The 226,965-nt window shown below is 55.9% G+C and carries 221 protein-coding genes, 3 tRNA genes, 1 other RNA gene and 1 riboswitch (1 of these 226 only partly in view); of the genes, 130 read left to right on the top strand and 95 right to left on the bottom strand.

Going from position 1 to position 226,965, the window contains the following annotated elements:
• From rpoC to D467_RS0111700, 35 genes are all read left to right on the top strand, one after another.
• Positions 1 to 2,559 carry the 3' portion of a DNA-directed RNA polymerase subunit beta' gene (gene rpoC / locus D467_RS0111865; protein WP_018917739.1) on the top strand. It extends 1,656 nt beyond the left edge of the window, so the window shows 2,559 of its 4,215 coding nt (coding positions 1,657-4,215); its start codon lies off the left edge, out of view; it ends in the stop codon at positions 2,557 to 2,559.
• A 188-nt stretch (positions 2,560 to 2,747) separates the two neighbouring features.
• A complete protein-coding gene (gene rpsL / locus D467_RS0111860; protein WP_009098973.1) occupies positions 2,748 to 3,122 on the top strand; it encodes a 30S ribosomal protein S12 in 375 nt (124 codons plus the stop codon).
• A 155-nt stretch (positions 3,123 to 3,277) separates the two neighbouring features.
• Positions 3,278 to 3,748 (top strand): 30S ribosomal protein S7, encoded by a 471-nt coding sequence (rpsG, locus tag D467_RS0111855; RefSeq protein ID WP_018917738.1) that lies wholly within the window; start codon positions 3,278 to 3,280, stop codon positions 3,746 to 3,748.
• A gap of 247 nt (positions 3,749 to 3,995) precedes the next feature.
• Complete coding sequence (gene fusA / locus D467_RS0111850) at positions 3,996 to 6,119, top strand: elongation factor G (protein ID WP_018917737.1); 2,124 nt, start codon at positions 3,996 to 3,998, stop codon at positions 6,117 to 6,119.
• Positions 6,120 to 6,148: 29 nt separating this feature from the next.
• Positions 6,149 to 7,342: an elongation factor Tu gene (gene tuf, locus D467_RS0111845; protein WP_018917736.1), complete on the top strand. Its 1,194-nt coding sequence runs from the start codon at positions 6,149 to 6,151 to the stop codon at positions 7,340 to 7,342.
• A 159-nt stretch (positions 7,343 to 7,501) separates the two neighbouring features.
• The gene (rpsJ, locus tag D467_RS0111840) at positions 7,502 to 7,813 is read left to right on the top strand and encodes a 30S ribosomal protein S10 (RefSeq protein ID WP_007112007.1); all 312 of its coding nucleotides are present in this window, start codon (positions 7,502 to 7,504) and stop codon (positions 7,811 to 7,813) included.
• Between the two features lie 151 nt (positions 7,814 to 7,964).
• Positions 7,965 to 8,603: a 50S ribosomal protein L3 gene (gene rplC / locus D467_RS0111835; protein ID WP_018917735.1), complete on the top strand. Its 639-nt coding sequence runs from the start codon at positions 7,965 to 7,967 to the stop codon at positions 8,601 to 8,603.
• A 15-nt stretch (positions 8,604 to 8,618) separates the two neighbouring features.
• A complete protein-coding gene (rplD, locus tag D467_RS0111830) occupies positions 8,619 to 9,224 on the top strand; it encodes a 50S ribosomal protein L4 (RefSeq protein WP_018917734.1) in 606 nt (201 codons plus the stop codon).
• Entirely contained in the window at positions 9,221 to 9,517 is a 297-nt protein-coding gene (rplW, locus tag D467_RS0111825; RefSeq protein WP_009723902.1) for a 50S ribosomal protein L23, read from the top strand. Before rplD ends, rplW begins: the two co-directional genes overlap by 4 nt.
• Before the next feature lie 17 nt (positions 9,518 to 9,534).
• Complete coding sequence (gene rplB, locus D467_RS0111820) at positions 9,535 to 10,365, top strand: 50S ribosomal protein L2 (RefSeq protein WP_018917733.1); 831 nt, start codon at positions 9,535 to 9,537, stop codon at positions 10,363 to 10,365.
• 33 nt (positions 10,366 to 10,398) lie between these two features.
• Positions 10,399 to 10,674, top strand: a complete 276-nt coding sequence (gene rpsS, locus D467_RS0111815; RefSeq protein ID WP_009098993.1) for a 30S ribosomal protein S19 — start codon at positions 10,399 to 10,401, stop codon at positions 10,672 to 10,674.
• Between the two features lie 18 nt (positions 10,675 to 10,692).
• Entirely contained in the window at positions 10,693 to 11,025 is a 333-nt protein-coding gene (gene rplV / locus D467_RS0111810) for a 50S ribosomal protein L22 (RefSeq protein WP_018917732.1), read from the top strand.
• An 11-nt stretch (positions 11,026 to 11,036) separates the two neighbouring features.
• On the top strand, positions 11,037 to 11,741 hold the full coding sequence (gene rpsC, locus D467_RS0111805; RefSeq protein WP_018917731.1) for a 30S ribosomal protein S3: 705 nt from the start codon (positions 11,037 to 11,039) through the stop codon (positions 11,739 to 11,741).
• A 15-nt stretch (positions 11,742 to 11,756) separates the two neighbouring features.
• Entirely contained in the window at positions 11,757 to 12,170 is a 414-nt protein-coding gene (gene rplP, locus D467_RS0111800) for a 50S ribosomal protein L16 (protein WP_007112000.1), read from the top strand.
• Positions 12,170 to 12,361, top strand: coding sequence for a 50S ribosomal protein L29 (gene rpmC / locus D467_RS0111795; RefSeq protein ID WP_018917730.1), 192 nt, complete (start codon positions 12,170 to 12,172; stop codon positions 12,359 to 12,361). The genes rplP and rpmC overlap by 1 nt, the downstream gene beginning before the upstream one ends.
• Before the next feature lies 1 nt (position 12,362).
• Positions 12,363 to 12,623 carry a 30S ribosomal protein S17 gene (rpsQ, locus tag D467_RS0111790; protein WP_009723897.1) on the top strand — a complete coding sequence of 87 codons (261 nt, stop codon included), beginning with the start codon at positions 12,363 to 12,365 and terminating at the stop codon, positions 12,621 to 12,623.
• 51 nt (positions 12,624 to 12,674) lie between these two features.
• Complete coding sequence (gene rplN, locus D467_RS0111785) at positions 12,675 to 13,046, top strand: 50S ribosomal protein L14 (protein WP_009723896.1); 372 nt, start codon at positions 12,675 to 12,677, stop codon at positions 13,044 to 13,046.
• A 14-nt stretch (positions 13,047 to 13,060) separates the two neighbouring features.
• Positions 13,061 to 13,375, top strand: a complete 315-nt coding sequence (rplX, locus tag D467_RS0111780; RefSeq protein WP_018917729.1) for a 50S ribosomal protein L24 — start codon at positions 13,061 to 13,063, stop codon at positions 13,373 to 13,375.
• 18 nt (positions 13,376 to 13,393) lie between these two features.
• On the top strand, positions 13,394 to 13,933 hold the full coding sequence (rplE, locus tag D467_RS0111775; protein WP_018917728.1) for a 50S ribosomal protein L5: 540 nt from the start codon (positions 13,394 to 13,396) through the stop codon (positions 13,931 to 13,933).
• 10 nt (positions 13,934 to 13,943) lie between these two features.
• Positions 13,944 to 14,249 carry a 30S ribosomal protein S14 gene (rpsN, locus tag D467_RS0111770; protein ID WP_018917727.1) on the top strand — a complete coding sequence of 102 codons (306 nt, stop codon included), beginning with the start codon at positions 13,944 to 13,946 and terminating at the stop codon, positions 14,247 to 14,249.
• Positions 14,250 to 14,281: 32 nt separating this feature from the next.
• On the top strand, positions 14,282 to 14,674 hold the full coding sequence (gene rpsH / locus D467_RS0111765) for a 30S ribosomal protein S8 (protein ID WP_018917726.1): 393 nt from the start codon (positions 14,282 to 14,284) through the stop codon (positions 14,672 to 14,674).
• A 9-nt stretch (positions 14,675 to 14,683) separates the two neighbouring features.
• Positions 14,684 to 15,214, top strand: a complete 531-nt coding sequence (gene rplF, locus D467_RS0111760; RefSeq protein WP_018917725.1) for a 50S ribosomal protein L6 — start codon at positions 14,684 to 14,686, stop codon at positions 15,212 to 15,214.
• A 9-nt stretch (positions 15,215 to 15,223) separates the two neighbouring features.
• The gene (rplR, locus tag D467_RS0111755) at positions 15,224 to 15,574 is read left to right on the top strand and encodes a 50S ribosomal protein L18 (RefSeq protein WP_018917724.1); all 351 of its coding nucleotides are present in this window, start codon (positions 15,224 to 15,226) and stop codon (positions 15,572 to 15,574) included.
• An 11-nt stretch (positions 15,575 to 15,585) separates the two neighbouring features.
• Positions 15,586 to 16,086, top strand: a complete 501-nt coding sequence (rpsE, locus tag D467_RS0111750; protein WP_018917723.1) for a 30S ribosomal protein S5 — start codon at positions 15,586 to 15,588, stop codon at positions 16,084 to 16,086.
• Between the two features lie 6 nt (positions 16,087 to 16,092).
• Complete coding sequence (gene rpmD / locus D467_RS0111745; RefSeq protein ID WP_018917722.1) at positions 16,093 to 16,275, top strand: 50S ribosomal protein L30; 183 nt, start codon at positions 16,093 to 16,095, stop codon at positions 16,273 to 16,275.
• 3 nt (positions 16,276 to 16,278) lie between these two features.
• Positions 16,279 to 16,713, top strand: coding sequence for a 50S ribosomal protein L15 (rplO, locus tag D467_RS0111740; RefSeq protein WP_018917721.1), 435 nt, complete (start codon positions 16,279 to 16,281; stop codon positions 16,711 to 16,713).
• Positions 16,714 to 18,045: a preprotein translocase subunit SecY gene (secY, locus tag D467_RS0111735; protein ID WP_018917720.1), complete on the top strand. Its 1,332-nt coding sequence runs from the start codon at positions 16,714 to 16,716 to the stop codon at positions 18,043 to 18,045.
• A gap of 27 nt (positions 18,046 to 18,072) precedes the next feature.
• Positions 18,073 to 18,186 (top strand): 50S ribosomal protein L36, encoded by a 114-nt coding sequence (rpmJ, locus tag D467_RS19710; RefSeq protein ID WP_009099023.1) that lies wholly within the window; start codon positions 18,073 to 18,075, stop codon positions 18,184 to 18,186.
• Positions 18,187 to 18,309: 123 nt separating this feature from the next.
• Complete coding sequence (gene rpsM / locus D467_RS0111730; protein WP_018917719.1) at positions 18,310 to 18,666, top strand: 30S ribosomal protein S13; 357 nt, start codon at positions 18,310 to 18,312, stop codon at positions 18,664 to 18,666.
• A 52-nt stretch (positions 18,667 to 18,718) separates the two neighbouring features.
• Positions 18,719 to 19,105: a 30S ribosomal protein S11 gene (gene rpsK / locus D467_RS0111725; protein WP_009099028.1), complete on the top strand. Its 387-nt coding sequence runs from the start codon at positions 18,719 to 18,721 to the stop codon at positions 19,103 to 19,105.
• A 12-nt stretch (positions 19,106 to 19,117) separates the two neighbouring features.
• Complete coding sequence (gene rpsD, locus D467_RS0111720; RefSeq protein ID WP_018917718.1) at positions 19,118 to 19,738, top strand: 30S ribosomal protein S4; 621 nt, start codon at positions 19,118 to 19,120, stop codon at positions 19,736 to 19,738.
• A 123-nt stretch (positions 19,739 to 19,861) separates the two neighbouring features.
• Positions 19,862 to 20,857 (top strand): DNA-directed RNA polymerase subunit alpha, encoded by a 996-nt coding sequence (locus D467_RS0111715; protein ID WP_016915790.1) that lies wholly within the window; start codon positions 19,862 to 19,864, stop codon positions 20,855 to 20,857.
• 39 nt (positions 20,858 to 20,896) lie between these two features.
• On the top strand, positions 20,897 to 21,283 hold the full coding sequence (rplQ, locus tag D467_RS0111710; protein ID WP_018917717.1) for a 50S ribosomal protein L17: 387 nt from the start codon (positions 20,897 to 20,899) through the stop codon (positions 21,281 to 21,283).
• 338 nt (positions 21,284 to 21,621) lie between these two features.
• The gene (locus tag D467_RS0111705; protein WP_018917716.1) at positions 21,622 to 22,947 is read left to right on the top strand and encodes a D-alanyl-D-alanine carboxypeptidase family protein; all 1,326 of its coding nucleotides are present in this window, start codon (positions 21,622 to 21,624) and stop codon (positions 22,945 to 22,947) included.
• A gap of 97 nt (positions 22,948 to 23,044) precedes the next feature.
• Positions 23,045 to 23,920: a DMT family transporter gene (locus tag D467_RS0111700; protein WP_026285737.1), complete on the top strand. Its 876-nt coding sequence runs from the start codon at positions 23,045 to 23,047 to the stop codon at positions 23,918 to 23,920.
• Between the two features lie 20 nt (positions 23,921 to 23,940).
• On the opposite strand, the gene D467_RS0111695 is transcribed toward D467_RS0111700, so the two are convergent.
• The 6 genes from D467_RS0111695 to D467_RS0111670 form a co-directional block, all read right to left on the bottom strand.
• Positions 23,941 to 24,678 carry a DODA-type extradiol aromatic ring-opening family dioxygenase gene (locus D467_RS0111695; RefSeq protein ID WP_018917714.1) on the bottom strand — a complete coding sequence of 246 codons (738 nt, stop codon included), beginning with the start codon at positions 24,676 to 24,678 and terminating at the stop codon, positions 23,941 to 23,943.
• Between the two features lie 83 nt (positions 24,679 to 24,761).
• Entirely contained in the window at positions 24,762 to 25,184 is a 423-nt protein-coding gene (locus tag D467_RS0111690) for a DoxX family protein (protein WP_018917713.1), read from the bottom strand.
• A gap of 84 nt (positions 25,185 to 25,268) precedes the next feature.
• A complete protein-coding gene (locus tag D467_RS0111685; RefSeq protein WP_018917712.1) occupies positions 25,269 to 26,189 on the bottom strand; it encodes a LysR family transcriptional regulator in 921 nt (306 codons plus the stop codon).
• Positions 26,190 to 26,202: 13 nt separating this feature from the next.
• Entirely contained in the window at positions 26,203 to 26,823 is a 621-nt protein-coding gene (thiE, locus tag D467_RS0111680) for a thiamine phosphate synthase (protein ID WP_018917711.1), read from the bottom strand.
• Positions 26,823 to 27,623, bottom strand: coding sequence for a hydroxyethylthiazole kinase (thiM, locus tag D467_RS0111675; protein ID WP_018917710.1), 801 nt, complete (start codon positions 27,621 to 27,623; stop codon positions 26,823 to 26,825). Before thiM ends, thiE begins: the two co-directional genes overlap by 1 nt.
• 26 nt (positions 27,624 to 27,649) lie before the next feature.
• Positions 27,650 to 27,745, bottom strand: a riboswitch (TPP riboswitch).
• A gap of 159 nt (positions 27,746 to 27,904) precedes the next feature.
• The gene (locus tag D467_RS0111670; RefSeq protein ID WP_018917709.1) at positions 27,905 to 28,279 is read right to left on the bottom strand and encodes a DUF2237 family protein; all 375 of its coding nucleotides are present in this window, start codon (positions 28,277 to 28,279) and stop codon (positions 27,905 to 27,907) included.
• Positions 28,280 to 28,453: 174 nt separating this feature from the next.
• Between D467_RS0111670 and gloA the strand changes: the two genes are divergently transcribed.
• Together gloA and D467_RS0111660 are read left to right on the top strand one after the other, a co-directional pair.
• Positions 28,454 to 28,987 (top strand): lactoylglutathione lyase, encoded by a 534-nt coding sequence (gene gloA, locus D467_RS0111665; RefSeq protein WP_018917708.1) that lies wholly within the window; start codon positions 28,454 to 28,456, stop codon positions 28,985 to 28,987.
• Between the two features lies 1 nt (position 28,988).
• Positions 28,989 to 29,357, top strand: a complete 369-nt coding sequence (locus D467_RS0111660; protein ID WP_018917707.1) for a DUF6164 family protein — start codon at positions 28,989 to 28,991, stop codon at positions 29,355 to 29,357.
• Positions 29,358 to 29,368: 11 nt separating this feature from the next.
• Here the strand turns inward: D467_RS0111660 and D467_RS0111655 are convergent, their stop codons facing one another.
• The 6 genes from D467_RS0111655 to ampC all read right to left on the bottom strand — a co-directional run bounded on the left by D467_RS0111655 (position 29,369) and on the right by ampC (position 36,284).
• Positions 29,369 to 30,034: a cupin domain-containing protein gene (locus D467_RS0111655; protein WP_018917706.1), complete on the bottom strand. Its 666-nt coding sequence runs from the start codon at positions 30,032 to 30,034 to the stop codon at positions 29,369 to 29,371.
• A gap of 70 nt (positions 30,035 to 30,104) precedes the next feature.
• On the bottom strand, positions 30,105 to 31,247 hold the full coding sequence (locus D467_RS0111650) for a hypothetical protein (protein WP_018917705.1): 1,143 nt from the start codon (positions 31,245 to 31,247) through the stop codon (positions 30,105 to 30,107).
• A gap of 35 nt (positions 31,248 to 31,282) precedes the next feature.
• Positions 31,283 to 32,452: a UDP-galactopyranose mutase gene (gene glf, locus D467_RS0111645; RefSeq protein ID WP_040460408.1), complete on the bottom strand. Its 1,170-nt coding sequence runs from the start codon at positions 32,450 to 32,452 to the stop codon at positions 31,283 to 31,285.
• Entirely contained in the window at positions 32,440 to 33,630 is a 1,191-nt protein-coding gene (locus tag D467_RS0111640; protein ID WP_018917703.1) for a glycosyltransferase family 1 protein, read from the bottom strand. The genes glf and D467_RS0111640 overlap by 13 nt, the downstream gene beginning before the upstream one ends.
• 197 nt (positions 33,631 to 33,827) lie before the next feature.
• Positions 33,828 to 34,856 (bottom strand): UDP-glucose 4-epimerase GalE, encoded by a 1,029-nt coding sequence (galE, locus tag D467_RS0111635; protein WP_018917702.1) that lies wholly within the window; start codon positions 34,854 to 34,856, stop codon positions 33,828 to 33,830.
• A 255-nt stretch (positions 34,857 to 35,111) separates the two neighbouring features.
• A complete protein-coding gene (gene ampC, locus D467_RS0111630; RefSeq protein ID WP_018917701.1) occupies positions 35,112 to 36,284 on the bottom strand; it encodes a class C beta-lactamase in 1,173 nt (390 codons plus the stop codon).
• 138 nt (positions 36,285 to 36,422) lie between these two features.
• Here ampC and D467_RS0111625 point away from each other — a divergent pair, with 138 nt between their 5' ends.
• Positions 36,423 to 37,295, top strand: a complete 873-nt coding sequence (locus D467_RS0111625; RefSeq protein WP_155826485.1) for a LysR family transcriptional regulator — start codon at positions 36,423 to 36,425, stop codon at positions 37,293 to 37,295.
• A gap of 74 nt (positions 37,296 to 37,369) precedes the next feature.
• Here the strand turns inward: D467_RS0111625 and D467_RS0111620 are convergent, their stop codons facing one another.
• The 5 genes from D467_RS0111620 to D467_RS0111605 form a co-directional block, all read right to left on the bottom strand.
• Positions 37,370 to 38,476, bottom strand: coding sequence for a metal ABC transporter solute-binding protein, Zn/Mn family (locus tag D467_RS0111620; RefSeq protein WP_018917699.1), 1,107 nt, complete (start codon positions 38,474 to 38,476; stop codon positions 37,370 to 37,372).
• Between the two features lie 20 nt (positions 38,477 to 38,496).
• The gene (locus D467_RS0111615; protein WP_018917698.1) at positions 38,497 to 39,387 is read right to left on the bottom strand and encodes a metal ABC transporter permease; all 891 of its coding nucleotides are present in this window, start codon (positions 39,385 to 39,387) and stop codon (positions 38,497 to 38,499) included.
• Complete coding sequence (locus D467_RS0111610) at positions 39,371 to 40,105, bottom strand: metal ABC transporter ATP-binding protein (protein ID WP_018917697.1); 735 nt, start codon at positions 40,103 to 40,105, stop codon at positions 39,371 to 39,373. Before D467_RS0111610 ends, D467_RS0111615 begins: the two co-directional genes overlap by 17 nt.
• Positions 40,102 to 40,251: a hypothetical protein gene (locus tag D467_RS19935; RefSeq protein WP_167324157.1), complete on the bottom strand. Its 150-nt coding sequence runs from the start codon at positions 40,249 to 40,251 to the stop codon at positions 40,102 to 40,104. The genes D467_RS0111610 and D467_RS19935 overlap by 4 nt, the downstream gene beginning before the upstream one ends.
• Before the next feature lie 142 nt (positions 40,252 to 40,393).
• Positions 40,394 to 41,047: a hypothetical protein gene (locus D467_RS0111605; RefSeq protein ID WP_018917696.1), complete on the bottom strand. Its 654-nt coding sequence runs from the start codon at positions 41,045 to 41,047 to the stop codon at positions 40,394 to 40,396.
• Positions 41,048 to 41,329: 282 nt separating this feature from the next.
• Here D467_RS0111605 and D467_RS0111600 point away from each other — a divergent pair, with 282 nt between their 5' ends.
• Positions 41,330 to 42,658: a hypothetical protein gene (locus D467_RS0111600; RefSeq protein WP_018917695.1), complete on the top strand. Its 1,329-nt coding sequence runs from the start codon at positions 41,330 to 41,332 to the stop codon at positions 42,656 to 42,658.
• A gap of 109 nt (positions 42,659 to 42,767) precedes the next feature.
• On the opposite strand, the gene D467_RS0111595 is transcribed toward D467_RS0111600, so the two are convergent.
• Both D467_RS0111595 and D467_RS0111590 read right to left on the bottom strand, forming a co-directional pair.
• A complete protein-coding gene (locus D467_RS0111595; RefSeq protein WP_018917694.1) occupies positions 42,768 to 43,073 on the bottom strand; it encodes a hypothetical protein in 306 nt (101 codons plus the stop codon).
• Positions 43,074 to 43,136: 63 nt separating this feature from the next.
• Positions 43,137 to 44,057 (bottom strand): alpha/beta hydrolase, encoded by a 921-nt coding sequence (locus D467_RS0111590; RefSeq protein WP_018917693.1) that lies wholly within the window; start codon positions 44,055 to 44,057, stop codon positions 43,137 to 43,139.
• Positions 44,058 to 44,177: 120 nt separating this feature from the next.
• On the opposite strand from D467_RS0111590, the gene D467_RS0111585 reads away from it, so the two are divergent.
• The 4 genes from D467_RS0111585 to ntrC all read left to right on the top strand — a co-directional run bounded on the left by D467_RS0111585 (position 44,178) and on the right by ntrC (position 49,814).
• Positions 44,178 to 45,206: an acyltransferase family protein gene (locus D467_RS0111585; RefSeq protein ID WP_018917692.1), complete on the top strand. Its 1,029-nt coding sequence runs from the start codon at positions 44,178 to 44,180 to the stop codon at positions 45,204 to 45,206.
• A 445-nt stretch (positions 45,207 to 45,651) separates the two neighbouring features.
• Positions 45,652 to 47,058 carry a glutamate--ammonia ligase gene (gene glnA, locus D467_RS0111580; RefSeq protein ID WP_018917691.1) on the top strand — a complete coding sequence of 469 codons (1,407 nt, stop codon included), beginning with the start codon at positions 45,652 to 45,654 and terminating at the stop codon, positions 47,056 to 47,058.
• Positions 47,059 to 47,331: 273 nt separating this feature from the next.
• Complete coding sequence (gene glnL, locus D467_RS0111575) at positions 47,332 to 48,390, top strand: nitrogen regulation protein NR(II) (RefSeq protein ID WP_018917690.1); 1,059 nt, start codon at positions 47,332 to 47,334, stop codon at positions 48,388 to 48,390.
• Entirely contained in the window at positions 48,387 to 49,814 is a 1,428-nt protein-coding gene (gene ntrC, locus D467_RS0111570) for a nitrogen regulation protein NR(I) (RefSeq protein WP_018917689.1), read from the top strand. The genes glnL and ntrC overlap by 4 nt, the downstream gene beginning before the upstream one ends.
• Positions 49,815 to 49,845: 31 nt before the next feature.
• On the opposite strand, the gene D467_RS0111565 is transcribed toward ntrC, so the two are convergent.
• On the bottom strand, positions 49,846 to 50,391 hold the full coding sequence (locus D467_RS0111565; RefSeq protein WP_018917688.1) for a YqiA/YcfP family alpha/beta fold hydrolase: 546 nt from the start codon (positions 50,389 to 50,391) through the stop codon (positions 49,846 to 49,848).
• Positions 50,392 to 50,396: 5 nt separating this feature from the next.
• Positions 50,397 to 50,531, bottom strand: coding sequence for an entericidin A/B family lipoprotein (locus D467_RS0111560; protein ID WP_018917687.1), 135 nt, complete (start codon positions 50,529 to 50,531; stop codon positions 50,397 to 50,399).
• A gap of 634 nt (positions 50,532 to 51,165) precedes the next feature.
• Between D467_RS0111560 and D467_RS20140 the strand changes: the two genes are divergently transcribed.
• Positions 51,166 to 51,297 carry a hypothetical protein gene (locus D467_RS20140; protein WP_018917685.1) on the top strand — a complete coding sequence of 44 codons (132 nt, stop codon included), beginning with the start codon at positions 51,166 to 51,168 and terminating at the stop codon, positions 51,295 to 51,297.
• Positions 51,298 to 51,439: 142 nt separating this feature from the next.
• Here D467_RS20140 and D467_RS0111545 read toward each other — a convergent pair whose 3' ends face one another.
• The 3 genes from D467_RS0111545 to D467_RS0111535 form a co-directional block, all read right to left on the bottom strand.
• Complete coding sequence (locus D467_RS0111545; protein WP_018917684.1) at positions 51,440 to 52,885, bottom strand: sodium/glutamate symporter; 1,446 nt, start codon at positions 52,883 to 52,885, stop codon at positions 51,440 to 51,442.
• Between the two features lie 110 nt (positions 52,886 to 52,995).
• Positions 52,996 to 53,535: a phosphatase PAP2 family protein gene (locus D467_RS0111540; RefSeq protein ID WP_018917683.1), complete on the bottom strand. Its 540-nt coding sequence runs from the start codon at positions 53,533 to 53,535 to the stop codon at positions 52,996 to 52,998.
• Positions 53,498 to 54,661 (bottom strand): glycosyltransferase family 4 protein, encoded by a 1,164-nt coding sequence (locus tag D467_RS0111535; RefSeq protein ID WP_018917682.1) that lies wholly within the window; start codon positions 54,659 to 54,661, stop codon positions 53,498 to 53,500. The genes D467_RS0111540 and D467_RS0111535 overlap by 38 nt, the downstream gene beginning before the upstream one ends.
• 317 nt (positions 54,662 to 54,978) lie before the next feature.
• Between D467_RS0111535 and D467_RS0111530 the strand changes: the two genes are divergently transcribed.
• A complete protein-coding gene (locus D467_RS0111530; protein ID WP_018917681.1) occupies positions 54,979 to 55,980 on the top strand; it encodes a porin in 1,002 nt (333 codons plus the stop codon).
• A 140-nt stretch (positions 55,981 to 56,120) separates the two neighbouring features.
• Here the strand turns inward: D467_RS0111530 and D467_RS0111525 are convergent, their stop codons facing one another.
• The 3 genes from D467_RS0111525 to fdhF form a co-directional block, all read right to left on the bottom strand.
• Entirely contained in the window at positions 56,121 to 57,200 is a 1,080-nt protein-coding gene (locus D467_RS0111525; RefSeq protein WP_018917680.1) for an aldo/keto reductase, read from the bottom strand.
• A 150-nt stretch (positions 57,201 to 57,350) separates the two neighbouring features.
• Positions 57,351 to 57,884, bottom strand: coding sequence for a helical membrane plugin domain-containing protein (locus tag D467_RS0111520; RefSeq protein ID WP_018917679.1), 534 nt, complete (start codon positions 57,882 to 57,884; stop codon positions 57,351 to 57,353).
• On the bottom strand, positions 57,884 to 60,850 hold the full coding sequence (gene fdhF, locus D467_RS0111515; RefSeq protein ID WP_018917678.1) for a formate dehydrogenase subunit alpha: 2,967 nt from the start codon (positions 60,848 to 60,850) through the stop codon (positions 57,884 to 57,886). The genes D467_RS0111520 and fdhF overlap by 1 nt, the downstream gene beginning before the upstream one ends.
• A gap of 259 nt (positions 60,851 to 61,109) precedes the next feature.
• Between fdhF and D467_RS0111510 the strand changes: the two genes are divergently transcribed.
• Together D467_RS0111510 and D467_RS0111505 are read left to right on the top strand one after the other, a co-directional pair.
• On the top strand, positions 61,110 to 61,790 hold the full coding sequence (locus D467_RS0111510; RefSeq protein ID WP_018917677.1) for an SDR family oxidoreductase: 681 nt from the start codon (positions 61,110 to 61,112) through the stop codon (positions 61,788 to 61,790).
• Between the two features lie 175 nt (positions 61,791 to 61,965).
• Complete coding sequence (locus tag D467_RS0111505; RefSeq protein WP_018917676.1) at positions 61,966 to 63,612, top strand: bifunctional metallophosphatase/5'-nucleotidase; 1,647 nt, start codon at positions 61,966 to 61,968, stop codon at positions 63,610 to 63,612.
• Positions 63,613 to 63,693: 81 nt separating this feature from the next.
• On the opposite strand, the gene D467_RS0111500 is transcribed toward D467_RS0111505, so the two are convergent.
• The 8 genes from D467_RS0111500 to ugpB form a co-directional block, all read right to left on the bottom strand.
• Positions 63,694 to 64,062 (bottom strand): DUF1428 domain-containing protein, encoded by a 369-nt coding sequence (locus tag D467_RS0111500; RefSeq protein ID WP_018917675.1) that lies wholly within the window; start codon positions 64,060 to 64,062, stop codon positions 63,694 to 63,696.
• Entirely contained in the window at positions 64,059 to 64,436 is a 378-nt protein-coding gene (locus D467_RS0111495) for a YciI family protein (protein WP_018917674.1), read from the bottom strand. The genes D467_RS0111500 and D467_RS0111495 overlap by 4 nt, the downstream gene beginning before the upstream one ends.
• A complete protein-coding gene (locus tag D467_RS0111490) occupies positions 64,433 to 65,275 on the bottom strand; it encodes a VOC family protein (protein WP_018917673.1) in 843 nt (280 codons plus the stop codon). Before D467_RS0111490 ends, D467_RS0111495 begins: the two co-directional genes overlap by 4 nt.
• A 116-nt stretch (positions 65,276 to 65,391) precedes the next feature.
• On the bottom strand, positions 65,392 to 66,609 hold the full coding sequence (locus tag D467_RS0111485; RefSeq protein WP_018917672.1) for an RNA polymerase sigma factor: 1,218 nt from the start codon (positions 66,607 to 66,609) through the stop codon (positions 65,392 to 65,394).
• A 162-nt stretch (positions 66,610 to 66,771) separates the two neighbouring features.
• Positions 66,772 to 67,827, bottom strand: coding sequence for a sn-glycerol-3-phosphate import ATP-binding protein UgpC (locus tag D467_RS0111480; RefSeq protein ID WP_018917671.1), 1,056 nt, complete (start codon positions 67,825 to 67,827; stop codon positions 66,772 to 66,774).
• A 1-nt stretch (position 67,828) separates the two neighbouring features.
• A complete protein-coding gene (gene ugpE, locus D467_RS0111475; protein ID WP_018917670.1) occupies positions 67,829 to 68,677 on the bottom strand; it encodes a sn-glycerol-3-phosphate ABC transporter permease UgpE in 849 nt (282 codons plus the stop codon).
• 18 nt (positions 68,678 to 68,695) lie between these two features.
• Positions 68,696 to 69,580: a sn-glycerol-3-phosphate ABC transporter permease UgpA gene (ugpA, locus tag D467_RS0111470; protein ID WP_018917669.1), complete on the bottom strand. Its 885-nt coding sequence runs from the start codon at positions 69,578 to 69,580 to the stop codon at positions 68,696 to 68,698.
• A gap of 160 nt (positions 69,581 to 69,740) precedes the next feature.
• Complete coding sequence (gene ugpB / locus D467_RS0111465; RefSeq protein ID WP_018917668.1) at positions 69,741 to 71,069, bottom strand: sn-glycerol-3-phosphate ABC transporter substrate-binding protein UgpB; 1,329 nt, start codon at positions 71,067 to 71,069, stop codon at positions 69,741 to 69,743.
• A gap of 200 nt (positions 71,070 to 71,269) precedes the next feature.
• Here ugpB and argE point away from each other — a divergent pair, with 200 nt between their 5' ends.
• Positions 71,270 to 72,436, top strand: coding sequence for an acetylornithine deacetylase (argE, locus tag D467_RS0111460; protein ID WP_018917667.1), 1,167 nt, complete (start codon positions 71,270 to 71,272; stop codon positions 72,434 to 72,436).
• Positions 72,437 to 72,700: 264 nt separating this feature from the next.
• Positions 72,701 to 74,053, top strand: a complete 1,353-nt coding sequence (locus tag D467_RS0111455; protein WP_018917666.1) for a hypothetical protein — start codon at positions 72,701 to 72,703, stop codon at positions 74,051 to 74,053.
• Positions 74,054 to 74,168: 115 nt separating this feature from the next.
• On the opposite strand, the gene D467_RS0111450 is transcribed toward D467_RS0111455, so the two are convergent.
• The gene (locus tag D467_RS0111450) at positions 74,169 to 74,480 is read right to left on the bottom strand and encodes a hypothetical protein (protein WP_018917665.1); all 312 of its coding nucleotides are present in this window, start codon (positions 74,478 to 74,480) and stop codon (positions 74,169 to 74,171) included.
• Between the two features lie 186 nt (positions 74,481 to 74,666).
• On the opposite strand from D467_RS0111450, the gene D467_RS0111445 reads away from it, so the two are divergent.
• From D467_RS0111445 to D467_RS0111400, 10 genes are all read left to right on the top strand, one after another.
• Positions 74,667 to 75,146, top strand: a complete 480-nt coding sequence (locus D467_RS0111445) for a YchJ family protein (protein ID WP_026285736.1) — start codon at positions 74,667 to 74,669, stop codon at positions 75,144 to 75,146.
• Between the two features lie 37 nt (positions 75,147 to 75,183).
• The gene (locus D467_RS0111440; RefSeq protein ID WP_018917663.1) at positions 75,184 to 76,173 is read left to right on the top strand and encodes a tripartite tricarboxylate transporter substrate binding protein; all 990 of its coding nucleotides are present in this window, start codon (positions 75,184 to 75,186) and stop codon (positions 76,171 to 76,173) included.
• A gap of 37 nt (positions 76,174 to 76,210) precedes the next feature.
• Positions 76,211 to 80,182 (top strand): bifunctional diguanylate cyclase/phosphodiesterase, encoded by a 3,972-nt coding sequence (locus D467_RS19930; RefSeq protein ID WP_018917662.1) that lies wholly within the window; start codon positions 76,211 to 76,213, stop codon positions 80,180 to 80,182.
• Between the two features lie 9 nt (positions 80,183 to 80,191).
• Positions 80,192 to 80,473: a GIY-YIG nuclease family protein gene (locus D467_RS0111430; RefSeq protein WP_018917661.1), complete on the top strand. Its 282-nt coding sequence runs from the start codon at positions 80,192 to 80,194 to the stop codon at positions 80,471 to 80,473.
• Positions 80,474 to 80,548: 75 nt separating this feature from the next.
• Positions 80,549 to 81,592 (top strand): histone deacetylase family protein, encoded by a 1,044-nt coding sequence (locus tag D467_RS0111425; RefSeq protein ID WP_018917660.1) that lies wholly within the window; start codon positions 80,549 to 80,551, stop codon positions 81,590 to 81,592.
• Positions 81,593 to 81,648: 56 nt separating this feature from the next.
• The gene (locus tag D467_RS0111420; protein ID WP_018917659.1) at positions 81,649 to 82,023 is read left to right on the top strand and encodes a hypothetical protein; all 375 of its coding nucleotides are present in this window, start codon (positions 81,649 to 81,651) and stop codon (positions 82,021 to 82,023) included.
• A gap of 51 nt (positions 82,024 to 82,074) precedes the next feature.
• Positions 82,075 to 83,766: a VRR-NUC domain-containing protein gene (locus D467_RS0111415; protein WP_018917658.1), complete on the top strand. Its 1,692-nt coding sequence runs from the start codon at positions 82,075 to 82,077 to the stop codon at positions 83,764 to 83,766.
• Positions 83,767 to 83,777: 11 nt separating this feature from the next.
• Complete coding sequence (locus D467_RS0111410) at positions 83,778 to 86,084, top strand: ATP-dependent DNA helicase (protein WP_018917657.1); 2,307 nt, start codon at positions 83,778 to 83,780, stop codon at positions 86,082 to 86,084.
• 40 nt (positions 86,085 to 86,124) lie between these two features.
• Positions 86,125 to 86,904: a sulfite exporter TauE/SafE family protein gene (locus D467_RS0111405; protein ID WP_018917656.1), complete on the top strand. Its 780-nt coding sequence runs from the start codon at positions 86,125 to 86,127 to the stop codon at positions 86,902 to 86,904.
• A gap of 193 nt (positions 86,905 to 87,097) precedes the next feature.
• Positions 87,098 to 88,246, top strand: a complete 1,149-nt coding sequence (locus tag D467_RS0111400; RefSeq protein ID WP_018917655.1) for a glycosyltransferase — start codon at positions 87,098 to 87,100, stop codon at positions 88,244 to 88,246.
• Positions 88,247 to 88,258: 12 nt separating this feature from the next.
• Here the strand turns inward: D467_RS0111400 and D467_RS0111395 are convergent, their stop codons facing one another.
• Positions 88,259 to 89,557, bottom strand: a complete 1,299-nt coding sequence (locus tag D467_RS0111395) for an ATP-binding protein (protein ID WP_018917654.1) — start codon at positions 89,555 to 89,557, stop codon at positions 88,259 to 88,261.
• Between the two features lie 18 nt (positions 89,558 to 89,575).
• Positions 89,576 to 90,301: a response regulator gene (locus D467_RS0111390; protein ID WP_279614491.1), complete on the bottom strand. Its 726-nt coding sequence runs from the start codon at positions 90,299 to 90,301 to the stop codon at positions 89,576 to 89,578.
• Between the two features lie 123 nt (positions 90,302 to 90,424).
• Here D467_RS0111390 and D467_RS0111385 point away from each other — a divergent pair, with 123 nt between their 5' ends.
• From D467_RS0111385 to D467_RS0111340, 10 genes are all read left to right on the top strand, one after another.
• Positions 90,425 to 91,600, top strand: coding sequence for an efflux RND transporter periplasmic adaptor subunit (locus D467_RS0111385; RefSeq protein WP_018917652.1), 1,176 nt, complete (start codon positions 90,425 to 90,427; stop codon positions 91,598 to 91,600).
• A complete protein-coding gene (locus tag D467_RS0111380) occupies positions 91,600 to 94,710 on the top strand; it encodes a multidrug efflux RND transporter permease subunit (protein ID WP_018917651.1) in 3,111 nt (1,036 codons plus the stop codon). Before D467_RS0111385 ends, D467_RS0111380 begins: the two co-directional genes overlap by 1 nt.
• A 348-nt stretch (positions 94,711 to 95,058) precedes the next feature.
• Positions 95,059 to 96,240 carry an aminotransferase class I/II-fold pyridoxal phosphate-dependent enzyme gene (locus D467_RS0111375; RefSeq protein ID WP_018917650.1) on the top strand — a complete coding sequence of 394 codons (1,182 nt, stop codon included), beginning with the start codon at positions 95,059 to 95,061 and terminating at the stop codon, positions 96,238 to 96,240.
• A complete protein-coding gene (locus D467_RS0111370) occupies positions 96,230 to 97,240 on the top strand; it encodes a glycosyltransferase (RefSeq protein ID WP_018917649.1) in 1,011 nt (336 codons plus the stop codon). Before D467_RS0111375 ends, D467_RS0111370 begins: the two co-directional genes overlap by 11 nt.
• Before the next feature lie 12 nt (positions 97,241 to 97,252).
• Complete coding sequence (gene arnA / locus D467_RS0111365) at positions 97,253 to 99,241, top strand: bifunctional UDP-4-amino-4-deoxy-L-arabinose formyltransferase/UDP-glucuronic acid oxidase ArnA (protein WP_018917648.1); 1,989 nt, start codon at positions 97,253 to 97,255, stop codon at positions 99,239 to 99,241.
• A complete protein-coding gene (gene arnD, locus D467_RS0111360) occupies positions 99,234 to 100,145 on the top strand; it encodes a 4-deoxy-4-formamido-L-arabinose-phosphoundecaprenol deformylase (protein WP_018917647.1) in 912 nt (303 codons plus the stop codon). The genes arnA and arnD overlap by 8 nt, the downstream gene beginning before the upstream one ends.
• A gap of 2 nt (positions 100,146 to 100,147) precedes the next feature.
• The gene (locus D467_RS0111355; protein WP_018917646.1) at positions 100,148 to 101,800 is read left to right on the top strand and encodes a phospholipid carrier-dependent glycosyltransferase; all 1,653 of its coding nucleotides are present in this window, start codon (positions 100,148 to 100,150) and stop codon (positions 101,798 to 101,800) included.
• Positions 101,797 to 102,150: an EamA family transporter gene (locus D467_RS0111350; RefSeq protein WP_018917645.1), complete on the top strand. Its 354-nt coding sequence runs from the start codon at positions 101,797 to 101,799 to the stop codon at positions 102,148 to 102,150. The genes D467_RS0111355 and D467_RS0111350 overlap by 4 nt, the downstream gene beginning before the upstream one ends.
• Entirely contained in the window at positions 102,147 to 102,581 is a 435-nt protein-coding gene (arnF, locus tag D467_RS20085) for a 4-amino-4-deoxy-L-arabinose-phosphoundecaprenol flippase subunit ArnF (RefSeq protein WP_018917644.1), read from the top strand. Before D467_RS0111350 ends, arnF begins: the two co-directional genes overlap by 4 nt.
• Before the next feature lie 29 nt (positions 102,582 to 102,610).
• Positions 102,611 to 104,479, top strand: coding sequence for a glycosyltransferase family 39 protein (locus tag D467_RS0111340; RefSeq protein ID WP_018917643.1), 1,869 nt, complete (start codon positions 102,611 to 102,613; stop codon positions 104,477 to 104,479).
• On the opposite strand, the gene D467_RS0111335 is transcribed toward D467_RS0111340, so the two are convergent.
• Together D467_RS0111335 and D467_RS0111330 are read right to left on the bottom strand one after the other, a co-directional pair.
• A complete protein-coding gene (locus D467_RS0111335) occupies positions 104,424 to 105,299 on the bottom strand; it encodes a glycosyltransferase family 2 protein (RefSeq protein WP_018917642.1) in 876 nt (291 codons plus the stop codon). The genes D467_RS0111340 and D467_RS0111335 overlap by 56 nt on opposite strands.
• Positions 105,296 to 107,383, bottom strand: a complete 2,088-nt coding sequence (locus D467_RS0111330; protein WP_018917641.1) for an HAD-IIB family hydrolase — start codon at positions 107,381 to 107,383, stop codon at positions 105,296 to 105,298. The genes D467_RS0111335 and D467_RS0111330 overlap by 4 nt, the downstream gene beginning before the upstream one ends.
• 40 nt (positions 107,384 to 107,423) lie before the next feature.
• Between D467_RS0111330 and D467_RS0111325 the strand changes: the two genes are divergently transcribed.
• Complete coding sequence (locus D467_RS0111325; protein WP_018917640.1) at positions 107,424 to 108,482, top strand: glycosyltransferase family 4 protein; 1,059 nt, start codon at positions 107,424 to 107,426, stop codon at positions 108,480 to 108,482.
• A 7-nt stretch (positions 108,483 to 108,489) separates the two neighbouring features.
• Here the strand turns inward: D467_RS0111325 and D467_RS19190 are convergent, their stop codons facing one another.
• The 21 genes from D467_RS19190 to D467_RS0111220 form a co-directional block, all read right to left on the bottom strand.
• The gene (locus D467_RS19190; RefSeq protein ID WP_018917639.1) at positions 108,490 to 109,632 is read right to left on the bottom strand and encodes an MFS transporter; all 1,143 of its coding nucleotides are present in this window, start codon (positions 109,630 to 109,632) and stop codon (positions 108,490 to 108,492) included.
• A gap of 142 nt (positions 109,633 to 109,774) precedes the next feature.
• Complete coding sequence (locus tag D467_RS0111315; RefSeq protein WP_018917638.1) at positions 109,775 to 110,365, bottom strand: 4'-phosphopantetheinyl transferase superfamily protein; 591 nt, start codon at positions 110,363 to 110,365, stop codon at positions 109,775 to 109,777.
• A complete protein-coding gene (locus tag D467_RS0111310) occupies positions 110,365 to 110,811 on the bottom strand; it encodes an excinuclease ATPase subunit (protein WP_208596482.1) in 447 nt (148 codons plus the stop codon). Before D467_RS0111310 ends, D467_RS0111315 begins: the two co-directional genes overlap by 1 nt.
• 84 nt (positions 110,812 to 110,895) lie before the next feature.
• A complete protein-coding gene (locus D467_RS0111305) occupies positions 110,896 to 112,155 on the bottom strand; it encodes a beta-ketoacyl-ACP synthase (protein WP_018917636.1) in 1,260 nt (419 codons plus the stop codon).
• Entirely contained in the window at positions 112,155 to 112,880 is a 726-nt protein-coding gene (gene fabG, locus D467_RS0111300) for a 3-oxoacyl-ACP reductase FabG (RefSeq protein WP_018917635.1), read from the bottom strand. The genes D467_RS0111305 and fabG overlap by 1 nt, the downstream gene beginning before the upstream one ends.
• Positions 112,877 to 113,371 carry a hotdog family protein gene (locus D467_RS0111295; protein WP_018917634.1) on the bottom strand — a complete coding sequence of 165 codons (495 nt, stop codon included), beginning with the start codon at positions 113,369 to 113,371 and terminating at the stop codon, positions 112,877 to 112,879. The genes fabG and D467_RS0111295 overlap by 4 nt, the downstream gene beginning before the upstream one ends.
• Positions 113,364 to 114,530 carry a beta-ketoacyl-ACP synthase gene (locus D467_RS0111290; RefSeq protein ID WP_018917633.1) on the bottom strand — a complete coding sequence of 389 codons (1,167 nt, stop codon included), beginning with the start codon at positions 114,528 to 114,530 and terminating at the stop codon, positions 113,364 to 113,366. Before D467_RS0111290 ends, D467_RS0111295 begins: the two co-directional genes overlap by 8 nt.
• An 11-nt stretch (positions 114,531 to 114,541) precedes the next feature.
• Positions 114,542 to 115,114 carry a DUF3261 domain-containing protein gene (locus D467_RS0111285; protein WP_018917632.1) on the bottom strand — a complete coding sequence of 191 codons (573 nt, stop codon included), beginning with the start codon at positions 115,112 to 115,114 and terminating at the stop codon, positions 114,542 to 114,544.
• Positions 115,111 to 116,427, bottom strand: coding sequence for an NAD(P)/FAD-dependent oxidoreductase (locus D467_RS0111280; RefSeq protein WP_018917631.1), 1,317 nt, complete (start codon positions 116,425 to 116,427; stop codon positions 115,111 to 115,113). Before D467_RS0111280 ends, D467_RS0111285 begins: the two co-directional genes overlap by 4 nt.
• Complete coding sequence (locus D467_RS0111275; RefSeq protein ID WP_018917630.1) at positions 116,427 to 118,724, bottom strand: MMPL family transporter; 2,298 nt, start codon at positions 118,722 to 118,724, stop codon at positions 116,427 to 116,429. The genes D467_RS0111280 and D467_RS0111275 overlap by 1 nt, the downstream gene beginning before the upstream one ends.
• Positions 118,721 to 119,290, bottom strand: a complete 570-nt coding sequence (locus D467_RS0111270; RefSeq protein ID WP_018917629.1) for a LolA family protein — start codon at positions 119,288 to 119,290, stop codon at positions 118,721 to 118,723. The genes D467_RS0111275 and D467_RS0111270 overlap by 4 nt, the downstream gene beginning before the upstream one ends.
• Complete coding sequence (locus D467_RS0111265; protein WP_018917628.1) at positions 119,287 to 119,727, bottom strand: acyl-CoA thioesterase; 441 nt, start codon at positions 119,725 to 119,727, stop codon at positions 119,287 to 119,289. Before D467_RS0111265 ends, D467_RS0111270 begins: the two co-directional genes overlap by 4 nt.
• Positions 119,717 to 121,288, bottom strand: coding sequence for an HAL/PAL/TAL family ammonia-lyase (locus D467_RS0111260; protein WP_018917627.1), 1,572 nt, complete (start codon positions 121,286 to 121,288; stop codon positions 119,717 to 119,719). The genes D467_RS0111265 and D467_RS0111260 overlap by 11 nt, the downstream gene beginning before the upstream one ends.
• Entirely contained in the window at positions 121,272 to 122,213 is a 942-nt protein-coding gene (locus tag D467_RS0111255; RefSeq protein WP_018917626.1) for a lysophospholipid acyltransferase family protein, read from the bottom strand. Before D467_RS0111255 ends, D467_RS0111260 begins: the two co-directional genes overlap by 17 nt.
• On the bottom strand, positions 122,210 to 122,965 hold the full coding sequence (locus D467_RS0111250) for a glycosyltransferase family 2 protein (RefSeq protein ID WP_018917625.1): 756 nt from the start codon (positions 122,963 to 122,965) through the stop codon (positions 122,210 to 122,212). Before D467_RS0111250 ends, D467_RS0111255 begins: the two co-directional genes overlap by 4 nt.
• Positions 122,958 to 124,691, bottom strand: a complete 1,734-nt coding sequence (locus D467_RS0111245; protein WP_155826483.1) for an ApeI family dehydratase — start codon at positions 124,689 to 124,691, stop codon at positions 122,958 to 122,960. The genes D467_RS0111250 and D467_RS0111245 overlap by 8 nt, the downstream gene beginning before the upstream one ends.
• The gene (locus tag D467_RS0111240) at positions 124,652 to 125,176 is read right to left on the bottom strand and encodes a COG4648 family protein (RefSeq protein ID WP_026285730.1); all 525 of its coding nucleotides are present in this window, start codon (positions 125,174 to 125,176) and stop codon (positions 124,652 to 124,654) included. Before D467_RS0111240 ends, D467_RS0111245 begins: the two co-directional genes overlap by 40 nt.
• Before the next feature lie 2 nt (positions 125,177 to 125,178).
• On the bottom strand, positions 125,179 to 125,445 hold the full coding sequence (locus tag D467_RS0111235; protein ID WP_018917622.1) for an acyl carrier protein: 267 nt from the start codon (positions 125,443 to 125,445) through the stop codon (positions 125,179 to 125,181).
• Positions 125,435 to 125,710, bottom strand: coding sequence for a phosphopantetheine-binding protein (locus D467_RS0111230; RefSeq protein ID WP_018917621.1), 276 nt, complete (start codon positions 125,708 to 125,710; stop codon positions 125,435 to 125,437). Before D467_RS0111230 ends, D467_RS0111235 begins: the two co-directional genes overlap by 11 nt.
• The gene (locus D467_RS0111225) at positions 125,682 to 126,470 is read right to left on the bottom strand and encodes a lysophospholipid acyltransferase family protein (RefSeq protein WP_018917620.1); all 789 of its coding nucleotides are present in this window, start codon (positions 126,468 to 126,470) and stop codon (positions 125,682 to 125,684) included. The genes D467_RS0111230 and D467_RS0111225 overlap by 29 nt, the downstream gene beginning before the upstream one ends.
• Positions 126,467 to 127,135 (bottom strand): beta-ketoacyl synthase chain length factor, encoded by a 669-nt coding sequence (locus tag D467_RS0111220; RefSeq protein WP_244147826.1) that lies wholly within the window; start codon positions 127,133 to 127,135, stop codon positions 126,467 to 126,469. The genes D467_RS0111225 and D467_RS0111220 overlap by 4 nt, the downstream gene beginning before the upstream one ends.
• A 367-nt stretch (positions 127,136 to 127,502) precedes the next feature.
• Here D467_RS0111220 and D467_RS19700 point away from each other — a divergent pair, with 367 nt between their 5' ends.
• Entirely contained in the window at positions 127,503 to 127,961 is a 459-nt protein-coding gene (locus D467_RS19700) for a YbjQ family protein (RefSeq protein WP_208596481.1), read from the top strand.
• A gap of 203 nt (positions 127,962 to 128,164) precedes the next feature.
• Here the strand turns inward: D467_RS19700 and D467_RS0111215 are convergent.
• Both D467_RS0111215 and ispB read right to left on the bottom strand, forming a co-directional pair.
• Positions 128,165 to 128,241 (bottom strand) — tRNA-Pro (locus D467_RS0111215).
• An 88-nt stretch (positions 128,242 to 128,329) separates the two neighbouring features.
• Positions 128,330 to 129,334: an octaprenyl diphosphate synthase gene (gene ispB / locus D467_RS0111210; protein WP_018917619.1), complete on the bottom strand. Its 1,005-nt coding sequence runs from the start codon at positions 129,332 to 129,334 to the stop codon at positions 128,330 to 128,332.
• 320 nt (positions 129,335 to 129,654) lie between these two features.
• Between ispB and rplU the strand changes: the two genes are divergently transcribed.
• The 4 genes from rplU to proB all read left to right on the top strand — a co-directional run bounded on the left by rplU (position 129,655) and on the right by proB (position 132,803).
• Complete coding sequence (rplU, locus tag D467_RS0111205; protein WP_018917618.1) at positions 129,655 to 129,966, top strand: 50S ribosomal protein L21; 312 nt, start codon at positions 129,655 to 129,657, stop codon at positions 129,964 to 129,966.
• A 32-nt stretch (positions 129,967 to 129,998) separates the two neighbouring features.
• Positions 129,999 to 130,256, top strand: coding sequence for a 50S ribosomal protein L27 (rpmA, locus tag D467_RS0111200; protein WP_018917617.1), 258 nt, complete (start codon positions 129,999 to 130,001; stop codon positions 130,254 to 130,256).
• Between the two features lie 141 nt (positions 130,257 to 130,397).
• Entirely contained in the window at positions 130,398 to 131,588 is a 1,191-nt protein-coding gene (cgtA, locus tag D467_RS0111195; protein ID WP_018917616.1) for an Obg family GTPase CgtA, read from the top strand.
• 75 nt (positions 131,589 to 131,663) lie between these two features.
• On the top strand, positions 131,664 to 132,803 hold the full coding sequence (proB, locus tag D467_RS0111190) for a glutamate 5-kinase (RefSeq protein ID WP_018917615.1): 1,140 nt from the start codon (positions 131,664 to 131,666) through the stop codon (positions 132,801 to 132,803).
• An 80-nt stretch (positions 132,804 to 132,883) separates the two neighbouring features.
• Here proB and D467_RS0111185 read toward each other — a convergent pair whose 3' ends face one another.
• The gene (locus D467_RS0111185; protein WP_018917614.1) at positions 132,884 to 133,933 is read right to left on the bottom strand and encodes a DUF1853 family protein; all 1,050 of its coding nucleotides are present in this window, start codon (positions 133,931 to 133,933) and stop codon (positions 132,884 to 132,886) included.
• A gap of 110 nt (positions 133,934 to 134,043) precedes the next feature.
• Between D467_RS0111185 and D467_RS0111180 the strand changes: the two genes are divergently transcribed.
• On the top strand, positions 134,044 to 135,393 hold the full coding sequence (locus D467_RS0111180) for a Glu/Leu/Phe/Val family dehydrogenase (protein WP_018917613.1): 1,350 nt from the start codon (positions 134,044 to 134,046) through the stop codon (positions 135,391 to 135,393).
• Between the two features lie 87 nt (positions 135,394 to 135,480).
• On the opposite strand, the gene D467_RS0111175 is transcribed toward D467_RS0111180, so the two are convergent.
• Complete coding sequence (locus D467_RS0111175; protein WP_018917612.1) at positions 135,481 to 135,957, bottom strand: PepSY domain-containing protein; 477 nt, start codon at positions 135,955 to 135,957, stop codon at positions 135,481 to 135,483.
• A 201-nt stretch (positions 135,958 to 136,158) separates the two neighbouring features.
• Here D467_RS0111175 and D467_RS0111170 point away from each other — a divergent pair, with 201 nt between their 5' ends.
• From D467_RS0111170 to D467_RS0111115, 12 genes are all read left to right on the top strand, one after another.
• The gene (locus D467_RS0111170; RefSeq protein WP_018917611.1) at positions 136,159 to 136,530 is read left to right on the top strand and encodes a hypothetical protein; all 372 of its coding nucleotides are present in this window, start codon (positions 136,159 to 136,161) and stop codon (positions 136,528 to 136,530) included.
• A gap of 34 nt (positions 136,531 to 136,564) precedes the next feature.
• Positions 136,565 to 137,239 carry a response regulator gene (locus tag D467_RS0111165; RefSeq protein WP_018917610.1) on the top strand — a complete coding sequence of 225 codons (675 nt, stop codon included), beginning with the start codon at positions 136,565 to 136,567 and terminating at the stop codon, positions 137,237 to 137,239.
• Positions 137,236 to 138,603 carry a sensor histidine kinase gene (locus D467_RS0111160; protein WP_018917609.1) on the top strand — a complete coding sequence of 456 codons (1,368 nt, stop codon included), beginning with the start codon at positions 137,236 to 137,238 and terminating at the stop codon, positions 138,601 to 138,603. The genes D467_RS0111165 and D467_RS0111160 overlap by 4 nt, the downstream gene beginning before the upstream one ends.
• Before the next feature lie 29 nt (positions 138,604 to 138,632).
• Positions 138,633 to 140,552: an alkaline phosphatase D family protein gene (locus D467_RS0111155; RefSeq protein WP_018917608.1), complete on the top strand. Its 1,920-nt coding sequence runs from the start codon at positions 138,633 to 138,635 to the stop codon at positions 140,550 to 140,552.
• Between the two features lie 270 nt (positions 140,553 to 140,822).
• A complete protein-coding gene (locus tag D467_RS0111150) occupies positions 140,823 to 142,559 on the top strand; it encodes a bifunctional diguanylate cyclase/phosphodiesterase (protein ID WP_018917607.1) in 1,737 nt (578 codons plus the stop codon).
• A 125-nt stretch (positions 142,560 to 142,684) separates the two neighbouring features.
• Entirely contained in the window at positions 142,685 to 143,650 is a 966-nt protein-coding gene (phnD, locus tag D467_RS0111145; protein WP_018917606.1) for a phosphate/phosphite/phosphonate ABC transporter substrate-binding protein, read from the top strand.
• An 80-nt stretch (positions 143,651 to 143,730) separates the two neighbouring features.
• The gene (gene phnC, locus D467_RS0111140; RefSeq protein ID WP_018917605.1) at positions 143,731 to 144,576 is read left to right on the top strand and encodes a phosphonate ABC transporter ATP-binding protein; all 846 of its coding nucleotides are present in this window, start codon (positions 143,731 to 143,733) and stop codon (positions 144,574 to 144,576) included.
• Positions 144,573 to 145,409, top strand: coding sequence for a phosphonate ABC transporter, permease protein PhnE (phnE, locus tag D467_RS0111135; RefSeq protein ID WP_018917604.1), 837 nt, complete (start codon positions 144,573 to 144,575; stop codon positions 145,407 to 145,409). Before phnC ends, phnE (D467_RS0111135) begins: the two co-directional genes overlap by 4 nt.
• Positions 145,410 to 145,440: 31 nt before the next feature.
• Positions 145,441 to 146,256, top strand: coding sequence for a phosphonate ABC transporter, permease protein PhnE (gene phnE / locus D467_RS0111130; RefSeq protein WP_018917603.1), 816 nt, complete (start codon positions 145,441 to 145,443; stop codon positions 146,254 to 146,256).
• A 52-nt stretch (positions 146,257 to 146,308) separates the two neighbouring features.
• The gene (locus D467_RS0111125) at positions 146,309 to 146,938 is read left to right on the top strand and encodes a histidine phosphatase family protein (RefSeq protein WP_018917602.1); all 630 of its coding nucleotides are present in this window, start codon (positions 146,309 to 146,311) and stop codon (positions 146,936 to 146,938) included.
• Positions 146,939 to 147,146: 208 nt separating this feature from the next.
• Entirely contained in the window at positions 147,147 to 147,632 is a 486-nt protein-coding gene (locus D467_RS0111120) for a C40 family peptidase (protein WP_018917601.1), read from the top strand.
• A gap of 281 nt (positions 147,633 to 147,913) precedes the next feature.
• The gene (locus tag D467_RS0111115) at positions 147,914 to 149,686 is read left to right on the top strand and encodes a putative bifunctional diguanylate cyclase/phosphodiesterase (RefSeq protein ID WP_018917600.1); all 1,773 of its coding nucleotides are present in this window, start codon (positions 147,914 to 147,916) and stop codon (positions 149,684 to 149,686) included.
• 9 nt (positions 149,687 to 149,695) lie between these two features.
• Here the strand turns inward: D467_RS0111115 and D467_RS0111110 are convergent, their stop codons facing one another.
• A complete protein-coding gene (locus D467_RS0111110) occupies positions 149,696 to 150,283 on the bottom strand; it encodes a putative metalloprotease CJM1_0395 family protein (RefSeq protein ID WP_018917599.1) in 588 nt (195 codons plus the stop codon).
• A gap of 126 nt (positions 150,284 to 150,409) precedes the next feature.
• Between D467_RS0111110 and D467_RS0111105 the strand changes: the two genes are divergently transcribed.
• The 4 genes from D467_RS0111105 to D467_RS0111090 all read left to right on the top strand — a co-directional run bounded on the left by D467_RS0111105 (position 150,410) and on the right by D467_RS0111090 (position 154,923).
• Positions 150,410 to 150,637, top strand: a complete 228-nt coding sequence (locus D467_RS0111105) for a DUF2835 family protein (RefSeq protein WP_018917598.1) — start codon at positions 150,410 to 150,412, stop codon at positions 150,635 to 150,637.
• A gap of 281 nt (positions 150,638 to 150,918) precedes the next feature.
• Positions 150,919 to 151,497 (top strand): putative antibiotic biosynthesis monooxygenase, encoded by a 579-nt coding sequence (locus D467_RS0111100; RefSeq protein WP_018917597.1) that lies wholly within the window; start codon positions 150,919 to 150,921, stop codon positions 151,495 to 151,497.
• Between the two features lie 136 nt (positions 151,498 to 151,633).
• Complete coding sequence (locus D467_RS0111095; RefSeq protein ID WP_018917596.1) at positions 151,634 to 152,305, top strand: glutathione S-transferase; 672 nt, start codon at positions 151,634 to 151,636, stop codon at positions 152,303 to 152,305.
• 35 nt (positions 152,306 to 152,340) lie between these two features.
• Complete coding sequence (locus D467_RS0111090) at positions 152,341 to 154,923, top strand: EAL domain-containing protein (protein WP_018917595.1); 2,583 nt, start codon at positions 152,341 to 152,343, stop codon at positions 154,921 to 154,923.
• Between the two features lie 64 nt (positions 154,924 to 154,987).
• On the opposite strand, the gene nhaD is transcribed toward D467_RS0111090, so the two are convergent.
• A complete protein-coding gene (nhaD, locus tag D467_RS0111085; RefSeq protein WP_018917594.1) occupies positions 154,988 to 156,463 on the bottom strand; it encodes a sodium:proton antiporter NhaD in 1,476 nt (491 codons plus the stop codon).
• A 536-nt stretch (positions 156,464 to 156,999) separates the two neighbouring features.
• Here nhaD and D467_RS0111080 point away from each other — a divergent pair.
• Complete coding sequence (locus D467_RS0111080) at positions 157,000 to 157,968, top strand: TAXI family TRAP transporter solute-binding subunit (protein ID WP_018917593.1); 969 nt, start codon at positions 157,000 to 157,002, stop codon at positions 157,966 to 157,968.
• 85 nt (positions 157,969 to 158,053) lie between these two features.
• Positions 158,054 to 159,847: a TRAP transporter permease gene (locus tag D467_RS0111075; protein WP_018917592.1), complete on the top strand. Its 1,794-nt coding sequence runs from the start codon at positions 158,054 to 158,056 to the stop codon at positions 159,845 to 159,847.
• A 62-nt stretch (positions 159,848 to 159,909) separates the two neighbouring features.
• Here the strand turns inward: D467_RS0111075 and D467_RS0111070 are convergent, their stop codons facing one another.
• The 3 genes from D467_RS0111070 to D467_RS0111060 all read right to left on the bottom strand — a co-directional run bounded on the left by D467_RS0111070 (position 159,910) and on the right by D467_RS0111060 (position 162,622).
• Positions 159,910 to 160,455: a hypothetical protein gene (locus D467_RS0111070; RefSeq protein ID WP_018917591.1), complete on the bottom strand. Its 546-nt coding sequence runs from the start codon at positions 160,453 to 160,455 to the stop codon at positions 159,910 to 159,912.
• A gap of 59 nt (positions 160,456 to 160,514) precedes the next feature.
• Positions 160,515 to 161,474 carry a calcium/sodium antiporter gene (locus D467_RS0111065; protein WP_026285726.1) on the bottom strand — a complete coding sequence of 320 codons (960 nt, stop codon included), beginning with the start codon at positions 161,472 to 161,474 and terminating at the stop codon, positions 160,515 to 160,517.
• Positions 161,475 to 161,596: 122 nt separating this feature from the next.
• The gene (locus D467_RS0111060; RefSeq protein ID WP_018917589.1) at positions 161,597 to 162,622 is read right to left on the bottom strand and encodes a CNNM domain-containing protein; all 1,026 of its coding nucleotides are present in this window, start codon (positions 162,620 to 162,622) and stop codon (positions 161,597 to 161,599) included.
• 366 nt (positions 162,623 to 162,988) lie between these two features.
• Here D467_RS0111060 and D467_RS0111055 point away from each other — a divergent pair, with 366 nt between their 5' ends.
• Positions 162,989 to 163,717, top strand: coding sequence for a metal-binding protein ZinT (locus tag D467_RS0111055; protein ID WP_018917588.1), 729 nt, complete (start codon positions 162,989 to 162,991; stop codon positions 163,715 to 163,717).
• 149 nt (positions 163,718 to 163,866) lie between these two features.
• On the top strand, positions 163,867 to 164,265 hold the full coding sequence (locus D467_RS0111050; RefSeq protein ID WP_018917587.1) for a lysozyme inhibitor LprI family protein: 399 nt from the start codon (positions 163,867 to 163,869) through the stop codon (positions 164,263 to 164,265).
• A 65-nt stretch (positions 164,266 to 164,330) separates the two neighbouring features.
• On the opposite strand, the gene ssrA is transcribed toward D467_RS0111050, so the two are convergent.
• Both ssrA and smpB read right to left on the bottom strand, forming a co-directional pair.
• Positions 164,331 to 164,708, bottom strand: a transfer-messenger RNA (tmRNA) gene (gene ssrA, locus D467_RS19695).
• A gap of 45 nt (positions 164,709 to 164,753) precedes the next feature.
• Positions 164,754 to 165,245, bottom strand: a complete 492-nt coding sequence (gene smpB / locus D467_RS0111045) for an SsrA-binding protein SmpB (protein WP_018917586.1) — start codon at positions 165,243 to 165,245, stop codon at positions 164,754 to 164,756.
• 126 nt (positions 165,246 to 165,371) lie between these two features.
• On the opposite strand from smpB, the gene D467_RS0111040 reads away from it, so the two are divergent.
• Both D467_RS0111040 and D467_RS0111035 read left to right on the top strand, forming a co-directional pair.
• Positions 165,372 to 165,806 (top strand): type II toxin-antitoxin system RatA family toxin, encoded by a 435-nt coding sequence (locus D467_RS0111040; RefSeq protein WP_018917585.1) that lies wholly within the window; start codon positions 165,372 to 165,374, stop codon positions 165,804 to 165,806.
• Entirely contained in the window at positions 165,796 to 166,107 is a 312-nt protein-coding gene (locus tag D467_RS0111035; protein WP_018917584.1) for an RnfH family protein, read from the top strand. Before D467_RS0111040 ends, D467_RS0111035 begins: the two co-directional genes overlap by 11 nt.
• 3 nt (positions 166,108 to 166,110) lie before the next feature.
• Here D467_RS0111035 and D467_RS0111030 read toward each other — a convergent pair whose 3' ends face one another.
• Positions 166,111 to 166,581 (bottom strand): outer membrane protein assembly factor BamE, encoded by a 471-nt coding sequence (locus D467_RS0111030; RefSeq protein WP_040460426.1) that lies wholly within the window; start codon positions 166,579 to 166,581, stop codon positions 166,111 to 166,113.
• 72 nt (positions 166,582 to 166,653) lie between these two features.
• Here D467_RS0111030 and fur point away from each other — a divergent pair, with 72 nt between their 5' ends.
• On the top strand, positions 166,654 to 167,106 hold the full coding sequence (gene fur / locus D467_RS0111025; protein ID WP_018917582.1) for a ferric iron uptake transcriptional regulator: 453 nt from the start codon (positions 166,654 to 166,656) through the stop codon (positions 167,104 to 167,106).
• Positions 167,107 to 167,236: 130 nt separating this feature from the next.
• On the opposite strand, the gene recN is transcribed toward fur, so the two are convergent.
• Positions 167,237 to 168,910: a DNA repair protein RecN gene (gene recN, locus D467_RS0111020; protein WP_018917581.1), complete on the bottom strand. Its 1,674-nt coding sequence runs from the start codon at positions 168,908 to 168,910 to the stop codon at positions 167,237 to 167,239.
• Between the two features lie 228 nt (positions 168,911 to 169,138).
• Here recN and grpE point away from each other — a divergent pair, with 228 nt between their 5' ends.
• The 7 genes from grpE (at position 169,139) to D467_RS0110985 (ending at position 178,178) form a co-directional block, all read left to right on the top strand.
• A complete protein-coding gene (gene grpE, locus D467_RS0111015; RefSeq protein ID WP_018917580.1) occupies positions 169,139 to 169,768 on the top strand; it encodes a nucleotide exchange factor GrpE in 630 nt (209 codons plus the stop codon).
• A 129-nt stretch (positions 169,769 to 169,897) separates the two neighbouring features.
• Positions 169,898 to 171,829 carry a molecular chaperone DnaK gene (dnaK, locus tag D467_RS0111010; protein ID WP_018917579.1) on the top strand — a complete coding sequence of 644 codons (1,932 nt, stop codon included), beginning with the start codon at positions 169,898 to 169,900 and terminating at the stop codon, positions 171,827 to 171,829.
• 138 nt (positions 171,830 to 171,967) lie between these two features.
• Positions 171,968 to 173,122, top strand: coding sequence for a molecular chaperone DnaJ (dnaJ, locus tag D467_RS0111005; RefSeq protein WP_018917578.1), 1,155 nt, complete (start codon positions 171,968 to 171,970; stop codon positions 173,120 to 173,122).
• 83 nt (positions 173,123 to 173,205) lie between these two features.
• Positions 173,206 to 174,105 carry a DMT family transporter gene (locus tag D467_RS0111000; RefSeq protein ID WP_018917577.1) on the top strand — a complete coding sequence of 300 codons (900 nt, stop codon included), beginning with the start codon at positions 173,206 to 173,208 and terminating at the stop codon, positions 174,103 to 174,105.
• A gap of 306 nt (positions 174,106 to 174,411) precedes the next feature.
• Positions 174,412 to 175,167, top strand: a complete 756-nt coding sequence (locus tag D467_RS0110995; protein WP_018917576.1) for a gluconate 2-dehydrogenase subunit 3 family protein — start codon at positions 174,412 to 174,414, stop codon at positions 175,165 to 175,167.
• Between the two features lie 12 nt (positions 175,168 to 175,179).
• Positions 175,180 to 176,946, top strand: a complete 1,767-nt coding sequence (locus D467_RS0110990) for a GMC family oxidoreductase (RefSeq protein WP_018917575.1) — start codon at positions 175,180 to 175,182, stop codon at positions 176,944 to 176,946.
• Positions 176,943 to 178,178 carry a c-type cytochrome gene (locus D467_RS0110985; protein WP_018917574.1) on the top strand — a complete coding sequence of 412 codons (1,236 nt, stop codon included), beginning with the start codon at positions 176,943 to 176,945 and terminating at the stop codon, positions 178,176 to 178,178. The genes D467_RS0110990 and D467_RS0110985 overlap by 4 nt, the downstream gene beginning before the upstream one ends.
• Before the next feature lie 33 nt (positions 178,179 to 178,211).
• Here the strand turns inward: D467_RS0110985 and D467_RS0110980 are convergent, their stop codons facing one another.
• From D467_RS0110980 to D467_RS0110970, 3 genes are read right to left on the bottom strand one after another with little or no spacing between them, the layout of a single operon-like run.
• On the bottom strand, positions 178,212 to 178,961 hold the full coding sequence (locus D467_RS0110980; RefSeq protein WP_018917573.1) for an ABC transporter ATP-binding protein: 750 nt from the start codon (positions 178,959 to 178,961) through the stop codon (positions 178,212 to 178,214).
• The gene (locus D467_RS0110975; RefSeq protein WP_018917572.1) at positions 178,955 to 180,022 is read right to left on the bottom strand and encodes a FecCD family ABC transporter permease; all 1,068 of its coding nucleotides are present in this window, start codon (positions 180,020 to 180,022) and stop codon (positions 178,955 to 178,957) included. Before D467_RS0110975 ends, D467_RS0110980 begins: the two co-directional genes overlap by 7 nt.
• Entirely contained in the window at positions 180,015 to 181,142 is a 1,128-nt protein-coding gene (locus D467_RS0110970) for an ABC transporter substrate-binding protein (RefSeq protein ID WP_018917571.1), read from the bottom strand. Before D467_RS0110970 ends, D467_RS0110975 begins: the two co-directional genes overlap by 8 nt.
• Before the next feature lie 290 nt (positions 181,143 to 181,432).
• Here D467_RS0110970 and D467_RS0110965 point away from each other — a divergent pair, with 290 nt between their 5' ends.
• The 5 genes from D467_RS0110965 to greA all read left to right on the top strand — a co-directional run bounded on the left by D467_RS0110965 (position 181,433) and on the right by greA (position 187,948).
• A complete protein-coding gene (locus D467_RS0110965; RefSeq protein WP_018917570.1) occupies positions 181,433 to 181,717 on the top strand; it encodes a DUF2218 domain-containing protein in 285 nt (94 codons plus the stop codon).
• 116 nt (positions 181,718 to 181,833) lie between these two features.
• Entirely contained in the window at positions 181,834 to 182,640 is an 807-nt protein-coding gene (dapB, locus tag D467_RS0110960) for a 4-hydroxy-tetrahydrodipicolinate reductase (protein WP_018917569.1), read from the top strand.
• Positions 182,641 to 183,013: 373 nt separating this feature from the next.
• Positions 183,014 to 184,174 (top strand): glutamine-hydrolyzing carbamoyl-phosphate synthase small subunit, encoded by a 1,161-nt coding sequence (gene carA, locus D467_RS0110955; protein WP_018917568.1) that lies wholly within the window; start codon positions 183,014 to 183,016, stop codon positions 184,172 to 184,174.
• A gap of 70 nt (positions 184,175 to 184,244) precedes the next feature.
• Entirely contained in the window at positions 184,245 to 187,475 is a 3,231-nt protein-coding gene (carB, locus tag D467_RS0110950; RefSeq protein WP_018917567.1) for a carbamoyl-phosphate synthase large subunit, read from the top strand.
• Positions 187,472 to 187,948 (top strand): transcription elongation factor GreA, encoded by a 477-nt coding sequence (greA, locus tag D467_RS0110945; protein ID WP_018917566.1) that lies wholly within the window; start codon positions 187,472 to 187,474, stop codon positions 187,946 to 187,948. The genes carB and greA overlap by 4 nt, the downstream gene beginning before the upstream one ends.
• A gap of 140 nt (positions 187,949 to 188,088) precedes the next feature.
• Here the strand turns inward: greA and yhbY are convergent, their stop codons facing one another.
• The gene (gene yhbY / locus D467_RS0110940) at positions 188,089 to 188,415 is read right to left on the bottom strand and encodes a ribosome assembly RNA-binding protein YhbY (RefSeq protein ID WP_018917565.1); all 327 of its coding nucleotides are present in this window, start codon (positions 188,413 to 188,415) and stop codon (positions 188,089 to 188,091) included.
• Between the two features lie 114 nt (positions 188,416 to 188,529).
• On the opposite strand from yhbY, the gene rlmE reads away from it, so the two are divergent.
• The 16 genes from rlmE to D467_RS0110860 all read left to right on the top strand — a co-directional run bounded on the left by rlmE (position 188,530) and on the right by D467_RS0110860 (position 205,642).
• The gene (gene rlmE / locus D467_RS0110935) at positions 188,530 to 189,177 is read left to right on the top strand and encodes a 23S rRNA (uridine(2552)-2'-O)-methyltransferase RlmE (protein WP_018917564.1); all 648 of its coding nucleotides are present in this window, start codon (positions 188,530 to 188,532) and stop codon (positions 189,175 to 189,177) included.
• A 234-nt stretch (positions 189,178 to 189,411) separates the two neighbouring features.
• Positions 189,412 to 191,439 (top strand): ATP-dependent zinc metalloprotease FtsH, encoded by a 2,028-nt coding sequence (gene ftsH, locus D467_RS0110930; protein ID WP_018917563.1) that lies wholly within the window; start codon positions 189,412 to 189,414, stop codon positions 191,437 to 191,439.
• Between the two features lie 99 nt (positions 191,440 to 191,538).
• The gene (gene folP / locus D467_RS0110925; RefSeq protein ID WP_040460398.1) at positions 191,539 to 192,453 is read left to right on the top strand and encodes a dihydropteroate synthase; all 915 of its coding nucleotides are present in this window, start codon (positions 191,539 to 191,541) and stop codon (positions 192,451 to 192,453) included.
• Entirely contained in the window at positions 192,450 to 193,799 is a 1,350-nt protein-coding gene (gene glmM, locus D467_RS0110920) for a phosphoglucosamine mutase (RefSeq protein WP_018917561.1), read from the top strand. The genes folP and glmM overlap by 4 nt, the downstream gene beginning before the upstream one ends.
• 78 nt (positions 193,800 to 193,877) lie before the next feature.
• Complete coding sequence (gene tpiA, locus D467_RS0110915; RefSeq protein ID WP_018917560.1) at positions 193,878 to 194,627, top strand: triose-phosphate isomerase; 750 nt, start codon at positions 193,878 to 193,880, stop codon at positions 194,625 to 194,627.
• A 4-nt stretch (positions 194,628 to 194,631) separates the two neighbouring features.
• The gene (gene secG / locus D467_RS0110910) at positions 194,632 to 194,991 is read left to right on the top strand and encodes a preprotein translocase subunit SecG (RefSeq protein ID WP_018917559.1); all 360 of its coding nucleotides are present in this window, start codon (positions 194,632 to 194,634) and stop codon (positions 194,989 to 194,991) included.
• A 28-nt stretch (positions 194,992 to 195,019) separates the two neighbouring features.
• Positions 195,020 to 195,106, top strand: a tRNA-Leu gene (locus D467_RS0110905).
• Positions 195,107 to 195,276: 170 nt separating this feature from the next.
• Positions 195,277 to 195,353, top strand: a tRNA-Met gene (locus D467_RS0110900).
• Positions 195,354 to 195,661: 308 nt separating this feature from the next.
• Positions 195,662 to 196,120 carry a ribosome maturation factor RimP gene (gene rimP, locus D467_RS0110895; RefSeq protein WP_018917558.1) on the top strand — a complete coding sequence of 153 codons (459 nt, stop codon included), beginning with the start codon at positions 195,662 to 195,664 and terminating at the stop codon, positions 196,118 to 196,120.
• 72 nt (positions 196,121 to 196,192) lie between these two features.
• Positions 196,193 to 197,707 carry a transcription termination factor NusA gene (nusA, locus tag D467_RS0110890; protein ID WP_026285724.1) on the top strand — a complete coding sequence of 505 codons (1,515 nt, stop codon included), beginning with the start codon at positions 196,193 to 196,195 and terminating at the stop codon, positions 197,705 to 197,707.
• 27 nt (positions 197,708 to 197,734) lie between these two features.
• Positions 197,735 to 200,281, top strand: a complete 2,547-nt coding sequence (gene infB, locus D467_RS0110885) for a translation initiation factor IF-2 (RefSeq protein WP_018917556.1) — start codon at positions 197,735 to 197,737, stop codon at positions 200,279 to 200,281.
• Between the two features lie 18 nt (positions 200,282 to 200,299).
• Positions 200,300 to 200,710: a 30S ribosome-binding factor RbfA gene (rbfA, locus tag D467_RS0110880; RefSeq protein WP_018917555.1), complete on the top strand. Its 411-nt coding sequence runs from the start codon at positions 200,300 to 200,302 to the stop codon at positions 200,708 to 200,710.
• Positions 200,710 to 201,630, top strand: coding sequence for a tRNA pseudouridine(55) synthase TruB (truB, locus tag D467_RS0110875; protein WP_018917554.1), 921 nt, complete (start codon positions 200,710 to 200,712; stop codon positions 201,628 to 201,630). The genes rbfA and truB overlap by 1 nt, the downstream gene beginning before the upstream one ends.
• Before the next feature lie 131 nt (positions 201,631 to 201,761).
• The gene (gene rpsO, locus D467_RS0110870) at positions 201,762 to 202,031 is read left to right on the top strand and encodes a 30S ribosomal protein S15 (RefSeq protein WP_018917553.1); all 270 of its coding nucleotides are present in this window, start codon (positions 201,762 to 201,764) and stop codon (positions 202,029 to 202,031) included.
• 185 nt (positions 202,032 to 202,216) lie between these two features.
• A complete protein-coding gene (pnp, locus tag D467_RS0110865; RefSeq protein WP_040460396.1) occupies positions 202,217 to 204,379 on the top strand; it encodes a polyribonucleotide nucleotidyltransferase in 2,163 nt (720 codons plus the stop codon).
• A gap of 93 nt (positions 204,380 to 204,472) precedes the next feature.
• Positions 204,473 to 205,642: an MFS transporter gene (locus D467_RS0110860; RefSeq protein ID WP_018917551.1), complete on the top strand. Its 1,170-nt coding sequence runs from the start codon at positions 204,473 to 204,475 to the stop codon at positions 205,640 to 205,642.
• Positions 205,643 to 205,759: 117 nt separating this feature from the next.
• Here D467_RS0110860 and D467_RS0110855 read toward each other — a convergent pair whose 3' ends face one another.
• The 11 genes from D467_RS0110855 to dksA all read right to left on the bottom strand — a co-directional run bounded on the left by D467_RS0110855 (position 205,760) and on the right by dksA (position 218,059).
• On the bottom strand, positions 205,760 to 206,938 hold the full coding sequence (locus D467_RS0110855) for an acetyl-CoA C-acetyltransferase (protein WP_018917550.1): 1,179 nt from the start codon (positions 206,936 to 206,938) through the stop codon (positions 205,760 to 205,762).
• A gap of 217 nt (positions 206,939 to 207,155) precedes the next feature.
• Positions 207,156 to 207,536, bottom strand: coding sequence for an aspartate 1-decarboxylase (gene panD, locus D467_RS0110850; RefSeq protein ID WP_018917549.1), 381 nt, complete (start codon positions 207,534 to 207,536; stop codon positions 207,156 to 207,158).
• A gap of 26 nt (positions 207,537 to 207,562) precedes the next feature.
• On the bottom strand, positions 207,563 to 208,432 hold the full coding sequence (gene panC, locus D467_RS0110845; RefSeq protein ID WP_018917548.1) for a pantoate--beta-alanine ligase: 870 nt from the start codon (positions 208,430 to 208,432) through the stop codon (positions 207,563 to 207,565).
• 41 nt (positions 208,433 to 208,473) lie between these two features.
• A complete protein-coding gene (gene panB / locus D467_RS0110840; protein WP_018917547.1) occupies positions 208,474 to 209,265 on the bottom strand; it encodes a 3-methyl-2-oxobutanoate hydroxymethyltransferase in 792 nt (263 codons plus the stop codon).
• Positions 209,266 to 209,437: 172 nt separating this feature from the next.
• Positions 209,438 to 209,938, bottom strand: coding sequence for a 2-amino-4-hydroxy-6-hydroxymethyldihydropteridine diphosphokinase (gene folK / locus D467_RS0110835; RefSeq protein ID WP_018917546.1), 501 nt, complete (start codon positions 209,936 to 209,938; stop codon positions 209,438 to 209,440).
• Between the two features lie 7 nt (positions 209,939 to 209,945).
• A complete protein-coding gene (gene pcnB, locus D467_RS0110830) occupies positions 209,946 to 211,331 on the bottom strand; it encodes a polynucleotide adenylyltransferase PcnB (RefSeq protein WP_026285723.1) in 1,386 nt (461 codons plus the stop codon).
• Between the two features lie 837 nt (positions 211,332 to 212,168).
• A complete protein-coding gene (locus D467_RS0110825; RefSeq protein WP_018917544.1) occupies positions 212,169 to 213,554 on the bottom strand; it encodes a sigma-54-dependent transcriptional regulator in 1,386 nt (461 codons plus the stop codon).
• On the bottom strand, positions 213,532 to 216,474 hold the full coding sequence (locus D467_RS0110820; RefSeq protein WP_018917543.1) for an ATP-binding protein: 2,943 nt from the start codon (positions 216,472 to 216,474) through the stop codon (positions 213,532 to 213,534). Before D467_RS0110820 ends, D467_RS0110825 begins: the two co-directional genes overlap by 23 nt.
• A complete protein-coding gene (locus tag D467_RS19925) occupies positions 216,464 to 216,640 on the bottom strand; it encodes a hypothetical protein (protein WP_018917542.1) in 177 nt (58 codons plus the stop codon). The genes D467_RS0110820 and D467_RS19925 overlap by 11 nt, the downstream gene beginning before the upstream one ends.
• Before the next feature lie 10 nt (positions 216,641 to 216,650).
• Entirely contained in the window at positions 216,651 to 217,541 is an 891-nt protein-coding gene (gene gluQRS, locus D467_RS0110810; protein ID WP_026285722.1) for a tRNA glutamyl-Q(34) synthetase GluQRS, read from the bottom strand.
• 80 nt (positions 217,542 to 217,621) lie between these two features.
• Positions 217,622 to 218,059: an RNA polymerase-binding protein DksA gene (gene dksA / locus D467_RS0110805; protein ID WP_018917540.1), complete on the bottom strand. Its 438-nt coding sequence runs from the start codon at positions 218,057 to 218,059 to the stop codon at positions 217,622 to 217,624.
• 197 nt (positions 218,060 to 218,256) lie between these two features.
• On the opposite strand from dksA, the gene D467_RS0110800 reads away from it, so the two are divergent.
• Complete coding sequence (locus tag D467_RS0110800) at positions 218,257 to 219,417, top strand: aminotransferase class I/II-fold pyridoxal phosphate-dependent enzyme (RefSeq protein WP_018917539.1); 1,161 nt, start codon at positions 218,257 to 218,259, stop codon at positions 219,415 to 219,417.
• On the top strand, positions 219,417 to 220,199 hold the full coding sequence (gene sfsA / locus D467_RS0110795; RefSeq protein ID WP_018917538.1) for a DNA/RNA nuclease SfsA: 783 nt from the start codon (positions 219,417 to 219,419) through the stop codon (positions 220,197 to 220,199). Before D467_RS0110800 ends, sfsA begins: the two co-directional genes overlap by 1 nt.
• Here the strand turns inward: sfsA and metW are convergent.
• The 6 genes from metW to D467_RS0110765 all read right to left on the bottom strand — a co-directional run bounded on the left by metW (position 220,140) and on the right by D467_RS0110765 (position 225,487).
• Positions 220,140 to 220,733, bottom strand: coding sequence for a methionine biosynthesis protein MetW (gene metW / locus D467_RS0110790; RefSeq protein ID WP_018917537.1), 594 nt, complete (start codon positions 220,731 to 220,733; stop codon positions 220,140 to 220,142). The genes sfsA and metW overlap by 60 nt on opposite strands.
• Positions 220,733 to 221,914: a homoserine O-succinyltransferase MetX gene (metX, locus tag D467_RS0110785; protein WP_018917536.1), complete on the bottom strand. Its 1,182-nt coding sequence runs from the start codon at positions 221,912 to 221,914 to the stop codon at positions 220,733 to 220,735. Before metX ends, metW begins: the two co-directional genes overlap by 1 nt.
• 71 nt (positions 221,915 to 221,985) lie before the next feature.
• On the bottom strand, positions 221,986 to 222,579 hold the full coding sequence (locus tag D467_RS0110780) for a YggT family protein (RefSeq protein ID WP_018917535.1): 594 nt from the start codon (positions 222,577 to 222,579) through the stop codon (positions 221,986 to 221,988).
• A gap of 30 nt (positions 222,580 to 222,609) precedes the next feature.
• Complete coding sequence (gene proC / locus D467_RS0110775) at positions 222,610 to 223,434, bottom strand: pyrroline-5-carboxylate reductase (RefSeq protein WP_018917534.1); 825 nt, start codon at positions 223,432 to 223,434, stop codon at positions 222,610 to 222,612.
• Positions 223,435 to 223,489: 55 nt separating this feature from the next.
• On the bottom strand, positions 223,490 to 224,194 hold the full coding sequence (locus tag D467_RS0110770; RefSeq protein WP_018917533.1) for a YggS family pyridoxal phosphate-dependent enzyme: 705 nt from the start codon (positions 224,192 to 224,194) through the stop codon (positions 223,490 to 223,492).
• A gap of 150 nt (positions 224,195 to 224,344) precedes the next feature.
• On the bottom strand, positions 224,345 to 225,487 hold the full coding sequence (locus tag D467_RS0110765) for an anhydro-N-acetylmuramic acid kinase (RefSeq protein WP_018917532.1): 1,143 nt from the start codon (positions 225,485 to 225,487) through the stop codon (positions 224,345 to 224,347).
• Between the two features lie 114 nt (positions 225,488 to 225,601).
• On the opposite strand from D467_RS0110765, the gene tyrS reads away from it, so the two are divergent.
• A complete protein-coding gene (gene tyrS, locus D467_RS0110760) occupies positions 225,602 to 226,801 on the top strand; it encodes a tyrosine--tRNA ligase (RefSeq protein WP_018917531.1) in 1,200 nt (399 codons plus the stop codon).
• Positions 226,802 to 226,965 lie beyond the last annotated feature (164 nt).

Genomic DNA, 226,965 nt, shown 5'->3' with positions numbered 1-226,965 from the left:
GACGAAGTGGATATCGAAGAAGAGACCGGTGCCAAGTCTTACCATCGTCGCCTGTATAAAACGACGGTTGGGCGCGCCATGCTGTTCCGCATTCTGCCGGAAGGCGTGCCGTTCCCGCTGATCGACCAGCCGATGAAGAAAAAGGCGATTTCCGGCCTGATCAACGAAGTGTATCGCCGCTCAGGCCTCAAGCCGACGGTTATCTTCGCTGACCAGCTGATGTATACCGGTTTCCGCCTGGCAACTTGGTCGGGCGCCTCCATCGGTGTTAACGACTTCGTTATCCCGGATGCCAAAACTGAAATCGTCGATGCGGCTGAAGCCGAAGTTAAAGAGATCGAAGACCAGTTCTCTTCTGGCCTGGTAACAGCGGGCGAGAAGTACAACAAGGTTATCGATATCTGGTCCAAGGCCAACGATAAAGTCGCCAAGGCGATGATGGTGGGTATCTCGAAAGAGACCGTTATCGATCGCGATGGTAACGAGGTTGAGCAGGATTCGTTCAACAGCGTCTTTATCATGGCCGACTCCGGTGCCCGTGGTAGTGCCGCTCAGATCCGTCAGCTTGCCGGTATGCGTGGCCTGATGGCCAAGCCGGATGGCTCGATCATCGAAACGCCGATCGTGGCCAACTTCCGTGAAGGTCTGAACGTACTTCAGTACTTCATCTCGACCCACGGCGCGCGTAAAGGTCTGGCGGATACGGCCCTGAAAACGGCTAACTCCGGTTACCTGACCCGTCGTCTGGTAGACGTGGCCCAGGATCTGGTCATCACCGAGGTCGACTGTGGTACTGAAAACGGTCTGACCCTGCACCCGATCATCGAGGGTGGCGACATCATCGTACCGCTGTCACAGCGTGTACTGGGTCGTGTGGTTGCACTGGACGTTGTTGACCCGGGTACCGAGGAGGTCTTGATTCCGCGCGGTACGCTGCTTGACGAGAAATGGTGTGCTGAGCTCGACACCATGGGTGTGGATGAGATTATCGTACGCTCAACCATTACCTGTGATACGCCACACGGCGTGTGTTCGTCCTGTTATGGACGTGATCTTGCCCGCGGCCACCAGGTCAACATCGGTGAATCTGTCGGTGTTATCGCCGCGCAGTCGATCGGTGAGCCGGGTACCCAGCTGACCATGCGTACCTTCCACATCGGTGGCGCGGCATCGCGTTCATCAGCCGTGGATAGCGTACAGGTCAAGCACGGCGGTAAGGTTCGTCTGCACAACATCAAGCACGTAGAGCGTGCTGACGGCAAACTGGTCGTCGTATCGCGTTCCAGCGCCCTGGCGGTTGCTGACGATCACGGCCGTGAGCGTGAGTACTACAAGCTGCCTTATGGCGCCGAGCTTTCCGTACGTGACGGCGATGTCGTCGACGCCGGTGCGATGGTAGCCAAGTGGGATCCGCACACCCACCCGATCATTGCTGAGGTAGAGGGTAAGGCGCAGTTCATCGACCTTGACGAAGGTGTCACCATGCACCGCACAGTCGACGAGATGACCGGTCTTTCTTCTATCGAGGTTATTGAGTCCGCCGCCCGCCCGATGGCTGGCCGCGACAAGCGTCCGATGGTAATGCTGCAGGACGCCGCCGGTGAGTACGTGTCGGTTTCCGGCTCGAACACGCCAGTGCAATACCTGTTGCCGGGTAACTCCATTATCTCTGTAGATGATGGTTCCACTATCGGTGTGGGTGAGGTTGTTGCCCGTATTCCGGTTGAAGCATCAGGTAACAAAGATATCACCGGTGGTCTGCCGCGCGTTGCCGACCTGTTCGAAGCGCGTAAGCCGAAAGAATCAGCGATCCTGGCTGAAATCAGCGGTGTTATCAGCTTCGGTAAAGAGACCAAAGGTAAGCGTCGTTTAACGATTACTCCGGAGTCTGGCGATCCGTTTGAAGCGCTGATCCCGAAATGGCGTCAAATCGCCGTGTTCGAAGGTGAAGCGGTTGAGAAGGGTGAAGTCATCTCCGATGGCCCGAGCAACCCGCACGATATCCTGCGTCTGCTGGGTGTGGCGGAACTTGCCAAGTATATTACGGCCGAAGTGCAGGACGTTTACCGTCTGCAGGGTGTTGGCATCAACGATAAGCACATCGAAGTTATTGTGCGTCAGATGCTGCGCAAAGTAGAAATTGCCGATTCGGGCGATTCTGACTTCATCACTGGCGACCAGGCTGAGCTTGTGCGCGTGTTGGAGCAAAATGCCCGTCTCGAGAAAGAAGGTAAGTTCCCGGCTAAGTATCAGCGTCTGCTGCTGGGTATTACCAAGGCCAGTCTGGCGACCGAGTCGTTCATCTCTGCGGCCTCCTTCCAGGAGACAACCCGCGTACTGACCGAAGCGGCAGTCACCGGCAAGCGCGATTATCTGCGCGGCCTGAAAGAAAACGTGGTAGTTGGGCGTCTGATTCCGGCAGGTACCGGTCTGACTCACCACGCTGAACGTCGCCGCAAACGCGAAGACGTTGAGCGCCTGTTCAATCCCTCAGCGACTGAGGTAGAGCAGGAGCTTGGAGCACAGTTGACAGCGCTTGATTCTGACGACGAGCTCTAAAACCGAGTAGTAAAAAATGAGTATCTGATCCTAGAGCCGTTAACTTGCCGGTTAAACCGCCGGCAAGACTTGACGGCGCCTAGGATCAGCCTTTAGAATGCGCAGCCTTTAACAGTGGGGTGGGTGCGCCCGCATCCGCTGCCCGTATTTGTTGAAGGCTAGGCAACCATTGGAGTCAGCTAAACACCATGGCAACGATTAATCAGCTAGTGCGCAAGCCGCGCAAGCGCCCCGTTACTAAAAGTGACGTGCCCGCGCTGCAGGCCTGTCCGCAAAAACGCGGCGTATGTACGCGTGTATACACCACTACCCCTAAGAAGCCTAACTCGGCCCTGCGTAAGGTTTGCCGTGTGCGCCTGACCAACGGTTTCGAAGTTTCTTCTTACATCGGTGGTGAAGGTCACAACCTGCAAGAGCACTCTGTTGTTCTGATTCGCGGCGGTCGTGTAAAGGATTTGCCAGGTGTGCGTTATCACACCGTTCGTGGCGCCCTTGATACGTCTGGCGTACAGAACCGTAAGCAGGGTCGTTCTAAGTACGGTACTAAGCGTCCGAAGTCTTAAGACTGCTTGCCGTCACGCTGCGTTTGCAGCGTAAGCAACGTAATGTTCAATATGAATATGACGGTCTGATAAGAGTAAGGTCGGGCAATGCAGGGTGTTAAACGCCTAGTGCGAGTCCCGGGTTTACCTGAAGGATCCTTAATTGAGGGCTTATCATGCCTAGAAGAAGAGTTGTAGCTAAGCGCGAAATCCTGCCGGATCCCAAGTTCGGAAGTGAGCGTCTGGCGAAGTTCATGAACCACCTGATGGTCAGCGGCAAGAAGTCCATAGCTGAGCGCATCGTTTATGGTGCGTTGGACAAGGTTGCCGAGCGTAGTAGTGAAGAGCCGCTGGAAATCTTCGACAAGGCGCTGGAAACCATCCAGCCGATGGTCGAAGTGAAGTCGCGCCGCGTTGGTGGTGCAACTTATCAGGTGCCGGTTGAAGTTCGTCCGTCTCGTCGTCAAGCGCTGGCTATGCGCTGGCTGGTAGACGCGGCGCGTCGTCGCGGTGAGAAAACGATGGTTCAGCGTCTGGCAGGCGAAATGCTGGATGCCGCAGAAGGTAAAGGTTCAGCCGTTAAGAAGCGCGAAGACGTGCATCGTATGGCCGAAGCCAACAAAGCTTTCTCGCACTATCGTTTCTAAAAGCGTCGTTTCTAAGAGCGTCGCTTTTAAGAAAGACGTTTCGACGTACGGCGTTTGTAAGCGCAGTGTTTGTAGAGTTCGCGTTTATATATGCACGTTGTTTCAGCAGGGCGTCATTGAAAGTGGTAAGTCGAGTCGCTTTGTTGCAACACCCCGCCGTTATCATTCTGTGATAGCGGCGGTAGCGTAAGGCTCACTTTTGCCGCTGCTAAATTAACGAGCATCGCCAACTAACGGGAGTTTCACCGTGGCACGCAAGACACCACTTAAGCGTTATCGCAATATTGGTATCGTAGCGCACGTCGACGCGGGTAAAACCACGACGACCGAGCGTGTACTGTTCTACACCGGCCTTTCCCACAAAGTGGGCGAAGTGCACGACGGTGCGGCGACGACTGACTGGATGGAGCAGGAGCAGGAGCGTGGTATTACTATCACCTCAGCTGCTGTAACTACTTTCTGGCAGGGTATGGCCAAGCAGTTCGACGAGCACCGCATCAACATCATCGATACACCTGGGCACGTTGACTTCACTATCGAAGTTGAGCGTTCACTGCGTGTTCTTGATGGCGCGGTCGTTGTACTGTGCGGTTCTTCCGGCGTTCAGCCGCAGACCGAAACCGTATGGCGTCAGGCCAACAAGTACGAAGTACCGCGTATGGTCTTCGTCAACAAGATGGACCGTACCGGCGCTGATTTCTTCATGGTTGTTGACCAGTTGAAAGAGCGTCTGGGTGCGAATGCCGTGCCGATCCAGATTAACTGGGGTACGGAAGAAGACTTTAAAGGTGTTGTCGACCTGATTCAGATGAAGGCTATCCTGTGGGATGAGGCGAGCCTGGGTATGAATTTTGAGCTTGTGGATATTCCGGCTGAGCTGCAAGAAACTGCCGAGAAATATCGCGAGCAAATGGTTGAAGCCGCTGCCGAAGGCTCTGATGAGCTGATGGAGAAGTACCTGGAGGGTGGTGAGCTTTCGATCGAAGAGATCAAGGCTGGCCTTCGTGCACGTACTCTGGCTAACGATATCGTTCTGGTTACCTGTGGTTCTGCCTTTAAGAACAAAGGCGTTCAGGCAGTACTGGACGGCATTATCGAATACATGCCTTCGCCGACTGAAGTTAAGGCGATCGAAGGTGAGCTGGACGATAAAGACGGCACCATCGCTACTCGTGTAGCCGATGATAGCGCACCGTTTGCGGCGTTGGCATTCAAGATCGCGACCGACCCCTTCGTTGGTACGCTGACCTTTATCCGCGTCTACTCGGGTGTTCTGAAGTCTGGTGACGGTGTATATAACTCCGTTAAGCAGAAGAAAGAGCGCGTTGGTCGTATCGTTCAGATGCACGCCAACTCGCGTGAAGAGATTAAAGAGATCCTGGCAGGCGATATTGCAGCATGTATCGGCCTGAAAGACGTCACCACAGGTGACACTCTGTGCGATATCGATAACAAGATTGTTCTCGAGCGCATGGAGTTCCCGGATCCGGTTATCTCTGTAGCCGTTGAGCCGAAGTCTAAGGCTGACCAGGAAAAAATGGGTATTGCACTGGGCAAGCTGGCTCAGGAAGATCCTTCATTCCAGGTTAAAACCGACGAAGAAACCGGCCAGACCATTATTTCTGGTATGGGCGAGCTTCACCTGGACATCATCGTTGACCGTATGCGTCGCGAGTTCAAGGTTGAGGCTAATATCGGTAAGCCGCAGGTAGCGTACCGCGAAACTATTCGTGGCAGCGTTGAGCAGGAAGGTAAGTTTGTACGTCAGTCTGGTGGTCGTGGTCAGTACGGTCACGTTTGGCTACGTATCGAGCCGCTGACTGCTGAAGAGAAGGGTGAAGGCGAAGCTGAGATTTTCTTCAAATTCAACTCTGAGATCGTAGGTGGTACGGTTCCCAAGGAATACGTCCCCGCGGTTGAGAAAGGTGCTTACGAGCAGCTTAAAAACGGTGTCATCGCGGGTTACCCGATGATCGACGTTAAAGTGTCGCTGTTCGATGGCTCTTTCCATGACGTAGACTCTAACGAGACTGCGTTCAAGATTGCTTCTTCTATGGCAGTGAAGGAAGGTGCCAGGAAGGCCAAGGCCGTGCTGCTGGAGCCGGTGATGAAGGTCGAAATCGTGACTCCCGAAGAATTTATGGGTGACGTCATGGGCGACCTGAGCCGTCGTCGCGGTCTGGTGCAGGGCATGGATGACTCTTCTGCTGGTAAAGTCATTCGTGCAACGGTGCCGCTGGGTGAGATGTTCGGTTATGCAACCGACCTGCGCTCACAAACCCAGGGCCGTGCGAGCTACTCTATGGAGTTCTCGAAGTACGACGAGGCGCCCTCCAGCGTCGTTGAAGCCGTCATCAATCAAAACGGTTAACCGTTAGCTAACGTAAAGAGGTTATAGCAGTGGCTAAGGAAAAATTCGAACGTTCCAAACCGCACGTCAACGTCGGCACCATCGGTCACGTCGACCACGGTAAAACGACCCTGACTGCGGCCCTGACCCGCGTGTCTGCTGAAGTTTTCGGCGGCGACTGGCGTGAATTTGATACTATCGATAACGCTCCTGAAGAGCGTGAGCGTGGTATCACCATCGCGACTTCGCACGTTGAGTACCAGTCTGAAGAGCGTCACTACGCACACGTTGACTGCCCAGGACACGCTGACTACGTCAAGAACATGATCACCGGTGCTGCGCAGATGGACGGCGCGATCCTGGTATGTTCTGCCGCTGACGGCCCGATGCCGCAGACTCGCGAGCACATCCTGCTGTCTCGCCAGGTAGGCGTTCCGTTCATCGTTGTGTTCCTGAACAAAGCGGACATGGTTGATGACGAAGAGCTTCTCGAACTGGTAGAGATGGAAGTTCGCGAACTCCTCGACCAGTACGACTTCCCGGGTGACGACACGCCGATCATCACTGGTTCTGCGCTGATGGCTCTGAACGGTGAAGATGAGAACGGCATGGGTACTACCGCCGTTGCTAATCTGATCAAAGCTCTGGATGAGTACATCCCTGAGCCGGAGCGTGCTATCGACCAGCCGTTCCTGATGCCGATCGAAGACGTATTCTCTATCTCTGGCCGTGGTACTGTTGTTACCGGTCGTGTAGAGCGCGGTATCGTTAAAGCTGGTGAAGAAGTAGAAATCGTAGGTATTCGCGATACTTCTAAAACCATCGTTACCGGTGTTGAAATGTTCCGTAAACTGCTCGACGAAGGTCGTGCTGGTGAGAACGTTGGCGCCCTGCTACGTGGTACTAAGCGTGATGACGTTGAGCGTGGTCAGGTTCTGGCCAAGCCGGGCACCATCAAGCCGCACACTACCTTCGAAGCAGAAGTTTACGTACTGTCCAAAGAAGAAGGTGGTCGTCATACGCCTTTCTTCAAGGGCTACCGTCCGCAGTTCTACTTCCGTACCACTGACGTAACTGGTACTTGTGAACTGCCGGAAGGTGTTGAAATGGTAATGCCGGGTGACAACGTTCAGATGGTTGTTACTCTGATTGCTCCGATCGCTATGGACGATGGTCTGCGCTTCGCAATTCGCGAAGGTGGTCGTACCGTTGGTGCTGGCGTTGTGGCAAAAATCGTTCAGTAATCATTTTACTTGATCGATGAAGGGGGCTCTCGCGAGCCCCCTTTTCTGCGCACCAATAGCAAATGTTTGACATGGGCTTTTGGCGTGCCTATAATGCGCATCCTTTGAATGCGTGGGTAGACGGCTCGCGCCGTCGACATCCATTGGAGTTTAGGGCAAATGCAGAACCAAAAGATTCGCATTCGGTTGAAAGCTTTCGACCATCGCCTGATCGATCAGTCCACAGCGGAGATTGTTGAAACCGCTAAGCGTACTGGTGCTCAGGTTCGTGGACCGATTCCGCTGCCGACCAACCGCGAGCGCTATACCATTCTGATTTCACCGCACGTCAACAAAGACGCGCGTGACCAGTATGAGATTCGCACGCACAAGCGTGTGCTCGACATCGTTGAGCCAACTGAGAAAACTGTTGACGCGCTGATGAAGCTCGATCTCGCTGCTGGCGTAGACGTGCAAATCAAGCTCAACTAATTACACTAGACACTTGCGGCCCAGCGTTCATCACTTTTATCGCATGAACAGCAGCCGCCGCGCCGTGAGGCGCCATACAATGTGCTAGTGGAATGCTCTGGAAAGGGCAGCCATAGCGGGTGATAGCCCCGTACACTATAGGAGACTGAGTATGACTATCGGTTTAGTCGGTAAAAAGGCCGGGATGACCCGTGTCTTTACCGAAGATGGCGCATCCGTGCCCGTAACCGTTATTGAAGTTGATCCTAACCGTGTTACACGCGTTAAGACTGTCGAGTCTGACGGTTACGCAGCGGTTCAGGTCACTACAGGTTCTCGTAAAGCCAAACACCTCACCAAAGCCCAGGCAGGTCAATTTGCCAAGGCGGGCGTTGAGGCTGGTCGTTCGCTGATGGAATTCCGCCTTGCAGAAGGTGAGGAAGCTCCTGAAGTGGGTGGCGAAATCACCGTATCCCTCTTTGAAGCTGGTCAAATGATCGACGTGACCGGCACCTCTAAGGGTAAAGGCTTCCAGGGTGCTGTTAAGCGCTGGAACTTCCGTACCCAAGACAACAGCCACGGTAACTCCCTGTCGCATCGCGCACCGGGTTCTATCGGCATGTGTCAAACACCAGGTCGCGTATTTAAAGGCAAAAAAATGGCCGGTCAGATGGGTAACACCCGCTGCACCGTACAGAGCCTTGAGATCGTCCGTGTTGACGCCGAGCGTAACCTGCTGCTGATCAAGGGCGCCGTACCGGGAGCACCCGGCAGCGACGTTATCGTTCGCAGCGCCGTGAAAGCTGGCTGAAGGGGATAATTACCAATGAATCTGAATCTTGCTGCAGGCACGGGTACCGTTGAAGTAGCCGACGCCACTTTTGGCAAAGAATTCAACGAAGCGCTAGTTCACCAGGTTGTTACCGCCTATTTGGCTGGTGGCCGTCAAGGTACTCGCGCTCAAAAGAGCCGTTCCGATGTTCGCGGTGGTGGTAAAAAACCGTGGCGTCAGAAAGGTACCGGTCGTGCACGTGCCGGCACCATCCGTTCTCCGCTGTGGCGCAGTGGCGGCGTAACCTTCGCGGCACGTCCGCAAGACTACACCCAGAAGGTTAACCGCAAAATGTACCGCGCGGCGATGCGCTCCATCTTGTCTGAGCTGGTACGTCAAGAGCGTTTAGTCGCTATTGAAGAGTTCAGCGTCGAAGCGCCCAAGACCAAGCAGGTAGCTGCCAAGCTGAAAGAGCTCAACCTTGAAAAAGTGTTGATCATCACTGAAGAACTTGATGAAACGCTCTATCTAGCCGCACGCAACCTTCCCCACGTTGACGTGGTGGATGTCGCGGCAGCTGACCCGGTTAGCCTGGTTGCCTTTGATAAGGTCCTGGTTACCGTCTCCGCCCTGCGTAAATTCGAGGAGAAGCTGGCATGAACCAGGAACGCGTATTCAAGGTTCTGCTTGGACCGCACGTGACCGAAAAGGCCGCGATGGCTGCAGAGCGCAACCAGTACGTTTTCAAGGTGGCGTCTGATGCTACCAAGCCCGAGATCAAGAAAGCCGTTGAAGCACTGTTCGGCAAGAAGGTCGGCAGCGTTCAAGTGCTGAACGTGAAGGGTAAAACCAAACGTACTGCACACGGCGTTGGTCTGCGTAAGGGTTACCGCAAAGCGTATGTGACCCTGGCTGCGGGCGAAACGCTCGAAGACTTCTCTGGCGCCGAATAAGGGCAGGAGTACGGATAATGGCAATCGTCAAGACCAAACCCACATCCGCCGGTCGTCGCCACGTCGTTAAGATCGTTGGTGAGGAACTGTACAAAGGCCGTGCTTATGCACCGCTTTTGGAAAAACAGTCCAAGTCCGGTGGACGTAATAACTACGGTCGCATCACCACCCGCCACGTGGGCGGTGGTCATCGTCAACACTACCGTTTGATCGACTTCAAGCGCACCAAGGATGGCATTCCAGCCACCGTTGAGCGTCTGGAACACGATCCCAACCGTAGTGCGCATATTGCTTTACTGAAATATGCAGATGGCGAGCGTCGTTACATCATTGCACCGAAAGGTGTCAGCGCGGGTGACGTGCTGGAATCTGGTGTAAACGCGCCCATCAAGAAAGGCAATGCTTTGCCGCTGCGCAACATCCCGCTCGGTTCTACCGTTCACGGTATCGAACTGAAGCCGGGTAAAGGCGCGCAGATTGCTCGCAGTGCCGGTACTAGCGCCCAGCTGGTTGCTCGTGAAGGTAACTACGCCACTTTACGTCTTCGCTCTGGCGAAATGCGTAAGATCCTGGCTGAGTGCCGCGCAACCTTGGGTGAAGTGAGCAACTCCGAGCACAGCCTGCGTCAACTTGGCAAGGCCGGTGCGAAGCGCTGGAGAGGCGTGCGCCCGACTGTTCGTGGTGTCGCGATGAACCCGGTGGATCACCCGCACGGTGGTGGTGAAGGCCGCACCAGCGGTGGTCGTCACCCGGTATCCCCGTGGGGCGTACCGACTAAGGGTCACAAGACGCGTAAGAACAAGCGCACCGACAAGCTGATTATCCGTCGTCGTAACAAGACGCGTTAATCGAAATTGCCAAGAACTTAAGAGGTAACGGCTGTGCCACGTTCACTAAAGAAAGGTCCCTTCATTGACCTTCATCTTTTGAAGAAGGTAGAGGCTGCAGTGGAGAAGAACGATCGCAAACCAATCAAGACTTGGTCGCGTCGTTCGATGATCCTACCCAACATGGTAGGTCTGACTATTGCGGTCCATAACGGACGCCAGCATGTCCCGGTGCATGTCTCCGAGGAAATGGTGGGTCATAAACTTGGCGAATTCGCTGCTACTCGCACATATCGCGGGCATGCTGCGGACAAGAAAGCCAAACGGTAAGCCAGAGAGGATTGAGAGATGGAAGTCACAGCTAAGCTGCGTGGCGCTCGTTTATCCGCCCAGAAGGCCCGTTTGGTGGCTGACCAGGTGCGCGGTAAACCGGTCGCCGAAGCTATTGACCTGCTGACCTTCTCACCGAAGAAGGCTGCCAAGCTGGTTAAGAAAGTGCTTCAGTCCGCCATCGCGAATGCGGAAGAAAACAACGGCATGGACATCGACGAGCTGCGTGTCTCGACCATCTGCGTCGATGAGGGCATGACGCTCAAGCGTATCAAGCCGCGCGCCAAAGGCCGTGCGGATCGTATCTTGAAGCGCACCTGCCACATCACCGTCAAGGTAGCCGAGAAGTAGGAGTCGACCAGATGGGTCAGAAAGTCAATCCAACAGGCATTCGACTGGGCATCGTCAAAGACCATGCTTCTGTCTGGTATGCCGAGCGCGGCGCCTATGCCGATAAGCTCAATAACGATCTCGAAGTGCGCAGCTTCCTGGAAGAGCGTCTTAAAAACGCCTCCGTAAGCCGCATTCACATCGAGCGTCCGGCTAACAATGCTCGCATCACCATTCACACTGCCCGTCCGGGTATCGTGATTGGTAAAAAGGGTGAAGATGTCGACCGTCTGCGTCGCGATCTCACCGAGATGATGGGTGTCCCGGTTCATGTGAACATTGAAGAAGTTCGCAAGCCGGAGCTGGATGCCAAGCTAGTCGCTGCTAACGTAGCGGGTCAGCTTGAGCGTCGCGTAATGTTCCGTCGTGCCATGAAGCGCGCGGTACAGAACGCAATGCGTCTTGGCGCTGGCGGTATCAAGATTCAGCTGTCAGGTCGTCTTGGTGGTGCCGAAATCGCACGTACCGAATGGTACCGCGAAGGTCGTGTTCCGTTGCACACTCTGCGTGCGGATATTGACTACGCCACTTACGAAGCTCACACCACCTATGGCGTCATCGGCGTTAAAGTGTGGATCTTCAAGGGCGAAATCCTCGGTGGTATCGAGGAAGTACGTGCCAAGGCTAAGCAACAACAGCCTGCCGGCAACGCGCCCAAGAAGAAAGGTTCCAGGTAAGGGGAGAGCGAGTCGATGTTACAGCCCAAGCGTATGAAATTCCGCAAGATGATGAAAGGCCGCAACCGTGGCCTGGCGCATCGCGGAAGCAAGATCAGCTTCGGGGAATACGGTCTGAAAGCTACCGGTCGCGGCCGCATCACTGCGCGTCAGATCGAAGCCGGCCGTCGTGCGATCACACGTCACGTTAAGCGTGGCGGTAAAATCTGGATCCGCGTTTTCCCTGACAAGCCGATTTCCAAGAAGCCGCTCGAAGTTCGTATGGGTAAAGGTAAAGGTTCTGTTGAGTACTGGGTAGCCCAGATCCAACCGGGTCGGGTCCTGTACGAAATTGAAGGTGTATCCGAAGAGCTGGCCCGTGAAGCATTTGAGCTGGCCGCACAGAAGATGCCCTTGTCCACCACCTTTGCGAAACGGACGGTGATGTGATGAAAGCACAGGAAATTCGTGAAAAGTCCGCAGGAGAGCTCAAAGAGCAGCTCCTCGAGCTACTCCGCGAGCAGTTTAACCTGCGCATGCAGAAGGCCACTGGCCAACTGAGCCAGACTCATCTGCTCAAGCAGGTCCGTCGGGATATCGCCCGCGTTAAGACTATGCTCAACGAGAAGGCAGGTGATTGAGATGGCCGAAGAGAAAAAAACCCGTACGCTCACCGGCAAGGTGGTGAGCGACAAGATGGATAAATCCATCGTCGTTATGATCGAGCGTCGTGAGCGTCACCCGATCTACGGAAAATACGTTAAGCGCTCCACCAAGCTGCACGCCCATGATGAGGCGAACCAGGCTAAGGCAGGCGATACGGTTTCCATTCAGGAGTGCCGTCCGCTTTCCAAGAAGAAAGCTTGGACGCTGGTCGAGGTGGTCGAGCAAGCCAAGGGTTAATTCCCTTAGCTTGTCCAACCAGTGCAGTCAGATTAGGTTTGGAGAAAACCGATGATTCAGACTCAGACAATGCTGGATGTCGCCGACAACAGCGGAGCGCGCCGGGTGCAATGCATCAAGGTGCTAGGCGGTTCACACCGTCGCTACGCCCGTGTTGGTGACGTCATTAAGGTAACGGTGAAGGAAGCTATTCCGCGTGGCAAGGTCAAAAAAGGCCAAGTGCTAAAAGCGGTAGTAGTTCGCACCCGTAGTGGCGTCCGTCGTAGTGACGGTTCGCTGATCCGTTTCGATGGAAATGCGGCGGTTTTGTTGAATAACACCAACGAACAGCCGATCGGCACGCGCATCTTCGGGCCGGTTACTCGTGAGCTTCGTAATGAGAAGTTCATGAAGATCATTTCCCTAGCGCCTGAAGTGCTGTAAGGAGCGAGGCGGATATGCAAAAGATCAAACGTGACGATGAAGTCATCGTCATCGCCGGGAAGGATAAAGGCAAGCGTGGCACTGTTAAGCGGGTATTAGAAAGCCGCTTCGTGGTGTCCGGTGTGAACATGATTAAACGTCACACCAAGCCGAATCCCATGGCGGGAAATCAGGGCGGTATCGTCGAGCGTGAGGCTCCGATTCACGCGTCCAACGTAGCCATCTTCAATTCGGAGACCGGTAAGGCGGATCGCGTCGGCTTCCAAGTTAAGGAAGACGGTACCAAGGTACGTATCTACAAGTCGACGCAGACGCAGATCGACGCCTAACGCGAGTCGGGTAGCAAAATGGCGAACTTGAAAGAACGTTATCAAAACGAGGTGGTAGCTCAACTCAAAGAGCAGTTCAGCTACGCCAACGTTATGCAGGTACCCCGGGTCACTAAAGTGACTCTGAACATGGGTATCGGCGAAGCGGTTAGTGATAAAAAGCTGATCGATAATGCCGTCGGCGACCTGGAGAAACTCTCCGGTCAAAAGCCGCTGGTGACCAAAGCACGTAAGTCCATCGCGGGCTTCAAGGTGCGTGAAGGTTGGCCTATCGGTGTCAAAGTAACACTGCGCGCTGAGCGTATGTGGGACTTCCTGGACCGTCTGGTAAACATCGCGATTCCTCGTGTGCGTGACTTCCGTGGTCTAAACCCGAAGTCTTTTGATGGTCGCGGCAATTACTCCATGGGTGTGCGTGAGCAGATCATCTTCCCGGAGATCGAGTATGATAAAATCGATCGTATCCGTGGGTTGGACGTCACTATCACTACTACTGCCAACACCGACGAGGAAGGTCGTGCGCTGCTTGCAGCACTGAACTTCCCGTTCAAGAAATAAGGGTTGGATCATGGCTAAGAAAAGTATGATAGAGCGTGAGCTCAAGCGTACGCAGCTGGTCGAGAAGTATGCGGCCAAGCGTACTGAGCTCAAGGCAATCATCTCAAACGTGAATACGTCTGAGGAAGAGCGCTTCGAGGCGACGCTGAAGCTGCAGCAACTGCCGCGCGACTCAAGCCCGGTACGTCAGCGTAACCGCTGCCGTATCACGGGTCGTCCGCACGGTTTTTACAACAAGTTCGGCCTTGGCCGTAACAAGCTGCGTGAAGCCGCCATGCGTGGCGACGTTCCTGGTCTGAAAAAGTCCAGTTGGTAACGCCACGTAGATTCATCAGGAGCGCACATTAAATGAGCATGCAAGACACTCTGGCGGATATGTTTACCCGTATCCGCAATGCGCAGATGGCCACCAAGGAGACGGCTACCATGCCGTCTTCCAAGTTGAAAGTGGAAGTGGCCCGCGTGCTAAAGGAAGAAGGCTACATTACCGACTTTACGGTGGCTGAAGGCGTTAAACCTGAGCTTACCGTGACTCTCAAGTACTTTGAGGGCAAGGCGGTTATTGAGCACATTCAGCGGGTTTCCAAGCCGTCTTTGCGTCAATACAAAGGCAAGGACAACCTGCCTAAGGTTGCCGATGGTCTGGGTATCGCGATTGTCACCACTTCCAATGGTGTCATGACCGACCGTGCCGCACGCCAAGCTGGCGTCGGTGGCGAAGTCATCTGCACCGTATTCTAGGAGGCTGGAATGTCCCGCATAGCGAAATATCCGGTTAAAGTGCCTGCTGGCGTCGACGTTAAAATCGATGCTGGCCAGCTGACTGCTAAAGGCGGCCAGGGCACGCTGTCTATGCCCATTCACCAGGACGTGGTGATTGGTCAAGAAGACGGCCAGCTGACCTTCGTCCCGAGCGAATCAGCCAAGAGCTGGGCAATGGCCGGTACTACCCGCGCCTTGGTTCAGAACCTGGTACAGGGCGTATCCGAGGGTTTCACAAAGACTCTCGAAATTGTTGGCGTCGGTTATCGTGCCCAAGCTAAGGGCCAGACGCTCAATCTTTCACTGGGCTTCTCGCACCCGGTCGATTACATTCTGCCTGAAGGTGTTGTCGCGGAAACGCCGAAAAACACCGTTATCGTGCTGAAAAGCGCGGACAAGCAGAAGCTCGGTCAGTGCGCCGCGGAAATCCGCGCTTTCCGTCCGCCTGAGCCGTATAAAGGCAAGGGTGTTCGGTACGCCGACGAGCAGGTGCGTCGCAAAGAAGCCAAGAAGAAGTAAGGCAGGGTTATGAACGCGAAGAAAGAATCTCGTCTCCGTCGTGCCCGCCGCGCTCGCGCCAAGATCCGCGAGCTGGGCGTGTATCGCCTGTGCGTCAACCGTACCCCGCGTCACATCTATGCGCAGATTATCTCGCCGGATGGTGGCAAAGTGTTGGCCAGCGCTTCAACGCTGGACAAAGCACTGCGCGAGGGTGCGACCGGCAACTCAGAAGCGGCCTCTAAGGTCGGTGCTCTGATTGCCGAACGCGCTAAAGAAGCAGGCATCACCCAGGTGGCCTTCGACCGTGCTGGCTTTAAGTATCACGGTCGCGTCAAGGCTCTGGCCGACGCCGCTCGTGAAGGCGGCCTGGAATTCTAAAGGGTTTTACGATGGCGAAGAACGAACAGCAAAACGGTGATCTGCAAGAGAAGTTAGTGCAGGTCAACCGCGTCGCCAAGGTGGTCAAGGGTGGTCGTATTTTCGGCTTCACCGCACTGACCGTCGTGGGTGATGGTAAAGGTCGTGTTGGTTTCGGTCGTGGCAAGGCGCGTGAAGTGCCGGTTGCGATCCAGAAAGCAATGGACCAGGCTCGTCGCAACATGGTCAAGGTTAACCTTGCAGGCAGCACGCTGCAGTATCCTGTGAAAGCCCGTCACGGCGCTTCCAAGGTTTACATGCAGCCGGCTTCCGAAGGTACCGGTATCATCGCCGGTGGCGCTATGCGCTCTGTACTAGAGCTTGCTGGTGTCCACGATGTACTGGCCAAGTGCTACGGTTCCACCAACCCGGTTAACGTGGTTCGAGCGACTGTTAATGGTCTCTCTTCCATGCAAGCACCGGAAGACATTGCCGCTAAGCGCGGTCTGTCTGTCGAAGCGATCACGGGGTAAGGCACCATGGCAGCAACGATCAAGGTTACCCAGATCCGCAGCACCATCGGCGTTTTGCCCAAGCACAAGTCTACTATGAAGGGCTTGGGTCTGCGTCGCATCGGTCATACGGTTGAACTGGAAGACACCCCTGCCGTACGCGGCATGATCCACAAGGTTAACTACCTTGTGCGCGTTGAGGGAGAGTAATCCATGAAACTCAATACCCTGAGTCCGGCACCGGGCTCCAAACACGCTGAAAAGCGCGTTGGTCGTGGTATCGGTTCCGGTCTTGGTAAGACCGGCGGCCGTGGCCACAAAGGTCAGAAATCACGCAGTGGCGGTAGCGTCAAGCCTGGTTTCGAAGGCGGTCAGATGCCGTTACAGCGTCGTCTACCGAAGTTCGGCTTCACATCAGCTAAATCGCTGGTGTCTGAAGAAGTACGCCTGGCCGAGCTTGCCAAAGTTTCCGGTGAAGAAGTCACCATGGAAACACTGAAGCAAGCCAACGTGCTGAAGGATGCGACGCTACACGCGAAGATCATCCTTTCTGGCGAACTGAAAAAAGCAGTTACCGTTCGTGGTATCAAGGTCACCAAAGGTGCCCGTGAAGCGATCGAAGCTGCTGGCGGCAAGGTAGAGGACTAAATGGCCAAGTCAGGAAATATGCCGGCGATGGGCAACGGTCTGAGTGAACTGTGGGCGCGCTTGCGCTTCGTGCTCCTCGCCATCGTGGTGTACCGAATCGGTGCCCATATTCCCGTTCCCGGTATCAATCCTGACCAGCTTGCTGCCTTGTTTAGGGAGCAACAGGGCACCATCCTGGGCATGTTTAACATGTTCTCGGGTGGCGCCCTGGAGCGCATGAGCGTCCTCGCTTTGGGTATCATGCCCTATATTTCAGCGTCGATTATCATGCAGCTGATGACTGCGGTCTCACCCCATCTTGAACAGCTTAAGAAGGAAGGTGAGTCCGGCCGCCGCAAGATTAGTCAGTACACCCGCTACGGCACGGTGATACTGGCTCTTGTCCAGGCTACCGGTATGTCGGTCGGCCTGGCTAGCCAAGGCATCGCTTACAGCGCTGACTTTAGCTTCTATTTCACCGCCGTGATTACGTTTGTGTCAGGCGCGGTGTTTATGATGTGGCTAGGTGAGCAGATTACCGAAAAGGGGATCGGCAACGGTATTTCGCTGCTGATCTTCGCCGGTATCGTCGCTGGGCTGCCCAGTGCCGTGGGGCAAGCGTTCGAGCTCGCTCGTAACGAAGGGGCCTGGAATGTTCTCCCGCTGTTAGCGCTGTCAGTGCTAGGTATTGCCACGGTTGCGTTTGTGGTGTTCATTGAACGCGGTCAACGCCGCTTGAAAGTGAACTACCCGCGTCGCCAGGTGGGCAACAAGATGTATGCAGGTCAAAGCAGCTACCTGCCTTTGAAAGTGAATATGGCAGGTGTTATTCCTGCGATCTTCGCGTCCAGTATTCTGCTCTTCCCGGCCTCTATTGGCCAGTGGGTCGGTGCTGGTGAAGGTATGGAGTGGTTGCAGCGTGCATCACAAGCTTTAGCCCCCGGGCAACCGCTTTACATCTTGCTTTTCGCGGCGGCAGTGGTATTCTTCTGCTTCTTTTACACAGCGCTGGTCTTCAATCCGAAGGATGTAGCTGACAATCTGAAAAAGTCAGGTGCGTTCCTGCCGGGCATTCGTCCCGGCGAGCAGACCGCTCGCTATATCGATAAAGTCATGACTCGTCTGACTTTGTTCGGTGCCCTGTATATCACTGCGGTTTCCCTGATGCCCCAGTTCCTGATCGTTGCGTGGAATGTGCCATTCTTTTTTGGCGGTACTTCGCTTCTGATCGTGGTAGTGGTCATCATGGACTTCATGGCCCAGGTGCAGTCACACCTCATGTCGCATCAGTATGACTCGGTGATGAAGAAGTCCAACCTGAAAGGCTACGGTAGCGGCGGCATCATGCGCTGAGGCGCGCCGACCGTATTGGAGAGAACGATGAAAGTTCGAGCTTCCGTAAAGAAAATGTGCCGTAACTGCAAGATCATTCGTCGCAATGGCGCTGTCCGCGTCATCTGCATCGAACCGCGGCACAAGCAGCGTCAGGGTTAATTCCTACGTTGCTTTAAGTGGGTGTTTGGCATACCCCTTGCCTTCGGGCAGTTAAAGGGGTATGCTGTTGCGCCTTTTGTAGATGAACAAACGAGCAAGCCGCTCAAATTTCGGAGTAAGCTGATGGCCCGTATTGCAGGCGTCAATATCCCGGACAACAAGCATGCGGCGATCTCGCTGACCTATATCTTCGGGATTGGCCGTACCCGCGCTCAGCACATCTGTGCTGCTGCTGGTATCGAGCTGACTACCAAGATCCAGGATCTGTCTGGCGAAGAGCTGGATACCCTGCGTTCTGAAGTTGGTAAGTACACCGTAGAAGGCGACCTTCGTCGTGATGTAACGCTGAACATTAAGCGTCTCATGGACTTAGGCTGCTACCGTGGTCTGCGTCATCGTCGTAGTCTTCCGCTGCGTGGTCAGCGGACAAAGACTAACGCGCGCACCCGTAAGGGCCCGCGTAAGCCGATCCGCAAATAATACGCAGGCTCTTTAATAGAGAGCCGGCGTTAAGACAGGAATAGACATCAACATGGCTAACCCGCGTAGTAACCGTAAAAAGGTTAAAAAGCAGGTAGTGGACGCCGTTGCGCATATCCATGCCTCTTTTAACAACACGATCGTGACGATCACAGACCGCCAGGGCAATGCGCTTTCTTGGGCAACTGCCGGTGGTTCGGGTTTTCGTGGTTCTCGCAAGAGCACCCCGTTCGCTGCTCAAGTAGCAAGTGAGCGTGCAGCAACTGCTGCAGCCGAGTATGGTGTGAAAAACGTAGACGTACTGGTTAAAGGCCCAGGTCCCGGTCGTGAATCCGCCGTGCGCGCACTCAATGCCGCAGGCTTCCGCGTGCAAAGCATCGTAGACGCGACGCCCATTCCCCATAATGGCTGCCGTCCGCCTAAGAAACGCCGCGTTTAAGGAGACAGATTCATGGCTCGTTATATTGGACCGAAGTGCAAACTGTCTCGTCGTGAAGGCACCGATCTCTTTTTGAAGAGTGGCGTGACTCCCTTCGAGAAAAAGTGTAAATCCGAGCAGATTCCGGGTGTACACGGCCAACGTCGTCAGCGTCTTTCAGACTACGGCTTGCAGCTTCGCGAGAAGCAAAAAGTACGTCGCATGTATGGCGTACTCGAAAAACAGTTCCGTAACTACTACAAAGAAGCTGCTCGCCTGAAAGGCGCGACCGGTGAAGTATTGTTGCAGTTGCTCGAATCCCGACTGGATAACGTCGTCTACCGTATGGGTTTCGGCTCGACTCGCTCTGAAGCGCGTCAGCTCGTTAGCCATAAGGCAGTTTCCGTGAACGGCCGTACCGTTAACGTAGCTTCCTACCAAGTGAAGCCGGGTGACGTTGTTGCCATTCGCGAAAAGGCGAAGAACCAAGCCCGTATTCAAAGCGCGTTGTCCATTGCGGCCAACCGTGGCGATATTGTTTGGATCGAAATCGACGCCAAGAAGATGGAAGGCACTTTCAAGGCTCTGCCTGAACGCGGTGACCTGACTGCCGACATCAACGAAAACCTGATCGTCGAGCTGTACTCCAAGTAAGCGGCGTTAATTAATCTCTGCTTCTTGAAGCCTGGGCGGGGTAGCAAAGCTAACCGCCCAGATGCTCTTGAGTACTTGTTCTTAAGAACACAGTATCCGTTTGGCAGCCTGAAAGGTGTTCATATGCAGCGTTCAGTGACAGAGTTTCTTCGTCCTCGCGATATCAAGGTAGAAGAAATCAGCGCACATCATGCCAAGATCGTTCTCGAACCGTTCGAGCGTGGTTTTGGTCACACCCTGGGGAATGCACTGCGTCGCATTCTGCTTTCGTCTATGCCCGGCGCTGCCGTGGTAGAGGCTGAAATTGCTGGTGTAGAGCACGAGTACAGTGCGCTCGAAGGGGTGCAGGAAGATGTCATCGAAATCCTCCTGAACTTGAAAGATGTTGCGATCAAGATGCACAGCCGCGATGAGGCGGTGCTCTCGCTGAACAAGCAGGGCCCAGCCGTCGTCACTGCTGGCGACATTGCGCTTGATCATAGCGTCGAAATCGTCAACCCGGACCACGTCATTGCACATGTCAATGAAGGTGCCGAGCTGAAAATTCAGCTTAAGGTAGCGCTGGGTCGTGGCTACGAACCGGCTGACGCCCGTGGCTCTGATGAAGAGACCCGTGCTATTGGCCGCCTGCAGCTGGATGCCACCTTCAGCCCTGTCCGCCGCGTTTCCTACTCGGTTGAAGCCGCTCGTGTTGAGCAGCGCACCGATCTCGATAAGCTGATTATCGATCTGGAAACCGACGGTACTTTGGATCCGGAAGAGGCTATCCGTCGCAGTGCGACCATTCTGCAAGAGCAGCTGGCCGCCTTCGTCGACCTGGAAGCTGATAAAGAGCAGGAAGTCGAAGAGGAAGAGGATCATGTTGATCCTATCCTATTGCGCCCCGTAGACGATCTTGAGTTGACCGTTCGCAGCGCGAACTGCCTAAAAGCCGAGAATATTTACTATATCGGTGATCTTATCCAGCGCACTGAAGTTGAGCTGTTGAAGACACCGAACCTCGGTAAAAAATCCTTGAATGAAATCAAGGACGTTTTGGCGGCGCGCGGCTTGTCCCTCGGCATGCGGTTGGAAAATTGGCCGCCCGCTAGCCTGAAGGACGACAAGGCCTCCGCGTGAGTGTCGACTCGAGTCCCAGTTTGGTAAGGAATTACAACCATGCGTCATCGTAAGAGTGGTCGTCATCTGAATCGCACCAGCTCGCATCGTCAGGCCATGTTCAAGAACATGTCTGTCTCGCTGGTCGAACATGAAGTCATCAAGACAACCCTGCCTAAGGCCAAGGAACTGCGTCGCGTTATCGAGCCGCTGATCACCTTAGCCAAGCAGGATAGCGTTGCGAACCGTCGTTTGGCGTTCTCTCGCACACGTTCCAAAGAAGCCGTTGGCAAGCTGTTCAACGAGCTGGGTCCGCGTTACGCCGAGCGTCCGGGTGGTTACATCCGTATTCTCAAGTGCGGTTTCCGCACCGGCGACAACGCGCCTATGGCTTATGTTGAGCTAGTAGACCGTCCGGTTGCTGAAGAAGCCGCTGCTGAAGAGTAAATCTTTAGCTGCAGCCTCTTTAAAGCAGAATGAAAACCGACCCAGCTGGGTCGGTTTTTTTGTGTCTGGCGTCTTGCGCTACCTCGTGTATTTATCTGTTGCGTATATACTCTGCACAAAGCGTTAAATTACACGGCGAGCGTGCTAGTCTAGAGAGTGTTTTGAACCAGCAGACATAATCGAATTGATATCTCCAGCGTATTTGATCAGCGCATAAACAGTGCGCAGGGCAAGCCGTGTGCGAGCACGTTGAGAGAATATGGGTTTATTTCCAGCGCAGATGACATCAGCAAGGGGCGGACATGGCGGCGAGGGGAGTTAAATATAATAAAGGGGCAATGGCATGGTTTGCGATATTCCTGCTATTTCTAACGGCTATCATGGCATCTGCCGCCCAGGCGAATCCGCGTTATGCCGGTATCGTAGTCGATCTTGAAAATGGCGAAGTGCTGTACTCGGAAAACGCCGATGCACCACGCTACCCCGCATCGCTGACCAAGATGATGACGTTATATCTAACCTTTGAAGCATTGGAAAACGGCGATCTAGGCCTTAATCAGGCTCTACCCGTGTCCGCTCAGGCCGCCGCCATGCCCGCCACCAAGCTGTGGCTCTCGGCGGGCAGTACCATCCCTGTGGATACCGCTATTCGTGCCCTGGCGGTACGTTCTGCCAATGACGTCGCCGTTGTACTCAGTGAATCGCTAGGCGGTAGTGAACAACAGTTCGCCCGCATGATGACCGAGAAAGCGCGCGAGCTCGGCATGACGGCGACCACCTTTCGTAACGCCTCCGGCTTGCCTGATGATCAGCAGATGACCACGGCTCGCGACATGCTCACTCTCTCGGTGCGCGTCATACAGGATTTTCCCCAGTATTATCATTACTTCGGCTTGCAGGAGTTCACCTATCGCGGCACGCGTCACACCAGCCATAACCGCCTGGTGGGCAGCTACCCCGGTGCCGATGGGCTAAAAACGGGCTTTATTCGCGCGTCTGGATTCAACGTGGCAACCACAGCCGTACACGACGGTCGGCGGATGGTCGCAGTGGTGATGGGGGGCTTTAGCGCCTCCTCCCGAGATACGCATATGGCCAATTTACTGGATAGAAGCTTTATGCGGGCTGAGTTGCGCGATCATCGCAGCTGGCTTGCGGATACCAGCTTTTCACAGGATTACATGAGTTTCCCGTCCTCTACTCCGCCGATCACGCCTTCGCGCCCGGCACCGGTTTCCCAGCCCAGCCAAATGCTCGCCCGTGTGGATACCACCACAATTTCACCTAGCCCAAGCGCTATGGTGGATGAGCGTCTGGCCAAGATGACCGTTGAAGGCCCGAGCGAAGTGTCACCAGGTTCGAGTGCTGACCCTCTGCAGGACTTTATTCAGCGCGAGCGCATCATTGAAGCGCCGCCAAGCGGACACTGGGGCATTCAGGTAGGTGCGTTTAGTCAGGAAGCTCAGGCGCAACAGTTAGCTCAGCAGGCAGCCCAGCGCTTAACGCAGAATTTATCCGGGCGTATTGCGGTAGATACCCTTGAAGGCCAAACCCCGGTTTACCGCGCCCGCTTGGTAGCGCTGGATGAGCAGCATGCCCGTGAAGCGTGCCGCGAGCTTCAGCTGCAGGGCATGGAGTGCATGGTGGTTAACGCCAGCCTTTAAAACTGCGATATGAAAAGCAGAGCAAAGCCCCCGCTAACGCTTGGTTGATTAGCGGGGGCTTTTGTTTTTAAACCGTACCAACAACTTGGGGGCGCGCGTGACAGCGTCATTTAAAGGCATTCTTTTCATGTGCGCCGGCGTGCTGTTTTTATGCCTGGGGGACGCCATTGCTAAGTGGCTGGGTGAAGTGCATTCTCCGCTGCAGATCATCTTCTTTCGTACCCTGGTATCACTGCCGCTGATTGTATTGCTGGCCTGTACGTCAGGCGGGCTGCAAAAACTGCGCACCCAGCGCCCCGTCGTTCATTTAGTACGTGGATTGATCTACACGGCGTTGATGGTGAGTTTTGTGATGGGCCTAACGCTATTACCTCTGGCAGAAGCTACCGCGATTGCCTTTGTCGCCCCGTTATTTGTCACTCTGCTATCAGTCCCCATGCTCGGTGAACGGATTGACCGGCCTGTCGTCATCTTTTCACTTATTGGATTTGTGGGCGTACTGGTGGTGGTCAGGCCGGGCGGCGATGCGTTTCATCTAGGCGCGCTGATCATGCTGGCCGCGGCGCTGTTCTATGCGTTGATGATGATCACCGCGCGGCGCTATGGCAGCCAGGAGCATCTATGGGCCATGGTGTTTTATATGATGCTCGTGCCGTTTGTGATCACCGGACTGTGTTTGCCCTGGGTATGGCAAACGCCTGAGCCGCACCACTGGCTGGGGTTTTTGGCTTCAGGCGTATTAGGCGTGAGCGCGACGGCGTTTCTAACATTGGCGTTTCGCTATACGGCAGCGGCCATTGCCGCGCCGTTTGATTACACCGCCATGCTATGGGCCGTGGCGCTTGGCTGGTGGTTTTGGGACGAAACGCCGGACAGTTGGGTATGGGTGGGCAGCGTGCTGATTATCAGCAGCGGCCTGGCAATTGCCTACCATGACCGCCGAACAACCTTGAAACGCCGTCCCTCTGCATGAAGGTGATGAAGCGGACTGCTTCAGGCAAACGCATATACATCCATCGCCAGTACCCCATGCTCGACACTATGGTGCAGCTGCTTGGCGTCGCCTCCTGCGCCCATCGCCACCAGTAATGGTTGAAAATGCTCGGGGGTTGGGTGGTTTCGGCGGGCTTCGGGAGCGTCCTGCCAGTCAAGTAATGCGTCGCGGTCATTACTTGCAAGTTTGCTATCGACCCAATCTGCGAACTCGCCCACCCAGTCTGGCATGGTGCTGCCCATGGGCATTGTCTCGTACAGATTGTGGGTCAAGCTGCCCGAACCAATAACTAAAATACCCTCGTCACGCAGCGTGGCAAGTTTACTACCTAGCTCGGCAAGCGCCTGATTGGACCAGCGTATGGGCAGCGAGACAGATACCACCGGAATGTCCGCTTTCGGGAACATGAGCGAGAGCGGTACCCAAGCACCGTGGTCGAGCCCACGCTCGACACTCTGGGCACCGAGCAGTGCCGCCAGACGCTCAGCCAGTTCAGGCTCACCCGGAGCAGGGTACTGGCACTCGAACAGCGCCTGTGGAAAACCACCAAAGTCGTGAATGGTTTCCGGCCAGGCCGTGTTGCTTACCTTGAGCGCAAGGCTCTCCCAATGAGCAGAAACGACAACGACTGCCTTGGGTGCCAGCGTTTTGCCCAGCTCGCGTAGAAACTGATGCGCTGGGGTCGGGTTGAGCGCCAACATTGGGGAGCCGTGGGATATAAACAGGCTAGGTAACATGATGACATCTCCTAACGGTAGCCCCGACGCTCGGGTTGAGCGCCAAGGCAAAGAATGAGGCTTTCAAAAATAGGGCTTTCAAACTAGCGGAAAAGACGACCCAGGCTGAAGCTGCCGCTACCTAAACCTGCTTGAACCAGCAGTGCAACGGTCCAGAACAGCGGGAATTCCCAGCCGCCGCCTTCATTGGAAAACATCCAACCGTTGCCCAGGTGGATCGACGTGGCGCCCAGCAGTAGCGGTATCATGGCAAGGCTAATCCAGCGCGTGTAAACGCCCAGTATTAGCGCTAAGCCGCCACCCAGCTCACCCAGAATAGTCAAGTAAGCTAGAAAACCCGGAAGGCCCAGCGATTCGAAATAACCCACCGTCCCCGGCAGTGTAAATACGAAGACTTTAAGCAGGCCATGGGCCAGTGCCATAACACCAAGCGAAACGCGAAGCAGCGCGATGGCGTGGGGTTGAATATTCGCAGGCGCAGTCATCGCGGAAGAGGGTGTATTCATGAGGGTGTCTCCATTGGGGAACGATGTTTCAATGAAGAAACTTTACGTGGTTATGACTGAGAGATAATCGACGTTTAACGAACATCACTGTTGCGTAATAGGCGACAATCCCATGTCACGCTCCCAGTAGGGCGGGTCGCCCCAAGCCGCCGCCAAGTGATCGATAAAACGCTCTACTTTGACAGGTAAAAAGCGCCGGGCCGGGTAAAGCGCATGAATATCCAGCATGCGTGGTGTCAAATCGGTCAAGATCGGTATCAGGCGGCCTTCAATAATACTTTCTGTAACCAAAAAGCTCGGCTGGTGGGCGATGCCCAGCCCCGCTTCGGCAACGTGGGTTAATACATCACCGTTGTTGCTTTCAAGCGGGCCGTGGGTGGACAGCGTGATATTGCCAAAACGCCAGTCGCCAGGGGTCGGGCCGCTACGATAGTGCAGGCACTGGTGCTGCTTTAAAGCTTCTATATTGGCAGGGGCGCCGTGTTTGGCAAGATAGTCAGGCGAGGCGCAAAAAAGCATTCGGCAGCGTGTCAGGCGGCGCGCCACCAGGCTTGAGTCCGGCAGGCTGCCGATGCGGATTGCAACGTCGTAGCCCTCTTCGAGAAGATCCACCCGGCGGTCGTTCAAGTCCAGACGTACATCCAAGCCAGGGTGCTGGGCCATAAAGCTTGCGACCAGCGGGGAGAGATAGCCGACGCCAAAACTCATGGGTCCATTGATACGTAATCGGCCGCGCATCTCAGAAACGCCGCTGCCGACATCGGCGGCGGCTTCATCAAGCGCTTGCACAATTGTCTGCGCATGAGCCAGATAGCGCTCGCCCTCCGCCGTTAAATGCAGGCGCCGTGTGGTGCGCTGAATGAGCCGTACTCCCAGCGTTTCCTCAAGCGCCATGACCAAGCGCGAAACTCGCGTACGGGAAAGGTTTAATGCCTCGGCAGCGCGCGTGTAGCTGCCTAATTCGGCAACTCGCATAAAGGCGACTATCGGCTCGAGCTGATGCATAAAATCACGTCACTTAAAGGCTGGGCCGGGTAAAAAGGCGAGCGGCCTGATAAGGGGCGGGCTGGCCGCAAATAGCTGAAATAACCGCCAGTCCATTTGCGCCGGCACGGAAGACCTGCTCGCTATGGTCGGCCTTTAACCCGCCGATGGCAACGCTGGGTAGGGGCGAGGCAGCGGCCAGCTGCGCAAGGCCCTCAAAACCGATAGGTAGCGCATGGTCACGTTTACTCTGCGTGGCAAACACCGGGCCTAGCCCCACATAGTCCAAGAGCTCAGCCGGGGCCGCTTGAAGCTGCGCAAGCGTGTTAATGGAAAGCCCGATAATTGCGTCGGGGCCCATTGCGGTGCGCGCCTGTTGAGCGGCGGTGTCGCTTTGCCCGACGTGTAGCCCATCCGCACCGCTTTCCAGCGCGACCATCAAACGGTCATTAATCACCAGCGGCACACCGCTACCGTACAGGGCGGCCTTGAGGCGTTTAGCCTGCTTAATCATATCGACATCGCTTGCCTGCTTATCACGCAGCTGAACAAAGCTTACGCCTCCCTCGACGGCCTCAACGACCGTGCGCTCAAGGCTATAGGGTTGGCATAAGCGGGCATCCGTCACCAGATAGAGCGAAAGATCAAAGCGCATTAACCTTTCTCCAGGCCGGTGAACGTATCAAGATCGCTTGGCGTCAGTTGATAAAGCGCATCCAGAAGCGCCACTTGGAAGCTGCCGGGGCCAGTTGCCAGCGCTCCTGCGCGCTCACCTGCCACGCCAAAGCTTCCCAGTGCCGCAACGGTCGCCACTAACGGTGTTTCAGGCTGGGCGGCGATAAACGCCGCCACAGTGGCGCTCAATGCACAGCCAAGAGTGGTTACTCGTGGCATTAACGAATGTCCGCCGGTTAGCCGCCAGTGCTGGGTGCCATCGGTAATGAAGTCATGCTCGCCGGTCATGGCGACAATACAGCCTTGCCGATTAGCCAGGGTAATAGCGGCGTCCCGGGCCTCGTCGATTGACGCCGTGGCATCGACACCTCGGCCCTGGTGAGTCAGGCCCGTCAGCGCGATAATTTCTGAAGCATTGCCCCGAATCACGCTGGGTGCCAACGCCAGCAACTGCTGAGAAAGGGTTTGCCGGTAGCGTGTGGCACCCACGGCAACCGGATCAAATACCCACGGAATGTTATTTTCCTGCGCTGCCTTCGCCGCCTGCTGCATGCCTTCGGCCCAGGTTGGCGAAGGCGTGCCGATATTGATCGATAGCGCCCCGGCCAAGCGGGTAAATTCGGCAACTTCCTCGACGGCATGCAGCATGGCAGGGGACGCGCCCACCGCTAACAGGCAGTTAGCGGTGCTGTTCATTGCCACAAAATTGGTAATACAGTGCACCAGCGGTGTCGTGCGTTGCACGGCGAAGAGAGCCTCGCCAAGCGGGAGTGATGTCATAGCCACCTCACAGCGTAGATCGGGTGCGAAACGACACCGCGACTTCCTACGCCGGTATTATCCGGTTCAGGTTCAAAGGGTGCGTCTCAGCTCGATGATCTCAAGCGCCCCTGTCGGTAGGGCTACTATCCTAGCCTGGGGAGGAGGTGTAAAGCATCAGTGACGTCTAAAGCAGTTGCCGTCGTTCATACAGTTCTTCAAAACAGTTCTTCACAACAGTTCTTCACAACAGTTCTTCACGACAGTCATTTACTACGGTTATTCTCGACAGCCGCAAAGCGCTAATAAACCAGATCCAGGGCGTGCTGGCGTAGAATGTTCAGGGTGGTTACTTCAAGCGCTTTCTCATGCGTACCGGATAAAATGACCGGCGGCGCCACCCCCACGTTAGCCGCCTGCTGCCAACGGCTGGCGCATAAACACCAGCGATCACCGGGTGATAGGCCGGGAAAACCAAACTGGGGTTTAGGCGTGCTTAAATCATTGCCCTGCGCCAGAGAGTAGGCAAGAAACTCCTCTGTCATAATCGCGCAGATGGCATGGATCCCTACATCTTCAGGACCCACACGGCAAAAACCATCGCGGTAAAAGCCCGTTTTGGGTGAATGGCAGCAAGGCGTCAGGGGTTCGCCCAGCACATTTAGATCACGCGACATGTCGCCTCCGGAGTGTCAGGGCTAGAATAATCGGTATCCTGCCCACATGGTGTGTAACCACAGTTTCATCAAGCGATGGTTGCGTTTAACTATAGGCTTGTACACGGTGTCAGTTTTGTCAAAGATAACTGCTAAATCGAATCATTTAGCAGCAAAATTCGTAAGGATCCTAAGATGAGTTTTGAAGGCGAGCAGTATCCAGGCGTTGCACCCGTTGCTCCGCAGACCCAAGGTTTCCGTTTAAACCATACAATGCTGCGGGCGAAAGACCCTGAACGGTCGCTGGCTTTTTACTCGCAGGTATTCGGTATGCAGGTACTGCGTCGGCTGGATTTCGAAGAGATGCAGTTTTCGCTCTACTTCTTAGCCAATCTGGAAGCCAGCGATCAGGTGCCGGAAGATACTCAGGCACGTACCGCCTGGACCTTCAGCCAGAAAGGCCTCTTAGAGCTTACCCATAACTGGGGCACTGAGAGCCAGGAAGACTTTGCCTACCACGATGGCAATGCCGAGCCTCAGGGGTTTGGGCATATCTGCTTTAGCGTGCCGGATTTATCAGCCGCCCAAGCTTGGTTTGACGAGCACGATGTAACGTTCGTAAAGCGGGCCGATCAAGGCAAAATGAAAGACGTCGTGTTCGTCAAAGACCCAGATGGCTACTGGATTGAAGTCGTCCAGGCAGACCTAATGGCGGCGTCAGGCGACTAATATGGCACATTTGCTGTTTCGGCTGCGTCACGTTACCGATGAAGAAGCCATGGAAATTCGCGCCTTACTCGCCGAGCATCGCTTTGATGTTTACGAAACCCAGGCGGGGTTTTTCCGCTTGGGGGTCGATGCTATTTGGCTACGCGACGAAAGCCAGCGTGAAGCGGCCGAAACCGCCCTGGCCGCGTATCAGGTAGCGCGCTTTAACCATGCTCAGCGCGAATTACACGAGGCCCAAGCTCAAGGGAACGCGCCAACGCTTTGGCGGCGGCTCCTTGAACACCCCGTGCAAGTCGCGCTGGTGCTCATCGCGGTGGGGCTGATTGTGGCCCTTACGGTAGGCCCTTTTTTAGGCTTACTGCGGGGTTAGCGCCTTTGCCGTTAGGCCGCTGTCAGGTGGCCGCGTTTAAGGTACATCCTGACGCCCTCACTACCCGCGGTTAACGCAGGCGTTGCACCCGTCGGGTAGCGGCACCAGGTGCCAGCCGTGTAGTGGTGCGTGCTATCGCTTAGCGTGCCTTCCAGAATAAACAGTTCAAGCCCGCCTTTAAGCGTGGGGTAGGCAATTGAAGTACCCGCCGCCCAATGCTCCAGGCTAATACGTTCCTGCTTGAACGTGTGGAGCATCTTGTAAGCAATGCGCGGCCGACGGTCGGGCTGCCAGGGTAGCCGGTGGGCCGGTACGGCCAGCTGCAGCGTATCGTTGGGGTCAAACTGATGCAGTTTGACGAAAATCAGCGCGCCTTCATCGCCAATCTGCGGCGTATGGGCGGTACCGATCGGATTGCGCAGGTAGCTTCCCGCCGGGTAACGGCCGTGCTCATCGGCGAAAACGCCTTCCAGCACCAATATTTCTTCACCACCGCCATGGGCGTGAGGGGAGAATTGACTATTGGGCGCATAGCGCACCAAGCTGGTGGCACGGGCTACTTCGTCGCCGACCCGGTCCAGCATCATGCGTTCAACGCCCGCAATGGGGGCGTCTACCCACCGGTACTGCTCCGGGGTCACGCTGACAAACTGAGAAAAATCGGCATTCAAGTGCATGATGTTAGCTCGGTAGCGGATGAATCTGCACAGTCTCGATAGATCACCCGGCAATTGCAACCCGGCAATGCTATGCGTTGAGCGCCTCAAGCGTTGGCTGCCTTTGAAAACGCCGCCTTTGAAGCGTCAATTCATCTGCCAACGCTGAGAAGACGGGACGCTGGCCCTGCGCGTCGGCATACCCCAGCAGGCCCGTTCTACAGTGGCGGTTATTCTCCCAGCCGGGATAGTCGGTTATTGGGTACAGGCAGATGCCCTCAACGGGAATGTTCTGGCGCAAGGCTATCTCGACCTGCTCGCACACATAACGTACCCACGGTACGCGGCGCTCGCTTTCAGCACCGGTTTCCGCAATCAGCAGCGGCTTTCCATAACGTTGATAGGCATCGGCCAAAAGCTTATGGAAAGGACGGTAGTCGGGGCTATCCATGGGGATATCCTGACGATTGGCGTACCACTGGTTATGCGGGTAATAGTTCACCCCCATGATATCCATGTAGGCAGGCTTGCCACCTAGCTCAGGGTAAAGCTCGCCACACAGCATATCCCACGCCGCGTACTGCTCGAACTTAAGCCGCTCAGCACGTTCGCGACCCTGGCGCCGGGTGGAGCGGGATACCACATGAATGATGGGGTCGACCTGAATAAAGCGCGCCCTGGGCGAGATTTCCCGAACCGCTTCCATGGCGGCAATGGCGGCGCGTACCAGCTGGCATTTAAGCTCATCGCCCCGACGGCGCACGGTGGGGTTGAAGTGGGCCACGCTCCCCCCCGCCCAGGCCCAGAACGAGATTTCATTAAGCGGGGTAATAAGCGGCGCTTCAATGCCTTCATCGCGTAAAAGCCGCGTGGCGGCCGCGGCATAGGCGGCAAAGCGCTCAACGAACTCAGCCTTGAAGATATCAATATCATCCGGCCAGCCGTAGTGGCACAAATCCCAGATGACCTGGGTACGCTGCGCCTTGGCCGCACGTATCATTGGCAGCACGCTGCTCCAGTCGTAACGGCCTTTGGCGGTCTCGATAAGGTGCCAGCGCATGCCGTCGCGTACGCTGTGAATGGCATGATGGGCAAGCGCTGCGTAGTCGTTACTGGCGTACTGATCGTGCCGGGTGCCAGCAATCAAATCCAGTCGCCGCCCATCCCGGCGGCGATGGGTAGAGCACTCGAACCCTCCCAGAAAAAAACTTTTAAACAGACTCGGCTGATGCATGCCGTTTTACGCTCTTGTCGGTGAAGCGGTGCGTCTTAGCTTACCCGCGTTGCGCTGGCTTGCGCCAATGAATCGCTGGCATGTTTTTCCGCCAGATGCTCAAAGGTTGCCAGGGCCTGGCCCACCACCTGATCCATATTGTAGTAGCGGTAGCTGCCCAGCCGACCCAGAAAGGTGACGCCCGGCGTGGCATCGGCCAGCGCACGGTAACGCCGGTAAAGCTCGGTGTTCTCGGCCCGCGGAATAGGATAGTACGGGTCGCCCTGGTCGGTGGGGAACTCATAGGTCACGCTGGTTTTGGGATGCCGCTGCCCGGTCAGGTACTTGTACTCGGTGATCCGCGTATAGGGCACGTCCTCTGACGGGTAGTTGACCACGCCCACCGGCTGAAACACTGCCTGATCGAACGTTTTATGCTCAAAACGCAGGCAGCGGTAGGGCAGCTTGCCCAACTGGTAGCCAAAGTACTCATCAATCGGCCCGGTGTAGATCAAGTGGTGATAATCGATCTGGTCGCGTAACGCTTCAAAATCCACACCTAATTGAAGCGTAATATTGGGGTGATTAAGCAGGTTCTCGAAAAGGACGGTGTACCCATCCTGGGGCATCATCTGAAAACTATCCGTGAAGTAGCGATCATCGGTATTGGTGCGCGTCGGCACGCGGGCCGTCACCGATTTATCCAGCTCCGAAGGGTCAAGCCCCCACTGCTTACGCGTATAGCCACGAAAAAACGTCTCATAAAGCTCGCGGCCTATCTGGTTTACAACCACATCTTCAGAGGTGCGGATATGCTCAACCGGCTCGGCGCGCGAGGCGAGAAACTCGGCCGCCTGCTCCTCATCCAGGTTCAGTCCATAGAGCATGTTAAGCGTGGTCAGGTTAATGGGGATGGGCACCTGCTGGTCGTTTACCTGCGCGAGTACGCGATGCTCATAGGGGCGCCATTGGGTGAAGTGGGATAAGTAATCGACGATCCGCTTAGCGTTGGTATGAAAAATATGCGGGCCGTAGCGATGCACCAGCACGCCGGCCTCGTTGTAGTGGTCAAACGCATTGCCGGCAATATGCGGGCGCCGGTCGATGACCAGAACGCGCTTATCAAGCACGCTGGCCAAGCGTTCAGCCAGCACGCTGCCCGCAAAGCCCGCGCCGACAATCAGGTAGTCATAGGTAGGGTTGGACGCGCGCTTCATACTACACATCGCATTTTCTCCTCCATGAGCTTCCAGGTAGTGTCCCAGGACATATCGCTCAGCGCTGCGTCCGCCAGTTGCCATACCCGGTCCTGCTGCTGGGCATCTTCCAGTGCCTCTTCGATAGCGCTTACAAACTCAGCGGGTGTCTGGGCAATCTTGACGACACCGCTATCCCCGTAGGTACGTATCACATCGGTGATCGGTGTAGAGACAACCGGACGCCCGCCGGCCAGATACTCGGGGGTTTTGGTCGGGCTAATAAACCGAGTGGATTCGTTCAGCGCAAAGGGCATCAGCGCGACATCCCAACTGGCCAGATACTGGGGCAATTCAGCGTAGGATTTGGAGCCCAGGTAATGGATGTTGGGTAGCTTGGGGAGCGTTTCCGGGTCGATCTTGACCACCGGACCCACCAGAATGAACTGCCATTCAGGGCGTTGAGTGGCAGCGGCCAGCAAGAGCTCAATATCCAGCCGCTCATCAATCACTCCGAAAAATCCCAGGCGTGGGTGGGGAAGATGGGCCTGGTCTTCGGGCTCTGCCTGGGGTGTCCGCGCAGCGCCAAAATGGGCGATATCGACACTGCTGGGAAATGGATGAACGTTAGGATGCAGCTGGCGCTTGGCTTCAAAAAGGCTAACGCCACCGGTGAAGATAAGGTCCGCGCGCTCGATCAGGCGGCGCTCTTGCTCCACCAGCGAAGGTGGCGCGCCACGAAAGGCAGACAGCTCATCCATACAGTCATAAACGGTGAGCCGTGGCGTCAAATGGTCCGAGTAGGGCAGGCTCATCGGCGTGTAGTACCAGGCGATAATATCGCTTGCGGCTATATCTTCCAGAAAGGCATCCAGCAGGCGGCGCTGGGCACTAATTGCTTGCTCGCCTTGATAGCTATCGGGCAGGTGAGGCACCAGTACCTGTACGCCTTCTTCCTGACGTTTTTCAAGCCAGGGCTCGGCGGCATCGGTAGGTACCGCTTCTTCAAAAAACACCACATGATGGGTCGCCGCGAAGCGCGACATAATGTGCTGCGGACGCTGATACACAAACCGCCAGCGCAGGTGGGAAAAGCAAATCAGTACGCTAACTGATGCATGGGTATTCGCTTTCCCATGGCTGTTAGATGACAAACTGTTTTGACGTCGCTTACCAATACTGGGTGGCTCAACTTCCTTCCAGCGCATGTATTTTCTCCTTGGTTAAATGAAGGGTTAGCTTTACGAATTCAACGGTGCGGTAAACTAACCCTGGGTTCCCTTTTATTGCTGTAGTGCTAAATATGATTGGTTTTATTGCTTTAGTGCTATTTATATTTTCGATAATCTGAGGGTTATTAGTTTAATAGTTTCTTCTGATATGTAGAGTTGCTCTGTTAATAGCCTTAAGCAGCATAATGCTTGGTTGGCTGTGATAATTTAGTTGGCCTTGATAATACAGACGGGCGTTTAGCCTCCCACTGCCAGGCATGCTTAATAATGGTGGGCAGTGTTGCGTAGCGGGGCGCCCAGCCAAGCGTTTGTTTGGCCAGCTGCGCATCGGCCACCAGCCGGGCAGGATCGCCACTACGCCGAGGTGCATTTTCAAAAGGCACGGCGTAGCCCGTCACGCCTTCAATCGTATCGAGCACTTGCTGTACGCTAAAGCCGTCGCCGTTGCCTAAATTAAAGGCTGCTGTCTCTCCGCCTTGCCATAAATACTCCAAGGCGAGCAAGTGCGCTTCAGCCAGGTCATCCACATGGATATAGTCGCGAATGCAGGTGCCATCCGGTGTGGCATAGTCGCGTCCATACACGCTAAGTGGGCCGCGCAGTCCAAGTGCGGCCTGCAACGCCAGGGGAATTAAATGCGTTTCAGGCGCGTGGCGTTCACCTATGCGGGTTAACGGGTCGGCACCCGAGGCATTAAAATAGCGTAGCGCAACAGAGCGTAGCCCATAGGCATGCGAGAAATCCTTAAGCATATGCTCAACCATCAGCTTACTCATGCCGTAAGGATTCAAAGGCTTTTGTGGATGGTCTTCACTCAAAAGCGGGGTCTGGGGTTCACCGTAAACGGCAGCCGTGGATGAAAAAACCAGCGGGCCTACCTGATGGTCTTTTAGTGCTTGAAGTAATGTCAGCGTATTAACAACGTTGTTCAGATAATATTTGCCAGGGTTAACGACTGACTCGCCTACCTGGATAAGAGAAGCAAAATGCAGTACGCCATCAAAGGAGTGTGTCGCCAATAATCTATCAAGATGCTTTCGATTGCCGCAATTACCAATAATCAATGCACCGCCTAAAAGACTTTCTTTAAATCCGGTAGAAAGATTGTCAAGAACAACAACGTCATGGCCTTTATAGAGGAGATATTTAACCGTATGAGAACCGATATAACCACAGCCGCCCACTACTAATAGTTTCGACATTATGCTGTGGCCTCATAAAAGAAACCTATATTTAAAAAAGCTAAAACCTAATTAAAAGCTATTAATTAACTTTTAAAGGCGTTCGCATAATGGCTAAGCTTACTGGCAAGCGATACAGCGAAGAATATATTTATTTATAGTGTTATAAGCAGGTTTAAGCCAAAGTTAAAAAGTAATAAAGTCGCAATTTAACTAATATTGTTAACCCAGGACATCAAGCCCTGACTATTAAGCATAGCCAGGGCATATCACTCTTTAAGGAGTATCCATCAGCGCGGTTAGGATATGATGGGCGGCCTCGATGCGGGCCTGGTTAGGGTAATTGCGATTCGCCAGCATAACGATACCCATCTGCTGGCTGGGTACAAAAGCCACATAGGCACCAAAACCTCCGGTTGAGCCGGTCTTGTTGAACCACACGTCCTGGCTTGCCGGTAGCGGCGGCTGTAAGCGCCTTGCTTCGTTGGCTTCTAAAGCCATCTCAAGCGAATTTCCGGCGCGTAGCTGATCAAGCGTTACCGGATAGGCATATCGCTCCCAGCCCAGGGCTTGGGTCATATCCCCCATACTGAAATAGCCCATTTGCGTTGTCTCTAACGCTTCACGCAGCGTCTCATCCAGCGCTGAACTATCCATGTGGGCTTCAATGAACGCCAGCATGTCTGCAGTATTGGATTTAACGCCGTAAGCCTGGGCATCCAGCACGCCTGGATTTACCCGAACCGCCTCATCATCTTTCGAGTAGCCATAGGCATAGTGGGGCTGCTGTTCTTCCGGCACCTCCAGGTAGCTGTGCTCAAGCCCAAGCGGCGAGAACAGATGCTCTTCCATTAACGCCGCATAGGGTTCGCCAAGCCGCTGCGCTGTCAAATAGCCGAACAAGCCAATACTCGGGTTGGAATACTGTCGGTGAGTACCGGGGGCATAGTCGGGTTGCCAGTGGCGATAGTAGTCGAGCATTTCGTCTTCATTCTGCACGTCGTCAGGAAACTGCAAAGGCAGCCCGCCCGCTGTGTAGGTGGCAAGTTCCAGAAGGCTTACGTCATCAAAAACGCTGCCTTCAAACGCTGGCAGGTATTGGCTGGCAGAATCGTTTAACGACAGCGCACCGCTCGCCTGCGCGTAAGCGCCCAGCGCTGCGGTAAAGGTCTTACTGACCGAACCTAGCTCAAAAAGGGTGTCGGCTGTTACTGGGGTATTCGCCGCTTGATCGGCGACACCATAGTTAAAGTAATACCGCTTGCCATCAACACTCAGCGCCACGGCCATACCTGGAATACGATGTTCCGCCATTAGCGCTGTTATGGTGTCGTTGACCAGCGCATCTATCTGGGGATTATTCTGCTCATCAGAGGCCCAGGAGAATGAGCTGATAACAAGCGAACCTGCGATAATAAGGCTCGTTTTTGCTGCAAAAATGCTGTTCATTTAGACAACCTGATAATCAAGTGTGAATGACGATTGGCGTATTAATGGTCTGGATGGCGAGTAAATTACGGTTAATGGCGCTGCCTGACAAACAGCGATATTTTATACGCGCCATTAGAAAAATTAGGGGGTAAAAGAGTGCGTCCTTATTTGCCACTAAAAGCGCTGCGTGCCTTTGAGGTATCGGCTCGCCATTTGAGCTTTACCCGCGCCGCCGAGGAGCTCTGCGTAACCCAGGCCGCCGTTAGCCATCAGGTTAAGCTGCTGGAAAGTCAGCTCAAGGTTCCGCTATTTACCCGCTTGCCCCGCGGATTAATGCTGACCCAGGAGGGCGAGGGGCTGTTGCCGGTATTAAGAGACGCTTTCGATCAGATCACACACACGCTAGAGCAACTAGGCGAGAGTAATTACCGTGAAGTGTTAAACGTAGGCGCAGTGGGTACGTTTGCGGTGGGCTGGCTGTTGCCCCGGCTGGCCGATTTTCAGGAAAAGCACCCCTTTATCGATCTACGTCTTTCCACGCACAACAACCGTACGGACATGGCCGCCGAAGGACTCGATTTTGCCATTCGCTTTGGCACCGGCGCCTGGCATGGTATTGCCGCACAACCCTTATTGCCAGCATCCTTATCCGTGATGTGCACACCGATGATCGCCGCGCGGCTTAAAATGCCGGCTGATGTATTAAACGAGACGCTGCTGCGCTCCTATCGCGCTGACGAATGGGCAGAGTGGCTGCTTGCGGCCGGAGGGCCGGTTAATTTCCCGCTACCTAAAAGCATCGTATTTGATTCATCTATCGCCATGGTGGATGCCGCGCAGCAGGGAATCGGAGTGGCTTTGGCGCCCCCGTTGATGTTTTCAAGGCAGTTGAATAGTGGTGCGTTGGTACAGCCATTTACGACGGCCGTTAGCCTGGGTGGGTACTGGCTTACTCGTCTGCAGTCACGCGAAGAAACCCATGCCATGGCATCTTTTAGAGAGTGGTTGATGACAGCAACCAGCGCCTGAACGGCGCTGGTTATCGGGCGAAGCACACCGGCCTTTCTTAGCCAAAAAGTTTACGCGATGCTTGCAGCGCCTGTTTAGTGGCTATGCTCGCTGTGATCGTGATCGTGATCGTGATCGTGATCGTGATCGTGATCGTGTCCTTCGTCAGCCTCATGGTCATCATGACCCGGCTCTGCCAGCGAGTCGTGCAGCGTACGAGCATTGTGGCGCATCATGCCCAGGTACGTGCTGGCTTCACCTTCAGAAGCTAGGGCGTCTGCGTAAAGCGTTCCGGCAATGGGCAGGCCCGTCTCTTCCGAGAGTTGTTGAATGACCGCAGGATTGGTCATGTTTTCATGAAACAGTGCCTGGACGTTCTGGTCGTTAATCACATCGACTAGTTCCGCCATGCTCGCGCCGCTGGGCTCGACTTCGGTAGACAGGCCAACCGGTGATAAAAAGTGAATGCCGTAGGCGTTGGAGAAATAGCCAAACGAATCGTGGCCGGTGATGACGCTGGTGGATGACGGAATCTCACTGATCAGTTCGCGGATTTCAGCGTCGACTTCTGCCATTTCGGCTAGGTAGCTATCGGCGTTAGCCCGGTACTCATCGGCATTCGCTTCATCGGCTTTAATCAAACCATCGCGAATATTGGTTATGTATACCCGCGCTTGCTCCATGTCCTGCCAGGCGTGGGGATCAAATTCGCCGTGAACGTGGTCATGCCCGTGATCGTGATCATGCCCGTGGCCGTGGTCATGTCCGTGGTCGTGATCATGCCCGTGGTCGTGGTCATGCCCGTGATCGTGATCGTGATCGTGATCATGTCCGTGGTCGTGGCTGTGCCCCGCGTACGATAGCTTATCGATACCGTCAGTCGCCGTGACCAGGGGGCCTTTGTAATCGCTTGATTCAATAAGCCGCTCCATCCAGCCTTCAAACAGCAGGCCGTTGAACACTACCAAATCAGCTTCCGCCAGCGCACGAGCGTCACCCGGGCGGGGGGAGTAGACATGCGAATCACCATCGGCGCCCACCAGTGACTTAACGTCCACATGCTCGCCGCCCACATTCTCGACGATATCGCCAAGAATCGAGAAGCTCGTTACTACCTGAACGCGGTCCGCCGCGATGGCTGCAGGCAGCGCTAGCATTGCGGATACACCGACCAGCAAGCGTGAAGATAACCGTAAAGACATACCGACTCCTTTTTAATGATTTACGTAGATGCCTCGGCACTCAGCGGCGCAGTCTTGCGCCTGAGCCTGGCCGCCAGACTGTGGTAGCGACCAAACAGCGCCGAGAAAAAGTAACCCACACCGGCCAGTAGAATAATGCTAGGCCCCGAGGGAATATCTAAGTGAAACGAGAGCAGCAAGCCGCCCGTACTGGCCGTAATAGCGATCATGATCGAAATCGCCATCAGCCCTTCAAGCCGCCTGCTCCAAAAACGTGCGGCGGTGGCGGGCAGCATCATTAAACCTACGGCCATCATGGTGCCCAACGTCTGAAACCCGGCGGTCATGTTGAGCACTAAAAGCGCAAGAAATACGCTATGTACCCAGCCGTTTCGGCGGTTTTGACCGCGTAAAAACAATGGATCTAGGCATTCCACCACCAGTGCCCGAAAAATCACTGCCAGAGTGATGAGAATGAGCGTGCTTATGCCCGCGATAAGCATCAGAGCGGTGGAGTTGACCGCCAAAATAGACCCAAACAAAACGTGGGTTAAGTCCACGCTGCTCCCACCAATGGAGATCAACATGACCCCCGCGGCCAACGAGATAATAAAAAAGCTCGCCAGTGCCGCATCTTCACGCTGACCGCCGATCTTCGATACCGCCCCGGCCAGCAAGGCCACCATCAGCCCGCATAACACGCCGCCAATACTCATGATGGGCAGCGAAAAACCGGCGAATAAAAAGCCAATGGCTACACCCGGCATAATGGCATGCGCAAGGGCATCGCCAATCAGGCTCATCCCGCGTAATACCAGAAATACGCCCAGCGGCGGGGCGGCCAGAGAAAGGGCTAAACCACCCACCACCGCCCGGCGCATAAAACCGTAATCAAAGGGGGCGATAAACCACGCGTTAAGCAGTTCCAACATGCTGGCCCCCCAGAGTAAATGGCACTGTCTGAGCAGGCGCATGGGAATGATTCAGCGCGCTGGGCGCCACCCAGCGGCCATGGCCACCGTTTAGCATCAACACCTCATCTGCCAAGCGCCGTAAGTGGTCCATATCGTGCAGCACAACAATAATCGTGACCCCGTTATCCGCCATTTCGCGCAATATGCGAATCAGGATATCCACCGTATCGCTGTCAACGTTGGCGAAGGGTTCATCAAGCAGCAGCAGCTCGGCTTCCTGCATTAACGTGCGCCCAATTAACGCCCGCTGGCGCTGGCCGCCAGAAAGCTCACCCAGCGGGCGATGGGCCAAATGCGAAATACCCAAACGCGCCATGATGTCGCGGCCGCGACGATAATGCGCCGCACAGTAACCCTTAAGCGCCCCATGGCTTGGCCAAGTGCCAGTCATTACCAGTTCTTCCACGCTCATCGGAAACGTTAAATCGAGCGCCAGCTGTTGTGGCAACCAGGCACGCCGTTCGGATGCGATAGTGCACGATACCGTACCGCTAATAGGCCTCAGCTCGCCCATGATGGCCTGAATAAGCGTGCTTTTACCCGCCCCATTAGCACCAATTAGCGCGGTAATCGCCCCCGGCTTGAACTCCCCATCAAGGTGCTCTAATACCGTGCGCCGCCCCTGGGCCAGATGTAAGTTCCTAAGCGTCAGGTGTGATAAAGCGTGCTGACTCATTGCGGCCACCCGCCTGCCCAAATTACCAGCGCCCACAGCAGCACTAACGGCACAGCCACAAATACCAACCGTTTAGTGGCCGACAGTGACATTAAAGAGAAGTGGCAAGGCCCTTCCCGGTTATGACGGTGCGTGCGATGACTCACTGAATATCCTCTTAATGATAGAATAAGTTATAACATAACATTTGGCAGAACCAAAAAATTGCCGAATATTTTACGCGCTTCCATGAATGTGACAATGATAAGCGCGCTTACTAATTTAGCAATTGATACATGCAATAAGGTGTTAATAGCGCCAGGTGGCGCCAATTTGCTGCGGAGACACCATTAGCGCGTACTCGCCCTCAAGACTAACGGGCCCCAACGAAACGCGTGCCGGTTGAAAGCGGTTAATCGCCGAAGATGCCTGGTTCGGCTGGGTCCAAATTTGCAGCTCATTGACCAGCATGCCGGTTGCAAAGTTCACCGCGCCATCGCGCTCACGGCCATCCGCCGCAATCACGCCGCCCGCGATCCCGTTGACGATCAGCGACCCAACCCGTGCACCAAAGCCGCGGCGCTCCCGCTCGGCTTGAGCAAGCTCCAGCCCCAACGCCTGCACGCCGCTGAGCTCACCGCGCGCTTTTAGGCGCTCATACTCTACTAACGCCGCCTGATGCGGCTGGCTTTCCATCAGCATTCCGCCCAATGCCAGCGCCGACTTCACCACGCCCACCCGCGCATCAAACCGGTCATCGCTATCGCTCGCTTCACTGGACTGGTAAGCGTTAACCGCAAGGCTTGCGCCATAAATGCCCGTCCAACCCCACTGCCAAACGTTGGCCTGGCTAGCCCCGCGCTCAAAAACATCGTCATAACTCGCCCATTCATCCGATGTCTGCGCCTGAGCCGGCAGCGCAACCGCGCATAGCAGCGCGCACAGCAAGTGGTTTAAACGCATGGTGAAAATCCTGTAATCAAAGGGGAATGACGTTAAGCGTAGCATGCAAATGGGGCGGGAAAAATTATAGTAGTAGATACATGTATGGTAATTGCTATGTAATTTCTTTGATGATTAATGCGTCTTTATTAGTAGCAAAACCCTACGAAAATATTTGATTAGGAATATTGAATATAAATGCAATTTATATTTTCCAGCCGGTTTTGTATAATTAAAGAGAGTTGTATCTTTTAGAAGAAATGAAAACACATTGATGATTTATACTTTCACGTTGAGGTTCTGATGGAGTTGAATTCTAGAGAGGTTGCAATCTTAATATGGATTGTTTTTTTTCTTGCTTTTTCCCATGTTAAGGCAAGACAAAAGGGGTTAAGTCTCGGGTTCTTGAATGTTGTTAAAGCTTTCTTTAAAAAAGATATTATAAAAGTGCTTGTAATAGCTCTTGCTTGGATAGTTTTATGCTTGTTAGTTATGGCTCAAGTAGGATTATGGAGGGGAGAGAATGTTAAGGTAACAGTTTGGTGGTTTTTAGGGTTTGCATTTATTAGAATTTTTAATTTGAATGATAAGGAATTGCTAAATGAAGAGAGTTATCTTATAAGTTATCTTAAAGCTGTGTTCGCGTTGTCCGTTATAATTTCTTTTATTGCGGGAGCATTTACATTGCCTTTATATTTGGAACTGTTCCTCGTACCCTTGATTTTTTTATTTTCAGCAGTTGAAGTTTTTGCAAAACATAATAGTGATTACAAGCCTGCTCAGAAAGTTGCGCATTGGTTAATTGTTTTAATCGCATTCATATATATTATATATAGTTTGGTGAAAATAACATCTAGTCCCAATGAGTTTTTCTTATGGGTAAAATTTTTTGATTTACTGGTTCCTGTATTGCTTTCTATAACGTTTATCCCTTATATGATGTTGCTTAGGACTTATGTAGCATATGAGAATGTATTTAGAAGAATTGGTTTCTGGATGCAGGATGATAAGCTTTTTAAATATCTTAAGTTTAAAGCAATTATGCGGTTTGATTTCGACATTCAAACTTTACAGTCTTGGAAAGAATCTCTGGAGTTTAAAAAGACAAACATAGTAACAAAAAAAGATGTTGATGCATCAATTGATGAAGCAATAAAACTAAAAATAATGGATTTTATTAGAGTGCCAGTGCCGAAAGAGAAAGGATGGAACCCTTTTGAAGCAAAAGACTTTTTAAAGTCACATGGCCTTCCTTGTGATCAATATAGACCTATTTATCAAGGCTGGGGTGCAGATTCAAAACCTTTGAAGTTTAAAATAGGAAGTGTCTCGAGCATTGATTATCTAGTGTCAGGTTGTGAAGAGAGTGCAACAAATCTTAAAATTAAGTTGTTTGTATGTAAGGAAGATGATGAAAGTTTATATGATGAGAGTTTTTCTCATATCTGTGCGGAGTTAGTATATGTTGCAGCTACTGAAGTTTATGAAGAGTTAGTGAATAAAATAGTATCGTTAGAAGATATGAATGTTTTACTTGGTTGTTGGGAGTTTTCGATGAAACATGAAAGTTTTAAAAATGGATCCTACTCAGGGTATGAGCGGTTTTTTGAAATAAAAATAATAGAAAACTAACTCCCTTAATCTTAGTGCTATGAAGTTAATTGTAAAAGTTAGTCTTAAATTGTAAGTCTAATAGAGCCCTTAGCGGGCTCTTTACTTCGGAAGCAGCGATTAGGTGGGCTTAATCGTCATCTTCGCGTTTTTCAAACGCACGCTTGTCATCGGGTAGGCGGACGAGATCGCCTATAGCGAGCTTGTCCATGCCTTTCAGGCGTTGGCCTTTGGAGTCGAGGATGGCGACGACCTTGGCGATACTCACGGCGTCTTCCTCGCGGTAAGCTTCCACTTCCACCCGGACGATCTTGCCTTGGTAGCGAGCCGAGAGAATATCGCCGGTGCCAATCCTTGAGTGACCATGATGATCGTTGGCAAATAGCTTGGATACGCTGGCGCTACCGGGGTCGTCCCATTCAATATGTCGATGCATCGCTCTCTCCTTGTCAGTTAACCCATAAAACCAGTGTAGTTTGCTTTTTATTGAACCCGCCAGTTATTGGCTGATGGATTCATCGCCAATATGCTGAAACATAAAGGTTAACGCGGCCGGTAAGCTGGCCCGCCAGACGCGCCAGGTGTGTCCACCGGGGTAAAGATCCAGGCGCACGTCGTTGGGCTGGATGCGCTCCATGGCTTGGCGTAGTTGGCGGGCGTGGAACTCGGCGTCGTACACATCGCTTCGCCCTGCGCTGATGTAAAGCGGCACGGGGGGAATATCGCTTTCTTCCGCACTGGGGCGGGGCGTTACGTTAATGCGGTACTCTTCCAGGTAAGCGGGGTAGTTACGCTCGTCCCATAGGCTAGTATCAAAATTACCTTGCTCATCTAAAAAGGAAGGGTGGCGGTGGGCAGAGGAATTCAGCGGTGGATAAGGGACGTAGCTTGCCGGGCTTAAGGCGGCCACGGCGCTAAACATCTCGGGCTTTTCCAGGGCAAAGTTAAGCGCGCCAAAACCGCCAGCTGAAAGCCCGCCCACGCCGCGTAGCGCACGCGTTGTGCCTACCTGGTAGGTAGCTTCTACATGCGGAATCAGGTCGTTGAAAAAAGCGCTGCGGGCGGCTTCGTTGTGGCCGTCTATCCACCAGCTACGGCTGCCGGGCATGATGAACACCGCTGGCGGTATGTGCCCCGCACGAATCAGCCGGTCGGCGGTTTGCGCAAGATTGCCCTTGGCCACCCAGTCACGTTCATTGCCAAACGAGCCGTGAAGCAGATAAACCACCGGGTATTGAGCGCTGATATTAGCGTCATAATTGTCGGGTAAATAAACGGTGTAAGGATAGGCGTGGCCAAGCGTGGGTGATTCAAAGGTATGATGCTGAACCTCACCGGCAATCGCTGCGTTAAAAAAGCCCCAGAGGCCCAGCAGAGCGGCTAGCTTTATGAGAAGTGGGCGTAACGACCATCGAGACATGTTAGTGATAGATGAGAGCGACAAACTGCCTCCAGGAATTATTAGCAAGTTATAAAGTCGGACACCACGATAACCGGGAGTGTTCAGCGCAGGCTAAAGATAGGCATACATGGAGTAGGTATGCATAAAAGAATAGAAGAAATTTATTGGTTGCGTGCTTACGGCTGTGTGGCCGTTTTTTTGTTTCATCTGTTGGATCACGTTAATCAACGCGTGGATAATCTGGCGACCGATCTCATGCGTTTGCCGCTGGTGCTGGGTACGCCGATCTTTTTGTTTATCTCGGTGTTTGTGTTTGCCATGCGCTACGACAAGGCGGTGCCGCCCGGTTTTTTGGCCCAGCGGGTGAAGTACGTGATGCTGCCGTATCTGGTGTACGGGTTTATTTACTCGACCGCCGAGTGGGTCAATTTGTACGTGACTGGGGAACCGGTGAGCTTTATCGCCAACGCGGTGGAGTACTTTATCTTCGCCGGCTGGCACGGGTATTTTCTGATCATCGCCATGCAGTTCTATGTGGCTTACTGGCTGTTTACGCGCTGGCGGCTGTGGCGCTTCAATCCGGTGCCGTGGCTATGGCTTAGCTGCCTGGTGAGCATGGCGTACTGGGGCACGGCCTATTGGCTTGAGGTTGAGTTGCCAGGATATCTGCTTTGGATTGCCCCCCTTGGCTGGATTTACCTCTTCTTTCTAGCACTGGCATTGGTGCGCTATTACCCCTTTGAGTCGGAAACTCAGGTGCCTGATCAGCCAGCGTGGATGCGCTATCTGTCTCATCCAGTGTGGCTTGGTCTTTGGGTGTGCCTTTTGATCATGGCAAGTATTGCCGGCTGGCTGCAGTTTTCCTCCAAGGAAGTGTGGGTCATTCCGCTATTTGTACTCTTTACCCTGGTTGCCATGCGCTACCTGAAGAATTACCCGGCGCCGGGCTGGGTGCGCTATATCAACCGGTACTCGTTTGGCATTTATCTGGCCCACCCGATGTTTTTTGCAATTACCGACGTGCTCATCGTGCCTTTTAATCTGCCTGTAGCAGCTTATGTGCTGTTGCTCATCATCATTGGGGCGAGCGGTTCCATCATGCTCAACAAGGTTGCTAACACGACGACTACGGGTGCCATGTTGTTTGGGAAACGTCTGAAAGCGTAAAAGATCCTTTGCACCAAAATGAGTCATTAGGGTTAAATTTTGCGCTTTTTTGGTTCAAAACAACGTTCAGGGGGTAGTAAAACCTTAACAGTTAAACGCTATGCTACATGGAGAAGCATGGTGGGTTAACTTTTATTGATTGTTAAACAATGACTTATTTTTAATGTAGACCATGTTGGTGCAAAGTTGGCACGCTCTCTGCATTGTATTGGTCAGCGGCTAGCGGGTCATAGGCAGATGCCTTTCGACGTGCTACAACGATAGCCGATTTAAAAAGATCTCTGAACGATTTGTGACTTATAAACAGGCAAACGCTGAGCGAACAAAAATGACAAACGCGCCCTTTAGGTTACGGTTTGTCGAATGACTTAAGTTTGTCTAACAACACTTTTATCGATAGCTTACTGTTTTTACGCTTTAAGCCACGCTCATACCGGAGGACACAATGTCAGCCAAGACTCTCGCGCTAATCGAAGAACATGATGTTAAGTGGGTGGACCTGCGTTTCACCGATACTCGCGGTAAAGAGCAGCACGTCACCGTGCCTGCCCGCGATGTAAACGAAGAGTTCTTTGAGAATGGCCAGATGTTCGATGGTTCTTCTATCGAGGGCTGGAAAGGCATCAACGAATCCGACATGATTCTGCGTCCGGAAGACGGTACTGCATTCCTCGACCCCTTCACCGAAGACGCTACCCTGATTTTGCGTTGCGATATCATCGAGCCTGCCACCATGCAGGGCTACGATCGTGACCCGCGCTCCATCGCCAAACGTGCTGAAGCGTACCTGGAATCTACCGGCCTGGGCGATACCGCTTTCTTCGGCCCGGAGCCTGAGTTCTTCATTTTTGACGAAGTACACTGGAAGTCTGATATTCAGGGCTCCATGTACAAAATCTCGTCCGAAGAGGGCGCCTGGGCAACTGATAGCCGTGTTGAAGGCGGTAACCTGGGCCACCGTCCTCGCCTAAAAGGCGGCTACTTCCCGGTTCCGCCGGTCGATAGCTTCCACGATATCCGTGGCGCTATGTGTAATACGCTGGAAGCGATTGGCCAGACTGTTGAAGTGCACCACCACGAAGTGGCGAATGCGGGTCAGAACGAAATTGGCGTTAAATTCAACACCTTGGTGAAGAAGGCCGACGAAGTTCAGGAAATGAAGTACGTGATCCACAACGTGGCCCACGCTTACGGCAAAACCGCGACCTTCATGCCCAAGCCGCTGGTGGGTGACAATGGTTCAGGCATGCACATCCACCAGTCATTCTGGAAAGATGGCCAGAACCAGTTTGCCGGTGACGAGTACGCGGGCCTGTCTGAAATGGCGCTTTACTACATTGGCGGTGTGATCAAGCACGCCCGTGCCCTGAACGCCTTCACCAACGCGTCTACCAACTCGTACAAGCGCTTGGTACCGGGTTTCGAAGCGCCGGTAATGCTGGCCTACAGCGCTCGTAACCGCAGTGCGTCTATCCGTATTCCTTACACGGCAAGCCCGAAAGGCAAGCGTGTCGAGACCCGCTTCCCTGACCCGACTGCCAACCCTTACCTGTCGTTCGCAGCCCTGCTGATGGCCGGTATCGACGGTATCAAGAACAAGATCCATCCTGGCGATGCCATGGACAAGAACTTGTACGACTTACCGCCGGAAGAAGGCAAGTTAGTACCGACCGTTGCTAACAGCCTGGATCAGGCGCTGGAAGCACTCGACGCTGACCGTGCGTTCCTGACCGAAGGTGGCGTGTTCACCGACGATATGATCGATGCTTACATCGAACTCAAGATGGAAGAAGTGGAGCGTATCCGCATGGCGACGCACCCCATTGAGTTTGATATGTACTACAGCTGCTAATGGCGTTTTAACGTGTTAGCCCTAAAACCCCGCCTCGGCGGGGTTTTTTATTGCACTGATCCGGTGATTGGCATGCTTTCTAATTGTGCTTAATGCACTAAAATAGTGCATTAAGCATCCGTGGTGAGCGGCCAGCTGCGCTATAAACGCTCGCCTCAGCGGTGTGTAATGCCCACAAGCCGTGCATTGTGTCGCTAGTGGAACAACTTGGCGCGCTTTTTGCAGTTTCTCTTCAATATGAACGATTTCAACCGCGATGCCTCAGGACACTCCATGTATCAGCGTTTACTAGAACATCTCTCCATGGCGGTGCTACTGCTGGATGGTGAGCTCCACGTACGCTGGATGAACCCGGCCGCCGAGGCTTTGCTGGCGGTAAGTTTTAGTCGAGTACAGGGAGTTAGTTTGGGTACCCTGCTCGGCGGCGATGAAAGTATCGATCAGGTGTTGGCCAAAGCGCGGGATGCCTTTCACCCCTACACCCAGCGCGAGGCGCGTATTACCCCGCTCAACGGCGAGTCGTTAACGGTGGACTATACCGTTACGCCTTTATCGGATGATGAGCTGCTATTAGAAATAGAGCCCCGCGACCGGCTGATGCAGATTTCCCGCGAGGAAGCCCTAACCACGCGTCAGGAGACTATCAAAGTGCTGGCCCGCGGCTTGGCTCATGAGGTTAAAAATCCATTGGGCGGAATTCGCGGTGCCGCCCAGCTGTTAGAGCGTGATTTAGCCGACCCGGCACTGCGGGAATTTACCCATATCATTGTCGAAGAGGTCGACCGCCTGCGCGATCTGGTGGATTCAATGCTCGGCCCTAACCGCATCGTTAAGCATAAGCCGGTGAATATTCATAAAGTGCTGGAACGGGTGCGCTCGCTGCTGATTGCCGAACACCCTGATGTCACTATCAGCCGCGATTACGACCCCAGCCTGCCGGATCTTTCCGGCGATGAATCGCAAATGATTCAAGCCGTACTTAATGTGGCCCGCAACGCCGTTCAGGCAATGAGCGATGCACAAACCCCGATGCCGGAATTGATGCTGCGCACCCGTGCCCGGCGCCAGTTTACCCTGGGTGCCGAACGCCACCGCCTGGTAAGCGAAGTCGGTGTGATTGATAACGGCCCCGGCATTCCCGAAGAGCTTAAAGAAACGCTTTTCTACCCCATGGTTTCAGGGCGCGCCGAAGGCAGCGGGCTGGGGCTTTCCATTGCCCAGTCGATCTTGCACCAGCATCAAGGATTGATCGAGTGCGATTCACGACCTGGTCACACTGAATTTCGTTTACTGATTCCAATGGTTATTAACTGCACCGGAGAAGCGTCATGACTGAGGCGACACGTAACGATGTTGCACGGGTGGTCGTTGTGGATGATGACCGCGCTATCCGCTGGGTGCTTGAGCGCGCGCTGGCGCAGCCAGACCTTGACGTGGAATGTATCGAGCGGGCCGACACAGCGCTTGCCAGGCTGCTGGAAGACCCGCCGGATGTACTGGTAACCGATATTCGTATGCCGGGCATTGATGGGTTGGATTTAATGGCCCGAATTCGCGAAGCGCATCCGGACCTGCCCGTGATTGTGATGACGGCCCACTCGGATCTGGATAGCGCCGTGGCTTCCTACCAGGGCGGTGCCTTTGAATACTTGCCCAAGCCGTTTGATGTCGACGAGGCGCTGGCGCTGGTGCGCCGAGCGGTGGCTCATGCCCGAGAGCGCCAAAGGCCGATTAGCGTGCCTGAAGGCCTGAATGCAGAAATTATCGGCGAGGCGCCTGCCATGCAGGAGGTGTTTCGCGCTATCGGACGGCTTTCGCATTCGCATATTACGGTACTAATCAACGGCGAGTCGGGCACGGGTAAAGAGCGTGTTGCTCAGGCGCTGCACCAGCATAGCCCCCGGGCTGGTAAGCCGTTTATTGCGCTGAACATGGCGGCGATTCCTCGGGATCTTATTGAGTCCGAACTGTTTGGTCATGAGAAGGGCGCTTTTACCGGGGCGGCGGCGCAGCGCCAGGGCCGGTTTGAGCAAGCGAATGGCGGCACGCTGTTTCTGGATGAAATCGGTGATATGCCTGCGGAAACCCAGACCCGTTTGCTACGTGTGCTGGCTGACGGGGAATTTTACCGGGTGGGCGGCCATACGCCGGTTAGGGTTGATGTGCGTATTATCGCGGCCACGCACCAAAACCTTGAGTCGCTGGTGGATGACGGGCGCTTTCGTGAGGATCTTTTTCACCGCTTAAACGTGATTCGTATTCATCTGCCACGCTTGGCCGAACGTCGTGAAGATATTCCCAGGCTAACGCGCCACTTTCTGGCCGAAGCCGCCAAAGAGCTCGCCACCGATATCAAAGTGCTGACGGCTGACGCCGAGGCGCACTTAACGCGTCTGTCATGGCCGGGTAACGTGCGCCAGTTGGAAAATATTTGCCGCTGGCTAACGGTGATGGCCTCAGGACGTGAAATTTTAGTGGAGGATTTGCCGCCCGAGCTGCGCACGACTAATTCCATGGAAAGCAGTGTGCATGGCGACTGGCGCTCGGCATTTCGGGAGTGGGCCGACCACGCGCTGGCTGAAGGGCATACGCATCTACTGGAAGAAGCGGTACCTGACTTCGAGCGCATTTTAATTGAAACCGCGTTAAAGCATACCGGCGGGCGCAAAGGCGAAGCCGCCGAGCTGCTGGGCTGGGGGCGTAATACGTTAACGCGCAAATTAAAAACGCTGCTGCCCGCGCTTGCGGACGAATAAATAAGCGCTTGCTCGCATAAGAGATGCTTGCTTAAGACACGCTCGCTTGAATGGCCTGCTGGTCAAGCGCTTGGCAGTCAGCCAGGAAGCGTTCGAAATCACTTAAGATGGTATCCAGGCTTGCATGCAGGCGATGATCATCATCGACCATGCGCAGTGAAAGGCGCTGCAACCGGGCGCGCTCAATCACGGGGCCTGGCAGCACTACGTCATCCTGCCAGCCATGGATGATATGCGTAAGGCGGGCCTGAATGGTCGGTGAGGTTTCAGGGTAGTCTGGCAAGCCCAGTGCGGGGGCGAGTAAAAAGCAGCCCAGCAAAGGCTGCTGGGCGCTAACCGCGGCGCTTAGCCAGCCCCCTAAGCTTGAGCCTGCTAGCACGCAGCTGCCGGGTGTGGCGTTGCGTTTTGCCATTGTGGCCAGCAAGTGATTTAAACGCTGGGGCGGTTCTGCCATCCCGCGGTAATCCATGACGACCGGCTCACAGTCATCGAACTTTTCAGCAATGCCTTTTAGCGCCTGGATCTTTAAGGCGCCGGGCCCGCTTTCCAAGCCATGAGAAAGGTAGACGGTCATCATAATGATTAGCTGCTCGCTGAACTTTGAATGGCCTGGCCGCCCTGCTCAATGTCTTCACCGGCGCCACGAATCGTATTACAACCGCTAATAATCAGAACCAGGGTGGTCATTAGAAGACCAATCGCCATGATGCGTTTCATAGTGTCGTTCCCTTCAGGTAGGCAAGCCCGGCAAAGCGGCCGGGCAGAAGCAGTTCATTACAACAATACGTAAAATAAGCCGTGTTTGTTCGTCGTGCCACTGATTTAACCACAATGGCGAGAATGGTACGTGTGCATATGTCTCATGTGTCTTTTTTATACATGTTAAAAACATTTTAAGGCTCCTTCCGGCATTGATGTTTTTTACATTAAGATGTTGTTTATTAAATGATTTTTGTTTTATACGGCATGTTGGCCCGCTACCTGCAATACCTAAGTAGTAACAGTGTGAGCGGGATGATAGGAAATTAGGGAAGGCAGGAGCCAAGTAGAAGAACACGGGAGTTAAAAGGACGCTCATTCCGCTCAATTGTATTAACGTACGGATACGTTAATCGTCGAAGCCAAGGACGGTGGAGATGCAAAATGACCATTTCGCGTAAGCGAGGTGGTTTTTTTGCGTTGGGTATTTTTTACAACTTGCTGATTCTTATAACATTATTGATTGTTAATTATAATTTGCATAGTCTCTGTACAGATGAATACACCGATTTAGTCTATCCTTTCGTCATACTAAATCTAAGCGGTTAGAAAACGAAAACGCAACAGCCGCGTATTTTCAGGGACAAGCGTTATGGCGATGGTACTGATGTTATGCATGTTCGTGCTGTTCTTGGGGTTTTCGGCTATCGGCTTGTACATGATGTTTAAAACCTCATTTATGGTGGTAACGGAAGACCGCGAAGATATGCCCCCCGATATCTGAGCGTAATGATCGATTAATCGTGCTACCGCGCTAAGAGTAGATCTAACCAAAAACCATGCCCGCGAAAGCGGGCATGGTTTTTTTATCGCGCTCCATACAGCGTTGGAGAGTGACCAAGGTAGGGGTTGGAGGCTGATAGCCACTACTTTTTCTGCCAGCGCCCACGACCTCTTTCAGGCACCATGCGGCCAAAATACAGCAGTCCGAACAGCAGCCAGCCAATGGTTAATATGGCGGTAAATATCAGTATGGCCAGCGGACCAAACTCAGCAATCAAGGGCAGGGCTGCTGCGGTAAATAACCCGCCCCCTACAATTGGCTCAAACATAAGCTGCTTGTAGCCAAAGCTTTCAAGCGCACCGGATTTGTTGCTGGGGTCGGCCATTCTCATAAGTAGTAAGCCGGTTACCGTTACCCCCATGGATTGGCCAAAATCGCCCACGCCCCGCTCAAACCAGTTTTCGGGAATAACGCGGGGGGCAATCACAATCAGCACGAATAATCCCCAGGCGATACCTGCCACCGACAGCAGCAAAAACGGCAGAAAGTATTCACCCAGGGTGGTAAGTGACAGCGTGGCCAGTGCCGCCACGATGGTGAAGTCGAGCGCCGTACCCGCGATGCGTGCCATCGTACGGGTGGAGACGTGATGCTCCAGACCAAAGCGCGTGACCACTAATTGAACGATTACCCCGCCGATCATCGCAATCGGAAACAGCGGCACGTGGGCTAATATCTCAAGGCCATCATTACGTGCCCAGGTAACCTGCTCGATCCACTGCAGGCCCGACAGTAGCAGCCAGCCAATTAAAATGGCGATACCCACTAAGCCGATATGCAGGCTAAGCGGGTCGGTAGTGCCTGCTTCAAGGGTAAGGTCTTTTTTGAACTCACTAAATTCTTGTGCAGAAGGGCGCTCATCTTCACGAATCAGGTCATCAGGCTCATCGTTCTCTTTGCTGGGGGTAATCACTCCGCGGCGGGCGGCGATATTGATCATCAGGGTGCCGATGAGCACACCGGCAACAATCCCGACGGTCGCTAGCCCCAGCGCCAGGTCAGCACCTTCTTCAAAGCCCAGGTCGGCGAACGTATCCGCCATGCCGGCTGCCGTGCCGTGGCCGCCTTCAAAGCCAATCTCAATGAGCGCGCCCACCATCGGGTTCATGTTAAAAAACGGCGTGAGTACCAACAGCGCCAGGGTAAGGCCTACGACATATTGCCCCCAGGCCATGGTTTGGCCTACCACGACCTGAGGCCCGGCACGCAGCCAGATAGTGCGCAGGCCCGGAATGGCCTTGCCAATAAACAGAGCGGCAAACACGACGTTAATCAACAGACCCGGCAAGGCCGCCCAGCTCTCTTGTACATAGGCAGGAAACAGCCCGGGGCTTTCTTCAAAAAAGGTAGGCGTCAGGCGACCGATTACATCCGGCCCCATCAATAGAAGTATCAGCCCGGCGATCACCGAACTGGGTAGAAAGAGCTTGCGTAGCCACGCGAGCCTAAGCCTCAACGCATTACTCACCACGAGCGCTAGCGCAATGATGACAAGCGCTACAAAAAGTTCACCAACCGTCATGGTCATTACATCGCTCCCTAATGAATGCGTAAGGCCAAAAGCCCTAGCAAGACCGCTTAAATGACAGAGTTGGTTTTAATCTAGCGTCTAACCGTCAAAATGGCGAAAAGTTTACTTCAGCCCATCCAATAAAGACTAAGAAAAGCAAAGCCATAACCAATCGCGCCGCCAGCGATAACATCGCTGATGTAATGCAGCCCAAGCCCAACGCGTGATATTGCAATCAGCAAGGCCAAAGGCAGTACCAGCGGTAAAAGCCAGGGCGTGTGTGCGGCGACCAGCACGCTGAACAAGACAGCATGCATGGTATGGCCACTGGGAAAGCTGTAGCGGTCGCGCGCCGGTTCGCCGCAATGCACGCCACCCAGGTAAGTAATAAAAGGCCGCTCGCGACATAGCCGCGTTTTAATCAGCCGATACACCAGCATCGCCGCCAGCGCGATACTGGTGTACTGGACTATCCGCCAAATACCGTCAGGCTGTAGCCAAGGCTGCGCGGCGATCAGCAGGACCCATATCGGCCAGTCGCCCAGGCGGCTTGCGGCCTGCAAGACAATTCGCCAGGGGCGGAACAGATTGAGCCGTGTAACGCGCTGGCAAAGCTGCCATTCAAGCAGGTCAAGACGAGCGAATACGACAAGCGGGCGTGGACGCATGGTGGGCCTCTTGGGCTTGGTGGAGGTACTGCATAAACTGATCCGCGATGCCCGACCAGCTTTGCTCAAGTGCGCGAAGACGCGCGACACGGCCTATGCGCGCGTAGTCGGCGGGATGTTGGCAAAGCTCGACAGCCGCTTGTTGAAACGCTTCCCTGTCGTCAGGGGTAACGGTAATACCATTATGGCCATTTTGAATTAGCTCAGCGCTTGCCGCGTGCCGATAAGCCACCACGGCAAGGCCGCTGGCCATTGCCTCGGCAACTACGTTGCCCCAGGTCTCTGACAGTGAAGGAAAGACAAACAGGTCTGCACTGGCGTAATGGCGTGCCAGCTCATGCTTCTCCACAAACCCGGTGAAGTGCGCCTCAGGAAGGGCTTTCTCAAGCTGAGCTCGCGCAGGCCCATCGCCCACAATCACCTGGGCCATATCGGGGCGTACCTCGCGCATGGCTTGTAAGGTTTCTTGCAGCAGCGTGAGGTTTTTCTCCAGGGCCAGTCGGCCTACGTAAAGTGCAACGGGTTGGTGAGCGCTCACACCCCACTGCTGGCGCAGGGCGGTATCCCGATACGCGGGTGAGAAACGCTCTCCCTCAATTCCTCGTGACATCACGTGAACGTCATGAATGCCCTGTTGGCTTAAGGCTTCGGCCTGTAGCTGGGTAGGAACCAGAGTGAGTTGGCAGCCATTATGGAAATAGCGCAGGTAGCGACGCGCCGCTGGTTCTAGCCAAGGGACGCCGTAATCATGGCAATAATGATCAAAGTTGGTATGCCAGCCTGCCACCAGCGGAATATTTAATTGGTGTGCGGCTTGGCGTGCTGCCCAGCCGAGTGGGCCTTGGGTCGCCAGGTAGATAACGTCAGGGCGGTGCTGGCTCCAAAAGCGGTTCAGCTTGGAAGGTCTGGTTAAGCCGACTTGCACCTCGGCATAACCCGGTACGGCCAAGCGGTTAACCTGAAGCTCATGCTGTACATCTGGCGCCTTTCCCTCGACGCGCGGTTTTGGGCGAATAACATCAACGGAAACCCCTTGGCGCCTGAGCTCTTGGTGCAAGCGGCTCAAGGTATGGGCAACACCGTTAATCTCTGGTGACCATGTTTCGCTAACGATACAAAGCCGCATAAGCGATCCGTCCCTTAATCACATTTTAACTTAGTGTGGTAGGGGACAGTGACACTGCCAAGTCAAGGTAGTGAACAAGCGATGACACTTTCGCAAATAATAATTAATAAATTGTCATAGCCGGTCCTTGTTACGCTTTGACGACGACATTGTTAAAAATTAAATATTAATCCTAAGTGGTTAGAAAATATTAAAACTTTAAAATAAATGAAATATATACCTACTACTATCTGCTGCGTTGAGGCGTTAAACGACCTCTACTCTTTTTTAAAGTCTTTTTATTAAAAAAATATATGACTACTTCAACGGGATCGAACATGTTTAAGAAAACGACACTGGCGTTAGCAGTTTGCGGTTTATTAGGCGCCTCTGCAGCACAAGCCGCTATGGTTTACGATCAAGACGGCACTACGCTTGATATTTATGGCCGTATCGCCATGGGTTTTGAGGGGGGTGGTGTTAAAAACGGTGTAGATAACGGCGAAGAATTCCGCAACTTTGGTTCACGCCTGCGTATTACTGCTGGCCATCAAATCACGACTGACCTACGCGCTTTTGCTCGCGTAGAGTGGCGTTTTAAAGCTGACGAGCGTAGCAGCCCCGGCTTTGATGAAGTTCGTAACAGCTACCTGGGGTTAGAAAGCCAGCAGTTCGGTACGTTCATGGCGGGTAACTACAACAGCTACTTCGACAACTACGTCATGACTCCCTTCGACGTTTATGTTGAGCGCGGCTATGAGTTTGCAGGCGGCGGCGTGCAGGCACGTGGCGATTCAATCGGCTATAAAACGCCCAAAATGAATGGTTTCCAGGCCGTCATTTCTGCCAAACACTTCTCTGAGCGCGGCTTAACAGAAGCTGCACAAACGGATGAAGGTAGCGTTATTGCTACACAGGGTGGCGTGGTTTATGAAACAGGTCCGGCTCGTTTAGCGCTGGGTTATGTTGAAGATACCGTTCGTGGTGGTGGTAACGGTGAAACGCGTTTCGGCGCGACGGCAGCTTTCATTATTAACGATTCTCTTTCTGCACGTGTAGGTTATGAGACACGTGATGATAACGACGTCTATGGCGGCGGTTTTGATAAAATTGGTGTAGGTGCCACTTATATTTACGATTCGTGGAAATTCTTCGCCGACTACTACAACATCGAAGTAGACAATGCTGACAGCGACCGTAACGCTTGGGCACTAGGCTCGATGTACCAACTGACCAAAAACTTCGATATGTTCCTAGAGCTTAACGACAGAAATCTCGATGCCGTTAACGATTACGACGAAGACCTGTATTACGCGGTAGGTGCTCGTTATCACTTCTAATGGCTAACGTGGGTTCGTTACTGTTTTAAGCTTTACTTCGATCTTGAGTCGGTATGGGTAATTCCATACCGACTTTTTGGCATGTTTTTAACGTAGTAACGAACCACTACCGGCGGAGCATCTTCGCCGGTAGCTTGCCTTTAGCGTTCATCGTTACGGTTATCGATGGTTTTGCGGTAGTTATCGATAAACGGCTGTTCGGCCTTGTCGATACGATCCATACCGGCCACGACGCGATGCCAGTAAGGGTAAAGTGGAGCTGGGCGTGTGGCGGCTTCCAGGCGATCAATCTCTTCCTGGCTCAGGGTAAGCTCGGCGGCAGCCAGATCATCCTTCAGATGCTCTTCGTTACGCGCGCCGACAATCAGCGAGGTCACGCCGGGACGGTCTTTCAGCCAAGCAAGGCAAGTGCGAGGAATGGAGGCGTCATGCGCTTCACCAATCTCCGCTAATAGCTCGATGATATCGTAAGCGCGCTCCATGTCATGCACATAGGGCTCGGGCCAACCGTTGCCCTGGCGGGTGCCTTCGGGCGCTTTCTGGCCACGGCGTACCTTGCCATTGAACAAGCCTTCACCCAGCGGCCCCCATACCAACGTGCCAATATTCTGATCGATGGCTAATGGCATCAGCTCATACTCGGCCTCACGAGATTCCGGCGTGTAGTAAATCTGCTGGCTGATGGGTTTGACCAGATTATGCAGTTCGGCCTTGCCGATGGTCTTCATCATCTGCCAGCCGGTAAAGTTGGAGGTGCCGTAGTAGCGGATCTTGCCGCTTTGCACCAGATGATCCAGCGCATACAGCATCTCTTCGACCGGCGTGACGCCGTCCCAGTTGTGCATCTGGTACAGGTCGATATGGTCAGTACCCAGGCGTTTCAGGCTGGCTTCACAAGCATTGATCAAGTGATAGCGTGAAAAACCGCTGTGGTTGGGGTTATCGCCCATTGGGCTACGCGCTTTGGAGGCTAGAATGATGTCCTGACGCTTGCTGCCCAGCGCCTTGCCTACAATCTCTTCCGACTCGCCCATGGAGTAAAGGTCGGCAGTATCGATCAGGTTAACCCCGGCATCAATCGCCATATCGATCTGGCGCCGCGCGACTTCTACATCAACGCTTGCCGCTTTTTCAAAGCCTCCACTTCCGCCAAACGGTACGGTACCCAGCACAATCTCGGATACCAGCAGTCCTGAATTCCCTAATGGACGGTATTTCATTTCGACTGACTCCCTGTTAATCGAATGTGGCGTAAATCTAACGTCTTAAATCACGTACACCTGTAAGCCTAGAAACTCAGCGGGATATGTCAAAACACGGGCCTCTCCCTGGCAGCGTGTTTGTTGAGGCGCTGATTTGATTTACTGTTTTCATGGGCCTTCGGTAGGCTTGCCGGTGAAATCCGTCACCGGCTTATCCACAGGCCTGTCGAGCCGCTCGGAAAAAGCCCGCAGGCCGGCCAGAATCGGTTTGATGGCATACCACAGCTCGTCATCGTTAAGCATGCGATAAATGCCGGTAATGCCGGGAGCGCTGTCCTCTTTGTCCTGGCGCGTGTGTTTGCTCTTATCCTGCTGGGAATCACGCTCTGCTTCATCATGGCGATGGTTGCCAACCTGCTCAATTCCTTCTTTGAGCGCAAACATTACCTGATAAAAACGCTCCGGCGGCAGCGCCGAAAGCGTCATGGCGATGACGGAAAGATTTTGAATGGCATTAAGCGAGCCTGGTTTATTTAAGCCGTCTACCACAATACGCATCAGCTCATGATTAGACGCAACCACATCATTGGCAAACCGGAGCAGACCATGTTCATGCAGCGTTTGTACCAGCCTGTCGAGCTCTTCCTGGGCATCCGGGCCGATTTTGGGTGGCGGCACATCGTAGGCAATTCGTTCGGCCATTACATTTTCCTCGGATTGGTTTGCTGGGCAGGCGGCAACGTATAGTCCTCGTTGGCCCACTTCACCTCGACGGCGACGCCTTCATTGGGAGTGCGCTTTCCAAAGCGGTAGTTGGTGCTGGGCAGCGGCGGCTCGGTGCGTTTATCCAGCACCTCAAGCTTGACGGCCGTTTCCTTGTAGGCGGGTGTGTGGACAATCGGGTCGGTGTGCTCGCCGGTTAATGCGTTAACCCCGGGTTTGCCAAAGTGAATCGGCAGATAGAGCGTCTTGCCCGCGACGCGGTCGGTAACCAAGGCAGGAAATTCACGGCTATCCCGACGTGAGGTGAGACGCACCCAAGTGCCGTCTTGAATATTGCGCTCGGCCGCAAGCTCAGGGCTAACCTCGACAAAACTACGCGGTACCTGATCCCAGATGCCCTGTGAGCGCCCGGTCTGGTTAGAGCCTTGGAAGTGCTCCAGCAAGCGGCCGTTATCCAGCATGAGATCATATTCTTCATCGGCGGCCTCAAGCGGCTCTTGCCACTCAAGAACAAACAGACTGGCCTTGCCGTCCTCGGTGGGAAAACCATCGGTATACAGCAGCGGCGTGTCGGTACCGTCTTCGGCAACCGGCCAGAGCAACGACTTCCAGCCTTCCAGGCGCTCGTAGCTGACCCCGGCGAACAGCGGTGATATCGACGCGCACTCGGCCATGATCTCGGAGGGGTGGTTATAGCCCCAGTCGTGACCCATGCGCGCGGCAAGGTCTGTCAAGATACGCCAGTCGGGGCGGCTGTCGCCCAGCGGTTCGAGCACCTGATAAAAGCGCTGAATGCGTCGCTCGGTATTCACAAACGTGCCTTCTTTCTCGACGCTGGGGCAGGCGGGCAGCACCACGTCCGCAAACTCAGCGGTACGGCTCAAGAACATATCCTGCACCACCATAAAGTCGAGGCTTTCAAACGCGGAGTGGACGTTATGCGTATTGGAGTCGGAGAAGGCCGTTTCCTCGCCGATGATATACATGGCCTTGAGCTTGTCGTCAGCCGCGGCTTGAACCATCAGGAAGTTGCCCCAGCCCTCTTCCAGCGAGAGCTGCTCGGGCTTGACGCCCCAGCCTTTGGCCCAGCGCTTGCGCACGTCTTCGTCGGTAACCTTTTCATAGCCTGGGTACATATTGCGCAGGCAGCCAAAGTCGCTAGCCCCCTGCACGTTGTTATGACCGCGCATGGGGTAGCCACCGGTACCCGGTTTGCCGTAGTTACCCGTGACCAACAGCAGGTTGGAAAGCGCGGTGCTGGTATCCGAGCCGTGGCTATGCTGAGTGATCCCCATCGCCCATAGCAGGCAGACACTTTTTGCCCTGCCGATTAATTCCGCGGCCTCAATCAGCTGCTGCTTGGGAATGCCGGTTTTCTGCTCGGCGAAATCAAGCGTAAACGGCGCCAGCGATTCACGGTATTCATCGACGTTATTGACCCAGCGCTCAAGAAATTCATAGTCGGCCAAGTCGTTATCGAACATATAGCGCGACAGTGCCGAGGCCCAGATTAAATCGGTACTGGCGTTGGGGCGCATAAACAGATTCGCCCGCTCGGCCATTTCGTGTTTACGCGGGTCGAACACCACCAGCTTTTGGCCGTGGAGTTTCTGCGAGGACTTGATGCGCGAGGCAATCACTGGATGGTTTTCGGCAGTGTTGCTGCCTACCAGCACGACCACTTCCGCCTGTTCGATATCCTTGATGGTGCCGGCATCGCCACCATAGCCCACGGTGCGAAAAAGCCCTTTGGTGGCCGGGTTCTGGCAGTAGCGCGATGAGTTATCCACGCTATTGGTGCCAATGATCAGCCGGGCAATCTTCTGCGTCAGGTAAGCCTCTTCGTTACTGGCTTTACTGGAACCGATAAAGCCAACGCTCTGTGGGCCGTGGATATCGCGCACGTTTAACAACCGGCGCGCCACCAGGTCCAGCGCTTCGTCCCAGCTGGCTTCACGAAACTGACCGTTTTCCCGAATCAGCGGCGTCGTGAGGCGTTTTTCACTGTTAACGAAGTCCCAGGCAAATTTGCCCTTGATGCAGGTGGAAATACCGTTAGCCGGGGCGTCTGGGGTGGGCTGAACCTTGAGAATCTTGCGATCACGGGTCCACATCTCAAACGAGCAACCCACACCGCAGTAGGTGCATACCGTTTTAGTGCGCTTGATACCCGGCTGGCGCCAGGTGGCGTCAAGCTCTGAAATACCGGTGATGGGTTTGGCGCTGGTGGTATTTTCGACCTCTTTGACGACTTCGATCATCGGTCGCTTAAGCGACCAGGGCAGGGCGGTAAGCGGGCCTGTCTGGCCATACATGGTGTTTTCCTGCAGCGCGTTACATGGGCAGACCGTGACGCAGTGGCCACAGTGAACGCAGCTTGAATCGTTGATCTCCTTGCCACCATCCCATAACACACGTGGATTCTCACTGGCGTAATCAATGCTTAACGTCTCGTTAACCTCGACATTCTGGCAGGCCTCGACACACTGACCGCATAGAATGCACTGGTCCGGGTCGTAGGTATAAAACGGGCTGGAGGTATCTTTTAGATGGGGCTTGGGCTGGAATTCATAGCGCTGGATGGGAATGTCCATTTCGACCAAGGCGTTATGCACACGGCAGTCGCCGTTATTATTCTCGCATACGGTGCAGTAAAGCTCGTGTTTGGCCAGCAGCCGGTCCATGCCTTCATGACGAGCGGCCGTGGCTTGGGCGCTGCGGCTTGAAATATTAAGACCTTCTTCGGTACGCAGCGCACAGCCTCGTTGCATTTCGCCGTTAACCTCGACCCAGCAGGTATCGCACGTTTCAATAGCGCCTAGAGAAGGGTGGTAGCAAACATTGGGCAAGGAGATGCCATGGTTTTCCAGAAAATCGATCAGTGGCTCATCGGCGTTGCCGGTTAATTTTTTATCATCAAACGTAATCGTGCACGGTCGGTTCATGTGGGTACTCCTCCATGGGCCCCTTGTTTTTTTATCCTGACGCTGCCTCCTCTTCGCGGGTTTTAACGCCTTGCTTCAAAGGTAGTTAAGCGGCTTGAGCTTGTACAAGCTCAGTTTCTGGTTTTAAACCTAAGTTAAGCACGGGTTTTGCGCTTCTCTTTCAAAGCCAGCAAGCTACGTTTATAGCCAGCGGCTTTTATTTATCTCTACAGCATTTATCCCAACAGCATTTACCCCAACAGCGCTTGGAGAACACAACGTGGAAGACACACTGCAACCACCCACCGTACTGATTACCGGAGCCAACCGAGGCGTCGGGCTGGCACTGGCAGCCCACTACAGAGATGAAGATTGGCAGGTGATCGGCGTTTGCCGCCAATCATCAGACGAGCTTGAGCGCGTGGCTGACCGCGTTATTGAAGGCATCGATGTCACCAAGCCAGAGGATGTTGAGCGTTTGGCACGGGCGCTTGATGGCCAACGGTTGGATTTATTGATCAACAATGCGGGCCTCTTGCGCGATGAATCGTTAGGCCAGCTGGATTTCGACAGCATCCGTGAGCAGATGGAAATCAATGCCTATGCGCCCCTACGGGTATGTGAAGCGTTGCTACCGTTGATGCAGGAGGGCAGTAAGATTGCCAACATCACCAGCCGTATGGGATCGATTGCCGATAACGACTCCGGTGGGCGCTACGGTTACCGCGCATCCAAGGCGGCGCTAAACGCGTTTGGAAAATCCTTGGCTATGGACCTTAAGCCACGCGGTATTGCCGTCGCGCAAATACACCCAGGCTATGTAAAAACGCGCATGGTTAACTTCGGCGGGATGATAAGCCCTCAGGAAGCCGCCACGGGCATTGCTGCCTGTATCAAAACGCTGACGCAGGAAAATAGCGGCAGCTTTTGGCACAGTAATGGGGAATTACTGCCGTGGTAGTGTTAGGTAAGGCATTTTTCTATAAACAGGTAGAAGCAGGCTATTTTGTCATCACTTACCGCTAAGTAAGATGAGTGCGTTACAGTGGTGTGCGATAACGCCGTCATCCATTTGTCAGGCTTCTAGGGCACGCTATCGTTCTGCGATAACCCTTTTTATAGAAGGAACCATGCTGATGCGTCTTATTCCTCACGGTATTGCGCTAGGGATAGCGACTGGGCTGCTCACCACCTCAGCGTATGCCGCGCCCTATACGCTGACCATTTTTCACACCAACGACCTGCACGGGCGTACCGACAGCTACCCTCAACTGATCACCGCCCTGGCTGAAGCCCGTGAGCGCTTCGGTGATGGCCTATTGCTGGACGCCGGGGATATTTTTTCGGGTACGCTCTATTTCACCGAATACCAGGGTCAAGACGCCGTCGAGTTCATGAACCTGATGGGCTATGACGCGTTCGTGCCGGGCAACCATGAGTTCGACCTGGGCGATCCGGAAGAGGGCCATCAGGCCCTTGCGGCTTTCTTTGCTGCCGCTGACTTCCCCATTGTGGGCGCGAACCTGGACTTCTCTACCTCGCCTGAATTTGCCGATCTACTCGGTGATTCGATCAGCGTCGAGCCCGAACAGAAGCCTAAGCCTGGCCACTTATACGACGGCATTGTGGTAGAGCAAGGTGGCGAGCGAATCGGCATCTTCGGGCTGAGCACGCAAGGCAGCGAGACCGTCTCCAGCCCCGGTAACGTCACCATTGGCGATTATCGGGCGGCCGCCGAGACGATGGTGGAAGCGTTTGAAGCTCAAGGCGTTAACAAGATCATCGCGCTTACTCACCTGGGCTTTGACAGCGACCCGAGCCTGGGTAATGACCTGTTGCTCGCCCAGCATGTGGAAGGGATAGATGTGATTATCGGTGGGCACAGCCATACGCGCCTGGAATCGCCCGTCACGGTGGCCGAAAACGATTTGGGCGAGCCCAAGACACCTACGGTCATTGGCCAGGCGAACGAGTACGGCAAGTACCTGGGCGTCATGCAAGTCACCTTTGATGACAAGGGCGTGGTGCAGGATGCTAGTGGCGAACTGCTGACCACCGATGATTTCGAGCCTGATGCCCAAGCGCTTGAGATGCTTGAGCCGTACACCGCACGAATTGAAGAAGTGCGCGATACCCAAGTGGGCGCCTACCTGAACACTCGGCTTCCCAACCCGCGCCACGGCAATGGTGATGAACAAAGCGTACGTGCCGATGAAACGGCGCTGGGCAATCTGATTGCCGATGGTCAGCTTGCTGCCGCCCGCCGAGTGAACCCGGAGACCGTGCTGGCCATTCAAAATAGTGGCGGTATTCGGGAGCCCATCGCCCAGGGCGATGTGAGTGTGGGTGAGCTGGTTGCCGTGCAGCCGTTTGGCAATCGCCTGGCATTGGTGAGCGTGACGGGCGCGGAGCTTTTGGAGACGTTCGAGATCGGGCTGGCAAATGCTCCTGATGAAAGCGGCGGTTTTCTGCAAGTGTCCGAAGGTACCGAGTTGATATATGACAGCCGCCAACCCACCGGTGAGCGCGTTGTGAGCTTGAAGGTAACGCAGAACGGCACATTGCAGCCGGTAGATCCTGAAAGCACCTACACCATCGCCACCAACCACTTCACCGCTGCCGGTGGCGACAGCCATACGGCGCTAGAAGCCGCCTATGATGATGGGCGCAGCACCATCGTCGGTAATACCGACTGGGAGATGCTGCGTGACCATATGGTTTCGTTAGGTGACGTGGATTATCAGGTTGAAGGGCGTATCACTGATCAGGCTCGCCAGCATTAACGATGAATGAAGGGCCGCCTGGACGTTACGTAGAGGCGGCCCTTATTCAGAGTAGTGAACACCCGACAGAAGGCTGGTCACTCACTCATCTATAAGCGTGGCAAAACTGCCGAATATCGCTCGCTTGCCATCAAACGGCATGGGATTGATGTCCGGCTGTAAGCGCGGGTCCTGCATGAGCTTGGGCATCGCCTCATCATGCACGGCGCGGGAGGGCCATTCGATCCATGAGAAGATAATGGTTTCGTTATCCTTACGCTTAACGGCCATGGAATAAGAGGTGACTTCGCCTTCAGGGATATCCTCACCCCAGCATTCGACTACCCGCAGAGCGCCATACTCTTTGAAAACCACGGCAGCAGCACGGGCGTGTTCAATAAATATCTCTTTATTGGCCGTGGGCACGGCCGCAACGAAGCCATCAATATAGCGTTGAGTAGTAGTGCTCATGATGATTCTCCTGGCTGGGTTTTGGGTGGGAGTTCTCGAATGGGGCGTACTTCAATGCTGCCGAGCCTCGCGGGTGGGATGCGGCTGGCTAGCTGTAGCGCCTCGTTCAAGTCACGCGCTTCGAGCAGATAGAAACCGGCCAGCTGTTCTTTGGTTTCCGCAAACGGCCCGTCGGTAATCACTGTCTCGCCATTGCGCACACGTACAGTGGTCGCGGTATCTATCGATTGCAGCGCTTCACCGGCCAGGTAATTGCCTTGAGCGCTCAAACGCTCGACGCCCGCAATACACTCCTGATTGAGGTCATGCCACGCCTGCTCGCTCATGGCATTGATGAGTTGCTCCTGGTAATACACTAAGGCCGCGTATTTCATGGCGTCTCTCCTTCAGTAGAAAGGCAACTATCCGCCGACACATTGATCATCCATTGCACGCCAAAACGGTCAGTGGCCATGCCAAATCCCGCAGACCAGAACGTTGATTCAAAAGGCATGAGCACCTCTCCGGCTTCGGCAAGCCGTGCAAAGGTTTGAGAGGCTTGCTCGATCTCCTGATACTCCAGCTGAATCTGCACGCCTTGAGGTGGCGTGTATTTTTCTGGCGCCATATCAGCGCCCATCAAGCGACGGCCACGCAGGTTCAGCGAAGCGTGGATGATGCGGTCATGCAGAGAAGGTGATACATGCTCTACCGCTAGAGTTTCCGCGTAGGTCATTAGGCACTCTATCTGGCCGCCAAGCACATCAGCATAGAACTGCATAGCCTCCCGGCAGGTGCCAGGGAAGGCGACATGCACATTCATGGCATCGGGTACACGGGCATGGCTGTGATGCTTATCCAGGCCCGCACCCGGCTCAAATTCCTCAAGCGTGAAGTAGCGCCTTAACTCAAGGGTCACGTTGCCGTCGGCATCCAGGGTTGGCCACTGCTGTGCCCACCCCAAAGCGATGTCAAGAGAAGGTGCCTCCAGCACGCTATAACCAGCAATACGTTCACTGGCTGGAGACAGAGGGCCGGGGAGGATAGTGGGAGTGCCGTTATGGAACTGGATCAGGCAGCCATCGCTTGTCGGGTGTAAGCCGTTGCCGCTCACGAGTACGCCTGCCTGCATCATGCGCTCGTTGTAATCGGCCATGGCGGCAAGCATTTCCTGTGACGGTAGCGCGCCATTTTCGGTCGTGGCATCGGCACGCCGTATCAGCATGAATTTCATTGAGAGTCTCTTTTATTGTGATGGTCTACACCCTCTAGTCGTTTGACGTGCCCCCAAATCGACAGGCCTGCGAACTATTTTTCATAACCTTTTGGTAATGTTTTTTATAACGCTGCTTAAAGTTCGGCCAATTTGCTGATTAAAAAGCGTTTTTCCGGATCCTGAGTAGTCAATGTCAGGGCCTTTTGGTAGGCATCGCGCGCGGCATCACTCTTACCCTGCCGACGTAGCAAATCTGCTTGGGCCGCATGTAATAGATAATAACGAGAGAGTTGAGGGTGATGAGCTAGCTCATCGAGCAGGCTCAACCCAGTTGCTGGAGAGTCATGCATGGCAACGGCCACCGCGCGATTCAAGGTCAGAACAGGCGATGGATAAGAGCGGCATAAAGCGTCATACAGCCTGACAATCCGCGCCCAGTCGGTATGCTCGGGGCGAAGAGCTTGGGCGTGTACGGCGGCAATTGAGGCTTGAAGGGTATAAAAGCCAACGGGGGTGAGGGCTAGTGCGTGTTCGAGCCACTCGATACCCGTACAAATTTCCGCCTGGTGCCATAGGCCTCTGTCCTGCGCCTCCAGCGTGACGAGCTCGCCTTGGTTATCCTGGCGCGCATCCCGACGGGCATTGGTGAGCAGCATAAGTGCCATCAGCCCAAAGACTTCGCCCTGTGGCAGTAGCGCTGCCAGTTCCTCACCCAGACGTAGCGCTTCACGGGTCAGACTGATATCGACCACCGCCGCACCGCTACTGCTTGAATAACCTTCGTTGAAGACCAGGTAGATAATCTGGAGGACGTCCGGCAGGCGTTGGGGCAATGTCTCCGACGCAGGTACCGCATAGGGAATATGCGCATCGCGAATCTTGCGTTTTGCCCGTACGATGCGCTGTGCCACGGTTGAAGGTTTGATTAATAGGGCGCTGGCAACCTGCTCAGTGGTTAACCCGCACATTTCGCGCAGCGTCAGCGCAAGGCGTGCTTCTAGGCTCAAGCTTGGGTGGCAGCAGGTAAACAGCAGCCGCAGCGAGTCATCCTGGATCGCGGCATCGTCGAACTCCTGTGTTTCCTCACTTGGTAATAGCAGGTGGGCTCGACGGCGTGCGGTACTGCGTTGACGAATTTGATTAATCCCGCAGTGATAGCCGGTGCGAATCAGCCACGCCTGAGGGTTATCGGGCGTCCCTTTAACAGGCCACTGTTGAGCAGCGGCGGCAAAGGCATCTTGCACTGCTTCTTCGGCAAGCTCGAAATCGCCCAGCAGACGGATCAGGGTTGCCTGAACACGTCTGGCATGGGTGCGATAAAGAGCGTCAAGTAAGGAAGGGTGAGCACGCATGGTAGAAGACCCATTTGCCCCTATATAAAGGGCACCACAGTAGGTAAGCGTCAAAGATGCTTTCTCAAACCTAGCCCATGGCACCCTTTTTTTACTGATTATTTCTTACTGTTTATTTTTTATTTACTGTTTTCTTGCCGACTGTTTGCGTAAAAAATCGAGTTAATCCCCCGTGCGCAGGCCGATCGCGCTGTTAAACGGGTGCAGCGCTTCGCGGGTGACATAAAAGCGCAGCGTTTCGCCCTCCTTGACCGGCGGCTGGCCGCTTACCCGAATCACGGTGGGCTGGTCGCTGTCGGCAAGTCGCACGTAAAGATGGCTCTCGGCGCCGGCCGCTTCAAACAGTTCAAGCGTGGAATCGACGATCAGATGTGGTGCATCGGGTGGCGAAAGGCGCATATCGTCCGGGCGGATGCCTACTGTGTCGGTATCGGCGGGAAGATCGTTTAGCAGGTCATGGGTGCCGCGCGTTTGCAGGTATTCAAGCGGCACCATGTTCATCGCAGGCGAGCCGATAAAACCTGCTACAAACATCGATGCGGGGCGCGCATAGATCTCCATGGGCGTGCCCACCTGTTCGATTTTACCTGCGCTAAGCACCACCAAACGATCACCCAGCGTCATCGCTTCAAGCTGGTCGTGGGTGACGTAGAGGCTGGTGGTCTTCAAGCGGCGCTGAAGCTGCTTGATCTCCACACGCATCTGTACGCGCAGCTTGGCATCCAGGTTAGAGAGCGGTTCGTCGAACAAAAAGGCCGCGGGCTCACGTACCAACGCCCGACCCATGGCGACGCGCTGGCGCTGGCCGCCGGAGAGCTTGCGCGGTTTGCGATCAAGGTATTCCTCGATTTCGAGCATCTTGGCCGCTTTACGCACCCGTTCTTCGATCTCGAGTTTTTTAAAGCCGCGGTTTTTCAGCCCATACGCGAGGTTGTTGTACACCGTCATGTGCGGGTAGAGCGCATAGTTCTGAAACACCATGGCGATATCGCGCTCGGCGGGTTCGAGATTGTTGACGACCCGGTCGCCAATCTTGAGCGTACCGTCGGTAATTGTTTCAAGCCCGGCCACCATGCGTAACAGCGTTGATTTACCGCAGCCCGAAGGGCCCACCAGCACCACGAACTCGCCGTCTTCAATCGCAAGGTCGATGCCTTTAACGGCATGGACGTCGCCTGTGTAGGTTTTTCTAAGCCCTTCCAAGGTAATGCTAGCCATCTTATTTCTCCGTCTCGGTCAGGCCTTTCACGAACAGTTTTTGCATAAACAGCACTACTAATACCGGCGGCAGCATGGCAAGCGTGACGGTCGCCATGATGAGGTTCCAGGCGGGAACTCGGTCGGACGAGGCCATCAGGCGCTTGATACCCAGCACGATGGTGTAGAAGTCTTCATCAGTGGTGACCAGCAGCGGCCACAGGTACTGCACCCAGCCGTAAATAAACATGATCACGAAAAGGGCGGCGATATTGGTAATCGATACCGGCAGCAATATGTCCTTGAAGAACTTCATCGGCCCGGCGCCATCCACCCGGCTGGCTTCCATCAACTCTTCCGGCACGGTCATGAAGAACTGCCGGAACAGAAAGGTCGCGGTGGCCGAGGCAATCAGCGGAAGCGTTAGCCCCGCATAGGAGTTCAGCATGCCCAGGTTGGCAACGACCGCGTAGGTGGGAATGATGCGAACTTCGACCGGCAGCATCAGGGTGATGAAGATGATCCAGAACGCCAGCATGCGAAACGGGAAGCGGAAATAGACAATCGCAAAGGCGGAGATAATCGAAATGGCGATTTTGCCGATCGCAATCGTCAGCGCCATGATCAGCGAGTTACCCAGCATCAGCCAGACCGGCGGCGTGCCGCCCACCTGCCAGCCGGAGCTAAGCATCTGCCGGTAGGATGCAAACATGTTGTCGCCGGGAAGCAGCGGCAGCACGCCGCGCACGAAGGCGCTGGGCTCGTGGGTCGAGGCGATAAACGCCACGTACACCGGAAACGCCACGATCAGCACGCCGGCAATCAGCACCAGGTGGGTGAGAATATTAAGAAAAGGTCTTCTTTCAACCATGTTTATTTCCTTAACGCACTAGTAGTTGACCCGGCGTTCCACGTACCGGAACTGGATAAACGTCAGGATAATCACGATGCCCATCAGCATGACTGATTGAGCCGAAGAGGATCCGATGTTCAACCCCGCGACGCCGTCGGTGTAGACCTTGTAGACCAGCGTCATGGTGGCTTGGCCTGGCCCACCAGCGGTAGTGGCATCAATCACCCCGAAGGTATCGAACATCACGTAGTTGATGTTGATGATCAGCAAAAAGAAGGTGGTGGGCGATAGCAGCGGGAGCACGATGGTCCAGAAGCGCTTGAAGGGGCCCGCGCCATCAATAGCCGCAGCCTCCATGAGTGACTGCGGTACAGATTGAAGCCCTGCCAGGAAAAACAGGAAGTTATAGGAGATCTGCTTCCAGGCGGCGGCAATGGTGATCAAAATCATTGCCTGGGTGCCCGAAACGCGGTGATTCCAACTGATACCGAACCAGTCGAGCAGATGCGGCAGAAGGCCGATGGTGGGATTGAATAAAAACCACCACAGCACACCCGCTACCACCGGAGCAACCGCGTAGGGCCATACCAGAAGCGTGGTGTAGAACTTGGCGCTACGCAGCACACGGTTAACGCAAACGGCCAGCAACAGCGCCAGGCTCATGGAAAGTACCGTCACCGAGACGGAAAAAATCGCGGTGCGCCCCAGCGCATTCAGGTAGCTGGGATCGGCCAGGATACGTGCATAGTTCTCCAGGCCGACAAACGTTGTTTTAAAGCCGAACGCATCGGTGCGCTCGAAACTGGATTTAACTGCCTGGCTTGCCGGCCAGATAAAAAATACCAGTGTAATCGCCAACTGCGGCGCTAAGAGTAAGAAAGGGAGCCACCGATTTTGATAGGTGGAACGTTTGGTCTGCATGGCACATCCTGTGTTACGGGCGCTGGGGACGGCTGATTACGGCAATCAACTGTCTGAAAGTAAGCCATCCCATAGGCCCCGGTGATCAGGGCGTATGGGATGGCTCCTATAACAAACCCCGGCTATAAGCCGGGGTTTGTTTACAAATAGCGAGAAGCGCTTAGTTATTGGCAGCCTCGAAGTCGCGCAGGATCTGATTGCCGCGGCGTGCCGCGTCATCCAGCGCTTGCTGACCGTCCTTGGTGCCAGCCAGTACGGCCTGGAACTCTTCGTCCAGAATCATGCGTACTTGAGGATAGTTGCCAAAACGCAGGCCTTTGGAGTTTTCCGTCGGCTCGTTTAAGTTGATCTGCTCGATAGCGATATCCGCGCCTGGGTTCTCATCGTAGTAACCCTGCTCCTGGCTCAGCTCATAAGCGGCGGTGGTAATCGGCAGGTAGCCGGTGCCCTGGTGCCACTCGGCCTGAACTTCGGGCAATGAGAGGTACTCAAGGAATTCAGCAACGCCGGTGTACTCGTCGTCTTCGTGGCCTGAAAGCACCCACAGAGTCGCGCCACCGATGATCGAGTTCTGCGGTGCGCCATCTACGTCGTCATAAACAGGCAGCATGCCAAAGCCCACGTCGAAGTCGGAGTTAGCCAACACGTCGGCGCGTGACGCGGACGAGTTCATGTACATCGCGCAGTCGCTGGAATAGAACGAAGGTGCCGCGTCCGGGCCGTTTGCTGGGCCTGCGTAGCTGTAGACGCCGCTATCAGACCACTCTTTCAACTGATCCCAGAAACGCGCCTGTACGTCGCCGTTAAAGGCAAACTCGGTATCCAGACCGCCGAAGCCGTTTTCTTTAGTGCCGATGGACTGATTGTGCAGCGCTGAGAAGTTCTCAAGGCCCACCCAGTTGGCCGCGTAGGCCATGGTGAAGCCACAAGAGGCCGCGCCTTCATCGACAATCTGCTGGCCCATCTCACCCATTTCTTGCCAAGTGGTCGGCGGCGTTTCAGGGTCGAGGCCAGCGGCTTCGAAGACGTCCTTGTTGTAGTAAAGAATCGGCGTTGACGAGTTGAACGGCATGGAGAGCATGTTGCCGTTGGTGTCGGTGTAGTAACCGGTCACCACGGGTAGATAATCAGCCGGGTCAAAAGTGTTGCCGTGCTCTTCCATCAGCTCATAAACGGGGTAGATAGCGCCTTGGGCGGCCATCATGGTGCCGGTGCCTACTTCGTAAATTTGTACGATGTGAGGCTGCTCGCCTGCGCGGAAGGCGGCAATGGTGTTAACCATGGTCTGTTCGTATTCGCCCCGGTAGGAGGGCGTGACGCGATACTCATCCTGGGTGGCATTGAAGTCTTCGGCAAGGGCGCTCAAGCGTTCGCCCAGCTCGCCACCCATGGAGTGCCACCAGCTGATCTCGGTAGCGGCGTGGGCGGTCACACTCAGAGTGGCCGCCGCAATACCGGCAGATAACGCGCGTAACATAAAACGAGACATAAGAGCTCCTTGTCGCCTTGGCATCGCCAAGTGGCACAGTGCGTTTGTTAAGGTTTTTGGATGCACTGAACAGTAGTCAGTGTAGATGACATTTTGATGACCGCTAAGTTAAATGAGTGTGACCACGTTCAACTTTGGCAGTAGGCGTAAGAGGAAGCCGGTGATAGGGTTAGGCGAATTGCATAACCAACGAGAATTCTATGAGTGACGCAATAGCGCTATTAACCAAACTGGTCTCTTTCGATACCACCTCCCGTGGTTCCAACCTCGCGCTGATCGAATTTGTCGAAGGCTATCTTGAAGAGTATGGCATCGCCTCTGAGCGGGTAATGAGCCCCTGTGGCACCAAGGCGAACCTGATTGCCCGTGTAGGCCCCGATGCCCCAGGCGGCGTGATGCTTTCAGGCCATACCGACGTGGTGCCGGTCGCGGGTCAGCCCTGGTCGACCGACCCGTTTAGCCTTCACGATGGCGAAGACGGCAGGCTTTATGGCCGCGGCACCTGCGATATGAAGGGCTTTATCGCCTGTGCATTGGCCATGGTGCCTGCCTGGGTGAAGGCACCGCTAAAACAGCCTGTTTATTTCGGCTTTTCGTATGACGAGGAGATTGGCTGTGTGGGCGCGCCTGCACTGATCAAGCGCTTCTATGAGCATTACTCCACTACCGCGCATGTGATTGTCGGTGAGCCGACCAGCATGCAGCCGGTGGTCGCCCAAAAAGGTGCCACTAACCTGCGCACGACGGTCATCGGGCGTGAGGCGCATAGCAGTCAGGTCAATCAGGGCACCTCGGCGATTCATGTGGCGGCACGTCTGGTCACCTTTATCGAAGACACCATGACGGTTCTGGTGGATGAAGGGCGTGTCGATGAAGCGTTCAACGTACCGCATACCAGTTTACATGTGGGTAAAATTAACGGCGGCACGGCCATCAATATCATGGCGCGAGAGTGCCAGTTCGACTGGGAAATTCGCCATTTACCCACCGAAACGTTCGGAGAAGTGTTTGCGCGTTTTGAAGCCTATTGCGAAGCGCTGAGCGCCGAGCTGCAGGCCAGGGGCAAGCATGTTGAAATAGTGACCGAACCACTGGCGCTCACCGTTCCAGGGCTTGCTAACCGTGATAACGCAGACGTGTTGCGTTTAGCCAAGGATCATTTGCCCGGCGCTTGCTGCGACCACGCAGTGGCCTATGCAACCGAGGCGGGACAGTTTCAGGGGCAGGGATTACAAACGATTATTCTGGGACCGGGCAGCATTGCCCAGGCGCACCAGCCGGACGAGTACATTGATAAAAGTGAGCTTGAGGCGTGTTTGGGCTTCATGACCAAGATGGGCCGCGCGCTGGAAGTGCCTTTTACCTAGCATAATATGAATATATGAAAGCTCTACTTCCTGGCAGCTAAGGAGGGGGAGCTTTCATACCCTGCCTAAAAGCCCTTTTTCAATTAAAGCATGGCAATAAAGGACGGCAGCGATCTGAATCACGCCAACCTTGGCGTCGATAGTATCGAGCGCTCAAGTCTCGACGTAACGAGAAAGTGTTGCGTCATGCCCAGTATAATTAGGATACTATAAAGTAGTTCGGAATTATGTTGCCGATAAGCTTTGTTAATTAAGGAGGTAGAGGTGAGCGGGGGATTTAATAAATGGGCATGTATTGCCGCAGCGCTGTTGCTGGCAGGCTGTGGAAGCGACTATCCGGATCAGGCGGAAATTTCTGTCGTGGGCGAAGTCGATACCTCTATTTTCGATCAGAGCCGCCCGGGTCGAGTGTACTACTTCGATGAGGCAGCGATTAACGAATCCATCGAGCTACAGCAGTTTAAAAGCGCGCTGACCGAGTGGTTGGCATCGCCTGGTGATCAACTGCCAGACGTGGAATTTCCCGATGATGCTGAACAGATCTGGGAAGCGACTGAAGCATTCCAGGAACAGCGCGATAACGGGGACGCTGCTTGGCGTGCAAATCTTGATGAAGATACGGCGCCGCTGAAAGCGGAACTCGACGCCGAGCAGAGCACGCTAGCCCAGCTTGAAGAAACCAAAGCGGCTTTTGACGAGGCACTTGCGCCCGCTGATCAAAAAATAGCGACATTGCAAGCGCGTATCGACGAGACGGTAGAGCGTCAGGCCGAAATGGCGCGAACGGTTGTTGAAGGCTGGAACAATTATATTTTGGAAAACGACCTGGCGGTGAGAACGCTTGACCCCGAACGCAGCCGGGTATTTTCCTATGGCGGGAGGACGCGCACCGAAAGCTGCCCCTCTGCCGATGATGCCGTTACAGTGGATCGCCTCGAAGAGGAGGATACTTGCTATCAACTCTGGCTACCGAATGAAGTGCTTCACCCTGCCCCCATCAACGAGCAGTATGCCGCCTTTTTTGATGAGTACCGGGAGCTTACCGAACTGCGCGGACGCCCTTACCGCACTCAGGGCGAGACAGAAACGCTTAATCAACAGCTCCAGGAGGCAAGGGAGAAGCGCACAGAAGACCTGATTCGCGCTGAAAACCGACACGGCAATCACCGCCAGCTTGAGCGCGAGCTTGGCATGACGGAGCGCCGGGTGGCTAGCATCCAGCAACGGATCGAAAATGCGGACAGCGATTGGGCGAAAAAGTCCTTCGAACGCAACCGGATGCGTGAATACCATAATAATGTGCAGCAGCAATTGGATAGTTATGTAGCGGTCACGGCGGACGATATCATCAAAAGTATCGCCAGTTCCGACATCTCCATCGCATCGACTTTTCCTCTTGAGCACCAAGCAGAGCTGCTGGTGTTTGACCTTCCCATCAGCACCTTCATGGGCACGGGCAATCTGTTGACACTCAAGGATATGCGCGAACCCGTCGAAGAGAAAACGCTGGACGTGGTACTCAGCGAAGCTAATACGGAAATGGTATCGCAAAGAGCGTTGTTCACCGGCATTATCGAGCGGGTCGCGCTTGAAGCTGAGCAGTTCGAGAAGCAGTAACGCCAAAAAACACCCCGAAGGTTGGGTATCCAACTTTCGGGGTGCAGTTCAAGGTGAGGGCGGGTGTTTTCTAATCTACTTAGTTTTTTAATCTACTTAGATGAGAAGTGCTTGCTCACGTAGAGGAGTGCTCTTCAAACAGATCGGCCTTGGCGTTGCGCATGACATCTTCGCAGGCCTGCTGATGCGCCAGCTGGGTCAATAACTGCTGGGTCACTTCAAACCCTTTACCTAGACAGGTATCCACTTCTTCTCGGCTTACCTGAGGGGTCACATTGCAATCGATCTTAAGCGTCCGACCGACACCGTCTAAACGGTCGGCCACTGCGCGAAGTCGCCAAGCGACTCGCTCTTTCCAGTTAGCTGATTCTTCTGCGCCTTCGTTTACGCTAAACGTGCACTGCCATTCCGGTTTATAAACCTTCATGAGAACCTCCGCTGTCTTTGGAAAGAATATTGGGATCGTGTTTCGTACTCCGTCGGTCAAAAAAATCTTGCTTAGCCACTATACGCTTAACATAGGGCCAATATCGAACGAAAACCGAGTCTATGTATAGGACGGCTTTAAGTATTATCGGTTAGGCTTAAGTAAACGTGATAGATGAGCCTTTCTATGATTTCTCTAACCGAAAAAAGTTGCCCTTGTGGTACAGGACTATCGACTGATGCATGCTGCGGTCGTTATCACGGTGGAGAACCCGCCCCAACCCCAGAAGCGTTGATGCGCTCCCGCTATAGTGCCTTTGCGCTCAATCTATGTGATTACCTGTTAGCCACCTGGCATGTAAGTACTCGACCTGCTGAACTTGCGCCCGACTTGCATACACAGTGGAAAGGTTTATCAATTATTAATGCAATGCCTACTGTTCAAGATGCGCTTCCCCAAGCCAATATTGGTTATGTGCACTTTCGCGCATATTTCAAAGAGCGCGCCCGCTGGCATAGGTTGGAGGAGAATTCACGCTTTGTGTTTGAACAGGATCGCTGGTGGTACGTGGACGGTACGCCGGACGTGATGCGTCTCAAGCCGCGCCGTAATGATCCCTGCTTTTGTGGTAGCGGCCGAAAATTAAAGCTATGTTGCAAAGAGTAGCTATGCGTTAACTAAAAAAAAATAAGGGGATGGGAGCATGGCGTATAGTTGCAGGGAAGTAGTGCGTTATTGCTTTAAAACTAGCCTGTTAGGCATTTTTCTACTGATCATGGCGGGGGCCGTTGCCGACGAACACTACCCGCAGCGCGAAATTACGTTAGTGATTCCCTTTGGTCTGGGAGGGGCGTCCGATGTGCTGTTTCGGGATATCTTTGAAACGGCGCAAACCTATCTAGGCCAGCCTGTTCTTGTGGTTAATATGCCCGGCCAGGGCGCTATGCGTGGCGCGCAGTATGTCAAAGATGCCGCGCCCGATGGTTATACGCTGCTCGGTAGTCATCAAACGATCGACCTTTCGTACCTGGCAGGGCTAGCGTCATTTTCTCATGCTGATTTTGCACCCGTGTCGTTGCTGGTTCGCACGGTGAATATTCCCGCTACCTATGCAGGGCATGCGGCCCAACAAGCTAGCGATATTGAAGCGTTAATCAATGCTTCTTCAAAACCCCTCATGTTCGGCGCCATCACTAACTCCACCGATCATCTTTTCTGGCTGGAGTTTTTTGACAAGAACGATATCTCTCTTTCAGATATACAGCTGGTTCGTTTTCCTGATACCCCCTCTCAGGTAGAAGCCTTATTGGCTCAGGAAATTGATTTTGCCATGCTTAATCTGCCTTCGGCGGGCGCTCTTTTTGCCTCGGGTGCCTTGGTGCCATTGGCCGTGGCGGGAAGCGAACGGCTGCCTGGGCTACCTGACGTCTTAACGCTTCGTGAGCAGGGAATCGATCTGGTGCATACCACCGACCGAGGCATCTTTGCACCCGTGGGCACGCCGCCACAAACGCTTGCTACTTTAGCCGATGCGTTAGCGTATGCACTTGCTAGTGCACCATTGCGCTACCGAATTACGCATGAGTATGGCTCATTAATCGATTACCGGACGCTTGGTACTTATGGTGGTTATTTAGATGAGCAATTTCATGAGCTGGTACCGCTCATAGAGCGAGTACACTTCGAACGGTAAGCGTCGTGAACATTAATGCCCGAAGAGGCGCAAAGATATGCCGATTAACACACGCCATTTAGCGCTGGAAACCCTTTTGCTGATGATATCAGCAACCCTGATTTGTATGGGAGCGGTTGGGGTGGTGGTGGGCATCAGCATACCTACGCGACCATTTTTTGCCACGTTGGTGCCCGACGGAGCGTTGATCACTCTTTTGGTCGGCATTGCGCTACTGGCGTCGCTACAAGGCTGGACGAAAGCCCGGGTCGTCAGCGCTTTCGCACTGCTGTTAATCATCATTTATACCTTAATACATAACAGTCTAGAAGGCGGTAGTGGCGACTCATGGCTAAGCGCTGGGCCGCGTATTACCAGCTTGTCAGCGATCTTTCTTCTCTTGGTCGGGGTGTGCTTTGGGCTGGGGCTTACCACCTCCTGGCGGCGCTGGTTATGGGTGGCTGGTGGGCTGAGCCTATGGGGGCTTGGCCTGTTTGTGGTGGGAAAATTATGGCTTGGGCTAAACGATGCTTCTCCGCTGTTTGCATCCTCGCCCATGACGGCGCTGGTGTTTACATGCTTTTTAGGCACCGCCATGCTGGCTGCCGGTTTACGCGGCAAGGCGCAACGCTTAAACCCCGGGCGGGTGACTGTCGCTGCCTCGCTGTGGGGCGTTACGATAAGTTGTTTTATCTGGCTTCTGCTGAATAGCTATCAACAAGCCTCGCTGCAACAGCAGGCTGCCTATCTATTGGATAACGTTCAGCTCAATATTGAGCGGGCAACCCAGGATCGCTTGCGCCTGATGCAGCGTATGGCCGAACGCTTAAATGCGATGGGGCCGCGCTGGGATTTGGACCTGCTGGAAAGCGATGCGCAAAATTATCTGCGTGATACGCCGAGTATTAGCGCCATTGCGCTGGTGGATCAGCAAGCGCTTACCTGGAGCTGGGGAGTAGGCCGAACGGCTGAAATGGAGCAATGGTTACGTCAGCAGCTGGACGAGGAATATACGCGTGCCTGGATGCAGATTCCTCTGGAGCGTCCACGGCTATTAATGGCAGACACCAGCCGACCCCATGAGGCCATGTTTGTTATTCCCATTGTCGCCAACGGCCATTACCTGTTTGCAAGCTTTGATCTTGCTACCCTCCTGGAAAACGAGCTGCGCCTGGAAGTCGGACCTTTCCAGGTTAGGGTCAATCGTGATGCCACATCACTGATGAAACTACACCCCGCAGGCTTCTCCGCCGACCGCATGGAAACGCCTGAGCTTGCGCTGGCATCTCGTTATATCGGCTTGCCCGGCGGCATAAACATGGAGCTTTATGCCTATCCTGGGAGCCAGTACAACTGGCATCAGCTAAACCTGCTGTCGTTTGCGGTGGCGTTAGGCAGTCTGCTGCTTAGCGGTTTGCTGGCATTCAGCCTTGGCGTCGTGAGTGTCAGCGTTTCGCGTGCCCGCGAGCTTGCCCAGACGCGGCAGTCGCTGGAAGACCAACAGGCAATTCAGCGCATGATCGCCCAGGAACAGCCGCTAAAGGAAACGTTGGAAAGCCTATGCCGAATGCTTGAGCGCGAACTGCCCCAGGCGATGTGTTCGGTCATGCTGGTTAATGAGGCGGGCACCCATCTGGAATTCGCCGCGGGTGACCGACTGCCCGCGGCGTACCGCAGCGCGATACAGCGCATTTTGATCAGCGCTAATAACGGCGCATGTGGTAGCGCGGCCTACCAGGGAAGAACCGTTATATGCGCCAATATTGCCGAGGACGAGCGCTGGCGTGGCTATCATGGCGTTGCCAAAAAAGCGGGGCTGGCATCTTGCTGGTCGAGTCCCGTGTACGGTGGAGATGGCCAGCTAACGGGCACTATTGCGGTTTATTATCCACAACCCAGTACGCCAAGCGGTGCCGATACGGCGCAAATCGATAAAGCCGCTGGCCTGATGGCGCTGGCCGTTGAGCGTTTCCAGGTGCGGCGCTCTCTGGAGGAGAGCGAACAGCGTTACCGCTCGTTGTTTACCCATCACCCTGATGCAGTATTTACCCTGGATGCGAACGGCTGTTTTGTCACGGCTAATGCTACCTGTGCCTCATTAACCGGCTATTCGGTTGAGGAAATACTGGGTAAGCCGTTCACCTTCTTTATTGATGCGCAGGATAGTGTGCGGGTTGAGGCCTACATTGAAACGGCCATGCAGGGCGGGATAAACCGCTATGAATTGACGCTCAAGGATCGCGCGGGCCATCTCCATTTACTGGATATTATCCACCTGCCCATGATGGTGAATAATACTGTCAAAGGCGTACACGCGATTGCCCAGGAAGTGACCGCCGCGCGTGAACAGGAGTCTCGGCTGCGGACGCTAGAACGCAGCGTGGAGGCCAGCGTCAATGGCATTTTAATCGCCGACGCCGAACAGCCTGATTTGCCCATCATTTATGCCAACAATGCGTTTACTGTGATGACGGGGTATAGCCAGGAAGAAATCATCGGCAAGAACTGCCGTTTCCTTCAGGGGGTGGGAAGCGAGCCTGAGGTTATTCAGCATATTCATAGCTGTATTGAAGAGCACCGTGAAGTCAATGTGACGATATGCAACTACCGTAAGGATGGCACGCCATTCTGGAACGATCTATATATTGCGCCGGTGCGCGATCAGGATGGTCGCGTAACGCACTTTGTCGGCGTGCAGCATGATATTTCCAAACATAAAGCCTACGAAGCGCGGCTGGCCTATCACGCCTCCCACGACGATTTGACCCGTCTGCCCAACCGGATGCTTTTTGAAGAGACGTTGTTTAAACAGTTCTCGCTTCTGCGCCAACATAAAAAGCGACTGGCCGTACTGTTTGTGGATTTGGATGACTTCAAACCGATTAACGACAACCTGGGGCATGCGGTGGGCGATCAGGTACTCGTTGAGGTTGCCCGGCGACTTTCCAGCGCAGTGGGACCCGATGATACCGTTGCCCGAATGGGCGGTGATGAGTTCGTTATTTTACAAACGTTGATCGACTATGAATCTGAAGTCGTCGACTTGGTTGAGCGGCTGTTGCCGATGTTGGCGCGTCCTTATCGTATTGAGCCGCATGAGCTTTATCTGACCGCGAGTATCGGTATTGCTATTAGCCAGGAGGATACGCTCCAGCCGCAAACGCTGATTCAGCAAGCTGATATGGCGATGTACAAGGCCAAACAGCAGGGGCGTAACGCTTACGAATGGTATATGCACGCGTTTACCGATACGGTCAGCGAGCGCATGGTATTGCGGAACGATCTTCAAGAAGCCATTGAGCGTGAAGAGTTCTCACTGCACTATCAGCCGTTGCTGGATCGGGAAGGCAAACTTGAGGGCGTTGAAGCGCTGCTGCGCTGGGAGCACCCTGAAAAAGGCTTTATTTCTCCGGCTCGCTTTATTCCTTTGGCTGAAACGACTGGCCAGATTATTCCAATCAGCGAATGGGTACTCCAGCGCGCCTGCCTGGATATGCAGTCATTGGCTAAGCAGGGGTTGGGTGAAATACGCGTCGCGGTTAACCTCTCGCCGTTGCAGTTTCAGCGTTCAAGCTTTCTCGCCACGCTGCGTCAAACCCTGTTAACCACCGGCCTGCCTGCCGAACAGTTAAGCCTGGAGCTGACCGAAGGCATCCTGATGGATAACACCGAAGGCGCGATCGATACGCTGCATGCGCTGCGTAGCATGCACATAGGGGTTTCTATTGATGACTTTGGAACGGGCTATTCAAGCCTGAGTTATCTTAAGCATCTGCCCATCAGTACGGTGAAAATTGACCGCAGTTTCATTCATGAGCTGACCAATAGCGAAGATGATTCAGCGATTGTGCAGGGGATTATCTCCATGGCGCACCACCTGGGGCTTAAAGTGGTGGCTGAAGGCGTGGAAACCGAAGAGCAGTATCAGCGCCTTTTGAGCTATCAGTGCGATATATTCCAGGGCTACGTATTGGCCAAGCCGATGCCAATAGAGGCGCTTGAAGCGTTTATTATCAATCTATCCCGTTAAGGAGCAGGGATGTCGTTATCCTCAACGAGCCCCTGGTACGTCTATTTATTGGAGTGCCAGCGGGGTACTTATGTGGGCATCACCAATAATATTGCCAAGCGCTACCAGGCCCACTGCACGGGCAAAGGAGCACGTTATACCCGCGCTAATCCACCAACGGCATTGCTTGGCGCCCAGCCGTTTGAAGATAGAGCGGCGGCCAGCCGGGCGGAGTATCGGTTGAAGCAGCAGACCCCCATTCAAAAACGCCGCTGGGCAATGTGTTGGCCGCATCCGCTAGAAGTGGATTAACATAAACCCAGAGGCGGCTTTGAGCGATTCCAGCCCGCCTTTAGACGGTTCGTCACCACTGATTCAGGAGCCAGCATGCTTACGTTTTTCTCTGAAGATAGTCGTTTGCGCCAGGCGCGTACGGAGCTTCATGACGGGGCGCTTGTCAGCCCCTTCGAATGCCCCGAGCGTATTGATCTGGTGCTTAAGCATATTCGTCAGGCTGGCTTTGAAGTGCGTAACCCCGATGCCTATGGCCTTGAGCCGGTACGCGCCGTTCACGATGCGGGCTACGTAAGCTTTCTGGAAACCTGCTGGCAAGCGTGGCAGGCTGCCGGTCATCAGGGGGAAGCGATACCCAATATCTGGCCTGCCCGGTCCATGCGCGGCGATCACATTCCCCGCTCGATTAGCGGACAGCTGGGCTATTATGCCCTGGCGGCGGAAACCTCGATTTCTGAAGGCACTTTTGATGCTGCCATGGGAAGCAAGGATGCCGCGTTAGGCGCCATATCGCATACGCTTGAAACCCAGGAGCCCAGCTTTGCGCTGTGTCGGCCGCCAGGGCATCACGCCGCTTTTGATCAGTTTGGCGGTTACTGCTTTTTTAATAATGCGGCCGTAGCGGCCCAGCACGCGCTGAATGCCGGCAAGCGCCGCGTGGCAGTGCTGGATGTGGATTTTCATCACGGTAACGGTACGCAGCAAATTTTCTACTCACGCAACGATGTGCTGTTTGCCTCACTGCACGGCGACCCTGACGTAACCTTTCCCTACTACCTGGGCTACGCCGACGAAACGGGGGCAGGCGAGGGGGAGGGCTTCAATCTTAACTATCCCATGGCGCCGGGCACCAGCGTAGCCGAGTGGATGCAGCGTTTGGAGCAGGCGCTAGCGGCCATTAAAACGCATGAGTGTGAGCTTTTGATTGTCTCGCTAGGCGTGGATATTTTTGAAGGTGACCCGATCAGCGCGTTCACTTTCAAGAGCGAAGACTTTATTGCCCTGGGCCAACGTTTGGCAGAAGCTGGCCTGCCCACGATCTTTTTAATGGAAGGGGGCTATGCGGTTGATGAAATAGGTGTCAACGTAGTCAATGTGTTGCAGGGGTTTACGCGGGAAAGCTCGCGAGAATGGTGACAGCCGCCGTTAATTCGGGCAGGCTAATGCCCCATTAACGGGCAGGGAGCGCAGGCGTGGCAGTTTACGGCGGTATTCAGGCACATGAATTGGAGCGTTGGCTTTACGCCTTGACCAACGCGGCCTACGACCGGCGCTGCCCGCTTTCCAAGGTGCACGGCGGCAATGCGCGTGCGCGCACCGCTCGCCAGGACCTGCTTTACCTGGCCCACGGCTTTCGCGGTGGCGAGCAAAGCCGGGAAGTGGTGGCCGATGGCCTGGGCCGCTGGTGTCAGCGCTACCTGACCGAGGCCGAATGGTACGTGTTGGTAGGTGGTGGGCCGAAAGCCAGCGCCAGAAGCCGCACGACTACATCGGCGGAACCGGTAGACGCTTCGCAAAAGCAGGCGGATCAAGCACTTGAAGTATTGATGCAGCACCGCGTGGGCTAGCCACCGCTGGAAAGCTGGTGGCGTGTGGTTATACGCTGATACAATGGATGGATGAACAGTGCTCCCGCCGTTGTTACCGCCTCGCTTGATGATCCCTTCTACTACCTGACCAATTTTCGCTTCGTATTGGCCTGGGTGGGCGAACGCCATACTGATCTGCTGGCGCCGGATGAACTTACCTTTCTGAACCGCTTTGCGACACTACCCCGTGCCTCGCAAGCGCTGCTTGTGCGCATGGTGATGCGCAAGGGCGAGCTATTTCGAGTATCCAAGCTCAACTACGCCGAAATAGGCGATACCGCTACGGCACTTGCCCCGCTGGTAGCGCTTGGCTGGGTAACTGACGCCCCGGCACTCAGTGGGGAAGAGCTATTCACGCAGTTACGCCTTGCCGAGTTGCGCCAGGCGCTGGCAGGGCCTATCCGCGCCGCCGGGCTTGGCGCCTCAGCTGGCAAGGCAGTGATCAAGACTTCCTTGAGTGCCCAACTTGCCGAGGTGAAGCCGCTTGCCACGTGGTGGCCGGCGGCGCCTGACGCGATCGTGCGTCTTGAGATCATGGCGGTGTGCGACCGGCTACGGCTGATGTTCTTTGGCAACCTGCGCCAGGATTGGGCCGAGTTTGTACTGACCGAGCTTGGCTTGCAGTGCTTTGAAAAGGTGGCCTTTACCCACGCGTCACGCGCCTTTCACCGGCGTGACGAAGTAGATGCCTATCTCGTCCTGCATCACCTGCGAACACGGCTTGAGGAAGGCGAGGCGGTCGAATCGTTAAGCCTGGAAGTACCGCCCGCAGCGAACAACGCCTGGCTTGCCACCCGGCGGGCTCGACTTTTACTGAACCTGGGCCGCGAAGCTGAGCGAAGCGGCCAGGCAGAGCAGGCACTTGCCTGCTACGCCGAGGCGGCCAGCAGCGAGGCGCGCGTTCGCCAGCTGCGTGTGCTGGAGCGCCTGGGACGCTATCACGAGGCGTTCGAGCTGGCGATGAGTGCCCACGGCAATGCGCCTAACGAAACTGAAGCCCAGGCACTCGCCCGGCTGGTTCCGCGCCTGCGCCGCAAGCTGAAAATGACTATTGAACCCGCCGCGGCTGAACCCGCCTGTATACGCTGGGATCTCGTGCTACCCGGCCCGCAGCCGGTAGAGCGCGGCGTTGCGTTGCATTTCGCGACGCCTGACGCCCCTGTTTACTACAGTGAAAACACGCTGCTGACCGGGCTTTTCGGGTTGCTCTGCTGGCCAGCGATCTTTGCCCCGCTGCCCGGCGCGTTCTTTCACCCGTTTCACAACGGCCCGGCGGATCTTTACCGCGACGACTTCGTCACCCGCCGGCGTGAGCTTTTCGACGAGTGTCTGGCGCACCTGGAGAGCGGACACTATCAGCAGGTGATTCGCGACACATGGCAGGCCAAGTACGGCTTGGCATCGCCTTTCGTGCACTGGCCGCTGCTTGATGAAACACTGCTGGCGCTGGCCCTTGAGTGCTTACCGGCGGCGCATCTACGCGCCTGTTTTGAACGCTTTTTAAAGGATCTGAAAGCCAACCGCGCGGGCTTGCCGGACCTGGTTCAGTTTTTTCCCAATGCGCCACCCAACGAACCCCGCTATCGGCTTATCGAGGTAAAAGGCCCCGGTGACCGGCTTCAGGATAACCAGCGCCGCTGGCTGGCGTTTTTTCATCAGCATAATATTCCGGTCGCGGTGTGTTACGTGCAGTGGCTGGCAGGCTCGCCAACGGCGTTATGACCAGGTACGCGATGAGTAGCGTCGCAGAGTACCGGATTGCCGTCCGTGCGCTGTGTGACTTCACCGCCCGGGAAGGTGATCTGGACCACCGCTTTACCCCTTCGCCCAGCGCCCAGGAAGGTATTGCCGGGCATACCCTGGTCGCTAGCCGACGAGGCGATGACTACATTGCCGAAATGCCGCTTTCCGGTACCTATAAAAGCTTGACCGTCACCGGGCGCGCCGATGGGTATGCGCCTGCCGAAAACCGTCTGGAAGAGGTCAAAACCTACCGCGGTAACCTTGAGCGCATGGCCGACAACCAGCGCGCGTTGCACTGGGCGCAGGTGAAGATCTACGGCGCTCTGCTATGCAAAGCGCGCGCGCTTGATGAAATCACGCTGACGCTGGTGTATCTGGATATCGCCACCGAAAAAGAGACCCTGATCAGCCAGAAAGCGTGGGCAGATGAGCTTGAGGCTTTTTTTTCCACCCAGTGCGAGCGCTTTATTGCCTGGGCCGAGCAGGAATCCGAACACCGCCTGGCGCGTGATGCAGCGTTAAACAACCTGCAATTTCCCCATACTACGTTTCGTCCCGGCCAGCGTGAGTTGGCCGAAGATGTTTACAAGACCGCCAGCACCGGTCGCTGCCTGCTGGCTCAGGCGCCTACCGGGATCGGCAAGACGCTGGCCACGCTGTTTCCCATGCTCACCGCCATGCCGCGCCAGCGCCTTGACCGCATTGCCTTTCTGACCATGAAAACCCCGGGGCGGCGTTTGGCGCTGGATGCCCTGGCGCAGTTGCGCCTCCAGGCCGAAGCGGATGACAACCCATGCGGCAAGGCGCCCCGCGTACTTGAACTGATCGCACGGGAGAAAGCCTGCGAGTACCCGGGAACCGCCTGCCATGGCGAGGCCTGCCCACTGGCCGCGGGCTTTTATGACCGGCTACCCGCTGCGCGCCAGGCCGCCGTAGCTGAAAGCTGGTGGGACCGCGACGCGCTGCGTAAGGTGGCACTTGCCCACAGCGTCTGCCCGTATTACCTGGGCCAGGAATTGGCCCGCTGGGCGGATGTCATCGTGGGCGACGTTAACCACTGGTTTGATCGTCACGCGCTGCTCCATGGCCTGGCCCAGGCCGATGATTGGCGGGTGGGGCTTCTAGTGGATGAAGCGCATAACCTGGTGGAGCGGGCGCGCGGCATGTACAGCGCCGAGCTTGATCAGCAGCGCTTCAACCGCGTAAAACGCAGCGCCCCGAAAGCCCTTGGCCGCTCACTGGCAAGCCTTGGCCGGCAGTGGCAGGCGGTGGTGAAAGACGTTGCTGACAGTAAGCCGGATGATACGGGACGGGCAGACTATCACCTGCTTGAGACGCTGCCCGATAAGCTGGTGGGCGCCCTTCAGAACGCTGCCGCCTCGATCACCAACCACTTGGGCGAGCATCCGGAAGATGCCTCTTTTGAACTCCAGGAGCTACTGTTTGAGGCGTTAGCGTTTTGCCGCCTGGCGGAGAATTTCGGCGATCACTCGCTGTGTGATCTCACACTAAAAGGCCGAGGAAAGGCGCTAATCGGCCTGCGTAATCTGATACCGGCGGACTTTTTAGCGCCGCGCTTCAAGGCCGCACATAGCGCCGTGCTGTTCTCAGCCACCTTGACACCGGCCCACTACTACCGCGATCTGCTGGGTCTGCCGATAAACACGGTGTGGCGTGAGGTTTGCTCACCTTTTGTAGCCCGCCAGCTTGAAGTGCGCATTCGCCGGGATATTTCGACCCGCTTTCGCGACCGGGAGGCGTCGCTTGCGCCAATGGTAGCCGAAATGGCCCAGCAATATGAGCAGGCGCCGGGCCATTATCTGGCGTTTTTCAGTAGCTTTACCTACCTCGAAGCCGCGCTTAAGCGGTTCTGCCAACAGCACCCTGACGTCCCCGTGTTTGCCCAAACGCCGGGCATGCGCGAGGCCGAGCGCGAAGCATTCTTGCAGCGTTTTACGCCAGGCGGCCGTGGCATCGGTTTTGCGGTATTGGGTGGCGCCTTTGCTGAAGGGGTGGACCTGCCCGGCGACCGGCTGATTGGAGCGTTTATCGCAACGCTTGGGCTGCCGCCGTTTAATGCTTTCAACGAAGCGCTTAAAGCGCGCCTGATGGCACGGTTTGGCAAAGGTGATGACTACACCTACCGTATTCCCGGGATGATCAAGGTGGTACAGGCCGCCGGGCGGGTAATCCGCAGCCCTTCTGATGAAGGGGTTGTGGTATTAATGGATGATCGTTTTGCCCACACCAGCGTGCAGGCGCTGTTACCCAGCTGGTGGGCGATAGGCAGGCAATAAAGTCTTTGATAACCAGCGTGATAACCAGGGAAGCAAGTGAATGGCGGATTTGTTGTGGTACCAGTATGCGTTGATCGGTTTGATCTTTGCCTGGAGCGGTTTTGTCAGAACCAGCCTGGGGTTTGGCGGCGCGGTGCTGGCGTTGCCTTTCCTATTACTGGTTGTTAATGACCCGCTGCTTTTCCTGCCGATTATCGCCGTTCACCTACTGATCTTCTCCAGCTGGATTGCCTGGCAGGGCAACCGCCAATTAAAGCGGGAGAACGGCAACGCTTCTGTTGAGAGCAATATCGATTGGGGCTATTTACGCAAAGCTCTGAAAGTCATGATCATCCCCAAGCTGATTGGGGTAGTGGGGCTGTTAACGCTGCCTGCCAATATCATGACCGGCATTATTTTCGGCATCGTGCTGGTCTACGCCATCGGCTATGTGCTCAATAAGCCCTTCAAGAGCAACAACAAGTATGTCGACTATGTGCTGCTGGCGCTGGGTGGTTATGTCAGCGGTACGTCCCTGATCGGCGCCCCGCTGATCGTGGCCGTGTTTGCCTCGCATGTCGTCAAGGAACAGCTGCGCGATACCATGTTTGTGCTGTGGTTTATTCTGGTCGTGATCAAGATGATCTCGTTTCTGTTTGCCGGCGTGGACCTACAGTTGATTCACCAGCTGTGGCTATTGCCCTGTGCGCTTGCCGGTCATCTGCTGGGCGAGCGAGCACACCGCTATATCGTCAAAGCCGATACGGCGGTGTTTTTCCGGGTGTTGGGCGCGGTGCTGATCTTTGTCAGCATTATCGGGCTGGTTTTTTCACCGTCTTGAAGCACGAGCGCCGTCTGGTGGGACGGCTGCCAAGCATTTTGGCAGGTGCCGACTATGCTTAACGTCTAAGCGATAGTGCCGTTTAAGAGACGTTGTAAAGCAACCGCAGATCGACGTGAACCATCAGGCCACGGAGGCGGCCACGGCGGCTGAGCAGGTTCGGCGCCGATTAACACAAGGGAGTGTGTACGCCATGAAGAAACCCATCAGCTTTTTTGTTCATCATCAGGGGCGCGGCCATGCGCGGCGCACCATGGCCATCATTCGCCAGTTTTCGCCCGACCGCCCGGTCAGCGTGATGACCGCGGACCCGTCGCTGTTCGACGGTTTCGAGCGCGAGATCGAGTTGATTACGCTGCCCGACATGATCGGCGCGGATGTACCTACCCAGGCACTGTTCGATCAGCCCACGCCTTCCGTCATGCACTGTGTGCCCATGGGCGTGGTCGAGATGCGCCAGACCATGCGATGCATTCTCGATCATCTTGACGATACCGACACCGGGCTGTTCGTGATCGATGTCTCCGCAGAGCTTGCCCTGCTCTCGCGTATCGCCAGCGTCCCGGCGGTCAAGATCCGCATGCACGGCGACCGCAATGACCCCGGGCACCTGGGCGCCTATGAAGCGTGCGTGGGCATGCTGGCCCCCTTTGACGAGCGCCTGGAGCAGGAAGATTACCCCGAGCATCTACGCCAGAAGACGTTCTACACCGGCGGGCTGTGCACCACGGCTGCCGAAATGCCGGAGCAGGCTGAGGCGCGCCGCCGCCTGGGGCTCGACCCGGATCGAGAAATCGTGCTGGTACTCACCGGTGGCGGTGGTTCGGGCACGCCCTACGCGCCGCTGACCGTCGCCGCCCGCGCAGCACCCAACACGCTGTTCGTGACCATCGGCCCGCTGCATCTGGAAGGCCACGAGACCGATTTTGCCAATCTGGTCAACGCCGGTTGGGTGGATAACGTGGTGGATTATCTCGCCGCCAGCGATATCGTACTGGCGTCTGCCGGTGACAATACCGTGCATGAAATCGCCATGCTGAAGCGCCCCTATATCGTAGCGCCCGAGTGGCGCTACTTCGGCGAGCAGACCCGCAAGGCCGAGCGGCTGGCGGAGCTGGGTGCAGCGGTCAACATGGCCGTTTGGCCCGGCGATTTTGCTGGCTGGCAGGCCGTGCTGGAACAAGCCCGGGGGCTGGATATCAGCGCGCTGAGCGAGCTTTACAGCGCAGACGCCGCCCAGCACGCGGCCAGGTGGCTTGAAGAGTGCGTCGACCGGCTCTGGGCGGCGTCTGCACTGCTGCCCTCGTCCACCCGGCGTAGCGCTCAATCGTGCAGCGGATAAAACGCCGGGCATTCACACGGGCTGGGGCAGCCTGATATGAAAGCCCGCGCCGCCGAGCGAGGCATCTTCAAGGGTCAGACTGCCTTCTTGGGCCGTAATGGCTTCACGACTGATCGCTAGCCCCAGCCCGAAGCCGCCCGTTGCCCGGTCGCGGCTTCTATCGAGCCGATAGAAGGGCGTAAAGATATTGGTTTTTTCTTCATCAGGAATGCCGATACCATCGTCTTCCACGCGGATATGCAGCATGCCACTGGTATGGGTGGCGGTAACCAGAATCTGCTGCTGGCAGTAGCGCATGGCGTTACTCACCAGGTTCTGTAGCGCTCTGGCGGTCAAGCGAGGCTCCAGGGTGACTAGCGAGGTAGCCTCCACACGTATATCGAGCCTGATGTTGCGCTCTTCAAGCGCTTCGGCAAAGGCGCCAAGGACACTGTCCAGATACTCTTCTACGGGCAGCGTGGTCTTTTCCAGCACCTGGCGTGGCGACTGCAGACGCGTATAAGAGAGAAGCTCCAGCACTAGCGCATTGAGTTCACTGACGTGGGCCTTCATCTCTTCGATGCGTTTTTCCGCGCTGGCGGTCATGGGGGGTTCTGAGATGAGTGCCAGGCCAAATTCGAGCCGGGAGAGAGGCGTGCGCAGCTCGTGGGATACGGCATTGATCAAATCACGCTGCCTTGCCAGCAGTCCTTCAAGCTCATCGGCCATACCATCGAATACAAAGGCCAATTCTCCCAGGTTCGAATGAACGGGTATCTGGGTGCGGGCATCAAGGTGCCCCTGGCCCAGCCGGTGGGCGGTTGCTTTTAGACGTTCAAGATCCTGCCAGTGAGGGCGCCACCAGAGAAACACCCCGGCCATCAAAACAGCACCGATCAGCAGGTTCGTGAGCCAGTATATGAGGGCGATATCCAGCGGCAGTGGATCAGTAGAGATTTCGAGCACTTGGTCATCGCCAATATAAAGACGTACCTTTTCGGGCAGTCCATCGCTATCCAGATAGGCAATCGGTTTGCCCTGCATGAGCCGGTGGCGTTCCCGTTCATCGGTATCAGCCTGATCGATGGGCAGCATGTGAAGCTGCTCTGCCGAAAACTTGGCCGCGAGTTCGGGCATCTGTACGCTACGCTCTTCTGGCGTCAGGCCCGCGAGTCGATCTTCGAGCAGATAAAGGATCCCTTGATACTGCTCAATGCCATAGCTTTCGAGCCGATGCTTGAATAAATGAATGACCAGATAGGGCGCGGCATAGGACGCGGCCGCGTAGCTGACCAGCAAAATGAGAAACAGGCGAATCAGTATTCTAGGCATGGGCATTCAACAGTATGATCAGGCTTCCCATTCGGTGCGGCTCATCAGATAGCCACGTCCCCAGACGGTCTTTATACGGCGAGGGTCATTACCCACATCCTCAAAGCGGCGCCTGAGCTTGGAAATGGCGACGTCGACCGTGCGGTCAACGCCGTTGAATTCGATGCCGCGTACCTGCTGAAGCAACTGATCGCGGCTTTGCACTTCGCCGGCGTGCCTGGCCAGTGCCACCAGCACGTTGAACTCGGCGCTGGACATGTCGATTTCCCGACCCTGCCAATGGACCAGGCGTTCACTCATGTCGATGTGCAACTGCCCGATGACAATCCGGTCCTCCGGCACGGCGTCCGGCATGACGCTGCGGCGTAACAAGGTACGGATGCGTGCCAGCAACAGGCGCGGCTCGCAGGGCTTGGGAATGTAGTCATCGGCACCCATCTTCAGCCCCAGTACCTGGTCATACGTGTCGTCGCGCGCGGTGAGCATCAAGATGGGCAAGCCCGGATAATCATGACGCAGCTGCTGACAGACCTTGAGTCCATCCATGCCCGGTAGCATGACATCCAAAATGACCAGCGCCGGCTTCAAACGGCGAACCTGCTCACAGGCCGTATCGCCGCGCGCGGTGGTATGCACCTTATAGCCATGCTGACCCAGGTAGGCCGCGATCAGTTCTGCAAGCGGCGTATCATCTTCTACAAGCAGCAGATCGCTCATTGATAGGCTCCCGTTTAGAAAAAGCAAGCATACCCCAGGCGCATGCTGAAACGTTTAGTTGCCAACACTTTTTAACAACTGGAGTGATGTCTTTTACATCCCGAAGCGGGCGCATCGGTAGTATGCCTGTGACATTCACAGGGGAAACATATGCCTGCACTGTCTCGTACGATACCTGCCTTATCTATTTTTTTTGTAGTCAGTGCCTGCCTGCTACTTTCTGCGTGCAGCGAACCCGCTGCTCAAGAAGAAGCTGACCCTATACCCAGTGTGACGGTTGAAATACTCAAGGCAGCCCCTTTACGGGTCACCACCGATCTGAGCGGTCGCTTGACGGCTTCACGCGTGGCAGAAGTGCGCGCGCGCGTCTCCGGTATCGTGCTGGAGCGCACCTATCAGGAAGGAAGTTTCATCGAAAAAGGCGATGCACTTTTTCAGATTGACCCAGGGCCTTTGCAGGTGGCGGTGGATAGCGCTCGCGCTGCACTGAACAAGGCGGAAGCCAACCGGGTGGAAGCCTCTCAAAAGGAGCAGCGCTTGCAGCGCTTGCTCGGCAATAACGCCATCAGCCGTCAGGATTATGATAGTGCCCGGGCACTTTCCCAGCAGGCAGCGGCGGATGTGGCCTCAGCCGAAGCGGAGCTGGCCCGTGCACGCCTTGATCTTGGGTATGCCACGGTCACAGCCCCCATCAGTGGTCGTATAGGCCGGGCGCAGGTGAGTGAAGGCGCGCTGGTCGGCCAAAACGAAGCCACCCTGCTTGCAACCATACAGCAGCTCGATCCTATCTATGCAGATATCACGCAATCAGCCGATCAGTACACGGCAATGCGCCATGCCAATGATGCTGGCAGTGAGGCTGTCGATATCGAGGTTGCCCTGATCCAACCCGATGATGCGAACCTGAAGGGGCGGCTGCTGTTCTCGGAGCTATCTGTCGACCAGAGCACTGGGCAAATCATGCTGCGTAGCGAGTTCCCCAATTCAGAACTGGATCTCTTGCCGGGTGCCTTCGTTCAGGTACGCGTACCTGTCAGACATCTTGAAAAGGGAATGACGGTGGCCCAGCGGGCAGTACAGCTTGATGGGGCTGGCAAGCCGATGGCCATGGTGGTCAGCGAGAATGGTCAGGTGGTCAAGCGCAGGCTGACGTTAGGCAGCGTCCATGGCGGGCGTTGGATCGTGCTTGAAGGGCTTCGGGAGGGAGAACGCATCGTCGTGTCAGGGCTTCAGCAGATTGCGCCAGGCATGGCCGTCACGGTTGAATCTTCTCCTGATTCCCCAGCATCTGACGACACCTCCTCACGTGCAGGGGAGACGCTTTAATGTCGCGTTTTTTTATTGAGCGCCCCGTGTTTGCCTGGGTAATTGCGCTGTTCATTATCCTTGCCGGGCTTCTCGCTCTGCCGCGTTTGCCGGTGGCCCAGTATCCAGCGGTTGCCCCGCCACAGATTGAGCTTTCATTGACTTATCCAGGCGCCTCTGCCGAAGCGATCGATGCAGGCGTGGTCAGTCTTATCGAAGAAGAGCTCAATGGCGTTAACCACATGCTGTATTTTTCTTCTGAAAGCAGCCAGGGCATGGCGACGGTGTCGGTGACCTTTGAGCCCGGCACAAACTCGGAGCTTGCTCGGGTCGACATACAAAATCGCATCAAAGGCGTCGAATCAAGGTTACCGGAAGCGGTGCGCCAGCAGGGTATCCAGGTCGAGGAGCTTTCGGCAGGCTTTTTGATGATGGTCACCCTTAGCTCTCCTGATGAGTCCATGGATGAAACCGCGCTGAGCGATTACATGGTTCGCAATGTGGTTAACGAACTCAGACGTGTGCCGGGAGTGGGCAAGGCCCAGGTATTCGGCGCCGAGCGCGCCATGCGTATCTGGCTCGATCTAAAGCAATTGGCGGCTTATAACCTGACCCCCGCCGATGTCAATCAGGCGATTGCCGAACAGAATATTCAGATACCGGCCGGTAGCTTGGGGGATCTGCCCTCAGGTAACGGGCAAGAGATCACCGCACCGGTAGTACTCGACGGCCAGCTTGATTCTCCTGAAGCCTTCGCGGCCATTATCCTGAAAGATACCGGTAACGGCGCACGTGTCACTGTCGGGGATGTCGCTCGTGTCGAAGTTGGTAGTCAGAGCTATCAATTCGGCACGCGTCTGAACGGCAAACCAGCCGTTGCGGGGGGGATTCAGCTGGCGCCGGGTGCCAATGCCATGAGTACGGCAACGCAGATACGCGAACGGATGGCCGTGCTTGCCAAGCAGTTTCCTGACGGTATCGAGTACCAGATTCCGTATGACACATCGCCGTTTGTCAAAGCCTCCATTACCCAGGTAGTCCATACGTTGCTAGAAGCAATGGTCCTGGTATTTGCAGTCATGTTTCTGTTTTTGCAAAACATTCGCTATACGCTGATTCCTGCACTGGTAGTGCCGGTGGCCCTGCTGGGTACCATGGGGTGCATGCTTTTCTTCGGTTTCTCGGTCAATGTACTGACCATGTTTGCCATGGTATTGGCCATTGGTATTCTGGTGGATGACGCCATTGTGGTGGTAGAAAACGTAGAGCGCCTGATGGCAGAGCAGGGACTTTCACCCAAGCAAGCAACCCGCCAGGCAATGGGTGAGATTTCAGGCGCCATTATCGGTATCACACTGGTGCTGTGTGCCGTATTTATCCCCATGGCGTTCATGGCGGGCTCTGTCGGGGTGATCTATCGCCAGTTCTCGATGGCCATGGCCGTCTCCATCTTATTCTCGGCGTTTCTAGCGTTGACGCTTACGCCGGCGCTGTGTGCCTCCTTGCTCAAGCCCTTGAAACCAGGCGAAGAGCATCGACAAAAGCATTTCTTTGGCTGGTTCAACCGACACTTTGAAAGCGTGACGCAGGGCTACACCGCCTGGGTGGGTCATGCCATTGGCCGCATTGGGCGGTATATGGTCGTTTATGTCATTTTGCTGCTGGTGCTAGGCTTTCTTTTCTTGCGACTTCCTTCCTCCTTCCTGCCAGTAGAGGATCAGGGCTATATCATGACCGATATTCAGCTCCCGGCAGGGGCATCTGAAAACCGGACCATCGACGTTGCGCGCGAGATTGAGGCGCACGGCCTTGAAGACCCCGATATCGACAGTACGCTGATCCTGCTCGGGTTCAGTTTTTCCGGATCGGGACAGAATGCCGCCCTGGGGTTTACCACGCTCAATAACTGGCAGGAGCGCGGCCGCGATGGCAGTGCCAATGCCGTTGCCGAGCGTGCCAATGGAGCGTTTGCGCGTCTTCGAGAAGCCTCTGTCTTTACACTGTTGCCGCCTTCCATCGATGGAATGGGTACTTCCAGCGGCTTTGAATTCCAGTTGCAGGATCGTGGTGGGCACGGCCAGGCGGCCTTGGTGGCCGCGCAGAACCAGCTGCTCAAAGCTGCGGCTTCAAGCCCGCTGGTCGCCAACGTTCGTGAAGCCGCCCTGCCACAGACCCCCCAGGTGCGTATTGAAATCGATAGACGCAAGGCCAGCGCTATGGGGCTTTCCTATCAGGATATCGGCACGACGCTTTCAACCGCGCTGGGGTCGTCCTACATCAATGACTTTCCCAATAATGGTCGCATGCAGCAGGTGATCGTACAGGCGGAAGGATCACAGCGTCAGCAGGTTGAAAACCTGATGGCCTTCGAGGTGCGCAACCGGCAGGGCGATATGGTCCCTTTGTCTGCCTTCACCACGGCCATGTGGGAAAATGGGCCGGGACAAATGACGCGCTATAACGGCTATCCTTCGATCAACATTTCCGGGGAGCCTGGAAGTGGCAAGAGCTCGGGAGAGGCGATGAAGGAGATCGAGCGCATGGTGGGTGCCTTGCCCGATGGCTTCGCGCTGGAATGGACAGGGTCGTCACTTCAGGAGCGTCTTTCCGGTAATCAGGCGCCCGCGCTTCTCATGCTTTCGCTGCTGGTCGTGTTTTTATGTCTGGCCGCGCTCTATGAAAGCTGGGCGATTCCCATGTCGGTCATCCTGGTTGTCCCTTTGGGTATTATCGGGGCTGTGATCATGGTGAGCCTGCGGGGCATGCCCAACGATGTCTTTTTCAAGGTAGGGATGGTTACCATTATCGGACTTTCCGCCAAGAATGCGATCTTGATCATCGAATTCGCAAGGGCATTGCACGAACAGGGGCTTCCCCTTAAGGATGCATGTATCAAGGCAGCCCGCCAGCGGTTTCGCCCCATCATCATGACCTCCCTGGCCTTTATCCTTGGTGTGATACCGCTTGCGATCTCTACCGGGGTAAGTTCTGCCAGTCAGCAGGCGATCGGTACGGGCGTGGTCGGCGGCATGCTGAGTGCCACGTTAGCCATCGTGTTTGTCCCGGTATTTTTCATGCTGGTAATGGGCAGTATTGCGCGCTGGCGCCAGCCCAGGGCTGACGCTAAATAATGAGCCCTTAGGCGCACAGTCTCTTCATTGATGGCAAAGCCGCTACCTGCTGCACGCAGGTAGCGGCTTTTAGGTATCGAGACACACACTTGATAGTTAATACTTTTTAACAACTTGCTCCGACTCTTTTACACCTGCATTTATAGCAATCGCTAGTATTGCCCTACCCGTAATTCTCGATATGAGCTTCGTCATATTGGCTGATTATTTTTACGCCGCGTCACCGCTGACGTTTGAACAGTTCGACGGCCGTAAAAATAAGTCGAGAGCGCTAATACCTGATAAGGGGCCGCGTTCTGTGTCGTATCAGCGCTTGTATCAGCACATTACTTAAGTAGTGAGTACGCGATGCCTTCCATGCAAAACACCTTTTTACCCCTGTGTCGGCCTGCCCTGAATGACGCCGATATTGATGCTGTGGTCGCAGTGCTTCGCTCCGGCTGGATCACGACCGGCGCCAAAAATGCCCAGCTTGAGCAGATGATCTGTCAACTGACCGGGGCCACTGAAGCCGTCGCGCTCAGCAGTGCCACCGCCGGCATGCATCTGGCACTGCTGGCGCTGGGGATTGGGCCGGGTGATGAAGTCATCACGCCTTCCCTGACCTGGGTTTCCACCATCAACATGATCACCCTGGTGGGTGCCACGCCGGTGTTCGTGGATGTCGATCCTGACACGCTGATGACCACGGCCGAGCAGATTGCACCGCTGGTGACGCCGAAAACCCGACTGATCATCCCGGTGCATTTCGCGGGCGCCTCACTGGATCTGGACCCGATTTATGCGCTAGCCGAGCGCCATGGCATTGCTGTTATCGAAGACGCTGCCCATGCGCTGGGGGCGCAGTACAAGGGGCAACCGGTCGGGTATCGGGGGCACTGCATCTTTTCCCTTCACGCGATCAAAAACGTCACGACGGCGGAGGGCGGGCTATTCGTGACGTCCGATCAGGCGCTGGCCGACAGGATTCGGCGTCTGAAATTTCATGGGCTGGCCGTGGACGCCTTTGACCGTGAAACCCATGGTCGCGCCCCGCAGGCAGAAGTGGTGGAACCCGGATTCAAATACAACCTTCCCGATATCAGCGCCGTTCTGGCGCTGGGCCAGCTTGAAAGGCTCGATGCGATTACCGCCGCACGCCAGGCGCTCGCCGATGACTATATCGAGAAATTAAGGGCTATCCCCGGCATCACACCGCTTCAGGACCCCGTGCATGAGCACAGGCATTGCCGACATCTGATGGTGGTGCGGGTGGCGCCTGAGCGTGCAGGGCTTGATCGCCAGCAGCTGATTGAGGCACTCAAGGCCGTACAGATTGGTGCCGGCATTCATTTCATGCCGGCGCATCTGCAGAAATATTACCGCGACCATTACACCGCCCGTTATGCACGGGACATGCCTTCATTGCCCCATACGACCCTGGCCGGGGGGCAGATCTGTTCGCTGCCGCTGTTTCCTGCCATGACGTTGGGTGATATCGACCGCGTGATTGACGCGTTAAACACGATAGTGAATCAACATGAAAAATAACCAGCCCATCAAACTCGTCTCCATTGTCATCCCGGTATTCAACGAGGAGATGACCCTCCCCGAGCTGGTCCGGCGCACCACGATGGCCTGCCAGACCCTCAGTCAGCCCTATGAGCTGATACTGGTCGATGACGGCAGCCAGGATCGCAGCGCCGCCATTATCGAGAAGATGTCGGCCGAGCAGGACAGCCGCATTATCGGGGTCATCCTCAATCGCAATTACGGCCAGCACAACGCCATCATCGCGGGTTTTGAGCAGACCCGCGGCGACGTTGTCATTACCCTGGATGCTGATCTGCAAAACCCGCCTGAAGAGATCCCCCGTCTGGTGGCGAAAATCGAGGAGGGCTATGACTCGGTGGGCACGGTGCGCAAGAAGCGCCAGGACAATATCCTGCGCCGGCTGCCTTCAAAACTGGTGAATCGGGCGGTCAAGCTGGCCACCGGTGTGGCCATGAGTGACTACGGCTGCATGCTGCGCGCCTATCGCCGCCATGTGGTCAACGCCATGCTCAACTGCCACGAACGAAGCACCTTTATCCCCATTCTGGCCAACAACTTCTCGCGCCATACCACCGAAATTGACGTTCACCACGACGAGCGTGCCGACGGCAATTCGAAGTACAGCCCCATGAAGCTGATCAGTTTGATGTTTGATCTGCTGACCAGCATGACCACCGCACCGCTTCGCATGCTTAGCCTTCTGGGTAGCGCCATGGCCGTGTTTGGCGTGGTGTTCGGTGTCTTGTTGATGGCCCTGCGACTGATGTTGGGAGCAGAGTGGGCCGGCGATGGCCTCTTTACCCTTTTCGCCATTCTCTTCGTTTTGATCGGTGCGCAATTTATTGGCCTGGGACTGCTGGGCGAATACATCGGCCGGATTTATTCCGACGTGCGTGCCAGACCCCGCTTTTTCGTTCAGGACCTGATGATCGGCAAGGCCGTGCATGGCCGGCCTCACGACCCTGTAAAAGAAACAACCCGCCAGACGGCGCATTGAAGAAGACACAATATGAAAGCCATCATTTTTGCGTACCACAATTTCGGCTGTGTAGGCCTCCAGAGTGTGCTGGACAGCGGTATCGAGGTCGAAGCGATTTTCACCCACGTGGACGACGCCCGGGAAAATGTCTTTTTTGCCTCGGTGGCCAAGCTGGCCGCTCAGCACGGCATCCCCGTGCATGCGCCGGAAAACGTCAATCATCCCATCTGGATCGACAAGATCCGCATGATGCAGCCGGACATCATCTTCTCCTTTTACTATCGCCACCTGATCTGTCAGGAAATACTCGATATTGCCCGCCACGGCGGGTTCAACCTGCACGGCTCACTGCTGCCAGCCTATCGTGGGCGCGCACCGATCAACTGGGCGCTGGTCAATGACGAGCAGGAAGCGGGGCTGACGCTGCATCGCATGACCCGCCGAGCCGATGCCGGCGACATCCTTTATCAAAAAAGTTTGCCCATCAGCGACGGCGATGACGCGGCCACGCTGCACAAGCGCATGGTCGTGCTGGCCCGCGAGATGCTGGGTGAGGCGCTGCCGGCATTGATCAACCACCGGCTGGTACCGGTAGCGCAGGATGAAACAAAAGCCAGCACCTTCCCGCGGCGCACGCCTGAAGATGGCGAGCTTGACTGGTCGCGTGATGCGCGTGCGCTTTTCAACCTGGTGCGTGCGGTGACCGAACCCTATCCGGGAGCGTTTACCTTCATGGGTGAGCGCAAGATCACGATCTGGAAGGCGAGGCCCAGTCAGCAGCATTACGACGTGAAGCCCGGCACCATTGTCTCGCTTTCACCATTGACGATTGCCTGTGGCCAGGGATCACTGATCGTGGACACCGGGCAGAGCGAGCAGGGGCTTTATCTGGGTGGCGAACGGTTGGCCGCTGAACTCCATCTGGCGGTTGGCATGCGCTTTGGGCCGTCTGCCCGTAGCCTGCTGGTCAAGAAGAAACGTACCCGGGTACTGATCCTGGGGGCCAACGGCTTCATCGGCACTCACCTGACGCGGCGTTTACTCAAGGAAGACAAGTACTCCGTGTACGCCATGGACGTCAGCGCCAGTCAGATTGCGGAGTTCCTGCCCCATCCCAATTTCCACTTCGTGGAAGGGGATATCACCATTCATAACGAATGGATCGAGTATCAGATCAAGAAGTGCGATGTGGTGCTGCCACTGGTGGCCATCGCCACGCCGATTGAATACACGCGCAATCCGCTGCGGGTGTTTGAGCTCGATTTCGAAGAAAACCTTAAAATTGTGCGCAGCTGTGTGAAGTACAAAAAACGGGTCATCTTCCCCTCGACGTCCGAGGTGTACGGCATGTGCACCGATGAAGCCTTTGATGAAGACACCTCGCCGCTGATCGTGGGGCCCATCAATCGCCAGCGCTGGATCTATTCGGTGTCAAAGCAGCTGCTGGATCGCGTGATCTGGGCCTATGGCATCAAGGAAGGGCTGAAATTCACCCTGTTTCGTCCCTTCAACTGGATGGGTACCCATCTGGATAACCTGAGTTCTGCCCGGATCGGCTCCAGTCGCGCCATCACGCAGCTCATCCTCAATCTGGTGGAAGGAACCCCCATCAACCTGATTGATGGCGGTGAGCAAAAACGCTGTTTTACCGATATATCAGACGCCATCGAGGCGCTCTTTCGCATCGTGGAAAATACCGACGGTGCCTGCGATGGTCAGATCATCAATATTGGCGCGCCGGACAATGAAGCCAGTATCAAGGAGCTGGCCGAAAGCCTGGTATCACGCTTTGAACGTCATCCACTGCGTGATCAGTTCCCGCCCTTTGCCGGCTACAACCTCATGGAGAGCAGCGCCTATTATGGCGATGGTTATCAAGACGTTCAGCATCGCCAGCCCTGCATTCGCAATGCAAAGAAGATCCTGGACTGGGAACCGTCCACCCATTTCGAGAAAACCATTGAGCAAACACTGGATTTCTTTCTGAATGAAGCACTGGAAGAACAAGCTCATGGTTAAGCAACCTATACCGGTAGGCCTGCGTATCGACGTGGATACTTACCGAGGCACCCTGAAGGGCGTTCCCCGGCTGCTGGATATACTGGCGCGTCATGACATTACCGCCTCCTTTTTCTTTACCGTGGGCCCCGACAACATGGGGCGCCATCTGTGGCGGTTGTTGCGCCCGGCCTTTTTCAAAAAGATGCTGCGCTCCAATGCCAAAAACCTCTACGGCTACGACATCCTGTTCAAGGGGACGCTGCCCTGGCCTGGACCGGATATTGGCCAGAAGCTTGGTCATCTGATTCAGCAGGCCCATTACCAGCAACACGAAATCGGCCTGCATGCCTGGGATCATCACAAGTGGCAGACCCGGATCGATACGATGTCAGCCGACGAGCTGCACCGAGAGATTGAGCGGGGCTATCGGCGTCTTGAGATGCTGTTGGGTGAACGCGTGAGTTGCAGCGCCGTCGCGGGCTGGCGCTGCAACCCGGCAACGCTTGCCCAAAAGGAGACGTTTGCCTTTCGCTATAACAGTGATTGCCGGGGCGATGCCATCTTCATGCCGAAGGGCAAAAGGACGCCCCAGATCCCCGTCACCCTGCCGACCTATGACGAAGTGATCGGCCAAAACGGCATCACCGACGAGAATTACAACCAGCACATTCTTGACGCCATCGACCCGAACGGGCTGAACGTTTATACGATTCACGCTGAGGCCGAAGGCATCGCCTGCGCGGTCATGTTCGAGAAATTCCTGATGATGGCCGCCGAGCGTCATATCAAGTTTGTCCCGCTAGGGGCGCTGCTGCCCCACGATAATGAGCGTCTTCCCACGGGCACGATAGAGTCAGTCGAGATACCCGGCCGTGAAGGCTGGGTTGCCCGCCAGTCTTCCCTCTCTTTGAGGGGCAGGTAAACATGAACAGGCTACTAAAGCAGGCCGGTTGGGCGCTGATAATAAGCTACTTCGTGTTGACGTACCTGTTGACGCTTCATGTGCCGGCCCTGTGGTCTCCTGATGAGCTGCGCTACGGCGAGATATCGCGAGAACTCCTGGCCACCGGTGATTGGGTTGTGCCGCACTTCAACGGGCTTTTCTATTTTGAAAAACCGATCATGGGCTACTGGCTTAATGCTATCGCTCAGATGATATTCGGCCAGACCAATTTCGCGGTCAGGTTCATGTCGGCGCTTTCCGTCATGGGGAGTGCGCTGTGCATCATGTTCATGGTGCGGCGCGTATTTGGCAGAACGCAAGCGTACCTGTCGGTAGGCGTCTATCTGAGCTTTTTCATCGTGATTGCGGTTGGCACCTTCAGTGTGCTCGACAGTTTCCTGACCTTCTGGCTGACGCTCACCTTTGTGGCGTTTTATATGGCCTTGGAGGCCACTGCCCGGCGCCAGCGCTGTCTTTTCTATCTGCTGGCCGGCGTGGGCTGCGGCGGCGCCTTCTTGACCAAGGGATTTCTGGCACTGGTATTGCCCTTCATGGTGGTCGTGGTTCACGCCATCGTGCAGCGCCAGTTCAGGCAATTGATGGTGTATGGCTGGCTCAGCGTGGCGAGTGCGCTCACCGTCACGCTCCCCTGGGCGATTGCCGTGCACCTGCGCGCGCCGGACTTCTGGCACTATTTCTTCTGGGTCGAGCATATTCATCGGTTCTTCTCGGACGAGGCCCAGCATGTCTCTCCGACGTGGTTCTTCGTGCCGGTCATGCTGCTGGCACTGATGCCCTGGACGTTTCTGACGCTACCGGCTTTTCGCCATCTGCGTGCCTCGTTGGCGCTACCCGCGGTGCGCTATACGCTGCTATGGGCGGTGTTGCCCTTCCTCTTTTTCTCGCTGTCACGGGGCAAGCTTGCCACCTATATCCTGCCGTGCATGGCGCCGTTGGCCATCTTGATAACCCATGGCTTGATCTGGGCCTTTGAGCATAAGAAAAAGACGTTAAGACGTCTTTGCCTCATGCATGCTGGCCTGATGATGGCCATTGCACTGGCCGCGCTTGTCGCCTTTTCACTGGGCTTTTTGCCCTTTGGTCCAGGCGAAGGCTACAAGCTTGGATTGTTGGTAGCGTCGATGCTTCTTTGGAGCGGCTTTATCGTTCTGGCCGGCCGATGCACTCACATAGGGGCGTTTTTCGTAGGGCATATGCTGGCACCGGTCGCCTTGTTTACGGTCATTGGCTTTGCTCTTCCGGATCACGTGACCGATGCCAAACAGCCCCAGTGGCTCATCGAGAAAGTGGCCCCCCATGTAGACGAGGACACGGTTCTGGTGGCGGACTATCCCACTATCATGTCGGCGTTTAACTGGTATCTGAGAAGAGACGATGTGTACTTGCTGGGACAAAAGGGCGAGGTGTCCTACGGCCTGGGTTATGCCGAAGCTCAACACCGGTTCATTGAATACGCAGCGCTCGGCGCCTTTATCCTCGAACAGCGCCAACACCACGCTATCGCAGTCGAGTTTCGTACATCAACCACGTTTGAAAAGTCGCTTCCCCCGCATGATCGAATCATCGAGCTAGGACCTTACAAAGTACTGTTTTTCGATAGGAAAACCTCTTGAATACCACCGTTGTCTTCAGTATTTCGCTGCTCGCAAGCGCATGCAGCCATTACTGGCAAAAGCGGTCGGCGCTTCATTTTGCCCGCTACCCTGACCATTCGCTATGGAGAAAGATGGTCTGTCAGCCGCTGATGCTGGCAATCTTCTTTCTGCTGCTGAGTGCCATCGCCTGGCTTTACGTGCTGCGGGACTGGAGCGTGTCGGTGGCCTATCCGATGCTGAGTCTCAACCTGATCATCATGCTGTTGATCTCACGCTTCAGCTTTGGCGAACCGGTGTCGCTTCACCACTGGTCTGGCTGCGCACTTATCGGGCTGGGGATTTTACTGGTGGCGGTGTCTGCAACATGAACAGACAACGAAGAGCAGGCAGCATTGCGCTCGTATTGATCAGCGTCTGCTTGGTATCGGTGGCCCAGCTTGCCATGAAGTGGGGCATGAGCACGCTTGCACTGGATGGCTTGAACCTGGCTGATACGGGTACGTATGACGCGATCCTGCGCCACGGCTGGCCCTCTCTTGTATCGGTAGTGGCCGGGCTTGGCTGCTACGCCCTGTCGATGCTGTGCTGGGTGATGGCGCTCAAGAGGATACCGCTGAGCATGGCCTATCCGTTCTTGAGTCTGAGCTATGTGCTGGTCTATATCGGCTCGCTGTTTCTGCCGGGTATCGCCGAGCACTTTTCCTGGCTGAAGCTCTCGGGGATTGCACTGATTCTGGCCGGTGTGGCCGTTACCTTTCACGGCGGCCTTCGGTCTACCCGCCAGACAGCCGACACGTGAGGCGCGCAGGTCATGACGATCATGGTTCAATGGGCGGGGCAGGCATGATGGGCAATGGCAAAAGGCCACTTCTTCGCGCATGGCCCTGCTGTCTGGTGCTGGGCATCCTCGCGGTCGTGTTCAGCGGCCTTTTTGATCACGATGTGCTGACCCCGGATGAGCCCCGGGTGATGGCGGTCATCAAGCACATGGCCCTGTCGGGAAATCTGATCATTCCCGAATTTGCAGGCATCCCCTTTGTTGAAAAGCCGCCGCTCTTTTTTGCCTATGTGGTCGGGCTGATGCATCTGACCGGGCTGGATGCACTGATGGCCGGTCGGCTCGGGCTGGCGCTTTTGTGTCTGGCAACGCTTTTGGCCACCTTCCGGTTGGGTTGCCTTTTCCAGGGCAGGCGCTACGGCTGGGCCAGTGTCGCGGTGCTGGCAACGCTTGAAGGGTTCATTCTCAACTTTCACTGGCTGCGCGTGGATGCGGCACTCGCCTTTGCCAGCATGGCGGCGACCTGGGCCTTTGCCGAGGCCTATCTGCGCAGTCGCTACCGCTGGCTGCTGCCGGCAGGGCTTTTTACCGGGCTGGCCTTTTTGAGCAAGGGGCCGGTGGCGATCGTGTTATGCATTGGTCCAGTCTGGCTGCTGCTTTTTTTGCGCCATCTTTATCTGTTGAAAGGCGAGGCTGATCATCGCGCCTCGTGGGTTCGGATACTGGCCTGGCATCTCGTGGGGATAGGGGTAATGGGGCTGGTCATGGCGGCGTGGATCTATCCCTTTTACCGCCAGGCCTCGCCTGAGCTCTGGCATGCCTGGTTCTGGGATAACCAGGTCGGGCGTCTGACCGGGGCATCGACCGATACGCTGGGCCACAACCACGCCGGCGAGCCGTTTTACTATATCGGAGGGGTGATGGAGTACACGTTGCCCTGGAGCGGGTTTTTCATTGCCTGGCTTGCGATGACGCTTAAGGAACTTGTCATCCGGCGCGGCCGGGTCCGCTGGCAAACCGCCTTTTTGCTGGGCTGGCTGCTGCTGACCATGACCGTGCTTGCCGTCTCCGTGACCAAGCGCACGATGTATCTGGCCCCATTGATGCCCCTGCTGGCACTGGTGATTGCCGATGCTGCCCTGCGATGCAATGGACGACTGGCGCGCTGGTATCGGCGCGGATGGGCGCTGGCGATGGGCGGCTCACTGCTCATGCTGGCCACCACACCGCTGTGGGTTGTCCTTTTCCCGAAAGAGGCATCAAAAGAGCTTGTGCAGTGGCTGGTCACCTGGCACGCCACGGCCATCGGCATTGTGCTGGCGGTCATGTTGATGATCGTGGTGGAGATCACGCGCTGGCCGGGGTGGGTCAAATTCGCCCTGATCACGGCGCTTTTTTTCAGCAGCGGTCTTCATCACCTGATGCCGGCCATTGCTGTGGCCAAGGACATGAAAAGAGAGCTTCATGCGCTGGCAGTGCAGATCCCCGACGACAAGCGCGCCAGAACCGCCAGCGTCAGGTTTACCGAGACCATGTCCTCTATCTTTTATCTCTACAGCGACTGGACGGTGCCCGGGGTCGACCAGGCACGGGCGCGCCGCATTCTGCTGGGTCAAGATAATGAGTATGACTACCTGCTGGTGGACCGTTACAACTCGACCCAGGATCCGCTGACCTACATCGGATTGCCGGCGGATACGCCCCATGAGGTGCTGGCGGTGGGGCATCCTCGAAGTGACAGGAAAAATGATGCCGTTTACTGGCTGGCGGGCAAGCCACGAAAGGGTCTTGCCGAACCTTGGCTAGTTGATAGGTATGATCGCGAAACCGCCATACCTGAACGTGCCGCTGGTATTGCTAAACTCAGCCGTAGAGAGCGCTGGTCGGCAGGCGCGCCGCAGCAATCTCTTCGAGAGTAGGGTGCCTTACGATCTCGATAACTGTTGAGGTCGGCGACCAGCGGATGGCGCCGGCTTCCTGGAACTGGTTCAGCCAGTACTCCATGCACCACTGCTCCCAGCGGGCGTAGAAGCGCCGCGCGTTGGCAATGATCGCTTCGAAGTGCGGCCAGGGCGGGGCGTACATGGCGTGGTGCTGGTGCCAGGCAAGCGCGCCGCCTACCCAGTAGAGCGGCACGTCGGCTGCCGCCAGGCGCCAGGCGTAGTCGGTTTCCTCGCCGCCGTAGCCGATATAGCCCTCATCCATGCCGCCCGCGCGTTGGTGGTCTTGGCGCATCAGGGCAAACGACAGCCCCCAGAGATTGCCATGGTCAGGCTCGAAGCGGATTTCCTGTTCACTGAGGGCGGGGCGCGCCGGATGGCGTTCGCCAAGCGTGGCAAGACGCGCTAAATCCAGGGTGCCATCCGCGTGATAGCTCACGGCGTTCGCGGGCAGATAATGCACTTCGCCAATGTAAAGCGCCGGCTGCTGGGTCAACGCGTCTCGATAGCGCGACACCAGAGTGGGTGAGGCGATACAGTCAACATCCAGAAATATCAGAGCCTCATGATTTGCCGCCTTAACGGCCTGGTTGCGCGCTTTGGCGAGCGGCAGGGCTTCGCCTTCCACCATGACATGGCGAATGGGAAAGCGTGTTCGGGGTAGGTCTGCTTCCGGTTCGGGCTGCATCCAGGCGATGACCAGTTCATCCGGACGCTGCTGCTGAGTCTCAAGGCTCACGATGAGATTCACCAGATGCTCGCGACGGTTTCTGACCAGCGTAAGGGCACTTACCTTCATGCCGCGCCTCCCGTTTTCTGCTTGCGCTGAAAATGTTGTACGCCTTCAATGATCCCCAGTGCGTGCCGGGCCTGGGCGCTGTATACATGGGCCATGCCGGGGGCGTCCAACAAGCCGTCACAGTGATTGGCTACCACAATTGAGCAGGGCGCCGAGCGCAGCATGTCCAGGTCATTACCTGAATCACCAGCAACATAGAGTGCCTGACGGTCAATGCTCAGACGTTTACGTACGTGCTCCACTGCCTGACCCTTGGAGGCCTCTAAGGGCAGAATATCCACATAGCGGCCATGACTTTGCATCACCGTGCTTGCCAGGCCGCGCTGTTTTAAATGGGCTTGGAGCCGTGCCACCAGGGCCGATTCGCCATCGCTAAAATAGCTCAGCTTATGGCGGCGCTGCTCAAGCGGGCCCTGGGGTGTCAGTTCGGATACCTCGCCTAGTGCCTGCTGCACGGCTTCTTGTTGCCAGCGGCGGTCGATTCGCTCTGACCACTGAGTATCCTGCTGATAGGTCACGCCGTCATCATTGCGGTAATAAATCTCTGAGCCAACCGATGAAATAATCACCTGTGGGTAAGGGATGCCGGCCTGTTCCAGAATCGACAGCGCGCTATGAAAACTGCGCCCGGTGGCAACGCCAAACCCAAGCGTGGGCTGCTCCTCATACCAGGTGGTAAAGGCACGTATGCCGGTAGGCGAGCCGGTCAAGGTGTTATCGATGTCGCAGATCAACAGTGCCTTGGGCGCGACCGGCTCAGGAACTGGCTGGTTAAGCCGGGCAAGTAGGTCATGATAATACTGGGTATGTCCCTTCCAGTCGTAGGCCTTGACGGCTTCCCGGCCGTTATCGGCCATGCGCTGCCAGCGGCTGGGGTTGTGAAACAAATCAAGCGCCTGGCGGATGATTTCATCGTTATGGCGGGGGTTGATAAGCACGCCATTGCCGCATTGCTCGACAATATCGCTGGGGCCGCCGCTGTCGGTGGCAATCAAGGGCAGGCCCGCCGCCGATGCTTCCAGCAGCGTCAGCCCAAACGGCTCGTTGAGCGCTGGATTGATAAACACGCCGCCTCGCTCGCGTGCCCAGGCGTAAAGCGCCGGGATATCTTCTGGAGCGTGATGCTTGGGGTAGGCGACATGGCCGTAGAGGTTGTAATCATCGATCAGCGTTAAAAGCTCATGCAGATTATCAGCAAGCTCGGGTTCCAGCGCATCAATATGCTCGCGGACACCTGCCACAATCACAAGATTGGCACACTGCTGCAACGCTTTACTCTGCCCGTAAGCGCACACCAGTGCGGCCAGATTCTTGCGGGTGACAGGCCGAGCAATGGCTAGCAAAACGGGCTTGTCAGGATCTATCAAAAACGGCTGCATCATCGCGTCAATAGCCGGCGTTGAGGTGGCGCTGGTGAAATCGTCCAGATGGCTGCCAGGCGGGATAACGCGAATTCGGCCGGCGTCGTAATGCAGGTAGTCGGCGTACTGAACCTCGGCTTCATCTCTTGAACTTGCGATGATCAGCGCGGCATCGCGAATGGCGCGCTCTTCAAAAGCGATGCGCCGCTGCAAGGTCTGCTGCGTTTCGGCGTCCAGGTTTAACTGACCATCATCGGCCAGGCATTTGAGCTTGCAGCGCCCCAGCGAGTGGGCAGTGAAAACAAATGGAATGCCCTGGCGGGCACTGATTTCAGCGGCTACCTCGCCTGCATCGGCATAGTGGACATGCAGGGCTGCCGGTGGGGCGGGCAGCGTGGCAAGCCAGCGCTCAAAGGCGGCGATGAACGATGGGTGTTCCTGCCAGAGAGCTTCCTTGGGTAAATAGCCAGGGAAGTCAGTAGGCAGCCTCACCAGAGTGATCTTTGGGCTAATCACTTCAACTGGGCAGGTATAGTCGACCCGACTAAACTCACACTCAAACGCGCGGGTCACCAGCGTAATACGCTCAATGGCCGGGTCCTGTTCAGAGGCTTCCACCAGCTCCAGCAGATAGCGGATATGCCCGCCGGTATCAGCCGTAATGCCGTATTCGATATCACTGCCGCGCAGGCAACCCTGTAACGCCAAATGTACGATATGCATGTCGTGAATTCCTTTTCACCGGGTAGGGGACACCCAATCTATGCTTCAGAAAAAGCGTATACGCATTGCTCAAGTTGCGCCCGTTATCTTTCCAACCCCGCCGGTTGATAATGGTGGAACCGAGCGCATCGTCTTTGATCTCACCGAAGCGCTTGTGGCGCTGGGGCATGATGTAACGCTGATAGCCCCTTCAGACAGTCAGACGAGCGCGCGCCATCTGGCCACCTCGCCAAGTCTTTACCGTTGGCAGCAGCTGCATGACAACGTGCCGCCTGGCGTTCCGGGCGTACTCGAGGCACTGGTGCTGGAACGTTTGCGTCAGCACCTGGATGAGTTCGATATCATCCATTGCCATGGCGAGTTCTGCCACGCAGCGGTGCTGGGCGAGCGGCGCCGCCATAGTGTGACCACCGTTCACTGGCGTGTTGATGAGCTGGACCGGCAGCTTTTCTTCGAAGGCTTTCCCGATTTGCCGGTGGCTTCCATCTCTCAGTCGCAAGGCCACGCACTGCCCGCAAAAAATCACCTAGGTACGGTTTATCACGGCCTGGATGCAGAGCGCTTTAATTTAAGTAAAGGTTCAGGAGAATATTTGGCCTTTATCGGCCGCATGACCGATCAAAAGCGCCCCGACCGGGCTATTGAGGTGGCGCGAGCAACAGGCTATTCATTGCGCCTGGCTGGCGGCATAGATGTAGGTAATCCCGACTGGTTCGACCGCCACGTCGCACCGCAACTCGATGAACGCATCCAGCATGTGGGGGTAGTCAACGACCACCAGAAACAGGCTTTTTTAGGTGAGGCAGCCGCGCTGCTGTTTCCGATCGACTGGCCGGAGCCCTTCGGGTTGGTGATGATCGAGGCGATGGCCTGCGGCACGCCGGTCATCGCCTGGCGTAACGGGTCTGTGGAGGAGATCATCGAAGAGGGTGTCAGCGGTTTTGTGGTCGATTCTCACGAAGAGGCGGTGGCGGCGGTCAAACGCCTGCCGGAGCTTGACCGTCAGCGCGTTCGTGAGGCGTTTCTGGAACGCTTCACCGCAACACGCATGGCCGAGGATTACGTGGCACTTTATGAGACGTTGCTGGCGAGGGGGTAAGCGTAGCCTATAGCCGGCTGTCGGCGCGAAGGTAGGTTTTACCCAGAATAGCCATGAAGATAGCCAACAGGCAGCAGAGTATGCCCATGCCGAGATAGACGTTGCGCAGTGACTCCAGCCAGATCACGGCGGGGGCGACCGCAATAGGCGAGATAAACTGGCCAAAGAAGAAGGTCGCGGTAAAGCCACCAAATACCCGGCCACGCACTCGTTGTGGCGTAATGCGCATCAACCAGGCAGTGGTATTGGGCATAAAGGCGCCCAGGCCCAGCCCGGAAATTGCGGCACCAATAATGGCCATGGCGTAGCTGTGGGTAGCACCTACCACGAAAAAGCCTGCCCCCGCGAGCACGAAACCGGCCACATAAATGGTCATGACGGACAAGAACGGTTTGTAGTAGCCATAACCGAACGACACGATGCTGGCGGTAAAGGCCGCAGTGGAGAGCGCAATGCCGATGGCCAAGCCGCTGATCTCGCCCTGCTCAGAAAGTAAAAAGGGGAGCTGAGCCGGAAACATGTAGAACAGCATCATGGCCAGCATGCCCGTGAAGTAGGCCAGCGCCGTGCGGCCGAAGTCGACCTTTACCGGCTCTTCTGCGTGAATGGCTTTCGCGCCGGCTTGTGAAGAGGGCTCTCTAAGCATCGCCCAGGCGTAAGGCAGCAGCAGCACGCCGGTCAGGTAGAGCAAGAAAGGCCCGCGCCAGCTCCAGTCGGAAAGCAGGCCGCCCAGGTTGATGAACACCACCCCGCCGAGCGCCATGCAGCTACTCTGCAACCCTAGAAAGCGTACCCGCTCGGAGCCTTCCAGATAGTCGCCTACCAGCGTGGTGCTGATACTCAGGATGCCCGCCACGGCCACGCCCATCAGTGCCCTGGAGGCCAACAAGAGCTCGACGCTATCGATCAGAAAGCCCGCGCCGCCCGCCAGCCCGTAAATGCTCAGCATCAACAGCAGCAACGGCTTGCGCCCAAACCGGTCGGCCAGATAGCCCATCAGCGGGCTGAACAGGGTAATCATCAGCGCGGGCAGCGTCAGGATCAGCTGAATCAGCACCTGCGGGTGCTCGGAAAAATGGCGGCTGATACCTGGCAAGGCAGGCGCAATAATCGCGCCGGACATCACGGTCATGGTGCTGGCAAACAGCAAAACGGCTTTGGTATGTGTTAAACGGCTGATGGTCGGTTTCCCCGGATAAATATCGAAATGACAAAGGCTCCGATGATAGCACTGTCGTTAGCAAGCTACTATTTTCCGCCAGGAAGTAATGGATGGTGAGGCGACAAGCCAGTTAGCAGCGTTTGATAAAAGAGAGGTTGGGAAGAGCGCGAATTTCAAGCGAACTCGCCTGCGTGCAAAGGCTGATGGTCCAGCCTTGTTGCTGCCATTGCCAGGCATGAACATCGCCCCCAGGGGCTAGCCGCTCAAGACGGGTGCTCAATACATGGCTTGCAGGAGTGCCGGACAGGCTATCCAGCTTGTAAAGCGCTTCGTGGAGGGTCCATGCGCGGTAAAAGGCGTCCAGAGGTACCGCAGACTGATGTATCTTGCGGCGTACGTCGGCCTCAGGCAGGCACGCCACCAGCTCGGGTAAGCGTTTCTCATGGCGCAGGCGAGTATGCTCGATGTCGATGCCCACCGGTGCCGTGGAAATACCTGCAATGACGCGCCCATCGCGGTGAGAGAGACATGCTTTCCAGGGCGGTGGAAGCGCTGGGTGCCACGGCGCGCCGCTGCCTCTGGGAGACCACTCACTAACGGGGCAGTGGTAGCCACGCGCGTCGGCAAGCCTGGAGAGAAGCTCTCTGCCCAGCGCCGATAAACAAGCCCCGCTGCTATGAGCGGGGGCTTGGGCCAACACAATGTCCAGGTAGGCGATCATTAGTCGGCTAGCGTGACAACATCACCTCGCAGCACGACACCGGCCATGATGGCGCCCGCATGGCACTCGTACTCACTGGTTGAGGACATCGGGCGGCGGTCATAGAAACTTTCAATATTAACAACCGCATTACCGCCTTCTGCTCTGACACGGTCTTGCAAGCTGAGCAGCGCCGAGAGCATGACCCACTCGCAGGCTTCTACATCAGACTTGTTGAAGGCATTGGTCTTTTTATTTGTGACGGCAGGACCATGCTCGGCGGTAATCTCGCCGTGCGGGGTGTCGCCAAAGATAAATTGAATATTGGAATCGAGCCGTGCTCTCGCATCGGGCGTGTTCATTGCGTCTTCGATGGAGAGCATGTGTGTCGTGTCGCGCGCATGGCTCGTCGTGCTTACGAGTAGAGCGCCTAGCAGCACCCCTATCAACATCATTCCTCGGCTCATTTTAGCGTTCCTTCTGGGTAGATAGTTCTGGGTAGATAATGCCTGATATCAGGCAACGAGAGTGGCACTGAGTCGTAAGCGATATCAGGGCCAGCGGCGGAAGATCAACGAGGTGTTGATGCCTCCAAAAGCAAAGTTATTGCTCATGACGTAGTCACACTGCATGTGTCGTCCTGAGCCGTTCAAGTAGTCGAGTTCTGCACAGGCGTCATCAAGTCGGTCAAGATTGGCGGTGCCGTGAAACCAGCCTTCCTGCATCATCTTGATGGCCACCCAGGCTTCCAGCGCACCGCAGGCGCCCAGCGTGTGGCCGGTGAAGCTTTTGAAAGCGCTAATCGGCAGGTTTGAACCGAACACCGCGTGTGTTGCATGGCTCTCGGCAATATCGCCCCGCTCGGTGGCCGTGCCGTGGGCGCTGACATAACCAATTTGCTCGGGCTGCAAATTTGCATCCTCCAGTGCCTGGCGTATCGCCTGCTCCATGACGCTGGCATCCGGCTGGGTAACGTGGCGGCCATCGCTGTTGGTGCCAAAGCCCACAAGCTCGGCGTGAATGGTGGCTCCCCGAGCCTGGGCGTGCTCCAGCTCCTCAAGAATCAGCGTGCCTGCCCCTTCTCCGATCACCAGGCCGTCGCGTTCGGCGTCAAAGGGGCGCGGCGAGGTGTGTGGCGCGTCATTGAGCGTGCTGGTGGCAAATAGCGTATCGAAGACGGCCGCCTCGGAAGCCGAAAGCTCCTCGCAGCCGCCCGCGATCATGGCGGTCTGGCGTCCAAAACGTATGGCTTCATAAGCATAGCCAATGCCTTGGCTGCCAGACGTGCAGGCACTTGAGGTGGTATAGATCCGTCCGCGCACCCCGAGAAAAACGCCGATATTGACCGGTGCGGTGTGGGCCATCATGCGAATATAGGAGTTGGCGTTCAGGCCATCGGTCGACTTATTGATCAACATGTTGCCAAAGTCGGCGACGGCATCGGGTTCCCCTGCGGAGGCGCCGTACGCGATCCCCATCTGGCCGCTGCCTAAGAGCGGCGTATCCAGCAGGCCTGCATCTTCCAGCGCCAGCTCACTGGCACGCGTGGCCATCTGCGCGCCCCGGCCCATGCTGCGCAGCGCCCGGCGATGATAGTGAGCAGGCAAGTTAAAGTCGCGTACCGGAGCACCCAGGCGCGTATTGAGGCCGTCATAGCATTCCCAGTCATCCATGTGGATAACGCCGTTTTGCAAGCGCTCAAGGCGTGCCTTCATGCTTGGCCAGTCGTTGCCGATAGGCGAGAAGCCGGCCATGCCGGTCACTACCACTCGGTGCCCCAGCTTGTCCTGGCGTTGTGCATTGCTTGCCATCAGCACATTCCTCCGTTGACGGCGAACACCTGCCGCGTGATATAGCCGGCATCGCCTGAGCATAGAAAGCCCACCGTGGCCGCGACTTCTTCGCTGGTGCCGGTGCGGCGCATGGGAATCAGCTTGAGCGCCTCCTCGGTAACCAGGTCGTCGGTCATGTCGGTATCGATCAACCCTGGGGCAACGCAGTTGACCGTTATGCGGCGTTTAGCCAGCTCCACGGCCAAGGCTTTCATGGCGCCGATCAGCCCGGCCTTGGCAGCGCTGTAGTTGACCTGGCCACGGTTGCCCATCATGCCTGAAACCGAGGACATCACGACGATGCGCCCGGGTGCCCGGCGGCGAATCATCGGCATGACGAGAGGTTTCACGACGTTGTAGAAGCCGTCGAGGTTGGTGTGGATCACGCTGTCCCAATCCTCATCAGAGAGCGCGGGGAAGGCGCCATCGGCGGTAATGCCTGCATTGCAGACAACGCCATAGTAGGCGCCATGCGCTTCGATATCGGCGTCCAGCGCCTGCTGCGCCGCGGCCCTGTCGGCAACATCAAAGCACAGCACGCGGGCATTGCGGCCCATATCACGAATCTGGTCTGCGACGGCTTTTGCCTCTGCCTGACGCTGGCGGCAATGTACGACGATATCGAAGCCATCCCGCGCCAGGCGCAAAGCGATAGCGTGGCCGATACCGCGGCTTGAACCGGTAACCAGGATGGTATTCGTCATTGGGTGCTCCCTTGTTGCATCATTTCCAGCGCCTGTTGCGAATCGGGCTGAAACACGTTGAGTGTGGCGTTAGCGATCAGCTGTTGCTGAGCATCTAGCAAGCGCCCCTGAAACGCGCCCAGGCCATTATCTGCCCGAAAATCGAGCTCCACTTCGATACGTATTGGCTGATCGAAGGGGAAAAACGGCTGCTGGCACTGATAACGGCGCGTGCCGAGTAAAAAGCCGATTTTCGGCGTATCGCCTGACGTAACCGACTGCACACCCGCCCACGCGGCAACGGCCTGGGCAAGCCACTCTAACCCGACCCAGCCGGGAATGCCGTCTGGCGTGGCGAACAGGTTGTCGGGTTGGGGGACGACGCGGGCATGCAGATGTTCGTCACCCACGGCCAGTAGCGTATCCAGAAGGCACATGCCCAGGCGGTGTGGCACGTACGGCGCGATATCGCAGGGCAGGTCAAGCCGTGCGGGCATAAGTGAATCATTCATTGAAACGTTCCAGCAACAAGGCGATGTTATTACCCCCGAACGCGAAGGCATTGCTGATCGCGCGACGGCCTTGGTGAGTCGTCGTCTTGGCGTAATTCAGTAACGCAAGTTCTGGGTCGACGGCACTATCGTGAACCTGGGGCGGCAGGCGGCCCTCCTTGAGCGTCAGCCAGCAGAACGCCGCTTCGAGCGCGCCGCAGGCGCCCAGTGTGTGCCCGGTCAGGGCCTTCGTTGAACTGCACGGTAACGTACTGCCGAAAAGCGTTGCGACTGCCTTGGCTTCCATGCTGTCGTTCTGGCGCGTGGCGGTGCCGTGCAGGTTGAGATAATCAATGGCCGTGGCGGGCAGCTTGGCCATGGCAAGCGCCGCTTGCATCGCCTGAATGGCACCTTGGCCATCTGGCCGTGGGGCGGAAATATGGTAAGCATCGCTGCTTTCACCATAGCCACTGAGCTGAATACCGCCGGTTTCCGGCGTCACCAGAAACAGCGCGGCGGCTTCTCCAAGGTTGATACCGTCACGCTCGGCCGCGAAAGGCTGAGACGGGCGGTCGCTAAGCGCCTCAAGCGAGGCAAACCCGTTGACGGTCAACCCGCAAAGACTGTCAGCCCCTCCGGCGATGACCGCATCGCACGCGCCGCTCGCCAGCAGGCGTTTGGCGCTTGCCAGGGCACGCGCACTCGACGTACAGGCGGTAGAGAGCGTGTAGGCTGGCCCGTCCAGGCCGAGCCACTCGGCAACGAACCGGGCCGGCGAGCCAATTTCGTGGCGCTGGTAATGAAAGTCGTCGGGCCAGTGGCCTTCGCGCTGACGCTCAGCCAGCGCCGTTTCGGTTTCGCCGATGCCGGAGGTACTGGTGCCGAGCACCACGCCGATACGCGCCTGGGGGCGCCGCTTGCGAAAAGCCTCAAGCGTCGGTGCCAATTGCGCCAAAGCGGCAGCCAACAGCTGGTTATTGCGCGAGCGGTGCGCTGGCGGCAGTGTCTGAGCATCGGGCAGGGAGGTCGTGACTCGGCCTAGCGGTAAAGGCCGCCCGAGGGTAAACACGTCGTCATACTCAAGCCCACGACGGCCAGTGAACAGGGCATCGGCAATGGTTGCCAGATCGTCACCGATCGAACAGACCAGGGCCGGTGGCAGAAGGCGACAAGGAGGCATCTGAGACGCTATCAAGGGGTTAAACATGGGGCGGCTGTCTGGTCGGTGTCACTAAGGGGCATGATATACAGGCGGTAACCTGCCTCGACGTCGTCAATTAACGTGCATGCCGGGTTGCCGCTGATCCGTGCGACGACGCGCTGTCGATAGCGGATCGTGCGGCCCGTCTCATCTTCTTGCAGTGACCAGGCGTTGGACTCAAAGGCTTGGTCAATAGCAGGCGCGGGCCACAGGTTCCAGCTCAAACGGCTAGCCAGCCACTCGGCGGTAAAGGGCGGCTCAAAGGCCGCATCCTGTAGAAAGCGGCTGCCGCTGTCGTCGTGTATCAGGGTCAGCAGGCGCTGGCCTTGTGGGCTTAGTATGGCCAGGCGCAACGCCTTGTCGTCGTGGCGCAGAACGCCAATCATCTCATGGCGCTGGTCATCATGTTCGAACGTCAGGCGCTGCCGCTGCGTTTCCATCTCCGGCAGTGTCGCAAGGCTGGGCACGGTCGCCACCGGCTGTCCGGCACAGCCGACCAGCACTAATAGGGCGGCGATAATCAATCCTGACTGATACACGAAGCGCGATAACGTCATGGTCATTCGTCCTTTCCTGCGCTATGGCGGGGCATATCGGTACAGGCCTCTGCCAGGCTGTTTAACCGTCGACGGCTGGCGGCAACGAACGGGTTTTCTTCATCCCAGGCGTAGCCGGCGAGCACTGAGCTGATCATGGTGCGTATGCGCGGTATCTGCTGGTCATTGAAGATGATCCGCGGTAAGCGGCCATCGTACCAGGCGTCGACAAATTCGCGGAAGGTGGCGACACCGCGTCGTAGGGGCTGTTCGAACTGGCTATCCCAATCGATGTGTTCACCGGCGAGCTGGCGCTCGACCAGGGGAGCGGCACGCAGGGCCGAATCCAGGGCGATAGTCACGCCTGAAGAGAAAACCGGGTCAAGAAATTCGCCCGCGTTACCCAGTAGGGCGAAACCGGGGCCGTGCAGCTGCTCGACATCTGCTGAATACCCTTCCAGGCGGCCAATGTCACGCGTGGCGCTCGCATTGACCAGCAGTTCGGCGAGCATCGGTTCGGCACGGATGAAATGCCATAGGCGTTCATCGTCATTGACGCCGGCGGCCTCCAGCGTTGCCCGGTCACCCACGACGCCGACTGATGCCCGTCCATTCTTGAAGGGAATCAGCCAGTACCAGATGCCGGGATGCTCAGGGTGCAAACCGATCAGGATCTTCTCGCGGTCGTAACGCGAACAGTCGATGCGATCCTCGATATGCGTAAACAGCGCACAGCGTGACTCAAGTGTTGAGGGGCGGGCAAGGCCGGTGAGGCGCGCCAGGACGCGCCCATAGCCACTGGCATCGAGCACAAAGCGCGCGTGTAACGAGCGCTGCTCACCGTTGGCATCAACCAACGTAAGGCTGGGCCGTTCGGGGTCGGCGACAAAGGCTTCAACGCGGGTATCAAACTCAACCTTGGCGCCCAGTTGGCGAGCGCCTTCGATCAGACGCTGGTCGAAATCAGCGCGTTCGACTTGCCACGTGGTGCCTGGGCCAGGCGTGAACTTGTCGCGAAAATCGATGGCGGCATAGCGATCCCGCCAGGTAAAGGCCGCCCCGTTCTTGATTTGAAATCCGCCGGCCTTGGCGGCATCCAGCAGGCCACAGGCCTCAAGATGCACCATGCACTGGGGCAATAAACTTTCACCGATGGAGAAGCGCGGAAAGCGGCTGCGCTCGATCACCCGCACATCCAGACCCCGCTTTGCAAGCCAAGCCGCCGCCGCTGCGCCGGAAGGGCCAGCGCCGATGATGGCCACATCGGAGCTGTCTTGGGTTCCCAAACGCTGGGGTTTTAAAGACTGAGCTTTCATGTGCTGTGTTGCTTCTGTCGCCATCAGGGAGTGTCCTGTCGAGAAGAGAGAGGCCGGGCGCCCGCCCTGGCAAACGGCACAAGCGCCCACGCGGATGCAAGGCCAATGAGGCAGGTCAGCCCCAGGTAGTGAAGCGCGGGTGTGGCACTGAACGCCAGTAGGCCGAAGGCCAAAAGGCTCGAGGCACACGACAGGCTAATGGCCAGCCACACGGCTGCGCTGTCCGGGTGTTCCGTGCTGAAGATGCCCGCATCAAGACCGATACCCAGTACCAGCAGCAACCCCAGCAGATGGAAAAGCGTCAACCCGATATTGAGTGCACTCAATAGTGCCAGGGTCGCCAGCAGAGCACCCAGCGGCGGCAATAATACGCGCCAGGCCCGCCCGCGATAGCGAACGCCAAATATCATCGCAAGCCCCGCCACGGCGATGGCCAGGCACAGGGCGATCTGGTCGCGGAGCTGTGCCAAGTGGCTGGATAACGTTGCCACCCGGTCCTGGTAAAGAACGTATTCCGGTGCAGCAAGGCGAGCCAGTGCCTGTTGAGCAGTACTGTCGGCATCGCCCAGCGTTATCAGCGCCGCCATGTCTGCACGCTCGTCATCGGCGTCTGCGTCTAGCCAGAGCATGGCATCGGCTTGCCCCACCGGAGTGTCGAGCCACGTGGTGATCGTCAACAGCGGTACGCTTTCAAGCGAGCGCTGCGCGGTTTCCAGCAAGGCCGGGGGAAGGCCCGCCTGGGCGATCAGCTCGGGCAGAGCGTTACGGTAGGCCTGACGTACGCGCTCAAGGTTGGCGTCTTGCGTCGCTTTAGAGGGCACCGCCTGGGCCAGGTGGCGGTAGTGGGTCAAGTGCCCTTGCGCCTCTAAATCAGCAAGGTCCGCGTCCAGAACTTCAAGGCGCTCCAATAGTTCGCCTTCCTGCTCGGCGGTGACAAGCAGGTAGCGGCTGGCGGTCGGGCTATCCAGCAGTATCTGCACGCGTTGCTGCTCGGTAATCAGCTCGGCAGGTGACGGATTGAGCTGGCGAAGATCATCGTCAGCGGACAGCCGCGTGGCGATCATGACCACTGCGAGAACCCCAAGCAGGGCGAGCAGCCCCCAATACCTGGGCGCGTGAAGCGGTAAACGCAGGCGGTTCAGCCGCGTGGCAATACGCGCGGTGGCGGCATGGGGGCGCGGGGTGAACCACGGCAGCCAAAGGCGTACTGTCAGCCAAGCACCTATCAGGCCTAGCGCCACGAACGTGGCCATCTGGCGCAGCCCCGGCAGCGGCGTGGCAAGCTGGACAAGATAGGCGACGAGGCTTGATATCAGGCCGAGTAATAGCCCCGGCCAAAGCCTGGCCAGCGGCTGTTCGGGCGCCAGCTGGCGAGCGCATTGAAAATGCAGGGCGTAATCTATCGCAATGCCGATCAAGCTGGCGCCAAAGGCCAGCGTCAGAAGGTTGAGCGTACCAAACAATAGCCAGGTCAAGGGCAGCGCAAACAGAACGCCACACGCCACCGGCAGCAACAGGCTGGCCAGTATCGAGCCGCGCCGAAAGGTGATCCAGAGCAGCAAGGCGATACCCAGCAGCGAGCCGATGCCGATAGTCAAGGTTTCGCGCTTGGCCTGCTCGGCACCGGCGGCGGCGTGAAACACCAGCCCGCTGCGCAGCAGCTCGGCGTCTGGATGAGCATCGCTAAATTCCGCAAGCGCCGTGCCAAGGCGTTGCTGCATTCCCATGTCGTAGGGGCTGGCCGTGAGTTGGCCGCTGACGATGAACCAGGCAGCGTTGTCATCCCTGACGGCAGGCAGGCCGTCGATCAGGCGAATGGGGCCAGCCAGGCGCTGGTCCTGCCAAGCATCCAGCAGGCCAAAGGGGTCCTGGCGTGGGTCCGCGTCGCCTCCCGGCGTGAACAGCTGTCGCAGACCACGTTGTACCCAGGCGTCGTTATCGGCAGCGGCCAACGAGGGCGATAGCAGCCGATAACGGTACGCTGACAAGTCGCTGTCGGGGGTGTGCAGAATGTCATCGTCAAAGGCCGTGACGCTGGCCGATTGTTCAAGGCGGACCTTGAGATCCGCAACCAGCCGAGCCGGCGCTTCGCCCTGCACCAGCAGCACGAAGCGGTCCTCGAAGGCTTGCGTCAAGCGCTGCTCGGCGTGTTCGAGCAGCGCTCCCTGCCGGGTTTCCGGGAGCAGCGCAGTGATGCGCGTATCCAGCGCTGCGCCTTTGCTCAGCAGGCCAGCCAAGAGCAGAGCGCAGCCCAGCAGCAGCCCCGCCCAGCCGATAGCTGCCAGACGCTCCAGGCGCCCGGGACGCGTTGCTTCACTCACGGTGTGTGCTTATCGTCTTCAAGGCGCTCGCAATCCGCGCCGCTCAAGGCAAGCTCGAGGCGGTCATCATTGGTGAACGCGATCTCGACACGCTCTACCTGCTGGTTGCCGTGAACCATCAGGTGGTCAAGCCGTTGGGCGATGTTCGCTTCACTGGGAGTAAGCGTGGCCTGCCACTCATCTTGAGTGCCGCTGAGTTCGATGGCGAAGTATCTCTCCAACGCCTGCCAGTCGCCTGAAAGCAGGCCATCAAGCACCGGGGCGACCGCCTGAAAACCCATCGGCAGCTCGTCGTTGTCCGCGCTCAGCACCACGCGGTCATTGAGGGGGGAGGTCGTTTGCCAGACAAGCCCCGCGTCTTGATGTTCAAAGGTTCCACGGCTTTCCAGCTGACTATCGAGATCGGCTAGCCAGCGCGTCTGCTCGAATCGCCCGCACTGCGGTGCATTGTCGGCCAAACGTGCGGCAAGCTCGTCAGTGTCAGGAGCCGCCCACGCGGTGGCGCTGGCGGCCAGCATGGTGAGGGCAAGGGCACAAAAGGCTGCTTGGTTAATGGCGCGCATCATTGATTGGCCTCCTGCCAGGCGAGCAGACGTTCCCGCAGAACGGGGGGCGATTCCAGGCGCATTTCGCGGTCTTCAATTCCGACGGCCACCTGAACGCTCCAGGCGCGCGTCAGGCGTTTGCGTGTGTGTGCATCGCGAATGGTGTAGTCGATCTTGAGGCGGTTCTCCCACTCGCTCAGGCGCGCTTCGATTGCGATTCGCTGGGCGAATAGCACCGGGGCCGCGTAGCGCAGGCGTAAATCGATCACTGGCCAGGCAAACCCTGAGGCCTGCATTTGGGGGTAGTTGTAATCGAGCGCATCGAGCAGCGCGCAGCGGGCAATTTCCAGGTAGCGTACATAGTGGCCGTGCCAGGCCACCTGCATCATGTCGATATCGTGAAACGGTATCGTCAGTTCGGTCTCGTAGCGGGGCAGTTTGCCATCATCAAGCGTCATATAGGCTCCAGTGGCGTTGGCGAATCACGTCACACAGGGTGCGGAGTTCGTGTTCCAGGGCGCGGTCTTCACCAAGTGCCGGAAAGATCAGGCGGCAGTCGGTCAGAAATTCAGCCAGGCGGTCGGGCAACGGTGGCGCATCGCCTATCTGGCTGCGTAGCTCAACACCCTGACAGGCCGCGTGCAGCGTGGCGGCCGCGACCTGCTCTACCAGGGTGAGCACACGCAGCGCATCGCGGGCGGCAATCGTGCCCATGCTGACCTTGTCCTGATTGTGGCATTCGGTGGAGCGCGAGAAAACGCTGGCGGGCATGGTCAGCTTCAGCGCCTCGGCGGTCCATGCGGACGCCCCGATCTGCACGGCCTTGTAGCCATGATTAAGGCTGGCCCGCTCGGGGGCGGCGCCGCTCAGGTTGCTGGGCAACCCATGATTGAAACGAGCATCCACCAGCAGCGCCAGTTGGCGGTCGAGCAAATCCGCGAGGTTGGCGCAGGCCTGCTTGAGGCTATCCATGGCGAAGGCGACATGGCCGCCGTAAAAGTGGCCGCCGTGCATGACCTTGCCTTGTTCGGCGTCGATCAACGGATTGTCGTTGGCGCTGTTGAGTTCGTTCTCGAGAAACTGGCGCCACCAGGGCAGGGCATCTTCCACTACGCCGATCACATGCGGGGCGCAGCGCGTCGAGTAGCGATCCTGAAGGCGCGATGAGTTGCGCGGCGTATCGGGCGCGTGGAGATCCTCGCGCAGGCGTTCGGCTACCTTGTTCTGCCCCGGATGCGGTTTGGCGGCGAACAGCTCGGCATCAAAGTGGTAGGGGTTGCCGTTCAGCGCATGCACGGAAAGCGCTGTGATACGGGTGGTCAGGCGCGCCAGATAAGTGGTGCGGGCGAAGGCGAACACACTCAGCGCTGTCATCACCGCGGTGCCGTTCATCAGCGCCAGGCCTTCCTTGGGCTTCAGGCGATAGGGTGTAAGCCCGTGCTCGGCGAACACCTCAGCCGTAGGCCGCCGCTTGCCGTCATGAAATACGTCCCGCTCACCGCACAAGACGGCAGCCAGGTAAGATAGCGGCGTGAGATCCCCGCTGGCCCCGACCGAGCCCTCTTCAGGAATCACCGGTATCACGTCGTGTTCAAGCAACCATGTCAGGCGCTCGAGAAGTTCGACGCTGACGCCGGATACGCCGCGACAAAGCGAGACAAGGCGTACCATGATCACTGCCCGCGCGGCTTCAACCGACAGCGCCTCGCCCAACCCGCAGCCATGAAAGGTGTACAGCTGGCGGGGCAGTTGCTCCAGGTCGGAGGCGGAGACTTCGCGGGTGCAGGAGTCGCCATAACCGGTGGTAACGCCATAGACGACACCCTCTTCCTCTAGCAGGCGCTCGAGAAAGGCATTGCCTTTGGCAATACGCTTACGAAAATCGGGCGTTGTCGACAGAATGACGCGGCGGCGACCTTCGGCAACCGCCAACACCTCTTCAAGGCTGACCATCGATCCATCCAGAATGAGCGGCTCGCTGGTGAGAGGGCCCGCCGTCGGGTCACGCAGTATCGTCATGAAGGTATCCAGTGTCATTTATCCAGAAGGGATAAAAATTGAACCATTGCAGCGGGTGCCGCCGAACGCGTTCGGCCAGGTGGTTGGCATGCGCCTGCATGGTCTCGGTAATCCACGTTTCACGCTGACGACGAGGCAGGCTCTGGGTGTCGCCAAGAAGCTCAAAGTCGATCCTGAAGTGGTCATCATCGCGCACGCAGGCCAGCGTATAGAGTGGGCAGCGCAGCAAGGTAGCCAGGCGGAAAGGGCCTTCCGGGAAGCTTGCCCGGTCGCCGAGAAAATCAAGCGGCTGGGTGCGCTCGCCTGACAGGGGAAGGCGGTCGGCGGCGATGACCACATAGCCACCAGCGTTAATGCGCTCGGCCAGCGTCTGGGCTGTGGCCGGGGTAACTTCGCTGACTTCGAGAATCTGTGGGCGCGGCTTGCCCGTGACGCGTTCAAGCAGGGCATTGAACTTGCGCGCATTGCGGGTGTGCATCATGACCGTCAGGTCGAGATTGGTATGGCGTTCGGTCAGCGCATTCACAACGTCAAGATTGCCGTGGTGGGCGACAAGGATCAATCCGCCCTGACCGCCAGCGATCGCTTGAGTGAAGCGCTCGACCCCGCTACCCACCAGGCGCTCGTCGGCAATATTGCCGCTCCACGCTTCGACCTTGTCCATCAGCGTTTCGCCAAAGGCCAGAAAGTGGCGATAGCTTTGCCACCAACGGGCGAAAGGCTGCTGCTTGAGCGAGGGATAAAGGCGTTGCAGAAAAGCTTGGGAAGCGCGTCGCGCCGTGGTATGGACGAGAAAATACCAGAGCATCACCGGCCATAGCGCCAGCCGAAAAGGCCAGCGGCCCAGGCGCCGCTGTATAACCACCATCAGGGTCATTCCCAGCAGCGTGCCGCGTTCGCCGATCCGCGCCCAGTGATGGCTCATGGGCTCACCTCGCGGTGTGGCTGAAAGCGTCGGGCGAGCAAGCGCGGCAGGCGCCACAACATGCCGAAAAACAGGCGCGTATGCATCAGCGATATCTGTCGGTTGTCGCGCCATACGGCAAAATGACTGATGCCATCGCGGGGGTAGTGCACGCGTACCGGCCGGTGCATCATGGCGCCTTGTGCCCAGTGCCAGCGCACCAGCACTTCGGTATCGAAGGTCATGCGATTGCCGCAGGGATGGCGGGCCAGCATTCGGTTGAGTGGGGCAACCGGATAGAGCCTGACGCCACACATCGAGTCGCGAATATCCAGCGATAAAGTATTTATCCACACCCAGATATGGGTGGCATAGCGGCCATAGAAGCGTACTTTGGGCACGCTGGCGTCATAGCGAGGATAACCCACTACCAACGTGTGCTGGGCTACCGCTAATGTGGCGAGAAACGCGGGCAGGTCATCGACCCCGTGCTGGCCGTCGGCATCGACCTGAAGTGCATGGCTGAACCCCAGCTGCTCGGCGTAGCGTAATCCGGCACGTACCGCCGCCCCCTTGCCCTGGTTAGTCTCAAGACGCAGAAGGTGATGGCCCTGTTCAGCCAGGCGATCCAGAACGGCGGCGCACTGCTGATCACTGCCGTCATCGACCAGTAGCAGCGGTATCTCAAGCGCTGCCAGTTCCGTGCAGAGCGGAGTGATCGTTGCTGGGTGGTTGTACACAGGGATCAGGATACAGGGCCTTGGCTCAGCCATGCTGATCTCCCTTGGGCGCTTGCAGGCGAACCCGCCCGGCGCAGTGGCGCCCTTCCTGGGAGTCAATGCTAAACGCGATACCGTCTTCGCGGCGGGTCAGCTCCAGGGTGAAACGAGCGCCGGGCAGCAGCGCGCGCGTAAACTTCAAGCGCTCGATACCCAGAAACAGACCTCTGTGGCCAAACATATCGTGGGCATAATGGATGGCCCACTGCACCATCACCACGCCCGGAACCAGTGGGTACTGATCAAAGTGGCCTTCCAGAAACACCAGCCGTTCCGGGACTTCCAGCGTCAGTACGCAGCTGTTGGCATCCAGAGGATGCTCGCCCAGCCAGCGCGGCACTTTGGGATCGTCCAGGTCGGCAAACAGGCGGTTGATCAGCGTGCGGTCCAGCTTGCCTTGGGCATTGCTCGGCAGCGTTTCGACAAAGCGCCAATAACGGGGTACGGCAATAGGCTCCAGGTGATCGAAAAGGTATGTGCGCATACGCTGGATCAAATGCTGCCGAGCTTCACGCTGGTGCGGAAGAGATGCTTTATCCAGCACGACCACCGCACCCAGACGGCTGTCGTCGCGGTCAAGGTCGACACAGCGTACTTCGCTGACCTCTTCCACTGCCGTAAGGAGGCGCTCCACATGATCGAGCGAGACACGCTTGCCGCCAATCTTGACCAGACGATCCGCTCGCCCCAGGAGCGTGAAGCCGTCATCTACCGGCGCTACCTGGTCAGGCTGATGCCACCACTGCTGAGGCATCTCGAGATACGGCGACCGCAGGCTCAGGCCGCCATCTTGAAATGCTAACTCCACGCCGGGCAGCGGCTGCCAACTGATACGGCGTGTTTGGCGACGCTGGGCAATGCCGCCCGTTTCGGTGCTGCCATAGATCTCAATGACCGGCGCTTGTAACAGGCGTTCAGTAAACTGCGCATGTTCCAGCGCCAAGGGCGCACCCGATGAGAACACGCGGACCGGCGGCGTAGCGGCGTGCCAGGGCAGGTGTTCAGGCAAGCGCGACAGCTGCGCAGGGGAGCTGACCACGACCGGATGCAGGCCTGCTGTATCGGCTTCCTGCAAACGGGCCATCAGCGCTTCGGGATAACGGCTTTCACCACCGCAGAACGGCGCGCCCGCACATAAGGGGTGCAGTATGCCGGTGAGCAGTCCGTAAATATGCTGGTGGCTGACCTGGGAAATAACCCCGCTGTCTGCCAGTGGCCAAAGCTTGGCGTGGGCTGATAACTCTGCCTCCAACTGATCAAACCGCTTGGCTAACTGAACGGGGTTGCCGGTGGAGCCTGAGGTGGATAAAACAACGGCGGTAGCGCTCGGATCAAGAGGCGCAACGCGTGGGCGTGTTTCAGCGCCCTGCGGGAGCCGCGGCTCGGGCGCATCGGGCAGGGTGCCATCGACTTCGCTTGCCAGCCGGGAGAGCGTTTCGGGGCGATCATCGGCGGGCAGTACGGCGACCCGGCCGCTTTCCCACAAGGCGATCAGGGCGGCGCAGAACGCTAGCGGTTGCTGCTGGCATAGCAGCCAGCGGCCGGTGGGTTTGTCCGCCAGCCAGTGGCGCCATGCATCAATATGCGATGCAAGGGAGGCGCCACACACCCAGTGGCTGGGCAGTGACTCATGGCGGGCAAAAGCCGCACGCCAGGGTAACTGAGTAAGCGAGATAAAGGTCACGACAGGCGACTCCGCATCCGGTGACGTAACAGCCATTCACCGGCAAACATGATGGCGATCAGGCCATAGCTGATGGCGCCATTGTATAACGTCCAGGTAGCAAGGCTTGCATACAGCGCTGTCCAGCACGCAATGCCGCCGTTGAGCACAAAAAAGCCGCACCATGCCCAGGTAACATGCCGGGTATAACGTATCCCCGCAGCGGGCAGTTCGGGCTCACGCAGACGCGCCAAGCGCTCGATGATCGGCATGCCACGCCACAGGCTGGAGAGAAAGATAGCCAGCATGATCGCGTTCACGGCCACAGGGTATGCCCGCATGCCGAGTTCCGCGTGCCCCAACCCGCCCAGGGCGACCAGCAGGACCGCCGCAGCGGCTGCCAGGTAGCGCGCTTGAGGCATTCTCCAGGCGAGTAGTGCCGCACCGATGACCAGTAACGGCCAGCTGCCGATATCATCGTGCAAAAGCAGTACCAGTAGCGGCCATATCAGCGCGAGCGCCATGCTTGCGTATCTGGACATTGTTACCGCTGCATCAGTTGTTCGACGGCAGTGACAACATCGTTGATCGTGCGCACCGATTTGAAATCCTCGGGCTTGATACGTCGTCCGGTAAACTGCTTGAGCTCGACGACGAGGTCCACCGCGTCGATGCTGTCGATATCCAGATCCTCATAGAGGCGGGCTTCGGGCTCAATGTCGCTGGCATTGATCTCGAACAGCTCAACCAGTGTCTTGCGAATGTGGGCAAGTATCTCTGCGCGCTGATGGTCAGCGGTTTCAGTTGACACGGCGGGCCTCCACGAGCGCTTGCAGCGCAGCCAGACTTTCGAAGTGGCGTCGCGTTTCGTCGGCTTCGGAATCAAGCTTGATGCCATACTGCTTTTGCAGGGCTAGCCCAAGCTCGAGCGCGTCAATTGAGTCAAGCCCGAGTCCTTCGCCAAACAGGGGAGCGCTTGGGTCAATGTCGGCTGGCGTAATATCCTCAAGCTCAAGCGCATCGATGATGAGGCGCTTGAGCTCGAGTTCAAGTGCCTGGTTGCAGGTTTCGGTCATGATGGAAGTGTTCCAATTCTGTGTTGAAGTGGTCGCTCAGCCATTGTGTTAGTTGCCTGGCGAGCTGACCGGTTGGCTGTTGGCTAGCTGAGTTGACATCCAGGTCTTCAAGCACGTTAAGTTCCATTAAAACCTTGGTAGCCGGGATGTGATACCAGGGTTCATGCTTAGTCAGGGTGGTCGGCGTACAGCGTATCAGGACAGGGGTAATCGCTGTGCCGGTGCGCAGGGCGATATTTGCGCCCCCGCGACGAAACTTGATCGGGCGTCTGGGGCTAGTGCGGGTGCCTTCAGGAAACAAGACCAGTGAGTCACCTCTTTGCAGGCTCTGGCGGGCAGCCTCCAGCACTGACTCGGGGTCGTCGTTGGTGATATAGCCTGCGGCACGAATAGGGCCGCGAGTAACCGGGTTGCGGGCTAGCCGGCCCTTCACGATACAGTTGGCGTGGGTCGTGTAGGCGATCACGAAAATCACATCAATCAATGAAGGGTGATTGGCAATCACCAGCAAACCAGGGCGCTTGAGGCGCTCGGGGTTGCTGAAGCGGTAATCAAGCACGCCGAGGCCTTTCATCAAATTGATGAATCCGCGAAAGCAGGCTTGGATAAGGCGTCGCGCCAGTTGATGGCGCCGTTCAGTGTCGCGCACACAGAGATTCAGCAGCGGCGCAATCACCAGGCCAATGAAAAGCCCACCTATTCCGAAGGCTGTAAAGGAAACAGCGGTGCCCACGCCGCGGTATAATCGATTGATGCTCATTCCTGCTCCAGGTGCCAGCGCTGTCGGCCGTCCAGGAAAGCGGTCTCTCCGTTTAGCCAGTTCAGCACGTTGATCGGCGTTGGGGAAGTGCCTTGGCCTGGTTTCGATACCGTAATGGCGCGTCCCTGGTTCAGGGTAAAGCGCATGCCAACCACGCATGCCGTACCTGGGTGCTCCGTAACGCCTTGATAAGCAGCAGGGAGTGAGCTTTCGGAGAACACGGCAACGACGCTAGGGTAGCCCGCCATCAAATACCCGTGGGACTCGTAAATAAGCGCATCAAATTCATCACCACAGGCACCTAACGCCTGCAAAGGGCGATGATGCGACCGGGCAATGGAGTGAACGCCTAGAATGGCGTTATGCACTGACATCGAGAAGCGGGTAGGAGAAATCGGCTCGCCACGTTGCAGGCTTTCCAGCATGGCGAGCGTATGCGTCGTATCGCCATGCCGCGAGGCATGCACTAAAGGGGCATCAGCCTTGGGGTCGAGTTCTCGCAGGATATCGCAGGTGGCGCGCCCGGCATCATCGAGTCGCCGCCGCAGCATGGCGGGCAGTTCGCCACCCGGCTGAGCAGAGATAAGACGACTTGGCTTAACGGTTGCCGCAGCCTTTTCAGCCAGCCAGCCCCGCCAGTCTTCGATAAATAATGATAAAGGCACTGCTCTGATAGCCCGCTCAAAAGGGCGGCTACTTTAACTTAATCAGGGGGGCTGGAAAAGAGAGGGTTACATAAATGGTACGTGCCATTGATGTGGCGTCAAGAGGCAACCGCTGCGGCCCCTGCCAGCAAGCCGTCAGAGAGAACAAAAACGGTTTTCTGTTCAGTGCATATTCAAGGGGGGATCTGCCGGTATTCAGTCAGAACGAAGTACATGTCACTGCCTTCCAGCTTAGTGCCAGCATCGAAAGCGGTTGGGCTTCAAGTTGCAACTAAGGACTTTTATGAATTTGGTCAAGCTAACCCCGCACTCACTATTAGGCGTTCATTAACCTAATGTTGCACCTAGCGTTGGAGATCTCCATGCTATGCCGGGAGCTACACAATCACTAAATAAAATACTTGTCAGTTTAATAAATAAATGGAGAAATAAAAAAATGTCCAAGGGGACTTTGATTTCAACATTAGCTGTTCTCGCCTGCCTTACTGGGTGCGCTTCTGTTTCTTCGTCGTCAGCACCAGCTATCTCTCAAGAAAATTGGACGACTGACCCAGTATATGTAACAACGTCTACCGTTCCAACGGACATTGGATATGAGGTGGTCGGTCACGTAAAAGCAAATGCAAGAACTGGATACGATAGCGTTGAAACCCTATATCCACTTCTAGTTCAAGAGGCAAGAAAAGTAGGAGCAAATGCGGTAGTGGGGGTAAAAGGAGGGAGGTCGCCCTCTGCATTTTCGTGGGCTGCACCGTTTACGAGTGGAACAGCAATAAGAATTGATAATGTAGAGAAGCTGGAAAAATACGACGGTAAATACTACTAGTAGTTCGCAGTTGATTGATGCTCGTCTTGTAAATATGCTGCAGGGATACAGAAGCAACCTTTGTCTCGTCGGTGTAGACCGTGGGTGTTAAAAGCAATGCCAAGTGCATCGCGCGCTTAGAATTACAGCTGGAAACTAGGGCTTGCCCAACAAAAAACGGCCACCTGCTCAAAGAGCTAAGTGGCCGTTTTTAATAGTGTTCTTGGTCGGAATAGCAGGATTCGAACCTACGACCTCTGCCTCCCGAAGGCAGCGCTCTACCAAGCTGAGCTATATTCCGAAAGTTGCTGGGCAGTGCTCAACAACGGGGCGAATCTTACACAGTTAGGGGCTTTTTATCAAGCCCCGGCACCGCTGGAATGCGAATTTTATGCTTGCCGGTCAACGGCCAGACGGGCGAGTTGAGCCATGCTGTCACGGTAAGGGCTGGGCGGAAGGAACTCTAATTGCGCCAGCGCTTTATCGGCCATCTCGTCGGCGCGCTTACGCGTGTACTCAAGCGCGCCTGTGGCGTGAATAATCGTCAGCACTTCATCGAGCTGCTCAAGCCCGCCTTTGCGGATGACCTGGCGGATCAGCTTGGCCTGTTCTGGTGTGCCCTGCTCCATGGCGTGAATCAGCGGCAGGGTGGGCTTGCCTTCGGCCAGGTCGTCGCCGACGTTCTTGCCCATGGCGTCGGCATCGCCCTGATAATCCAGCAGGTCATCGATCAGCTGGAAGGCGAGGCCCAGGTAGCGGCCGTAAAGCTTGAGCGCTTCGGCCTGCTCGGCGGTGGCCTCTGCCAGTACCGCGCCGCTGTGGGTGGCAGCTTCGAACAGCATGGCGGTCTTGCCCTGAATGGTCTCGAAGTAGTCCGCCTCGGAAATGCTTGGGTTGCCGATATTGGTCAGTTGCAGCACTTCGCCTTCAGCAATGGTGCAGGTGGCGCTGGAGAGAATCGCCATGATCTCCATCGAACCTACATCCACCATCAGCTGAAACGAGCGCGAATAGAGAAAATCGCCGACCAGTACCGAAGGCGCGTTGCCCCAGGCGTCGTTGGCGGTTTTTTTGCCGCGCCGCATGTGCGACTCATCGACCACATCATCGTGGAGCAGCGTCGAGGTGTGCATAAACTCGATCAGCGTGGCCAATGTGATGTGCTTGTCGCCCTGATAGCCCAGTGAGCGAGCTGCTAGCAGCACCAGCATGGGCCGCAAACGCTTGCCGCCGCTTTCTATAATGTACTGGCTGATGGTTTCAACGAGCGGGACTTTCGAGGTGAGCTGCTCAACGATCGTCCGGTTGACGGCTTCAAAGTCATCTGCCACCACGGCGTGCAGCGGTGAGGGCGTTGGGCTGGCAGTCGGGGTTGGGGAGACGTTGGCGGTCATGGGTTCCGTTCATCGCGGCAGGTGGAGGGGCGCGCCCCTAAATTGAGGTCATGCTATGGGGCTACCGGGTAAGCGTCAAGGCGCGTTCAAGGCATGTCTTGCGCAGCAAACAACAAACATCAATTGACAACGGCCTGTAGTCTTGTGGTAGAAGGCGATTGTCGTTATAATCCGCGACCCACTCATCATGCTCCCTGTCAGATGGCTGCCAAAAGGGGCGCCACTCGCAGCAGGTTGAAGAGCACGACTCGAAAGAGCGTAAGTGATGAGCGCTGGTTATGCAGGGCATAACCGCATTAACGACAAGTCCGGAGAGCGACATGTACGCAATTATCAAGAGCGGTGGCAAGCAGTACCGCGTTCAAGAAGGTCAGACCCTCAAGCTCGAGAAAATCGAAGTCGCTACCGGCGAAACGATTGAGTTTGATGAAGTGCTGCTGGTTGCAGACGGTGATGATTTCAACATTGGCGCGCCGCTGATCAGTGGTGCCAAGGTTTCTGCTGAAATCGTTTCTCATGGCCGCGGTGACAAGGTGACGATCATTAAATTCCGTCGCCGTAAGCACAGCATGAAGCGTCAGGGCCACCGTCAGTGGTTCACTGAAGTCAAAATTACTGGAATTTCCGCGTAAGCGGTTACATTCCCTGATAGGAGAATTTTGCAATGGCACATAAAAAGGCAGCCGGCTCCACGCGTAACGGTCGCGATTCCGAATCCAAACGCCTCGGTGTTAAACTTTTCGGTGGCCAAGCAGCGAACGCCGGTAGCATCATCGTTCGTCAGCGCGGCACGCGTTTCCACGCTGGTACTGGCGTAGGTTTAGGTCGTGATCACACTTTGTTCGCACTGAACGAAGGCTTTGTGAAGTTTGAGACCAAAGGCCCGAAAAACCGCAAATTCGTTAGCATCGTTTCTGAATAAGCAACTCAGGTTGCGTAGAGCGTAGTTAATGAAAAAAAGCCCCGCTATGGCGGGGCTTTTTTGTCTGTTTAAACCCTCTTGCCCGACTATTGGAGGCAGGAGTGTTGCATATAGGGCGGCGGAAGCGGCCGGGAGAAATCTATGCAGTTCGTCGATGAAGCCTCGATTATTGTTGAGGCGGGAAATGGCGGCAATGGCTGTCTGAGCTTTCGCCGCGAGAAATATGTGCCTAAAGGTGGCCCCGATGGTGGTGACGGTGGTCACGGGGGTAGCGTTTACCTGATTGGTGACGATGCGCTCAATACGCTGGTAGATTTCAAGTTCCAGCGTTTTTATAAAGCGCAAAACGGTCAGGGCGGCATGGGCCGCCAAATGAGCGGTAAAGCCGGTGACGACCTGCACGTCAAAGTGCCGGTAGGCACCACCGTCATTGATGTCGACACATTAGAAGTCATTGCGGATGTCACCGAAATTGGCCAGGTAGTACTGGTGGCTGAAGGCGGGCGTCGTGGATTGGGCAACATCCACTTCAAGTCGTCTACCAACCGTGCGCCGCGACGCACCACGCCGGGTACCGAAGGCGACCGACGTAATCTCCGCCTTGAAATGAAGGTCATGGCGGACGTTGGCCTGCTGGGTATGCCCAATGCCGGTAAGTCGACGCTGATTCGCTCGGTCTCAGCGGCCAAGCCCAAAGTGGCGAACTATCCGTTTACCACCCTGGTGCCGAACCTGGGTGTGGTAAAGCTGGGGATGCATGAGCACTTTGTGATGGCGGACGTGCCGGGGCTGATCGAAGGTGCTTCTGACGGTGCTGGCCTGGGGCTGCGCTTTCTAAAGCACTTGACCCGTACGCGCCTGCTGTTTCATGTCGTGGATGTGGCCCCCTTTGATGAGTCTGACCCGGTAGAAGCCGCTCAGGCGATTGTGCATGAGCTTGGCCAGTTCTCACCGGCGCTTTCCGAGCGCCCGCGCTGGCTGGTGTTGAACAAGTTTGATCTGCTGCCGGAAGATGAGCGTGAAGAACGCGCCCAAGCGATTATTGACGCGCTTGGCTGGGAAGGCCCGGTGTTCCGTATCTCGGCGATTAGCAGTGAAGGCACGGACAAGCTGGTTCAGGCCGCGTACCGCTGGCTGACCGAGCAGCGTCGCCTTGAGAACGAAGATGAAGACGCGTTGGCTCGCGAGCAGGAAATGCGTCGCCGTATGGAAGAAGAGTCGGTAGCCCGCATCGAAGAGCGTCTGGGGCGTCGTCGTAAGCGGCCTGATGACGAAGACGACGAAGATTTCGATGACGATGATTACGACGTTGAGGTCGAATACGCGCCTTGAGAAAAGACGCTTGCGTGGCTTGCTAGCGCTTGACGGTCAACGTACTTAATAACGTGCCTGATAAGGTAGAAACGGATGGAGAGTCATGAGCTGGGGGGCGGCCGCCATGCGCTAAGCCGCGCTCGCCGGGTGGTGGTTAAAATTGGCAGTGCGCTACTGACCAATGACGGGCGTGGCCTGGATGAAGCGGCCATCGGCGGCTGGGTTGACCAGGTGGCCGAATTGCATCAGCAGGGTATCGAAGTGGTGCTGGTGTCCTCCGGTGCCGTCGCGGCCGGCATGGTGCGCTTAGGCTGGCAGGCACGCCCAAGTGCGGTGCATGAACTGCAGGCCGCGGCGGCCGTGGGTCAAAACGGCCTTACCCAGTGCTATGAGCAGCATTTTGCCCGCCACGATATGCTCACGGCGCAGATTCTGCTGACGCATGACGATCTCTCCAACCGCAAGCGCTACCTGAATGCGCTATCGGCCCTGCGTACGCTGGTGGAAATGCGCGTGGTTCCCGTGATCAACGAAAACGACACGGTGGTCACCGATGAAATCCGCTTTGGCGATAACGACACGCTGGGTGCTTTGGTGGCCAACCTGCTGGAAGCCGATGCGTTATTGCTGCTTACCGACCAGGAAGGCCTGTTCGACGCCGATCCGCGCCATAACCCTGATGCCCAGATGATTGCCGAAGGGCGTGCCGATGATCCACGCCTTGCCGCCGTGGCGGGTAGTGGTGGGGCGCTGGGACGGGGCGGCATGAGCACCAAGGTGCGTGCGGCCAAGCTTGCCGCGCGTTCAGGTGCGGTGACGGTGATTGCCAGCGGCCGTCAGCCTGACGTCATTACTCGCATTATGAGCGGCGAGGCGCTAGGCACGTTACTTCACCCTGAGCAGGCGCCTATGGCGGCGCGTAAGCGTTGGCTGGCGGGCCAGCTGCAGGTGCGCGGTACGCTGGTGTTGGATGCCGGGGCGATAAAAGTCCTGCGTGAAAAAGGCTCCAGCCTGCTACCGGTGGGCGTGCGTGACGTTAAAGGGGTCTTCAAACGTGGCGATATGGTGGTCTGCGTTGATGAGCAGGGCACACCCGTCGCCAAGGGCCTGGTCAATTATGGCGTTGAGGAAGCACGCCTGTTAGTCGGGCAGCCCAGCCACCAGATCGAAGCGATTCTAGGCTACGTAGAAGCCCATGAGCTTATTCACCGCGATAACCTTGTGGTGATCTAGCGCAAGCGCGCTTTAACTGAAAATAGGCAATACAAAACGCCGTTTACTGTGATCAGTAAGCGGCGTTTTTATATCGACCGTTATTGCATGCGTGAAGGTAGCGGCACTTGGCGGGGCCAGCTATTGGGCACGATAAACACCCGTTCAACACGCTGCTGATGGGGCATATACAGCATCACCTGCTGCGGCCCGTATTGCTCAATCAAGCGCTCTACGCCCGGCATTACTGCGGCGATTGGCTCAAAATCCTCAACCTTGGGCGGCGCTAACCAGTGCGGCTTACGCAGCCAGACCATGCGTGTCGGTGGGTCTAGGCTCTCCCTTGAGCGATGCATCGAGCAATCCACCAAACTATCTATAAGCGCGGGCCAGTCACGTAAAAAGCACCATAAGCCACGCCGGTGGTTAAGCGTTGCCCCTTGAGGGGCGGGCAATGGCGTATGCCAGGGATAAAACAGCACGCCGGGCATGGCGATGCGATGGGTAAGAAACTCACCCGCATTGAGTGAGTAAGGCATCGTGTCGCGTGGGGTTAACCAGTGTGCAAGCGTGGCAAGCGCCAGCGGTGTGGTGGAAAGCGGCAGCTGGTGGTGGCGCAAGTGAGCACATTTCAACGCCAGGCTATCCAGCCCTCCCGGGCCAATCCAGCGGTCTAGGCTGTTCGCCGGTCCATGCCCTTCGGGCAAGCCAAGATAAAACTTGATGGCGACTTCCAAATGCACCGGCGCCGGATTGTCGCGCGTGCGGTAGACCATATCCAGCTCGCCCAGCGTGATGCGCTTATGATAAATCCGCACGTTCTTGGCGAGCAGGCACGTATTGGGGGCGGTGTTTAACAAAAGATGCCACAGCCGTTCGTGATAATGGCCCATGCGCGTTGCCTGCTGATGGTTGACCGCCGCAAGCGATGCGGGAGTAAGCGCTGAAAGCCAGGCGGTTAAATGGCGCTCTAAACCTAGTTCGTGAAGCGTCGGGCGCCCGCCTTCGGGAATGGGGGGGGGCAGTTCAATAAGGTCAGGCGTAAGCGCAAGCCATGCCAGATCACAGAGTACAGGCGACCCTGACGACGGCAGTTCTGACGAAGGATAGCGTTCGCGGTAAACGCCTTCAGCAGGCGGGGCATTCAGCAAGAAGTTCTCCTTTAAAGGTGGTGCTCTTAACCGGCGCTGAGCTGCTACGCTTTCCTATACAGCGACATTAGCGTGATAACCGCCACCCGCCAAGGAAAGGAGCGTGCTGAATGGGCAAGACCAAATCGAAAAAGGCCAAAGCGAAAGACAAAAACGCCTCGAAGAGCCAGGCACAGAAGACCGCCCCGCAAGCCTTAACGCCGCAAACCGGCGCATCGCTGTTTGAAGATGCGCGTTCGCGTCTTGAAGATGTTTTCAAGGAATTGAACATTCACCCTGACGCCCAGGCGCGCTTAATGCAACCGAGCCTGTCGCTTCAGGTAAGCGTTCCTGTACGCATGGATGACGGCAGCTTGAAAGCGTTTCCCGCGTGGCGGGTGCAGTACGATACAAGCCTAGGGCCTGCCAAGGGCGGTGTACGCTTTCACCCCGATGTTAACCAGCACGAAGTCACTACGTTAAGTTTTTGGATGGCGGTTAAGTGCGCGGTGGTGGGGCTGCCTTATGGTGGCGGCAAAGGAGGCGTCCAGGTCGATGCCAAGGCGCTTTCGGCGCTTGAACGCGAGCGTTTAGCGCGAGGCTATATTCGAGCGATTGCCGATATCATGGGGCCTGACCGCGATATTCCCGCGCCGGACGTTAACACCGATGCCATTGTCATGGGTTGGATGATCGATGAGTACGAACATATTGTGCGTGCCCATGCGCCCGCAGCGATAACGGGAAAACCGCTGCCACTGGGCGGCTCGCCTGGACGCGTCTCGGCGACCGGCCGGGGGGCACTAAAAGTGTTGGATTTATGGGCCGAGCAGAATGAGCGTGAACCTCAGGAAACGATTGTGGCTGTGCAGGGGTTTGGCAACGCCGCGTACCATTTTGCCCGTTTAGCCAGTGAGCGGGGCTATAAGATCGTTGGGCTTTCCGACTCGAGCGGCGCGATCTACAGCGCTGACGGCCTGGACGTCGCGGCGGCTAAACAGGACAAAGACCAGCACGGCCAGCTGGCCAAAAGTCAGGCCGGTACGCAAATCAGCGGGGAGGAGCTACTGGCGTTGGACGTGGATGTTCTGGTGCTCGCCGCGCTGGAAAACCAGATTCATTGCGATAACGTCGAAGCAGTACAAGCGGGGGCGATTCTGGAAATCGCCAATGGGCCGCTCACCAGTGACGCTGACGCTGCACTAGCCAAGCGCGATATTCCGGTATTGCCCGATGTACTGGCCAATACGGGGGGAGTAATCGTTAGCTACTTTGAGTGGCTACAAAACCGGGCGGGAGAAACCTGGAGCGAAGAGGATGTGAACCAGCGTCTGGATGCGCGGTTAAGCAGTGAAGCGAATAGCGTCTTGACCCGCGCCGAGCAGGAAAACATTACCTATCGGCAGGCCGCTTACCGCCAGGGCATTGAGCGTATTGCCGATGCCCTTATGGCACGCGGTAACTGTCTGGATTGCCGTTAAGCGCAGGCAAACGAAAGCGGGCGCCCCAAGGTGCCCGCTTAACGATTAGCTACTGTTCTTTAATCACAGTTCTTTAATCACAATTATTTAATCACGGTCGATCTGGGTAACTTCAGAAGAGCCCTGACGTACGCTGATTTCAAGCTCGCGGCCGCTTTCGTCACGTCCTTCGATATCGATGATGCCATTTTTATCGATATCCAGGTCTTCAAACTCGACCATGCCTTCTTGAGCCGCTACCTCAAGCGCCTGACGGATATCGTCTTCGCTCATTCCCCACGCACCGGTAATTAAACGCTCACGCTTCTCTTGTAGCGTTTCACCGTTATCGAGCGAAAACTCAATGTCGGCATACCACTCATCGTCCAGCCAGCCTTCTACTTCAGCACGGCCACGGCTTTTAATGCTAATTTCTTCATAATGACTGAACCCGTACTCTGAGGCGTGGGTTAAGACGTCGTCAATGCGATCCATGGGCAGCGAGTCTGCCTGAGCACTACCTACCGCCGCAGCCAACAGCAGGGCCGAAGTCGGGATCAACAGCATTTTCTTCATGGCGTTCATGGCAAAATCCTTCTCTAGTCTTTAAATACTTCTCTAGTCTTTAACTACTTCTTCAGTCGTTAAATGCTTGAGGCAAGTAATGGCATTTCGTGAATGCGACATTTCGTGAATGTGACAGAGTATTTATAGCACTCCCCTTATTTCCCCAGACTGAACGAGCCGTTCATCTGGCATTCATGTTGCCTTTGGCATCCTTGTCCTATGAAAGCACTTGCGCGTTTTAACATATTGCTCAAGCAATCCCGTCAGCACCTGATGTTGTTTATCGGCGGCGGGGCGCTCTCGGCTGCGCTGCTTTCGGGTAGCGCCGTGGGCGATCAGCACTGGGAAGCGCTGCATGGCGAAGTGCGGCGTGGCGATGTCGTATCGTTAGAAAGCATACTGGACTGGCTGGACGCGCATTATATCGGTGAGGTATTAGAGGTAGAAGTTGAGCGTGAAAAAGGCGCGGTCGAGTATGAAATAAAAATGCTGGGCCCTCAAAATCAGGTGGTAGAGTTTGAATTTGATGGTCACAGCGGTCAGCTGATGTCGATTGAGGGTGTGCGTATCAACGAAATGCGCCGCCCCTGAATCTGTCAAATCAAGCCCGCATAAGGCATATAACATGAAGTGTTTACTGGTAGAGGATGACCAGGCGTTGGCGCGCGAGCTTAGCCAGGCACTGCGTGATGGTGACTGGTTGGTTGAGCATGCAGAAAACGGCCAGGAGGCCGACTTTCTGGTGCGCACGGAAACCTACGATACATTGATTCTCGACGTGGGCCTGCCCGATGGTGACGGCACCCGCTGGCTCGCCTCCTGGCGTGAAGATGGTATCGATCTGCCGGTGCTTATATTAACCGCCCGTGAACGCTGGGCCGATAAAGCCGCCGGTTTTACTGCCGGGGCAGATGACTACGTCACCAAGCCTTTTGAATCCGCTGAAGTATTGTTTCGCCTGCGTGCCTTGGTGCGCCGCAGTCATGGCCATTCGCATCCCGTACTTAAAGTCGGCGAAATCAGCCTGGATACCCATACCCAGCATGTCACGCTCGCGGGAAGGCCGGTAGGGCTCACCGCCCAGGAAACACGTCTGCTGAGCTATTTAATGCACGCCGCGCCGCGTGTGGTGAGTCGAAGCGAGCTTTCCGAGCACGTTTACGACCGCGATCACGAGCCCGATTCAAACGTTATCGATGTACAGATAAGCCGGCTGCGCCGTAAGCTGGGCGCCTGGCGGTTTGCCACACTTCGAGGGCTGGGTTACCGCCTGTTGGCTGAAGCGCCAGACGATCAATGAGTAAGCCTACGCCCTCATGGCGAACCCGCTGGTCGGGCCGCTCGATTAGTCTGCGGCTGCTGCTTGCCGTTTTACTAATGATTGGGATTGCCCTGCCGGTGGCGGGTACGCTGTTGTCACACCACTACCGAAAGGCCGCGACGGAGTCTTTTGACGAGCGGCTTGAAGCCACTCTAAATGTGATAATTGCAGGCGTTGCCTTTGATCCTTTCACTCAACAGCTGCGCTATGAGCGGGCGCTGGGTGACCCACGCTTTGATCAGGTGTTTTCAGGCTGGTACTGGCAGATTACTGACCAGCAGGGGCACTCTGTTACCTCGCGCTCGCTGTGGGATCAGCGCCTGCCGGTAACCGATAATGAAAAAACCAGCGGTCGTGAAGTGACAGGTCCGCGGGAGCAATCACTGCGCGTGGTGGAGCGCGATATCTATCTGGCGCCTTTAGAAGCACCGCTACATGTTAGCGTCGGCGCCCGGGATGACGAGCTGGTCAGCGATATGCATGAGTTCCAGCGTTTGCTGTGGCTGGGGCTGCTGGGCTTGGGCGCGCTGCTGCTGGGCGTACTCGGTCTGCAGGTGCGTTGGGGGCTTGCGCCGCTACGGCGTATGCAGGCTAATTTAAAAGATGTCGAGCAGGGGCGGGCCGAGCAGTTGGCCGTTGATCTTCCTGATGAGCTGGCCACGCTCGCGGCTTCCATGAACGCTGTATTGGCGCGTGACCAGCGGCTGATCGAGCGTGGCCGACATACGGCTGGCAATTTGGCCCATGCGCTGAAAACCCCGTTAAGCGTGATGCGCCTGTTGGTACGTCAACTGCCTGAAGAGCGCCGGGGCGCCTGGGACGTCGAATTAACCCGAGTGGACAGCGCCGTACGGCATCACTTGGCGCGGGCTTCCGCCGCCGGTGAAGGCGGGCGTTTTGCGCCGATTGATGTGTATTACACGCTTTCTCCCTTATTGAGTGGCCTGGGCCGGCTAGCGCAGCGGCGTAGTATTACCCTGCATCAATGTTGGGAAAGTCAGCCGCGAGTGCATATGGATACCCAGGATATTCAGGAGCTTATCGGTAACCTGCTGGATAATGCGCTACGTTGGGCAAACCATGAGGTAACGCTTAAGGTGCAGTCAGTGGATTTGACCCTTCAGCTAACCGTGAGCGATGACGGCCCCGGTATGACGAAAGCCGAGTGTCAGGAAGCGGTTCAGCGTGGCAAACGCTTGGATGAGCAGCGTTCACAAAGCGGCCTGGGTCTGGCAATCGTGGCAGATCTCGTCACTCTCTACCAAGGTGACATGCAGCTCCAACGCGCCGAGGCGGGAGGGTTAAAGGTCTCTATCGAACTTCCTGTGGTGGCCCGTGGTTAACAACTCGTGGTTAATAAAGAGCGAACGCTATGACCGCTGTGGATAATGCACTGCCTGATGTGCTGGTGGGCCCGCTGCTACGGCGTATTAGCCCTACACGCCTGGTAATGTGGCTGGTTGCCTCGCGCCCACTGGCGATGTCGTTGGTACTGCGCCCCGGGGATCGCGACGAGCAGCGGTTTAATGTAAACGGCCATCACCAGCGCCTGCCTATTGGTCGACACGCTTTTATCTATCTGATTGACGTTCGCTTACCCCAGGCGTTGCCCACCGGCGAGCGCATTGAATACGACCTGCGTGTTCAAACGACGGAAGGCGAATGGCAGGCCCTGCCCGATTGGGCGCCCTGGCTATGTTATGAAGGCGCGGCCTACCCGGCATTTGTCATCGCCTCGCGCCATCATCGGCTAATGCACGGCTCGTGCCGTAAACCTCACCATTCCAGCGCCGATGGGCTAGTGCGCGCTGACCACTTTCTATCCGAAAGGCAGCAAGCGCCTACCGAATGGCCTGCGTGGCTGCTGATGACCGGCGACCAGGTCTATGTGGATGATGTGGCAGGCCCCATGCTGCGCGCCGCGCATACCTTGATTGAGCGCTTGGGGTTGGTAGACGAGCTGCTTGAGGGGGCGACGGTCAAGGATAGCCAGGCGCTTTACGCTGCCCCTGAAAGCTACTACCGCCGTGAAGCCCTGCTGCCCGATATCACCAGTAACGTGGCCTTGCGCGAGCGTTTTTTTGGCGGGGTGAAAAAGCCGGTATTCACCTCGGCCAATGCGTCTAATCATCTGATGACGCTGGCGGAAATGCTTGCCATGTATTGTCTCGTCTGGTCGCCGGTTCCCTGGCAGATCATGACGCCTGATGAGCCTGCCCTTAACGCCAAGGACACCGAGAACTACCGCCAGGAGCAGGCCATTGTGGATGACTTTGTGGCAGGCTTACCGCAGTGCGCAAGGCTTTTGGCCCATCTGCCCAGCCTGATGATTTTTGATGACCACGATGTCACCGACGACTGGAACCTGACCGCCGATTGGGAACGCTGCGCCTACGGTCATCCGTTTTCAAAACGCATTATCGGCAACGCGCTGGTGGCCTATTTGCTGTGTCAGGGGTGGGGCAATGCACCGGATAAGCTCAACCCGCTGATCGAGCAGGCAGCTGAGTTATTGAATGAGACAGGACCGCTTTCGATTAGTCAGCAGGATGCGTTGATCGAGCGATTATTGCGCTTTCAGGGCTGGGAATTTCAGGTGCCCGGCACGCCTGCCTTGATTGTGCTGGATACCCGTACTCGCCGCTGGCGCAGCGAGCGTAGCCCCAAACATCCTTCCGGTTTAATGGATTGGGAGGCGCTCATGGAAATGCAACAGGCCCTGCTGGGCTGTAAAAGCGCCGTGATTGTCTCGCCGGCGCCCATGTTTGGAGTAAAGCTGATCGAGGGCGTTCAAAAGCTGTTTACCTGGGTGGGCAAGCCGCTGGTGGTGGACGCCGAAAACTGGATGGCCCACCGCGGGGCGGCCAACGTGCTGCTGCAAATCTGGCGGCACTCAAAAACGCCGGGCAACTACGTGATTCTGTCCGGCGATGTGCACTACTCGTTTGCCTACGACATTATTGTTCGCCGCCAAAAGCGCGCGCCGCATTTATGGCAGGTGACCTCCAGCGGCATCAAGAATACCTTCCCGGTGCAGCTGTTAAACACCTTTGACCGGCTTAACCGCTGGCTCTACGCGCCCTGGTCGCCGCTTAACTGGTTTACCAAGCGCCGTAAGCTGAGTATTCACCCCCGCGACCCCAGTGCAGCCAGTGCCGGGGAACGGCTATGGAATGCCAGCGGCATTGGCTTGGTAACACTGGATGACGAGGGTCGTCCAGTAGATATTCGCCAACTGGATGTCAACGGTAACGATGTCGTCTTCCCACCGCCCGTTGATTTACAGCAGTAAGGCTATCTTTAGCCCGCTAAGCGTCATACCAATGTCATAAAAATGTCGCACGCTGGCGGATAAGAAAGCTCGCGTTAAAAGCCTTTATTAACAGGCTTTAAGGTCGATATTGAATTTTGGTTATGCGCACTCCTGTAGGCCGTTTTAATGACGCTCCTAGACGAGCTGTCTTGCCGAACTCACGCCTGAGCGCAAATCGTCATTACTAAAAACCTTTATAAATAGTCTTAAAAAAATAGCCCTCATGACGTTTGATAAGGCAACCCACATATGACCGCTCAAGAAGCACACTGGCTTAATCGCATTATTGAAGCAGAAGATCTGCATGTGTTGTTTCAACCCATCGTGGATGCGAGCCAGCAGGCCATTTATGGTTACGAAGCGCTGATTCGCGGGCCTGAAACGTCGCCGCTTCATTCGCCGCTGCGCCTGTTTGATGTGGCTATGCAGGCGGGGCTTTTAGTTGAGTTGGATCTATTGTGCAGGCGGTTGGCCATTCGCCGCTTTGCTGCGCTTGAGCTTCCTGGTCTTTTGTTTTTAAACGTCATGCCGCTGACTATCGTTGAGCGCGATTTTGAGGAAGGGCTAACGCTAGGGTTTATCCGCGAAAGCGGGCTGCCGCCTGAACGGGTGGTCATCGAGCTTACCGAACATGTGCCGATTCACGATTACGAGTTAATGCGCCAGGCGGTCGATCACTACCGCGATATGGGGTTTAAGGTGGCACTTGATGACCTCGGGGCAGGGCATTCTAGCTTGCGCCACTGGTCGGAGCTGCGCCCTGATTTCGTCAAGCTCGACCGGCACTTTATTTCAGGTATCGATCAGGAGCCCGCCAAGCGGGAGTTTTTACGCTCGATACTAGACGTGGCGCGTAGCCTCGACTGCCAGCTGATAGCTGAGGGTGTGGAAACCGCGGCTGAACATCTCTGCCTGTGGGAACTGGATCGCAGCCTAGCGCTTCTGCAGGGGTTCTATTTTGCCCGGCCAAGCTTTGAGCCGCCATTGCAGCTGCATACCCTGCTGCCTGCCACTCACCAGCTATCTAGCCCTGCTGGGCGCACGGCACGTTCTATCTTTCGCATGATTGAGCCCGTCTCGCCCGACTGCTCGGTGCCTATATTGGCCGAGCGGTTTAGAAATAACACGAGCTTGCGCTGTGTCGCGGTAGTGGATAACGGCAAGCCTATGGCGGTAGTGCGACGTAACGCCTTTTTAACCCTGTTCACCAACCCGTATAGCCATTCGCTCTATTCCAAGCGCCGCGTCTGGGATATCGCGGACGCCAAGCCGCTGGTGGCCAATGCGGATACCCCGCTTGAAGTATTGAGCCAGCAGTTAACCGACAGTCACGACATCGAACAGGAGGATTTCGTGATTGTGGACGCCAACGATGATTACCTGGGGATGGGCAGCATCATTGATTTGCTGCGTGAGATTACCGCTATACAGGTGCGTCAGGCACGCCATGCCAATCCGCTCACCGGGCTTCCAGGTAACATACTGATCAATGAGACGCTGACCAATTATCTTGCCGCCGAGCAGGGCTTTGCCGCGGCCTACGTTGATCTGGATAACTTCAAGGCGTTTAACGATGCGTACGGCTATGCTCGCGGCGATCATGTCATTATTGCCTTATCCCGCTTGCTTCAGGCCCAGGTAGATACCGCGGGCGGCTTTATCGGCCATATTGGCGGCGATGATTTTATGATGCTGCTGCCGTTAAGCCATTGGGAAAGCGTATGTCAGCAAATCCTGGACTCGTTTGAAGTAATGGCTCCGGGCTTTTATGAGGATAGTGACCGTGAACAAGGCGGCATCTCGATTGAAAACCGTCAGGGCAGCGTGAGCTTTTTTTCCTTTGTAAGCGTTTCTGTTGCCGTTAAACCGGTTATCGAACCCGCCGCCTGCAAAGCACTGGATATTGCCGCGCAGCTTTCAGAGTTAAAGCATCAGGCCAAGAAGATCGTAGGTAACAGCATGTTTGTGGAGCGTCGCACCTGCTAATTCCAGGCGCTTTGATCTTTATCGTTTTTTTCTGATGCGTCATTAATTAGTCATTAGAGTGTCTTAGGGTTGTCATCTTGTGTGTGCAGGATAGCGCTATCTTCGAACAACACATTAGGTGATCTATGCACTCTTTGTCTCTGCCCCGCACTTTGATCAGCGCGGCTGTCATCAGTGCTTTTGCTCTGGTAGCGGCCAATGCCTCAGCAGATCTTTCTACGCGCTACGTGGATAACGATGGCGATATGGTGGCGGATACGCCGAGTGACGAGTCGCAGTGGGTCGACCCCGATACGTTGATTTTTGCCTATACCCCGGTTGAAGACCCGGCGGTTTACGCCGATGTATGGGCTGATTTTCTCGATCACCTGAGTGAGGAGACCGGCAAAAAAGTCCAGTTTTTCCCGGTGCAGTCCAACGCTGCACAGCAGGAAGCCCTGCGTGCTGGCCGTTTGCATGTCGCAGGCTTTAACACCGGCGGTGTACCGGTTGCCGTGAACTGCGGCGGTTTCCGTCCGTTTGCCATCATGGCCGCCGATGACGGAAGCTTCGGTTACGAGATGGAAATTATCACCTACCCAGGTAGCGGCATTGCATCGGTTGAAGATCTGGAAGGCCGCCAACTGGCGTTCACTTCTGAGACATCCAACTCAGGATTCCGGGCGCCTTCCGCGCTGTTGCGCTCTGAATATGGCCTGGAAGCTGGCGAAGATTTCGAGACCGCTTTCTCCGGTTCCCACGATAACTCCATTTTAGGCGTAGTGAATAAAGACTACGACGCCGCCGCCATTGCCAACTCGGTAGGCAAGCGCATGATTGCCCGCGGTGTGGTCAATGAAGGCGACTACGAGATTATTTACACCTCTGAAACCTTTCCCACCACGGGCTACGGTCTGGCGCATAACCTGAACCCAGAGCTTGCTGAGAAAATTCAGGATGCGTTCTTCAGCTACGACTGGGAAGGCTCTGCGCTGCAGGAAGAATTTGCCAACTCCGGTGAAGCACAGTTCATCCCTATCACCTACGAAGAGCAGTGGGCGGTTATTCGTACTATCGCTGATGCCAACGGCGTGACGTACGACTGCGACTGAGTAAGCCAATAATTTTTGCAGGCATTCGGCCAGGAGATTAACCCCTTCTGGCCGTTACATTATGTATATGAGGTAGAACGATGTTGACACTCAGCGGCGTTACCAAGCGCTATCCCACCGGAGATCGTGCGCTCACCGATATCGAACTCACGCTGCCCAAAGGGCAGGTGATGGCGCTGATCGGACCATCCGGTGCGGGCAAAAGTACGCTGATTCGCTGTGTGAATCGCCTGGTGGAACCTACCCAGGGCAGCATTCGTCTGGACGATGTAGAGCTTACCCGTCTTTCAGGTAGTGGGCTGCGCAAGGCGCGCCGCTCAATGGGCATGATTTTTCAGGAATATGCGCTGGTTGACCGCCTCACGGTCATGGAAAACGTGCTTTCGGGGCGGCTTGGCTATGTGGGCTTCTGGCGCAGCTTTCTGCGCCGCTATCCTCAGGACGCCGTCGCCGAAGCCTTTCGTCTGCTTGAGCGGGTAGGCCTGCCTCATGCCATCGATAAGCGCGCCGATGCATTGTCCGGTGGCCAACGCCAGCGTGTGGGCATCGCCCGAGCGCTGCTGCAGAGCCCCAAGCTTTTACTGGTGGATGAGCCCACGGCAAGCCTTGACCCCAAAACCTCACGTCAGATTATGCGTCTGATCCGCGAGCTGTGTGCTGAGCGTGAATTGGCGACGATCATCAATATCCATGATGTGGCGCTTGCCCAGCAGTTTGCCGACCGGATTGTGGGGCTACGGGCCGGCCAGATCGTGTTTGATGGCCGCCCTGACGAGCTGACCAGCGATATCCTGACCACTATTTACGGTGAAGAGGATTGGGATACGTCGCCGGAGTCGGTTGATGAGCCTGAAAGCGACCCCACGCCTGCCCAGTATGAGCGCCGGGATATTACTGGCGCCATGGCGAGCGGAGTCGCGCCATGAGTGAGCACGCCGAGGCGTATTTAGACGCCCGCCAACAGGCGGCCCGCCAAGGACAGTGGCGCAGGCTACCGCTGATCCATCGCCAATGGTTACGCTGGGCTATCGCTTTGGGCGTCGTGGTGTATTTAATTCTGGCGCTTGCCTCTGTTGAGGTTAACTGGGCGCGTGTGGCCGAGGGCACCAGCCGCGGCCTGCGCTTTATTGGCGCGTTTGCTCAGCCTGATTTTATGAGCCGCAGCGGCGATATCGTCGACGGACTGATCGAAAGCCTGACTATGACGCTGACGTCTACCGTTATCGGCGTCATGCTGGCCATTCCTGTGGGCCTGGGTGCAGCGCGCAATATTGCGCCGCTGCCGGTTTACGTGGTGTGTCGTAGCATCATCGCCGTATCGCGCACCTTTCAGGAAATCATCATCGCGATTCTATTTGTGGTGATGTTTGGCTTCGGGCCATTGGCCGGGATGTTGACGCTGGCGTTTGCCACCATCGGCTTTATGGCCAAGCTGCTGGCGGAAGATATTGAAGACCTTGACTGGCGTCAGGTAGAAGCCGTTCGGGCGACCGGCGCCAGCTGGTGGCAGACCATGAATCACGCGATTCAGCCGCAAGTCATGCCGCGCCTGATCGGGCTTTCCATGTACCGCTTGGATATCAACTTCCGCGAGTCGTCAGTAATCGGCATTGTCGGCGCCGGCGGTATAGGCGCCACGCTGAACACATCGCTTAGCCGCTATGAGTACGATACCTCGGCCGCCATCCTGCTGATCATCATCGCCATTGTGCTGCTGTGTGAATACAGCTCAAGCCACGTCCGCCGTTGGACGCAGTAATACCCAGGCCGGGTAATTTTGGAGAACTGATATGCCTGTTTCGACTTCCCCACACGGGATACCTGTCTGGCGACTGCGTACCACGCGCGCTCAGTGGCTGCAGTTTGGCGCATGGCTTTTGGGAATCAGCCTGTTCCTGCTTTGCTGGAAGGTGATTTCCGACAATACGATGTGGGTGTTTGTGGAAGACGCCGGCCGCCAGGGGAGTGATCTTCTCAGCCGGATGATGCCACCCAAGTGGGAGTACGCCAGCATCCTCTGGAAGCCGATGTGGGACACTCTGAATATCGCCACGCTCGGCACGGCGCTGGGTATTGTGATGGCGTTTCCCGTAGCGTTTCTCGCCGCGCGCAACACAACGCCTCACCCGCTGGTGCGTAGTCTGGCGCTAATGGTGATTGTCTCGTCACGCTCTATCAATTCGCTGATTTGGGCGATGCTCTTGGTCACCATTTTGGGACCGGGCGTTTTGGCCGGCATTATTGCCATTGCGCTACGTTCTATCGGTTTTGTGGGCAAGCTGCTTTATGAGGCCATTGAAGAAATTCACCCTACGCCCGTTGAAGCGATCAGCGCGACCGGCGCCAGCCGTTTGCAGATCATGAACTATGGCGTCCTTCCTCAGGTCATGCCGGCGTTCGCGGGTATCAGCGTTTATCGCTGGGATATCAATATTCGTGAATCCACGGTGCTGGGGCTGGTCGGGGCTGGCGGTATCGGCTTACAGCTCAATGCGTCGATCAATACCCTCGCCTGGAACCAGGTCAGCGTCATTTTTGTGATGATCTTCGCGACGGTGCTGGTTTCCGAGTGGATATCCGCGCGCGTGCGCCATGCGATTATTTAAAGCGGTTTGATGACAAGCTTTTAAATGACATGTACCAGATGAGGGACCCAGGATGCGTTTTCCTGATGCAAGCGTTACGACGATTGATTTATTGCGCCACGGTGAGCCCGTGGGCGGGCGTATGTTGCGCGGCACCACCGACCATCCGCTAAGTGAAACCGGCTGGCAGCAGGTCACTGATGCCGTGATGCGCCATACCGTCGACGGCAGGCCACCCTATGATGCGGTGGTGACGTCACCGTTAATGCGCTGCCGTGAGTTTGCGCTGTGGCTGGGTGAAGAGTTTGAGCTGCCGGTGCAGATCGAGGATGACCTTGCTGAGCTGCATCTGGGAAAGTGGGAAGGTAAAACCCACGCAGAGGTATTCAGCGAGGAGGGCACCGCCCCCATGAGCGCCTTCTGGAATAGCCCGGCGACGGTTTCACCACCGCAAGGTGAAGCCATTGACGCCTTTGATCACCGGCTGGCTGAAGTATGGCGCAATCTATTGGCCAATCCGCCCGGTAAACATGTGCTGGTCGTGGCCCACCTGTTTGTCTGCAACGGCCTGCTGCGCCAGGTACTTGAGCAGCCGTTGGGGCGCGTATTGGCGATGGATTTACCCTACGCTGCAATGAGCCGTGTGCGCCATGAAAAGCATGCGATGGGCGAAACCAGTTTTATTGAGTGGATTGGGCGCTAGGTTCTGCCTGAAAAGTGCCTACGCTCGACAATACGGCGTTAAAAATCGGCTCAGAATACTCATTTACAACCTGTAAACTCCGTTTCTTCGCCGATTTTTGCCTTGTCTTGCCTTCGCTCGCCAAATTTTCAGATAGAACCTAGTTACGCTTGGCGACACCACAAGGTTTGCGCCATGATAAGAGGCGTTGCCACAAGGAGAGTCGCCAATGCCCGTCACGTTGGGAAAACTTACGTTCGTTTTGATGTTGTTAATGTGGCTTTCAGGCTGTGCCAGCCGTGGCACTGACATCTCTCAGCTCCCGCCTTCAGGGTCTCAGGAAGGTCTCTCCATGGAGCGTGTATTGATCCTGGCGCATGCGCAGCAGGCGATCGGCACGCCGTATCGTTTTGGCGGCAATACCCCCGATGGCCTGGATTGTTCAGGGCTGGTGGAATTGGCCTATCGCGCCGCCGGTATGCGTGTACCGCGCACCGCTGATGAACAGTTTCGGGCCCTTCCCGCGGCCGACACGCCCAAACCCGGTGATCTGCTGTTTTTTGGCGAGCGCAGCAAGGCAACCCATGTGGGCATCTATCGTGGCAATCGGCAAATGATTCATGCTCCTGGAAGTGGCCGCGCCGTGGTCAGTGTCCCCTTGGACATCGACTATTGGCAGCAGCGCTTTTTAGGTGCGGCTACGCTTGCGCCTTGACCCCCGACCGTTTCTGCGTACCGTCCTACCCTCTAGCGTATCGTCCGTTCTACCTTAATACGGCCTAAGCTGGCGGGTGCGCTAGGCTGCTTTTTAAGCATTTTTCCTAGGTCGAATAAGCTAATCTTAATGTATGAAAACATCTAACAAGGTCTAGGGCGCGGGACTGGCCGACGGTGGTAGACTGTCTCATCACCGTCTATAAAAAAGCGCGTAAACGGCAGTAGAGAGGCTGCCTGGTAGCACACGCTTTACATGCGCAAGGACCAAGGAGCAATACCATGTATCCGCCTACCGACGTGCCGCAAAAGACGCCTTTTCAGCGCCAGGTGGATGCTATTCCAGCCAAGAGCACGCAGGGAAGTTGCTCTCCTGCCGACACCACGTTTTTGTTTGCCAACGAAGCGATCATTATTACCGATAAGGACAATCGGGTAATTGACGTCAATCCGGCTTTTTGTGAACTCACGGGGCTGACCCTTGATGAGGTCAGTGACAAGACGCCGGAAGCCTTTAGTATTTTGCCGCTGGATGATAGCCGTAGAACGCCGCTGGTACGTGAAGAGCTTAGGCTGCGCGATCGTAGTAAGCACCAGGTGAGTTATCGAAGCCATGACGGACAGTATTATCCTGGCATGATGTCGATTAACCGAGTGCACGATGATCAGGGGCGCGTTGATCATCACGTGATCGTGTTGTCAGATTTATCGGCGATTCCCTCTCATGCGCGGCATTTAAACCGGGAGGTTTATTTTGATGCGCTGACCGGCCTGCCGAATTTGCAGCTGCTAACGCAATTGATTCAGGAGTCGATTCTGCATGCTGATCAAAAGCAGTTGCCGCTTGCCATCTGCTCGCTGGATATTGATTTTTTCCAAACGATAAATGAACGTCTGGGCGCCCAAATGGGGGATATCCTACTCTCCTCATTCGCTCAGCGTATTAGCCATCTGCTGTATGGCGACGATGTATTAGCCCGCGTGGGCGGCGATGAGTTTGTCCTGCTGTTGCACCACGGTGTGGATAATATGTTTTTTGAAAAGCTGCTGGCGGCAATTCGTCAGCCCATCGTGATCGAGGGGCAGAGCATTTACCTGACGGTCAGCCTGGGGGTGACGCTTTATCCTCGCGACCATGTTCAGGGAGATGTGCTGCTGCGCCATGCCAATCAGGCGATGTACCGTGCCAAGCAGCGTGGGCGTGATACCTATCACTTCTTTGATCCTGACCAGGACCGGTTGCTCCAGGTACGTTATGAACAGCGCCAGCGCTTTATCGATGCGCTTAATCACGATGAGCTGTGCCTGTATTTCCAGCCTCAGGTGGATATGCGTAGCGGTCAAATTATTGGCGTTGAGGCGCTCGTTCGCTGGCAGCATCCTGAGCAGGGATTGCTGTCGCCTGGGCAGTTTCTATCCACGATTGATACCACCTCGCTTGAAATAGACTTGGGCGAGTGGGTGCTGACGCAGGCACTTAATCAACTCACTCAGTGGCAAGCAGAGGGTATTTCGATACCAATCAGTGTGAACATTAGCCCAACGCACCTGCTGACCAGCGATTTTAGCCAGCGCCTGGGCGAGCTGTTAGAGCGCTATTCGCATGTGCCACCCAGGATGCTGAAGCTGGAAGTGCTGGAAAGCGCTGCCATGCACGATATAAAGGCGGCGCTTAAGAATATAGCGCGCTGCCAGTCATTGGGAGTGGGGTTTGCCATCGATGACTTTGGCACCGGCTTTTCATCGCTGACCCATTTACGCCAGCTGCCGGTGAATCTGATCAAAATTGATCGAAGCTTTGTGCGCGATATGCTCAGTGACCCCAACGATATGGCCATTGTGGAAAGCGTTATTTATATGGCCAACCGCTTTAACCGGCCCATGCTGGCGGAAGGGGTAGAAACATTGGGCCATGCCAAGGCGCTGATGAAACTAGGCTGCTTTCTGGCCCAGGGGTTTGGGATTGCGAGACCCATGCCCGCAGAGGCAATACCCGCCTGGGTAGCGCAATGGCCGCACCAAGCCGATTGGCAGGCGCTAACACGCCTTTCTTAAGTGGGTGGGTTAAGCCGCTTGGCCGGCAGCTATTTCAGGCTCGGGGCCACGTGCTTTGTTCATCTCACTCTGTTGCTGTGCGGCCTCAAGCTTGGCTTCCAATAAATACTGCCGGGCTTGAGCGGCTACCTGTAAATCTTTGGGTGACGGGTCGGCTGGTGCCAGTGCAGCAGCAATCACTGTCTGCATCTTTTCTATCGTTGCCTGAGGATCACCCGGAATGGGGCCATAATCGATAGGCACTTCACCAGCCACGGCGTAGCGCTTCCCGTCGGGGCCTATTTCATATTCGTAAGTGGCGCCGCCGGTGTACGAGCCGCCTGTGACCTGGTGGGCCATTTCATGTTGGCGGACATCGCGATCCGTTTGTTTCAACTGCTCAAGCAACTGAATCTCTTCAGGAGCCAAAGGCGTGCCGTCGGGGCGTGTGGGTGCCGTCGCCTCACCAATTTTTTTGGCCGTTTCGTCTTCGGAGATGGAAGGCGCTTTTAGCGTGTTTTCGGTGTTTTCGGTGTCGTCCGTCGTTGACGATCCACGATGGGAAATCGTCGTGTACGCTGCCCCAATCGGGGGAAAAGCATTAATGGTCGTGCCCATAAGCAGTTACCGCCGTTTGGGTCATTACGTTATTGTTCGGTTGCGTTACTATAGCGTATCCGCAAACCAATAAAAGCGTGCAAGAGTATGTTACTTGCTGCATAACTGTTTTTAACCGATACCGCTATGCCATCCATTGATGTGATTATTCATCTTAGCCCTGATGAATGCCTGGCCCATTACGAAGGGCGCATTGCCAATGTGCGCACCCGCAGCGTAGATGGGCGTTGGGTAGTGTTTCCCTCCGACGCCATTCGACGTGTGGTAGGGCAAAACGGTGTTCATGGCGTTTTCCGCTTGGAGTTTTCAGCGCAAGGACGTTTTACGAGTATCCAGCCACTCTCTCATCGTTAGTGCATATTTTGCAGGTTCAGCGTGCTTAGCTACTGAAACATAGTGTAATAGCGATGGCTTCCAAACGTTTTCTAACGCGGCCTGTCGTGTTCCGAACAGGTTAAAAGTGCTTGATGCTACCTGCTAAATAACCCGTACATGACATGGCTGTTGTCTATATAATCACGCTATCTCATAAGCGGTATTCCTCGCTTATGCCGTTAACACGTTCAGGCTTATCCGCCGGATCGTTTACAACCTGCTTACCCAGCATCGGTTGTGGTTATCTCAGGAGATATACCATGTCTGCCTCACCTGTCACATTGATGGTAGCGCGGCGCATTGCCAGCGGCCGTTATCATGATTTTAATCGATGGTTGAACGAAGGCCGCGAACTGGCCGCTGATTTTCCAGGCTACCTGGGTTCGGGTGTGCTTGCACCGCCCAACCATGATGATGAATATCAGATTATCTTTCGCTTCAGCAGTAGTGAAACCCTGCATGCGTGGGAGCATTCTGCTTCACGCAACGCTTGGCTAATGCGTGGAAAAGGGCTTTATGATGCTCCTCATGAACATCGCGCTACGGGGCTGGATGCTTGGTTTCAAACTGCTTCAGGCCGCACCCCTCCACGTTGGAAGCAGGCTGTAGCCGTCTGGTTGGCGTTTTTCCCCATCTCGCTTCTCTTTCAATGGGTATTTGGCGATGTATTGAGCGACTGGGCGTTAATTCCTCGGGTGCTGGTGAGTACTCTGATGTTGACGCCGGTGATGGTGTTTGTGTTTATCCCGCTTTCGACCCGTCTTTTATCGCCTTGGCTTCAAGGTAAATGGTCGCTGTTGGATATCTGGGCACGTCTGCGTCATGTACCTCGAACATAAATCTGACATATAAGTCTTTTTTACTTAGATATTACTCCCTGGTAAGCAACGCTGCTAAGCTGAATATGCTTGCAGGAAAAGGATAACGGGCGTGGGCGCAAAGCCTGCATAGCACGTCGCTTCCATGGAGTATTATATGATCCAAGTTCATCATCTGGAAAAGTCACGTTCTCACCGAGTTTTATGGCTTCTCGAAGCACTTGAATTAGAATATGAAATACATCTTTACTCACGCGATAGTAAAACCCAGCAAGCACCTGAAGCATTAAAAAAGATTCATCCTTTGGGAAAGTCACCGGTTATTTCGGACGGCGAACTTGTGGTCGCAGAATCGGGCGCAATTATTGATTATTTAGTACAAACGTATGGCAATGGTCGCTTACAACCTTCTTTTGATAAAACTCATGACTGGGTAGATTATCGGTATTGGCTACACTATGCCGAAGGCTCCTTAATGCCTCTAATAGTAATGCAGCTGGTATTTAAACAGGTGCCTAAACAGTCTCCCTGGTTTATTAAACCGCTGGCTAAAGGAATCAACGACAAGGTTAGCCAGCGCTACTTAAATCCTCAGCTCAAGCGGCATCTAGGCTTCATTGAAAATCACTTGGCTCAAAAAGGTAGTTTTGCTGGTGAGTGGCCAAGTGGTGCCGATATTCAAATGAGCTTTCCACTTCAGGCCATGCAGGCAACACAATCGTTGGCGGCGTATCCGGCTATTGCAAGTTTTGTTAAGCGCATTGAGGCCGATCCCGCCTGGCAGCGGGTAATCGAGCGTGCCGGGCCACTTACCATGCCTGGCGAGTAATCCTTATTATGCTCGCGATGTTTGTTCCAAGGGGAATGCTGCGTCTGCCTAAAAACGCGGTGACTGTAAACCGCCCTCGGCGGTGGGCCGTCAATGCAGGCATATTGCTGGGGTCATGCAGTTTAGCTTTTTCGAGCATGGCGAATGAGACCTTATTGGTTGGGGTTTATCATAATCCGCCCAAACTGTTTGTAGACGATAAAGGACAGCTGCGAGGTATTTTAGGTGAGCTGCTTGAAGCGATTGCCAAGCAAGAAGATTGGCAGCTTGAAAGCATCGCCTGTGAATTTCAGCACTGCCTTGATCTGCTTGCGCAAGGTGACATCGACCTTGTGCCTGATGTCGCCTGGAGTGAAGAACGCGCCAGACACCTAGCTTTTCATAGTGAACCCGTGATGCACAGCTGGTCGCAGCTCTATCAGCATGAAGGCGAGGGAGTGGAGGCAATCCTTGACCTTGAGGGCAAGCGTATTGCGGTGGTGCAGGGTTCTATTCAGCAAAATTACCTGACAGCGGTGACGGAACGCTTTGATGTGATGCTCTCCTGGCTGACGGTGGATAGCTATGCGGAAGGCTTCCAGGCCGTCGCGATGGGCCAGGCTGATCTAGCGGTTTCGGATCATCTGTTTGGCGACTGGCGCGCACATAATTACGGGCTTTATGAAACGGCGATTATCTTTCAGCCCATCCGGCTCTTTTTCGCAGGTTCGCCCACTTTATCGAAAGCAGTGCTGGAGCGTATTGACCAAGTGCTGCGCCGCTGGAAGCGGGATCCTCGCTCTGAGTATTTCAGCACGCTGCGTGCCTGGCGTGCTGAAGAGCAGCCGCCAGAGGCTATCCCTATGTGGCTATGGTGGTGTCTGGGGCTGCTGGCCGCTTTCTGCATTATCGTATTGAGCAGCGCGCTGTGGTTAAAGCGACGTATGGCATCTAACCGGAAACAGCTCGACGCCAATAAAGTGATGCTGGCAACCATTTTGGATAGCGTTGATGCGTATATCTATATTAAAACGCCGTCTCTGCATTATCAGTTTGTAAACCAGAAGATGAGTGAACTATTTGGCTTGCCGGCAGAGCAAATCCTGGGCAAAAGCGATAAGGACTTTTTTGATAGTACGACCGCGCACGAAATCGCTCAGGTCGATCGCAGCGTAATGGAGACAGGTAGAAAGGTAACTATTGAAGAGAACAAGGTGCTGCAAAATAGTGATCAGGTGCGCACATTCTTAACCATCAAAATGCCGCTGTCACTATCACCAGGAACACCTGCCAGCCTGTGCGGTATTTCAACCGAGCTGACGGACTATCTGGAAATGCAGTCGCGCACCAATCATCTGGCGTTTTACGATGTGCTGACAGGACTGCCCAATCGGCGCTTATTGATGGAGTCGCTGACGTGGGAGATCGAACAGGAAAACACTACGCGCCCGTATAGCGCATTGTTAGTAATCGATCTGGATAACTTCCATTTGGTCAACGATATACAAGGCCATGAAAGTGGCGACCAGTTGTTAATCGATGTTGCCAAGCAGCTGCGTCATTATTTACCCGAGAGCGCAGTGCTGGCGCGCTTCAGTGGTGATGAGTTTGTTGCCCTTCTGGCAAGACTCGGCGAGCATCAGGCAGAAGCAGCACTGAACGCTGAGCGTGCCGCCCGGCAATTGCTGGATGCCGTTGCCCAACTGCGCGCTAACCGTCCGCTGCCGGTCAATGCGAGTATTGGCATTGCGCTGTTCGATGGTGCCGATCACAGTATGAACCGCGTGTTGCAACAGGCCGACCTTGCGTTACAGCAAGCCAAAGCGTCGGGCGGCAGCACGCTGCGATTTTTTAATCAGGATATGCAAACCAGCCTCATTGAGCGGACAAACCTTGAAGGCGATTTACGTCATGCTCTAGAGCGCAAAGAGCTTGCGCTGCACTATCAGGTACAGGTAGACCATCAAGGCAAGACGACCGGGGTCGAAGCGCTTTTACGTTGGTATCACCCTCAGCGTGGCTGGGTGCCGCCGTCTACCTTTATTCCTCTGGCAGAAGAGAATGGACTTATCATACCCATTGGCTACTGGGTGCTTCAGTCCGCCTGTGAGCAGCTTGCCAAATGGGCCAATCAAGCCTCTTATGCGGCGTTGACTATTTCCGTAAACGTTAGCTCCGTCCAGTTTCAGCAGCCTGAGTTTGTACGCAACCTGGAAGGGCTGCTCGCCCAGACCCAGGCACCGCCAGGACGGCTGGTGCTGGAGGTAACTGAAAGTCTGCTAATGCGTGAGCCAACGCGGGTACGCAATACGATGCTTAAACTGCGTGCTCAAGGTATTCGCTTTGCCATCGATGACTTTGGTACGGGTTATTCGTCACTGAGCTACCTTAAACGGCTGCCGTTGGATGAGCTGAAAATTGATCAGTCGTTTATTCGCGAACTGCTAACGGATAAAGCCGACGCGGCGATTGTTGATACCACCATTCTTTTGGCCGTGAGCCTGGGGTTAACCGTGGTAGCCGAAGGCGTGGAGAAAAAAGAGCAGCTGGATTGGCTAAAGGGCCATGGCTGTTACCGTTATCAGGGCTATCTGTTTGGGCGGCCCACGCCCATCGAATACTTGTTTGAAAGCTATTAAAAGCGATAACGCCCTGAGCCAGGGCGTTATATAAACGTGATAAACCTGTCTTACCTAGGCCGTATCAATAGTTGGTAAAGCTGCCTGCGTTAAGCCACAGATGAACGGCAATACTGGCGACATAGCCCAGCGCAATCACCGGTGTCCAGCGTAAATGGCCCATAAACGTGTAGGAACCTCTTGCCTGACCCATTACCGCAACGCCTGCGGCAGAACCTATGGAAAGCAGGCTTCCTCCAACCCCGGCGGTTAGCGTAATCAGCAGCCAGTGGCCGTGCGACATTTCCGGTTGCATGGTCAGAACGGCAAACATCACTGGAATGTTATCGACCACGGCGGAAACCACTCCCAGCACAATGTTGGCCCAGGTGGCATCCCAGTTTGTATAAAGCAAATCGGAAAGCAGGCTCAGATAGCCCATAAAGCCAAGCCCACCTACGCACATGACCACACCGTAGAAAAACAGCAGTGTGTCCCACTCGGCTCGCGCCACTCGATTAAATACATCAAATGGCACCACACTACCCAATTGCGCCAGTTTTTTGTTATCCCCGCGCCGACTGTAGCGTTCACGCTTACGCTCCAGCGAGCGGGGCAGGCTCTTGCGCAGGTAGAAGCCAAAGAACTGAAGATAGCCAAGCCCAGTCATCATGCCGAGCACTGGCGGTAAGTCCAGGAGCGTGTGGCACATCACGGCGGTAGCAATCGTGAGTAAAAAAAGCCCAATAATGCGTCGGGCACCGCGCTTAAGCTGAACATCTTCATACACGCTGGTGGGCTTTTGATTCTTAATGCACAGGCTCATCACTACAGCAGGAATCAAGAAATTAACCAGAGAGGGCAAGAAGAGCGTAAAGAACTCCTGAAAATGGATAATCCCCGCTTGCCACACCATCAGCGTAGTAATGTCGCCAAACGGGCTAAATGCCCCCCCTGCGTTGGCGGCGACGACAATATTAATACACGCTAAATTGATAAACCGCTTATCGCCTTCAGCAACCTTGGTAATTACCGCACACATGAGTAGCGCTGTGGTTAAGTTATCGGCAATTGGAGAAAGGACAAAGGCTAGCCCGCCGGTCAGCCAGAACAGCGAGCGATAGCTAAATCCTTTACGCAGCATCCAGGAGCGTAAGGCATCGAATACCCGACGCTCTTCCATGGCGTTGATATAGGTCATCGCAACCAGCAGAAACAGCATCAGCTCGGTGAACTCTAAAAGCGTCATACGAAACGCGTATTCTGACGTGTCGGACATGCCGTTTTGAACATACACCCAGCCGATCAGGCACCAGATAATCCCCGCCGCCACCAAGACCGGCTTGGACTTGCGCATATGGATCTTTTCTTCTGCCATCACCAAGGCATACGCTAGAACAAAGATCGCGACAGCAAAAAATCCAACGGCCGATGAGGTTAAATCGAGCTCCCCGGTGACAGCCAAGGTCGAGGTGCTATAAAACAATAGCAAAACGGCCAACAAAAAAAGCCAGCGACGAGAAACTCGTGGCTGGCCTAGCTCATGGTGCTGCGTCAACATAGTGTATTATCCTTTTTAAGTTTATTAGAAGGCGTTAATCATCGAGATAGGTGTAACAACCCGCTTGGCTGCTAAAGACAAAAATCAAAAAAGAGCGATCACTAAATGATGATGGCTTTTTTATAAATTATCCGTTTTGCTAACAGTAAGTTAGTTAATAAACGTCTGTGCCGTTTAAAAGTGAATAAGTGTCACGCTGCGATTGCTAAATCATCCCATGATAATGAGTGAATAATAATAAGACGAAGGGTTAATAAAACGAACGTTTAATAACGTTTTAATATTAGTATTCACTGTTGTAAATTTTATTTAGAATGCGTCTGGTGGTTCCTGATTCAGGCCACTTGTATGACGTGTCGTTTCAGGGCGAGCGCCAGCCAGTTCATTTTAGGCCTGAGGAGCGTTCCTGATGGGCACTTTACATGCTATGTTGGCTGAGCCAGATACGGCTCGTAGCCTGGCTTGTTGAGACACGCCACACCTTCAGCGCGACAAAAAATCAGACCATTAAGGTCGCTGAATATTAGGAATTGCCCATGCTCCCTTTTCTACGCTCTGCTCTATGTACGCCTTTAATAGTGGTCACCACACTTTCACTAAGTTTCACGGCCCAGGCGGATACACGCGTTACCTATAAATCTGCTACGGCGGGAACCGCCTATTATCAAATGGGCGTGGAGTTATCTGAAGCCATCCGCCAGGGGACGAATGATGACATCGTTCTTACGCTGGAAGAGAGCCAGGGGTCGGTTCAGAACGTCATGGAAGTGATGGCACGTCAAGGCAACTACGTTTTTACCACGCCTCCGGCTTTGGTTGAGCAAGCAATGGCCGGTGAAGGGCCGTTTGCCGAACGCCAGAACCCGCGTTTTCAGGAGATTCGCGGCCTGTTTCCCATCCCCGCAATTACCATGCACTTTATCCTGGCGGAAGATGCAGGCGCTGTAGGTATTGAGGCGCTTGAAGGCAAGCACCTTCTAATCGGCCGCGGCACCTTCGGCGCTCGAGAAGCCGAACGCTACCTAACCCTGTTCGGGTTGGAGGAGAGTGTGCAGATAGCGGATGCTGCGCTAGGCAGTGGCCCCGATGCGCTGAAAAACGGTCAGATTGATGGGTTTGTAACGGCCAGCTCCTACCCAACGCCTAACATCATTGAAGTGGCCGCCAGTATGCCGATTGCGATGGTGAGCCTCACCGATGAGCAAATCGAGATGACCGGTGCGGCGCCCCAGACCATTCCTGGTGGCACTTACCCCGGTATTAATGAGGACGTACATACCACCTCGTTGCCGGTCATGGCATATACCACGTCACAAATGGATGACGAAACCGCGTATACGTTGACCAAAACCTTCTGGGAACGTCGTGATGCCATGGCTGAAGAGACCGCGTGGTGGGGCGGTATTACGCCTGATCAGCTTGCCAATATGGCAGGTACGCTGCATACCGGTGCTTTACGATATTACGACGAAGTAAGTGTCGAGGTCCCTGAGTCACTACGTTAATTCTCTTCTAAGCAGTGCCGACGCCACGAAGCGCGCTTCGTGGCGTCGCTATTTATTGATGGTTAGTTTTCAACAGGCATAAGGCATGACTCTTTTTTCAACGTCAACACCAAGCGATAAGGCTCCTGCTGCTGCTGGTGGCTGGGTAGCGCTGGGCAGCTTAAGCGTGGCCTTTCATCTGGGACTTATTTTTTACGGCTTGACCCCGGCGCTGATTAGCCGGCCGCTGCATATGGCGCTATTGCTGCCGTGGGTGTTGATCTTTATGGCGAAAACGCCTTGGCAGCGGGCAAGTGGCTGGGTGCTGACAGCGCTGGGTATCGCGGCGTGTGGCTATATCGCACTGAACGAAGCGGCGCTTGCCAATCAGTACGGGTTTATCGACAGCCATCTGCAAATGGCTATTGGCGTTTTTCTGATCGCGCTGGCACTTGAGGCGGCGCGGCGAGCCATCGGCTGGCCGCTGCCGTTGGTGGCGTTACTTGCCTTGCTGTATGGCGCCTTCGGGCAGTATGTTCCAGGTACATTTGGTCATCCGGGTATTCCCCTACAGAGCATGGTGGGTACGCTTACCATTGCTGAAGGTGGGCTTTGGGGGTCGCTTACCGGTGTTAGTGTGGGCGTCGTCGCAATCTTCGTTATATTTGGCGCGGTGCTTAACGCGGGTGAAGCGGGCCAGGGGTTTATGAACTTAGCGGGCGCTATGGCAGGTCGCTTGACCGGCGGCGCCGCTAAAGTCGCGGTCATTTCTTCGGCACTAATGGGGTCAATTTCAGGCTCCGCTTCGGCCAACGTGGCGTCTACCGGGGCGATTACTATTCCCTCAATGGTGCGCCTGCGCTATCCAAAATCCTTGGCGGGAGCGGTGGAAGCGGTGGCTTCCTCAGGCGGGCAAATTATGCCGCCGCTAATGGGGGCTGGGGCGTTTGTCATGGTCGAACTGACCGGAACGCCTTACACACAGATTATGGCAGCCGCTGTTTTGCCCGCTTTTCTTTACTTTCTGACCGTTTGGATAGGTATTAACGCCTATGCCACGCGCCACGATCTCCAGCCTGTTGCCGAAGACGAGCGACCCAAACGGAAAGAAGTGCTGATTACCTCGCTGTTTTTTGCAGTGCCTTTTGTACTTCTTCTGGTATGTATTTTCGTAGGTGGATATACGCCACAGTACGCGGCGAGCATTGCGATTTTTGCCGGGCTAGCGCTTCTGTTTTTCAACGTCACGCTACGCTTTTCATTTCAAGGATTTGTGCAGCGCTTTACCCTGGCTATGGTATCTGCCGGGCAGCAAATTGCCATGATTGGTGCCATCATTATTTGCGCCTCTTTGGTGATAGGCGTGCTCTCGCTGACCGGGCTTGGGGTCAAAATCACGTCGGGTATCCTGTCGCTTTCCAACGATATGCTGTGGCCTGCGCTTTTGTTGACGGCGCTTGCCTGTTTGATATTGGGTATGGAAGTACCCACTACGGCGGCCTATGTCATTTGTGTCTCGGTAGCGGGGCCTGCGCTAACGTCGCTAGGCCTTGAGCCGCTGCTCGCTCACCTGTTTGTGTTCTGGTATGCGCTGCTGTCGACGATTACACCGCCGGTATGCGGTGGGGTATTTATCGCGGCGGGTATGGTAGGGGAGAACTGGCTCAAAGTAGCGCTTAAGGCCATGGCGCTGGGCATCGGGCTTTATGTAATTCCGCTGGCCATGGTGGCTAATCCTGACATGATTCGGCTTGCCTTTGACCCTGCTGGCGCGCTGTTTGATACCGCTAAGGTGGCCGTAGGCCTGGGCGCGATCTCCTTTGGCGTCATTGCGAATAAAGCGCTATGGCTGCGCCTGGTGCTTGTGGTGGTGGGCGCGCTGATTATCTTCGCGATCTAACTTGCCGGATTCGTCGCTGCCAATGTGCGCTAACGTGAAACGCACTATTAAAAGCAAAAGCACTACATGCGCAGCGGCGAATCTTCATTTAAGGCTTCGGTGGCATAGATAACCCAGGTATCAATAGCGGGTCCAAGCGAGCGTACCAAGGTCAGCGTTTCAGGTGCCTGGGCCAATGCTTCTTCTGCACAAATACCGGCCTGATAATGACCTTCAATTAATCCATTGGCGACGGCCACCGTTGTCGGTGCCTCAATGATCGTCTTGAACGCGCTTAAATCAGTGTAGTAACGCGTGGCAGGCTGAAGCGCAATATGCTCTGGTTCGGGCGCATCACGACGGGCGAGCAGCGCCAGCGGCTTACTGCCCGCAATAAACGTATCTACTGGAAAGGCACGATGCATATAGCGACCTACGCAGTCGGCATGGCTGAAATGGGCCGTACATTGCAGTACATGGGTTAGCTCACCGGCCAGCAGTGCCTCGAAAGCTGCCTCAAACGTATCGAAGAAAATGTATTGGCTGCCTTGCGCCGCCCGACGTTTGAGGTAGCGTCCAGCAATTAACGCATGATTGCTGCCTTCAGGCCCAAGAGTACCAAGAATCACTGTGCTTCCTTATGCTGTTAACATCGTATGGTCGAGCGCAAGCCGTTGTCGTACAACACCTAACTAATCACCGTAAAGCTGGCTGTCAAATACGCTATGTATCCCACTAGGAGTAATAGTCCCTCGCCACGCGATAAGCGCAGGCCGGTATAGAGGAATGCAATAAGAAGCGCGGAGGCACCCAGCATTACCCACTGATCAAATGAAGCCATGCGTTCAACCAGCGCTAGCGGCTGCAAGAAGGCGGACACGCCCAGTATGCCAAGTATGTTAAAGATATTGCTGCCCAGGATATTACCCACTGCCACATCGGCATGCCGCCGTAGAGCCGCAATGACCGAGACAGCAAGCTCAGGCAGTGATGTGCCAATAGCTACAATGGTAAGCCCAATAACCGCTTCTGAAATGCCCATTGCCTGGGCAATACCGATGGCGCCATAGAGCAACAGTTGAGACCCGCCGATCAGCAGGGCCAGTCCACCAATTAAAGCCATCACGATAAATAGCGTACTGCTGGGCAGCTTGGTAACTTCGTCTGCCTCCGCGGCATGCAGCTCGGCGGAAGGGGTATGCTGGCCACTTTCGCTGCGGTAGGCCCATATTAGATAGGCCGTCAGGCTAACAAGCAGTATGGCCGCATCAAAACGCCCTAGACTGCCGTTGAAAGCTAAAGCAATGAATAGCACTGCCGCCAGCATCATCACCAGTCCATCGCGCTTGAGCGCCTGTGGCTGGGTGGTCATCGGACAGATTAGGGCGCAAATGCCAAGGATCAATAAGATGTTGCCAATATTGCTGCCGACCACGTTACCAATCGCGATATCGGGCTGCTGGTTCATGGCGGCGTGGATCGAGACCACCAGCTCGGGCGATGAGGTACCAAACCCTACAATAACGAGCCCGGTAAAAAGCGGTGAAACACCCAGCCGTTTGGCTCCAGCGACGGCGCCGCGAATCAACCCTTCACCGCCTAGCGTTAAAAGCGCAATACCTGCTAGTAAACTCAGTCCATAAAGCAGCATAAATGGTCTCCACCATGAAGCCTCAACGCCTAATGTCAGCGACTATAAGCGTTAATTTAATACATAGCGAGACCAATTCTTTTAACGCTTAAGAAGATAAAATATTGGCCAGGAGTTCACTATTGAAGGGGTGTGTCGGACTTTACTTGTTTGAGCCAGCGCTGTTTAGCATGATTTCTAAGGTTTTGAATTTTATCTGTTTCATCCACAATATCCTGGCCCAGAATAGTTTCGATAACGTCTTCAAGGGTAATGATACCAAGCCAGGTGCCATGCTCGTCATAAATCACCCGCATATGGTGACGGCTGGTGAGCATATCTGAAAATACCTGCTCAACGCTTGCGCTGTCGGCGATAGCTCCCATGGGATGCATCAATGCCTGCATGGTGCTATCCGGTTCGGCGTGATAAATATCGAGCTTATGTATATAGCCTAAGGCCTGCTCGTTAGTGTCCATGACAGGGTAACGTGTAAAAGAGAGCTTGCCGAAGCGTTCATCGAAATCGGCCACGGTCATATCCGGTGCGACCGTTTCACTGACAGCGCGTGGCGTCATCGCCTCAGTTACCGGAATTTCATGCAGGTTCAAAATATTGGTAATGGTGCGTGTTTCATCGTTATCCATTACTTTTTCTTCCAGACCTGCACGCGCTAATACTTTTATTTCGCTACGCAAATCAATACCTTCATCTGCCTCACCCAGCCGCCGGGTAATCATTTTTGATAGCCAGATAAACGGCATTAACACCACCATCAAGGTATTTAAAATAGGCGGCAGAAAAGGTGCTAAACGACGCCAATAGTTAGCACCTAACGTTTTAGGAATAATTTCTGAGAAAACCAGAATTAAAATCGTCATGACTGCCGAAGCCACAGCGACATAAACATCCCCAAACAAAGCGGCTACCTGGGCGCCTATTCCCGTAGCGCCAGCCGTATTGGCGATGGTGTTAAGTGTTAAAATAGCCGCGAGCGGACGGTCGATGTTGGCTTTTAACGTATCAAGTGCTTTATGTAATTTAGGACGTTCTTCTTTTAATTGAGCGATATAGCTTGGGGTAATCGAGAGTAACGAGGCTTCAAGTATCGAGCATAGGAAAGAGGCTGAAATAGTTAAAATAACAATTATCGTTAAAAGTACCATATTCGCTCACAGAGTTAAGAGGTTTAATCTCTTTATAGTTAAGCTGCTTAAACTGTCAATAAGCTCTTAAAGACCTAATTTATGTTATTTAATAAAGTTTCTTCGAATGAGCATGATGATATGAAGCGCACAATTTTTTAAGAAGGGCTTATTGAGGTAATCTCTCGCAAAATAATCAAATTAACAGCAAGCTTATGTAGCCGTGACCCCGCTCAATACAGTGCTTGCCAAGCACCACTACATCTCCTTTGGTGCTTTTTTTGACATCTCAGGTACGGTTCGTTGGGTTTGATGAATGAAATGTTATATTGTATCTTTATGGCTTGTTTAAGAATAATCCATTCACTGGAAAAGGAAGTCTGAAAGATGCCGTTACTCTCATCCAAAGCACTCAGCGCATTAGCCATCAGCTCGCTGGCATTGGCAGGTATTCAGTCGGTGGTTGCAGATGACAAGCATGAACACCACGACCATGATCATGGCCACTCACATAATCATTCACACGACCACTCTCATGGCCATGACCATTCGCATGACCACAGACATGATCACAACAGCGATATCTATTCAGGGCATTTTAGTGATGATCAGGTGGCGGACCGCCCGCTTTCTGATTGGGAAGGCGATTGGCAGTCCGTCTATCCCTATCTAGAAGATGGCACGCTGGATAAAGTGTTTGACCATAAAGCCGAGCATGGCGATAAAACGGCGGAAGAGTACAAGGAGTACTACGGCACCGGTTACCAAACAGCGGTTGACCGTATCGTTATCGAAGGCAATAACGTCACCTTCTACGAAAACGGAGAAGAGAACACGGGCGAGTATCAATATGATGGCTACGAAATTTTAACCTACGAAGCGGGCAACCGCGGCGTACGGTTTATTTTCGAACTAGAGGGCGAGGACGCCGCTGACAATCTTCCCCAGTACATTCAATTCAGCGACCACGATATCTACCCAACCGACGCGCACCACTTCCATCTTTACTGGGGTGATGACCGCGAAGCTCTGCTGGAAGAAGTCACTCACTGGCCGACATACTACCCGTCTGAGTTAAACGGTGATGAAATTGTTGAAGAAATGATCGCTCACTAAGATTGAGTTGCTGTTTTATAGGTAGTTATAGACGCCAGCAGAACTGCTGGCGTCTTGCTGTTATGAGAGCATGAAAAAGGAGCTAATCTGTAGTGCAGATAAAACGAATGTTGCCGCTTTGGCTTTATTAACCAGCAATAGGTATCACGATGCGATTATGGTCACTATGGACAGGCGTGGGGCTTTTGATTTTCAGCGGCTGGGTAAGCGCCAATGAAGAGTGTGATAGTCCTAAAACACAGATGGAAATGACCCAGTGCTCGGCGCAAACGTATCAAATGGCTGATGATGAGCTTAACGAGGCTTATCAGGCACTGATCGGAAGGCTTGAGAATAATGGGTCGTCACTTGAAAAGCTCAGAGCGGCCCAGCGCAAGTGGATTGGTTTTCGTGACGCTGAATGTGCGTTCGAGAGTAGTGCAGTAGAAGGCGGCAGCGCTCAGCCTATGGTACGCAATGGCTGTCTTGAAGCACTCACTAGAGCGCGCACGCAGAGACTGCAAGAGCATGGCAGCTGCGAAGAGGGTGACCTGAGCTGCGTCAGGTAGCTAATGCAAAGGCTGACTGTAGAAACGAAAAAAGCACCTAAAGGTGCTTGATTCGAAGGGGTGTCTGGTGGAGGCGGCGGGAATTGAACCCGCGTCCGCCAGCACGCGCCTATTGGCTCTACATGCTTAGATTTCGTCATTTGTTTTAACGTCACTGACTCCGACGATCAGGATTCAGCAACGCGAGCCTTCTAAAATTTAACGCTTGGCGAGAAGACACCACCAAACGCGGTCCTATCAGCTTTAGCTCGTATCCCCTCAATGATGAATAGGCACATCACCTTGGGGCCAGACAAGAAGCTAACAGTTTAAGCTGCTAGCGCGCCTTGAGCGTAGTTTTCGTCATTTGCGACTATTTTTCGTGATGTGGGATTTACGAGATACATCACGCTCTCGGCATGCACCGCAAGGGTTGTCACCGGCGTCGAAACCATGTCGCCCCCTTATTTCAGGTGAGCATTCTAACGTGCTCACAAGTAATTGACCAGTTATGCCTTGTTATGTTCCCGCATAATTCGACCTTTTTGACGACTCCAGTCACGATCTTTTTCTGTCGCACGCTTGTCATGCAGCTGCTTACCGGTCACCAGCGCCAATTCACACTTCACTTTATTGCGCTTCCAGTAGAGCTTGAGCGGCACGCAGGTGTGGCCCTTGTCCTGAGTAATCGAAAAGATTTTGGCTATTTCTTTACGATGCAGCAACAATTTACGGGTACGCGTGGGGTCGGCTATTTCATGGGTGCTTGCCGTGTTGAGCGGCATGATATGGCTACCCAATAAAAACGCCTCGCCGTTGCGCACCAGAATATAGGTGTCGGTGAGCTGGGCTTTACCGGCGCGCAGGCTTTTGACTTCCCAGCCCGCGAGCACAAGACCTGCCTCGAAGGTTTCGTCAATATGGTACTCAAACCGTGCCTTCTTGTTCTGGGCAATGACGCTGCTGCCGGGGCCCTTACTGTTACCTTTCTTAGTGGCCATGAAACCTCATCTGTAATCTGTCAGTGGCACCCCCTTCGTTATATGGGGAGGCGTGATACCATTCAAGGTCTGAAAAAATGTTTCCCATGATACGCTTTGGGCACTGTGAAGTCAGCGGAGAGGTCAATGCCAACCGTCAATCGTTCCGCCTTGGTGCGGCACACCCCCCAGCAAATGTTCGATCTGGTCAACGATTTCGAACGCTACCCCGAATTTTTGCCGGGTTGCAGTCGGGCACGCTTACTTGAGCGTGACGAAACCCATTTAATCGGGGAAATGACCCTGGGTCGCGCGGGGGTGGAGCAAACCATCACTACGCGTAACGAACTGTTTACCCCCGAACAAATTGAAATGTCGTTGGTGAAAGGGCCGTTTAAACGCTTAAAAGGGCGCTGGCTTTTTACCCCGATGGGAGAAAATGCCTGCAAAGTCAGCCTGGAAATGGAGTTTGAATTTGCCAGCCGTCTGTTAAGCATGGCTTTTGGACGTTTATTCCAGCAAATTGCTGGCCAACTGGTAGATGCCTTCACCAAACGCGCTGACGAGCTGTATGGGCGATAACAGCCTGCCAGTAGAGGTAGCCTTTGCATTGCCTGCCAAACAGCGCCTGGTGGCCTTACAGGTGCCTCAAGGCACGACTGCGCGCCAAGCCGTGGCACTGGCTAACTTGCCAGAGCTCTTCCCCGAGCTGACCGAAGATACGTTCACCAAGGCGCCGCTGGGAATTTTTGGCAAGGCGCTGCGCAATCCCGATACGCAAACATTGCGTGCCGGGGATCGCGTTGAAGTGTACCGCCCTCTGCAGATCGACCCAAAGGCCGCCCGCCTGGAGCGTGCAAAGCGCCAGGCGAGTGGCCAGTAAGCGTTACTCGGAGCGCAGGATCGGCTGAGGCGCAGGTGCCGTCTCAGGTGTCTGTGTCCGAATACTCTCCTGAGGAAGCGCGTCTAACGGATCAGCGCCTTCAAGAGCTGGCCCAAGGCCAGTGTCTGTGCTGACCGGAAGATCGCCTGAGAAATCGCCTTGCTGCTGTACATTGGATAATCGGCCCGACGGATCGAACGTCAGCGTTACGCGGCGTTGTTCAACGCCACCGTAAGCTTCGTCCAAACGGTACACATAATCCCATTGGTTGGAATCAAACGGCGCCTCCATCAGCGGGCGACCCATTACGTAGGTAACCTGCTCCTGAGTCATGCCTGGCTGAAGCTGGTTGACCATTTCTTTAGTCACCAGGTTGCCTTGCGGAATGTCACGCTTGTAAACGCCAACGTAACTACAGCCACTTACAACGGTAAGGGCAACGGAAAGTGTGATGATGCGAGTCAATTTTTGCATTTGAGCCTGTTCTTCACTATCGTGGTTTCGGTCGATCATACCCGACCTAACCTGTTACTGCGAAGAGCAACCATGGCCGATCAGAACCATGAACTGCGCAAAGCCGGGCTGAAAGTGACCCTGCCGCGCGTCAAGATCCTTCAGATTCTCGAAAATGCTTCGGGTCAACACCACCTTAGCGCAGAAGAAGTGTATAAAACACTGATTGATGCGGGCGAGGATGTTGGCTTGGCAACCGTTTACCGCGTGCTGACCCAATTTGAGTCAGCCGGTTTGGTAATTCGTCATAATTTTGACGGCGGCCATGCAGTATTTGAGATGACGCAAGAAGACCACCACGACCATATGGTGTGTCTAGAAAGTGGTGAAATCATCGAGTTTCTCGATGACATCATCGAACGACGTCAGCAAGAGATCGCCGAAGAGCACGGCTATGAGCTGGTCGATCATGCCTTGGTACTTTATGTGCGCCCTCGTGGGTCGGACGTAACGCGCCAGGTCAACGTGTCGATCAACAAAAAATAGGCGGCTAGCCCCAGCCAGCTATTTTTTAGCCACAGCCTAAAACCCCCATGCTGCCCCTGTTTAGACAGGAAGCGGGATGGGGGTGTTTTGCGTGGCTAATAATTATCGATGAGGGAACGGGCAGGTGCGATTAATGCGGAGGGCGTTGGCTGGCATGCAGCATTTCGCGAGCGTGCGCCAGCGTTTGGTCGGAAAGCTTTACCCCGCCCAGCATACGGGCAAGCTCGCTGATGCGGCCACGCTCGTCGAGTAACGCCATGTGGGTAAGTGTGGTATCGCGTTTGGCATGCTTTTCTATATGCAGATGCTGATGCGCTTGTGCCGCCACCTGGGGCAAGTGCGTAACGGTCATTACCTGGCCATTTTCGCCCAGCTTGCGCAGCAGCTGACCGACGATTTCCGCCGTGGCGCCTGAAATACCCACGTCCACTTCATCAAATACCAGGCTTGGAATGGTCGAGTGCGAGGCCGCTACCACCTGAATCGCCAAGCTAATGCGCGAAAGCTCGCCGCCAGAGGCAACTTTGGCTAACGGGCGCGCAGGCTGGCCTGGGTTGGCGCTAATTAAAAACTGCACGTTATCCAGACCTTCAGGTGTCGGCGTTTCACGAGCGGAAACCGCTACTTCAAAGCGTGCCTTACCCATCGCCAAGAAAGCCAACTGTTGCTGTACTTCCTTGCCTAGGCGCAGAGCTGCCTTTTGGCGGGCCTCGCTGATCTTCTTCGCGTCGCTGCGGTAGCGTTCACGGCACTCGGCCACCTGGTTGCCCAGCGCCTCAAGGTCATCATCGCTGGCTTCTAGCTGAGCCACTTCCTGCTGAAGTTCTGTATGCAACGTGCAGACTTCTTCTGGCGCCACGTGATGCTTACGCGCTACGCGATGGATATCGGCCAGGCGCTCGTCCACCCAGGCTAAACGCTCAGGGTCAAGCTCAGTGGTGCTGGCAAAGCGGTGCAGCTCGCTGGCGGCTTCTTCCACCTGAATGCGCGCATCGCCCAGCATGGCAAGCGTATTGGCCAGCATGCCTTTATCGCTACCCGGTAGGGCGCTCAAGTGGGCATAGGCCTGATTGAGAAGTGACAGCGCGCCGCCGTCGTCGCTTGCGCAGCAGTCGGCAGCAAGCTGGGTTTCACGCAGGGTTTCTTCAGCGTGGGCAAGCGTTTGCTGCTCTTCTTCCAGCGTCTGCAGTTCGCTTTCGCCGAGGCTTAACTGGTCCAGCTCTTCTAGCTGGTAGCGCAGCAGCTGGCGCTTGGCCTCTACCTCGCTTCCTTCTTCACTGAGTTTTTTGAGCCGCCGCCGGGCAGTGCGCCATTCGCGGTAGGTCTCTGATAGCTGGCTACGCGCTTCATGCAAACCGGCGTAGTCATCCAGCAGGGCCAGATGCACTTCTTCGCGCATTAGCGCCTGGTGAGCATGCTGGCCATGTATCTGTATCAGCTGCTCGCCGAGAGATTTCAGGTCGGTGATCGTTGCAGGCTGACCGTTGATCCATGCTTTTGAGCGGCCGCTTGCCGTCACCACCCGGCGCAGCAGGCACTCATCGGTGGGCAGTTCGCGAGCGGCCAGCCATTCGACGGCCGCGGGCAGGCGCTGAATATCGAAGCGCGCAGAAAGATCGGTGCGCTCACGCCCGTGGCGCACGCTGCCCGCATCGGCGCGTTCGCCAAGGCACAGGCCAAGGGCCCCTAGCAGGATGGATTTGCCTGCACCTGTTTCCCCAGTAATGGCGGTCATGCCGTGGGTCAGGTCAAGCTCAAGGCGGTCGACAATGGCGTAATCTTGAATCGCTAGCTGAGTAAGCATGAGGCCCCCTGAGGCGGTGCGACGCAGAAGCTGGATACTTATCCAATGGTTGTTGTTTTATACAGTAGTCGATAACTCACTTCAATGCCCCTCTTGAGATGGCTTTTATGGCCCCCATATAGCGTGCAGACGTATTTAAAATTTTTTATAAACGCTTTAGTGAAAGCTTTTCTATAGGCATCGCAGGGCCCTTTAGTAAGGCCCCGCCGCATTTTTTAGGAGCATGGCATGGCAAAAGAACCGCAAACTCCGTTAGATGACGAGCTGGCCCGCCAAGAGCAAGAGGCCGACATGACCGATCAAGACGTTGAAGAGCGCCTGATCAATGGCGACCTTGAGGGGCTGATCAATGATGAAGCGCCGCTTGAAGGTAGCCTGAGCAACCCCGAAGCCGAAGTGCTGGCCGCCCAGGTGGAAGAGCTTGAGCAGAGCCTGGCTGAAGCCAAGGATCAGGCGCTACGCGCCGCTGCCGAAGCGCAAAATGTTCGCCGTCGTGCCGAGCAGGAAGCGGATAAAGCGCGCAAATTTGCCTTGGAAAAGTTCGTCAAGGACCTGCTGCCCGTGGTGGATAGTCTGGAAAAGGCTCTTGAGTCCATGCAGGACGGCGCCTCTGATGTACACCGCGAAGGTGTTTCCATGACGCTGAAAATGCAGCTCGACGTGCTTAACCGCTTTGGCGTTGAAAGCATTGAGCCTCAGGGCGAGCCCTTCGACCCCCAGGTGCACGAAGCTATGGCCATGGTACCCAACCCCGAGCTCGAGCCGAACACCGTAATGGATGTGATGCAGAAAGGTTACCTGCTCAACGGCCGTTTGGTTCGCCCGGCGATGGTAGTGGTCAGTCAGAAGGCAAATTAAGCCTTGAGTGGCTAAAAGCGCAAAAAAAGCCCTTGAAAAGTTACTGGCGGCCCCCAGATAAAGGCCAACCCTGCGGGAATTCCCGCAAACGTTTTAAGTATTGAGACAACTGAATTCGAGGTTTTTGCTATGGGACGTATTATTGGTATTGACCTAGGTACCACCAACTCTTGTGTGGCGGTACTTGATGGTGACAGTGCTAAGGTTATCGAAAATGCCGAAGGCGGCCGCACTACGCCTTCCATTATCGCTTACACCGACGATGGCGAAACCCTGGTAGGTCAGGCGGCCAAACGCCAGGCAGTTACCAACCCGGAAAACACCCTGTACGCCATCAAGCGTCTGATCGGCCGTCGCTTCAAGGACGACGTCGTTCAAAAAGACATCAAGATGGTGCCGTACAAGATCGCTGAAGCCGACAACGGTGACGCGTGGGTAGAAGTTAAAGGCAAAAAAATGGCACCGCCGCAGGTAAGCGCGGAAGTGCTGAAGAAAATGAAGAAAACCGCCGAAGACTATCTCGGTGAAGCGGTAACGGAAGCGGTTATCACCGTACCGGCTTACTTCAACGACAGCCAGCGCCAGGCGACCAAAGATGCAGGCCGCATCGCAGGTCTGGACGTTAAGCGTATTATTAACGAGCCGACTGCAGCTGCGCTTGCCTACGGCATGGACAAGTCACGCGGCGATAAAACCATCGCGGTTTATGACCTGGGTGGCGGTACGTTCGATATCTCTATCATCGAAATCGCCGACGTTGAAGGCGAAACCCAGTTCGAAGTACTCGCCACCAACGGCGATACCTTCCTGGGCGGTGAAGATTTCGATTTGGCGCTGATCAACTACCTGGTTGACCAGTTCAAGTCTGACAGCGGTATCGACCTGTCTGGCGACAACCTGGCCATGCAGCGTCTGAAAGAAGCGGCCGAGAAAGCCAAGATCGAGCTTTCCAGCGCCCAGCAGACCGACGTTAACCTGCCCTACATTACTGCCGACAACACTGGCCCGAAACACCTTAACGTTAAGGTGACCCGTGCCAAGCTTGAGTCGCTGGTAGAAGATCTGGTTCAGCGCTCGCTCGAGCCTTGCAAGATGGCCCTGAAAGATGCTGGCCTGTCTGCCTCTGAAATCGACGAAGTGATTCTGGTCGGTGGCCAGACACGTATGCCGATGGTGCAGAAGAAAGCGGCTGACTTCTTCGGTAAAGAAGCGCGTAAAGACGTTAACCCTGACGAAGCGGTTGCCGTAGGTGCAGCGATTCAAGGTGGCGTGCTGGGCGGCGACGTGAAAGACGTACTGCTGCTTGACGTTACCCCGCTGACTCTGGGTATCGAAACCCTGGGTGGCGTGATGACGCCGCTGATCGAGAAGAACACCACCATCCCGACGAAGAAGACCCAAACCTTCTCCACCGCGGATGACAACCAGACGGCCGTGACCATTCATGTCGCCCAAGGTGAGCGCAAGCAAGTGGCGCAGAACAAATCGCTGGGTCGTTTTGACCTGAGCGACCTGCCCCCGGCACCGCGCGGTGTTCCGCAGATCGAAGTGGCATTTGACCTGGATGCCAATGGTATTCTGAACGTTTCAGCTAAAGACAAGGCGACCGGTAAAGAGCAGTCGATTGTCATTAAAGCGTCCAGCGGTCTGTCTGATGAAGAGATCGATCAAATGGTACGCGACGCTGAAGCCCACGCTGACGAAGATAAAAAATTCGAAGCGCTGGTACAGCTGCGTAACCAGGCTGACGGCATGATCCACGCGACGCGCAAAACCGTGCAGGAAGCGGGCGACAAAGCGACGGATGATGAGAAACAGGCTATCGAGACTGCGATCAGCGAGCTGGAAGAAGCCGTCAAAACTGATGACACGGACAACATTCAGCAGAAACTGGATGCACTGACCGAAGCGTCTGGTCAGCTGGCTCAGAAGATGTACGCAGAGCAGGCTGAAGCCGCTCAGCAAGAAGGCGGTGAAGGTGCTGATAACGCCAGCGCCAAGCCGGAAGACGACGTGGTTGACGCCGAGTACGAAGAAGTCAACGACGACAAAAAACAGTAAGATTCTCTTTCTGCCAAGGAAGAAGTTAACGCGGGGGGATACCTCCCGCGTTGCTGTTTCCGCGGCCAAGACGCACATAGTTAGACGCACATGTAAATGTGCCGTTAAGTGCATAGCTAACCAGGAGGCGTAGGACCCATGTCCAAACGCGATTATTACGAAGTCCTGGGTGTCGATAAAGGGGCTGATCAGAAAGAGATCAAAAAGGCCTACCGCCGCCTGGCGCAGAAATTTCACCCTGATCGAAACCCAGACGATAACACCTCCGCGGAAAAATTCCGTGAGGTGTCGGAAGCTTATGAAGTTTTAAGCGACGGCGAGAAACGCGCGGCCTATGATCAATTTGGTCATGCGGGTGTGGATGGCCAGGGCGGCGGCTTCGGCGGCGGTGGTTTTGGTGGGGGTGGCGCTGGCGACTTTAGCGACATCTTCGGCGATGTATTTGGCGATATCTTCGGGGGTGGCGGCGGCCGTCGTCGTGGCCCTAATGCACCCGCTCGTGGCTCGGATCTGCGCTATAACCTGGAGCTTGATCTGGAAAGCGCGGTTGCCGGTACTACGGTGGATATCCGTGTACCACGCCATATTGAATGCGACCGTTGTGATGGCGAAGGCGCCGAGCCTGGCTCTACCAAGGAAACCTGCCCCACGTGCCATGGTCACGGCCAGGTACGCATGCAGCAGGGCTTCTTTGCGGTACAGCAAACCTGCCCGACTTGTCACGGCAGCGGCCAGCACATCAAAGTGCCATGCCACAAATGTAACGGCGAAGGCCGGGTGCGTGAAACGCGTACGCTTTCCGTGAAGATTCCGCCGGGTGTCGATACCGGTGATCGTATTCGTCTGAACGGCGAAGGCGAAAGCGGCGTCAACGGTGGTCCAGCGGGCGATCTGTACGTTCAGGTCTCTATCAAAGCGCACCATATCTTCCAGCGCGATGGTAAGAACCTGCACTGCGACGTGCCGATCAATTTTGTGGATGCAGCCCTCGGTGGCGAGCTTGAAGTACCTACGCTCGATGGCCGCGTTAAGCTCAAGATTCCGCCCGAAACCCAAACCGGCAAGCTCTTCCGCCTGCGCGGCAAAGGTGTGAAGCCTGTTCGCGGCGGCGCGCCGGGCGACTTGCTCTGCAAAGTCGTCATCGAAACACCGGTCAATCTGGGTGACGAGCAGCGCGACCTGCTGCGTAAATTCCAGGAAAGCTTGGAAGGCAGCAATAGCCACAGCCACTCGCCCAAGAAAACCGGCTTCTTCGATAGCGTTAAGAAGTTCTTTGAAGAGATGAAGCCTTGATCCTGACGTAGCGGTAAGCGTTAGGTTCCGCAGACCCTCGGCCCAGGCCGGGGGTTTTTGACGTTTCAGGAACATAAAGCGTAATGGATAGCTTGCAAGAAAGACCTGCCTTGGGTATCTGGCTCAGAATTCTTTCCGGGCTGCTGTTTACCGGCATGCTGGTGTGTATTAAAGCGGTGAGTGATGAAGTGCCGGTGGGGCAGTCGGTGTTCTTCCGCTCACTGTTTGCGTTGTTACCCATCGTGATTTTCCTGGTGATTCGTCGGGAGTTTCCGGGTGGGCTGGCTACACGGCGCCCGCTGGGTCATGCGCTGCGTTCGGGGTTGGGGGCGGCGGCGATGTTTGCTTCATTTGCGGCGGTAGCGCTACTGCCCGTTGCAGAGGCGACGCTGTTGGCTCAGCTAACGCCGGTGTTTATGGCGGTAGGTGGAGTGCTGCTATTGGGCGAGAAGTTCTCGTTCTTCCGAGCAGGCGCCATTGTACTGGCGCTTGCCGGTATGGCGGTGCTGGTATTGCCCGGCCTTGATGCCAGCGCTGAAAGTGGCCAGATGACCGGCTATGCGTTGGGTGCGCTAAGCGCGTTGCTAACGGCGGGGGCACTGCTCACCGTTAGGCGAATTTCGCGCACTGAGACGGCCGCGTCTATCGCCTTTTACTTTATTCTGGTGTCTGCACTCGCGGGGCTGGCCACGTTGCCGCTTGGGTGGGCGGCACTTGATCCTAAGGCGTTTGGGCTTTTGGTGCTCTCGGGGCTGTTTGGCGGGGCGGCGCATATTGCGATGACCCTGGCGCTACGCTATGCCGAAGCGTCGCGGCTTGCACCGTTTGAGTATATCGCGCTGATTTGGCCGGTAGCGGCTGACTGGGTGCTGTTCGGTATCCCGGTATCGAGCAGTTTTCTGTTGGCGCTACCGCTGATGTTGAGCGGGGTGGCGCTTGCCGCCCTGGAGGGGCGGCGGTTTAAACAGCTTCTTCGACGATAAGCTGAGGGCGGCCCTTCAAGCATGGCTCGAAGGGCCGCTACTTTATACGTTTGGCGTAACAAACGCTGGCGTCATCATTTCTTTGCTGGGCACCTTCTCTCATCGCATTAATTCTTCCGTAATCGGCTGTGTGTCTCTGCTCTCTCGCCAAATTCGATGCGGGTGTTGCAGTAACTGGCCACGTCTCCTATGTTTAATAATAGTTAGCAAGTTATCTTATTTGACCGTGTCTAAATGCTGACGGTAATGGCCCGCACTCATTCAACTGCTCCCGCAGGCGGGTCAAGACAATTCAAGGGAACCGTGATGAGCAAGAAAAACGATACCGCCAAGCCTAGCGGTCTGACTCGAAGAGAACTCCTGGGATCTTCGGCAGCGCTTTTAATCGGTGCTTCCAGCCCGGTTCAGGCGTTGACTGTTAGAGGAACGCCCGAGTGGAAACCCCTCTCCAATAATGCCGTGCCGCCGGTTGATACCGATGCGGGTTGGCAATTCTTCACCGACGACGAGGCCGCAACCGTTGAGGCCATTGTTGAACGCCTGATTCCTGCCGACGACCTGAGCATGAGTGGAAAGGACGCTGGCTGCGCGGTATTTATCGATCGTCAGCTGGCGGGTGCCTACGGCGGTTCCGAGCGGCTCTATATGCATGGCCCGTTTCAGGATGGCACGCCCGAACAGGGCGATCAGTCGGCCTTGACTCCGCAGCAGCGCTATCGTCTGGGGCTGGGTGCGCTCAACGATCATTGCCGAAACGAACATGGCGCCACCTTTGCTGAGCTGAGCGCTGAACAGCGTGATCAGTTGTTGACCCAGCTGGAGGGAGAGGAGATTCAGCTCGACGATATCGACACACTGGTATTTTTCGAGATCGTGCTGCAGAACACCATGGAGGGATTCTTTGCCGATCCGTTGTACGGCGGCAATCGCGACATGGTGTCCTGGAAGATGTTGGGCTTTCCGGGTGCCCGCTACGACTACCGCGATTACGTTGAACGACACAATGAAGATCTGGGATTTGAGCCGGTAAGCATCGGCGGCCGTCCTGACTGGCAAGCGTAGGGATACAATTATATGGCAACCAAACTACCTCCCACTGATGCAGTGGTGGTCGGACTCGGCTGGGCTGGCGCAATTATCGCCAATGAACTTGTCGATGCAGGGCTCAAGGTCGTGGGCGTCGAGCGCGGCCCGTGGCGTGATACGGCCAAGGATTTCAATATTGCCTCGGTCACCGATGAGCTACGTTACTCGCAGCGCCAGGAATTGATGCTGCGCACTGCACAGAACACCATCACCATGCGTAACAACCCGTCGCAGACGGCGCTGCCGATGCGCAAGTGGGGCTCGTTTCATCCCGGCAACGGTACTGGCGGCGCGGGCAATCACTGGGCGGGGATCACGTTTCGTTTTCAGCCCGAAGAGTTTCGGCTGCGCAGCCATCTGGAAGAGCGCTATGGGGCGGACTCCATTCCCGAGGAGCTTTCCCTGCAGGACTGGGGAACCGACTGGAGCGAGATGGAACCGTTTTACGATGCCTTCGAGAAGATAGCAGGTACGTCCGGACGAGCGGGTAATCTGGTCAGTGGCAAGCAGGCCGGCGGCAACCCGTTTGAAGGGGCACGGTCAAGCGACTACCCAACCCCGCCACTCAGGCAGCCCTACTCACCGACGCTATTCGCCGAAACGGCACGTGAAATGGGCTATCAGCCGTTCCCGGTGCCGTCGTCGCTGGTTTCGGAGACCTATACCAATCCGCTCGGCGTCACCATGGGGCCGTGTACCTTTTGTGGCTTCTGCACCAACTATGGCTGTGCCAACTACTCCAAGGCCAGCGCCATCACTACGGTACTGCCGGCGCTGATTCGCAAGAACAACTTCGAAGCGCGTACCCACTGCGAAGTGCTGCGAGTCACTACCGACTCCGACGGCCGCCGCGCCACGGGTATCGTCTATGTCGACTCCGCCGGCCGCCAGTGGGAGCAGCCTGCCGAGATCGTGGTCATCGCCGCGTTCACCTTCGAAAATGTGCGCCTGATGCTCACCTCCAATATTGGCGAAGCCTACGATCCGACAACCCGCCGAGGCACGACAGGGCGCAATTACGCCTACCAGACCGCCAATAGCGTGCAGCTCTTCTTCGATGACAAGAATTTCAACCCGTTCATCGGCGCTGGCGCCGTGGGCATGGGCATTGATGAGTTTAACAACGATAACTTCGACCATTCGGGGCTTGGCTTTTTCGGCGGCGGCAGCACCCGGGTAACACCGATCGGCGCGACACCGATCCAGGCACGCCCCACGCCGCCGGGCACGCCACGCTGGGGCTCCCGCTGGAAGCGGGCCACGGTCGACAACTACGCAAGCACCATGTCGATTGGCTGCGAGGCCAGCAACTACTCGTCGCCTAACAACTACCTGTCGCTAGACCCCACCTACCGGGATCGGCTGGGCAGGCCGCTTCTGCGAATCACGTTCGATTTCACCGATAACGATCTCAGAATGGCGCAGTACGTCACCGAGAAGACCGCCGAAATCGCCCGGCGCATGAATCCGCGTGAGATCGTTGCCAGCCCGCGTATCGGCCCCTGGGATGGCCGCCCCTATCAGTCCTCGCATGTGGTTGGCGGCTTCGTTATGGGCGCCGATCCGGGTACCAGTTCGGTGAACAAGTACCTGCAGGTGTGGGACGTGCCCAATCTGTTTGTGGTGGGCGCCTCCGCCTTTCCGCAGAACCCGGGCTACAACCCGACCGGCACGGTAGGTGCGCTGGCCTTTAAAGCTGCCGATGGCATCATCAACCACTACCTGCGTAGTCCCGGGGAGATGATCAGCACATGAAAACGCTTATGGGATTATCGCTTACGGGCGTGGCGCTTCTGCCACTTTCGATATGGGCGGCCAGCACGGAGTATCAGGATATCGAGCGCGGGCGCTATATCAGCGTGCTGGGTGACTGTGCGGCCTGCCATACCGCCGATGACAGCCAGCCATTTTCCGGTGGTGTTGCGCTTGAAACCCCTTTTGGCACGCTGGTGGCGCCTAATATCACGCCCGACCCAGAAACAGGCCTTGGCCGCTGGCGCTACGAAGACTTCAAGGCGGCCATGACCGAGGGTATTGGCAAGGGCGGCTACCATCTTTATCCGGCCATGCCGTATCCGTCTTATACGCTGATGCCCGAGAAGGATATTCATGATCTGTGGTCTTATCTGCAGACAGTCACGCCTGTCGAGAATGATGTGGAAGCCAACCAGCTGCCTTTCCCGTTCAGTATCCGGCAGGTGATGATGGGCTGGAACTGGCTTAACTTCGATGAGAAGACCTTTGAGCCCGACCCTGAGCAGTCGGACGAGATCAATCGCGGCGCCTATCTGGTTGAGAGCCTGGGGCATTGCGGAACCTGCCACACTCCGCGTAATTTCATGGGCGGCGAAGGCGGTGACAAGTTTGCCGGCGCCACCATTGAGGGTTGGTACGCTCCCAATATTACGCCGAATGCGCATATCGGTATTGGTGGTTGGAGCGAAGATGAGCTGGTTGAATATCTGCAAACCGGTGGTAATCGTTTTGACTTCGCCTCAGGGCCGATGGCCGACGAGGTGCACCATTCATCCCAGCACTGGACCGACGACGACCTGTATGCGGTGGCGCGTTATCTGTTGAGTGGGGCAGGCCTTGAGTCAGACGACTGGGATCGCGAGCCGCCCGAGCCGCTATCCGAAGATAACGCCCAGGTCCGGGCTGGCAGCCATATCTACTTTGATCGCTGCTCGGGCTGTCATACGTCTGATGGTGGTGGTGAGTACGGCATCTTCCCGCAGTTGGCGAGCAATCCGGTGGTCAATGGTGATAACACGAGTTCATTGATACGAGTTGTATTGGCCGGCAGCCGCCCGGTTGCTACCGACGCCAAGCCCACGGCACCTGCCATGCCATCGTTTGCCTGGAATCTAAGCGATGAAGAGATCGCCAGCGTACTGACGTTTGTGCGCAACAGCTGGGGAAACGCCGCGGCGGCCGTTTCCCCAGGGGATGTTGCGGATATGCGAGAAGCGCTGACGGGCGAATGATGCTAGCCGCAAGCGCCTTGCAGGAATGAAGCGTTAAACCGCTTCTTCGACGATAAGCTGAGGGCGGCCCTTCGAGCATGGCTCGATGCGTGCCGCCACTTTATACACTTGGCGCAGAAGCTCAGGGGTGATCACTTCTTCAGTAGGGCCGCAGGCGATCAGGCGGCCGTTTTCCAGCACCATGGAAGCGTCGGTAAAGCGCAGCGCATGGCCTAAATCGTGAAGTGCTACCAGAATCAGCATCTGGCGCTCATCCGCCAGGCGGCGTAAGACCGTCAGCAGATTGATCTGGCGATTTAAGTCGAGCGCGGAAGTGGGTTCATCGAGCATCAGAATTTCGGGCTCTTGCACCAACGCCTGGGCGGCGCTCACCAGCTGGCGCTGCCCGCCGCTCAAGTCGCCAATGTCACGCTCGCCAAGCGAGGTGATATTGAGTTCTTCAAGCGCACGGTCAACCTGGGCCAGATCCTCTGGCTGTACTTTCAGGCTGCGCCCCTGCATGCGCGCAAGCAGCACCGATTCATACACCGTGAGTACCGCTTTGGCGCCGGTGTCCTGGGGCATATAGGCCACGGGACGCTCGGCGCTGGTGCCGTTGATGGCCACATTGCCGTCACCTTTGATCAGGCCCAGAATACGCCGGAAAAGCGTTGACTTGCCTGCCGCATTGGGGCCGAGAAGCGCTACCACCTGCCCGCCCTGAAAGCTGGGCGTGGTGATGTCTTCCAGAATAGCGCGGCGTCCGTAGCGGGCCGACACACGGGTTAACTGTAGGGTTACCATGAAGCCTTCTTGTGGTTGAGCACCAGAAACAGGAAGAAGGGAATGCCCACCAGCGAGGTAATGATGCCGATGGGAATAATTGTGCCCGGAATGATGATTTTGGAGATCACCGAGCCAACCGAGAGAATCAGCGCGCCGCAAAGCGCCGAGCCGGGTAGGAAGAAGCGCTGATCTTCACCCAGCAAAATACGTGCAATATGCGGCCCCACCAGGCCGATAAAACCGATAGTGCCCACAAAGGCCACTGCAACCGCGGCAAGCAGTGATACAAGCACCAGTACTTCCAGGCGCAGCGCGCGTGGCTTAACGCCCATGCTTTCGGCTTTGGCATCGCCCAGGCGCATGGCGGTCAGTGCCCAGCCGTGGCGGGCAAGTAGCGGCATTACCGCAGCGAGGATGCCGAGTGCGATCCAGAACTTGGGCCAGGTGGCCTTGGTCAGACTGCCCATGGTCCAGAACACCACCGCCGAAACGGCCTCCTGGCTTGCGAAAAACTGAATCAGCGCCATCAGCGAGTTGAAGATAAACACCATAGCGATGCCGAGCAGTACGATGGTTTCTACCGTAACGCCGCGCTTTAGGCTCAGGGCGTGGATAAGAAACGCCGTGAACATGGCCATGATGAACGCGTTGAGGGGCACCACGAACTCGATGGCGGCGGGCACGATAGCCACGCCAAAGGCAAGCCCTAGCGCCGCGCCAAAGCTTGCGCCAGCGGAAATACCCAGGGTAAACGGGCTCGCCAGTGGGTTGCTTAGAATCGTCTGCATCTGTGCTCCGGCAACGGACAGACTCGCCCCGACCACCAGTGCCATCAACGCCACCGGCATGCGGATTTCCCAGAGAATCACTCGCGCCTGTTGGCTGACGTTTTGAGGGGTGAGCAGGGCGGCGATGACTTCGCCTAAGCTGTAACGCGCAGGGCCCAGCGCCAGGTCGACGCATAGGCTGAAAAACAGCGCGACGACCAGGGCTGCCAAAATCATCTGGCGACGAAATACCTGGCTACGATAAAAGGCGCGCGCTTGAGAGACAGGCGCTGCCGTCGTTGTTTCAGTCATCATTGAGTGATACCCAGTAGCCAGGCTCGTAGTCGATAGGCAGGAAGCGCTCGTGGAGTTCTTCCATGGTGGCTTCGGGGTCCAGGTCCTCAAATAGCTCAGGGTGTAACCACTTGGCTAACTGCTGGATGGCCACAAAATAGTAGGGGCTGTTGTAGAACTGGTGCCAAATCGCATGGAAATTACCCGACTCTACCGCCTGAATGCCCGTCATCGCGGTGCGCCCGGTTAACGCTTCAAGCTTGTCATGGGCGGCCTGCATATCGGCGCCAGGCCCCATGCCCACCCAGTCACCGCCGGGTACGTAGGCGTCCCAGTTGCCGCCGGTTACCACCACGTGTTCAGGGTTGGCGGCAATAATCTGCTCGGGGTTTAGCGTGCCAAAGCTGCCGGGAATAATCCCATCGGCAATGTTGGTACCGCCCGCCAGCGTTACATACTCGCCAAAGTTGCCGGGCCCAAAGCTCATACAGCACTCATCGGAATAGCCGCCGGCGCGGTCGATAAACACGCTGGGCCGCTCAGGATTGGCCTCTTCAATCACATCGGTAACGCGGGCCAACTGAGCCTCGGCGAAGTCGATAAACTCTTCCGCCGCTGCTTCATCACCCATGATCTGGCCCATCAGGCGCATGGAAGGAATGGTGTGTTCGATCGGGTCTTCGCGAAAATCGACATACACAATCGGAATGCCCAATTGGCCAAGCTTGTCATCGTAAGCGGCATCTTCGGTGGCCGCCTTGGCTTCAAGGTTCATAAAGACGATGTCAGGGGTAAGCGACGCGGCCTGTTCGACATCGAAGGTACCGTCTTTAAAGCCGCCAAACGTGGGCAGTTCTTCGATCTCGGGAAAACGTTCGGCATAGCGCGCGTAGTTATCGGGGTCTGCCTGGGAAAAATCTTCACGCCAACCAACGATATGCGAAAAAGGCGCTTCCGGCTCCAGCAGGCCAAGCAAATAAATTTGCCGCCCTTCACCCAAAATAACCCGCTCGGCGGGGCCATCAAGCGTGACCTGGCGACCGGTAATGTCGGTCACTGTGATGCTGTCAGCCGCGGCATTCGTGCAGCTTATAACGGCTGCCGTGCCAATCAGCGTTTTTAAAAAAGGGAAGGTCATGGGCGTATTCATCACTTATGGATAGACGGGGCCGCTGGGGTATCTCACGCGCAAACTGATGGCAGCGCTAACCACATCGACGCGGTATAAAAATTTTTGAATATAATTCGCATTCGCATGTTTGGGCATTATCATGGAATCCAGTTTAACTGTCGAGATGGCGACCGCTTGATCATCGTGTTTGAAGGTGATGAACGCCTTGTTGCGCTATCGTTTCATTAAGTATTGGGCAGCTAATAACGTTCCTCCTATGCTAGCCCTGTTATTTCTTATCCAATGGAGAATCCGTTATGCCGTTATCGCGTGCTGAAATTGAGACTACGTCCGGTGAGCGTATTATCAACCGGCTGTGCAAGCACTGGGCACATAAGCTGGAGGTTGAACACAGCCAGCAGGATGGCAAGATTGTATTCCCTGACAAGGGCACCTGCCTGCTGCACGCCGAAGCTGACAAGCTGACGGTGTCAATCGAAACGCTGGAAGAAGAGCATCTCGACCAGTTGGAAGGCGTAGTGGAAAGCCATCTGGTACGGATGGCGAAGGATGAAGAGCTGGTTATCGTGTGGCAAAACTAGCCTGCCGTTAGCGCGGATTCGCGCGAGGCGTCTGGTATAATCATCGCCCAGTTAATGCATGTTTGATAAGGCATTGCCCGATTCGACGTAACACATCGCAAAACGCAGGAGTTCGCATGACCCGAGTTGCCATTGTAGGCGTGGCTGGCCGTATGGGCCGTACGTTGGTAAACGCTGTAGAACAGGAGGCTGACGCCACTCTGGCAGGCGGTATTGTCGAACCAGGCAGCTCCCTGGCAGGGGCGGACATTGGTGAGCTGGCGGGCGTTGGCAAGCGCGGCGTTAACGCCGTGGATTCGTTAAGCGCCATTGTCGATGACTTCGATGTGCTGATCGATTTCACTGCCCCGCAGGTCACGCTGGCTAATCTGGCATTCTGTGCCGAGCACGGCAAACGCATGGTAATTGGTACCACGGGAATGAGCGATGACGAGCTCGCGCAGCTGGATAGCTATCGTGACAAGGTGGCGATGGTGTTTGCCCCCAACATGAGCGTGGGCGTCAACCTGACCCTGAAGCTTCTGGAAACCGCAGCGAAAGCGCTGGGCGATGAAGGCTACGATATCGAAATCATCGAGTCGCATCACCGCCATAAGGTCGATGCGCCCTCCGGGACGGCGATTAAAATGGGCGAAGTGGTAGCTGAAAGCATTGGCCGCACTTTGAAAGAGCACGGCGTGTTTGAACGTGTAGGTCAGTGCGGGCCACGTACCGATAAAGAGATCGGCTTTGCCACCGTTCGCGCGGGCGATATCGTCGGCGAGCATACGGTGATGTTTGCAACCGAAGGCGAGCGCATCGAAATTACCCACAAGGCCTCCAGCCGAATGACGTTTGCCAAAGGCGCCGTACGCGCGGCGCGCTGGGTCGCAAGCCAGCAGCCCGGCCGCTACGATATGCAGGATGTATTAGGCCTGGAATAAAGAGGCATGCATCGGCCTGCTCTCAAGTATTTTTACGCTTTAATGGTAATTAATAGCTAATCCAGGGGTAGTCGGCGGGGCCCGAATCCTGTAACATTTCAAAAATTTTGGCCGGGTGGCTTAGAAAACTCAGACGGCGCGCTTGTTGCGTTGGCCAACCCACAGCCTGCCCCGACCGCTCGGCTATTTGCTTTAAATGAGCGGCTCTGAAGGGTATAGAACAACAAGCGGGATGAAACCGATTTTTTTATCGGCTTCGTCCCGCTTTTTTACGACCCGAGTTTTAATCACGCTCAAGCGTACGGGTTGTGGATAACGAAGTAATTGCTGAGCCTGCGCCCACAGGCTCCCACCAGCATGGGAGGATCTTGACTTGAATAACCCCGCATTAAGCAAACCCGCGATATTGGCCCTGGAAGACGGTAGCGTGTTTCATGGAATCGCCATCGGCGCGGATGGATTAACAAGCGGTGAGGTGGTGTTCAATACGGCCATGACCGGCTATCAAGAGATCCTCACTGATCTTTCTTATACCCGCCAGATCGTCACGCTAACGTACCCGCATATCGGCAATACCGGCGTTAATGCCGAAGATGTCGAATCAGCATCGATTGCGGCCGCTGGACTGATCATCCGTGATCTTCCTTTGATGGCCAGCAGCTTCCGCTCGGAACAAACCCTGTCGGATTACCTGAAAAGCCAGAACGTGCTGGGCATCGCGGATATCGATACCCGCCGCCTGACGCGTATTTTGCGCGATAAAGGCGCGCAGAATGGCGCGATCCTGGCCGGTGCCGATGCCCAAGGCGATGACGCCGTTGAGCGCGCGCTGGCGGCGGCCAAGGCTTTCCCGGGTCTTAAGGGCATGGATCTGGCCAAAGAGGTTTCCTGTAAAGAAGCTTACGAGTGGACAGAGGGGGAGTGGACGCTGGGCGAAGGCTACGCCGATACCACTAAAGGCGAGCGCCCTTACCACGTGGTGGCTTACGATTACGGCGTCAAGTTTAATATTCTGCGCATGCTGGCCGCCCGCGGCTGCCGCTTGACGGTGGTGCCTGCACAAACGCCCGCAGCTGAGGTGCTGGCGATGAATCCGGACGGCGTTTTCCTGGCCAACGGCCCAGGTGATCCCGAGCCCTGCGACTACGCCATCAAGGCCATTCAGGACGTACTTGAAACCGATACTCCGGTGTTCGGTATCTGCCTGGGTCACCAGCTGCTGGCGCTTGCCTCGGGTGCCAAGACCGTCAAGATGAGCCACGGCCACCACGGTGCCAACCACCCGGTGCAGGACCTGGATGCCGGCACGGTGATGATCACCAGCCAGAACCACGGCTTTGCCGCCGACGAAGCGAGTCTGCCCGCTAACCTGCGTGCCACTCATCGCTCGCTGTTTGACGGCACGCTGCAGGGCATCGAACGTACCGACCGGCCTGCGTTCAGCTTCCAGGGTCACCCCGAGGCAAGCCCCGGCCCGCGCGATGTGGCACCGTTGTTTGATCGCTTCGTCGCGATGATGCAGGCACGCCGCTAACCCGCGCTCCTGCTTCATCACTGTATGCCGCTTTTGTCGCTCATCGTCACCATTTTTTGCGGGAACCGTTATGCCTAAGCGTACCGACTTAAACAGTATTTTGATCATTGGCGCTGGCCCGATCGTTATCGGCCAGGCCTGCGAATTCGACTACTCCGGCGCCCAGGCGTGTAAAGCGCTGCGCGAGGAGGGTTACCGGGTTATTTTGGTTAACTCCAACCCGGCCACCATCATGACCGACCCGGCCATGGCCGATGCTACCTACATCGAGCCGATTACCTGGCAGGCCGTCGAGAAAATCATCGAAGTCGAGCGCCCGGATGCCATCCTGCCGACGATGGGCGGTCAGACTGCGCTTAACTGTGCGCTGGACCTGGAAAAGCATGGCGTGCTGGAAAAGTACGGCGTTGAGATGATTGGCGCTAACGCCGACGCTATCAACATGGCGGAAGATCGCGATCTGTTCGACCAGGCCATGAAGCGTATTGGCCTGGAATGCCCCAAGGCAAAAGTCGCGCATACCATGGATGAAGCCTGGGAAATTCAGGCAGAGCTTGGCTTTCCGACCATCATTCGGCCTTCCTACACCATGGGCGGCTCCGGCGGCGGCGTGGCGTACAACAAGGAAGAGTTTGAAGAAATCTGTACGCGCGGTTTCGAGCTTTCCAACAACCACGAGCTGCTGATCGACGAGTCGCTGCTAGGCTGGAAAGAGTACGAAATGGAAGTCGTGCGCGACAAGAACGACAACTGCATTATCGTCTGTGCGATCGAAAACTTTGACCCGATGGGCGTGCATACTGGTGACTCGATCACCGTCGCACCGGCACAAACGCTGACGGACAAAGAGTACCAGATCATGCGCGACGCGAGCCTCGCGGTACTGCGCGAGATTGGCGTGGAAACCGGTGGCTCCAACGTGCAGTTCGGTATGGACCCGAAAACCGGCCGCCTGGTCGTGATCGAGATGAACCCGCGGGTGTCGCGCTCATCCGCACTGGCCTCCAAGGCGACCGGCTTCCCGATTGCCAAAATCGCCGCCAAGCTGGCGATCGGCTACACGCTGGACGAGCTGCAAAACGATATTACCGGTGGGCGCACGCCGGCATCGTTCGAGCCGTCTATCGATTACGTGGTCACCAAGATCCCGCGCTTCACCTTTGAGAAATTCCCCCAGGCCAACGACCGCCTGACCACGCAGATGAAGTCTGTGGGCGAGGTGATGGCGATTGGCCGTACCTTCCAGGAATCGCTGCAGAAAGCCTTGCGCGGCCTGGAAACCGGTAATGACGGTCTCGACCCGATTATTACCGACTTTACCCCGGACAACATGGCAATCATTCAGGGCGAGCTTCAGGCTGCCGGTGCCGAGCGTATTTTTTACGTGGCCGATGCCATGCGTTCAGGTATGAGTGTCGATGAAGTGTTTGCACTCACCAATATCGACCCCTGGTTCCTGGTCCAGATGGAAGATCTGGTGCTGACGGAAGCCGCCGTTGCCAAACGCTCGCTTAGCGATTTCTCTGCCCGTGAGCTTTATCAGCTCAAGCGCAAAGGCTTTGGCGATGCACGTCTGGCCAAGCTGCTGAACGTGAGCGAAAAAGAGTTCCGTCAAACGCGTCAGGCGGCAGGCATTCGCCCGGTTTATAAGCGCGTGGATACCTGTGCTGCGGAATTTGCCTCGGATACGGCTTACATGTACTCCACGTATGAAGAGGAGTGCGAAGCGGACGTATCTGATCGTCAGAAGATCATGGTGCTCGGCGGCGGGCCGAACCGTATCGGCCAGGGCATCGAGTTTGACTACTGCTGTGTTCATGCCGCGTTCGCCATGCGCGATGACGGCTATGAAACCATCATGGTCAACTGCAATCCGGAAACCGTATCGACCGATTACGACACCTCTGATCGTCTCTACTTCGAGCCGGTGACCCTGGAAGACGTGCTTGAAATCGCCGATAAAGAGAAGCCGGTCGGCGTGATCGTTCAGTTTGGTGGCCAGACGCCGCTGAAGCTGGCGCGTGAGCTGGAAGCTGCTGGCGTGCCGATCATCGGTACCACGCCGGACGCCATCGACCGCGCCGAAGACCGCGAGCGCTTCCAGGTAATGATCGACAAGCTCGGCCTGAAGCAGCCGCCTAACGCCACTGCGCGCAGCTTTGAAGAAGCCTTCGCCAAGGCGGAGACCATCGGTTATCCGCTGGTGGTGCGCCCAAGCTACGTGTTGGGCGGTCGGGCCATGGAGATCGTCTATGACGCCTCCGAACTTGAGAACTACATGACCAATGCGGTCAAGGTCTCCAACGACTCGCCGGTGCTGCTCGATCATTTCCTGAGTGCTGCCATCGAGATCGATATCGATGCGGTATCGGACGGCCAGCAGGTAGTCATCGGCGGCATCATGCAGCACGTCGAGCAAGCGGGGGTGCACTCCGGTGACTCCGCCTGTGCACTGCCGCCTTACTCGCTGCCTCTTGAGGTGCAGGACAAGATGCGCGAGCAGGTCAAGCAGATGGCCGTTGAGCTGGGCGTTAAAGGCCTGATGAACGTGCAGCTTGCCTGGCAGGATGGCGAGATCTACGTCATCGAAGTCAACCCGCGCGCCTCGCGTACCGTGCCGTTTGTGTCCAAGTGCATCGGCACCTCGCTTGCCCAGATTGCCGCACGCTGCATGGCGGGCACGACGCTTGCCGAGCAGGGCTTTGAGCGCGAAATCATTCCGCATTTTTACAGCGTGAAAGAAGCGGTCTTCCCGTTCAACAAGTTCCAGGGGGTCGACCCGATTCTCTCACCGGAAATGAAATCCACCGGTGAAGTAATGGGTTCAGGCGAAACCTTTGCCGAGGCCTTCTTTAAGGCGCAGCTGGGCGCGGGTGAAGCAATTCCGGCGCTTGAGGGCGCGCGTAAAGCCTTCCTGTCCGTGCGTGAGCCGGACAAAGAGGGGATTATCGAAGTAGGCCGTTCTCTGCTAACATTAGGGTTCACACTTTGTGCGACACGCGGTACAGCGGCAGCCTTAGAAGCGGCTGGACTGGCGGTGGAGCACGTCAATAAAGTCTACGAAGGTCGTCCCCATATTGTCGATCTGTTGAAGAACGACGATATCGCCTACATCGTGAACACTACCGAAGGTCGCCAAGCCATTAATGACTCTTCGGTCATTCGCCGTACTGCTCTCGCGCGCAAGGTGCCCTATGCAACCACCTTGGCGGGCGCTAATGCCGTTTGCATGGCGCTTGAGTACGGTAGGGAAATAACGGTGCGGCGCCTTCAGGATCTGCATGCAGGAGCAAGTCAATGAACAAGGTCCCGATGACGGTTGCGGGTGAAAACAGTCTTCGCGAAGAGCTCAATCATCTGAAGGGCGAAGCGCGCCCTCGAGTGATTGCAGCGATCGCTGAAGCGCGTGAGCACGGCGACCTTAAGGAGAACGCTGAGTACCACGCTGCCCGCGAACAGCAGGGGTTTATCGAAGGTCGTATTCAGGAAATCGAAAGCAAGCTTTCGGTGGCGCAGGTGATTGATATCACCAAGCTGCCCAATACCGGTAAAGTGATCTTTGGTGTCACGGTGTCGCTGCTTAATCTGGATACCGATGCAAGCGTCACCTACCGCATTGTGGGCGAGGATGAGGCGGATATTAAATCTGGCCGCATTTCCGTTACTTCCCCTATTGCGCGCGCGCTGATCGGCAAGGAAGAAGGCGACGTTGCCGTGGTCAAGACACCGGGCGGCGACGTTGAGTATGAAATCGAAAGTGTCGAGTATGTGTAAGCGCTGGTATGTGTAAAAGCTAGTAAAACGAGCGGACGCCCGGTTCATCGGGCGTCCATTAAAAAAGCCCGCGCCTCAGGTTAATATCAACCGAATCGCGGGCTTTTTATCGCTCTTTTTAATGATCAGTCAGCAGCGTTTTAGTGGCGGCCGTGGTGATCTTCGAAGCGTGAAACGTTAGAGAGCTTCGGATTGACTTTAGGGTTCTTGCGATAAAGCAGCGCCATCTTACCAATCGTTTGCACGACTTCGGCACGGCTATCGGTAACCAGTTCGTTTAGCATGGCCGCACGGTCGTCACGCTCAGGCAAAGCAAGTTTCACCTTGATAAGCTCATGATCGTTGAGCGCGCGGTTGAGTTCTGCGAGCAGATTTTCGGAGACGCCGTTTTCAGAAACGGTGACCACCGGGTTAAGGTGGTGGCCAATGCTGCGAAATGCTTTCTTTTGTGCCTGTGACAAGCTCATGGTATCTTGCGGTATCCCGGTTAGCGCTTAACGCTCCATCTTACGGTGAAATGCCACCGAGTGAAAGCAATCGCGTGCAAGCACCCATCTCTTATTCCAGCGTTAGATTCCTACATGCAGCAAAAACCCCCAAGTCGTAAACATTCAGTGAGCAAGACCAGCAATAACTGGAAGAAAGAACATTTTGACGACCAGTATGTGAAACAGAGCTGGCAGGATGGCTATCGCTCGCGGGCAAGCTATAAACTGCTTGAACTCGATGAGAAGGATAAGCTGTTCCGTCCGGGCATGACGGTGATTGACCTGGGGGCGGCGCCTGGGGGGTGGAGTCAGGTGGCGGCAGACAAAGTAGGTTCGGAAGGTGTGGTGATTGCTTCCGATATACTTGAAATGGATGCGCTGGCAGGGGTGGACTTTATCCAGGGCGATTTTACTGAGGAATCGGTGCTGAACGCGATTCTTGAGCGCCTGGGAAATCGGCCGGTGGACCTTGTGATGTCGGACATGGCCCCCAATATGAGTGGTATGGCGGCAATTGACCAGCCTCAGGCCATGTATCTGGTAGAGCTTGCGTTGGAACTTGCCCGTGAAACGCTATCTCCTGGCGGTCGGTTTCTCGCCAAAGTGTTTCAGGGGGAAGGGTTTGATACCTACCTGAAAGAATTGCGCGGCAGTTTTGATCGTGTCGTGACCCGCAAGCCAGATGCCTCGCGGGCACGTTCCCGGGAAGTCTACTTTCTAGCGGAGGGGTTTCGCGGCTAAACTATCCCCCCGCGCGGGTGTGGGGCACGAGCATGAAAATGTGCATAGCAAAGATTTATCATCGCGATTGCCAGACAGGCAGGCGCAAGATGTGTCACATTATAGGCATGAAATAAGCGTGATACAGATGGCCCAAAGACAATGGCGCTTTGGCAAGGGTTGAACGTCCGGTAGAGCTTCAGTGTCTTAATATCGGCGGTTTAACTGACGGATTCTTGTAATGAGGGTAGCCCCTTGAACGATATGGCGAAGAACCTGATTCTGTGGCTGGTCATTGCGGCTGTGCTACTGACAGTGTTCAACAATTTTAGTACGGAAAGCGCTCCGCAGAACACGAACTATTCCCAGTTTGTGCAGCAGGTGCAAAATCAGCAGGTTCGCAGCGTCACCATTGATGGCTATACCATTCAGGGTGAGCGTACGGATGGTTCGCAGTTCCAGACTATTCGTCCGGCGGCGGAAGATCCCAAGCTGATGGATGATCTGCTAAGCAATAACGTGAACGTCGTGGGTAAGGCGCCAGAACAGCAAAGCATCTGGACACGTTTGCTGATCGCAAGCTTCCCGATTCTGTTGATCCTGGCCATCTTCATGTTCTTTATGCGCCAGATGCAGGGCGGTGCCGGTGGCGGTAAAGGCGGCCCAATGAGCTTTGGTAAATCCAAGGCCAAACTGCTTTCCCAGGATCAGATTAAAACCACCTTTGCTGACGTGGCTGGCTGTGATGAAGCCAAGGAAGAAGTCGAAGAGCTGGTCGACTTCCTGCGCGATCCCACCAAATTCCAGCGCCTGGGCGGTACCATTCCGCGCGGCGTGTTGATGGTAGGTCCGCCGGGAACCGGTAAAACGCTGCTGGCAAAATCTATTGCCGGTGAAGCCAAAGTACCCTTCTTCTCGATTTCCGGTTCAGACTTTGTCGAAATGTTTGTGGGTGTCGGCGCGTCGCGTGTTCGCGATATGTTTGAGCAGGCTAAAAAGCAGTCACCCTGCATTATCTTTATCGATGAGATTGACGCGGTAGGTCGTTCACGCGGTGCTGGTATGGGCGGCGGTAACGACGAGCGCGAGCAGACGCTTAACCAGCTATTGGTTGAGATGGACGGCTTTGAAGCCAATGAAGGCGTTATTGTAATTGCCGCGACTAACCGTCCGGACGTACTCGACCCGGCGCTGCTGCGTCCAGGCCGTTTTGATCGTCAGGTAACCGTTGGTTTGCCGGACATTCGCGGTCGTGAGCACATTTTGGGTGTTCACCTGCGCAAGGTGCCGCTGGCAGAAGACGTCAAGCCTTCGATCATTGCCCGTGGTACGCCAGGCTTCTCCGGTGCTGATCTGGCCAACCTGGTCAACGAGTCGGCCCTGTTTGCTGCGCGCCGTAATAAGCGTTTAGTCGGCATGGAAGAGCTTGAGCTTGCCAAGGACAAGATCATGATGGGCGCTGAGCGCAAATCCATGGTCATGTCCGATAAAGAGAAGCTCAATACGGCGTATCACGAGTCGGGCCATGCGGTTATCGGCTTGATAATGCCGGAGCATGACCCGGTCTATAAAGTAACGATTATTCCGCGCGGCCGGGCTTTGGGTGTGACCATGTTCCTGCCCGAAGAAGATCGTTACAGCCTGTCGCGTCAGCAGATCCTGAGCCAGATTTGTTCGCTGTTCGGCGGTCGTATCGCTGAAGAGATGACGCTGGGGCCCAATGGGGTCACCACCGGTGCCTCTAACGACATCAAGCGCGCCACTGAGCTTGCCCACAACATGGTGGCGAAGTGGGGCCTGTCGGATGAAATGGGTCCGATCATGTATGACGAGGACGAGTCGCACCAGTTCCTGGGTGGCCCGGGCCAGGGCGGCAGCAAGCTCAAGTCCGGCGACACGACCACACGTCTTGATAAAGAAGTGCGCAAGATCATTGATGAGTGCTACGAGCAGGCACGCCAGATTCTGCACGATAATCGTGACAAGCTGGATGCCATGACCGAAGCGCTGATGAAATACGAAACCATTGATGCCGCGCAGTTGAAAGACATCATGGAAGGTCGTGAGCCGCGTCCGCCGGAAGGCTGGAATGATGGTGACTCCTCTGGCGGCGGTACTCGCGTTAGCGATGACAAGCCCAAAGCACAAGGCGATTCATCTTCTAGCTCTTCAAGTGATAGCGCTTCAGGCGATAGCACTTCAGGAGGCGATGGTGAAGAGGAAGATGACGATCAACCTCGTCGTCGCCCCTCTGACCCGCTGGGTGGCCCTACCGGCCCCTGATCGGCAACCGGCTACTGCCAAAGGCGCCCCATCGCGGGGCGCCTTTTTGTTATGCTGTATTCAGGCAAATAGCGATGCTTCTTTTTAATAGGTAGCAGCATGAAATCAATAATCTACCCTCCTAACTCTCCAGAAATGAATGATAATGTGCACATGCGCTGCGGACGTCATTTGCTGGATATGTCTTTTCCCCGGGTGATGGGGATTTTAAATGTTACGCCCGATTCTTTCTCAGATGGTGGCCGGCACGTAGCGCTTGATGACGCGCTGCGGCATGCCGAACGGATGCTGGCCGAAGGCGCGGCGATTATCGACGTGGGCGGTGAGTCCACGCGCCCTGGAGCTAAAGCGCTGGGCGCCCAGGAAGAGCTTGACCGCGTCGCCCCGGTGGTAGAAGCGCTGGTGCGTGAGTTAGACGCGCTGGTATCGGTGGATACCAGCTGCCCGCTGGTGATGCGCGAATCAAGCGCACTGGGCGCGGGAATGATTAATGACGTACGTGCGCTTGAGCGTGAAGGCGCTTTGATGGCCGCGATTAGCAGCGGGCTTCCCGTGTGCCTAATGCACCGTCAGGGCGAGCCTCAGGACATGCAACAGGCGCCTTCTTATGATCAGCCGGTGGAAGAGGCCGTTGCCAGCTATCTGGCTCAGCGTGTGGCTGAATGCGAGGCTGCTGGCCTGCGGCGCAGCCGGTTACTGTTGGACCCAGGCTTTGGGTTTGGCAAGACGGTTGAGCATAACCTGCGGCTGTTAAAAAATATGGATGCGCTACAGTCTCTTAACCTGCCGCTACTGGTAGGAATGTCGCGCAAAAGCATGATTGGAAAAGTGCTGGGGCGGCCCGTGGAGGAGCGCCTGGCAGGCGGCCTGGCGCTTTCAGCCATGGCCGTTGAGCGCGGTGCCAAAATTTTACGCGTACACGATGTAGGTCCGACGGTAGATGCCGTCAATATGGCCTGGGCGGTACTCCAAGAGGGTTGCGAAATGCCGTTAAACGAGGAAAGACACCCATGACACGACGTTATTTTGGTACCGATGGAATTCGCGGTACGGTAGGGCAGTCACCCATAACCGCTGACTTTATGCTCAAGCTTGGCTGGGCAGCGGGCCAGGTACTGCGTCGCGAAAAAGGCCGTACGCGCGTGCTGATTGGCAAAGATACGCGCATTTCCGGCTATATGTTTGAGTCCGCACTTGAGGCCGGGCTTTCGGCGGCGGGCGTGGATGTCTCGCTTCTGGGGCCAATGCCGACACCGGGTATTGCCTACCTGACGCGCACCTTCCGCGCTGATGCAGGTATCGTGATCTCAGCCTCGCATAACCCGTTTGACGATAACGGCATCAAGTTCTTCTCGGCAGAAGGCAAGAAGCTTCCTGATGAGACGGAAGACCGCATTGAGGCAATGCTGGAGGCGCCGCTGACCACTGCCGAAGCGGCGCAGCTGGGCAAGGCTACACGTATCGACGATGCCGCCGGACGCTACATCGAGTTCTGTAAATCCACGCTGCCGGACCGCTTGAGTCTACACGGTTTAAAAGTGGTGCTGGATTGCGCTCATGGCGCAACCTACCATATTGCGCCAAGCGTTTTCCGCGAGCTGGGGGCCGAGGTTAGCGTAATTGGTGCCTCGCCTGACGGGGTAAATATCAACCACCAAGTGGGCTCGACGCATCCGTCGGCCCTACGTGCCTCGGTTATCCATCAGGGCGCCGACCTGGGGATTGCCTTTGATGGTGACGGCGATCGTGTTCTGCTGGTCGATGCCGACGGACGCGAAGTGGATGGCGATGACATTCTCTATCTCATCGCCTGCGACCGCCATGAACGCGGCCTGCTTAATGGTGGTGTAGTGGGTACGTTGATGAGCAACTTCGGCCTTGCCGTGGCACTTGAGAAACTGGGTATTCCGTTTAAGCGCGCCAAGGTGGGCGACCGCTTTGTCATGGAAATGATGGCAGCTAATAATTGGGAGCTGGGTGGCGAAGCCTCTGGGCATATCGTATGTAGCCATGTGCAAACCACTGGTGATGGCATTGTTGCCGCCCTGCAGGTGCTGGCATTGATGATGCGTGAGCAAAAATCGCTGCCGTTACTGCTTCAGGGCTTGGAGAAAGCCCCGCAGGCGCTGGTCAATGTGCGCTTACCTGCCGGAACTAAGGCGCGCGATGTCATGTCTTCCAGTGCCTTGCAGGAGGCCGTCACCGGACTGGAAAAAGAATTGGGTGATCAGGGGCGGGTGCTGTTGCGCCCCTCGGGTACCGAGCCTTTGATTCGCGTGATGGTTGAAGGGCGTGAGCATTTGGATGTTGATCAGCTGGCTCAGGGGCTGGCCGATCAGGTCCAAGCCTTGCTCAATTAATCCAGTTGTGTTTGTCAGCGGTTGTCTTGACAAGGCGGCTCCTATACCATTTCGCTCCACCTGGAGTGAGGAGAGTCGATGCGTACGCCATTAATTGCCGGTAACTGGAAAATGAACGGGTCCACGGCACTGATCAATGATTTCGGCAGCGCGTTTGCTGACGTGTCGTTGCCGGAGGCTCTGGAGATTGTGGTTATCCCGCCATTTCCCTATCTGGAGGCGGCGCGTCAGTCGTTTCGCAATACACCGCTTCAGCTGGGCGCACAAACGCTTAACCCTAATGGCTCGGGTGCGCATACGGGTGAAGTGAGCGGCCGGATGCTCCAGGAGTTTGACGTGACGTACGTACTGGTCGGTCACTCCGAGCGGCGCGAGCTTTACCGTGAAAACGACGAGCAGGTGTTTGATCGCTTGTTAGCCGCGCTTCATGTAGGCCTTAAGCCGATCCTGTGTGTAGGAGAGTCGCTTGCCGAGCGTGATGCAGGGCAGACCATGGATGTGGTATTGCGCCAGGTCGGTTACGCCATGGCACGCCTGGAGCCTGAGCAGCGCCAGCAGGTTGTGATTGCCTATGAGCCCGTATGGGCGATTGGTACTGGGCGCACAGCGACCCCGGAGCAGGCCCAGGAAGTGATGGCCGGTATTCGAGCCTACCAGGCAGGGTTTAGTGCAACGCTCGCCGAGCAGTTACGCTTGCTCTACGGCGGCAGCATGAATGCAAAAAATGCGGCTGAGCTACTTGCCCAGCCGGATATCGACGGCGGTTTGGTGGGCGGTGCTTCGCTCAAAACCGACGATTTCTACGCCATTTGTCAGTCAGCAGGATAACGCCATGCAAGTTGCAATTCTTATGGTCCACGTGGTGATTGCGGTCGCCCTGGTTGTATTGATCCTGCTTCAGCAGGGTAAAGGTGCCGAAGCGGGCGCTGCGTTTGGGGGCGGTGCCTCACAAACGGTCTTTGGCTCTCGGGGGAGCGGCAGCTTCTTGTCGCGTACTACGGGGGTTCTGGCGGCAGGCTTTTTCGTGACCTCCATGGCGTTGGCATACTTTGCAACGCAAGCAGGCCAGGCACCGGAGACCGGTATTCCAGACTCACGCTTGATCGAGCAACAGCGAAGCGTTCCAACGCTTGACGATAGCCCTGCAAGTGTGGATAATACCGCGCCAGTGCTAGAGGAAAGCAGCGAGTAATCTGTCGCTTTCTTTAGCCTCCCCTGATGCCGAAGTGGTGGAATTGGTAGACACGCTATCTTGAGGGGGTAGTGACCGTATGGTCGTGCGGGTTCAAGTCCCGCCTTCGGCACCATCTGATTCGCTGGCTCGCCAGCTTCCCAGATTCTTTTTCAAAACTGTATTTTGTCAAAACACATTGTTTCGTCAAAAACGTTTTGCTAAAGAGAGCAGGTTTGGCACCTGAGACGAAAAGATAGCTTGACGTAAGTGGTTCAAGTGTCTATTATCGTCGACCTAGATTGATGCGGGGTGGAGCAGTCTGGTAGCTCGTCGGGCTCATAACCCGAAGGTCATCGGTTCAAATCCGGTCCCCGCTACCATTTCCTAGTAGCATGTTAGATAAACGGTTTACCTGGCAGGGTGCATTTAAATGATCTGCCAACAAGGTTAACTGCTACAGGCAACAAGCCTGTCACATGTTGCTAAGATGGTATTACAGGTTTCTTATGAAAAGCCCCTTCCTGTGAAGGGGCTTTTTGTTAGCAAGCTTTTTGTTAACAAGAGTGTCTCAAGAGCGGATATCGTCCGAGTTGCCGGAGACACATTCCGGGTAACGCCAATCAGCCACCTAGCTTTTCTTATGACTCCTGGCCAGGTGCCTGATGCAACGGCTATAGGAGCTTTGTCTGTGGCCACAAAACACGCTGCGCTACATGCACTAATTGAACCTGTCGTTTCCGCCATGGGCTTTGAGCTGTGGGGTATCGACCATCTTTCCCAGGGCAAGCAATCGCGGCTGGTGATCTACATCGAACGCGAAAGTGGTGTCAATGTGGAAGACTGCGCCGATATTAGTCGCCAAGTCAGTGCTGTGATGGACGTGGAAGACCCCATCCCCGGTGAGTACCGGTTGGAAGTTTCTTCGCCCGGTATGGCACGCCCCTTATATACCCTGGATCAATTTATTCGCTACCAAGGCCATCATGTCGCACTTAAGCTGCGCATTCCATTTGATGGTCGGCGTAAATACCAGGGACTCTTGGCGGGTGTCGAGGGTGATGAAGTACTAATACAACTGGATGGCGAAGAGTACTGCTTTCCCATCGAAAGTATTGATTCGGCGCACATCGTACCGCAGTTCGATTAACCGGGTGGCGGCGCTGCCGGCAGGCTGCCGGGGTGATGCACAAAAGGACAGGTTTTCTGGCGAGGCAAACGCATGAGTAAAGAAATTTTAATGGTCGTTGACGCGATCTCCAACGAAAAAGGCGTCCCTCGGGATGTCATCTTTGAAGCGGTAGAAGCCGCTCTTGCGAGCGCGTCACGCAAGCGTCTTGAGAATGAAGAAGCCAACGTGCGGGTCCATATTGACCGTCGCACGGGGGAATACGAAACCTTCCGCTACTGGACCGTAGTAGAAGATGACGAATTCGAAACGCCAGATTACGAAATCAAAGAAACCATCGCCGAACAGCGCGATCCGCCGTTAAAACTGGCCGACGTTGTCGAGAAAAAGATTGAAAATGCGGTGTTTGGCCGTATTGCTGCTCAAACGGCGAAGCAGGTCATCGTACAGAAAGTACGTGAAGCCGAGCGCGCCGAAGTGGTACGTCAATACGCTGACCGCGAAGGCGAACTGGTGGCCGGTATTGTTAAAAAGACCACCCGTGACGGCCTGATTATCGATTTGGGCGAGAATGCCGAGGCATTCCTGCCGCGTAATGAAATGATCCACGGCGAGCGTTACCGCATGAATGAGCGGGTTCGCGCACTGCTGGTCAAAGTTGACCCGGATGCACGGGGCGCCCAGCTTCAGCTGTCGCGTACCAATCCTGCGTTGATTATCGAGCTGTTCAAAATTGAAGTACCTGAAATTGCTGAACAGCTGATTGAAATTAAAGGGGCTGCCCGCGACCCCGGCTCACGCGCCAAAATTGCGGTTAAAACCAACGATCGACGCATCGACCCGGTGGGTGCATGTGTGGGTATGCGCGGTTCGCGCGTTCAGGCGGTCTCATCCGAGCTGCAAAATGAGCGTGTTGATATCGTGCTGTGGGACGACAATCCCGCCCAGTTGGTGATTAACGCCATGGCGCCTGCCGATGTTGGGTCTATCCTTGTCGACGAAGACGCTCATGCAATGGACGTTGCCGTCGCGCAGGATAACCTGGCGCAGGCAATTGGTCGTAGCGGTCAGAACGTACGCCTGGCATCCGAGCTTACCGGCTGGCGTATCAACGTGATGACCGAGGAGGAGGCCGAATCCAAGCGTGAGCAGGAAATTGACAGTCTGGTGGATTCTTTCATTCAGCATCTGGGTATCGACGATGATGTCGCCCGTCTGCTGGTGGAAGAAGGCTTTACCACCTTGGAAGAAGTTGCCTACGTGCCGCTTGAAGAGATGCTTGAAATCGAAGAATTCGATGAAGATTTGGTTGAAGAGCTGCGTGCACGCGCTAAAGACGAGCTGCTGACGATGGCGATTGCCTCTGAAGAAGCGCTAGATGGTGCTCAGCCAGCAGCCGACTTGCTGGAAATGGACGGTATGGAGCGTCATCTGGCGTTCACGCTGGCCAGCCGCGGCATTATCACCATGGAAGATCTCGCCGAGCAGTCTGTCGACGATCTGGTCGATATCGAGGAGTTGGACGAAGCGCGCGCAGCGGCACTGATCATGACTGCCCGTGCGCCCTGGTTTGAAGACGATAACGCATCGGATTCGAACACACAGTAAACAGGTCACGGGCTGAGGAGGGTCACTATGTCAGATATGACAGTTAAAGATTTTGCAGTAAAGGTGGGCCGTGATGTGCCCCGCCTATTGGAACAAATGAAAGAAGCTGGCCTTAAGCATGCCTCTGAAGGCGATGCCGTGTCTGAAGAAGACAAGCAGAAACTGCTGAGCTTTCTGAAGAAAAGCCATGGCGGCGACAGCGAGACTGATACAAGCAAAAACCGTATCACGCTGACCCGTAAAACGCGCAGCCGTATTAAAACTGGCGAGCGTGGCAAAACGATCGAAGTGCAAGTACGTAAGAAGAAGACGTACGTTAAAAGCGCTGAAGACGATAAGCCGAAAGCCGCTGAGCCCAAGCATTCTGGCCCGCGTCAGCTGGTAGGCGATATGGCCGAAGCCGAAGCTGAACGTAAAGTTCGCGACGCGCGTGAAGCCGAAGAAAAAGCCGCCGCTGCAAAAGCCAAAGCGGCTGAAGCAGCAGCGCGTAAAGAAGCCGAAGCGAAAGCTGCGGCTGAGCCGAAGGCTGCACCCAAAGTTGAAGTGCCCGAACTTCAGATCGACGATACGCCTGCGACAGAAGACATGCCGCCGGCGCCGCCGAAAGAAGGCCGTACCGACCGTCGTACCGCGCCGCCCAAGAAGGCTGCTGCGAAGAAGAAAGGTCGTGACGACGATGATGATCGTGGTGATCGCGAAGAGCGTAAGCGTGGCGGTGGCGCGAAGAAAGTAAAACGTGCCGAACGTCGTGGTGGCCGTCGCGGTGGTGCAAGCCAGAGCGGCAACGGCAAGCATGGCTTCCAGAAGCCGACCCAGCCGATCGTGCGTGAAGTATCGATCCCTGAGTCGATCAGCGTTGCTGAGCTGGCTGACAAAATGTCGATCAAGGCCAACGAAGTGATCAAGGCCATGTTTAACATGGGCGCGGCCGTGACTATCAACCAGACCATCGATCAGGATACTGCAGCGATCGTGGCGGAAGAGATGGGTCACAAGGTCAAGCTGGTTAAAGATGACGCGCTGGAAACGGAAATGCTCGAAGGCATCTCCTACGAAGGCGAAGAGATCACCCGTTCACCGGTGGTTACCGTCATGGGTCACGTTGACCATGGTAAGACCTCGCTGCTTGATTACATTCGTCGCGCCAAGGTAGCTACCGGCGAAGCGGGTGGTATTACCCAGCATATCGGTGCTTATCACGTTGAGGACGATCACGGTGGCGTGACCTTCCTGGATACCCCTGGTCACGCCGCGTTTACCGCCATGCGTGCCCGTGGTGCCAAGGCAACCGACGTGGTTATCCTGGTCGTGGCTGCCGATGACGGCGTAATGCCCCAGACTGTGGAAGCAATCGAGCACTCCAAAGCGGCCGAAGTACCCATGGTCGTGGCGGTGAACAAGATTGATAAGCAGGGCGCTGATTTTGACCGCATTCGTAACGAACTCTCGCAGCATGGCGTGATTTCCGAAGAGTGGGGCGGTGATACCCAGTTTGTTCACGTTTCCGCCAAGACCGGTGAAGGCATCGAAGAACTGCTGGAAGCAATCCAGCTGGTCTCTGAAGTGCTTGAGCTTAAAGCGGTACCGTCGGCACCTGGCAAAGGCGTTGTCGTTGAGTCGCGTCTTGATCGAGGCCGCGGCCCGGTCGCTACCGTACTGGTTCAAAACGGTACTCTGAAGAAAGGCGATATCGTTTTGGCTGGCCTGCATTACGGCCGCGTACGTGCGCTGACCAACGAACTTGGCCAACAGGTTGAGAACGTCGGCCCCGCCATGCCCGTAGAGATTCAGGGCCTGGACGGCACGCCGGATGCCGGTGACGACTTCATGGTCGTGGCTGATGAGAAGAAAGCCCGTGAAGTGGCCAACTTCCGTCAAGGCAAGTACCGCGAAGTACGTCTGGCGCGTCAGCAGAAAGCCAAGCTTGAGAACATGTTCAGCCAGATGGGCCAGGACGAAGTGGCCAAGGTCAACATCGTTCTTAAAGCCGACGTACAAGGTTCGCTCGAAGCGATCAAAGGCGCCCTGGAAGAACTCTCCACTGATGAAGTGCAAGTGGCGGTGGTTTCTTCAGGTGTCGGCGGTATCACCGGTACTGACGCCAACCTGGCGCTTGCCTCTGAGGCTATCGTGGTCGGCTTCAACGTCCGTGCCGACGCCGCTGCCCGCGAGATCATTGAGCGCGAAGGCCTGGATCTGCGTTACTACAGCGTCATCTACCACTTGATCGATGAGGTCAAGCAGGCGATGAGCGGTATGCTCGCCCCCGAGTGGAAAGAAGAAATCGTGGGTGTTGCCGAAGTACGCGACGTGTTCCGTGCGCCGAAGATCGGCGCGGTGGCAGGCTGTATGGTCGTCGAAGGTTCAGTGTTCCGTAACAAGCGCATCCGTGTACTGCGTGACAACGTGGTCATCTACGAAGGTGAACTCGAGTCGCTGCGCCGCTATAAAGATGACGTCCAGGAAGTACGTAATGGCGTTGAGTGTGGCATCGGTGTGAAGAACTACAACGATGTCCAGGTCGGCGATAAGATCGAAGTCTTCGATCAAGTCAAAGTCGAGCGCAGCCTGTAAGGCCGCGAGGAGACAGCTATGCGCGAATTTAAGCGTACCGACCGAGTAGCCGACCAGCTCCAAAAGGAGCTGGCGGTACTTATTCAGCGCGAAGTCAAAGATCCGCGTTTGGGCATGATCACGGTGAGCGGCGCGACCGTTAGCCGTGACCTGGGTTACGCCGATATCTATGTCACCCTGCTGGGTGAACAGGAGCCCGAGCGTATCAAGGAGAACCTTCAGGTGCTTAAGCGCGCCGCCGGTTTTCTGAGAAGCCAGATTGCCAAACGTATTCAGCTACGCCATGTCCCTGAACTACGCTTTCATTACGATGAGAGTGTGGTGCGTGGGCAGCACCTCTCTTCCCTGATTGAAGAGGCCGTGTCGACTGACCGGGCTCGCCAAGCGGATGAAGAGGGTGATTCTGATCAAGGTGAGGAGACGCGCTAATGGCCCGTCGCCGTCGCGGTTTACCGGTCAACGGGGTACTGCTTCTGGATAAGCCCAAGGGCGTTTCCAGTAACCATGCTCTGCAGCGTGTGCGTCGTTTGTTCGAGGCCCAAAAAGCCGGACATACCGGTACGCTGGATCCCATGGCAACCGGCTTGTTGCCGATTTGCCTGGGCGAGGCCACCAAGTTCTCCGCGCACCTGCTGGAAGCCGACAAGATGTATCGCACCCGCGTTGAGCTGGGTGTGATCACCGACACCGGTGATGCAGAAGGCACGGTGATTGAACGCCGCGATGTGCCGTCGTTAACAGCGGATGATATTGAAGCTGCTATTGCGCGCTTTCGTGGTGAGATCGATCAGGTGCCGCCGATGTATTCGGCGCTCAAGCATCAGGGCAAAAAGCTCTATGAGCTGGCCCGCGAGGGTAAGCAGGTAGAGCGTGCAGCGCGGCGGGTAAGCGTGTATGATGCGCGCCTGCTTGCGTTTGACGGCGAAGCCTTCGAGCTTGAAGTCACCTGCAGTAAGGGGACTTACATCCGTACGCTGGCTGAAGATATCGGTTTGGCGCTTGGGTGTGGTGCCCACATCAGTCAGCTCCGCAGGCTCAAGACCGGGCCTTTTACGGGCGATGCGATGTGGACGCTGGAAGCGCTTGAAGCATTGGCTGATCAGGCCTCGCGTGAGGCTGAATTAATGCCCGCTGATGTGCTGGTGGATCACCTGCCGACGCTTAAGGTGGACGAAACGGCTTACGGGCGTCTAGCCCACGGTCAATCGGCCAACTTGAGTATTGGTGCGCTGGCCCCCGATGCATTGGCAAGACTTTATTATGCCGAGACGTTTATCGGCCTCGGTGTTGTAAAAGGTGCTCAGGAAGTAGCGCCCAAGCGGCTGTTAAGTACCGTCGCTATCTCGTAAGAGTCTGGGTAAAACGTTGCAAGGATGTGACGGTTTGCGCGAAAATAGTACGTGAAGAGAGTCGCCTGAGACTGCAAATATGCGTGGTCTCACCCATTAAATTTTAGGCATATTGCTTACTGGAGAGACAGATGGCATTAACCGCTGAAACTAAAGCCGAAATCGTCAACGAATACGGCCGCGGCGATAACGATACCGGTTCCCCTGAAGTACAGGTTGCACTGCTGAGCGCCAACATCAATGGCCTGCAGGACCACTTCAAAACCAACAAGCAGGATCACCACTCGCGTCGTGGTCTGATCCGCATGGTAAACCAGCGTCGTAAACTGCTGGACTACCTGAAGCGTAAAGATTTCGAACGCTATCAGTCTCTGATCCAGCGTTTAGGTCTGCGCCGCTAAGTTATTGTTGGCGAAGATTGAGAAACGGGCAGCTCCTTGTGAGCTGCCCGTTTTTTTATGCGTGTCAGTCACTGAGCAAGGTCTTTGCGCCCGGTGATTTTGGGTTTCTGGTAGCCCTATGGCGCTACAGCGCCTAGAATGGTGACGAGTCAAAACGACCCAAACGAATAGACAAGTAGATATTAATGTTAAAGGAAGTCGCCGTGAATCCGGTAAAAAAAACGTTTCAGTACGGTCGTAGCACCGTCACGCTAGAAACCGGGCGTATCGCTCGTCAAGCCACTGGTGCCGTTATGGTCACCATGGAAGATACCGTTGTGCTGTGTACCGTGGTGGCGCGCAAAGAAGCCAACCCCAGCCAGCCCTTTTTCCCGCTCTCGGTTCATTACCAGGAAAAAACCTACGCAGTAGGTAAAATTCCCGGCGGCTTCTTTAAGCGCGAAGGACGCCCGACCGAGAAAGAAACCCTGACCTCGCGTCTGATCGATCGTCCGATCCGCCCGCTTTTCCCTAAAGGCTTTATGAACGAAGTGCAGGTTATCTGTACCGTTCTGTCCACTGATCGTAACCACGATCCGGATATTGCCGCGATGCTGGGCACCTCCGCTGCACTGAGCATTTCCGGCGTGCCGTTCAACGGCCCGATTGGTGCTGCGCGCGTTGGCTTCAACGAAGAGCAGGGTTATTTCCTTAACCCGACCGTTGAAGAACTGGCGACTTCTGAGCTCGACATGGTGGTTGCTGGTACTGAAAACGCCGTGCTGATGGTCGAGTCCGAAGCCAAAGAGCTTCTGGAAGACGAAATGCTGGGTGCCGTACTGTTTGGCCACCAGGAAATGCAGGTCGCGGTCAGCGCGATTAAAGAACTGGTTCAAGAGGCTGGCAAGCCGCGTTGGGACTGGCAGCCAGCCCCTGAGAACGTGGCGCTGAAAACCGCCATCGCGGACGCGTTTGAAGCTCAGGTGGGCGACGCTTACCGCATCACCGACAAAATGCAGCGCCAGGACGCTCTTGCAGCTCTGAAAGAGCAGGCGATCGAGCAGCTTGCAGCCATTGAAGGCGAGCCGGTTAACGACAAGTTCAGCAAAGACGAAGTAAAAGGTGCCTTTGCCGGTCTTGAAAAGCGCGTTGTACGTTCACGCGTTGTAAAAGGTGAGCCGCGCATCGACGGCCGCGACAACTTCACCGTGCGCCCGCTGGCCATCGAAGTGGGCGTGCTGCCCAAGACTCACGGTTCTGCGGTGTTCACCCGTGGTGAGACCCAGGCGATTGCAGTGGCAACGCTGGGCACCCTGCGTGACTCTCAGTTGATCGAGTCGCTGGAAGGCGAGCGTAAAGACCGCTTTATGCTGCACTACAACTTCCCTCCCTACTCGGTAGGTGAAGCGGGCTTCATGGGCGGCCCGAAACGTCGTGAAATCGGCCATGGCCGCCTGGCGCGTCGTGGTGTTCAAGCCATGCTGCCGTCTGAAGAAGCCTTCCCCTACACCATTCGTGTGGTATCGGAAATCACTGAGTCCAACGGCTCAAGCTCCATGGCGTCGGTATGTGGCTCCTCGCTTGCGCTGATGGATGCGGGTGTACCGCTGAAAGCACCGGTGGCGGGTATCGCCATGGGGCTGGTGAAAGACGAAGATGGCTACGCAGTATTGACCGATATCCTGGGTGATGAAGATCACCTTGGCGATATGGACTTTAAAGTGGCCGGTTCAGAAGAGGGTGTCACTGCCCTGCAGATGGACATCAAGATCGAAGGCATCAACGAAGAGATCATGGAGACCGCGCTTCAGCAAGCCCACAAAGCGCGTCTGGGTATTCTTGAGCAGATGAACATCGTCATCAGCCAGAGCCGTACCGACGTCTCCGAGAATGCACCTTCCATGGCGACTATCAAGATCGACCCGGACAAGATCCGTGACGTTATTGGTAAAGGCGGCGCCACCATTCGCAAGATCTGCGAAGACACCGGCGCGTCTATCGACCTGGATGACGACGGCACCGTGCGCATCTACGCCGAAGACAAAGCGGCGGCGAAAAAAGCCATCGATACCGTATTGGCGATTACTGCGGAAGCGGAAATTGGCAAGCTGTATAACGGCAAGGTCGTACGTATTGCTGACTTTGGCGCCTTTGTGAACATCATGCCGGGTACTGATGGTCTTGTGCATATTTCACAGATCGTGGCTGAGCGCGTTAACAACGTGCGCGATTTCCTGAACGAAGGCGATGACGTGATTGTGAAGGTGCTCGACATCGATAACCGCAACCGCGTGAAACTTTCGATCAAAGAGATCACCGAAGAAGAGAAAGCAGCGTTTGCCGCTGAAAGTGAGAACACCGCGGACTAAGTCGCCGTAAGGTTGTCTCTTCCGCCCCCGTAGCCTCTGGTTGCGGGGGCGGAGTCGTTTGGTTGAAAGGAAGTTAGTTAGAAGGAAGTAGGCATGGAGAAGGAACAGGCACCGCGCTGGTGGGCGGTGGTCGCCGTGATGATCGGCATTTTTTTATTGGTAACCGCTGAGCAACTGCCTATCGGGTTGTTGTCTCAGGTGGCTTCATCCATGGACGTGACGCCGGGTGTTGCTGGTTTGATGGTAACGGTACCGGGCGTGGTCGCCGCTTTTTCAGCACCGCTACTGCCCGTGGCGGTAGGCCGGTTGGATAGACGTATCATGCTGACCCTGCTCATGGGCGTCATGGTGATTGGTAGCGTGCTTTCGGCGATGGCCAGTAGCTTTATGCTGCTGCTGGCTGCCCGTGTACTAGTGGGTATCAGCATCGGTGGTTATTGGGCTGTGGCCGGGAGTATTGCCCCGCGTCTGGTACCCAGTGATAAGGTGCCCAAGGCCATGACCATCATTTTTGGCGGCGTGGCAGCTGCATCGGTACTGGGCGTACCCTTGGGTACCTTGCTGGGGGATCTAAGCAACTGGCGGGTCGCGTTTGCAGCGCTGGGCGGTTTCAGCCTGTTAACCGCGCTGGCGCTGTGGTGCTGGCTTCCGCCCCTGCCGCCCCGAGAGCCTGTCCGCCTTAAGGTGCTGGCCCAGCAGTTTGGCAATCGCGGCGTCAGGGTGGCCGTATTAACCACGGGCTTTGTGGTCGTGGGCCACTTTGCGGCGTACACCTTTATCAGCCCTATCCTTCAGGAAATAAGCGGTGTTGCCCAGCGTCATGTAGGTAGCCTGCTGTTGCTGTATGGGGCAGCGGGTATCCTGGGTAATATTGCGGCGGGGATGTTTGCCGGGCGGCATCCATATCGCGCCGTGCTGGCGATCCCAAGCCTATTGCTGCTGGTCGTGGCGGTCTTCCCGCTACTCGGCGTGCAGCCCACTAGTGGCGTTCTGCTGTTAATGGCTTGGGGCGCGGTGTTTGGCAGCGTATCAGTGAGTATTCAGACCTGGATATTACGTACGGCACCTAATACCGAAGCGGCGACTGCCTTGATGGCCTTTGTGTTCAATCTCTCCATTGGGTTGGGCGCGATGGTGGGTGGCCGCGTTGTCGATGCCTCCAGCCTGCCCATTACCATGTGGGCCGCATCAGGCCTGTTTTTGCTAGGCGCGCTGTTGGTCTGGCGAACGCCTTCGCGGATTGTGGGTGAAAAGCATCGCTAAGTGTTAAGTCTAAGTGTTTGGTGCAAAGTCTAAGTATTAAATACTGAGCCTTAGCCAATAAAAATGCCCCTGTCAGTGACAGGGGCATTGGCATTTTATCGCCTGCTACTTTCGAGGTTAGGGGCGCTCAATCGCCAGCGCAACCCCTTGGCCACCGCCGATACACAGCGTTGCCAGGCCTTTCTTGGCATCACGGGCAATCATCTCGTGAAGTAGCGATACCAGCACGCGGCAACCGGAAGCCCCAATCGGGTGGCCCAAGGCAATCGCACCGCCGTTGACGTTGACTTTGGACATGTCCCACCCCAGCTCTTTCTGCACCGCCAGCGCTTGGGCGGCAAACGCCTCGTTCGCTTCGGCCAGGTCCAGGTCATCCAGGCTCCAGCCAGCTTTTTCCAGGCAGCGGCGGGTAGCGGGCACGGGGCCAATACCCATAATGGCTGGATCTACGCCTGCATTGGCATAAGCGGCAATACGCGCCAGCGGCTCAAGGCCCAGTTCCTTGGCTTTCTGTGCCGAGCAGACCATCACGATGGCCGCGCCATCGTTCAATGAGGAGGCGTTACCTGCGGTAACGGTGCCATCCTTTTTGAACGCCGGACGCATACCGGCAAGTTTGTCAGCGGTAATTTCGCGCGGATTCTCGTCGGTATCAAATACCACCGGATCGCCTTTGCGCTGGGGGATCTCAACCGGCACGATCTGGCTTTTAAATTTGCCTTCCTTAATGGCGTTGGCGGCGTTCTGTTGCGACTGAGCGGCAAACTCATCCATCTGCTCGCGGGTAATGCCGTATTTTTCAGCCAGATTTTCGGCGGTAATGCCCATATGATAGTCATTGAAGGCATCCCATAGGCCATCATGCACCATGGTATCAATGGCTTTCCAATCGCCCATGCGCTGGCCTGTGCGCGAGTTGGGGAGCACATGGGGAGATGCGGACATGTTTTCTTGTCCACCGGCCAGAATCAGCTCAGCGTCACCACACAGAATCGCTTGTGTGGCGAGGTGCACGGCTTTAAGGCCTGAGCCACAGACTTTATTTATGGTCATGGCCGGAACAGAAGCAGGCAGACCCGCCTTGATGGCCGCCTGGCGAGCTGGGTTTTGGCCCACGCCTGCGGTCAGTACCTGGCCTAACAGCACTTCATCGACTTGGTCGGGGGAGACGCCGGTTGATTCAAGAATATCCTTGATCACTAACGCGCCAAGGTCACTTGCTGGTATGCCCGCAAGTGAACCACCAAAAGAACCGACCGCGGTGCGGCGAGCCGCAACAATGACTACTTCTTGCATGATATGACTCCTAACGTGAGTAAGGCAGACCGCCTGTTATGGCTGTTTTGTTTTTAGCGTGTAGCAACGTACGCTATCTACCTTTTGTGTCAGCTGTGCTACTCAGCATAGGGGATGGTTGTGCGTTGCGGCAATACGCTTTTGGACGCAAATAAAAAACGGGCCGTAATGGCCCGTTTTCATACCTATGGTGTAAGCCCGTTGCACTGGCATCGGTTTAAGCCAACTGCACTGGAATTGCGTGGCTGGTATGGCTAACGTGGTTGCCTTCCTGCAGATACACCAGCGCCGGGCGGTGCTGCTCAAGCTCGGCTTCTGAGTAGTGGGCGTAGCTGCAGATAATGACCCGATGGCCGGGAGCCGCTAAATGTGCCGCCGCGCCATTAATCGAGATTAATCGTGAGCCTTCTTCACCACGAATGGCGTAGGTGGTAAAGCGCTCACCGTTTTCCACGTTGTAGATCTGGATTTGTTCGTTTTCACGAATACCCGCCATATCCAGCAGGTCGCCATCAATCGCGCAGGACCCTTCGTAATTCAGCACGGCATGGGTAACACGCGCCATATGTAGCTTGGCTTTAAGCATAATGGTTTGCATAACAACTCCTGGGCGGCGAAGGCTGCCTAGTGGTGAGACGTGGTTGATTGAGAAGGTAGCTGCACGCTGAGGTTATCGAGCAAGCGGGCGGGGCCTAGTTTGGCGGCGGCTAGCAGCACCGCCTCGCGCGTTGTGGCGCTGGCAGGCTTGAGCTGTGTATCGCGAAGCTCCAGGTAGTCGGGGGTAAAGCCCGCATCCACAAGCCGCGTAAGCCCTCGGCCAAGAGCGGTTTCGGCCGGTTCACCTTGTTCCAGCGCGTCACGCAGTTCGCACAAAATGCGGTAAAGCGCAGGTGCCATCGCACGCTCATTGGCGCTTAAATAGCCGTTACGCGATGAAAGCGCAAGCCCATCCTCAGCGCGTACGATTGGCACGCCGATAATTTCAATGGGCATGTGCAGGTCGCGAACGAACTTGCGGATAACGGCAAGCTGCTGATAGTCCTTTTCACCAAAGCAGGCAATATCTGGCTGAACCAGATTAAACAGCATGGTGACCACGGTAGACACACCGTCAAAATGCCCGGGGCGCGAGCCGCCACACAGTCCTTCACCCACGTCAGGCACGTGAACGCGGGTTTGCGAAGCCAGCCCATGGGGGTAAAGAGCGCTTACCGTGGGTGAAAAGAGCACGTCGCACCCGGCATCAGTAAGCTTTACCTGATCGTCGGCAAACGTGCGCGGGTAGCCATCCAGGTCTTCGTTAGGCCCGAACTGCATGGGGTTCACAAACAGGCTGGCGACCACGATATCCGCATGCTGGCGTGCGGCCGCCACCAGCGCTAAATGCCCGGCGTGAAGATTGCCCATGGTAGGTACCAGCGCGATCCGCTGACCGCGCTTTCGGTAGTCACGCAGCGTGCTGCGTAGGTCGTTAATCTCTCGCAAAGTGCGCATAGTCGTGTCGTATGCTCTGGCGTCGTGAGGGAGTCGGTCGATTAAAAGCAGTGCTCAGGAGCAGGGAAGGTGCGGGTTTTGACCGCTTCATGATAGTCCTGAAACGCGCCCTGAATGCTATTAGCATCAGCCATGAAGTTTTTCACAAACCGCGGAGTGCGGCCGTGGGTCACGCCGAGCACATCGTGCATGACCAGTATCTGTCCATCGGTCTCGGAGCCTGCTCCAATGCCGATAACCGGTACTTCCAGCGCTTCGGTTATTGCCTTGCCTAAGCTTGCCGGTACGCACTCGAGTAATATAACCGAGGCGCCCGCTTCAACCAGCACTTTGGCATCGTTTAAAATCCGCTCTGCCTGGGCTGTTTCGCGGCCCTGTACCTTGTAGCCACCCAGCTGGTAGACAGCTTGTGGCGTTAAGCCAAGATGAGCGCAAACGGGCACGCCGCGCCGCGTCAGCTCATGGATGCCGTCGGCCATCCAGGCTTCGCCTTCTACCTTTACAAGTTCGGCGCCGGCACGCATCAGCGCGGCGGCATCGTCGAGCATGCGCTGCGTAGACGCATTGCTCATGAAGGGCAGATCGACCATCAACAGGCTATGCCCCTTGCCGCGCGCTGCACAGCGAGTGTGGTAGCACATGTCGTCGACCGTCACGGGAAGAGTGCTGGTATGACCCTGAAGCACCATACCTAATGAATCGCCCACCAAGAGCACGTCAATACCGGCAAGGCTTGCCGCCTGGGCGAAGGAGGCATCGTAAGCGGTTAAGCAACTAAACGTTTCACCAGCGCGCTTATAGGCCTGTAGCGTGCTCAGGGTAACGGGTTTCATGGCATGTTCTCTATCGTCGTGGGCCGGTGCGGCATAGGCACCCAGCCATTATTAGTATCACGAATTCGGTATGCTGCTAGTTCGATATGTTGTTAGCTCGGCTTGTTGCCAGATAGGCGATTGTTACCCGGTCGAGCGCTGTGTGTCGAGGCCTGGCTAACAAGATAGCCGCTTAGCCGGGGCCATCTTCGACTAAACGCTGAATGCCGGGGTTGGCAATGTTATCCAGCCAGTGGCTTAGCGGCTGCTGGTGAAGAGTTAGCGTGGCATCAAGTTCGGCCAGAGGCGCCAGAACAAAGGCTCGCTCATGCATATGCGGGTGAGGAACGTTCAAGCGCGGATAGGCAATTGTCTGCTGATCATAAAGCAGTAAATCCAGATCCAGCGTGCGCGGCCCCCAGTGACGCTCGCGCTTGCGCCGATGGCGCTGCTCTAACGACTGTAGCTGATCAAGTAGGGCGAGCGGTGAAAGCGAGGTTTTCAGGGCGACGACCGCGTTCACAAAATCGGGCTGGTCTTGAGGGCCAACCGGGCGGCTTGCGTACAACGAGGAGGTGCCGTGAAGCTTGCTAAGCGGCAGGGTGGCAAGCGCCGAAATAGCCTGGCGTACTTGTGTAATAGGGTCATCAAGATTGCTACCCAGACCAATATACGCCAGCGCTAACGTTGTCATGCTTTACTCACTGTTCGGGGTTACGCGTGGGTTTACGGCGCCGTTTGCGGCGGCGGTCGCCCTGGCTTGCCGGGTCGCCGCCCACTTTCTGAAGCAGGCGGCGCTGTTCATGCTCATCGCCCTGCTGGAAAGCCGTCCACCAGTCGCCCAGGCCGCGCGGAATCTCACCGGCTTGCTCGCGCAGCAGGAGTAAATCGTAAGCTGCGCGGAAACGCGGGTGCTCGCGGGTCTGGAAAGCGCGCTTGCCGCGCCGTAACGGAAGGCGTGCCTGCAGCTCCCAAATATCGCGCATGGGCATACCAAAGCGTTTAGGGATAGAGGTATGTTCCAACTGACGCGAAACAACCTCTTGAGCCGCCGTTTGTAGCGCCGGTATGGCGGGCATGCCTTCAGCTTCAAGCTCGGCCTGGCGGTTGGCGACCGGCGCCCACAAGAAAGCGGCGAGCAGGAACGCAGGTGTCACTGGGCGGTCTTCGGCAATCCGCTTGTCGGTATTGGTCAGGGCGTATTCGATTAATTTTTCCGCCCACGCCGCATCGGCCATGGCCTCTTCCGATTCGGGGAAGAGCATGCCAAACAGGCCGTAATGGCTGAGCAGGCGGAAGGTCGCCAGTCCATGACCGGACATAAACATCTTGAGCACTTCATCAAACAGTCGCGCGGGCGGAATTTGCAGCAGCAGCGGCGCAAGATCGTACATCGGTGCTTCGGTGGCAGGCTCAATGGTGAAATCGAGCTTGGCCGCAAAGCGCACGGCGCGCAGCATACGTACCGGATCTTCCCGGTAGCGCGTGGCCGGGTCGCCGATCAGGCGCAGCGTGCGCGATTCAATATCGCGCGCACCGTTGGCAAAATCGTGAAGGCTGAAGTCGGCAATGTTGTAGTACAGGGCATTGACGGTGAAGTCGCGCCGTAAGGCGTCTTCCTCGATATTGCCCCATACGTTGTCACGCAGCAGCAGGCCGGCGTCAGACTGTTGGGCAATGTGATCGCCATGTTCGTCTTGTGGTTTGCCACGGAACGTAGTGACTTCGATGACCTCACGCCCAAAGCGGACGTGGACAATACGAAAGCGTCGGCCGATCAAGCGCGAGTTGCGAAACAGATCGCGTACCTGTTCAGGCGTCGCGTTGGTGGCAACGTCAAAATCCTTGGGCATCTTGCCAAGCAAAGCATCGCGAATACATCCGCCTACCAGATAGGCCTCAAAGCCTGCACCGCTAAGGCGATAGAGCACTTTTAACGCGGCGTCGCTGATATGTTGGCGAGAAACGGGATGCTCGGACCGAGGAATAATGCGTGGGCTGAGAGTGGTTTCACTCTCTTGGGGATCGAGCAGGGTTTTCAATTGCTCTCCCGGGCTATGTAAGAAACGGGTAAATCCTTTGAACATGCGGCGATATCGACTCGCAGGGTATCGAAAAAATGACCGTGAAGTAATCGGTAAGCCGATGAGTGTAGCCGACCCCTTTACGCTTGCAAAGCACCTCTGGCAGGTTTGCAAACGCCTTACCCTATAAACGCGGAAAGGGGAGGCTAAAAGAGCCTCCCCTATAAAGTGTTCAATCAGCGTCCATGCTGCTGTTTTTCTTCATGATGGCACATCGCCCTGAATACGCACCGCAGTCGATAGGCCGTATCCGACCGCCTCGTATTCAAAACAATAATCCAACCGCGAACTTTTCTTCCCCGACGTATTATTATTGGTTCCGGGGGTGTACACACTCACTGCTATTATTATTGTTCGTACGCAGATCATTCGGTGTACGTCGCGTCCTTTCTGGGCACTTGCTACCTTTTGTTTTTATTAGCTGCGCTTATTCTTCTTAGCGCCAGCAAGTCAGAGATGTAAGCCTGTTATTGTTATTAGTGCTGTTATCTCACCTGGCCCTGTTGTTTTTGTTATGGCTCAGGTTGGGGTGGTGTCATTTTGTTTTTGTTAGCGACCCACCGCGCGGCCCAATTTGTTTTTCTTACCCAGTAATATTGCACTCGTCGTGCCAGTTGTTTTAATTTTTTTAAATTTCAATGTCTTGAGGGTTTAATGGCGTGCCAGAGCGGCAGGGTAACAAACAAGTGTTACCGGATCCGTGTCGGTTTTTTGAGTCGTTTGTGTGGGTAGGTAACAGTGTCTGGAACGCGATTTTTAAATATTTTTTATTTAAATCAGTATATTAGACGTTGGTCGTAAGTCGTAAGTGTTAGGTTTGTCTCGCGGCCTGCCACGGCGTCAGTTAGGACGCCGTGCGGTCTTCTTGCGTGGGATGCCTAGCCGCTGGCGCCGCTCCCATAAGTTCTTGCGGCTGATGCCGAGTTTTTGAGCCAGCTCGGTTTCACTCATCTGGTCCTGGTGTTCAAGCACAAAGTGCTGAAAGTAGTCTTCCAAGGATAGATCATCCTCATCTTCTCCTTGGGCAGTCTCGTCAGCGGAAGGTGTTGCCGCGGGGTTGGCCTGCGAATGGTTACGCGACGGCGTTGGCGCAAGCCCCAGGTCGTCAGGGTGAATCAAATGGCCCTCCGCCAGAATCACCCCCCGCTCCAAGGCATTTTCCAACTCACGGACATTGCCTGGCCATGGGTAGTCGCGCAGATCCTGGCGGGCCGCTCTGGAAAGCCGTAGGCCGGGGCGTTCGTGTCGAGCGCACGCCTTATCCAGCAGAATATCGGCAATTTCCAGTACATCGTCTTCGCGTTCGCGAAGCGGGGGCAGCTCGATCTGCATGACGTTCAGGCGGTAATAAAGATCCAAGCGGAATTCGCCGCTTTTGGACAGGGCGCGCAGGTCCCGGTGAGTGGCGGCAATCAGGCGTACATTCACGTGGCGGGTTTCGACCGAGCCGATCTTACGAATTTCGCCCTCCTGCAGTACGCGCAGCAGACGCGCCTGGGCATCCAGGGGTAGCTCGCCTATTTCATCCAAAAACAGCGTGCCTTGGTCGGCGGCTTCTACTAAGCCGGTGCGTGATGCACTGGCGCCGGTAAATGCACCTTTTTCATGCCCAAACAGCTCTGATTCGATCAGCGTTTCGGGAATAGCCGCGCAGTTAACGCTGATCAGCGGCGCTTTGGCGCGCTTACTCTGCTGATGAATCGCTCGGGCGACAAGCTCTTTACCGGTACCCGATTCACCCAGAATCAGTACGGTAACGTCGGCCGGGGCGGTTTTGCGAATACGCGTATAGACCTGCTGCATGGCCGTGCAATTACCGATCATCATCTGCTGGCTGCCGCCATCATCGGTAATCGCGGGTGGCTCGCCGTGCTGCATCGACTGCTGATGCAAAATGCGCTCAATGGTTTCAAGCAGCTCAGTATGGTCAAACGGTTTGGCGATATAGTCGACCGCCCCCTGCTTTAAGGCGTCCACCGCCGAGCGCATGCTGGCATAGCTGGTCATGATCAGCACCGGCGCAGGGGCGGCGGCACTGATCAGCGTGGTGCCCGGTTCGCCCGGCAGGCGCAGGTCGCTGATGATGAGATCGAACTCGTTAAGCGCCAACTGGCTGGCGTCTTCGACGCTGCCCGCTTCGCTGACGGTATAGTCATGGCGTTCGAGTAAGCGCTTTAAGGCGCTGCGAATAATCGCTTCATCTTCAACAATCAGAATCCTGGGCATGGGATTGCGGGTCATCCTGTTGGTAAAGCGGCAGCCAAAGCGTAATGGCCGTGCCGCGAGGCTCATCGGGAGGTGGCGAGGCCACGTCTATTTTGCCTTGATGCTCGTTGATAATCTGATACGCAAGCGATAGCCCAAGGCCTGTGCCTTCGCCTGCCGGTTTGGTGGTGGTGAAAGGCTCAAACAGGTGATCGCGCACGCGCGGATCGATCCCCTGGCCATCATCGGTTACTCGCCACCAGGCGCTGCCACTTTGCTGGCCAGCCGTAATCGTCACATGACCGCCGGGCATACAGGCATCCCGGGCATTGCTGAGCAGATTGACCATGACCTGGGTCAACCGCTGCGCGTCACCGCGTACCACAAGATCTTCAGGGCAGGCGTTGGTAAGCGTTACATCCTCGCCCGAGCGCGCCAGGTGGATCAAGTGTAATGCGTCTTCGCTAATCGCCGTAAGCGCTACGGGCGACGCTGGTGGTGGGCCCGAAAGGCGACCGCCGTGAGCAAAGCCTACCAGTGAGTTAACTATTTTAGTGACTCGCTGGGTCAATTGCTGAATCTGGTCGGCGGTTTCCAGCAGGGCAGGGTCGTTGGTATCGTAGCGTAAATTTTGCGCCAGTGACGAGATCCCGGTAATCGGATTGCCGATTTCATGGGCCACGCCCGCCGCCAGCTGGCCGATAGACGCCAGGCGGGCGGCATGCACCAGTTCATCCTCAAGCCACTTCATCTCGGTATGGTCTTCAACCAGAACGACGCTGCCGCCCCGGCTGTCATGGCCGCTTAGCTCCGCTTTATGCAGGGTCAGAAAGTAATCCTTGCCGTGCAGCGACACCGCCTGTTTATAGCGCGGGGTTTGCGAGGCGGAAAGCACATTGCCCAGCAGTTCAGACCACGGGGCGGGCAGGCTGTCGCAGCGCGAGCCAATAACGCTTTCTCCGCTAATGCCTGAAAGCCGCGTCAGCGCCTGATTCCACATAATAAGCTCTTTATCATCGCCAAATACGCACAGCCCCACCGGCAGGTAAGCCAGCGTTTGTCGGTGGTGACGGCGTAGCCCGTCAAGCTCACGGGCAAGCCCGGTCAGGCGCGAGCGGTAGGCTTCCAAGCGACTTTCGACAAAGTGGATATCGTCGGTTACCGGTGCATCATCATGGCGGTAGGGCAGGTAGCGATCGACGATATCGCGGGCGACCGAAGGCCCCATCAAGCCTGAAAGGTTGGCCTGAATACGGTCGCGTAGCCTGCGTAACGCGTAAGGACGCCGCTCTTGAGGCGTCAGCTTGAGGGCTTTTAGCGCTCGGGAAACCTCGCGCTGGGCCGCCTCATCGCCTATAGCCTGGGCCAGATGGGGAGAAAAATCAGCGGCGGTGGCGGCTTCCAGCGGTAAGCGCTTCGAGCGGATGACCGCATCGACAGAACACGCTTCTGCCGCTGATCTTTCACCTTCTGATATACGCGTAAACAGCGAGATGACAATCAACAGCACGATGTTAGTGGCAAGCGACAGCAGAGTGACCGTGTACCAGGGCGGCGCATTGGCAGGGATAAGGTGGGCAAAGGGCAGCGGCGGTGTGGGGAGCGAGAAAATCAGCGGCAGCCAGAGCCCCCAGAGCCATAGCGCAACGCCTGCGATCAGTCCGACCACCATGCCCATGCGGTTGGCGCCTGGCCAATAGAGCAGCGCCAGCATACCGGGTAAGCATTGCGCCATGCCGACAAACGATGCCAGGCCAAGGCTGGCAAGGTCGTGATTTCGCCCCACCCATTCATAAAACAGCCAGCCGCTAATAATAACGCCGACTACCAAGCCACGGCGTAGCCAGAGCAGCCAGCCATACAGGTCACTCCGGGCTTCTGGAGGCCTGGCCACCAGCACGATATGGTTGAGCACCATGCCGGAAAGGGCCAGCGCGATCATGATCATGGTGCCACTGGCGGCGGCAAGTCCGGCCAGAAACGCCAGCGCCTTGATCCACCAGTGTTCGCTCATCACATAAACGGCGTAGGCCGCGACCGGAATATCGTCGGTGACGGATTGGGCAGCCCACCAAATCAGGGGTATCGGTATGGCCATTAATAGCAAGTAGAGCGGCAGAGTCCAGCTGGCTTGAAGCAGCGTATGGCGCGACAGGTTTTCGGCAAACGTGATATGAAACAGGTGGGGCATCATGAAGGCGGCTGCAAAAAACAGTAGCAGCAGCGTGCGCCACTGGGCCTCCTCTAGCTGAGGAGTTGCCAGCTGGGCTTGAAAGCCCGGCCCTTCCAGCCAGTGTTGCAGGTCCTGCGGCCCGTCAAACACAAGCCATAGCGCTGCCGCGCCCAGGCCGAGCATCGCGAACAGTTTGATCAACGATTCAAATGCCAGGATGCTGATCAAAGGGTCCTGGCGAGCATGACTATGCCGTGCGCCGAAGACCACGGCAAACACCGCAATCAACCCGCAAAACAGCAGCGCCGCGCCAGAGCTGTAGGGGCTGCCGGTAAGCCAGTGAATGGCATCGCTTAAGGTTTGAACCTGAATACCCAGCAGTGGCAACACCGCCAGCAGGCTGATCAACGTGACCAGCGTGCCTGCCCAGCGGGAGCGAAAGCGAAACGCAAACAGATCTGCTAGTGAAGCGAGCTGGTAGGTACGGGTAATACGCTGAATGGGTACCAGCAGCACCGGCGCGAGCAGAAACGTACCCGCCGCGCCCAGGTAATAGGCCAGATAACCAAATCCTGCATTGGCGGCAAACTCGACGCTGCCATAGATGGCCCAGGCGCTGGCATAAACCCCTAGCGCGAGGGTGTAGACCAGCGGGTGGCGAGCAATCCGTGTGGGTATCCAACCGCGCTCTACGGCAACGCCACAGCTAAACAGCAGGCCCAGGTAGCCTAATCCGAGCAGTAAAACGCCGGTTAACTCAACGCTCATCTAACTTCCTTTTTTGCTCAAGCCATAGCGTGAGCGCAATCAATACGCCCCAGATCGCAAACGGTCGGTACCAGACCGCGTCGGGATCGCTCCAGCCGTCCATCAATAACGGAGAGAGTAAGTAACCGCCAAACACCAAAAACAGCATGATGCGGTAGACATACATAGTTAATTCCTTACGGCGAGAGGCGGTGTTCGGCTGGCGAAAGGCGCTCAACCGACCAGTTGACCACGGCCCAGTGTAATTGGCTTTCCGGAAGTTCTGTGGCTAATTCAGGCGGCGGCGATTGGTCGAGCGCTTGAAGCGCCTGAAAAAGTTGGCGGCGAATACCCCGGTCATCACCGGCAAGCGATGGCGCAAGGTTCTGTTTCGAGAGCTTCTGGCCTTGTGATGTTACCACTAGCGGTAAATGCAGGTAGCGTGGCTCGGGAAGTTTCAGGGCAATTTGCAGCTGGCGCTGCCAGGGCGTGTTGTCGAGCAGATCCAAGCCTCTTACCACATCGGTAATGCCCTGTTCGGCATCGTCGACGACAACCGCCAACTGGTAAGCCCAAAGGTTATCCTTGCGCTTGAGCACCACGTCGCCCATCTCGGCAGGATCAAACTGTTGATGGCCGAACAGACGATCCTGCCAGGTGATGGGGCGCTTGGCCAAATCGCTGCGTAGCCGCCAGGCGACCGGCTTGCCCGAGGCGTTTAGCCCATCACGACACCAGCCTGGGTAAATAGCATAATCCTGCCACTGCTTGCGTGAGCAGCTGCACGGATAGGCTAATCCCTGGGCCGCTAGCTGCTCAAGTGCCTGTTGATAAGCCGCGTGGCGGCCATGCTGCCAGACAATCTCTTTATCCCAATGCAGACCAAAGGCCTCCAGCTGGCGCAGGATGGTAGTGTCGGCCCCTTGAGGGCAACGCGGCGGATCAATATCTTCAATCCGTACCCGCCATTCACCGCCGACGGCGCGGGCATCCAGATAGCTGCCCAGCGCCGCCACCAGAGATCCAAAATGCAGTGGTCCTGACGGGGTGGGAGCAAAGCGTCCACGGTAGCAAGAAGAAGCAGTCATAAGCCTTTACCCAAAACAAAAACGGGCACCCCAAGGTGCCCGCCTACAACGTTAGCGTAGAGGTGGTTTAACCAACCTGCTTAGCCGCCCAGCTGTTTTTCTTTAAGCTCCGCCAGCGTTTTGCAATCCACGCATAGGGTAGCGGTTGGACGGGCTTCTAAGCGACGAATGCCAATTTCAACGCCACAGGCTTCGCAGAAACCGTAATCGTCGTCATCGATGTTCTCGATAGTTTCGTTGATCTTTTTAAGCAGTTTGCGCTCACGGTCGCGCGTGCGCAGCTCAAGGCTAAAGCCTTCTTCCTGCGTTGCACGGTCAGCGGGATCAGCATAGTTATTAGCGTCTTCCTGAAGGTGGCGCACGGTACGATCCACCTCTTCCATGAGGTCTTGCTTCCAGTCCAACAGCAGTTGGCGAAAATGCGCTAACTGCTTATCGTTCATGTACTCTTCACCCGGTGCCGGTTCATACGGGGTGAAAGTCTTGGTCGCTTCCGGTTTTTTTTCCGCTACTGGCATGGGATTGCCCCTTACGTATGTGACTGCTGATCGACCATGAGCGTGTGCCACGATCTCACGCCAAAGGGATGCTTGTTTATCTGAAAAATGGCTGCGTTGCAAGCATAATAGTGTGCTTTCTACTATGGTCTTGCCGTTTATACGACCTGTGTCATGGTTTATATCTTGTTTTAATTCTGTTCGGTTAAGGAGCTGTTATGGCCTGGAATTCGCGTGTCAATCACGTTGCCCCCTTTCGGGTGATGCACTTACTTGAAATGGCTCAGGCGCGTGAGGCGGCAGGTCACGATGTGATCCACCTGGAAGTGGGGGAGCCTGATTTCGCCACGCCCGAGCCGATTATGGCCGCAGGCCAAAAGGCGCTGGCCAGCGGCCAGACGCGCTACACCCCTGCGGCAGGACTACCCGCGCTACGTGAGGCAATTGCCGGCCACTATGCCGAGCACTTTAATGCCCAGGTGGACCCTGCGCGGATTCTGGTAACGCCCGGCGCGTCAGGGGCGCTATTGCTCGCAAGCCAACTGCTGGTCGAAAGTGGCGATCGGGTGCTGATGGCTGACCCCAACTATCCGTGTAACCGCCATTTTATGGCCCTGGCGGGGGCCGAGGTTGATGCGGTGTCGGTGGGGCGTGAAAGCGGCTGGCAGCTGGACGCCGGATTGATCGGCCGCCACTGGCGCGACGATACCCGTCTGGCCATGTTGGCCTCGCCTTCCAACCCTACCGGGCACACGTTGAGCGCCGAACAGCTTAGCCAAGTGCTGGATGCTGTGGCCAAGCGCTCGGGTGAAGTGATCGTCGATGAGATTTATCAAGGACTCAACTACGATGACGCGCCGCTGTCGGCCACATCGCTTTCCAGCGAGGCGTTTGTGGTTAACAGCTTCTCGAAGTATTTCGGTATGACCGGCTGGCGCCTGGGGTGGCTGGTTGCGCCGGAGCGGGCGGTCGAGCCGTTAACCCGGCTTGCCCAGAATGTCTTTCTGGCGGCTTCCACACCTTCACAGCATGCAGCCCTTGCTGCTTTCACTCCTGAGTGCCGGGTTCTTATGGAGCAGCGTCGCGAAATACTCGCCGAGCGTCGTCAGGTACTGCTGGATGGGCTGGCGCAGCTGGGCTTAGCGCCGGATTTACCGCCTCAGGGGGCGTTTTATGTATGGCTGGATATCTCACGCTATAGCCAGGATAGCCAAACGTTCTGTGAGCGGCTTTTGGAAGAGGAAAACGTGGCGATTACCCCCGGTATCGATTTTGCGGTACGCGGCGGCGAACACCATGTGCGGATTGCATTTACCAACGATGTCGCTCGACTTGAGGAAGCCGTGGCGCGGATCGCTCGCTTTGTGGGACGGCTATGATGGTTCGCTATCCGGCCCTGGTGCCTGGCACGCTGCTGCGCCGCTATAAACGCTTTTTTGCCGATGTGCGCCTTGATGATGGCCGGGAAGTGGTGGCGCATTGCCCCAATACCGGGTCGATGAAAGCCGTGAATCTTCCTGGCTGCCGCGTCTGGCTATCGCCCAGCGATAATCCCAAGCGCAAGCTTTTGTGGACGTGGGAGTTGATTGAGCTACCCCAGCCTGACGGCAGTGCATCCTTAGCCTCAGTGCATACCGGGCGGACGAATCGGATAGTGGAGGCGGCGCTCAGTGATAACCGATTGGACGCATTAGCCGGTTATGCCCAGCATCAGCGTGAGGTGAAAGTCGGTGAGTCACGGCTTGATTTTCTTCTGGAGGATCCGCTTAAAGGGCGCGCCTACGTTGAGGTCAAGCAGGTGACCCTCAAGGAGCTGGACGGCTATGGGTATTTTCCTGACTCGGTGAGCGCGCGTGGGCTCAAACATCTTCAGGCGCTCAGTGCGCTGGCCCGCCAAGGCGAGCGGGCGGTGCTGCTTTTCTGCATTGCCCACGAAGGGATCGATGATGTCGCGCCCGCCGCCCATATTGATGCCGCTTATGCGACAGGTCTTGAGGCGGCGGTCGCCGATGGGGTAGAGGTGCTTGCTTACGGAACGCAAGTCACCTGGGAGGCGGGCATTCCGGTCAGCGTAGCGCTTGAGCGTACGCTGCCGGTGCGGCTAGCGGCGACGTACGCGAAAAATAGCGATCTCGCCGAACAGGTTGGGCCACCACTTTGAGGTCCAGTGCCCGCGACGCTCGCCGACGCCTACGGCACGATCGACAATCACCAAGCCTTTCTCGCGGCACAGGTGCTCGAAATCGTTAAAGGTCGACAGGTGGATGTTAGGCGTGTCGTACCATGCATGGGGCAGCGATTTGGATACCGGCATATAGCCGCGCAGCCCCAGATAAACCCGATGACGCCAATAGGCAAAGTTGGGGAACGTGATGATGCCTTCTTCAGCGACGCGTAACATCTCGTCGAGCATTTTGTCGGGGCGGCGAAGTGCCTGCAGGGCCTGAGTCATGATCACCTGGTCATAGCTGTGATCGCAAAAACTGGCCAGGCCGTCATCCAGGTTGTGCTCAATAACGCTGACGCCCCGTGCGACACAGCTGGTGATGCCCTCAGGATCAATTTCCAGCCCATAGCCGGTCACGCCTTTGTCGCGTGCCAGGCTTTCCAGAAGCGCCCCGTCGCCACAGGCAAGATCCAGCACGTGGGCGCCTTGGGGTACCCAGTCGTAAATCAGTTCAAGGTCGGCGCGCATCAACGGATCTCCTCCAGGCCTAGCTCACGGGCGGTACGGTTCATAAAGGCGCTGAACAACGCCTGATAGCGTGGCTCCGGCAGCAAGAACGCGTCGTGTCCGTGAGGCGATTCAATATTGGCGTAGCTAACCGACTTGCCTGCACGGATCAGTGCATCTACCAGCTCGCGTGAGCGTGCCGGCGGGAACCGCCAGTCGGTCGTAAAGCTGACAATCAGAAACGGGCACTGCGCGGGCGCCAGCGCCTTGGCGAGATCGCCGTCAGCCAGGGCGGCCGGGTCGAAATAGTCCAGCGCCTTGGTCATCAGCAGGTAAGTGTTGGCATCAAACGCGGTGGAGAACGCATCACCCTGATAGCGCAGGTAGGACTCGACCTGAAACTCAACGTCGAAACCAAAATTAAGATCATCGCTACGCAGGTCTCGACCGAACTTGCTGCCCATGGCATCTTCTGACAAATAGGTGATATGGCCCACCATGCGTGCCAGTTTCAGCCCGCGTTTGGGCACGGTGTCATGGTCGGCGTACCAGCCGCCGAAGAACTCTGGGTCCGAGCGAATAGCCTGGCGCGCGACTTCATTAAACGCGATATTTTGCGCTGAAAGACGCGGCGTTGCCGCAATCACCACTGCATTGGCCACGCGCTCCGGGTAGGTGATTGTCCACTGCAACACCTGCATGCCGCCGAGGCTTCCGCCTATGGCGGCGGCCCAGCGTTCAATCCCTAGGTGATCCGCCAAGCGCGCCTGGCTTGCGACCCAGTCGCTGACCGTGACCATGGGGAAGTCTGGCCCCCACTGACGCCCGCTTTCCGGGTTGTGGCTAACCGGCCCGGTGCTGCCGTGGCAGCCACCCAGATTATTTAAGGACACGACGAAAAAGCGGTTGGTGTCGATGGATTTACCGGGGCCGATATGAGAGTCCCACCAGCCGGGCTTGCGGTCATCCCGGCTGTGATAACCCGCTGCGTGATGATGCCCAGAAAGTGCATGGCAAATCAGCACGGCGTTGCTGCGCTCAGCGTTTAGCGTGCCATAGGTCTCATAAATCAGCTCATATTCGGGCAATACTTTGCCGCAGGCGAGCGCAAGCGGCGTATCGAACTGGGCAATATGCGGCGTGACAAGACCAACGGAGCCCGTTGGCTGGTCAGCAAAAGCAAGCGTGTCTGAATCGGGCATCGAGAGCATTAGTCCTGCTAGATTAGTCCTGCTGGAAAAATCCTGATGTATGGGGTGGTTGAGGTAGGCCTTTAAAGACCTACCAACGCACCGGAAATGCCAGCCGCACGGATCAGTGAGCCAACGACCAGTCCATCGATAAGATTAATGGCGATAAACACCACAATCGGCGATAGATCAATCATGCCCAATGGCGGAATCACCCGACGCACTGGCGCCATGATGGGTTCTACCAGCTGCATGACCAGCAGCGCTGCCGGATGGCTGGCGTTCGGCGCAACCCAGCTCAGAATGATCATCACGATCATGGCAAAGAAATAGATCTTTAAGATGGCATTGGCAAGCGCCGCAATGCCGGCAATCAGCAGCCCGGCAATAGGCGGCATGCCGATGCCAATGACCATAAAAATAGCGATGATGCTGACTACCTTTAGTACAAAGCCAGCGGCCAGGGTCGCGAGGTCGAAGCGCCCAGCGACGGGCCCTAGGAAGCTTTGAAACGGCCCGACGACAGGCTGAGTGATTTTAACCACCGTTTGGCTTAGCGGGTTGTAATAATCCGCACGCGAAGCCTGCAATAAAAAGCGCAGCATCAGTAAGAATAAATAGATGTTGATCAGTGAGTTAACCAGCGTTAACCCGGCACTACCCAATTGGCTGCCCATTGATGATGTCTCCGTTACGTTAGGTGATGTTTAGCTGTTGCTTAATTCATGGGCCATTTCTTGGGCACGCTTGGCGCAGGCTTTCATGGCATCGTCAATAATAGTGCGCAGTTGCGCTTCTTCCATATGCTGAATAGCACGCTCGGTAGTGCCGCCTGGAGACATAACGTTCTGCTTGAGCGTAGCGGGATCTTTATCACTTCGCTGCGCCATGGTGGCGGCACCCAGTGCGGTCTGAATCGCTAGACGACGCGCGGTGTCAGCCGGCAGGCCAAGTTTTACGGCGGCTTCTTCCATCGCTTCAAACATCAAAAAGAAGTAGGCCGGTGCGCTACCCGAAACGGCGGTAACCGCATCTAAAAGAGACTCTTCTTCCACCCATTCCACAATGCCGACGGCTTCCATTAGCTGGGTGGCGATATCGCGCTGGGTATCGCTGACGGCGGCATTGGCATACAAGCCGCTGGCGCCGTAACCCACCAAAGAGGGTGTGTTGGGCATGCAGCGTACCAGGGCATTATTGCCCCCTAGCCACTGGTCGATGGTCGCGGCGTCTAGGCCTGCGGCGATCGAAATTACCAGCGGGCGCTGTTGCTGAACAGTGTCTCGCAGGTCTTCACAGACCGCGCGCATGATCTGTGGTTTTACAGCCAGAACCACTACGTCAGCGCTACTGATGGCAGCGTTGTTGTCGGTATGGGTGTTAATGCCCAGGCGCTCTTTAACCGGCGCAAGTTCGCTGTTTTTGGGAGCCGTGGCGGTAAGGTCAGTGGGCGCAACGCCGCTGTCGATAAGGCCGCCGATAATCGCGCTTGCCATATTGCCTGCGCCGATAAAAGTGATCTTGCTCGCCATGTGCTTATCCTATTGAAGGGTGAATTTTCTGTGTCCGCAGCCTTAACGTGTTGTGTTAGGCCGCCCCGCGCGTGCCGAAGATGGCTGTGCCTAGACGTACCAGTGTGGCGCCTTCAAGCACGGCGGCCTCCAGGTCATCGCTCATGCCCATTGAGAGTGTATCTAATGGGGCCTGAGGTAGCGCGGCTTGCAGCGATGTAAGTAATTGCTTGAGTGCCGCTAGTGGTTCGCGTTGCGCTTCTAGTGTTTTGGCTGGCGCGGGAATGGCCATTAACCCGCGTAAGCATAAATGGGGTAGCTGGGCAATTTCGCGGGCCAGGCCCATGACGTCTTCAGGCATAACGCCGGACTTGGACGCCTCACGGCTGATATTAACCTGTAGGCAAATATTTAACGGTGCTAAATGCGGCGGACGCTGTTCGCTTAGCCGTTTAGCAATTTTCAAGCGATCCACGCTGTGCATCCAGTCAAAGTGCTCTGCTACCGAGCGGGTTTTATTCGACTGCAGCGGGCCAATGAAATGCCACACGATATCATCGAGATCAGCCAAGACTACCTGCTTTTCCAGGGCTTCCTGCAGGTAGTTTTCGCCAAATTCGCGTTGGCCGAGTTCCCAAGCCTGACGAATCAGGGCTGCCGGTTTGGTTTTGCTCACCGCCAGCAGTGTCGCATCATTTAACGGGCGGCCTGCCTTTTGAAGCGCCTGGTGCAGGCGTTCGCGCGCTTGAGCAAGCGACTCGGTTAGCGCGATGTCTGTCATACTCAAGCACCTTAGCAGCTGAGGGAGAGAGGGATATTACCGAACTGCTGGCAGTCTCGGCAAAGCAGAATGCGTCCGGATGCCCCGTTTATGCTGAATTACCTTCCCGCATACGGCTGGCAGAGGGGAGCGGCGTTACGCTAAACACCCTCAGGGCGCATAAATGCCGCCCAGCACACGAGGCCCCTGGGCGCCCGTCACGGAGGGCAAGTTGCCGGGCAGGTGGTGCAAACGCTGATGGGCAAGCCAGGCAAACGCGCCTGCTTCAATCCAGTCTTCCGGCCAGCCGTAAGCGGTGGGCGAGGTAAACGTGGCGTTGGGCAGATGATGGGCCAGGCGTGCCATTAAGTAGGCGTTATGCGCACCGCCACCGCCGGTAATCAATGTGGTGGGTTGGCCGTTAGGCAGCAGTTGGCCGACACCTTCCGCCACGCTGATGGCGGTTAGCTCCGCCAGGGTGGCCTGTACATCTGCCGGCAATTCCCTGCCGGTAAGCCGCTGCTTGAGCCACGCCACGTGAAAGTATTCCCGCCCTGTGCTGCGCGGCGGCGGCTGGCGGAAGAAAGGGTCGGCTAAAAAGTCTGCTAACAGCTTCTCATCCACTTGGCCGCTCTTGGCCCAGGCGCCGTCCTGATCAAAGCGGCCGCCTTGATGTTCAGCAAACCACGCATCCAGCAATACGTTGGCCGGGCCGGTATCAAAGCCCAGCACGGGGTGGTCTTCATCACGAGGCAGCCAGGTGATATTGGCAATACCGCCCAGGTTGAGAATCAACTGATCGGCACTTTTTCTGCCAAACAGTGCCTGATGAAATGCCGGAGCGAGCGGTGCCGCCTGGCCGCCCGCGGCTAGATCGCGGCGGCGAAAATCCGCCACAACCGTACAGCCGGTGAGTTCCGCCAAGAGGCTGGGGTTGTCTAGCTGCAGCGTATAGGCGGGGCCGCCTTGATGGCCACTCGGGGCGTGCTCAATAGTCTGGCCGTGGCTGCCGATCGCGGTAATCTGATGGGGTGATAGCTGCTGCTTGGCGAGTAGTGCCTTAACGGCCTGTGCCTGCAGTGCGCAAAACGTGTTTTCTGCAAAGGCCAGCTGCGCAAAGCTTGCCTGCTCGGCATGGCATAGCGCTAATAGTGCGCTGTGCAGCGTATCCGGCATGGGCTCAGCGTGGGTGGCTACCAGCCGTGGCGGTGTTTCTGACTCAATAGCAATCAGGGCGGCATCAACGCCATCCAGGCTGGTGCCTGACATCAAGCCAATATAGTAAAGCGTGGGAGCCGCGGGGGGCGTTTTCATAAAGCATCATCCAAAGCGGTGCGAAGGCTCAACCAAGAACTGCAGGCATGGTAACATCGTCGGCTATTTATCATCTGTGTGCCCATTTGGGCAAAGTTTATATGGAGAGAGGCAATGAGTGAGGTGGATCAGGCTTTAGCGCTGCTGGCGCGGGGTACGCATGAAATCCTGGTAGAGGACGAGCTTAAGAAAAAGCTGGCCTCTGGGCGTAAGCTGCGTATCAAAGCTGGTTTTGACCCCACAGCCCCTGATCTGCATCTGGGCCACAGCGTATTGCTGACTAAAATGCGCCAATTCCAGGACCTGGGTCACACTGTCATCTTTTTGATTGGTGACTTCACTGGCCGCATTGGCGACCCAACCGGCAAAAACGTGACCCGCAAGCCACTAACCGCAGCGGATGTAAAAGCCAACGCGGAAACCTATAAAGAGCAGGTGTTCAAGATCCTCGATCCTGAAAAGACCGAGGTGCGCTTTAATGCCGAGTGGTTTGGCGAACTGACCGCCGCCAAGATGATTGAGCTGGCCGCTCAAAGTACCGTTGCCCGCATGCTTGAACGTGACGACTTTGAAAAGCGCTACAAGTCCAACCAGCCGATCGCGATCCACGAGTTTTTGTATCCGCTGGTTCAGGGCTACGACTCGGTGGCGCTTGAGGCTGATATCGAATTGGGTGGCACCGATCAGAAGTTCAATCTGCTGATGGGCCGTGAAATTCAAAAGCACTTTGGTCAGGAGCCGCAGGTCGTTATTACCATGCCGTTGTTGGAAGGCCTGGACGGCGTGCAGAAGATGTCGAAGTCGCTGGGCAACTACGTTGGGGTCGATGAAGCGCCGGGTTCCATGTTCAACAAGCTGGTTTCAATGCCCGATAGCTTGATGTGGCGTTACTTTGAGCTACTGTCGCTGAAGTCTAACGAAGAGATCGAGGCGCTTAAGCAAAGCGTTGAACAGGGTGCGAACCCGCGTGACGTGAAAATGGAGCTGGCGCGTGAGCTGATTGCTCGCTACCACGGTGACGAAGCGGCCGCCAACGCTCATAAGTCAGCGGGTAATCAACTAGCCGATGGAGAACTGCCGGAAGACCTGCCGGAAGTGGAAGTGGACTTTGAAGGGGCCGAGCAGGCACCTATTGCGGCCGTACTTAACCGCTCTGGCCTGACCAAGAACAGTGCCCAGGCAAAGGATATGCTCAAAAACGGCAGTGTTAAGGTCGATGGAGAAGCCGTTGCTCAGGACACTATGCTGGCGACGGGTAAGGGCTACGTAATACAGGCAGGTAAGAAACGTTACGCCCGTGTGACGCTTATTTGAAGTTTTTGAAACTATCTTTAAAAAAGCCCTTGCCAATCCGGCAGCGAATCCGTAAAGTACGCATCCGCTGCCGGGGACGCCAAGCGTTACCAGCGGTGAATGAAGGTGAAAACCTTCGGTTTGTCAGGAGGTTAGCGAGATTTACATCGCTCACTTCACCCGCT

This window comes from Vreelandella zhanjiangensis DSM 21076, from assembly GCF_000377665.1.
In the GTDB taxonomy this organism is placed as follows: domain Bacteria; phylum Pseudomonadota; class Gammaproteobacteria; order Pseudomonadales; family Halomonadaceae; genus Vreelandella; species Vreelandella zhanjiangensis.
Note: the sequence above shows the minus strand (reverse complement) of the source record. Positions and strands in the feature narration are given on the sequence as shown.

Excerpts from the sequence above, each read along its gene's own strand:
- fabG (WP_018917635.1), bottom strand. The coding sequence starts at position 112,880 with ATGACGAATACCATCCTGGTTACCGGTTCAAGCCGCGGTATCGGCCAC.
- D467_RS0111280 (WP_018917631.1), bottom strand. The coding sequence starts at position 116,427 with ATGGCGACAGAAGCAACACAGCACATGAAAGCTCAGTCTTTAAAACCC.
- cgtA (WP_018917616.1), top strand. The coding sequence starts at position 130,398 with ATGCAGTTCGTCGATGAAGCCTCGATTATTGTTGAGGCGGGAAATGGC.
- D467_RS0110975 (WP_018917572.1), bottom strand. The coding sequence starts at position 180,022 with ATGACTGAAACAACGACGGCAGCGCCTGTCTCTCAAGCGCGCGCCTTT.
- folP (WP_040460398.1), top strand. The coding sequence starts at position 191,539 with ATGAAATCAATAATCTACCCTCCTAACTCTCCAGAAATGAATGATAAT.
- secY (WP_018917720.1), top strand. The coding sequence starts at position 16,714 with ATGGCCAAGTCAGGAAATATGCCGGCGATGGGCAACGGTCTGAGTGAA.
- D467_RS0111115 (WP_018917600.1), top strand. The coding sequence starts at position 147,914 with ATGTATCCGCCTACCGACGTGCCGCAAAAGACGCCTTTTCAGCGCCAG.
- metX (WP_018917536.1), bottom strand. The coding sequence starts at position 221,914 with ATGCCCGATTCAGACACGCTTGCTTTTGCTGACCAGCCAACGGGCTCC.
- D467_RS0111375 (WP_018917650.1), top strand. The coding sequence starts at position 95,059 with ATGCCTTCCATGCAAAACACCTTTTTACCCCTGTGTCGGCCTGCCCTG.
- rplW (WP_009723902.1), top strand. The coding sequence starts at position 9,221 with ATGAACCAGGAACGCGTATTCAAGGTTCTGCTTGGACCGCACGTGACC.
- rplN (WP_009723896.1), top strand. The coding sequence starts at position 12,675 with ATGATTCAGACTCAGACAATGCTGGATGTCGCCGACAACAGCGGAGCG.
- D467_RS0110970 (WP_018917571.1), bottom strand. The coding sequence starts at position 181,142 with ATGACCTTCCCTTTTTTAAAAACGCTGATTGGCACGGCAGCCGTTATA.
- D467_RS0111315 (WP_018917638.1), bottom strand. The coding sequence starts at position 110,365 with ATGATCGCCTACCTGGACATTGTGTTGGCCCAAGCCCCCGCTCATAGC.
- D467_RS0111075 (WP_018917592.1), top strand. The coding sequence starts at position 158,054 with ATGACTCTTTTTTCAACGTCAACACCAAGCGATAAGGCTCCTGCTGCT.
- panB (WP_018917547.1), bottom strand. The coding sequence starts at position 209,265 with ATGAAACCCGTTACCCTGAGCACGCTACAGGCCTATAAGCGCGCTGGT.
- glnL (WP_018917690.1), top strand. The coding sequence starts at position 47,332 with ATGTATCAGCGTTTACTAGAACATCTCTCCATGGCGGTGCTACTGCTG.
- D467_RS19925 (WP_018917542.1), bottom strand. The coding sequence starts at position 216,640 with ATGTATGTCTACCGCATCATGCTGTTTTTGGTGTTTGGCGGTTACTTA.
- D467_RS0111035 (WP_018917584.1), top strand. The coding sequence starts at position 165,796 with ATGGGCGATAACAGCCTGCCAGTAGAGGTAGCCTTTGCATTGCCTGCC.
- rbfA (WP_018917555.1), top strand. The coding sequence starts at position 200,300 with ATGCGCGAATTTAAGCGTACCGACCGAGTAGCCGACCAGCTCCAAAAG.
- D467_RS0111500 (WP_018917675.1), bottom strand. The coding sequence starts at position 64,062 with ATGAGCACTACTACTCAACGCTATATTGATGGCTTCGTTGCGGCCGTG.
- D467_RS0111120 (WP_018917601.1), top strand. The coding sequence starts at position 147,147 with ATGCCCGTCACGTTGGGAAAACTTACGTTCGTTTTGATGTTGTTAATG.
- D467_RS0111520 (WP_018917679.1), bottom strand. The coding sequence starts at position 57,884 with ATGGCCGAACGAATTGCCTACGATGTGCCGCCACCCAAAATCGGCCCG.
- rpsJ (WP_007112007.1), top strand. The coding sequence starts at position 7,502 with ATGCAGAACCAAAAGATTCGCATTCGGTTGAAAGCTTTCGACCATCGC.
- D467_RS0110820 (WP_018917543.1), bottom strand. The coding sequence starts at position 216,474 with ATGAGCGTTGAGTTAACCGGCGTTTTACTGCTCGGATTAGGCTACCTG.
- D467_RS0110855 (WP_018917550.1), bottom strand. The coding sequence starts at position 206,938 with ATGCAAGAAGTAGTCATTGTTGCGGCTCGCCGCACCGCGGTCGGTTCT.
- glnA (WP_018917691.1), top strand. The coding sequence starts at position 45,652 with ATGTCAGCCAAGACTCTCGCGCTAATCGAAGAACATGATGTTAAGTGG.
- D467_RS0111040 (WP_018917585.1), top strand. The coding sequence starts at position 165,372 with ATGCCAACCGTCAATCGTTCCGCCTTGGTGCGGCACACCCCCCAGCAA.
- D467_RS0111055 (WP_018917588.1), top strand. The coding sequence starts at position 162,989 with ATGCCGTTACTCTCATCCAAAGCACTCAGCGCATTAGCCATCAGCTCG.
- D467_RS0111180 (WP_018917613.1), top strand. The coding sequence starts at position 134,044 with ATGGGCAAGACCAAATCGAAAAAGGCCAAAGCGAAAGACAAAAACGCC.
- proC (WP_018917534.1), bottom strand. The coding sequence starts at position 223,434 with ATGGCGAGCAAGATCACTTTTATCGGCGCAGGCAATATGGCAAGCGCG.
- D467_RS0111430 (WP_018917661.1), top strand. The coding sequence starts at position 80,192 with ATGTCGTTATCCTCAACGAGCCCCTGGTACGTCTATTTATTGGAGTGC.
- rlmE (WP_018917564.1), top strand. The coding sequence starts at position 188,530 with ATGCAGCAAAAACCCCCAAGTCGTAAACATTCAGTGAGCAAGACCAGC.
- smpB (WP_018917586.1), bottom strand. The coding sequence starts at position 165,245 with ATGGCCACTAAGAAAGGTAACAGTAAGGGCCCCGGCAGCAGCGTCATT.
- D467_RS0110800 (WP_018917539.1), top strand. The coding sequence starts at position 218,257 with ATGGCCTGGAATTCGCGTGTCAATCACGTTGCCCCCTTTCGGGTGATG.
- D467_RS0111175 (WP_018917612.1), bottom strand. The coding sequence starts at position 135,957 with ATGAACGCCATGAAGAAAATGCTGTTGATCCCGACTTCGGCCCTGCTG.
- ntrC (WP_018917689.1), top strand. The coding sequence starts at position 48,387 with ATGACTGAGGCGACACGTAACGATGTTGCACGGGTGGTCGTTGTGGAT.
- rplC (WP_018917735.1), top strand. The coding sequence starts at position 7,965 with ATGACTATCGGTTTAGTCGGTAAAAAGGCCGGGATGACCCGTGTCTTT.
- D467_RS0111150 (WP_018917607.1), top strand. The coding sequence starts at position 140,823 with ATGACCGCTCAAGAAGCACACTGGCTTAATCGCATTATTGAAGCAGAA.
- dnaK (WP_018917579.1), top strand. The coding sequence starts at position 169,898 with ATGGGACGTATTATTGGTATTGACCTAGGTACCACCAACTCTTGTGTG.
- D467_RS0111415 (WP_018917658.1), top strand. The coding sequence starts at position 82,075 with ATGAACAGTGCTCCCGCCGTTGTTACCGCCTCGCTTGATGATCCCTTC.
- D467_RS0111295 (WP_018917634.1), bottom strand. The coding sequence starts at position 113,371 with ATGAATGATTCACTTATGCCCGCACGGCTTGACCTGCCCTGCGATATC.
- D467_RS0111270 (WP_018917629.1), bottom strand. The coding sequence starts at position 119,290 with ATGATGCGCGCCATTAACCAAGCAGCCTTTTGTGCCCTTGCCCTCACC.
- tyrS (WP_018917531.1), top strand. The coding sequence starts at position 225,602 with ATGAGTGAGGTGGATCAGGCTTTAGCGCTGCTGGCGCGGGGTACGCAT.
- rpsG (WP_018917738.1), top strand. The coding sequence starts at position 3,278 with ATGCCTAGAAGAAGAGTTGTAGCTAAGCGCGAAATCCTGCCGGATCCC.
- rplR (WP_018917724.1), top strand. The coding sequence starts at position 15,224 with ATGAACGCGAAGAAAGAATCTCGTCTCCGTCGTGCCCGCCGCGCTCGC.
- rplQ (WP_018917717.1), top strand. The coding sequence starts at position 20,897 with ATGCGTCATCGTAAGAGTGGTCGTCATCTGAATCGCACCAGCTCGCAT.
- D467_RS0111525 (WP_018917680.1), bottom strand. The coding sequence starts at position 57,200 with ATGAAATACCGTCCATTAGGGAATTCAGGACTGCTGGTATCCGAGATT.
- D467_RS0111405 (WP_018917656.1), top strand. The coding sequence starts at position 86,125 with ATGGCGGATTTGTTGTGGTACCAGTATGCGTTGATCGGTTTGATCTTT.
- rpsM (WP_018917719.1), top strand. The coding sequence starts at position 18,310 with ATGGCCCGTATTGCAGGCGTCAATATCCCGGACAACAAGCATGCGGCG.
- D467_RS0111585 (WP_018917692.1), top strand. The coding sequence starts at position 44,178 with ATGCATAAAAGAATAGAAGAAATTTATTGGTTGCGTGCTTACGGCTGT.
- D467_RS0111155 (WP_018917608.1), top strand. The coding sequence starts at position 138,633 with ATGACCGCTGTGGATAATGCACTGCCTGATGTGCTGGTGGGCCCGCTG.
- D467_RS0110765 (WP_018917532.1), bottom strand. The coding sequence starts at position 225,487 with ATGAAAACGCCCCCCGCGGCTCCCACGCTTTACTATATTGGCTTGATG.
- rpsL (WP_009098973.1), top strand. The coding sequence starts at position 2,748 with ATGGCAACGATTAATCAGCTAGTGCGCAAGCCGCGCAAGCGCCCCGTT.
- D467_RS0111530 (WP_018917681.1), top strand. The coding sequence starts at position 54,979 with ATGTTTAAGAAAACGACACTGGCGTTAGCAGTTTGCGGTTTATTAGGC.
- D467_RS0110985 (WP_018917574.1), top strand. The coding sequence starts at position 176,943 with ATGAAAACGCTTATGGGATTATCGCTTACGGGCGTGGCGCTTCTGCCA.
- glmM (WP_018917561.1), top strand. The coding sequence starts at position 192,450 with ATGACACGACGTTATTTTGGTACCGATGGAATTCGCGGTACGGTAGGG.
- rpsO (WP_018917553.1), top strand. The coding sequence starts at position 201,762 with ATGGCATTAACCGCTGAAACTAAAGCCGAAATCGTCAACGAATACGGC.
- D467_RS0111590 (WP_018917693.1), bottom strand. The coding sequence starts at position 44,057 with ATGTCTCGATGGTCGTTACGCCCACTTCTCATAAAGCTAGCCGCTCTG.
- D467_RS0111125 (WP_018917602.1), top strand. The coding sequence starts at position 146,309 with ATGCGTTTTCCTGATGCAAGCGTTACGACGATTGATTTATTGCGCCAC.
- gloA (WP_018917708.1), top strand. The coding sequence starts at position 28,454 with ATGAGTTTTGAAGGCGAGCAGTATCCAGGCGTTGCACCCGTTGCTCCG.
- ugpE (WP_018917670.1), bottom strand. The coding sequence starts at position 68,677 with ATGGTTGAAAGAAGACCTTTTCTTAATATTCTCACCCACCTGGTGCTG.
- D467_RS0111395 (WP_018917654.1), bottom strand. The coding sequence starts at position 89,557 with ATGCCTAGAATACTGATTCGCCTGTTTCTCATTTTGCTGGTCAGCTAC.
- recN (WP_018917581.1), bottom strand. The coding sequence starts at position 168,910 with ATGCTTACTCAGCTAGCGATTCAAGATTACGCCATTGTCGACCGCCTT.
- rpsQ (WP_009723897.1), top strand. The coding sequence starts at position 12,363 with ATGGCCGAAGAGAAAAAAACCCGTACGCTCACCGGCAAGGTGGTGAGC.
- D467_RS0111000 (WP_018917577.1), top strand. The coding sequence starts at position 173,206 with ATGGATAGCTTGCAAGAAAGACCTGCCTTGGGTATCTGGCTCAGAATT.
- D467_RS0111260 (WP_018917627.1), bottom strand. The coding sequence starts at position 121,288 with ATGACGATACTGCGTGACCCGACGGCGGGCCCTCTCACCAGCGAGCCG.
- D467_RS0111440 (WP_018917663.1), top strand. The coding sequence starts at position 75,184 with ATGGCGTATAGTTGCAGGGAAGTAGTGCGTTATTGCTTTAAAACTAGC.
- rplE (WP_018917728.1), top strand. The coding sequence starts at position 13,394 with ATGGCGAACTTGAAAGAACGTTATCAAAACGAGGTGGTAGCTCAACTC.
- grpE (WP_018917580.1), top strand. The coding sequence starts at position 169,139 with ATGGCAAAAGAACCGCAAACTCCGTTAGATGACGAGCTGGCCCGCCAA.
- D467_RS0111225 (WP_018917620.1), bottom strand. The coding sequence starts at position 126,470 with ATGAGCATCAATCGATTATACCGCGGCGTGGGCACCGCTGTTTCCTTT.
- carB (WP_018917567.1), top strand. The coding sequence starts at position 184,245 with ATGCCTAAGCGTACCGACTTAAACAGTATTTTGATCATTGGCGCTGGC.
- D467_RS0111090 (WP_018917595.1), top strand. The coding sequence starts at position 152,341 with ATGCTGCGTCTGCCTAAAAACGCGGTGACTGTAAACCGCCCTCGGCGG.
- D467_RS0111285 (WP_018917632.1), bottom strand. The coding sequence starts at position 115,114 with ATGACCATGACGTTATCGCGCTTCGTGTATCAGTCAGGATTGATTATC.
- D467_RS0111410 (WP_018917657.1), top strand. The coding sequence starts at position 83,778 with ATGAGTAGCGTCGCAGAGTACCGGATTGCCGTCCGTGCGCTGTGTGAC.
- D467_RS0111445 (WP_026285736.1), top strand. The coding sequence starts at position 74,667 with ATGATTTCTCTAACCGAAAAAAGTTGCCCTTGTGGTACAGGACTATCG.
- ispB (WP_018917619.1), bottom strand. The coding sequence starts at position 129,334 with ATGACCGCCAACGTCTCCCCAACCCCGACTGCCAGCCCAACGCCCTCA.
- D467_RS0111660 (WP_018917707.1), top strand. The coding sequence starts at position 28,989 with ATGGCACATTTGCTGTTTCGGCTGCGTCACGTTACCGATGAAGAAGCC.
- infB (WP_018917556.1), top strand. The coding sequence starts at position 197,735 with ATGTCAGATATGACAGTTAAAGATTTTGCAGTAAAGGTGGGCCGTGAT.
- arnF (WP_018917644.1), top strand. The coding sequence starts at position 102,147 with ATGAACAGACAACGAAGAGCAGGCAGCATTGCGCTCGTATTGATCAGC.
- rpmJ (WP_009099023.1), top strand. The coding sequence starts at position 18,073 with ATGAAAGTTCGAGCTTCCGTAAAGAAAATGTGCCGTAACTGCAAGATC.
- D467_RS0111325 (WP_018917640.1), top strand. The coding sequence starts at position 107,424 with ATGCTTCAGAAAAAGCGTATACGCATTGCTCAAGTTGCGCCCGTTATC.
- D467_RS19700 (WP_208596481.1), top strand. The coding sequence starts at position 127,503 with ATGCCGGGAGCTACACAATCACTAAATAAAATACTTGTCAGTTTAATA.
- D467_RS0111690 (WP_018917713.1), bottom strand. The coding sequence starts at position 25,184 with ATGAATACACCCTCTTCCGCGATGACTGCGCCTGCGAATATTCAACCC.
- rpsK (WP_009099028.1), top strand. The coding sequence starts at position 18,719 with ATGGCTAACCCGCGTAGTAACCGTAAAAAGGTTAAAAAGCAGGTAGTG.
- D467_RS0111100 (WP_018917597.1), top strand. The coding sequence starts at position 150,919 with ATGTCTGCCTCACCTGTCACATTGATGGTAGCGCGGCGCATTGCCAGC.
- sfsA (WP_018917538.1), top strand. The coding sequence starts at position 219,417 with ATGGTTCGCTATCCGGCCCTGGTGCCTGGCACGCTGCTGCGCCGCTAT.
- D467_RS0111560 (WP_018917687.1), bottom strand. The coding sequence starts at position 50,531 with ATGAAACGCATCATGGCGATTGGTCTTCTAATGACCACCCTGGTTCTG.
- D467_RS0111050 (WP_018917587.1), top strand. The coding sequence starts at position 163,867 with ATGCGATTATGGTCACTATGGACAGGCGTGGGGCTTTTGATTTTCAGC.
- ampC (WP_018917701.1), bottom strand. The coding sequence starts at position 36,284 with ATGAACAGCATTTTTGCAGCAAAAACGAGCCTTATTATCGCAGGTTCG.
- phnD (WP_018917606.1), top strand. The coding sequence starts at position 142,685 with ATGCACTCTTTGTCTCTGCCCCGCACTTTGATCAGCGCGGCTGTCATC.
- folK (WP_018917546.1), bottom strand. The coding sequence starts at position 209,938 with ATGACAACGTTAGCGCTGGCGTATATTGGTCTGGGTAGCAATCTTGAT.
- rplV (WP_018917732.1), top strand. The coding sequence starts at position 10,693 with ATGGAAGTCACAGCTAAGCTGCGTGGCGCTCGTTTATCCGCCCAGAAG.
- phnE (WP_018917603.1), top strand. The coding sequence starts at position 145,441 with ATGCCTGTTTCGACTTCCCCACACGGGATACCTGTCTGGCGACTGCGT.
- D467_RS0111230 (WP_018917621.1), bottom strand. The coding sequence starts at position 125,710 with ATGACCGAAACCTGCAACCAGGCACTTGAACTCGAGCTCAAGCGCCTC.
- phnE (WP_018917604.1), top strand. The coding sequence starts at position 144,573 with ATGAGTGAGCACGCCGAGGCGTATTTAGACGCCCGCCAACAGGCGGCC.
- D467_RS0111380 (WP_018917651.1), top strand. The coding sequence starts at position 91,600 with ATGTCGCGTTTTTTTATTGAGCGCCCCGTGTTTGCCTGGGTAATTGCG.
- D467_RS0111385 (WP_018917652.1), top strand. The coding sequence starts at position 90,425 with ATGCCTGCACTGTCTCGTACGATACCTGCCTTATCTATTTTTTTTGTA.
- D467_RS0110780 (WP_018917535.1), bottom strand. The coding sequence starts at position 222,579 with ATGGGCAGCCAATTGGGTAGTGCCGGGTTAACGCTGGTTAACTCACTG.
- rpsH (WP_018917726.1), top strand. The coding sequence starts at position 14,282 with ATGAGCATGCAAGACACTCTGGCGGATATGTTTACCCGTATCCGCAAT.
- D467_RS0111255 (WP_018917626.1), bottom strand. The coding sequence starts at position 122,213 with ATGAGCCATCACTGGGCGCGGATCGGCGAACGCGGCACGCTGCTGGGA.
- D467_RS0111715 (WP_016915790.1), top strand. The coding sequence starts at position 19,862 with ATGCAGCGTTCAGTGACAGAGTTTCTTCGTCCTCGCGATATCAAGGTA.
- D467_RS0111495 (WP_018917674.1), bottom strand. The coding sequence starts at position 64,436 with ATGAAATACGCGGCCTTAGTGTATTACCAGGAGCAACTCATCAATGCC.
- rpmC (WP_018917730.1), top strand. The coding sequence starts at position 12,170 with ATGAAAGCACAGGAAATTCGTGAAAAGTCCGCAGGAGAGCTCAAAGAG.
- D467_RS0111310 (WP_208596482.1), bottom strand. The coding sequence starts at position 110,811 with ATGAGCCGAGGAATGATGTTGATAGGGGTGCTGCTAGGCGCTCTACTC.
- rpsD (WP_018917718.1), top strand. The coding sequence starts at position 19,118 with ATGGCTCGTTATATTGGACCGAAGTGCAAACTGTCTCGTCGTGAAGGC.
- D467_RS0111335 (WP_018917642.1), bottom strand. The coding sequence starts at position 105,299 with ATGAAGGTAAGTGCCCTTACGCTGGTCAGAAACCGTCGCGAGCATCTG.
- D467_RS0111565 (WP_018917688.1), bottom strand. The coding sequence starts at position 50,391 with ATGATGACCGTCTACCTTTCTCATGGCTTGGAAAGCGGGCCCGGCGCC.
- rpsE (WP_018917723.1), top strand. The coding sequence starts at position 15,586 with ATGGCGAAGAACGAACAGCAAAACGGTGATCTGCAAGAGAAGTTAGTG.
- D467_RS0111400 (WP_018917655.1), top strand. The coding sequence starts at position 87,098 with ATGAAGAAACCCATCAGCTTTTTTGTTCATCATCAGGGGCGCGGCCAT.
- rpmD (WP_018917722.1), top strand. The coding sequence starts at position 16,093 with ATGGCAGCAACGATCAAGGTTACCCAGATCCGCAGCACCATCGGCGTT.
- D467_RS0111545 (WP_018917684.1), bottom strand. The coding sequence starts at position 52,885 with ATGACCATGACGGTTGGTGAACTTTTTGTAGCGCTTGTCATCATTGCG.
- D467_RS0111670 (WP_018917709.1), bottom strand. The coding sequence starts at position 28,279 with ATGTCGCGTGATCTAAATGTGCTGGGCGAACCCCTGACGCCTTGCTGC.
- secG (WP_018917559.1), top strand. The coding sequence starts at position 194,632 with ATGCAAGTTGCAATTCTTATGGTCCACGTGGTGATTGCGGTCGCCCTG.
- D467_RS0111450 (WP_018917665.1), bottom strand. The coding sequence starts at position 74,480 with ATGAAGGTTTATAAACCGGAATGGCAGTGCACGTTTAGCGTAAACGAA.
- D467_RS0111165 (WP_018917610.1), top strand. The coding sequence starts at position 136,565 with ATGAAGTGTTTACTGGTAGAGGATGACCAGGCGTTGGCGCGCGAGCTT.
- D467_RS0111620 (WP_018917699.1), bottom strand. The coding sequence starts at position 38,476 with ATGTCTTTACGGTTATCTTCACGCTTGCTGGTCGGTGTATCCGCAATG.
- rplX (WP_018917729.1), top strand. The coding sequence starts at position 13,061 with ATGCAAAAGATCAAACGTGACGATGAAGTCATCGTCATCGCCGGGAAG.
- D467_RS0111265 (WP_018917628.1), bottom strand. The coding sequence starts at position 119,727 with ATGACGCTTGATGATGGCAAACTGCCCCGCTACGAGACCGAACTGACG.
- D467_RS0111595 (WP_018917694.1), bottom strand. The coding sequence starts at position 43,073 with ATGCATCGACATATTGAATGGGACGACCCCGGTAGCGCCAGCGTATCC.
- rplD (WP_018917734.1), top strand. The coding sequence starts at position 8,619 with ATGAATCTGAATCTTGCTGCAGGCACGGGTACCGTTGAAGTAGCCGAC.
- thiE (WP_018917711.1), bottom strand. The coding sequence starts at position 26,823 with ATGCGCTTTGATCTTTCGCTCTATCTGGTGACGGATGCCCGCTTATGC.
- metW (WP_018917537.1), bottom strand. The coding sequence starts at position 220,733 with ATGCGCGCCGACCTTGAACTGATTTACGACTGGGTACCCCAAGGCGCC.
- D467_RS0111480 (WP_018917671.1), bottom strand. The coding sequence starts at position 67,827 with ATGGCTAGCATTACCTTGGAAGGGCTTAGAAAAACCTACACAGGCGAC.
- D467_RS0111600 (WP_018917695.1), top strand. The coding sequence starts at position 41,330 with ATGGAGTTGAATTCTAGAGAGGTTGCAATCTTAATATGGATTGTTTTT.
- D467_RS0110825 (WP_018917544.1), bottom strand. The coding sequence starts at position 213,554 with ATGCCCAGGATTCTGATTGTTGAAGATGAAGCGATTATTCGCAGCGCC.
- D467_RS0111105 (WP_018917598.1), top strand. The coding sequence starts at position 150,410 with ATGCCATCCATTGATGTGATTATTCATCTTAGCCCTGATGAATGCCTG.
- D467_RS19930 (WP_018917662.1), top strand. The coding sequence starts at position 76,211 with ATGCCGATTAACACACGCCATTTAGCGCTGGAAACCCTTTTGCTGATG.
- rpmA (WP_018917617.1), top strand. The coding sequence starts at position 129,999 with ATGGCACATAAAAAGGCAGCCGGCTCCACGCGTAACGGTCGCGATTCC.
- arnA (WP_018917648.1), top strand. The coding sequence starts at position 97,253 with ATGAAAGCCATCATTTTTGCGTACCACAATTTCGGCTGTGTAGGCCTC.
- fdhF (WP_018917678.1), bottom strand. The coding sequence starts at position 60,850 with ATGAACCGACCGTGCACGATTACGTTTGATGATAAAAAATTAACCGGC.
- D467_RS0111505 (WP_018917676.1), top strand. The coding sequence starts at position 61,966 with ATGCGTCTTATTCCTCACGGTATTGCGCTAGGGATAGCGACTGGGCTG.
- D467_RS0111160 (WP_018917609.1), top strand. The coding sequence starts at position 137,236 with ATGAGTAAGCCTACGCCCTCATGGCGAACCCGCTGGTCGGGCCGCTCG.
- fur (WP_018917582.1), top strand. The coding sequence starts at position 166,654 with ATGGCCGATCAGAACCATGAACTGCGCAAAGCCGGGCTGAAAGTGACC.
- nhaD (WP_018917594.1), bottom strand. The coding sequence starts at position 156,463 with ATGTTGACGCAGCACCATGAGCTAGGCCAGCCACGAGTTTCTCGTCGC.
- dapB (WP_018917569.1), top strand. The coding sequence starts at position 181,834 with ATGACCCGAGTTGCCATTGTAGGCGTGGCTGGCCGTATGGGCCGTACG.
- D467_RS0111030 (WP_040460426.1), bottom strand. The coding sequence starts at position 166,581 with ATGCAAAAATTGACTCGCATCATCACACTTTCCGTTGCCCTTACCGTT.
- D467_RS0111650 (WP_018917705.1), bottom strand. The coding sequence starts at position 31,247 with ATGCATCAGCCGAGTCTGTTTAAAAGTTTTTTTCTGGGAGGGTTCGAG.
- D467_RS0111695 (WP_018917714.1), bottom strand. The coding sequence starts at position 24,678 with ATGTTACCTAGCCTGTTTATATCCCACGGCTCCCCAATGTTGGCGCTC.
- D467_RS0110980 (WP_018917573.1), bottom strand. The coding sequence starts at position 178,961 with ATGGTAACCCTACAGTTAACCCGTGTGTCGGCCCGCTACGGACGCCGC.
- D467_RS0111305 (WP_018917636.1), bottom strand. The coding sequence starts at position 112,155 with ATGGCAAGCAATGCACAACGCCAGGACAAGCTGGGGCACCGAGTGGTA.
- gluQRS (WP_026285722.1), bottom strand. The coding sequence starts at position 217,541 with ATGACTGCTTCTTCTTGCTACCGTGGACGCTTTGCTCCCACCCCGTCA.
- D467_RS0111060 (WP_018917589.1), bottom strand. The coding sequence starts at position 162,622 with ATGGTACTTTTAACGATAATTGTTATTTTAACTATTTCAGCCTCTTTC.
- D467_RS0111110 (WP_018917599.1), bottom strand. The coding sequence starts at position 150,283 with ATGGGCACGACCATTAATGCTTTTCCCCCGATTGGGGCAGCGTACACG.
- D467_RS0110965 (WP_018917570.1), top strand. The coding sequence starts at position 181,433 with ATGCCGTTATCGCGTGCTGAAATTGAGACTACGTCCGGTGAGCGTATT.
- D467_RS0111340 (WP_018917643.1), top strand. The coding sequence starts at position 102,611 with ATGGGCGGGGCAGGCATGATGGGCAATGGCAAAAGGCCACTTCTTCGC.
- pnp (WP_040460396.1), top strand. The coding sequence starts at position 202,217 with ATGTTAAAGGAAGTCGCCGTGAATCCGGTAAAAAAAACGTTTCAGTAC.
- D467_RS0111095 (WP_018917596.1), top strand. The coding sequence starts at position 151,634 with ATGATCCAAGTTCATCATCTGGAAAAGTCACGTTCTCACCGAGTTTTA.
- galE (WP_018917702.1), bottom strand. The coding sequence starts at position 34,856 with ATGTCGAAACTATTAGTAGTGGGCGGCTGTGGTTATATCGGTTCTCAT.
- D467_RS0111250 (WP_018917625.1), bottom strand. The coding sequence starts at position 122,965 with ATGGCTGAGCCAAGGCCCTGTATCCTGATCCCTGTGTACAACCACCCA.
- D467_RS20140 (WP_018917685.1), top strand. The coding sequence starts at position 51,166 with ATGGCGATGGTACTGATGTTATGCATGTTCGTGCTGTTCTTGGGGTTT.
- D467_RS0111685 (WP_018917712.1), bottom strand. The coding sequence starts at position 26,189 with ATGCATCAGCTCGAGCCGATAGTCGCCTTTATGCGAGTTGCCGAATTA.
- thiM (WP_018917710.1), bottom strand. The coding sequence starts at position 27,623 with ATGACATCACTCCCGCTTGGCGAGGCTCTCTTCGCCGTGCAACGCACG.
- proB (WP_018917615.1), top strand. The coding sequence starts at position 131,664 with ATGGAGAGTCATGAGCTGGGGGGCGGCCGCCATGCGCTAAGCCGCGCT.
- D467_RS0110770 (WP_018917533.1), bottom strand. The coding sequence starts at position 224,194 with ATGACAGACATCGCGCTAACCGAGTCGCTTGCTCAAGCGCGCGAACGC.
- nusA (WP_026285724.1), top strand. The coding sequence starts at position 196,193 with ATGAGTAAAGAAATTTTAATGGTCGTTGACGCGATCTCCAACGAAAAA.
- rplP (WP_007112000.1), top strand. The coding sequence starts at position 11,757 with ATGTTACAGCCCAAGCGTATGAAATTCCGCAAGATGATGAAAGGCCGC.
- D467_RS0111705 (WP_018917716.1), top strand. The coding sequence starts at position 21,622 with ATGGCATGGTTTGCGATATTCCTGCTATTTCTAACGGCTATCATGGCA.
- rpsC (WP_018917731.1), top strand. The coding sequence starts at position 11,037 with ATGGGTCAGAAAGTCAATCCAACAGGCATTCGACTGGGCATCGTCAAA.
- rplU (WP_018917618.1), top strand. The coding sequence starts at position 129,655 with ATGTACGCAATTATCAAGAGCGGTGGCAAGCAGTACCGCGTTCAAGAA.
- D467_RS0111535 (WP_018917682.1), bottom strand. The coding sequence starts at position 54,661 with ATGCGGCTTTGTATCGTTAGCGAAACATGGTCACCAGAGATTAACGGT.
- D467_RS0111540 (WP_018917683.1), bottom strand. The coding sequence starts at position 53,535 with ATGCGTCCACGCCCGCTTGTCGTATTCGCTCGTCTTGACCTGCTTGAA.
- rplB (WP_018917733.1), top strand. The coding sequence starts at position 9,535 with ATGGCAATCGTCAAGACCAAACCCACATCCGCCGGTCGTCGCCACGTC.
- greA (WP_018917566.1), top strand. The coding sequence starts at position 187,472 with ATGAACAAGGTCCCGATGACGGTTGCGGGTGAAAACAGTCTTCGCGAA.
- D467_RS0111245 (WP_155826483.1), bottom strand. The coding sequence starts at position 124,691 with ATGGCTGTTACGTCACCGGATGCGGAGTCGCCTGTCGTGACCTTTATC.
- argE (WP_018917667.1), top strand. The coding sequence starts at position 71,270 with ATGAGTGACGCAATAGCGCTATTAACCAAACTGGTCTCTTTCGATACC.
- tpiA (WP_018917560.1), top strand. The coding sequence starts at position 193,878 with ATGCGTACGCCATTAATTGCCGGTAACTGGAAAATGAACGGGTCCACG.
- D467_RS0111240 (WP_026285730.1), bottom strand. The coding sequence starts at position 125,176 with ATGTCCAGATACGCAAGCATGGCGCTCGCGCTGATATGGCCGCTACTG.
- glf (WP_040460408.1), bottom strand. The coding sequence starts at position 32,452 with ATGTGTAGTATGAAGCGCGCGTCCAACCCTACCTATGACTACCTGATT.
- D467_RS0111485 (WP_018917672.1), bottom strand. The coding sequence starts at position 66,609 with ATGCGTGCTCACCCTTCCTTACTTGACGCTCTTTATCGCACCCATGCC.
- D467_RS0111640 (WP_018917703.1), bottom strand. The coding sequence starts at position 33,630 with ATGCGCTGGAAGGAAGTTGAGCCACCCAGTATTGGTAAGCGACGTCAA.
- D467_RS0111080 (WP_018917593.1), top strand. The coding sequence starts at position 157,000 with ATGCTCCCTTTTCTACGCTCTGCTCTATGTACGCCTTTAATAGTGGTC.
- D467_RS0111355 (WP_018917646.1), top strand. The coding sequence starts at position 100,148 with ATGAACAGGCTACTAAAGCAGGCCGGTTGGGCGCTGATAATAAGCTAC.
- D467_RS0110860 (WP_018917551.1), top strand. The coding sequence starts at position 204,473 with ATGGAGAAGGAACAGGCACCGCGCTGGTGGGCGGTGGTCGCCGTGATG.
- dnaJ (WP_018917578.1), top strand. The coding sequence starts at position 171,968 with ATGTCCAAACGCGATTATTACGAAGTCCTGGGTGTCGATAAAGGGGCT.
- pcnB (WP_026285723.1), bottom strand. The coding sequence starts at position 211,331 with ATGTTCAAAGGATTTACCCGTTTCTTACATAGCCCGGGAGAGCAATTG.
- rpsN (WP_018917727.1), top strand. The coding sequence starts at position 13,944 with ATGGCTAAGAAAAGTATGATAGAGCGTGAGCTCAAGCGTACGCAGCTG.
- D467_RS0111610 (WP_018917697.1), bottom strand. The coding sequence starts at position 40,105 with ATGAGTCAGCACGCTTTATCACACCTGACGCTTAGGAACTTACATCTG.
- D467_RS0111490 (WP_018917673.1), bottom strand. The coding sequence starts at position 65,275 with ATGAAATTCATGCTGATACGGCGTGCCGATGCCACGACCGAAAATGGC.
- D467_RS0111615 (WP_018917698.1), bottom strand. The coding sequence starts at position 39,387 with ATGTTGGAACTGCTTAACGCGTGGTTTATCGCCCCCTTTGATTACGGT.
- D467_RS0111425 (WP_018917660.1), top strand. The coding sequence starts at position 80,549 with ATGCTTACGTTTTTCTCTGAAGATAGTCGTTTGCGCCAGGCGCGTACG.
- D467_RS0110990 (WP_018917575.1), top strand. The coding sequence starts at position 175,180 with ATGGCAACCAAACTACCTCCCACTGATGCAGTGGTGGTCGGACTCGGC.
- ugpA (WP_018917669.1), bottom strand. The coding sequence starts at position 69,580 with ATGCAGACCAAACGTTCCACCTATCAAAATCGGTGGCTCCCTTTCTTA.
- D467_RS0111170 (WP_018917611.1), top strand. The coding sequence starts at position 136,159 with ATGAAAGCACTTGCGCGTTTTAACATATTGCTCAAGCAATCCCGTCAG.
- phnC (WP_018917605.1), top strand. The coding sequence starts at position 143,731 with ATGTTGACACTCAGCGGCGTTACCAAGCGCTATCCCACCGGAGATCGT.
- D467_RS0111330 (WP_018917641.1), bottom strand. The coding sequence starts at position 107,383 with ATGCATATCGTACATTTGGCGTTACAGGGTTGCCTGCGCGGCAGTGAT.
- D467_RS0111655 (WP_018917706.1), bottom strand. The coding sequence starts at position 30,034 with ATGCACTTGAATGCCGATTTTTCTCAGTTTGTCAGCGTGACCCCGGAG.
- D467_RS0111290 (WP_018917633.1), bottom strand. The coding sequence starts at position 114,530 with ATGCCTCCTTGTCGCCTTCTGCCACCGGCCCTGGTCTGTTCGATCGGT.
- panC (WP_018917548.1), bottom strand. The coding sequence starts at position 208,432 with ATGCGCACTTTGCGAGAGATTAACGACCTACGCAGCACGCTGCGTGAC.
- yhbY (WP_018917565.1), bottom strand. The coding sequence starts at position 188,415 with ATGAGCTTGTCACAGGCACAAAAGAAAGCATTTCGCAGCATTGGCCAC.
- panD (WP_018917549.1), bottom strand. The coding sequence starts at position 207,536 with ATGCAAACCATTATGCTTAAAGCCAAGCTACATATGGCGCGTGTTACC.
- D467_RS0111370 (WP_018917649.1), top strand. The coding sequence starts at position 96,230 with ATGAAAAATAACCAGCCCATCAAACTCGTCTCCATTGTCATCCCGGTA.
- rplO (WP_018917721.1), top strand. The coding sequence starts at position 16,279 with ATGAAACTCAATACCCTGAGTCCGGCACCGGGCTCCAAACACGCTGAA.
- D467_RS0110995 (WP_018917576.1), top strand. The coding sequence starts at position 174,412 with ATGAGCAAGAAAAACGATACCGCCAAGCCTAGCGGTCTGACTCGAAGA.
- D467_RS0111605 (WP_018917696.1), bottom strand. The coding sequence starts at position 41,047 with ATGCGTTTAAACCACTTGCTGTGCGCGCTGCTATGCGCGGTTGCGCTG.
- rplF (WP_018917725.1), top strand. The coding sequence starts at position 14,684 with ATGTCCCGCATAGCGAAATATCCGGTTAAAGTGCCTGCTGGCGTCGAC.
- dksA (WP_018917540.1), bottom strand. The coding sequence starts at position 218,059 with ATGCCAGTAGCGGAAAAAAAACCGGAAGCGACCAAGACTTTCACCCCG.
- truB (WP_018917554.1), top strand. The coding sequence starts at position 200,710 with ATGGCCCGTCGCCGTCGCGGTTTACCGGTCAACGGGGTACTGCTTCTG.
- ugpB (WP_018917668.1), bottom strand. The coding sequence starts at position 71,069 with ATGTCTCGTTTTATGTTACGCGCGTTATCTGCCGGTATTGCGGCGGCC.
- arnD (WP_018917647.1), top strand. The coding sequence starts at position 99,234 with ATGGTTAAGCAACCTATACCGGTAGGCCTGCGTATCGACGTGGATACT.